This window comes from Neobacillus sp. 19 (genome assembly GCF_049463095.1).
Lineage (GTDB): Bacteria > Bacillota > Bacilli > Bacillales > Cytobacillaceae > Neobacillus.
Genome location: NZ_JBMPZU010000058.1, coordinates 172310 through 371092 on the forward strand (window position 1 = coordinate 172310; position 198783 = coordinate 371092).

Annotated in this window: 212 protein-coding genes, 1 tRNA gene, 1 other RNA gene, 9 pseudogenes, 1 riboswitch and 3 other annotated features (1 of these 227 running past the window's edge); of the genes and pseudogenes, 28 read left to right on the top strand and 195 right to left on the bottom strand. The window is 41.3% G+C overall.

Translation table 11 applies throughout. From position 1 onward, the window contains the following. The 6 genes and pseudogenes from minD to ACO1D1_RS18630 form a co-directional block, all read right to left on the bottom strand. Positions 1 to 777 carry the 5' portion of a septum site-determining protein MinD gene (minD, locus tag ACO1D1_RS18605; protein ID WP_423336666.1) on the bottom strand. The gene continues 27 nt to the left of window position 1, outside the view, so only the first 777 of its 804 coding nucleotides appear in the window; the start codon lies at positions 775 to 777; its stop codon lies beyond the left edge, outside the window. A gap of 1 nt (position 778) precedes the next feature. After that, a complete protein-coding gene (gene minC, locus ACO1D1_RS18610) occupies positions 779 to 1459 on the bottom strand; it encodes a septum site-determining protein MinC (RefSeq protein ID WP_423336667.1) in 681 nt (226 codons plus the stop codon). Positions 1460 to 1715: 256 nt separating this feature from the next. Next, the gene (mreD, locus tag ACO1D1_RS18615; RefSeq protein WP_423336668.1) at positions 1716 to 2234 is read right to left on the bottom strand and encodes a rod shape-determining protein MreD; all 519 of its coding nucleotides are present in this window, start codon (positions 2232 to 2234) and stop codon (positions 1716 to 1718) included. Continuing rightward, positions 2231 to 3112, bottom strand: a complete 882-nt coding sequence (gene mreC / locus ACO1D1_RS18620; RefSeq protein WP_149871134.1) for a rod shape-determining protein MreC — start codon at positions 3110 to 3112, stop codon at positions 2231 to 2233. The genes mreD and mreC overlap by 4 nt, the downstream gene beginning before the upstream one ends. Before the next feature lie 53 nt (positions 3113 to 3165). Next, positions 3166 to 4188 carry a rod shape-determining protein gene (locus ACO1D1_RS18625; RefSeq protein ID WP_423336669.1) on the bottom strand — a complete coding sequence of 341 codons (1023 nt, stop codon included), beginning with the start codon at positions 4186 to 4188 and terminating at the stop codon, positions 3166 to 3168. A 163-nt stretch (positions 4189 to 4351) separates the two neighbouring features. Next, positions 4352 to 4486, bottom strand: a pseudogene (locus ACO1D1_RS18630) (JAB domain-containing protein); the annotation flags it as partial. A 441-nt stretch (positions 4487 to 4927) separates the two neighbouring features. Between ACO1D1_RS18630 and ACO1D1_RS18635 the strand changes: the two are divergent. From ACO1D1_RS18635 to ACO1D1_RS18650, 4 genes are all read left to right on the top strand, one after another. Next, positions 4928 to 5071 carry a hypothetical protein gene (locus ACO1D1_RS18635; RefSeq protein ID WP_368916152.1) on the top strand — a complete coding sequence of 48 codons (144 nt, stop codon included), beginning with the start codon at positions 4928 to 4930 and terminating at the stop codon, positions 5069 to 5071. Between the two features lie 252 nt (positions 5072 to 5323). Then, complete coding sequence (gene fexA / locus ACO1D1_RS18640; RefSeq protein WP_423336670.1) at positions 5324 to 6751, top strand: chloramphenicol/florfenicol efflux MFS transporter FexA; 1428 nt, start codon at positions 5324 to 5326, stop codon at positions 6749 to 6751. A gap of 177 nt (positions 6752 to 6928) precedes the next feature. Then, entirely contained in the window at positions 6929 to 7306 is a 378-nt protein-coding gene (locus ACO1D1_RS18645; protein WP_423336671.1) for an NAD(P)H-dependent oxidoreductase, read from the top strand. Between the two features lie 5 nt (positions 7307 to 7311). Beyond that, positions 7312 to 7470 carry a hypothetical protein gene (locus ACO1D1_RS18650; RefSeq protein ID WP_423336816.1) on the top strand — a complete coding sequence of 53 codons (159 nt, stop codon included), beginning with the start codon at positions 7312 to 7314 and terminating at the stop codon, positions 7468 to 7470. 156 nt (positions 7471 to 7626) lie between these two features. On the opposite strand, the gene ACO1D1_RS18655 is transcribed toward ACO1D1_RS18650, so the two are convergent. The 17 genes and pseudogenes from ACO1D1_RS18655 to ACO1D1_RS18735 form a co-directional block, all read right to left on the bottom strand. Next, positions 7627 to 7992 carry a DUF6262 family protein gene (locus ACO1D1_RS18655; RefSeq protein ID WP_000619629.1) on the bottom strand — a complete coding sequence of 122 codons (366 nt, stop codon included), beginning with the start codon at positions 7990 to 7992 and terminating at the stop codon, positions 7627 to 7629. A gap of 1 nt (position 7993) precedes the next feature. Continuing rightward, positions 7994 to 9907 (bottom strand): tyrosine-type recombinase/integrase, encoded by a 1914-nt coding sequence (locus ACO1D1_RS18660; RefSeq protein ID WP_423336817.1) that lies wholly within the window; start codon positions 9905 to 9907, stop codon positions 7994 to 7996. Between the two features lie 2 nt (positions 9908 to 9909). After that, complete coding sequence (locus ACO1D1_RS18665) at positions 9910 to 10995, bottom strand: tyrosine-type recombinase/integrase (RefSeq protein WP_368916203.1); 1086 nt, start codon at positions 10993 to 10995, stop codon at positions 9910 to 9912. Between the two features lie 131 nt (positions 10996 to 11126). Then, positions 11127 to 11663, bottom strand: a pseudogene (gene radC / locus ACO1D1_RS18670) (RadC family protein); the annotation flags it as partial. 62 nt (positions 11664 to 11725) lie between these two features. After that, positions 11726 to 12298 carry a Maf family protein gene (locus ACO1D1_RS18675; RefSeq protein ID WP_149871137.1) on the bottom strand — a complete coding sequence of 191 codons (573 nt, stop codon included), beginning with the start codon at positions 12296 to 12298 and terminating at the stop codon, positions 11726 to 11728. A gap of 575 nt (positions 12299 to 12873) precedes the next feature. After that, a complete protein-coding gene (locus tag ACO1D1_RS18680) occupies positions 12874 to 13950 on the bottom strand; it encodes a hypothetical protein (protein WP_423336672.1) in 1077 nt (358 codons plus the stop codon). A 134-nt stretch (positions 13951 to 14084) separates the two neighbouring features. After that, a complete protein-coding gene (locus ACO1D1_RS18685; RefSeq protein WP_423336673.1) occupies positions 14085 to 14849 on the bottom strand; it encodes a pilus assembly protein PilO in 765 nt (254 codons plus the stop codon). Continuing rightward, complete coding sequence (locus ACO1D1_RS18690) at positions 14846 to 15727, bottom strand: PilN domain-containing protein (protein WP_423336674.1); 882 nt, start codon at positions 15725 to 15727, stop codon at positions 14846 to 14848. Before ACO1D1_RS18690 ends, ACO1D1_RS18685 begins: the two co-directional genes overlap by 4 nt. Then, a complete protein-coding gene (gene pilM, locus ACO1D1_RS18695) occupies positions 15727 to 16722 on the bottom strand; it encodes a type IV pilus biogenesis protein PilM (RefSeq protein WP_423336675.1) in 996 nt (331 codons plus the stop codon). Before pilM ends, ACO1D1_RS18690 begins: the two co-directional genes overlap by 1 nt. Positions 16723 to 16739: 17 nt before the next feature. Further along, a complete protein-coding gene (locus ACO1D1_RS18700) occupies positions 16740 to 17495 on the bottom strand; it encodes a prepilin peptidase (protein WP_423336676.1) in 756 nt (251 codons plus the stop codon). Positions 17496 to 17502: 7 nt separating this feature from the next. Beyond that, positions 17503 to 18033 (bottom strand): prepilin-type N-terminal cleavage/methylation domain-containing protein, encoded by a 531-nt coding sequence (locus ACO1D1_RS18705; protein ID WP_423336677.1) that lies wholly within the window; start codon positions 18031 to 18033, stop codon positions 17503 to 17505. A 48-nt stretch (positions 18034 to 18081) separates the two neighbouring features. Further along, on the bottom strand, positions 18082 to 18606 hold the full coding sequence (locus ACO1D1_RS18710; RefSeq protein ID WP_423336678.1) for a prepilin-type N-terminal cleavage/methylation domain-containing protein: 525 nt from the start codon (positions 18604 to 18606) through the stop codon (positions 18082 to 18084). Between the two features lie 134 nt (positions 18607 to 18740). Further along, on the bottom strand, positions 18741 to 19958 hold the full coding sequence (locus tag ACO1D1_RS18715; protein WP_423336679.1) for a type II secretion system F family protein: 1218 nt from the start codon (positions 19956 to 19958) through the stop codon (positions 18741 to 18743). Continuing rightward, the gene (locus ACO1D1_RS18720) at positions 19951 to 21000 is read right to left on the bottom strand and encodes a type IV pilus twitching motility protein PilT (protein ID WP_423336680.1); all 1050 of its coding nucleotides are present in this window, start codon (positions 20998 to 21000) and stop codon (positions 19951 to 19953) included. The genes ACO1D1_RS18715 and ACO1D1_RS18720 overlap by 8 nt, the downstream gene beginning before the upstream one ends. 12 nt (positions 21001 to 21012) lie before the next feature. Beyond that, positions 21013 to 22674 (bottom strand): GspE/PulE family protein, encoded by a 1662-nt coding sequence (locus ACO1D1_RS18725; RefSeq protein ID WP_423336681.1) that lies wholly within the window; start codon positions 22672 to 22674, stop codon positions 21013 to 21015. A 15-nt stretch (positions 22675 to 22689) separates the two neighbouring features. After that, positions 22690 to 24021, bottom strand: a complete 1332-nt coding sequence (locus ACO1D1_RS18730; RefSeq protein WP_423336682.1) for a VanW family protein — start codon at positions 24019 to 24021, stop codon at positions 22690 to 22692. A 24-nt stretch (positions 24022 to 24045) separates the two neighbouring features. Continuing rightward, positions 24046 to 24675 carry a hypothetical protein gene (locus ACO1D1_RS18735; protein ID WP_423336683.1) on the bottom strand — a complete coding sequence of 210 codons (630 nt, stop codon included), beginning with the start codon at positions 24673 to 24675 and terminating at the stop codon, positions 24046 to 24048. 248 nt (positions 24676 to 24923) lie between these two features. Between ACO1D1_RS18735 and ACO1D1_RS18740 the strand changes: the two genes are divergently transcribed. The 3 genes from ACO1D1_RS18740 to ACO1D1_RS18750 are packed head-to-tail and all read left to right on the top strand — an operon-like array spanning position 24924 to position 26933. Then, positions 24924 to 25349, top strand: coding sequence for a type IV pilus modification PilV family protein (locus tag ACO1D1_RS18740; RefSeq protein WP_423336684.1), 426 nt, complete (start codon positions 24924 to 24926; stop codon positions 25347 to 25349). 16 nt (positions 25350 to 25365) lie between these two features. Further along, complete coding sequence (locus ACO1D1_RS18745; RefSeq protein ID WP_423336685.1) at positions 25366 to 25809, top strand: type II secretion system protein; 444 nt, start codon at positions 25366 to 25368, stop codon at positions 25807 to 25809. Next, positions 25809 to 26933, top strand: a complete 1125-nt coding sequence (locus tag ACO1D1_RS18750; protein ID WP_423336686.1) for a hypothetical protein — start codon at positions 25809 to 25811, stop codon at positions 26931 to 26933. Before ACO1D1_RS18745 ends, ACO1D1_RS18750 begins: the two co-directional genes overlap by 1 nt. Positions 26934 to 27009: 76 nt before the next feature. On the opposite strand, the gene ACO1D1_RS18755 is transcribed toward ACO1D1_RS18750, so the two are convergent. The 3 genes from ACO1D1_RS18755 to ACO1D1_RS18765 all read right to left on the bottom strand — a co-directional run bounded on the left by ACO1D1_RS18755 (position 27010) and on the right by ACO1D1_RS18765 (position 32972). Next, positions 27010 to 28731 (bottom strand): sensor domain-containing diguanylate cyclase, encoded by a 1722-nt coding sequence (locus ACO1D1_RS18755; protein ID WP_423336687.1) that lies wholly within the window; start codon positions 28729 to 28731, stop codon positions 27010 to 27012. 70 nt (positions 28732 to 28801) lie between these two features. Further along, positions 28802 to 30124 (bottom strand): bifunctional folylpolyglutamate synthase/dihydrofolate synthase, encoded by a 1323-nt coding sequence (locus ACO1D1_RS18760; protein WP_423336688.1) that lies wholly within the window; start codon positions 30122 to 30124, stop codon positions 28802 to 28804. Between the two features lie 205 nt (positions 30125 to 30329). Continuing rightward, positions 30330 to 32972: a valine--tRNA ligase gene (locus ACO1D1_RS18765; RefSeq protein WP_423336689.1), complete on the bottom strand. Its 2643-nt coding sequence runs from the start codon at positions 32970 to 32972 to the stop codon at positions 30330 to 30332. A 42-nt stretch (positions 32973 to 33014) separates the two neighbouring features. Then, positions 33015 to 33250: a binding site (T-box leader), on the bottom strand. A gap of 158 nt (positions 33251 to 33408) precedes the next feature. Between ACO1D1_RS18765 and ACO1D1_RS18770 the strand changes: the two genes are divergently transcribed. Further along, positions 33409 to 33603: a hypothetical protein gene (locus tag ACO1D1_RS18770; RefSeq protein WP_149871155.1), complete on the top strand. Its 195-nt coding sequence runs from the start codon at positions 33409 to 33411 to the stop codon at positions 33601 to 33603. Between the two features lie 20 nt (positions 33604 to 33623). Here the strand turns inward: ACO1D1_RS18770 and ysxE are convergent, their stop codons facing one another. From ysxE to hemA, 9 genes are all read right to left on the bottom strand, one after another. Beyond that, positions 33624 to 34661 (bottom strand): spore coat protein YsxE, encoded by a 1038-nt coding sequence (gene ysxE, locus ACO1D1_RS18775; protein ID WP_423336690.1) that lies wholly within the window; start codon positions 34659 to 34661, stop codon positions 33624 to 33626. A gap of 90 nt (positions 34662 to 34751) precedes the next feature. Then, positions 34752 to 35600 (bottom strand): LysM peptidoglycan-binding domain-containing protein, encoded by an 849-nt coding sequence (locus tag ACO1D1_RS18780; RefSeq protein WP_423336691.1) that lies wholly within the window; start codon positions 35598 to 35600, stop codon positions 34752 to 34754. Beyond that, a complete protein-coding gene (locus ACO1D1_RS18785) occupies positions 35489 to 35866 on the bottom strand; it encodes a hypothetical protein (RefSeq protein WP_423336692.1) in 378 nt (125 codons plus the stop codon). Before ACO1D1_RS18785 ends, ACO1D1_RS18780 begins: the two co-directional genes overlap by 112 nt. A 92-nt stretch (positions 35867 to 35958) precedes the next feature. Next, on the bottom strand, positions 35959 to 37245 hold the full coding sequence (hemL, locus tag ACO1D1_RS18790; RefSeq protein WP_423336693.1) for a glutamate-1-semialdehyde 2,1-aminomutase: 1287 nt from the start codon (positions 37243 to 37245) through the stop codon (positions 35959 to 35961). Positions 37246 to 37269: 24 nt separating this feature from the next. Beyond that, complete coding sequence (gene hemB / locus ACO1D1_RS18795; RefSeq protein ID WP_423336694.1) at positions 37270 to 38250, bottom strand: porphobilinogen synthase; 981 nt, start codon at positions 38248 to 38250, stop codon at positions 37270 to 37272. 183 nt (positions 38251 to 38433) lie between these two features. Next, a complete protein-coding gene (locus ACO1D1_RS18800) occupies positions 38434 to 39216 on the bottom strand; it encodes a uroporphyrinogen-III synthase (RefSeq protein ID WP_423336695.1) in 783 nt (260 codons plus the stop codon). Beyond that, entirely contained in the window at positions 39213 to 40151 is a 939-nt protein-coding gene (gene hemC / locus ACO1D1_RS18805) for a hydroxymethylbilane synthase (RefSeq protein WP_423336696.1), read from the bottom strand. The genes ACO1D1_RS18800 and hemC overlap by 4 nt, the downstream gene beginning before the upstream one ends. Positions 40152 to 40166: 15 nt before the next feature. Further along, positions 40167 to 41000 carry a cytochrome C assembly family protein gene (locus ACO1D1_RS18810; protein ID WP_149871162.1) on the bottom strand — a complete coding sequence of 278 codons (834 nt, stop codon included), beginning with the start codon at positions 40998 to 41000 and terminating at the stop codon, positions 40167 to 40169. 12 nt (positions 41001 to 41012) lie between these two features. After that, entirely contained in the window at positions 41013 to 42356 is a 1344-nt protein-coding gene (gene hemA / locus ACO1D1_RS18815; protein WP_423336697.1) for a glutamyl-tRNA reductase, read from the bottom strand. Between the two features lie 255 nt (positions 42357 to 42611). Between hemA and ACO1D1_RS18820 the strand changes: the two genes are divergently transcribed. Beyond that, complete coding sequence (locus ACO1D1_RS18820) at positions 42612 to 43100, top strand: LiaI-LiaF-like domain-containing protein (RefSeq protein ID WP_149871164.1); 489 nt, start codon at positions 42612 to 42614, stop codon at positions 43098 to 43100. A 38-nt stretch (positions 43101 to 43138) separates the two neighbouring features. On the opposite strand, the gene yihA is transcribed toward ACO1D1_RS18820, so the two are convergent. From yihA to ACO1D1_RS18885, 13 genes and pseudogenes are all read right to left on the bottom strand, one after another. Beyond that, positions 43139 to 43720, bottom strand: coding sequence for a ribosome biogenesis GTP-binding protein YihA/YsxC (gene yihA / locus ACO1D1_RS18825; RefSeq protein WP_149871165.1), 582 nt, complete (start codon positions 43718 to 43720; stop codon positions 43139 to 43141). After that, positions 43717 to 46044: an endopeptidase La gene (gene lon / locus ACO1D1_RS18830; protein ID WP_149871166.1), complete on the bottom strand. Its 2328-nt coding sequence runs from the start codon at positions 46042 to 46044 to the stop codon at positions 43717 to 43719. Before lon ends, yihA begins: the two co-directional genes overlap by 4 nt. Positions 46045 to 46247: 203 nt before the next feature. Then, entirely contained in the window at positions 46248 to 47915 is a 1668-nt protein-coding gene (gene lonB, locus ACO1D1_RS18835) for an ATP-dependent protease LonB (protein ID WP_149871167.1), read from the bottom strand. 138 nt (positions 47916 to 48053) lie between these two features. Then, positions 48054 to 49313: an ATP-dependent protease ATP-binding subunit ClpX gene (gene clpX, locus ACO1D1_RS18840; RefSeq protein WP_149871168.1), complete on the bottom strand. Its 1260-nt coding sequence runs from the start codon at positions 49311 to 49313 to the stop codon at positions 48054 to 48056. A gap of 413 nt (positions 49314 to 49726) precedes the next feature. Further along, positions 49727 to 51004, bottom strand: coding sequence for a trigger factor (tig, locus tag ACO1D1_RS18845; protein WP_149871169.1), 1278 nt, complete (start codon positions 51002 to 51004; stop codon positions 49727 to 49729). Between the two features lie 170 nt (positions 51005 to 51174). Beyond that, positions 51175 to 52200 (bottom strand): tetratricopeptide repeat protein, encoded by a 1026-nt coding sequence (locus ACO1D1_RS18850; RefSeq protein ID WP_149871170.1) that lies wholly within the window; start codon positions 52198 to 52200, stop codon positions 51175 to 51177. Positions 52201 to 52307: 107 nt separating this feature from the next. Further along, a tRNA-Arg gene (locus ACO1D1_RS18855) sits at positions 52308 to 52384 on the bottom strand. Positions 52385 to 52494: 110 nt separating this feature from the next. After that, the gene (locus ACO1D1_RS18860) at positions 52495 to 53007 is read right to left on the bottom strand and encodes a metallophosphoesterase (protein ID WP_149871171.1); all 513 of its coding nucleotides are present in this window, start codon (positions 53005 to 53007) and stop codon (positions 52495 to 52497) included. After that, a complete protein-coding gene (locus tag ACO1D1_RS18865; protein ID WP_149871172.1) occupies positions 53004 to 53615 on the bottom strand; it encodes an XTP/dITP diphosphatase in 612 nt (203 codons plus the stop codon). Before ACO1D1_RS18865 ends, ACO1D1_RS18860 begins: the two co-directional genes overlap by 4 nt. Before the next feature lie 165 nt (positions 53616 to 53780). Then, positions 53781 to 54535: pseudogene (rph, locus tag ACO1D1_RS18870) on the bottom strand (ribonuclease PH). 103 nt (positions 54536 to 54638) lie between these two features. Continuing rightward, the gene (locus ACO1D1_RS18875) at positions 54639 to 55694 is read right to left on the bottom strand and encodes a GerMN domain-containing protein (RefSeq protein WP_423336698.1); all 1056 of its coding nucleotides are present in this window, start codon (positions 55692 to 55694) and stop codon (positions 54639 to 54641) included. Positions 55695 to 55815: 121 nt separating this feature from the next. Beyond that, positions 55816 to 56611: pseudogene (gene racE, locus ACO1D1_RS18880) on the bottom strand (glutamate racemase). A gap of 15 nt (positions 56612 to 56626) precedes the next feature. Further along, a pseudogene (locus ACO1D1_RS18885) lies at positions 56627 to 57076 on the bottom strand (MarR family winged helix-turn-helix transcriptional regulator). A 231-nt stretch (positions 57077 to 57307) separates the two neighbouring features. Between ACO1D1_RS18885 and ACO1D1_RS18890 the strand changes: the two are divergent. Next, positions 57308 to 57607: a HesB/YadR/YfhF family protein gene (locus tag ACO1D1_RS18890; RefSeq protein WP_423336699.1), complete on the top strand. Its 300-nt coding sequence runs from the start codon at positions 57308 to 57310 to the stop codon at positions 57605 to 57607. 67 nt (positions 57608 to 57674) lie between these two features. On the opposite strand, the gene ACO1D1_RS18895 is transcribed toward ACO1D1_RS18890, so the two are convergent. The 6 genes from ACO1D1_RS18895 to ACO1D1_RS18920 form a co-directional block, all read right to left on the bottom strand. Then, entirely contained in the window at positions 57675 to 59531 is a 1857-nt protein-coding gene (locus ACO1D1_RS18895) for a PAS domain S-box protein (RefSeq protein WP_423336700.1), read from the bottom strand. A 460-nt stretch (positions 59532 to 59991) separates the two neighbouring features. Continuing rightward, positions 59992 to 60216 carry a spore germination transcription factor GerE gene (gene gerE / locus ACO1D1_RS18900; RefSeq protein ID WP_007087335.1) on the bottom strand — a complete coding sequence of 75 codons (225 nt, stop codon included), beginning with the start codon at positions 60214 to 60216 and terminating at the stop codon, positions 59992 to 59994. Positions 60217 to 60357: 141 nt separating this feature from the next. Then, positions 60358 to 60819 (bottom strand): acyl-CoA thioesterase, encoded by a 462-nt coding sequence (locus ACO1D1_RS18905; RefSeq protein ID WP_149871179.1) that lies wholly within the window; start codon positions 60817 to 60819, stop codon positions 60358 to 60360. 116 nt (positions 60820 to 60935) lie between these two features. Continuing rightward, positions 60936 to 61697: a succinate dehydrogenase iron-sulfur subunit gene (sdhB, locus tag ACO1D1_RS18910; protein WP_149871180.1), complete on the bottom strand. Its 762-nt coding sequence runs from the start codon at positions 61695 to 61697 to the stop codon at positions 60936 to 60938. A gap of 21 nt (positions 61698 to 61718) precedes the next feature. Continuing rightward, on the bottom strand, positions 61719 to 63470 hold the full coding sequence (gene sdhA / locus ACO1D1_RS18915) for a succinate dehydrogenase flavoprotein subunit (RefSeq protein ID WP_149871181.1): 1752 nt from the start codon (positions 63468 to 63470) through the stop codon (positions 61719 to 61721). Between the two features lie 56 nt (positions 63471 to 63526). Beyond that, entirely contained in the window at positions 63527 to 64135 is a 609-nt protein-coding gene (locus ACO1D1_RS18920; RefSeq protein WP_149871182.1) for a succinate dehydrogenase cytochrome b558 subunit, read from the bottom strand. Positions 64136 to 64547: 412 nt separating this feature from the next. Here ACO1D1_RS18920 and ACO1D1_RS18925 point away from each other — a divergent pair, with 412 nt between their 5' ends. After that, on the top strand, positions 64548 to 65003 hold the full coding sequence (locus tag ACO1D1_RS18925; protein ID WP_149871183.1) for a YslB family protein: 456 nt from the start codon (positions 64548 to 64550) through the stop codon (positions 65001 to 65003). Positions 65004 to 65099: 96 nt separating this feature from the next. Here ACO1D1_RS18925 and ACO1D1_RS18930 read toward each other — a convergent pair whose 3' ends face one another. From ACO1D1_RS18930 to zapA, 13 genes are all read right to left on the bottom strand, one after another. Further along, positions 65100 to 66314: an aspartate kinase gene (locus ACO1D1_RS18930; RefSeq protein ID WP_149871184.1), complete on the bottom strand. Its 1215-nt coding sequence runs from the start codon at positions 66312 to 66314 to the stop codon at positions 65100 to 65102. A gap of 114 nt (positions 66315 to 66428) precedes the next feature. Further along, positions 66429 to 66606: riboswitch (Lysine riboswitch) on the bottom strand. Between the two features lie 70 nt (positions 66607 to 66676). Further along, on the bottom strand, positions 66677 to 68449 hold the full coding sequence (gene uvrC, locus ACO1D1_RS18935; protein ID WP_149871185.1) for an excinuclease ABC subunit UvrC: 1773 nt from the start codon (positions 68447 to 68449) through the stop codon (positions 66677 to 66679). Between the two features lie 338 nt (positions 68450 to 68787). Then, on the bottom strand, positions 68788 to 69102 hold the full coding sequence (gene trxA, locus ACO1D1_RS18940) for a thioredoxin (protein WP_149871186.1): 315 nt from the start codon (positions 69100 to 69102) through the stop codon (positions 68788 to 68790). A gap of 279 nt (positions 69103 to 69381) precedes the next feature. Then, positions 69382 to 70359: an electron transfer flavoprotein subunit alpha/FixB family protein gene (locus ACO1D1_RS18945; protein ID WP_149871187.1), complete on the bottom strand. Its 978-nt coding sequence runs from the start codon at positions 70357 to 70359 to the stop codon at positions 69382 to 69384. A gap of 42 nt (positions 70360 to 70401) precedes the next feature. Further along, positions 70402 to 71175, bottom strand: coding sequence for an electron transfer flavoprotein subunit beta/FixA family protein (locus ACO1D1_RS18950; RefSeq protein ID WP_423336701.1), 774 nt, complete (start codon positions 71173 to 71175; stop codon positions 70402 to 70404). Between the two features lie 111 nt (positions 71176 to 71286). Continuing rightward, entirely contained in the window at positions 71287 to 72060 is a 774-nt protein-coding gene (locus ACO1D1_RS18955) for an enoyl-CoA hydratase (protein ID WP_423336702.1), read from the bottom strand. A gap of 11 nt (positions 72061 to 72071) precedes the next feature. Continuing rightward, positions 72072 to 72668, bottom strand: a complete 597-nt coding sequence (locus ACO1D1_RS18960; RefSeq protein WP_423336818.1) for a TetR/AcrR family transcriptional regulator — start codon at positions 72666 to 72668, stop codon at positions 72072 to 72074. Between the two features lie 175 nt (positions 72669 to 72843). Further along, entirely contained in the window at positions 72844 to 74550 is a 1707-nt protein-coding gene (locus ACO1D1_RS18965) for an AMP-binding protein (RefSeq protein WP_423336703.1), read from the bottom strand. Positions 74551 to 74783: 233 nt separating this feature from the next. Continuing rightward, positions 74784 to 75188 (bottom strand): DUF350 domain-containing protein, encoded by a 405-nt coding sequence (locus ACO1D1_RS18970; protein WP_149871191.1) that lies wholly within the window; start codon positions 75186 to 75188, stop codon positions 74784 to 74786. A gap of 18 nt (positions 75189 to 75206) precedes the next feature. Next, positions 75207 to 77564 carry an endonuclease MutS2 gene (locus tag ACO1D1_RS18975; protein ID WP_423336704.1) on the bottom strand — a complete coding sequence of 786 codons (2358 nt, stop codon included), beginning with the start codon at positions 77562 to 77564 and terminating at the stop codon, positions 75207 to 75209. Between the two features lie 123 nt (positions 77565 to 77687). Beyond that, positions 77688 to 79409, bottom strand: a complete 1722-nt coding sequence (gene polX, locus ACO1D1_RS18980) for a DNA polymerase/3'-5' exonuclease PolX (RefSeq protein ID WP_423336705.1) — start codon at positions 79407 to 79409, stop codon at positions 77688 to 77690. A gap of 72 nt (positions 79410 to 79481) precedes the next feature. Beyond that, a complete protein-coding gene (locus ACO1D1_RS18985; protein WP_149871194.1) occupies positions 79482 to 80036 on the bottom strand; it encodes a CvpA family protein in 555 nt (184 codons plus the stop codon). Positions 80037 to 80041: 5 nt separating this feature from the next. Next, positions 80042 to 80302: a cell division protein ZapA gene (gene zapA, locus ACO1D1_RS18990; RefSeq protein ID WP_149871195.1), complete on the bottom strand. Its 261-nt coding sequence runs from the start codon at positions 80300 to 80302 to the stop codon at positions 80042 to 80044. 97 nt (positions 80303 to 80399) lie between these two features. Here zapA and rnhC point away from each other — a divergent pair, with 97 nt between their 5' ends. After that, positions 80400 to 81350, top strand: coding sequence for a ribonuclease HIII (gene rnhC, locus ACO1D1_RS18995; RefSeq protein ID WP_423336706.1), 951 nt, complete (start codon positions 80400 to 80402; stop codon positions 81348 to 81350). A 44-nt stretch (positions 81351 to 81394) separates the two neighbouring features. Next, a complete protein-coding gene (locus ACO1D1_RS19000; RefSeq protein ID WP_423336707.1) occupies positions 81395 to 81685 on the top strand; it encodes a 4a-hydroxytetrahydrobiopterin dehydratase in 291 nt (96 codons plus the stop codon). 263 nt (positions 81686 to 81948) lie between these two features. On the opposite strand, the gene pheT is transcribed toward ACO1D1_RS19000, so the two are convergent. From pheT to ACO1D1_RS19015, 3 genes are all read right to left on the bottom strand, one after another. Further along, positions 81949 to 84363, bottom strand: a complete 2415-nt coding sequence (gene pheT, locus ACO1D1_RS19005) for a phenylalanine--tRNA ligase subunit beta (RefSeq protein WP_423336708.1) — start codon at positions 84361 to 84363, stop codon at positions 81949 to 81951. A gap of 14 nt (positions 84364 to 84377) precedes the next feature. Further along, positions 84378 to 85415: a phenylalanine--tRNA ligase subunit alpha gene (gene pheS, locus ACO1D1_RS19010; RefSeq protein WP_149871199.1), complete on the bottom strand. Its 1038-nt coding sequence runs from the start codon at positions 85413 to 85415 to the stop codon at positions 84378 to 84380. 129 nt (positions 85416 to 85544) lie between these two features. Next, positions 85545 to 85793: a binding site (T-box leader), on the bottom strand. Between the two features lie 62 nt (positions 85794 to 85855). Further along, positions 85856 to 86605 (bottom strand): TrmH family RNA methyltransferase, encoded by a 750-nt coding sequence (locus ACO1D1_RS19015; protein WP_149871200.1) that lies wholly within the window; start codon positions 86603 to 86605, stop codon positions 85856 to 85858. A gap of 120 nt (positions 86606 to 86725) precedes the next feature. Between ACO1D1_RS19015 and sspI the strand changes: the two genes are divergently transcribed. Then, the gene (gene sspI, locus ACO1D1_RS19020; RefSeq protein ID WP_149871201.1) at positions 86726 to 86932 is read left to right on the top strand and encodes a small acid-soluble spore protein SspI; all 207 of its coding nucleotides are present in this window, start codon (positions 86726 to 86728) and stop codon (positions 86930 to 86932) included. Between the two features lie 87 nt (positions 86933 to 87019). Here the strand turns inward: sspI and ACO1D1_RS19025 are convergent, their stop codons facing one another. Together ACO1D1_RS19025 and ACO1D1_RS19030 are read right to left on the bottom strand one after the other, a co-directional pair. Further along, on the bottom strand, positions 87020 to 88105 hold the full coding sequence (locus tag ACO1D1_RS19025) for a M42 family metallopeptidase (RefSeq protein ID WP_423336709.1): 1086 nt from the start codon (positions 88103 to 88105) through the stop codon (positions 87020 to 87022). A gap of 60 nt (positions 88106 to 88165) precedes the next feature. Then, positions 88166 to 88657, bottom strand: coding sequence for a dUTP diphosphatase (locus ACO1D1_RS19030; RefSeq protein WP_423336819.1), 492 nt, complete (start codon positions 88655 to 88657; stop codon positions 88166 to 88168). Positions 88658 to 88763: 106 nt separating this feature from the next. Between ACO1D1_RS19030 and ACO1D1_RS19035 the strand changes: the two genes are divergently transcribed. Beyond that, the gene (locus ACO1D1_RS19035; protein ID WP_149871204.1) at positions 88764 to 89141 is read left to right on the top strand and encodes a sigma-w pathway protein ysdB; all 378 of its coding nucleotides are present in this window, start codon (positions 88764 to 88766) and stop codon (positions 89139 to 89141) included. A gap of 17 nt (positions 89142 to 89158) precedes the next feature. On the opposite strand, the gene ACO1D1_RS19040 is transcribed toward ACO1D1_RS19035, so the two are convergent. The 21 genes from ACO1D1_RS19040 to ACO1D1_RS19140 all read right to left on the bottom strand — a co-directional run bounded on the left by ACO1D1_RS19040 (position 89159) and on the right by ACO1D1_RS19140 (position 107006). Further along, entirely contained in the window at positions 89159 to 89413 is a 255-nt protein-coding gene (locus ACO1D1_RS19040) for a DUF1294 domain-containing protein (RefSeq protein WP_423336820.1), read from the bottom strand. 59 nt (positions 89414 to 89472) lie between these two features. After that, entirely contained in the window at positions 89473 to 89832 is a 360-nt protein-coding gene (gene rplT, locus ACO1D1_RS19045) for a 50S ribosomal protein L20 (RefSeq protein ID WP_149871206.1), read from the bottom strand. A gap of 36 nt (positions 89833 to 89868) precedes the next feature. Continuing rightward, entirely contained in the window at positions 89869 to 90069 is a 201-nt protein-coding gene (rpmI, locus tag ACO1D1_RS19050; protein WP_149871207.1) for a 50S ribosomal protein L35, read from the bottom strand. A gap of 14 nt (positions 90070 to 90083) precedes the next feature. Further along, positions 90084 to 90590 (bottom strand): translation initiation factor IF-3, encoded by a 507-nt coding sequence (infC, locus tag ACO1D1_RS19055; protein ID WP_149871208.1) that lies wholly within the window; start codon positions 90588 to 90590, stop codon positions 90084 to 90086. Positions 90591 to 90709: 119 nt separating this feature from the next. Continuing rightward, positions 90710 to 90841: a sequence feature (ribosomal protein L20 leader region), on the bottom strand. A gap of 163 nt (positions 90842 to 91004) precedes the next feature. Continuing rightward, entirely contained in the window at positions 91005 to 92939 is a 1935-nt protein-coding gene (gene thrS / locus ACO1D1_RS19060; protein WP_423336710.1) for a threonine--tRNA ligase, read from the bottom strand. A gap of 406 nt (positions 92940 to 93345) precedes the next feature. Next, positions 93346 to 94227 (bottom strand): putative sporulation protein YtxC, encoded by an 882-nt coding sequence (gene ytxC, locus ACO1D1_RS19065; RefSeq protein ID WP_423336711.1) that lies wholly within the window; start codon positions 94225 to 94227, stop codon positions 93346 to 93348. A gap of 142 nt (positions 94228 to 94369) precedes the next feature. After that, a complete protein-coding gene (gene dnaI / locus ACO1D1_RS19070) occupies positions 94370 to 95296 on the bottom strand; it encodes a primosomal protein DnaI (RefSeq protein WP_149871211.1) in 927 nt (308 codons plus the stop codon). Positions 95297 to 95308: 12 nt separating this feature from the next. Next, positions 95309 to 96703 carry a replication initiation and membrane attachment family protein gene (locus tag ACO1D1_RS19075; RefSeq protein WP_423336712.1) on the bottom strand — a complete coding sequence of 465 codons (1395 nt, stop codon included), beginning with the start codon at positions 96701 to 96703 and terminating at the stop codon, positions 95309 to 95311. 108 nt (positions 96704 to 96811) lie between these two features. Next, positions 96812 to 97273 carry a transcriptional regulator NrdR gene (gene nrdR / locus ACO1D1_RS19080; RefSeq protein ID WP_149871213.1) on the bottom strand — a complete coding sequence of 154 codons (462 nt, stop codon included), beginning with the start codon at positions 97271 to 97273 and terminating at the stop codon, positions 96812 to 96814. A 77-nt stretch (positions 97274 to 97350) separates the two neighbouring features. Next, complete coding sequence (locus tag ACO1D1_RS19085; RefSeq protein ID WP_423336713.1) at positions 97351 to 97737, bottom strand: hypothetical protein; 387 nt, start codon at positions 97735 to 97737, stop codon at positions 97351 to 97353. A gap of 198 nt (positions 97738 to 97935) precedes the next feature. Continuing rightward, positions 97936 to 98310 carry an adenosylmethionine decarboxylase gene (gene speD, locus ACO1D1_RS19090; RefSeq protein WP_149872764.1) on the bottom strand — a complete coding sequence of 125 codons (375 nt, stop codon included), beginning with the start codon at positions 98308 to 98310 and terminating at the stop codon, positions 97936 to 97938. A gap of 276 nt (positions 98311 to 98586) precedes the next feature. After that, positions 98587 to 99618, bottom strand: a complete 1032-nt coding sequence (locus ACO1D1_RS19095; protein ID WP_149871215.1) for a glyceraldehyde-3-phosphate dehydrogenase — start codon at positions 99616 to 99618, stop codon at positions 98587 to 98589. Positions 99619 to 99796: 178 nt separating this feature from the next. Beyond that, a complete protein-coding gene (gene coaE / locus ACO1D1_RS19100; protein WP_423336714.1) occupies positions 99797 to 100402 on the bottom strand; it encodes a dephospho-CoA kinase in 606 nt (201 codons plus the stop codon). Positions 100403 to 100423: 21 nt separating this feature from the next. Next, on the bottom strand, positions 100424 to 101059 hold the full coding sequence (gene ytaF, locus ACO1D1_RS19105; RefSeq protein ID WP_423336715.1) for a sporulation membrane protein YtaF: 636 nt from the start codon (positions 101057 to 101059) through the stop codon (positions 100424 to 100426). Between the two features lie 142 nt (positions 101060 to 101201). After that, positions 101202 to 102320: a tyrosine-type recombinase/integrase gene (locus tag ACO1D1_RS19110; RefSeq protein WP_423336716.1), complete on the bottom strand. Its 1119-nt coding sequence runs from the start codon at positions 102318 to 102320 to the stop codon at positions 101202 to 101204. Between the two features lie 89 nt (positions 102321 to 102409). Continuing rightward, positions 102410 to 102589: a helix-turn-helix domain-containing protein gene (locus ACO1D1_RS19115; protein ID WP_423336717.1), complete on the bottom strand. Its 180-nt coding sequence runs from the start codon at positions 102587 to 102589 to the stop codon at positions 102410 to 102412. Between the two features lie 94 nt (positions 102590 to 102683). Beyond that, complete coding sequence (locus tag ACO1D1_RS19120; protein ID WP_423336718.1) at positions 102684 to 103025, bottom strand: YolD-like family protein; 342 nt, start codon at positions 103023 to 103025, stop codon at positions 102684 to 102686. A gap of 210 nt (positions 103026 to 103235) precedes the next feature. Next, positions 103236 to 105596 carry a hypothetical protein gene (locus ACO1D1_RS19125; RefSeq protein ID WP_423336719.1) on the bottom strand — a complete coding sequence of 787 codons (2361 nt, stop codon included), beginning with the start codon at positions 105594 to 105596 and terminating at the stop codon, positions 103236 to 103238. 1 nt (position 105597) lies between these two features. After that, positions 105598 to 106239, bottom strand: coding sequence for a M23 family metallopeptidase (locus ACO1D1_RS19130; protein ID WP_423336720.1), 642 nt, complete (start codon positions 106237 to 106239; stop codon positions 105598 to 105600). A 2-nt stretch (positions 106240 to 106241) separates the two neighbouring features. Further along, positions 106242 to 106673: a hypothetical protein gene (locus ACO1D1_RS19135; RefSeq protein ID WP_423336721.1), complete on the bottom strand. Its 432-nt coding sequence runs from the start codon at positions 106671 to 106673 to the stop codon at positions 106242 to 106244. 105 nt (positions 106674 to 106778) lie between these two features. Next, positions 106779 to 107006: a hypothetical protein gene (locus ACO1D1_RS19140; protein ID WP_423336722.1), complete on the bottom strand. Its 228-nt coding sequence runs from the start codon at positions 107004 to 107006 to the stop codon at positions 106779 to 106781. A 180-nt stretch (positions 107007 to 107186) separates the two neighbouring features. Between ACO1D1_RS19140 and ACO1D1_RS19145 the strand changes: the two genes are divergently transcribed. Next, the gene (locus ACO1D1_RS19145; protein WP_423336723.1) at positions 107187 to 107411 is read left to right on the top strand and encodes a helix-turn-helix domain-containing protein; all 225 of its coding nucleotides are present in this window, start codon (positions 107187 to 107189) and stop codon (positions 107409 to 107411) included. A 38-nt stretch (positions 107412 to 107449) separates the two neighbouring features. Here the strand turns inward: ACO1D1_RS19145 and ACO1D1_RS19150 are convergent, their stop codons facing one another. The 19 genes from ACO1D1_RS19150 to xerA form a co-directional block, all read right to left on the bottom strand. Continuing rightward, positions 107450 to 107731 (bottom strand): hypothetical protein, encoded by a 282-nt coding sequence (locus tag ACO1D1_RS19150; RefSeq protein ID WP_423336724.1) that lies wholly within the window; start codon positions 107729 to 107731, stop codon positions 107450 to 107452. 99 nt (positions 107732 to 107830) lie between these two features. After that, a complete protein-coding gene (locus ACO1D1_RS19155; RefSeq protein WP_423336725.1) occupies positions 107831 to 108700 on the bottom strand; it encodes an N-acetylmuramoyl-L-alanine amidase in 870 nt (289 codons plus the stop codon). After that, the gene (locus tag ACO1D1_RS19160) at positions 108697 to 108906 is read right to left on the bottom strand and encodes a holin (RefSeq protein WP_423336726.1); all 210 of its coding nucleotides are present in this window, start codon (positions 108904 to 108906) and stop codon (positions 108697 to 108699) included. Before ACO1D1_RS19160 ends, ACO1D1_RS19155 begins: the two co-directional genes overlap by 4 nt. A gap of 103 nt (positions 108907 to 109009) precedes the next feature. After that, a complete protein-coding gene (locus ACO1D1_RS19165; protein ID WP_423336727.1) occupies positions 109010 to 109264 on the bottom strand; it encodes a hemolysin XhlA family protein in 255 nt (84 codons plus the stop codon). Continuing rightward, positions 109242 to 109457: a hypothetical protein gene (locus ACO1D1_RS19170; RefSeq protein ID WP_423336728.1), complete on the bottom strand. Its 216-nt coding sequence runs from the start codon at positions 109455 to 109457 to the stop codon at positions 109242 to 109244. The genes ACO1D1_RS19165 and ACO1D1_RS19170 overlap by 23 nt, the downstream gene beginning before the upstream one ends. A 1-nt stretch (position 109458) precedes the next feature. Continuing rightward, positions 109459 to 111345: a phage tail spike protein gene (locus tag ACO1D1_RS19175; RefSeq protein WP_423336729.1), complete on the bottom strand. Its 1887-nt coding sequence runs from the start codon at positions 111343 to 111345 to the stop codon at positions 109459 to 109461. After that, on the bottom strand, positions 111336 to 112760 hold the full coding sequence (locus tag ACO1D1_RS19180) for a distal tail protein Dit (protein ID WP_423336730.1): 1425 nt from the start codon (positions 112758 to 112760) through the stop codon (positions 111336 to 111338). Before ACO1D1_RS19180 ends, ACO1D1_RS19175 begins: the two co-directional genes overlap by 10 nt. Next, positions 112760 to 115540 carry a phage tail tape measure protein gene (locus ACO1D1_RS19185; RefSeq protein ID WP_423336731.1) on the bottom strand — a complete coding sequence of 927 codons (2781 nt, stop codon included), beginning with the start codon at positions 115538 to 115540 and terminating at the stop codon, positions 112760 to 112762. Before ACO1D1_RS19185 ends, ACO1D1_RS19180 begins: the two co-directional genes overlap by 1 nt. Positions 115541 to 115557: 17 nt before the next feature. Continuing rightward, on the bottom strand, positions 115558 to 115794 hold the full coding sequence (locus ACO1D1_RS19190; protein WP_423336732.1) for a hypothetical protein: 237 nt from the start codon (positions 115792 to 115794) through the stop codon (positions 115558 to 115560). 95 nt (positions 115795 to 115889) lie between these two features. Continuing rightward, a complete protein-coding gene (locus ACO1D1_RS19195; RefSeq protein WP_423336733.1) occupies positions 115890 to 116288 on the bottom strand; it encodes a hypothetical protein in 399 nt (132 codons plus the stop codon). 44 nt (positions 116289 to 116332) lie between these two features. Next, on the bottom strand, positions 116333 to 116863 hold the full coding sequence (locus ACO1D1_RS19200) for a hypothetical protein (protein ID WP_423336734.1): 531 nt from the start codon (positions 116861 to 116863) through the stop codon (positions 116333 to 116335). A gap of 39 nt (positions 116864 to 116902) precedes the next feature. Then, positions 116903 to 117289, bottom strand: a complete 387-nt coding sequence (locus ACO1D1_RS19205) for a minor capsid protein (protein ID WP_423336735.1) — start codon at positions 117287 to 117289, stop codon at positions 116903 to 116905. A gap of 2 nt (positions 117290 to 117291) precedes the next feature. Further along, positions 117292 to 117726, bottom strand: coding sequence for a hypothetical protein (locus ACO1D1_RS19210; RefSeq protein WP_423336736.1), 435 nt, complete (start codon positions 117724 to 117726; stop codon positions 117292 to 117294). Further along, a complete protein-coding gene (locus ACO1D1_RS19215) occupies positions 117723 to 117893 on the bottom strand; it encodes a hypothetical protein (RefSeq protein WP_423336737.1) in 171 nt (56 codons plus the stop codon). The genes ACO1D1_RS19210 and ACO1D1_RS19215 overlap by 4 nt, the downstream gene beginning before the upstream one ends. Positions 117894 to 118059: 166 nt before the next feature. Further along, the gene (locus ACO1D1_RS19220; protein WP_423336738.1) at positions 118060 to 118446 is read right to left on the bottom strand and encodes a hypothetical protein; all 387 of its coding nucleotides are present in this window, start codon (positions 118444 to 118446) and stop codon (positions 118060 to 118062) included. A gap of 15 nt (positions 118447 to 118461) precedes the next feature. After that, entirely contained in the window at positions 118462 to 118668 is a 207-nt protein-coding gene (locus tag ACO1D1_RS19225) for a hypothetical protein (protein WP_423336739.1), read from the bottom strand. Positions 118669 to 118729: 61 nt separating this feature from the next. Then, positions 118730 to 119818 carry an SU10 major capsid protein gene (locus ACO1D1_RS19230; protein ID WP_423336740.1) on the bottom strand — a complete coding sequence of 363 codons (1089 nt, stop codon included), beginning with the start codon at positions 119816 to 119818 and terminating at the stop codon, positions 118730 to 118732. A gap of 66 nt (positions 119819 to 119884) precedes the next feature. Continuing rightward, entirely contained in the window at positions 119885 to 120553 is a 669-nt protein-coding gene (locus ACO1D1_RS19235; RefSeq protein WP_423336741.1) for a Clp protease ClpB, read from the bottom strand. Between the two features lie 160 nt (positions 120554 to 120713). Further along, positions 120714 to 121709, bottom strand: a complete 996-nt coding sequence (xerA, locus tag ACO1D1_RS19240) for a site-specific tyrosine recombinase/integron integrase (RefSeq protein ID WP_423336742.1) — start codon at positions 121707 to 121709, stop codon at positions 120714 to 120716. Positions 121710 to 121824: 115 nt separating this feature from the next. Here xerA and ACO1D1_RS19245 point away from each other — a divergent pair, with 115 nt between their 5' ends. Further along, complete coding sequence (locus ACO1D1_RS19245) at positions 121825 to 122040, top strand: helix-turn-helix domain-containing protein (protein ID WP_423336743.1); 216 nt, start codon at positions 121825 to 121827, stop codon at positions 122038 to 122040. 66 nt (positions 122041 to 122106) lie between these two features. On the opposite strand, the gene ACO1D1_RS19250 is transcribed toward ACO1D1_RS19245, so the two are convergent. The 12 genes from ACO1D1_RS19250 to ACO1D1_RS19305 all read right to left on the bottom strand — a co-directional run bounded on the left by ACO1D1_RS19250 (position 122107) and on the right by ACO1D1_RS19305 (position 134306). Beyond that, positions 122107 to 124509, bottom strand: coding sequence for a M14 family zinc carboxypeptidase (locus ACO1D1_RS19250; protein ID WP_423336744.1), 2403 nt, complete (start codon positions 124507 to 124509; stop codon positions 122107 to 122109). Positions 124510 to 124526: 17 nt separating this feature from the next. Beyond that, positions 124527 to 125369, bottom strand: a complete 843-nt coding sequence (locus tag ACO1D1_RS19255) for a phage minor capsid protein (protein WP_423336745.1) — start codon at positions 125367 to 125369, stop codon at positions 124527 to 124529. Between the two features lie 2 nt (positions 125370 to 125371). Continuing rightward, entirely contained in the window at positions 125372 to 126946 is a 1575-nt protein-coding gene (locus tag ACO1D1_RS19260; RefSeq protein WP_423336746.1) for a portal protein, read from the bottom strand. A gap of 22 nt (positions 126947 to 126968) precedes the next feature. Continuing rightward, the gene (locus tag ACO1D1_RS19265) at positions 126969 to 127394 is read right to left on the bottom strand and encodes a phBC6A51 family helix-turn-helix protein (RefSeq protein ID WP_423336747.1); all 426 of its coding nucleotides are present in this window, start codon (positions 127392 to 127394) and stop codon (positions 126969 to 126971) included. Positions 127395 to 127410: 16 nt separating this feature from the next. Next, positions 127411 to 129165 (bottom strand): phage terminase large subunit, encoded by a 1755-nt coding sequence (terL, locus tag ACO1D1_RS19270; protein WP_423336748.1) that lies wholly within the window; start codon positions 129163 to 129165, stop codon positions 127411 to 127413. A gap of 1156 nt (positions 129166 to 130321) precedes the next feature. Continuing rightward, complete coding sequence (locus tag ACO1D1_RS19275; protein ID WP_423336749.1) at positions 130322 to 131254, bottom strand: hypothetical protein; 933 nt, start codon at positions 131252 to 131254, stop codon at positions 130322 to 130324. Continuing rightward, positions 131244 to 131483: a hypothetical protein gene (locus ACO1D1_RS19280; RefSeq protein WP_423336750.1), complete on the bottom strand. Its 240-nt coding sequence runs from the start codon at positions 131481 to 131483 to the stop codon at positions 131244 to 131246. Before ACO1D1_RS19280 ends, ACO1D1_RS19275 begins: the two co-directional genes overlap by 11 nt. 75 nt (positions 131484 to 131558) lie before the next feature. Beyond that, complete coding sequence (locus ACO1D1_RS19285) at positions 131559 to 131897, bottom strand: hypothetical protein (RefSeq protein WP_423336751.1); 339 nt, start codon at positions 131895 to 131897, stop codon at positions 131559 to 131561. A gap of 41 nt (positions 131898 to 131938) precedes the next feature. Further along, positions 131939 to 132166: a hypothetical protein gene (locus ACO1D1_RS19290; protein ID WP_423336752.1), complete on the bottom strand. Its 228-nt coding sequence runs from the start codon at positions 132164 to 132166 to the stop codon at positions 131939 to 131941. Positions 132167 to 132342: 176 nt separating this feature from the next. Next, complete coding sequence (locus tag ACO1D1_RS19295) at positions 132343 to 132780, bottom strand: hypothetical protein (protein ID WP_423336753.1); 438 nt, start codon at positions 132778 to 132780, stop codon at positions 132343 to 132345. A 55-nt stretch (positions 132781 to 132835) separates the two neighbouring features. Then, positions 132836 to 134023, bottom strand: coding sequence for an HsdM family class I SAM-dependent methyltransferase (locus ACO1D1_RS19300; RefSeq protein WP_423336754.1), 1188 nt, complete (start codon positions 134021 to 134023; stop codon positions 132836 to 132838). Positions 134024 to 134069: 46 nt separating this feature from the next. Beyond that, positions 134070 to 134306, bottom strand: coding sequence for a sigma factor-like helix-turn-helix DNA-binding protein (locus ACO1D1_RS19305; protein ID WP_423336755.1), 237 nt, complete (start codon positions 134304 to 134306; stop codon positions 134070 to 134072). 570 nt (positions 134307 to 134876) lie between these two features. Between ACO1D1_RS19305 and ACO1D1_RS19310 the strand changes: the two genes are divergently transcribed. Further along, positions 134877 to 135167, top strand: coding sequence for a hypothetical protein (locus ACO1D1_RS19310; protein WP_423336756.1), 291 nt, complete (start codon positions 134877 to 134879; stop codon positions 135165 to 135167). Between the two features lie 13 nt (positions 135168 to 135180). Here ACO1D1_RS19310 and ACO1D1_RS19315 read toward each other — a convergent pair whose 3' ends face one another. Genes ACO1D1_RS19315 through ACO1D1_RS19325 form a run of 3 tightly spaced genes read right to left on the bottom strand, consistent with a single transcriptional unit; the run spans position 135181 to position 136687 of the window. Beyond that, positions 135181 to 135774, bottom strand: coding sequence for an AAA family ATPase (locus ACO1D1_RS19315; RefSeq protein WP_423336757.1), 594 nt, complete (start codon positions 135772 to 135774; stop codon positions 135181 to 135183). Further along, positions 135771 to 136349, bottom strand: coding sequence for a hypothetical protein (locus tag ACO1D1_RS19320; protein ID WP_423336758.1), 579 nt, complete (start codon positions 136347 to 136349; stop codon positions 135771 to 135773). The genes ACO1D1_RS19315 and ACO1D1_RS19320 overlap by 4 nt, the downstream gene beginning before the upstream one ends. Further along, positions 136349 to 136687, bottom strand: coding sequence for an ImmA/IrrE family metallo-endopeptidase (locus tag ACO1D1_RS19325; RefSeq protein ID WP_423336759.1), 339 nt, complete (start codon positions 136685 to 136687; stop codon positions 136349 to 136351). The genes ACO1D1_RS19320 and ACO1D1_RS19325 overlap by 1 nt, the downstream gene beginning before the upstream one ends. 81 nt (positions 136688 to 136768) lie before the next feature. On the opposite strand from ACO1D1_RS19325, the gene ACO1D1_RS19330 reads away from it, so the two are divergent. After that, positions 136769 to 136969, top strand: coding sequence for a hypothetical protein (locus ACO1D1_RS19330; RefSeq protein WP_423336760.1), 201 nt, complete (start codon positions 136769 to 136771; stop codon positions 136967 to 136969). A gap of 9 nt (positions 136970 to 136978) precedes the next feature. Here the strand turns inward: ACO1D1_RS19330 and thyX are convergent, their stop codons facing one another. From thyX to ACO1D1_RS19465, 27 genes and pseudogenes are all read right to left on the bottom strand, one after another. Then, positions 136979 to 137713 carry an FAD-dependent thymidylate synthase gene (gene thyX, locus ACO1D1_RS19335; RefSeq protein ID WP_423336761.1) on the bottom strand — a complete coding sequence of 245 codons (735 nt, stop codon included), beginning with the start codon at positions 137711 to 137713 and terminating at the stop codon, positions 136979 to 136981. After that, the gene (locus ACO1D1_RS19340; protein ID WP_423336762.1) at positions 137714 to 138202 is read right to left on the bottom strand and encodes a dUTPase; all 489 of its coding nucleotides are present in this window, start codon (positions 138200 to 138202) and stop codon (positions 137714 to 137716) included. 217 nt (positions 138203 to 138419) lie between these two features. Continuing rightward, positions 138420 to 139010 (bottom strand): DUF4230 domain-containing protein, encoded by a 591-nt coding sequence (locus ACO1D1_RS19345; protein WP_423336763.1) that lies wholly within the window; start codon positions 139008 to 139010, stop codon positions 138420 to 138422. Between the two features lie 5 nt (positions 139011 to 139015). Beyond that, a complete protein-coding gene (locus ACO1D1_RS19350) occupies positions 139016 to 139207 on the bottom strand; it encodes a zinc ribbon domain-containing protein (RefSeq protein ID WP_423336764.1) in 192 nt (63 codons plus the stop codon). Next, positions 139207 to 139380: a hypothetical protein gene (locus tag ACO1D1_RS19355; protein WP_423336765.1), complete on the bottom strand. Its 174-nt coding sequence runs from the start codon at positions 139378 to 139380 to the stop codon at positions 139207 to 139209. Before ACO1D1_RS19355 ends, ACO1D1_RS19350 begins: the two co-directional genes overlap by 1 nt. After that, positions 139381 to 139773, bottom strand: coding sequence for an NUMOD4 motif-containing HNH endonuclease (locus ACO1D1_RS19360; protein ID WP_423336766.1), 393 nt, complete (start codon positions 139771 to 139773; stop codon positions 139381 to 139383). It abuts the gene before it with no gap. A 57-nt stretch (positions 139774 to 139830) separates the two neighbouring features. Next, entirely contained in the window at positions 139831 to 140145 is a 315-nt protein-coding gene (locus ACO1D1_RS19365) for a YopX family protein (RefSeq protein ID WP_423336767.1), read from the bottom strand. 17 nt (positions 140146 to 140162) lie between these two features. Beyond that, a complete protein-coding gene (locus tag ACO1D1_RS19370) occupies positions 140163 to 140537 on the bottom strand; it encodes a hypothetical protein (protein ID WP_423336768.1) in 375 nt (124 codons plus the stop codon). Positions 140538 to 140672: 135 nt separating this feature from the next. Further along, a complete protein-coding gene (locus ACO1D1_RS19375; RefSeq protein ID WP_423336769.1) occupies positions 140673 to 141377 on the bottom strand; it encodes a PhoH family protein in 705 nt (234 codons plus the stop codon). Positions 141378 to 141484: 107 nt separating this feature from the next. After that, positions 141485 to 142450: pseudogene (locus tag ACO1D1_RS19380) on the bottom strand (ribonucleoside-triphosphate reductase, adenosylcobalamin-dependent); the annotation flags it as partial. A 170-nt stretch (positions 142451 to 142620) separates the two neighbouring features. Further along, positions 142621 to 143931 (bottom strand): annotated as a pseudogene (locus ACO1D1_RS19385) (ribonucleoside-triphosphate reductase, adenosylcobalamin-dependent); the annotation flags it as partial. Beyond that, positions 143928 to 144101 (bottom strand): hypothetical protein, encoded by a 174-nt coding sequence (locus ACO1D1_RS19390; protein ID WP_423336770.1) that lies wholly within the window; start codon positions 144099 to 144101, stop codon positions 143928 to 143930. The pseudogene ACO1D1_RS19385 and the gene ACO1D1_RS19390, both read right to left, overlap by 4 nt. Then, a complete protein-coding gene (locus ACO1D1_RS19395; RefSeq protein ID WP_423336821.1) occupies positions 144098 to 144637 on the bottom strand; it encodes a hypothetical protein in 540 nt (179 codons plus the stop codon). The genes ACO1D1_RS19390 and ACO1D1_RS19395 overlap by 4 nt, the downstream gene beginning before the upstream one ends. Then, on the bottom strand, positions 144624 to 145634 hold the full coding sequence (locus ACO1D1_RS19400) for a hypothetical protein (RefSeq protein ID WP_423336771.1): 1011 nt from the start codon (positions 145632 to 145634) through the stop codon (positions 144624 to 144626). The genes ACO1D1_RS19395 and ACO1D1_RS19400 overlap by 14 nt, the downstream gene beginning before the upstream one ends. Before the next feature lie 28 nt (positions 145635 to 145662). Then, positions 145663 to 145791, bottom strand: coding sequence for a hypothetical protein (locus ACO1D1_RS19405; RefSeq protein WP_423336772.1), 129 nt, complete (start codon positions 145789 to 145791; stop codon positions 145663 to 145665). 40 nt (positions 145792 to 145831) lie between these two features. After that, positions 145832 to 146074 carry a hypothetical protein gene (locus tag ACO1D1_RS19410; protein ID WP_423336773.1) on the bottom strand — a complete coding sequence of 81 codons (243 nt, stop codon included), beginning with the start codon at positions 146072 to 146074 and terminating at the stop codon, positions 145832 to 145834. Next, positions 146074 to 146346, bottom strand: coding sequence for a thioredoxin family protein (locus ACO1D1_RS19415; RefSeq protein WP_423336774.1), 273 nt, complete (start codon positions 146344 to 146346; stop codon positions 146074 to 146076). The genes ACO1D1_RS19410 and ACO1D1_RS19415 overlap by 1 nt, the downstream gene beginning before the upstream one ends. Continuing rightward, on the bottom strand, positions 146346 to 146939 hold the full coding sequence (locus ACO1D1_RS19420; RefSeq protein WP_423336775.1) for a hypothetical protein: 594 nt from the start codon (positions 146937 to 146939) through the stop codon (positions 146346 to 146348). Before ACO1D1_RS19420 ends, ACO1D1_RS19415 begins: the two co-directional genes overlap by 1 nt. Continuing rightward, a complete protein-coding gene (locus ACO1D1_RS19425; RefSeq protein WP_423336776.1) occupies positions 146926 to 149088 on the bottom strand; it encodes a DNA polymerase in 2163 nt (720 codons plus the stop codon). Before ACO1D1_RS19425 ends, ACO1D1_RS19420 begins: the two co-directional genes overlap by 14 nt. A 13-nt stretch (positions 149089 to 149101) precedes the next feature. After that, positions 149102 to 149287, bottom strand: a complete 186-nt coding sequence (locus tag ACO1D1_RS19430; RefSeq protein ID WP_423336777.1) for a hypothetical protein — start codon at positions 149285 to 149287, stop codon at positions 149102 to 149104. A gap of 2 nt (positions 149288 to 149289) precedes the next feature. After that, the gene (locus tag ACO1D1_RS19435) at positions 149290 to 149676 is read right to left on the bottom strand and encodes a hypothetical protein (protein ID WP_423336778.1); all 387 of its coding nucleotides are present in this window, start codon (positions 149674 to 149676) and stop codon (positions 149290 to 149292) included. 13 nt (positions 149677 to 149689) lie between these two features. After that, positions 149690 to 150454 carry a hypothetical protein gene (locus ACO1D1_RS19440; protein WP_423336779.1) on the bottom strand — a complete coding sequence of 255 codons (765 nt, stop codon included), beginning with the start codon at positions 150452 to 150454 and terminating at the stop codon, positions 149690 to 149692. 342 nt (positions 150455 to 150796) lie between these two features. After that, entirely contained in the window at positions 150797 to 150967 is a 171-nt protein-coding gene (locus ACO1D1_RS19445; RefSeq protein WP_423336780.1) for a hypothetical protein, read from the bottom strand. Between the two features lie 174 nt (positions 150968 to 151141). Then, positions 151142 to 151756: a hypothetical protein gene (locus ACO1D1_RS19450; RefSeq protein WP_423336781.1), complete on the bottom strand. Its 615-nt coding sequence runs from the start codon at positions 151754 to 151756 to the stop codon at positions 151142 to 151144. A 247-nt stretch (positions 151757 to 152003) separates the two neighbouring features. Continuing rightward, complete coding sequence (locus ACO1D1_RS19455) at positions 152004 to 152153, bottom strand: hypothetical protein (protein ID WP_423336782.1); 150 nt, start codon at positions 152151 to 152153, stop codon at positions 152004 to 152006. A gap of 14 nt (positions 152154 to 152167) precedes the next feature. Further along, a complete protein-coding gene (locus ACO1D1_RS19460; protein ID WP_423336783.1) occupies positions 152168 to 153307 on the bottom strand; it encodes an AimR family lysis-lysogeny pheromone receptor in 1140 nt (379 codons plus the stop codon). Between the two features lie 25 nt (positions 153308 to 153332). Then, the gene (locus tag ACO1D1_RS19465) at positions 153333 to 153491 is read right to left on the bottom strand and encodes a helix-turn-helix domain-containing protein (RefSeq protein ID WP_423336784.1); all 159 of its coding nucleotides are present in this window, start codon (positions 153489 to 153491) and stop codon (positions 153333 to 153335) included. A 109-nt stretch (positions 153492 to 153600) separates the two neighbouring features. Between ACO1D1_RS19465 and ACO1D1_RS19470 the strand changes: the two genes are divergently transcribed. Beyond that, positions 153601 to 153882 (top strand): helix-turn-helix transcriptional regulator, encoded by a 282-nt coding sequence (locus ACO1D1_RS19470; RefSeq protein ID WP_423336785.1) that lies wholly within the window; start codon positions 153601 to 153603, stop codon positions 153880 to 153882. 36 nt (positions 153883 to 153918) lie between these two features. Here the strand turns inward: ACO1D1_RS19470 and ACO1D1_RS19475 are convergent, their stop codons facing one another. The 21 genes from ACO1D1_RS19475 to ACO1D1_RS19575 all read right to left on the bottom strand — a co-directional run bounded on the left by ACO1D1_RS19475 (position 153919) and on the right by ACO1D1_RS19575 (position 171996). Beyond that, positions 153919 to 154647 carry a toprim domain-containing protein gene (locus ACO1D1_RS19475; protein ID WP_423336786.1) on the bottom strand — a complete coding sequence of 243 codons (729 nt, stop codon included), beginning with the start codon at positions 154645 to 154647 and terminating at the stop codon, positions 153919 to 153921. A gap of 360 nt (positions 154648 to 155007) precedes the next feature. After that, a complete protein-coding gene (locus tag ACO1D1_RS19480) occupies positions 155008 to 156387 on the bottom strand; it encodes a DNA helicase (protein ID WP_423336787.1) in 1380 nt (459 codons plus the stop codon). 89 nt (positions 156388 to 156476) lie between these two features. After that, positions 156477 to 156734: a hypothetical protein gene (locus tag ACO1D1_RS19485; RefSeq protein WP_423336788.1), complete on the bottom strand. Its 258-nt coding sequence runs from the start codon at positions 156732 to 156734 to the stop codon at positions 156477 to 156479. A gap of 36 nt (positions 156735 to 156770) precedes the next feature. Further along, positions 156771 to 157193, bottom strand: a complete 423-nt coding sequence (locus ACO1D1_RS19490) for a hypothetical protein (protein WP_423336789.1) — start codon at positions 157191 to 157193, stop codon at positions 156771 to 156773. A gap of 12 nt (positions 157194 to 157205) precedes the next feature. Continuing rightward, positions 157206 to 157337 (bottom strand): hypothetical protein, encoded by a 132-nt coding sequence (locus ACO1D1_RS19495; RefSeq protein WP_423336790.1) that lies wholly within the window; start codon positions 157335 to 157337, stop codon positions 157206 to 157208. Next, the gene (locus tag ACO1D1_RS19500) at positions 157337 to 158080 is read right to left on the bottom strand and encodes an ATP-binding protein (RefSeq protein WP_423336791.1); all 744 of its coding nucleotides are present in this window, start codon (positions 158078 to 158080) and stop codon (positions 157337 to 157339) included. The genes ACO1D1_RS19495 and ACO1D1_RS19500 overlap by 1 nt, the downstream gene beginning before the upstream one ends. Positions 158081 to 158290: 210 nt before the next feature. Next, on the bottom strand, positions 158291 to 158662 hold the full coding sequence (locus ACO1D1_RS19505) for a hypothetical protein (protein WP_423336792.1): 372 nt from the start codon (positions 158660 to 158662) through the stop codon (positions 158291 to 158293). Continuing rightward, the gene (locus ACO1D1_RS19510; RefSeq protein ID WP_423336793.1) at positions 158649 to 159083 is read right to left on the bottom strand and encodes a hypothetical protein; all 435 of its coding nucleotides are present in this window, start codon (positions 159081 to 159083) and stop codon (positions 158649 to 158651) included. Before ACO1D1_RS19510 ends, ACO1D1_RS19505 begins: the two co-directional genes overlap by 14 nt. A 176-nt stretch (positions 159084 to 159259) precedes the next feature. Beyond that, positions 159260 to 159574, bottom strand: a complete 315-nt coding sequence (locus tag ACO1D1_RS19515) for a hypothetical protein (RefSeq protein ID WP_423336794.1) — start codon at positions 159572 to 159574, stop codon at positions 159260 to 159262. Next, on the bottom strand, positions 159574 to 159732 hold the full coding sequence (locus ACO1D1_RS19520; protein ID WP_423336795.1) for a hypothetical protein: 159 nt from the start codon (positions 159730 to 159732) through the stop codon (positions 159574 to 159576). Before ACO1D1_RS19520 ends, ACO1D1_RS19515 begins: the two co-directional genes overlap by 1 nt. A 34-nt stretch (positions 159733 to 159766) precedes the next feature. Then, entirely contained in the window at positions 159767 to 159991 is a 225-nt protein-coding gene (locus ACO1D1_RS19525) for a hypothetical protein (protein ID WP_423336796.1), read from the bottom strand. 204 nt (positions 159992 to 160195) lie between these two features. After that, a complete protein-coding gene (locus ACO1D1_RS19530; RefSeq protein WP_423336797.1) occupies positions 160196 to 160648 on the bottom strand; it encodes a hypothetical protein in 453 nt (150 codons plus the stop codon). Between the two features lie 359 nt (positions 160649 to 161007). Continuing rightward, on the bottom strand, positions 161008 to 161853 hold the full coding sequence (gene mutM, locus ACO1D1_RS19535; protein WP_423336798.1) for a DNA-formamidopyrimidine glycosylase: 846 nt from the start codon (positions 161851 to 161853) through the stop codon (positions 161008 to 161010). A 24-nt stretch (positions 161854 to 161877) separates the two neighbouring features. After that, positions 161878 to 164514, bottom strand: coding sequence for a DNA polymerase I (gene polA, locus ACO1D1_RS19540; protein WP_423336799.1), 2637 nt, complete (start codon positions 164512 to 164514; stop codon positions 161878 to 161880). A gap of 20 nt (positions 164515 to 164534) precedes the next feature. Further along, positions 164535 to 166301: a two-component system histidine kinase PnpS gene (gene pnpS / locus ACO1D1_RS19545; RefSeq protein ID WP_423336800.1), complete on the bottom strand. Its 1767-nt coding sequence runs from the start codon at positions 166299 to 166301 to the stop codon at positions 164535 to 164537. Then, a complete protein-coding gene (locus ACO1D1_RS19550; protein WP_149871221.1) occupies positions 166298 to 167014 on the bottom strand; it encodes a response regulator transcription factor in 717 nt (238 codons plus the stop codon). Before ACO1D1_RS19550 ends, pnpS begins: the two co-directional genes overlap by 4 nt. A gap of 141 nt (positions 167015 to 167155) precedes the next feature. Then, positions 167156 to 167632 (bottom strand): MaoC/PaaZ C-terminal domain-containing protein, encoded by a 477-nt coding sequence (locus ACO1D1_RS19555; RefSeq protein WP_423336801.1) that lies wholly within the window; start codon positions 167630 to 167632, stop codon positions 167156 to 167158. A gap of 87 nt (positions 167633 to 167719) precedes the next feature. Next, positions 167720 to 168658 (bottom strand): malate dehydrogenase, encoded by a 939-nt coding sequence (gene mdh / locus ACO1D1_RS19560; protein ID WP_149871223.1) that lies wholly within the window; start codon positions 168656 to 168658, stop codon positions 167720 to 167722. A 65-nt stretch (positions 168659 to 168723) separates the two neighbouring features. Further along, positions 168724 to 169992, bottom strand: coding sequence for an NADP-dependent isocitrate dehydrogenase (icd, locus tag ACO1D1_RS19565; RefSeq protein ID WP_423336802.1), 1269 nt, complete (start codon positions 169990 to 169992; stop codon positions 168724 to 168726). Between the two features lie 132 nt (positions 169993 to 170124). After that, positions 170125 to 171243, bottom strand: coding sequence for a citrate synthase (gene citZ / locus ACO1D1_RS19570; protein ID WP_149871225.1), 1119 nt, complete (start codon positions 171241 to 171243; stop codon positions 170125 to 170127). Between the two features lie 291 nt (positions 171244 to 171534). Further along, positions 171535 to 171996: a DUF441 domain-containing protein gene (locus ACO1D1_RS19575; RefSeq protein WP_423336803.1), complete on the bottom strand. Its 462-nt coding sequence runs from the start codon at positions 171994 to 171996 to the stop codon at positions 171535 to 171537. Between the two features lie 202 nt (positions 171997 to 172198). On the opposite strand from ACO1D1_RS19575, the gene ytvI reads away from it, so the two are divergent. Beyond that, positions 172199 to 173314, top strand: a complete 1116-nt coding sequence (gene ytvI / locus ACO1D1_RS19580; RefSeq protein ID WP_423336804.1) for a sporulation integral membrane protein YtvI — start codon at positions 172199 to 172201, stop codon at positions 173312 to 173314. Positions 173315 to 173353: 39 nt separating this feature from the next. Here ytvI and pyk read toward each other — a convergent pair. The 7 genes and pseudogenes from pyk to dnaE all read right to left on the bottom strand — a co-directional run bounded on the left by pyk (position 173354) and on the right by dnaE (position 183813). Then, positions 173354 to 175118: pseudogene (gene pyk / locus ACO1D1_RS19585) on the bottom strand (pyruvate kinase). 39 nt (positions 175119 to 175157) lie between these two features. Beyond that, positions 175158 to 176117: a 6-phosphofructokinase gene (gene pfkA / locus ACO1D1_RS19590; protein ID WP_149871228.1), complete on the bottom strand. Its 960-nt coding sequence runs from the start codon at positions 176115 to 176117 to the stop codon at positions 175158 to 175160. 281 nt (positions 176118 to 176398) lie between these two features. After that, positions 176399 to 177376, bottom strand: coding sequence for an acetyl-CoA carboxylase carboxyl transferase subunit alpha (gene accA / locus ACO1D1_RS19595; protein ID WP_149871229.1), 978 nt, complete (start codon positions 177374 to 177376; stop codon positions 176399 to 176401). Further along, positions 177361 to 178248: an acetyl-CoA carboxylase, carboxyltransferase subunit beta gene (gene accD / locus ACO1D1_RS19600; RefSeq protein ID WP_423336805.1), complete on the bottom strand. Its 888-nt coding sequence runs from the start codon at positions 178246 to 178248 to the stop codon at positions 177361 to 177363. The genes accA and accD overlap by 16 nt, the downstream gene beginning before the upstream one ends. Positions 178249 to 178452: 204 nt before the next feature. Then, positions 178453 to 179028: a FadR/GntR family transcriptional regulator gene (locus tag ACO1D1_RS19605; RefSeq protein ID WP_149872766.1), complete on the bottom strand. Its 576-nt coding sequence runs from the start codon at positions 179026 to 179028 to the stop codon at positions 178453 to 178455. A 56-nt stretch (positions 179029 to 179084) separates the two neighbouring features. Next, positions 179085 to 180324, bottom strand: a pseudogene (locus ACO1D1_RS19610) (NAD(P)-dependent malic enzyme). A 126-nt stretch (positions 180325 to 180450) separates the two neighbouring features. After that, positions 180451 to 183813: a DNA polymerase III subunit alpha gene (gene dnaE / locus ACO1D1_RS19615; RefSeq protein WP_423336806.1), complete on the bottom strand. Its 3363-nt coding sequence runs from the start codon at positions 183811 to 183813 to the stop codon at positions 180451 to 180453. A 344-nt stretch (positions 183814 to 184157) separates the two neighbouring features. Here dnaE and ACO1D1_RS19620 point away from each other — a divergent pair, with 344 nt between their 5' ends. Together ACO1D1_RS19620 and ytrI are read left to right on the top strand one after the other, a co-directional pair. Continuing rightward, a complete protein-coding gene (locus ACO1D1_RS19620) occupies positions 184158 to 184496 on the top strand; it encodes a YtrH family sporulation protein (RefSeq protein WP_149871232.1) in 339 nt (112 codons plus the stop codon). After that, entirely contained in the window at positions 184493 to 184993 is a 501-nt protein-coding gene (gene ytrI, locus ACO1D1_RS19625; protein WP_423336807.1) for a sporulation membrane protein YtrI, read from the top strand. The genes ACO1D1_RS19620 and ytrI overlap by 4 nt, the downstream gene beginning before the upstream one ends. Before the next feature lie 30 nt (positions 184994 to 185023). Here the strand turns inward: ytrI and ACO1D1_RS19630 are convergent, their stop codons facing one another. Next, positions 185024 to 185968: a DHH family phosphoesterase gene (locus ACO1D1_RS19630; protein ID WP_149871234.1), complete on the bottom strand. Its 945-nt coding sequence runs from the start codon at positions 185966 to 185968 to the stop codon at positions 185024 to 185026. Positions 185969 to 186058: 90 nt separating this feature from the next. On the opposite strand from ACO1D1_RS19630, the gene ACO1D1_RS19635 reads away from it, so the two are divergent. Further along, positions 186059 to 186370 carry a YtpI family protein gene (locus tag ACO1D1_RS19635; RefSeq protein ID WP_149872768.1) on the top strand — a complete coding sequence of 104 codons (312 nt, stop codon included), beginning with the start codon at positions 186059 to 186061 and terminating at the stop codon, positions 186368 to 186370. A 57-nt stretch (positions 186371 to 186427) separates the two neighbouring features. Here ACO1D1_RS19635 and ACO1D1_RS19640 read toward each other — a convergent pair whose 3' ends face one another. The 3 genes from ACO1D1_RS19640 to ACO1D1_RS19650 form a co-directional block, all read right to left on the bottom strand. Beyond that, positions 186428 to 187747, bottom strand: coding sequence for a CBS domain-containing protein (locus ACO1D1_RS19640; protein WP_149871235.1), 1320 nt, complete (start codon positions 187745 to 187747; stop codon positions 186428 to 186430). 124 nt (positions 187748 to 187871) lie between these two features. Next, complete coding sequence (locus ACO1D1_RS19645; protein ID WP_149871236.1) at positions 187872 to 188105, bottom strand: hypothetical protein; 234 nt, start codon at positions 188103 to 188105, stop codon at positions 187872 to 187874. A gap of 82 nt (positions 188106 to 188187) precedes the next feature. Beyond that, positions 188188 to 188868 (bottom strand): metal-dependent hydrolase, encoded by a 681-nt coding sequence (locus tag ACO1D1_RS19650; protein WP_149871237.1) that lies wholly within the window; start codon positions 188866 to 188868, stop codon positions 188188 to 188190. Between the two features lie 180 nt (positions 188869 to 189048). On the opposite strand from ACO1D1_RS19650, the gene ACO1D1_RS19655 reads away from it, so the two are divergent. Together ACO1D1_RS19655 and ssrS are read left to right on the top strand one after the other, a co-directional pair. Then, the gene (locus ACO1D1_RS19655; protein ID WP_423336808.1) at positions 189049 to 190146 is read left to right on the top strand and encodes a M24 family metallopeptidase; all 1098 of its coding nucleotides are present in this window, start codon (positions 189049 to 189051) and stop codon (positions 190144 to 190146) included. Between the two features lie 55 nt (positions 190147 to 190201). Beyond that, positions 190202 to 190396, top strand: a non-coding RNA gene (ssrS, locus tag ACO1D1_RS19660) — 6S RNA. A gap of 80 nt (positions 190397 to 190476) precedes the next feature. On the opposite strand, the gene ald is transcribed toward ssrS, so the two are convergent. The 3 genes from ald to ACO1D1_RS19675 all read right to left on the bottom strand — a co-directional run bounded on the left by ald (position 190477) and on the right by ACO1D1_RS19675 (position 192363). Then, positions 190477 to 191595, bottom strand: a complete 1119-nt coding sequence (gene ald / locus ACO1D1_RS19665; protein WP_423336809.1) for an alanine dehydrogenase — start codon at positions 191593 to 191595, stop codon at positions 190477 to 190479. A gap of 120 nt (positions 191596 to 191715) precedes the next feature. Then, positions 191716 to 192027: a hypothetical protein gene (locus ACO1D1_RS19670; protein ID WP_317845669.1), complete on the bottom strand. Its 312-nt coding sequence runs from the start codon at positions 192025 to 192027 to the stop codon at positions 191716 to 191718. Positions 192028 to 192198: 171 nt separating this feature from the next. Next, the gene (locus ACO1D1_RS19675; RefSeq protein WP_423336810.1) at positions 192199 to 192363 is read right to left on the bottom strand and encodes a hypothetical protein; all 165 of its coding nucleotides are present in this window, start codon (positions 192361 to 192363) and stop codon (positions 192199 to 192201) included. Between the two features lie 99 nt (positions 192364 to 192462). Here ACO1D1_RS19675 and ACO1D1_RS19680 point away from each other — a divergent pair, with 99 nt between their 5' ends. Beyond that, positions 192463 to 192915 carry a universal stress protein gene (locus ACO1D1_RS19680; RefSeq protein ID WP_149871240.1) on the top strand — a complete coding sequence of 151 codons (453 nt, stop codon included), beginning with the start codon at positions 192463 to 192465 and terminating at the stop codon, positions 192913 to 192915. A gap of 131 nt (positions 192916 to 193046) precedes the next feature. Further along, positions 193047 to 193361, top strand: a complete 315-nt coding sequence (locus tag ACO1D1_RS19685) for a hypothetical protein (protein ID WP_149871241.1) — start codon at positions 193047 to 193049, stop codon at positions 193359 to 193361. A gap of 166 nt (positions 193362 to 193527) precedes the next feature. Here the strand turns inward: ACO1D1_RS19685 and ACO1D1_RS19690 are convergent, their stop codons facing one another. The 6 genes from ACO1D1_RS19690 to ytfJ form a co-directional block, all read right to left on the bottom strand. Then, on the bottom strand, positions 193528 to 194040 hold the full coding sequence (locus ACO1D1_RS19690; protein WP_149871242.1) for a MogA/MoaB family molybdenum cofactor biosynthesis protein: 513 nt from the start codon (positions 194038 to 194040) through the stop codon (positions 193528 to 193530). Further along, a complete protein-coding gene (locus ACO1D1_RS19695) occupies positions 194037 to 194879 on the bottom strand; it encodes an EcsC family protein (protein WP_149871243.1) in 843 nt (280 codons plus the stop codon). The genes ACO1D1_RS19690 and ACO1D1_RS19695 overlap by 4 nt, the downstream gene beginning before the upstream one ends. 111 nt (positions 194880 to 194990) lie before the next feature. After that, the gene (locus tag ACO1D1_RS19700; RefSeq protein ID WP_149871244.1) at positions 194991 to 196184 is read right to left on the bottom strand and encodes an acetate kinase; all 1194 of its coding nucleotides are present in this window, start codon (positions 196182 to 196184) and stop codon (positions 194991 to 194993) included. A gap of 239 nt (positions 196185 to 196423) precedes the next feature. Next, a complete protein-coding gene (locus tag ACO1D1_RS19705; RefSeq protein ID WP_423336811.1) occupies positions 196424 to 197407 on the bottom strand; it encodes a class I SAM-dependent methyltransferase in 984 nt (327 codons plus the stop codon). Between the two features lie 104 nt (positions 197408 to 197511). Beyond that, positions 197512 to 198012 (bottom strand): thiol peroxidase, encoded by a 501-nt coding sequence (tpx, locus tag ACO1D1_RS19710; RefSeq protein WP_149871246.1) that lies wholly within the window; start codon positions 198010 to 198012, stop codon positions 197512 to 197514. Between the two features lie 190 nt (positions 198013 to 198202). Beyond that, a complete protein-coding gene (gene ytfJ / locus ACO1D1_RS19715) occupies positions 198203 to 198682 on the bottom strand; it encodes a GerW family sporulation protein (protein ID WP_149871247.1) in 480 nt (159 codons plus the stop codon). Positions 198683 to 198783: the final 101 nt, after the last annotated feature.

Genomic DNA, 198783 nt, shown 5'->3' on the forward strand with positions numbered 1-198783 from the left:
TTTTGTAAAGACGCCTTTGTTTGCTTCTTCAAGCGGCTGAAGCGGGATAGATTCCCCAAGGATCCTGCGTGCAATATTTCGGTAGGCAATAGACGCGCGGCTGTTTGGATTCATGGCAATCGGTTCCCCGTGGTTAGAGGCTTTAATCACCTCTTCATCGTCAGCAACAATACCAATAAGATCTATCGATAAATGCTGGGTGATTTCATCAATATCAAGCATATCGCCGCTCTTCATCATATGATTGCGGATTCGGTTGACTACTAATTTAGGCGCTTCCATATTTCGTTGTTTCTCAATCAGGCCGATAATCCGGTCAGCGTCTCTTACAGCCGAGACCTCTGGTGTTGTAACGATAATCGCCCTATCTGCCCCAGCCAAAGCATTCTGAAAGCCCTGTTCAATACCTGCGGGGCAATCAATAATAATATAATCATAGTCTTGCTTTAATTCGTTAATTAGTTCCTTCATCTGTTCGGGCTTAACGGCTGATTTATCAACCGTTTGTGCTGCTGGCAGCAAATATAATAACCCGTCAAAGCGTTTGTCCTTGACCAATGCCTGATGGGTTTTGCACCGCTTTTCCACTACATCGACAAGATCATAAATGATTCTATTTTCGAGTCCCATAACGACATCCAAGTTTCGAAGACCGATGTCCGTATCTACTAAGCATACTTTTTTACCTTGAAGGGCCAGAGACGTGCCAATATTAGCAGAAGTCGTGGTTTTCCCTACTCCGCCCTTACCGGATGTAATTACTATTGCTTCTCCCACCTTAATGTCCCCCTTCGAACCTGTTTAAATTAGGCCGTAATTGAATTAAAACTTGTAATCTATCAACAATGATCTGCCGGTTCTCATCTATGTATGCGCATTCCATTTCCCGCTTCTCATTGTTTTGGCTGTGATCCGGCGCACGATTGATCGCATCACTAATCTTAAGCTGGGTTGGTTTCATGCTGGATGCCGCGATGACTGCATCCTCATTGCCAAAGCAGCCCGCATGCGCCACTCCTTTTAATGAACCCATGATAAAGATATTGCCCCCGGCAGCAACCGTTCCACCGGGATTCACATCTCCTATTAAGAGTAAATCACCGGGGACCTTCAGCACTTGACCAGAACGAACAATGCTAGAAACGGTTACGACCTCGTTTTCAGCCTTTAGCCGGTCTGCTTCTTCCCTTGTAATAACATCCGATTCAATTTCATCCACCACTAAATTTTTCTTTTGGCGAATTAAGTTCTTCAGTTCTTCCCGCTGCCCTTCGGTTAAATACCGGTTACCGACATTTACTTTCACAGAGATTAAGTTGCGCTCCTCCTGTGACCTGGAGTTGGCGGAAAGCTTTTGATCAAGTTCCTTTTTCAGTTCCTCAAATGAACATATATCATCAAGATGAAGGACAAGCCCTTCCTTCGTACCTTTTATTGTAACATTTTGCCGTTTTTTCATGGAGAAATTTCACCTCATAATTAAAAAAAGCCATTTTGGAACAAGCAATTTTTCGTTTAAGAAACTTGCTTGCCGTCAACCCTATTCCGAATCAAAGTACTGACATCTAAACTTAAATTCGACATGAACAGTCCATTCTCCTTTTTTTAGCCGATAAGAAAGTTTTACTTTCTTATCAGGCATAAGTGCAACTACGCCTCTGCCTTCTCCTAACGGCAAGTTTTCTTTAAGAAAGAAAACTAGAGACTTCTAGAATTCATTCCGATCTTTGTGCTTCGGCATGCTTTTCAAAAAGTCTCTTAAAAGGATATCCCGCAATGACAAGAAAGATGGCATTTAAGATCAGGGTCGGATAAAAACGCAAATTGATAAAGCTCTTAAAATCGAGGTTGGTTACATGGATTAAATGATCCATTTCGTAAACCCCCACTTCTAATAAGGCGATGCCAAAAAGCGATACAATGAAGGCAATCAAAAAATTAGTCTGCATAATATGCATGATTTTTGAAATAAGATAACAAACGAATGGATAAAGAAATAAATAGATCCCTATAATTTCGATATAGACAATATCAAACAATAGTCCAAAAATAGCTCCATAAATAATTCCCTGCTTCTTTCCAACATAAATGGTCAGAAATAAAAGAGCAGCAAATAGAAAATGGGGAGCAATAATTCGGTTCCGCCCAAACATCTCCGCCGGTGAATATTGAACAAAAAGACTTTCTAAAATAAATAAAAAGAGAAATAAAAGAGGAAGAAGGAATTTTTTCACGATTCCTCCTCCTTCCCATCTGTCTTTTCGGCTGCATCTACCGGTATCATATCTGTTTTTGTGATGAGCACATTTTTGATATCATAAAAATCTGCTCCGGGCTTCACAAGGGCTGTCAGATTCAAACCATACTGATCCTGCTTCACTTCAACGACCTTTCCAATCAATAACCCTTCCGGAAAAATCCCGCCTAATCCGGAGGTGGTGACGATCTGGTCTTTTTCGATTTTCGCTCCTGAAGGGATGGCCTTAACCATAAGCAATTTTTTCTCTTTATCATAACCTTCAACAAGTCCATACACCTTGGTTTCGCCCTGGATGATGGCGGAAATCCGGTTTTTCGGATCCATGGAGCTCAACAGCTGTACGCTTGAACTGAATTGGGTGACATTTTTTACTTTTCCAATCAGGCCGCTTGCTGTAACAACAGCCATATTTTTCTTCACACCTGCTAATTTACCTTTGTCGATAATAATCATTTCATGCCAACGATCAGGGTTTCTGCCAATAACAGTAGCTGGAAGTGGTTCAAAATCTCTCAGGGTCTTTTCCTCACCAAGAACATCACGCAATTCTTTATTTTCTTTATTCAACACTTGAACCTGGGCTTCAAGGCTGGCAAGATTTTCGATGCGTGACTTTAATTCCTTATTCTCTTCATATGTATTGGTTAAGTCCTGGAGATTTTCAAAAAAGCCGGCAACATAGTTGGTAGGCTTTGAAACCAGGGATTGAACCCAGCCAGTTGTATCTTTGACAAATTGCTCCGGCCAGGACAGCTTACTTCTCTCCCTTAAAGAAAACCCAATCAATGCCACGAGAACAATAATGCTGACAAGCAAAATAATCAGTCGTTTATTCAAAAAGAACTGTGGCATGATTATACACCTCTATTTTTCTAAAATCTTTTACATTCAAAAACCCAGCACTGTTAACGCGAATCCTTAGCTTTGTTTTTAAATAAATGAATATGGTCGAGTGCTTTTCCTGTTCCAATGGCGACACAGTCAAGCGGATTCTCGGCAATCAGGACAGGCATTTTCGTTTCTTCGCTAATCACCCTGTCCAAATTGCGAAGCAGCGCACCTCCGCCAGTAAGAACGATTCCACGGTCCATAATATCTGCAGCAAGTTCCGGCGGCGTCTTTTCTAACGTATTTTTCACCGCTTCCACAATCGCATAAACAGTATCACTCAAGGCAGTGGCAATTTCCTTCGCAGTAATTTCGATTGTTTTTGGCAGACCTGTTAATAAATCACGCCCGCGAATTTCCATATTGTCAATTCCTTCAGTAGTGCCGGCAGAGCCAATTTCCACTTTTATGGTTTCCGCCGTGCGCTCCCCAATCATTAAGTTATAATTTTTACGAATATATGAAATAACGGAATCATCCATTTCATCGCCAGCCACACGAATCGAAATGCTTGTTACGATTCCTCCTAAGGAGATGATAGCAACTTCGGTCGTACCGCCGCCAATATCCACGACCATACTGCCGGTTGGCTCCCAGACTGGCAGGTTGGCGCCAATTGCCGCTGCAAACGGTTCTTCAATCGTATAGGCATCCTTTGCCCCTGCTTGTCTGGTTGCATCAATGACTGCTCTTTCCTCAACTGCGGTAATACCTGAAGGCACACAGACCATCACATATGGCTTGCCGGAAAAAAGATTATTACTTTTCTGTGCCTGACGAATATGGTGCTTCATCATTGCTGCCGTTATTTCGAAATCAGCAATAACCCCATCCTTCATCGGTCTCATGGCGACGACGTTCCCCGGTGTCCGTCCAATCATATTTTTAGCGTCGTTCCCTACCGCTACGATACTTTTGGTATCTGTTTGCATTGCCACAACTGATGGCTCCCGTAAAACAATACCTTTTCCTTTTACATAAACGAGGGTGTTCGCTGTCCCCAAGTCAATCCCAAGATCTCTAGGTCTAATTCCAAACATAATGTTGTATCTCCCTTTCTGATACGAAATGCAATATTCTAATAGGCAGGTAATCACCTTAATTATCATGTCTATTTTCGTACTATTTATATAGCCCTGTTCAAAAACAGTCCTAAAAAATCATACCCAATATTATACCGCTACGTCAAATATTATCCTAGTGTTATAAATACCCTTTTTCCTTTAATGATACAAACTTATTTTCGCCAATGATCAGATGATCGAGGAGCTCGATGCCAATGATTTTGCCGCATTCAACCAGCCGCTTTGTGACCTCGATATCTTCGCGGCTTGGTGAGGTGTTTTATCAAGAGTAAATTATTAAAAATCCATTAACATCAATGTCTTTACTTTAAGTACATATCTTTAACGTGGTAAATCAAAAAAAAAAATACAATGTAATTATTAGATGACAATTGATTACGGTCAGAAGAATGTACAACAAAAAAAACTAATTCCTTTTTATTTTATCGAGGAATTAAGCTTCTGACCTGCAACAATCACGCCCAATTTCGGAATATCTATAATATGATTTCGATCTTAAATTATCTACTTTAACTGACGCTACCTGCTCGTTAAAGAAGACCTATTTAAAAAAGTTTATACTGCACCTGCCTTTATTATGTAAGTAAAAGTAGTGAAGCTTTAAATTGGTTTTCAAAAAAGTAGGGTTGATTATTTCTTTTTCATCAATTATTATTGTGTTATTATCACAATATCAGAAAGGAGGCAAAAAGTAATGGGAATTGATTTCATTAATGTCGAGTTTAAAAAGCATGTAAAAGTTTCAGGGGATTTAGGTACAACGGGATCAGTATGTCCTTTTTCACAAAGACAAAAAATGGAAACACTACCGGAAAACTTTTTGCCTCCTTTTATATAATGGGCAAAAATTTATGAATCTATTGCATTTGTAAAAATGCATACAAATGATTAGGCGCCGGTTGTTAAACTGGTGCCTTTTTTTGTTTGATCAGTTCAGTTAGTTTGGAGAACCGAATCTTTAATCATGCTGTAGAAATATGGTGAGTTCGTTGATTTGGTTTTACAATATAAATAGATATGAGGTGAGGTTTATGGTGAAAGCAGTGGATTTAGCCTCCTAAAATCACAATATATTTTAGGAGGAAATAAAATGAAAAATGATAGTAAATCTAAAGAAATGATTCAATTTGAAAAAAGGGGTTCTACTAGGCTTTTAATGATGGTACTCTCCCTATCTGTACTTGTAGCTGCGATTACGGTTGATTTAGTCAATCCCGTACTTCCACTAATAAGCAAAGATTTAGAAGCTTCGAAATCTCAAGTGAGTTGGATAGTTAGTGGTATTGCACTTGTTCTTGCGATTGGAGTTCCGATTTATGGTCGAATCTCAGACTTTTTTGAGTTACGAAAGCTATATATCTTTGCCATTATGATTCTGGCAAGTGGTAGTCTTTTATGTGCAATTGCCCCGAACCTCCCATTGTTGGTTTTGGGAAGAATGGTTCAGGGTGCTGGGATGTCCGCAATTCCAGTTCTATCAGTCATTGCAATTTCGAAGGTTTTCCCACAAGGAAAACGTGGGGGAGCTTTGGGAATTATCGCAGGAAGTATTGGTGTTGGAACTGCTGCTGGTCCAATATTTGGTGGAGTAGTTGGTCAATATTTAGGGTGGAATGCCTTGTTTTGGTTCACATTTTTGTTAGCCATTATGATTGTTATTGGTGCCTACTACGCGTTACCGACAATTAAACCGGCAGAATCCGTAGGAAGCAATAAGAACTTTGATTTCATTGGTGGTTTATTGCTCGGCCTCACAGTAGGATTACTCCTTTTTGGCATCACTCAAGGAGAAACTTCTGGTTTTTCTTCGTTCTCATCGTTAACTAGCCTAATTGGTTCTGTTGTAGCTTTGGTGGGATTTATTTGGAGAATTGTTACCGCAGAAAATCCATTTGTACCACCTGTCCTGTTCAATAACAAGGATTATGTCAATACGGTCATAATTGCATTTTTTTCGATGTTTGCTTATTTCACTGTTCTTGTGTTCGTCCCATTACTAGTCGTTGAGGTGAATGGACTCTCTTCTGGACAGGCTGGAATGATATTGTTGCCAGGTGGTGTGGCTGTTGCAATCTTATCTCCCTTCGTTGGCCGTCTTTCTGATCGATTTGGGGATAAACGTCTGATAATTACAGGGATGACTCTGATGGGGCTGTCTACCTTATTCTTGTCCACCTATGCATCTGGTGCTTCACCTCTGTTAGTTTCCGTGGGGGTCCTCGGAGTAGGGATTGCTTTTGCATTCACGAATTCTCCCGCAAATAACGCCGCAGTAAGTGCACTCGATGCAGACAAGGTTGGTGTCGGAATGGGGATTTTCCAAGGTGCTTTGTACCTTGGAGCAGGAACTGGAGCAGGTATGATTGGAGCATTATTATCCGCTCGACGTGATGCTACTGAGCCGATAAATCCATTATATATATTGGACGCTATGTCCTACTCAGATGCGTTCCTTGCAGCTACAGGGGCAATACTCATTGCCTTAATAGCTGGATTAGGTTTAAAAAAGCGTGGGTAATAACTTAGTTATGTAAAGATTAGTTATTGTTTAGTTCATCTTCTATAGTTTAAGCTGTAAATAAATAGCTTAGGAATCACGCAAATTTGACTTTCTTAGAATAGAATACTTTTAAGTAACTCAACTTTCGTACACTGTTTTATTGGTGCGAAAGTTGAGTATGTTAAGGATGAAACAATGAAAACATTGGTGATCGTTTCTCACCCAGATATGCCAAATTCTCGAATCAATAAAGTTTGGGTAGAAAAAGCAGCGTCCTATTCAAACGAAATTACCATTCATGATCTTTATAGAGAGTATCCTGATTTTATTATAAATGTAAAAAGAGAGCAGGAATTAGTTGAAAATCATGATAATATTATTTTTCAATTTCCATTATATTGGTATAGTTCTCCTTCATTATTAAAAAAATGGATCGATGAAGTGATTATATATGGATGGGCTTACGGATCAAAGGGTAAAAGAATATTTTATAATCGAAAATTAGGATTAGCTATATCAGCTGGCGTAAAAAAGGTGAATTTACAAGTATGGGTAAAAACAAACATACATTAACCCAGATGTTAACACCATTCAAATCTTTATGTGCATTCATTCATGCTGAATATGTACCAGAGTTTGTACTTTACGGTGCTAATTCGGATATGAAGAGCGAAGAGATACAGAAAAGTGCTAATGAGTATTTGCAATATATTAAAAAGTATTATTTAAGAGCATAAAACACTTCTGCGATCATGCCAACAATACTAGAAGAAAGCCCATTTCCCCTTAACACATTTAGGGAAATGGGCTATTGAAGTTATTGAAGGTTTTAGCGATTTCATTTTAGGTAGCCAATTCAAAGTACCCAATAAATTCCAAGAAACACAAATCTGCTAAAACAGCTTGCCATGTAATTTTTGAACTTGATCCTTTAACCGTTCATTCTCTTCTTCTAACGCCTTTATACGGCTTTTTAAGGTTTTTATTAATACGTCCTCTGAACGAGGGCTTTTACTAGGTTTACGGGGGGTTAACTCACTTATCTGCATACCTCTTAATGTCTCCACTCTAGTTCTAATATCTTTTTGTTTGTAAAGCCATGACTTTGAAACATTTGCTTTTTGTGCAACGGAATTAAAATTAATCTTCTCTTCTTTCAATGCCATCTCTGAAATTGTCTTTTCAACCCTAATTCTTGTTTTCTCCGACTTGTCTTTAGCTAGCTGAACTATGGCAGTTGTGTTACCTTTTCTAATCATTTTAATTCGTCTCCTTTAACGAATGAATAATCTGTTCTAATCTATTTTTAACACGTTCATTGGTTTCAACCTGACGCTGCCATTGGTTTTGTTTAGCCCTATTTAGTATTTCTTTAGTTCGGTCTAAGTGCTCTTCATGTTCATTAAGAAATTGTTTACTTGTACAGAAATTCGTACAATCTAAACATGCATTTGCGTGAGGACATGGTCCTGCAATTACTGGTAACCGACAATAGCCATTAGGAAGTGCCTGTGCATTGATATTCTTTTTAAACCATTGAAGATCTGTATTGTCAGCTTCAGTATTTTCCTCACTTAAATCCAGAATGCTACCGTTATTCGTTACTAAGGTTTCCTTAAATTTCGTAAATTCCTTCTTTAGGGTTTCATCAAAAATATGTGCATATCTTGCCGTCATTTCCGGTGATTCGTGACCCAAGAACTTCTGGACAATATGTTGTGGCACTCCGTTATTTATCATTCTAGTGCCAACTGTATGCCGAAAGGCATGAGCATGAAAACGAAAAATTTCTCCGTTGCTGTCCGTTATCTTTTCTTCATAAGCTAGTTCATTTAATTTAACCCTAAAGGTATCTTGTTTCAATGGTGAGCAATCTTTTCGGGGAAACACATATACACATCCATCATCGAGTTCATCAGCCACCCTTTGCTCTTGAACTAATATCAATGCAGCAATTTCTTTAGAAATAGGAATGATATGCTCTTTCTTCATTTTCCACTGATAATACTTTAAAAAGCAATCCCCTTCTTTATCGGTTATGACGCTCCCTTTTTTCAATGTACAAAGTTCACTGATACGCATCCCGCATTCTTGAAGTACCATAACCATTGTAGCAATATAAGGTTCCAATTTATCTAATTTCCCATTTAATTGTTCAAGTATATGTTCATCAATATAACGTGGTAGTGCCTTCGGCACTTTAGGGTAATCTTCTTGAAAGATAAGGATCTTAGAAGGTGTATCCTTCCAGTCATATCTTTGAATTGTAGTAAAAAAAACGTCTAAAGTAGATATTCGTCCAGTTACAGTACTGGGTTTTAAACCTTTTAAATTAATATAATTAAAATATTGCTCAATTTCATTTCTAGTTAATTGATGAATCCTTTGTATACCTTCACAATTTTTGTTCATGAAATTAAAAAACTCTTTTAATTTTGAAGCTATATCTACTACGTGAGAAAAGCTAGCTGTGTTTAACATTAGTTTACAATATCGCTTAACTATTTCTTTAAAATAATTATTCTTAAAACCCTTAAAGTTGATCGTATATTCGTAGGATGTTGGGTTTACCTTATCTTCCGGTAATGATAATTTTCTTCGATTCCAAACATCTTTTTCCCATTCTTCCCCATCAAAATAGAAGTCCTCATAGAATTCCATAAACTGCTTAAGATGAGTAACGTAATAGGAATTCGCATGTACAGTAACTTTCTGCTGATTTACATCAAGTTTGTAATTAGTAGTCGTAGTTTTTACTTTTTGTTCTGTTAAGTAGGTCCGGTATTCTGTCAAAGCTTTTTTTATAGGCACTTCGGTTATCGATGTAATATTAGGATATTTTAAATTTAAAAATCCCATCATCCGGCTTATCACTGTTCCCTTTCTAATCCAAACGGATTTTGCATTCCAAGCTCCATTATTCAAGTGAAGGTAATAAAAATATTTTAATTCTGTTTTCAACCAGACATTTTCCACCTTATCGAAATTTACCCAGCGATTTCTTAGTGACGGACTCTTACTTAACTCAATTGCACTAGGATGCGGACAAATTCTTATATCCCATCTATCTGCTGCCCAATAACCTTTTAAAACACTTGTCATATTAGCTATTTTTTTATTAATCTCTGTATTAGCGATAAGCTTTCGATTAGTTGCTACACTTGGAAATTTCATTGTCATGTTTCTCTCCCTTGAAGATACTTTTTATATTCATTCTTCATATCTTGATCAGAAAGATGAACATACGTATCAAGTGTTGTTTGTACATGGGCATGCCCTAATCTTTTTTGTACATATGCAGCATCCCATCCACTTCTAATAAGCTCTGTGGCATGCGTATGACGTAATATATGGGCAGTGAAAGTAATCCCTGTCCGTTTTCCTAGTCTTCTTATTAAGTCTAATACACTTTGATATTTTAGAGGGTGGCCAAAATAAGAATCTTTAAGATTAATAAATATATAATCATGATCTAAATCTTCCCCATATTCATGTACTAAGTAATCGGTATATAATGCCATTAATTCCTTACTTACATCAATAGTTCTTTCTTTTTTAAGTTTAATATAAGCTCCATTTTCATTATGATCTCTTGGCCTGATGTTAATCTGGTTATCCCATGTTGAAATATCTTCAATACGAAGGGATAATGCTTCTCCTATCCGAAGTCCCCCTTCATACATAAGCATAATAAGTAACTTATCTCTTTTGGTATGACATGCCTCAATTATTGCTTTGACTTGTCCATGTTCTAATACTTGTACAAGTTTCTTTTTGACCCTAAGCTTTAAAATATTTTTTTTATAGGATCTACCTTTAGTAATATGGTGAAGAAACCCCTTAAAATTTCTTCCTCTTGCTTCTTTAGACATATCTATAGCTTTAAAATTTTCAGTGCGATTTAAATACTCTAAGAAACTAGTTACAGCGTTAAGTATGGAATTAACTGATGTTTCCTCTCTTTTAGCCTTCTTTGGTTGTATATCTATTACCTTTAAATGCCCCGCTGGATTTCTTAACCATCCTACAAAGTTTGCTAAATCCTCAAATTGTAAATCTCCTAATTCGATTCCACTTTGGCTCATAAATTCATAAAACAGCTTGAGATGATAACAATATGTTTTAATGGTATTTGGAGCTTTGCCCGTATTATCCAAGTACTTTATAAATCGCTTAACCGGTTCTATCACTTCAAATTCTTTATCTAGCAGTATGTATAACGGATATGATTTTTCCTCCACAATTACTTTCTGAACCTTCATCTTTCCACCACCTTTAAATACTTTAACTACTATTAATAATACCCTTATATATTTAATAGTTAAAGCACTGTAATTAAAAAATCCTAAACTTCGAGTACTTAGAGTACTCTAGTTTAGGATACTATGTTTAAGGGGTCTCCGCTGGGGTGATTATGGAGCGCAATCACTGATGCTGCGGACCGTTTTAATGCCTCGCGGAACACCTCCCTTGGGTGCACGATCGAGGCATTTAGACTGCCGATAAAAACAGTTTGTTTATGGATGACCTGATTTTTCGTGTTTAGATATAGGCAGACAAAATGCTCCTGTGTCAGGAAGCGCATATCGTTCATGACATACTTGGCTCCGTCTTCAGGGGATCGGATCACATACCGGTCAGTATAGTTCAGATTAGCAATTCTTCTGCCAATTTCTACAGCAGCAAGAATTTGAATCGCCTTTGCCGAGCCAATCCCTTTCATTTCAGTCATTTCTTCTAAAGTGGCATTTTTCAACTGCCTTAGTCCTTCAAAATGGGTCAGCAGGCGGTTTGATAATTGCAGGACCGATTCATCCTTTGTTCCTGTGCGAAGCAGGATGGCAATCAGTTCATGATTCGATAAGCTCTGCGGGCCATGATTGATAAAACGCTCTCTGGGCCGTTCATCTTGCGGAAAATCCCGGATCATTAATGTATTTGTGGACACTTGTTTTCCTCCCTTATATCAGGGAGTTAAGAATCGAGCAAAAGTTAATACGGCAACTGGTAGCCTGCCTTTTTCAATTCCCTTATAGTTCTGGCAACTGGCAAGCCGACAACCGCAAAATAGTCTCCATTAATTTTTTTGACAAGCATACCTCCAAGCTGTTGAATGCCATATGCACCTGCTTTATCAAGCGGTTCACCACTTTGCACATAGGCTTTAATTTCGTCGTCCGTTAACTCCCAAAACCAAACTTCTGTTTTTTCAAAAAATCGAGTTGAGCTTTCTGGAGACACAATGGATACACCTGTAAATACTTCATGCTTCTTACCTGAAAGAGTTTTTAACATACGAATGGCTTCTGCTTCATCTGCTGGCTTTCCTAAGACTACATTATTCGCAACGACAATTGTGTCCGAACCAATCACAAAGGCATCCTGATTTCCCTTAAAAACTGCCTGTGCTTTACGATCGGCTAACTCCATCACTACTTCCTCCGGGGAGAGCGCTGGGTCAAAGCTTTCATCAACTTCACTGCTTGAAATCGCGAATGTTAAGTGGAGATTTTCTAGAAGTTCCTTTCGCCGTGGAGAAGAAGAGGCTAAAATGAGGTTCTGCATTTAATCACCATACCTTTTTGCATTTGAATAGGGAGATACATGTTAATGGTATCAGAAATTGCGAGAGCAAACAATTTTTATATCATTAAAGTTCGAAGAAATTTGTCAGATTATGCAAATTAATAACACATAAATTAAGAGGATGGTTTTTATCTTTTTGATTTCTTGAGGATTGATCCGCTGATTCATTTACCGTTGTGACTACATTTTCGGCATTACGGTAAATGTAATGGGTTTTCATTTACCGTTGATACCCTCTTTTTTACTTTACGGTTAATGAAACGGGCTTTCATTTACCTTGGTGACTCTTTTTTGAGCATTTCGGTCAATGTAACAAGATTTCATTTACCATTAACGTTTTCTTTTTTGCTTTTCGGTCAATGAATCGGGGTTTACATTGACCATGGATGATCCATTTTTGCTTTACGGTAAAATAGGACAACAATATAATTCACCTATAACAAATTAATATATCATGTTAATCAAAAATATATACAAAGAACCCGCCAAATAAGAATTGGGCAGGCAAAAAGTTATTCTTATAAAATTTCCTGGAAAATAGCTAGATGTGTCGATTACAGTGAATAATAGGTTGATAAAAAATTTAATAGATGCTGCTGTGCTTCATTAAGGCTTTTTGTATCCTTTGATTTTTGGAACGCTTTAAGCTTTTCTTGAGCATTAGATAATTCAGCTTTAAGGCTTTTTACCTTTTCATTTTTAATTCCGCTTACGTCTAATTGTTGATCGATGCTTGCTATTTCTTTAGCATCCTCTTCAGGTATTGCCTTCGTTATAAGGGCACTTGAAGATGCTGAGGACAGAGTTTGGTAAATCGTTGGGATCGTGTCTAGAAAGTCCTTCTCTTTACTAGAAATATCCGAAACTTTCTTTTCATCCAATGATAGTGCCTTGGCAAATGCCCCCTCGACACCCCGTTCTTTATATTGAGTACTTAAGGATTTGGCTGTTTCAATTGAATCCGCTATCCCTAGAAAAATAAACTGATTTCCTTCTATTTCTACTATTTGTGACGGGATTCCTTTACTAGTTAAGTCAGTCAAAGCTTCCTTGGCGCCATCCTTAGATGTATATTTCCCCCCCTGAATGACATTGGATGTTAATGAACTGAGAACAGTAGTTGTTGTTTTCGCAGCAGTAGATTTTTTTCCCGTATCCCCTTTTTCTGCCACGACGGGTATATCCGTTACAACCTTCTTATCAGTAGGTCCTGTTATCACCAGCTTTAGCATCACAACACCTATCGTTGTCCCAATCAGGATGGCGAAAATCCCTGAAAAGACGATGGATCCGAATGGCCCGCCATTCTTTATTTTAGAATTGGATGTAAACGATGCAATTTTAGGGAGGCCGCTCTTCTTAGGCGTATTGCTGCTGACGATTTTAAATTCTTCTATATCATTTTCAGAGGATTCCGGAAGAATCCAGTCAAAGCTCTCTTCGGCAGATTCCTGAGCTGCCGCCGTCTCTAAAAGAGCATCCGAATCTATTCTTTTCGAATCTATTTTAATCACTCTCGTCATAGGCTCGATCGTGGTTTCCGGCTCCTTTTTTTTCGGTTCTTCATGAAAGTCTCTTGTTTCTCCATTCAATTTAATCTTAATCGTATTGCCTTTATTAGGCTTGTCCACTCACCCGTACTCCTCTCTCTTCCGAAGGTAATTGGTTTCATCCTATCATAAAGGCAAAAAAAAATAACAAGACTTTTGTCGTCTTGTTATCGTAGACTTTCGCCAAATTATTTGTTCGTTCGTCATGTTGTTAATTATGGCTGCGTTTTTGCGGTAGCCGGAAACTGGCTTAATGGATTATCTTTACCCGCCGGTGCCGGTGCATCGATTGTTGGCAGTTCTGCCGCCAAGTCCTCTAAACTAGGCATATAAAAAGCGGATATTGTCAGGCTATAACTGAGTGGCTGGTCTTCTTGATCCAAACTGGTAATCTCCTGCCCACCTGAATAACTAATCGATTCTACCACGATAATCCGCTTTAAAGACTCTAACGTTTCAATAAACTTTTCGAAATCCTTATAGGTTGGTGATTCGACACTTAACGAAACCGTCAGCTTTTTAAGGGCAACAGGTTGAGCCGATTGTCCGGCAGCTGCATCCTGCGTTGTAGCACCTTGATTGGCAGCTTGGTTTTCAGCTGTTGGTTGACCATTCGCATCCGTTTGTTCAACAGCTGTATTGGCATCAGCGTCTTTTGAAAAACCCATCGAACTAATCTTGCTATTTGAAAGGTTCTCCGCCTTTTCTAAGTCTAAAATTAACTGTTCCTGCAAGGGCTTCACGGGTAATATCTTCTGTAATTCCCGAGTATCCTCAGCCGTTTTCTTCGAATCATTAGCCTTCTTTTGACTAAGGATATCCAATAGTTTTTGTTCACTAGTTAATTCCTGCTGTTTTATCCCTAAATCAGATTTCAATGGTGTAAGCGAAAAGAACTGAGCATAGACGATGAGTAAAACTAACAAAAGTGCGCCGGCTCCAACAATAAGTTTGTCTCTTTTTGAGGAAAGAAGCTTCATGATCCAGCCACTCCTTTCTCATTCTTCTTGCTCTTCTTAATATTTTTCTTCACAAACTCTTTATCCAGCTTAATTTCAAATTGACCGGTGTAGCGTGGAAGAATATTGGAATTCTTACTCACTATCGTGCCCACTGTTGTCGTACCAGTATTATTTACCGTATTTGTATTAGTTGTTGTATTAACGGTATTGTTTTGCGTATAAGTTGTTCCGGAAGCACTATTCGTCTGGCCTCCCGTATTTGCTGTTACTCCGGTTGTATTCTGGCCGGTTTGAGTCTGGTTTGGTGTAGACGTTTGATTTGTGGTGTTTACTGTCGAACCAGTTGTATTTGCTTGAGAATCAGTTGCTGTTGTATTTGTTTGATTAACAGTCCCTGTTGTTGCATCCTCTGCCGGATCGGCCGCTGCAGCAAGTGAACTTAAACTTGCTTCCGCAATCCATTTTGACTTATTTAGATTATCTAAAAAGTAGGCAGCTTCTCTAGCACTATCAAATTGGACGGATAACGTAATCGTTCCCTCTTCTGTATAGCCAAAGCTCTGAATAAATCCACGCTCAGGCAGTAAAGAGGTTAGGTGACGCATTACAGGAATCGTTTGAATCGGGTAATCATCCGCCCACTGGATGGCACTCTTTAATTGACTTACTGAATTGGCTGCTTCCACCGATTGACTATTTTGCTCTTCTCTTTGAGTAATCTTTTTTGTCATCGTAATTTGTCTGTCTAAAGAAGCAACTTCATTCTTTGTCACATTGATTTGCCAAAAATAATAGGCACCCGCAATTAACAAGAGTGCAACAATACTAGACAAAGTAATAATAAAGCTAAGCTTCTTCGGTTCTTTATGGGGAAGAAGATTAATTTCAACTAACATTATTGCCCCCCTTTTAAAGCGAGTCCTAAAGGAAGTAATTGACTAATAGGCGTTCTGTCTATTTTTCCTTTAGTTTCTGTCTCAAGTGAAATCACATCAACAGGCGTTTCAAATCGCTCTTGCATTTCATCATGGATTGCATGAAGCATGGGATGGTCGCCGTTTAATAGAAATTTAGATATATCTTGGTTTTCATTATGAAGGGCATATCGATAAAAATCGACTAACTTATTGATTTCTCTAAAAATATCTTCAAACTGAATCACAAGCTCATCTGTATCGCCTGTATATTTGTAAACAATTGCCCCCGATAAATCTGTTTTAATATCCCAGAGATCTACATTAAATGGCAAGGCAAACTGACGCATAACTAATGGAACGTTTTCTTCAAAAATGCACAAATTAACACTAGTCATGTCAAACTGGACGGAAAACAAGACCTCGCTATCACTAGCATGATCAAGCTGATAATATAGCCGGTACAAGGCAAGCGGTGAAATATCGGCCGCAACCGGATTGAGCTTGAGCTTAGTGAGCAGATTAGAATATTCCATCACATTTTGTTCTGGTGCAGCAAATAAGAGCAGTTCTCTTGTTTTGCCATCACTGCCTAATGGATAGATATCAAATACCGGTTCTTCAAATGGTAAATGGATGCTTGAGCCTAGCTCTAAATACAGGTAGCCTTGCATTTCATCATCCTGGATTTCAGCTGGAATAGAAACTTTCCGAATGATGACAAGCTGATCGGGTACGATGAAACGAACCTGTCGTCTATGAATCTTCCATTCATCGATACACTGTTCCAAAATATTCGACAAGGACTCAATATCTGTAATTTTCCCATCACTAATAATTCCCGGCGGCAGAAAGCGCTCATACCAGCGCTGTGCTGTTGGCGGATTTACCTGCTTTAGCTCAAGCAGGCGAATGGAATGGTCATTTAACACCAAGTTAATAATTCGGTTTTTAGAAGTAAACAGGGAAAAAGCCATAGTAAAAAACCCCTTAGTTAAAATCCTTGATGAAGGAATTGTATATAAAAGTCAATAATTTCCGATCCCCAATAATATGCTATCAATGTTCCAGCAGCGATAAATGGACCAAATGGCACCGGCTGCCGTTTTTTAACAATTTTCAAAAGTAAAGCCAAGCCGCCAATAACGGCTCCTAATAATGTTGAAAGGAAGAAGGACAAAAGTACTAGTTTTACACCTAAAACTAATCCAAGTACTGCGTACAGTTTCACATCGCCACCGCCCATTCCGCCTTTACTGACAAGAGCGATGAGGAGAAGAAGAACAAATCCTGTAACAGCCCCTAAAAGGCTGTCCCACCAAGGGTTCAGCGGCCAAACAATTCGTTCCAATAAAAAAATCCCTGCAAACCAAATCAGAATTTTATCAGGGATGATCATATAGTGAATATCTGAAACCACGATAATCATAAACATTGAGATCAGCGTAAGTGCCACCACTAATTCTCCAGACCACCCGATAACTAATGGTGCCGTCATGAACAGTAATCCAGTAAGTAATTCAAATATCGGATAGATAGGAGAAATCCGCGACTGACAGCCGCGGCATTTTCCACTTTGAATTATATAAGAAACTACAGGGATGAGTTCATATGGTTTCAACTGATGCCCGCAGGTAGGACAAGCAGAACGTGGGGCAACAGTTGATTTTTTCAAAGGGACCCGAAGGCCTACAACATTAAAAAAGGAACCAAATACAAGACCTAAAATTAATAAATAGAATGTAAACATATTAACCTTATCTTACATTTGATCTTGTTAAATTAGATTCAAGAACTGCGTCGTCCGGTGATTTTTTTACTCCTCGTTTTCCATTTACAAGTCTTACACTATATGATAATTTCCCACCATTATTCTTCACTAAAACATAAGAATCATTTGTTGGACCTGCGGTTGTTGCATCTTGTGAAATTGTTACTGGACCTGTAGTATCACTTACCTTAGTCTTACGTACATAAGATTCTAAATCCCCGTCCGGATCTTTTAACTCTTCTATATATCCTTCCTTCTCTAAATAACTAAGTGGAATTACTATCGCTTTGGTATCCACTGGTAATAAAGACTTATCAGCTGTAACAGCTATCTTTGTTGAATTAATCATCTGTTGAGCATTAGCTACATGGGCATCTTTTTTGGAATTATCAATTAACCCCATTATTGATGGAATTGCAATAGCTGCAATAATGCCAAGAATAACAATTACCGCTAGTAGTTCAATAAGTGTTAGTCCTCGTTGGTCTTTAAGCTTTTTCATTAATCTTTGTAACATTCTGTCATCTCCTTATAAATAATTCAATTGAAAAATTTTACAGTTATTTTAGGTCCCCTCTGGTTTTGTAGTAACTGGCTTATCTGGATTTTTACCAACTATAGATCTTTCTAATGCTGTAGAAGAAGTTTCAGGGATATTTCTTTCTCCTCCAACTAATCGAACACTATAAACAAGTGTATTACCCTTTTTTTCAATTTTCACATAAGATCCTGTATCTATTGTAGCAGGTAAAGCAGCAGTTTCATCATACTCTACTGTAACGTATTCACCATTAGTATCAGGATCCTTAAATTCTTCAATATAACCTTTTTCCACTAGGTAATCTAATGACAAATAAACAGGATTTTTATCTGGCAGTAAGCTTTTATCAGCTGCGACAGCGGTCTTTACTGAATTCACCATTTGAATTGCATTTGAAACGTGTGCATCTTTTTTGGAATTATCAATTAGTCCCATTATTGATGGAATTGCAATTGCTGCAATAATACCTAAAATAACAATTACAGCAAGTAATTCAATCAATGTTAATCCTCGTTGTTCTTTGAGTTTATTTTTTAACGTTTGAAACAATAATTTCATCTCCCTATAGTTCTATTAACCTATTAAAATAGTCTCTTGTATTATACATTAATTTACAAGGATTAGAAAAGAGGATTTTGTGGTATTTTGTCATCTTTTCATTAAAAATATGTCTTTTTGAAGTCTTATTGGTTATATTGTTGAAATTGGTTAAACATATCAAACATTGGAACCATTATTGATGTAACAATTGTGCCCACGAGACTAGCTAAAACCACAATCATTAATGGCTCAATCAATGATTTGAGTCTATCAGTGCCAGTTTCAACTTCTTTCTCGTAGAATTCAGCAATTTTTGCGAGCATTGCATCTAAAGCACCAGTCTCTTCCCCAATTGCAATCATTTGCGTAACCAATGGCGGGAATGCCCAGTGTTTTTGCATTGGTTCTGTCATCGAGCGACCTTTTTCAAGTGAATCTCTTGACTCTCTAATTATCCTAGCAAGTACTTCATTTTCAACGACTTTTTCAACAATTGACATAGCTTGAAGAATCGGAACTGAACTTGAAAATAAAGAACTAAGTGTTCTCATCATTCTAGCGAGTGCTGCTTTTTGTAAAAGATTCCCGAATATAGGCATTTTCAACAAGAAGTAATCTAAATAATATTTGGTCTTAGAATTTTTTTTAATATATGAAATAAATAGCACTATTGCAATGAATAGAGTTACTACTAGCCACCAAAATTTCTGCATAAAACCACTTGCCGCAAGAACAAATTTTGTGATTGCCGGCAGTTCCCCGCCCAAATCATCAAACATTGTTACAAACGTTGGTACGATCGCTACCAGTAAGAAAATTACAACTGCAATTGCAATTACTCCCACAACTGCTGGGTAGGATAGAGCAGAAACAATTTTTTGTCTGGTATAATGTTGTTTTTCAAAATGCTCTGCTAACCGATCAAGCGTTTCATCTAAATTACCGCTGACTTCTCCTGCTTTCACAAGGTTAATAAACATTTGATTAAATATTTTCTTGTGTTTTGCTACGGCTTCTGAAAGAGGATTACCTTCTCGTAATTCCTGCTCCACATTAAGCAATGCCTTTTTTAACGCTTTACTTTCGGTTTGAACAGCTAATATTGCCGTAGCATCAACAACTGTTACCCCCGCTTTGATTAACGTTGAAAATTGTCTTAAATAGATGACAAAATGCTGCAGTTTTACCGGATTTCCAAGTGTAATGTCTTTTGTCAAGAGCGTTTCGGGAACTTCAGTCATTTCAATGACACGAATCCCATCTTCCTTTAACTTCATCATCGCTTCCCGTTTGGAACCTGCGTTAACGGTGCCCTGCCGTTTCCCTTTTCGATCTCGTCCGGCGTATTTAAATCTAGCCATTCATTAACATCTTTTCTTGTAGATATTGTACAGCCGATTCCTTTTGAATGATGTTTCTCTCTATAAGGTCTCGGATACTCATTTCAAGCGTATGCATCCCTAGGGCGCGGGACGTTTGCATAGTGCTTTGGATTTGATGAATCTTTTCATTTCTAATCAGGTTGGCGATGGCAGCGTTATTTACCAAAATTTCTGTTGCTGCTTTCCTGCCCTTTTTATCAGCAGTAGGGAATAATCGTTGAGAAATTACCCCAACCAATACAGACGCTAACTGGATACGAATTTGCGGCTGCTGTCCCGATGGGAAAACATCTATAATCCGGTTAATCGTTGTTGGTGCACTCGATGTATGCAGCGTTCCTAACACAAGGTGACCAGTTTCTGCCGCGGTAATCGCGATAGACATCGTTTCTAAGTCACGCATCTCTCCAACCAGAATGACATCAGGGTCTTGCCGTAATGCCGCCTTTAAGCCGCTGGCATAGTTATTTGTATCAAACCCGACTTCTCGTTGATCAATAATCGAAGTCCCATGTCGATGAAGATACTCGATTGGATCCTCTAATGTAATGATATGCTTACGCATTGTTCTGTTCATATAATCAATCATTGAGGCTAATGTAGTCGATTTACCGCTACCGGTAGGCCCGGTTACAAGAATCAGACCTTGCGGCTTTTCAACAAGCTTTGAGATAACGGGTGGTAAATCCAACTCCTCTATTGTCGGCGTTTTTGAAGCAACTGTCCTCAATGCAATTGAAACACTTTTCCTTTGGTGATAGGCATTGACACGAAAACGTGACACACCAGGTACACCATAGGAAAAATCAAGCTCCCCTTTACTCTTAAATCTTTCCCACAAATCATCTGGGATGATTGCTTTCGCCATTCCCTCAGTGTCGTCCGGCATTAATTTATCGGATCCATACCGTCTAAGGTCACCATTAATTCGCAACACCGGAGGGACACCGACTGTTAAATGCACATCTGATGCTTTGTATTCAATAGCAGCCCGTAAGATTGCGTCAATTTTATCTTTCATATGAATGTTCTCCTACTCCAGAATTGCTACTTTTAAAACCTCTTCGGTGGTTGTTAACCCTTGTTTTATTTTGATTAAGCCATCATCAAGTAAAAAGATCGTTTTATTTTTTGCGGCCATTTCCTTTAACTTTTGAAAGGATTCGCCATTCATCATTGCCCGGCTCATTTCTTCATTAATAACTAGTACCTCATGAAGGGCAATCCGGCCTTTATAGCCTGTCATATTACAGGAAGAACAGCCTTTTCCCCGAGAGATTTTTTCAATTTTCATTCCACGCCTTGCAAAAATCTCCACTTCTCGCTTTGAAGGTTCCTTAAGCTCGGCACAATCACGGCACACCTTTCGTACAAGGCGCTGGGCAACAATACCGCTTAAGGAGGAGGCAAGTAAAAACGGTTCAACTCCCATATCAATCAGCCTTGTCACAGTTCCGATCGAATCATTCGTATGAAGGGTGCTTAATACCAAGTGACCGGTTAAGGAGGCACGAATTGCTACTTCAGCTGTTTCCTTATCCCTGATTTCCCCTACCATGATAATGTTGGGATCTTGGCGAAGAATCGATCGTAATCCAGCAGCAAAGGTCATACCGACATTTGTGTTCACTTGAATTTGGTTAATGCCTTCCAATTGATACTCAACAGGATCCTCAATCGTAATAATATTAACGGCTTCACTGTTTAGTTTATTGAGTGCCGCATAAAGGGTAGATGATTTACCGGAGCCGGTTGGTCCAGTAATCAGCACAATTCCAGTTGGTTTTTCAATCATTTCGTTAAATCTTTTCATATTTAGCGCATTAAACCCGAGTTTGTTTATATCATTTAATGTTGAACCCATGTCAAGGAGACGCATAACAATCTTCTCGCCGAAAACGGTTGGAAGGGTGGAAACACGGAGATCGACAGGATGAAAATCAAGATTTAATTTGATCCGGCCATCCTGTGGAATCCTATGCTCAGTAATATCCAGATTGGACATGATTTTAATTCGCGCTGTTAACACACTTTGCATATGACGCGGAAGAACTTTTTCATTCCGCAATACCCCGTCAATCCGGTAGCGCACCACCACTTTTGTCTCCTGCGGGTCAATATGAATATCACTGGCCCGTTGAATTACAGCATTCGTCAGAATTTGATTCACGAGACGAACGATCGGTGAATTCTGGTCTGTTACATCATCATTTCTTTCCCTGTCATTCTGAGGCAGCTCATCAAGTAATTCATCAAGGCCATCGTCGACATCATAATATTTATTGATAGACCGTAAAATATCGTCCTTCGTAGCTATTGCCGGTTCAATTTGAAAGCCTGTCGATAAGCGTAGATCGTCAATAACGATAAAGTCCATCGGATTCGCCATGGCAACGAATAGCTTATTTCCTTCCCTTTTTAAAGGGATGATTAAATTCCTTCTTGCTGATTCTTTGGAAATCAGCGAATATAAATTCGTATCAAAGGGATAATGAAACAGGCTGACGTGTGGAATCCCCAGTTGATATTCAAGCACTTCCACTAATTGCTGTTCTGTTATATACCCTCGTTGGATAAGGGCATCGCCAAGTTTTTGTCCCGAGTCTTTTTGATTTAATGTTGATTCAAGCTGTTCCGGTGTAATTAATCCTTCTTCAATTAACAAATCACCTAGTCGTCTTCGTATTTGCCTCATTTAAAACCCCTGCTTTTATTTTGGTTGTTCATTTGGCTTTCCCCATAGGTCGCTGTCATTTGAATTCTGTTGCCCCGCTTCAGTCGGTGACGTTGTTTGATTGCTATTCACTTCAGAATTAGTAGTTGTTTGGTTTCTATTTGTTGTCCCTTGCTGGGTTCCATCTATTCCAGTAGTCTGGGTCGAACCTTGCTGACTTCCCACCAGCCCGTGAACCTCCACTTGGAAAACTGGGGGATAATAATCCTCTGAAATCAATTCAGTTTTTAGCAATTGGTTTCCTTGATAGGTTTCCCTGTAAATTTTAATAATTTGTCCTTCTGCTCCTTTTGTTTGAATCTTCGTTTGACCTTGAAGAAGTTGTGGACTGTATTGAATAATGGTCTTAGATTTTAACTTCTTTTCATCTTTTGTAGTAATTTTATACTCGTATACAAACTTTTCACCTTTCAAAGTAACCCTAAGCTGGTTGTTTTCCAACTTTAATTCTAGAAGGTACTTTGCTTTATTTGGATTTGATATGATAAAATCAGCCATTTTCGCCTGATTCACTTTAGCCTCAAAGCCTAACTTAACATATTTAGGAAGTGAACTTCCAATATTTCGTTCAACAATAGACATATTAGAAGGCAAAATAGCCTGATAAATTCCGGTTGCAAGCAGGTTAAGAGAATCAGCACTTCCAATTTTTTGTTCCTTCGCAAACTCCAACAGGGAAAACGTTGATTCTTCTGGGATTTCAATTGAAGATTTTTTCTCCATGACAGTTTGTAAATCAACTGGCACATCGTTCATTTCAACAACCGCCACATTAAGCACAACATCCTTTTTATGTTCTGCTAATAAATAATCATTATAAAGATTAAAGGTGTACGTACCTGCCTTAAATAGAGATGCAGTTTCATTTAAATTTTTCATAAGTTTTTCTAAGTCAAGCTCATTGCTTTTTATTTGCGGAAACAGAATTTCTACCTGATCTTCAACCTGTACTTGATCAACTGTAATGAATGCAGGATTGGTTTGCCCATCCTTGATTGAACTAACTGTTTGTTGTGAATCTAAATGGAATTGGTTTAAATCAAATGGAACCTCTTTTTCTCCATATTGCAGCTGTATCGTGGTTTCTTGAAGCCAATTAAGATACTTTTCCTCTAGCAAACTTTTTGCCTCTTCTTCACTCATTCCTGAAACATTTAACGACCCGATTGTGGTTCCATCGGTGTATTTCCCATCCATATTTGTCATTTTTTCATATGCCTTAGCCCCATAAAGGGAGAAACTAAAAATAAATGCTGTGCAGATGAACAATACAACAAATAATTTGAACATTTGCTGATTTTTACCCAAACTCCTTGCCCCCCCTGAAACAAATTACTTTTGTAAGCTTACAGGTTCCCTATCTACTACTTTATCCAGCTCTTTCTCCGCTTCTAATTCTAGTAAGCTTTCAATATCTGATAAATAATCGTTATTCAATCCTTTGTCGTCTAAATGCTCGATAACTTCTACTTCTGTATTTCTTTCTAGCAAAAATGACACATCTTCATTAATTGTTTCTGGGTTATTATCCCGTAATTCTAGATTTGCAGATAACGAGGAAGAACCATTCTCACTTACGGATTCTTTTTCAATATTAATATAAGCTGAATCAGACAATGCAAATTCCTCTTCTAATTTAAGTAAATTATCAACTGTATGACTTTCAACCTTCTGATAATCAAACGGTTTTTCTAATAGATCATCACACACAGGGCCTTCTTTGACAATTAAAGTATCCATTCGGTTATTCATAAAATATGATGTAAAAAAGATAAGTCCAAACAGCATTAAAGCTGTTTGCCACATTGGAAAGGTAGAAGCCGCAGCTAGACCGCCCAGTGATAAAATAAAACTAACAAATACAACTAAAAACTTTCCTTTTAAGGTGTATCCTAATGGTAGAAAAGATATGATTAACATAAGTGCAGCCATAGAACTTATGGCCCATATAATCGCTTGCATTCATCCACATCCCTTATTATTTCTTTTTTACTATAAAACTACAAATTCTTTCAAAAAAGGTAATTTTTTTGGTGATTTCTTCAAAAATTAGACAAAATTCGTCTATTATATATTGTATAATACTTTTAGTAAGTTTAAAAGAAGTTGGAAAATATTTATGGGTCATAAATCCTAGAATTATGTTTAAGATATTTTAACTACTTATTATCTTTAATAATATCAAATTACACCCTAGAAGGGATGGTTATATGGAAAATACCAGAAATGAAAAAGGAGTAACCTTAATAGAAGTACTAATATCAATAGTGTTGTTATCGATTATTTTTTTATCTTTTATGCGCTTTTTCCCACAAATGGGATTTATGAATAATGAAAATATTGATAAGACCCAAGCTATCAATACAGCAAAGGAAATTCTAATTGAGTGGCAAAATTCACCGAATGTCACCGATAATCTCAAAAAGGGAACAGTCAGTGTTATTCCTGGTTATTATAAAACAGATTCAACATTCTATTATTTTAAAACGGTGAAAGGAAGCTATGATGTAAATATTAAAATAAAAATTAATTCTGATCTCGTATCTACTCCTATCAAAACACGTCTAATTCAGATTGAACTATTAAATAAACGGAAAAACATTATAAGTGAAACAAACGGATACATTATCTCTTAGAAAGGAGATGGTTTTATTGCATCAAAACCAAAAGGGTATAACACTAATAGAATTATTAGTTACATTAGCCATTCTCTCCTTGATCGGCATCATTATTTGGAATGTATTTTTTCAAGGCATGAAATTTTCGGAAAAGTCCGTTACAAAAAATACAATGCAACAAGAAGCTAACCTTTTAATTACAAATTTAAAGAAAATTCATCAGACTTCGAAATTGTATGAAATCAGTTCCTCCACCTGTAAAATCACGGTTTCGATTACTAAGCAAGATGACACCACCCAAACCGTGGAATTTAATTATCCTGACTTTTGTATTTCATTTGACCATTCAATAGACGGTGAAGTAGAACCTGACATTGAAGATTTAAACTTAACAGTAACCATCTACGAAAAAAAGGATCCTAAGAATAAAGTAGAAGTTGATACAATTCTCTATCGATTAAAGGATGGTGGTATTTAATGTTTAATATTCAAAAAGAAGAGGGCTATGCACTGCCGACTGTATTACTAATTATTGTAATATTTATGATTATTATGCTTTCCTTTATGGGCCAGGCCTTTAGCAGTGCGAAACAAAACCAAGTGGTTGAAAAAAGTTCACAGTCAGTTGCCTTAGCTGAAATGGGAATAACCTATTATCAGGTAGCTGTTCAAAATGTTTATGCGGCAAAAATAGCAACAATAAATGATGAAGTAAAAAAACAAATTGCTGATGATCGGTTGAAAGGGTCTCTAAAATCCAATGATGAATACGTAAAGCTTGGTGTTTCCAAAATGAAAGAAGCTATTAAGCTTGGAATTGCATCTGAAAAATCTAAAGTTATTATTGATGGAAAACCCAATTCTTCCTATTCAATTTCTGAAATAAATTATTTTGAAGACACAAAAGAAAATAAAATTCTACTTAAAGTGGTAGGAAATGAAAATGGGAAAACAACAACTCTTAGTACGGAAATGAACTTTGCACCGATAATTAGTGGATTAAATAATTCCAGTGGTTCAGATTATATAGCACCAACTTTTAATAGCATTCTTGAACCAAAACCCAATGATCCAAAATTCCCTAATTATTGTAAAGACCCCAGCTCGATTGGGGCTTGCGGATCAATATCCGTTTCAAGTCCAACGAAATCTTTTACTGATAAACTAAATAATACCAGTACCAAAACAATTTTTTCTGTCGGTGATTTAACATTCGATACACCAGCAAACGCTAATAATATGACATTAATGAATATTCATTCTGATAAAAGCATAACCATCGGGGGAAATGTTCAGAATGCCAATAAGGTAGCTATAGAAGCAATGGGGAATCTTACTGTATTAGGTCAGTTATCACTTACTCAGTCCACAGTATATGTAAAAGGTAATGCTACAATAACTAAGCAATTATTTCTTTATTCCGGCTCAAAGATGTGTGTAAAAGGAAGTTTCAGTGCCCAAAAGGTGCATTATAAAGGGGGCATATTGGTAGTGAAAGGTAGTATGTCAGATAGCGACTGGGCCAAGGCGTGTGGAATCCCTCCTTCAGTTAATCTTGAGTGGTCGGATAAAGTTCATAATAATGTTAATTATGAATATTAGAGACTCCTAAGAGTAAATAAGAGGTAAGAAGCAATTTTTAAAACAAATTTTGCTTCTCACCTCTTATTAATTTTAGTTAACACGACGAATACTCCGCAACCCGATTTCTCCCAGCGCGTTTCGCCCCAACATAAAGCGCCCTGTCTGCGTGCCTGATCAATGCCAACGAATCCTCCGCATCTTCTGGGGCAGTCGCTATTCCAATCGATGCAGTGATCATGACCTTTTGCTGCGGTTTGTCCAGATCCATGGTTTGTTGCAAGGTAAATGGCCAATTGGAAATCATTTGTCTGATTTGCTCGGCCATTTTGTAGGCCTCTTCTTTAGACAGGTCTGGTAAGAGTACGACAAATTCTTCACCGCCATAGCGTGCTACTGTCCCACGGTCTCCGACAAGCTTACGCAGCCTGTCGGCGAGTTCACGGAGGATTTCGTTTCCGCTCTGATGGCCATACCTGTCATTAATTTGTTTAAAGTGGTCAATATCCAAGATGACTAATGAGAGCATTTGCCGATGGAAACGAGTCAGTTTCTCAAATTCTTCGGTTAACAAATTTTCAAAATAGCGATAATTATAAAGGCCAGTTAAGGCACAGCGTTCACTCTGCCTTTTGGTTTGTTCAAAATTGTTTGCGTTTTCAATTGCAACAGCAAAATGGGAGCAAAGTATATCAATAATCATTAGTTGCGATTTTTCATATGCGCGTTTTTTCTTAGAGGCAAGCAGTAATACCCCGATTAATTTATTACTTCTTACAATTGGCACCCCTAAAATACTTTCCACATCATTTGGAATCGTGTTGGTATCAAACTGCTGCCATTCTTTCCTAGAGGCAAATAAGAAGGCTTTTTGTTTCGACCAAACCATCCCGCTAATCCCCTCATTTTTTTTCAAAGAAAGGACTTCGTTTGGCATAACTGTCCCCGACTCGATCCGGCGAATTAATGTAAGATCATCGCCTTTAGCCTCAAGTATATAAGCATAGTCAACCGGAAGCATCTCACTGAGCTTTTGAATAAACAAGTCTAGAACGGCATTTACATGCAGCTGCTCTGCCAGTTGATGACCAATTTCCGTTGCCTTTTGTAAATATTCGTTAATTTTTTCACTAGAATAATAGAGATTGAAGACAATTGACAGACTAACGAATGGAATCCCCACAAACAGGAGAGCCAACAACCCTACCTGATTATATAGAATATACAATACTAAGCCAATTGGCATTGTGATTAATGTTGTAATCGTCTCCACGAAAAGATCTTTGCCAAAATAGGATTCTTTCACTCTATAAATAAAATAAAGATTGCAGGAAATAATGATTTGGTTTAACAAATAATAAACGATGACATACAAAACGGCAAGCCATAGTGAGCGGGTGTCGTTTGCTAGGCTTGGGCCTGTCTGCCCTCCAAGGGCATAATAGAGGATCCCGCTGATAAAGGAAACTAAAAAAAACATATTTAAATTTAGCGGCAGCCGGAATAATTCAGCCTTTCGGAGAATCCTTAACTTGAGCAGCAAAACGACGACAGCAATTTGGGCAAATATAATTTCGACAAATAATCCAAAGCGCAAAAAGGTAGCAAGAGCTACCCACTGGATTAAAAAAATAAACATATTATTAATCACAATCGGCATGGATGCCACGATTGATGTTAATAGGAGAAAAGCCAATAAATCTATCCACTGCCCAGAGATATTAGGGGGATAAGTGTTATAGGTGTACCACAATCCTGATGGAACCATCAGCAGCCATACCAGAAATATGGCGATTTTCATTCCTGGTTTTACATCCATCTTATCCACCTTCCCCGACCAATGTTTTTAATTCAAGATAACATTATTTTACCATTTAAAATAGAACTTGTCATAAGGAAATCGTTACATTTTTCAGATATTTACATAAATATGGTTTTGCTTCCGAAATAAAATAGAGTGAACCCGTCACTACTAACAAATCCTTGTCTCCCAACGTTTTCATTTCTTCTAAAAGATAGGATTGCCAATGATCGACTGCCAGTTTGTTGGACGATTGACTAAGGTTGAGCAATTGTTCCGCTTTCTCAGCACGTGGAAAATCAAAGCTGACAAAAGAAATTTGATTAGCAACATGATCAAGCTTGCCAATCATTTCATCCAGCTTTTTATCTGTTAATGCCGCAAATACAATATGGATATTCCGGTCATTGAAGCGGGTAGAAAGTTCATGGACGAGCGTGGTTATGCCTTCTTCATTATGGGCACCGTCAATGATGACGAGCGGTCTTTCTGAAAGAACTTCAAATCTTCCAGGCCAATACGCCTGCATTAATCCGCTTCGGATTCCTTGCTCCGTGACGGTGAAAAGGCCCTTCCCATTTAAATATTGAACAGTCAGGATGGCTAGTGCCGCATTTTCCGTTTGATGCTGGCCCATCATGCTAATCTCGAGATCCTTGAGAGTTTGCAGCGGGGCTGACAATGTGAATTGTTCTCCTCTTGTTAATGATTCGTGGTCACTAATCGAAAACTCCTGATTGATTCTAATGATTGGTGCTGATTTTTTTTCAGCCTGCTCTTCAATCACCCTTAGCGCACCTGATTGTTTGACCGCTGTAAAAACAGGTGTGCCATCTTTAATAATTCCGGCTTTTTCAAAGGCAATTTCCTCATACGTGTTTCCGAGGATATTCGTGTGGTCAAGGCCGATGTTGGTAATAATTGATGCTAGTGGTTGAATGATATTGGTGGAATCAAATCGCCCTCCCAGCCCAACTTCAAAAATAACCATATCTACCTTTTTTATCTTGGCAAAATAATAGAACGCCATCGCAGTAATGACCTCGAATTCGGTCGGTCCGCCAAGCTCTGTCATCTCTAGTTCATCTGCCAGTGGACGAATGACGTTTGCCAGCTGTACAAGTTCCTCATCGGTAATCGGTTTGCCATTGACACTAATTCTTTCGTTAAATTGTTCAATATATGGTGAGGTAAATGTACCAACTGTATAGCCACCCGTCTGGAGAATCGCACGCAAAAAAGTGACGGTTGAACCTTTACCATTAGTCCCGCCAATATGGACAGCCTTGATAATGTCTTCCGGAGACCCAAGCTTGTCCATCATCCATTCCATACGTTTCAAACCAGGCTTAATCCCCAGTCGTAGTCTTCCATGGATCCAGTCTAGGGCTTCATTATATGTCGTAAACAATTTGCTGCACCCCTATCTATATCATTTTATGATTCGCTGATAAAAGTAGAAAATTCGCTGATAAACCGTGTGAATTCGCTGATAAACTATAAAAATTCGCTGATAAATCTCATTTACACACAAAACTAGTTCGTTCGAACGCCATTTTGAATGTTTTTCATAAAGATGAGACGAATTCTATGTTGAATTCGCCTCACCTTACTCATTATCCTCTTAATTCTTTAATACGTGCCTCCACGATCCCTCTTTTTTCAAGATAATCCTTTTCTTTAGCACGTTCTTCGGCAACGACACTTTCAGGTGCCTTTTTCATAAAGCCTTCATTGCTTAATTTCTTTTGAACTCTTTCAACTTCTTTATTTAATTTATCATATTCTTTTTCAAGGCGGGCAATTTCTTCATCGATATTGATCAAGCCTTCAAGCGGCAGGATGATTTCTAAGCCTGTTACTACGGCAGTCATTGCTTTTTCAGGTGCCTCGATGTCAACACCCATTTGCAATTCTTCCGGATTACAGAAGCGTTCAATATAGCTGCGGTTATTCTCGATGGCTTTTAGAACCGTTTCATCCTTTGCCTTCACGAGCATTTTGATTTTCTTGCTCATTGGCGTGTTCACTTCAGCCCGAATATTCCGGACAGAACGTATCATTTCCATAAGCAGCTTCATTTCATGGGCTGCCTGCTCATCGGAAAGCTCTGGTTTCACCACTGGCCATGCTGCAGTTGTAATCGATTCTCCAGCATGCGGAAGGTTCTGCCAAATTTCCTCGGTAATGAACGGCATAAATGGATGCAATAAGCGCATCGTGTTGTCTAATACATAGGCAAGAATCGAACGGGTCGTTTTCTTCGCGGCTTCGTCTTCCCCATATAATGGCAGCTTAGCCATTTCAATATACCAGTCACAGAAATCATCCCAGATAAAGTTGTATAGCGCACGGCCTACTTCACCGAATTCATAACGCTCAGAGAGTCTTGTTACATGTTCAATGGTTTCATTTAAGCGGGTTAAGATCCACTTGTCGGCAACCGATTTTTCGCCGCTGAAATCAATTTCTTCATATGTTAAACCATCCATATTCATTAAGGCAAAGCGGGAGGCATTCCAAATTTTATTGGCGAAGTTCCAAGTGGACTCAACCTTTTCAAAACTAAAACGTAAATCCTGACCTGGCGAACTTCCTGTAGATAGGAAATATCTCAAGGCATCGGCACCGTATTTTTCAATAACATCCATTGGATCCACACCGTTGCCAAGTGATTTACTCATCTTACGTCCTTGTTCATCACGAACAAGACCATGAATCAGAACATCATTAAACGGACGGTCGCCGGTAAACTCGATGCTTTGGAAAATCATTCGCGATACCCAGAAGAAGATAATGTCATAGCCGGTTACAAGTGCATCGGTAGGGAAGTAGCGTTTAAAATCCGCTGCTTCTTTATTAGGCCAGCCCATTGTTGAGAACGGCCATAGCGCTGAGCTGAACCATGTATCCAATACGTCATTATCTTGGTTCCAATTCTCTTCATCTGCTGGTGCCTCAAGCCCAACATATACTTCACCCGTTTCCTTGTGATACCAAGCAGGAATGCGGTGTCCCCACCAAAGCTGACGTGAAATACACCAATCACGGATATTCTCCATCCAGCGCAAGTATGTTTTTTCGAAACGATCAGGAACAAAGTTTACTTTATTTTCTTTGTTTTGCAAGGCAATCGCTTCATCCGCTAGCGGCTGCATTTTGACAAACCATTGAGTGGAAAGGTAAGGTTCAACCACAGCACCGCTGCGTTCAGAGTGACCAACGGAATGAAGATGATCTTCAATTTTGATCAGAACACCTAATTCTTGAAGGTCTTTGACGATTTGCTTGCGGCATTCAAAACGGTCTAAACCATTGTATTTTCCGGCCTTTACATTCATCGAGCCGTCTTCATTCATAACTAGAACACGCTCTAAATTGTGTCGGTTTCCTACTTCAAAGTCGTTCGGGTCATGTGCCGGTGTAATTTTAACTACCCCTGAACCAAATTCCATATCCACATAATCATCGCCGACGATTGGAATCTCACGCCCCACGATTGGCAGAATAACCGTTTTCCCGATTAGGTGCTTGTAACGGTCGTCTTCCGGATGAACCGCAATAGCCGTATCCCCAAGCATCGTTTCTGGACGAGTGGTCGCAATTTCAATGTGACCTGAACCGTCTGCTAATGGGTATCTCATATGATAAAACGCGCCTTGAACATCCTTATAAATTACTTCGATGTCGGACAATGCTGTTTTTGTGGATGGATCCCAGTTAATGATATATTCACCACGGTAAATCAGGCCTTTTTTATAAAGGGTTACGAATACTTCTTTAACAGCATCTGATAAGCCTTCATCAAGGGTGAAACGCTCGCGGCTGTAGTCGAGTCCCAGGCCTAGCTTTGCCCATTGCTGCCGGATGTGGCCGGCATATTCTTCCTTCCATTTCCATGTTTCCTCAACGAATTTTTCCCGGCCTAAATCATAGCGGCTTTTCCCTTCGCTGCGAAGTTTTTCTTCCACCTTTGCCTGTGTGGCAATTCCGGCGTGGTCCATTCCCGGTAACCAAAGTACATCATAGCCTTGCATCCGTTTCATTCGAGTAAGAATATCTTGTAAAGTTGTATCCCAGGCATGACCTAGATGTAGTTTCCCGGTAACATTTGGCGGCGGGATAACGATTGTATAGGGCTGCTTCCCTTCGTCATCTTTCGCCTCGAAAAACTTGCCTTGTAACCACCAGTCATAACGCCCTTTCTCAATCGATTGCGGATCGTATTTAGTCGGCATCGTTAATTCCTTTGTTTCCATTTCCAAATTCCTCCTTCAAAATACAAAAAACCCCATTCGTCATAAAAGGACGAATGGAGTTTGCTTCGCGGTACCACCTTTTTTCCAATCAAAAAAATGATTGGCGCTTAACTTAGATAACGGATTTGATCCGTCCTCCACTAATGGGGCATATAAGCCTTTTCGCAGAAGAAGCTCTTGGGCGACCTTCGGATGTTCCTCTTAGGAAATCTTTCAGCTAGTGATTTCCCTCTCTTGAAGCAGGAGCGCATCGTACTCTTCCCTGTCTTTGCTTATGATTATTTATTATATTGTTATACTACCCAAAAAAGGGGATAGACGTCAATCAGGATGGCCAAAATTTTTATATTTTATACGATATGTCTGATTTCCGGAAACAAACTGGGTATTTATTAATATATATAGATAAATAGTTATTTCATTAGGGGGGGTTTCAGTGGGGAGAAATAATTTTCATAAATACAAACACCGTCCCTGGTTTCGAACGTTTCGCAGATTTTGCGGACAATTAATTGTTCCGTTTGTTATTTTTCAGTTCATTCGAACGATTTTTCTGCCGACTGTCTTTGATGTTTTATTGTTAACATGCTTTATCTTCATCGCCATTTCTATTTACTTTGACATTATTTAAGGAGCCCAAGTTGCAGACATCTACTGCGGCTGGGCTCCTTCTTTTGCCTGCTTTTGCTGGTTTTCGATTTCTGACATTCGCATCACGACATATTCGGAGTTTTTCAAATGCCAATACCGATGCTGAAGCTGGCGGACAAATTTCATTTCATCTCTCGGCGGCTGCTTACGGTAATAGCTTTCAGCGACTTGCATAATCGGGATTGGCAAGGCTAAATAGCTGTAAAATAATAATTTTTCATCCTCTTTAAACGGAAAATACTTAAAATAATGATAAACCCAGTCGAGCGTCGAATCATTCCGTTTGGGATTGGTATTTAAGGCTCTCGATAGGTACGGCAGAAGATCATGGATCGGAGAACCGTAACGGGCGTTTTCAAAATTGATGAAAAAACCATACCCCCGGTCATCGTAAAGAAAATGCTCTGATGACAATTTCCCGTGAGTAATCACCATGCGGGCCTTGTCATTTTCTTTTGTGTTCTCGTACCATTCTTCAAATTTTGTTTTTGAAAATCGCAGTGCCTGGCTTATTTCATTATAGTATAAGCAATATAATAATTGGAATGGTGACATATAGGTCTTTTTCTCACATTGATCGATAAAGCCATCAAGGAATTCCTGATGTTTTTCGAGCTGTTGAATCGTCTTTTCGTAATGTTCCGTTCGTTCTTCTTTGCTGACTGTGATTTCTTTGGCAGACAGCGTATGGAGCCTTGCTAACTCCCGAAAAAGCTGATGGCTTTTTTGCTCCCGGTCTTCCTTTTGGTCGTTAGGCATCCATGGCATGAGATAGTATAGGTTATTCTCATGTAAGACGGCATACCTGCCATCCATGGTCGGATAAATCGGCACGATTCGGTTAAAGCCTTTTTGATAAAGCAGGTGAACATGGCGGATGAAATCCGTCCCAATAGTGGGCGGGATTTTTTTCAAAGCAAAGGTTCCTTTGTTTGAATAAATCTTTTGAACAATGCCGTAATCCTCAATAAAATAGGGCTCGACAAGATAATTTTGTAAAATAGGTGTAATGGATTCTAGTCGATTCGAGTCACTCATGTGATTTCAACTCGCTTTCCAAGCAGAGGGGTGTTCTTTTAAAAGAAGCTGAGCAGGTTAAAAAAACCCGCTCATCCTTTTGGTTCTTGATTATTTTTTCGCTAGTGAACCGGGAATATATAAGACCTGCCCCTCGAAAACATCTTGATTCAGTTCCAAATTGTTGACACGGAGAAGATTTTGGACCGATACATCATACCGGTCTGCCAGACTATCAACTGTATCACCCTTTTGTACGATGCAAACCTTTAATTTAGTTTGGCCGGTACTTTCATCCTTTCGCGCAAAAAACTCTGTCAATGTCATCGACTTCTTTTTCCCGGTCAGCTTTTTCTTTACCTTTTTGACTATATCATCAGATGAAGAAGAAGATGAACTTTCCTCTATTGTTACATCTTCTTCATAATGTGTATTTTGTACTTCCTCCACAACCACTACTTCTTCTTCAAATTCGACATGTTTATGCCCTTCACTTCTTGTTTCCTGGAAGTTCCATACTGGTTCGTAGTCTTCCTCTTCATCCAACTCAACCTGGGGCTGGTAATTAAAGGTTGGGAATTTCGGCAATACCTCAACAGGTTCTTCCTCGTGCTGTTTCTTTGCTTCGGCCTCAAATAGGAAGTTATCTTTATAGCCGCTTTGAACAGCAGGCTGTTCGACCTCTACTTCCTCCTCGTACGTTACTGGTTCGGCACGATGCAGCACCTCATATTCTTGTTCTTCTTCCTCTTGCTGCTGCTCCACTTCATTTCCGTATAACCCGCTGATTGTCAGCTCGGCCGACAGCTTCAAACAGCTGCGTTCTGGCAGAGAATAATCGAATGTTTCTACGAGGACGTCGATATCATAAATGCTTTGAATCCGATTATTCGGAATCGTAATATCAACGGGGAATCGATGTGAAAATTCACAGCTTCCATCTTCCTCGCGTTCCGCCACCCTCTCAACAAATTTCTGAGAGGCAAGCCCTTCCCTTCGCTTACAACATTAGCTTCGTAACTTTTATATTCGCCGGTGAGTTCCAACGAACCACGTATGGTTACGTACTGATCGTTTTCTTGGATGGTGATGTCCGGGTCTAGTGAAATCGAGATAAGCTCTTCGACTTCCTGTCCTTTTCTAAACCACAGCGACTCCTCCAAAGAAAATCGCAGGCACGATTGATTCTCCTGGGACAAAGCGACTCCTCCTTTCGTATCCTCCACGCAAAATCACTATGTCACTTACACTTTATGAAGCAAGGTTTTTAAATATGATAAAAAACACCCACTTAATCAAAGTGGGTGTTAAGAAATCTTTATTTAAGTTTTGAAAAAGCAACTTCTGCTGCTTGAATGGTCTTTTGAATATCCTCATCTGAATGCTCGGTGGATAAGAATAATCCTTCAAATTGGGAAGGCGGGAGGAATACCCCTTGATTCGCCATTTCACGGTAATAGGCTGCAAAGAAGTCCAAATTAGAAGACTTTGCTTTTTCATAGTTAATCACCGCTTCATTGGTAAAGAAGAAACCGATCATCGAACCAGCGCGGTTAAATGTAATAGGAATATCATATTTTTTAGCAGCTGCCTCAAAACCTTTTTGAAGCATGTCGCCTTTACGGATAAATTCCTGGTAGTGCTCTGGCGTTAACTGGCTTAGAGTCTCAAGCCCGGCTGTCATGGCAAGCGGGTTACCTGACAGCGTGCCCGCTTGATAAATTGGGCCGCTTGGAGCGATTTGCTGCATGATTTCTGCCTTACCGCCGTAAGCGCCAACAGGAAGCCCTCCGCCAATTACTTTACCTAAACAGGTAATATCAGGTGTAATATTGAAATAGCCTTGTGCACAATTATAACCAACACGGAACCCGGTCATCACTTCATCAAAAATGAGCAAGGAGCCGTTTGCAGTAGTGATTTCACGAAGCCCTTCCAGGAACCCTGGAAGCGGCGGAACAAGCCCCATATTACCTGCAACAGGTTCGACAATGATACAGGCAATATCTTCGCCAAATTGTTCAAACGCATATTTGACACTTTCAAGATCATTGTAAGGGACAGTGATGGTATTGGATGCGATTCCTTCCGGTACACCAGGACTGTCAGGTAAGCCAAGTGTCGCCACACCTGAACCCGCTTTGATCAATAACGAATCCCCATGTCCATGGTAGCAGCCTTCGAACTTCAAAATCTTGTTCCGGCCTGTATAGCCGCGTGCTAACCGCAATGCGCTCATCGTAGCTTCCGTGCCCGAGTTAACCATCCGCACCACTTCAATTGATGGGACGCGCTCAATCACAAGCTGAGCTAATTTGTTTTCCAATAATGTTGGGGCACCAAAGCTTGTACCTTGTTCAGCTGTTTTTTTCAACGCTTCGACAACTTGGTCATTGGAGTGTCCAAGGATGAGCGGACCCCAAGAAAGGACGTAATCAATATATTCATTGCCATCGATATCGTAAATTTTTGACCCTTTGCCTCTTTCCATAAAAATAGGACTCATATTTACGGATTTAAAGGCGCGCACCGGACTGTTTACACCGCCGGGCATAAGGTTTTGGGCTTCTTTAAATGCTTCAATCGATTTTGTATACGAACGCATTCTGTTCCCTCTTTTCACTAATAATTATTGGTTTTCCTTTAACCAGCGAGCAGCATCTTTGGCATGGTATGTAATAATTAAATCCGCACCAGCACGCTTCATCCCCACTAGCATTTCAAGGACCGTATTTTTCTCATCAACCCAGCCGTTCTGAGCTGCAGCTTTAATCATCGCATATTCACCGCTTACGTTGTAAATAACTACAGGTAAATTAAAGTTATTTTTTATATCACGGACAATATCCAGATATGGCAAGCCAGGCTTCACGATTAAAAAGTCAGCGCCCTCTTGAACATCTGATTCTGCTTCTCTGAATGCTTCCATGCGGTTTGCAGGATCCATTTGATAGGTTTTCCGATCGCCAAATTGCGGCGCTCCTTCTGCTGCCTCGCGGAATGGTCCGTAAAAAGCAGATGCATATTTAACAGCGTATGACATGATTGGGATTTCTGTAAAACCGGCTTCATCCAAACCGGCACGAATAGCTGCTACAAATCCGTCCATCATGTTGGATGGAGCAATAATGTCTGCGCCCGCTTTCGCTTGTGCCACAGCCGTTTTTACAAGCATTTCCAGTGACTCATCGTTCAGGATTTTCTCCCCTTCGACAACGCCGCAATGGCCATGATCTGTATATTCGCACAGGCATGTGTCAGCAACAATAATCATATCCGGGTAGTTTTCTTTAATATAACGAGTTGCTACTTGGACAATCCCATGGTCGTGATATGCTTGCTCGCCGCAGGCATCCTTCGTTTTTGGAATCCCGAATAACAAGACAGATTTAATCCCGTGGGCAACAATATCATCCATTTCTGCCTTAAGATTGTCCATCGATACTTGGAAAACTCCAGGCATGGAGGATACTTCATTACGGATATTTTCCCCTTCATAAATAAACAACGGATAAATAAAGTCCTCAGGTCTTAAGTGATTTTCTCTTACAAGTGCGCGCATATTGGCACTTGAACGTAAACGGCGATGACGTGAAAATTGTAATTCCATCCTATGTACCCCCTAATGATAATCTTTAAAAAACATTGTTAATTTTACTGGAAGCTTGTTGCTAATTGGCAGATAACGTTTTTCAATCAGCGATTATTCCATGTCAATCAGCGGGTAATCTCTTTCAATCAGCGATTACACCATGTCAATCAGCGGATAACCTATTTCTATCAGCGATTACAATTATTCGCCAATTTTTTCTAAGTATGCAATCAAGCTCTTCATCATTTCCTTAACAGTATACTCCTCAGGCGAAGCATGAATCGGCAGCCCGTAGTCTTGCAGCTTTTTCTCGGTTATTGGACCAATACAGCCAATTAAACAGTTCCTCAGCTGCTCCTCCAAGCTATGATCTTGAACGACTTTCATCAAATGGTCGACAGTCGAAGGGCTTGTAAACGTAAGGATATCAAGCTGGTCATTTGCCAGCATCTGCGCAAGCTTTACACGGCTTTCTTCCGGCATATAGGTCTCATAAATGACCACCTCATCGACTGCAGCTCCAGCCTCTGTTAAAGAGCTGGCAATATATTCACGGGCAAGATTCCCCTTCGGTAGTAGTACCCTTGTTCCGCATTCTACAAACGGCAAAAACTCTTCAACAAACGTTTCCGCCACATAGGCTGACGGAACAAACTCCGCCTGATGCCCTTTTTCCTTTAACACCTCGGCCGTCTTTTTGCCAATCACAGCAATCTTCGGAAACCTCGAACTGGCCTCCTCTTCAAAAAATGAAAAAAAGATTTCGACCGTGACATTGCTTGTAAAAATAATCCAATCATATGTATCAAGGGCCTTCAAACAATCGTGAAGGCGCGTGTTTCTCTCGATGGGACGAAAGGCGATGAGAGGGATTTCAACTGGAATCCCCCCGTACCTTTCAACCAAATCCGAGAAGGATTTCGCTTGATCTTTTCCTCTTGGAACCAGAACCTTTTTATCAAGCAAAGGCAGAGATTTGATCATTGACCCTCGAGCTCCCGTTTGACCCTGTCAATCAGGTCCTTGGCTCCCTTTTCAGTTAATAATTCCGCTGCCTTGATTCCAAGCTCTTCGGGATTTTGTCCGCGAAGTTCTTCCTTGAAGACATCGTGGCCCTCAGGTGAAGCAACCAATACATTTAGCATTACCTCATTCGTTTCATCATCAATCCGGGCAAAACCGGCGATTGGCACTTGACAGCCGCCCTCCATTTTTTGGAGGAATGCTCGTTCAGCGCGAACTGCTCTTTCCGTTTTTTTGCACGTGAATTTTTCAAACAGCTCTAGCAGCTCTTTGTCATCTTCGCGGCATTCGATTGATAATGCCCCTTGGCCGACTGCCGGTATACAAATATCTACATCAAGGAATTCAGTAACGACATCGCTCGTCCAGCCAAGCCGGGAAAGACCTGCAGCTGCTAAAATAATCGCATCGTATTCTTCTGTTTCTAATTTTGCTAATCTTGTATCTACGTTCCCGCGAATCCACTTAATTTCTAAATCCGGACGCTCCACCAACAGCTGTGCACTGCGGCGAAGGCTGCTCGTACCGATAATGGCGCCGGGCTTTAAATCTTTTAATTTGATATGGCCTTTTGAAATGAGAGCATCACGGTGATCCTCGCGGAATGGAATACAGCCAATCGTCAACCCTTCAGGCAGTACCGCAGGCATGTCTTTCATACTATGAACCGCCATATCAATCTCTTTATCAAGCATTGCCTGCTCGATTTCCTTAACAAAAAGTCCCTTACCGCCAACCTTTGAAAGAGTTACGTCGAGGATTTTATCTCCCTTTGTGACGATTTCTTTTATCTCAAATTCGAATGATGGGTCAATTTTTTTAAGCTGCTCCATCACCCAATTTGTTTGGGTTAATGCCAATTTACTTCGTCTAGAACCAACAATAATTTTTCTCATAACTGCCTCCTAGTTTTACTCGTACCATATATGAAAAGATGATAATTGACCAAATAAGAAAAAATTAATTAAAACAATTAGAAATGATCCCGTATTCCAAATGGCTAATTTGCGGCCAGAAAGATTTTTCCCTATCCTTAGGTATAAATAGACACTATAGGCTGTAAGCAACAGGAATGATCCGATAATTTTCATATCATACCATGGCATCCCCGGAACCTTTAAAAATGCCCACTGTAAGCCTAGGATCAAGCTTAAAAGCAGCATTGGAACACCAATAACAGCTAATATGTAGGATGATTTTTCGAGCTTTTCCAAATCAGCCAGCCGGATCAGGCGGGTCCCCCATTTTTTCCGTTTCAATAAATCATATTGAAGCAGGTATAAGGACGAGAAAACAAAGGACAGGGAAAATGCTCCATAGGAAAGAATCGCCATTGTAATATGGATTAAAAGCAGTTCTGACACAAGCTGCTTGGCCATGATATGCGAATGGTATTGCATCGGAGCAAATGTATGAATCGCCATCACGGTAAAGCCAAGAATGTTTGTGAAAAAGACGATAAAATCGACCCGTAGTAAGTGATTTATAACAATTGACAATGTTACTAATACCCAGGCATAAAAATAGAGTCCCTCAAAGATGGTTAGTACAGGGAACCTGCCTGTTTTTGTCATATAGAAAAAAAGGAAAACCGTTTGTAAAACCCATACAAATGCAAGTAACCAGAAGGCAATACGGTTTGCCTTCCGGTTATGGTGAATGAAGTCGAAAAAATATAACAACACACTGAAGGCATATAGAACAACTGTCAATTCATGAAGCCTTGTCAAAAGTGAGTCCAACATAACCAGGGCCCCTTATGACTGAAAAGAAGCCTGAACTTCTCGTGCCGGCACATTTTTCGTTTCGGCTGGTTTCGAATGTTGTTCCTGAACAAGCTCTTCAATATTAAATATTTTCATAAAGAATTCCATCGCTTGATCCGCATCCGGTCTTGCCGCCAATTCTTTCGCTTGTAAAATAGGATCTTTTAATAGCTGATTGATGATGCTCTTTGTGTGTTTATTTAACACTTTTATGTCACGATCAGATAAGTTTGGCAGCTTTCTCTCTAAGCTGACCATGGTCTCTGCTTGGATTGTCAAGGCTTTTTCCCTTAGAGCAGAAATAACCGGAACCACTCCAAGCATACCAAGCCATTGATTGAAATCGACAATTTCTTTTTCAATCATGAGTCTGATTTTTGCTGCAGCTTTTTGACGCTCCTGCAAGTTTGCCTCAACAATACCCTCTAAGTCGTCAATATCATACAAGAAGACGTTTTCGAGTTCACTAATTCTTGGATCCAAATCACGAGGAACCGCAATATCAACCATAAACAACGGTTTGCCTTTGCGCATTTTCTCGACACGAGCCATCGTTTCTTTTGATATAACGAAATCCTTCGCCCCTGTTGAGCTAATCAGAATATCCGCCTCCACAAGAGATTGCTCTAATTCAGATGCAGATCTTGCTTCACCGTTAAAACGGCTTGCCAGCTCCTTCGCTTTATCGTACGTACGATTGATGACAGTAACTTGTTTAACGCCATTGCCATGGAGATTTTGGGCTGCTAATTCGCCCATTTTTCCAGCTCCGAAAATTAACACATGCTTATTCGTAAGCGAACCGAAAATTTTCTTCGCCAATTCAACTGCCGCATAGCTGACAGAAACAGCATTAGCGCCAATATCTGTTTCAGAATGACCGCGTTTGGCCAGTGTAATCGCCTGTTTAAACAAATGATTAAACACCGAACCAGTTGTTTCCTTTTCCTGTGCCAGGATAAAGCTTGTACGCACCTGACCAAGAATTTGGGTTTCCCCTAAAACCATGGAGCCCAGTCCACAGGTTACATTGAATAAATGTTCAACCGCACCATCGTCTTCATATACGAAAAGATACGGTGAAAATTCTGTTTGTTCCATACCGAACCATTCAGATAGAAATTCTTTTATATAATATCGGCCGGTATGTAACTGATCAACGACCGCATAAATTTCTGTACGATTACAGGTAGACAAAATGATATTTTCCAGAATGCTTTTTTTAGCGTTTAACTTTTTGATAGCATCCACAAGATCAGTTTCAGTGAATGTTAACCGCTCACGGATTTCAACAGGGGCAGTTTTATAGTTAAGACCGACTACGATTATATGCATTTTAGTTAAGTACACCCCCAGGTAAGATTACGTTGGTAGCTAGTATGATTATATCACGAGCAATTTCGACTTTTACTCGAAAAATGTGAACAGAAAATGAAACTATGTGATAAGATAGAGTAAATCTTCTGATTAGCTGGCAATTCCAGCCAATCTTATAGTAGAAAAAGAAATATAGGACAAATTACTTCCCTATGTACAGTACCAAAAAATCAGTTTATATTCAAGTGAACCTTACTGGAAGTGGTGTTTACAATGAAAAATCAACGAATATTCCCTGGGATTATACTTATTGGATTTGGAGCTTACTTTTTATTACAGCAAACGGGCATAACATTTTTTCAAGCATTTTTCACCTGGCCGACGTTATTGATCATTGTCGGAATCGCTTTTTTAGGTCAGGGTTATTCGGCACGTGAATACGATGCCATTCTTCCAGGTGTAATCATGTGCGGATTCGGACTTCATTTTCATCTCTCTGGTGTTGCAGCCTTTTGGCCAACAAATACGATTGGCATGCTGATCCTCATTATTTCCATTGGCTTTTTTCTACGCTTTCAAAAAACAAATAATGGCCTGTTTCAAGCCTTCCTTTTTCTTATTTTAGCAGTGCTGCTGCTCTTTTATGATAAAATTGCTGAATATTTTGGGCTGCTGCAGAACGGGATGAATTTTATTTGGAAGTTTTGGCCCGCTCTGTTAATTGTTATTGGTATTTATTTTTTACTAAAAAGAAAAAAATAACCGCCTGGCGCATATTTTTGCGTTGGGCGGTTATTTTTCTACATATAACTATGCAGGATTTGCCATACTTGATCTTTTCCTTCACCAGTTTCAGAAGAAAAGATGACAATGTGGTCATTTTTATCAAGCTCTAATGTTTCTCGTGTGACCTTAAGATGCTTTTGCCATTTCCCTTTTGGTATCTTATCTGCTTTTGTGGCGATGATGATGCAAGGGATTTCGTAATGCTTTAAAAAATCATACATCATGACATCGTCAGCAGTCGGCGGGTGCCGTAAATCAACGATTAAGACAACGGCCCGCAATTGTTCACGAGTGGTAAAATACGTTTCAATCATCTTTCCCCACGCAGCCCGCTCTGTCTTTGAAACCTTCGCATAGCCGTAACCGGGGACATCAACAAAATGAAGAATTTCATTAATCAAGTAAAAATTAAGTGTCTGCGTCTTCCCAGGCTTTGATGAGATTCTTGCTAGCCCTTTACGATTCAGCATCTTATTAATAAATGAAGACTTCCCAACATTTGAGCGGCCGGCGAGTGCAAATTCAGGCAGTTCTGTTTCCGGGTACTGCTCCGGTTTTACCGCACTAATGATAATTTCCGAACTTACTACCTTCATCGGGGATCACCCTCCAACAAGGCATGCTTCAGAACCTCATCCACATGTGATACCGGTACAAATTCTAAATCATTTCGGACACTTTCAGGAATATCATCAATATCCTTAACATTATCCTTTGGAAGAATGACCTTCGTAAGCCCTGCTCGATGGGCGCTAAGTGTTTTTTCCTTTAAGCCGCCAATCGGAAGAACTCTGCCCCTTAACGTGATCTCGCCTGTCATCCCAACCTCACGGCGAATAGGTCTGCCGGTTAATGCGGAAACAAGTGCAGTTGCCATGGTGATTCCGGCTGATGGTCCGTCTTTTGGAACCGCTCCTTCGGGAACGTGTATATGGATATCATATTTCTCATAAAAGTCTTCTTCAATACCTAGTTCTTTCGCCTTGGAACGAATATAGCTAAAGGCAGCCTGCGCGGATTCCTTCATGACATCTCCAAGCTTTCCAGTTAGAACAAGCTTTCCTTTACCAGGGGAGAGTGAAACCTCAATTTGCAGGGTATCACCGCCCACAGTCGTATAGGCCAAACCTGTTGCAACTCCTACTTGATCCTCCGTTTCCGCCATTCCATAATGGAACCGTGTTTTCCCCAAAAATTCTTCCACGTTCTTTTCAGTAATAATCACGCGCTTTTTCTCACCTGAAACAATGATTTTTGCCGTTTTTCGGCAAATCGTTGCCATTTGACGCTCAAGGCTTCGCACTCCGGCCTCACGAGTATAGTAACGAACCACTTTCAAGATGGCCTCATCACGTACTTGAAGGATTCCTTTTGTTAGTCCATTTTCTTTAATTTGCTTTGGCAGCAAATGGTCTCTGCAAATGTGGACCTTTTCAAGCTCGGTATAGCCTGCAATCGTGATGATTTCCATTCTGTCCAACAACGGCCCGGGGATGGTAGATAGGTTATTGGCGGTCGCTATGAACATGACCTTCGATAAATCGTACGTTTCTTCTATATAATGATCACTAAAATTATGGTTTTGCTCCGGATCTAATACCTCAAGCATCGCACTTGATGGGTCCCCGCGGAAATCGCTCGACATTTTATCAATCTCATCCAGTAAAAAGACCGGATTGATCGTTCCCGCTTTTTTCATCCCTTGGATGATCCGGCCCGGCATCGCTCCAACATAGGTCCTTCGATGTCCGCGAATTTCAGATTCATCGCGAACCCCGCCAAGAGATACACGGACGAAATTTCGATTTAGCGATGTGGCTATCGAACGGGCAAGACTAGTTTTTCCGACACCGGGAGGTCCTGCTAGACAAAGAATAGGTCCTTTCAGAGAATTCGTCAGCTTTTGCACGGCTAAATACTCCAATACCCTCTCCTTTACCTTTTCAAGTCCGTAATGGTCTTGATTTAAAATCTTTTCCGCCCGGATAATATCAATATCATCCTCAGTCTTTTTCGACCATGGAATAGAAATCAACCAATCAATATAATTGCGGATCACAGCACTTTCGGCTGAGCTTGTCGGCACCTTTTCGTAACGGTCAAGCTCTTTCATTGCTGCTTTAAGAACGTGTTCAGGCATACCCGCCTGATTAATTTTTTCGGTTAATGTCGCGATTTCGCCTGTTTTTCCTTCTTTATCGCCTAATTCCTTTTGAATCGCCTTCATTTGCTCACGAAGATAATATTCCTTTTGCGTCCGTTCCATCGATCGTTTTACACGCTGGCCAATCTTCTTTTCAAGATTAAGGACTTCCTTCTCATTATGAATCGTATCAATCAAATGGTTCACACGCTGCTTGATATCAATCAATTCAAGAATCTCTTGCTTTTCCTTCAGCTTGATTGGCAAGTGAGACGCGATAATATCCGCCATCCGGCCCGGTTCCTCAATATCTGCGACAGAGGCGTATGTTTCAGCAGAGATTTTCTTCGATAATTTTATGTATTGCTCGAAATAATCAAGCATCGTTCTCATCAACGCTTGGTCTTCTACATCCTTCGTATCCGGATCGTCATAGGTAACGATACTTACGGAATAATAATCCTCCTCATCATATATCGAGACAATTTCCGCTCTATTTAAGCCTTCTACCAATACGCGTATCGTCCCATTAGGTAATTTAAGCATTTGCTTAACCTTCGTTAACGTTCCAAGTCTATATAAGTCCTCTTCACCAGGTTCATCAACGGAAACATCTTTTTGTGTTGTTAAGAATATTAGGTGGTCATCTACCATTGCTTTTTCGAGTGCCTGTACAGATCTTTCACGGCCTACATCTAAATGAAGGACCATTGTTGGATAGACAAGTAATCCTCGAAGCGGCAGGAGGGGGACGATCAATTCGTTCTTTTTCGCCAAAATACTGCACCTCCACATGCATTTTCTACTGTAAAGCAGAATAGTCTTTGTTGTACAATTCTATCTTATTTGTATTTATGTGTCTATTTTTAGTAAGCGTTGACCTCTCACTTTTGCAATATAATTATTTTCCCCAATAATATGGTTTTCTCTCTTCAAAAAAAAACTTCAGAATGGTTTTTCAACCAAACCGAAGTTCTTTATTATATTGACTCTTTTTTCGTTAATTCAATGGATGCCGGTATGACATCGTTTTTCGGATAGGAATTAACTAAGGCAATTTCAAATACTTCATGCAGGTGGGTAACAGGAACGATGTTTATTCCGTCAATTTCATTTAAGATGGTCTGCCTATTTTCTTCCGGTATAATTACGGTTTTGGCCCCAGCCTTCCGCGCGGCTTTCACTTTCGGATAGACACCGCCAATTGGCTTGACATTGCCGTGAATACTAATCTCACCAGTCATCGCAACGGTGTTATCTATCGGAATTTTATATATGGCAGAGTAAATCCCTGTTGCCATCGCAATCCCGGCCGATGGACCGTCGATTGGAACTCCCCCGGGAAAGTTAACATGGATATCATAGTCGTTGGCCGGAACACCCATCGACCGTAAAACAGTGATGACGTTTTCAATCGAACCGCGCGCCATACTTTTCCGGCGAATCGATTTGCCTTGGCTGCCAATACTTTCTTCTTCCACAATTCCTGTAATATTAATCGAGCCTTTTTCCTTTGCCGGGATGACTGTGACTTCTATTTCGAGCAGTGCCCCGGAATTCGGCCCATAGACAGCAAGTCCATTCACAAGCCCAACATGTGAAATATCATGAATCCTTCTTTCCATTCTCGGTGTCAACTGACTGGCATGGATGACCCACTCGATATCCTCGTCCTTGATGTAATCACGATCCTCTGTAATGGCCAGACCAGCAGCAATCTGAATCATATTGACCGTTTCGCGGCCATTTCTTGCATATGTAGATAATGTATCAACGCCGGTTTCATTAATTTTGAGGTTTACTTTATCAGCCGCTTTTTTCGCAACTGTGACAATCTCTTCCTGATTTAAATCGCGAAAAAAAACCTCCATACACCTTGAACGAATAGCCGGAGGAATTTCACTCGGTGTTCTCGTGGTAGCTCCGATTAAACGGAAATCAGCTGGTAAGCCATTTTTAAAAATATCATGAATATGCGTGGGAATTTGATTGTTTTCCTCATGGTAATAAGCACTTTCGAGGTAAACTTTCCGATCCTCCAAAACTTTTAACAGCTTATTCATTTGAATGGGATGCAGTTCGCCGATTTCATCAATGAATAGGACGCCTCCATGGGCATTTGTTACTGCCCCTTGCTTTGGCTGAGGAATTCCAGCCTGCCCCATCGCCCCTGCTCCTTGATAAATCGGATCATGGACAGAACCGATTAGCGGGTCAGCAATGCCCCGTTCGTCAAATCGTGCTGTTGTCGCATCTAATTCTATAAAAACTGAAGCTGGTTTAAACGGTGATTTCGCATTCTTTTTTGCCTCTTCCAATACAAGCCGCGCTGCTGCTGTTTTGCCGACTCCAGGCGGTCCATAAATAATCACATGCTGTGGGTTCGGACCACACAGGGCCGCTTTTAATGATTTTATTCCATCCTCTTGACCCACAATGTCATTGAAGCTTGAAGGACGAACTTTTTCCGACAGTGGTTCTGTTAAAGATATCGATCGCATTTTTCGCAGCTGTTCCATTTCCTTCCGGGATTCCCGATCAATAGATACTTTTTGCGTACGCTGGTTCCTTAGCAAATTCCAAAAATACAGCCCTATGATAATTCCGAAAAACAGCTGTATAAATAAGGCAATCCCCGTCCAACTCATACTTTTCCCTCCTACACTAAATACTCAATATATATTAATAAGTATTTCCTGTAGAAAGGCGGAATAAACTATAAATATTTAACTGTTCTATCCACTTTATTAAAAAAGACCCGGCCATTAGCCGGGTCTTTCCATATTTTATGCAGATTTTTCTTCCGCAATAACGGTTCCATCTTCTAAAACTAGTTTTGGAACACTTTCACCTAAGACGGTTTCCTTCGTAATAATACACTTTGTGATATCTTCGCGCGATGGAAGGTCAAACATCACATCGAGCATAATTCCTTCAATAATCGAACGTAAACCACGGGCTCCAGTTTTGCGCTCAATTGCTTTCTTGGCAATTTCAACAAGCGCATCATCTTCAAATTGCAGCTCAACATCGTCGATTTCAAGCATTTTTTGATATTGTTTCACAAGCGCATTTTTAGGCTTGGTTAAAATTTCAATTAATGCTGATTCATCTAGCTGTTCTAAGCTGGCAATAACCGGAAGACGTCCGATAAATTCCGGAATTAACCCAAAACGGAGTAAGTCCTCGGGCAATACTTTGGAAAGCAGCTCTTTTTGATTTACCTCCACCTGCTTATTATCTGAACCAAAACCAATGACTTTTTGGCCTAAGCGACGCTTGATAATCGGTTCAATGCCATCAAACGCACCGCCACAGATAAATAAAATGTTCGTGGTGTCGATTTGGATAAATTCTTGATGCGGGTGCTTTCTGCCCCCTTGAGGCGGCACACTTGCCACTGTACCCTCAAGAATTTTCAACAATGCTTGTTGTACGCCTTCACCGGAAACATCCCGTGTAATGGAAGGATTTTCAGATTTACGGGCAATTTTATCAATTTCATCGATATAAATGATTCCTTTTTCTGCTTTTTCTACATCATAATCAGCCGATTGAATCAGTTTTAATAAAATGTTTTCTACGTCTTCACCCACGTATCCAGCCTCTGTCAGTGAAGTTGCATCTGCAATCGCAAATGGCACATTCAAAATCCGCGCCAATGTTTGTGCCAATAAGGTTTTACCGCTACCAGTCGGCCCAATCATACAGATATTACTTTTTGCCAGCTCAACATCATCAATTTTACTGTTGGAATTGATGCGCTTGTAGTGGTTGTATACGGCAACAGACAGCGATTTTTTCGCTTGGTCTTGGCCGATGACATAATCGCCCAGAATTTCACAGATTTCCTTTGGCTTAGGAACATCTTTAAACTCTACTTCTTCTTCTGTTCCAAGTTCTTCTTCAACGATTTCCGTGCAAAGCTCGATGCATTCATCACATATATATACACCCGGCCCAGCTACTAATTTACGAACTTGATCCTGTGTTTTGCCACAGAAGGAACATTTTAATTGTCCTTTTTCGTCATTAAATTTAAACAATCCTTTCACCCCTCAAAACGTGTTAAAACCCCTATTAAAGCTCGCGAATTACACAAACAAAGTCCGAGTTTTCTAATATTTCTGGTGGTATGTATTTTGCATTGTAACACATTTAACCAATGGACTGGAACTAAAACGCTTTACATTATTATGTTTTCTCTTCCCGTTATTTGTTTGTGTTCCTCACATGTAAAAATTATGTACTCATTAATCTTAACCATTATTATTAAAAATAAGACAAAACCTTTATGAAAAATAATTATTCGCCATCGATCGAATTATTTCCTGCTTCCGTCATCCATGTCCATTGTTAAAAAGGTTTCCCTGTCCTTATTATAATATGTAATTGAAAAAAAGTATAAAACAAGACACGATTATTTATCGTGTCTTGCTCATATTTCATAATTTATCCATTATTTCTTGTTTTCAACAAGAAAGTTTACTGCTTTTTGAAGTTTAAGATCTGCTTTGATGCCGTCTAAACCGCCAAGAGCTTGGGTAATGGTGTCTACAGGCATGTTGTAAGTGCCGGCCATTTTCTCAAGTTCTGCATTCACATCTTCTTCAGTCACTTCAAGGTTTTCAGCTTTAGCAATCGCTTCTAATGTTAGGTTAATTTTCACGCGCTTTCCAGCTTCTTCCTTCATTTGCTCGCGAAGTGCATTTTCATCTTGACCTGAGAATTGGAAGTATAATTCAAGGTTCATACCTTGCATTTGCAGGCGTTGTTCGAATTCTTGAAGCATACGGTTTACTTCGTTAGTCACCATTACTTCTGGAATTTCAACTTCTGCATTTTCTGCAGCTTTTTCCACTACAGTATCACGAAGGTGGTGTTCAGCTTCATGCTTTTTGCTGTCTTCTAAACGAGTTTTGATTTTTTCTTTTAATGCATCTAATGTTTCCACTTCTTCGTCTACATCTTTTGCAAACTCGTCATCTAATGCAGGAAGTTCTTTTCCTTTAATTTCATGAATAGTTACTTTAAATGTAGCTGGCTTACCTGCAAGCTCTGCTGCATGATATTCTTCTGGGAAAGTTACTTCCACATCTTTCGATTCGCCAGTTGCAACGCCAACTAATTGCTCTTCAAATCCAGGAATGAATGATCCTGAACCTAGTTCTAGTGAGTGATTTTCAGCTTTTCCGCCTTCGAACGCTTCACCGTCAACGAATCCTTCAAAGTCAAGAACTACTGTATCACCGTTTTCAGCTGTACCTTCTTCTTTAACTACAAGCTCAGCTTGACGGTTTTGCATTGTTTCTAATTCTTTTTGTACATCTTCATCTGTAACAGCTGCATCGAGTTCTTCCACTTCTAAGCCCTTGTATTCGCCTAATTTTACTTCTGGCTTCACTTGAACAGTTGCTTTGAAGATCAAGACTTTGCCTTTTTCCATTTGTTCGATATCGATATCAGGACGGTCGATTGGCTCGATTCCTGTTTCGTCAATTGCATTTCCGTATGCTTCTGGAAGAAGAATATCTAATGCATCTTGATAAAGTGATTCTACACCGAAACGCTTTTCGAACATTCCGCGAGGCATTTTCCCTTTACGGAAGCCAGGAACGTTTACTTGTTTTACAACTTTTTGGAATGCTGCGTCTAAGCCTTCGCTCACCTTTTCAGCATCTACTTCAACTGTAAGGACGCCGCTGTTTCCTTCTAATTTTTCCCATTTTGCTGTCATACTTTTTTCCCTCCAACAAATCTATTCTCATTTCATTCGATAACGAATTTGAGTCGGAATATGCCTTGTCTATCAAGCCACTTTTCCATCATTTAAATGTAAAATATAGTTTTTTACACAATGCAACCCCTACATTATATCATAGGTTTGCTCTCTTTCAACAGTGAGACCTAAATATTAGGATAGGAAATTTTCTCAATCTCCTCTATTAGAGCCATTGCCTGCTCTATTTCTTGCAGTTCGGCGCCATATTCATTTGCTAGTTTACTCACTATCGGCTCGATCCCCAAGTATTCTTGGGCTAGTTTATGAAAGGCCGCCGCCCATGCTGCTGGATCTTCGGGCTCTAATTCAAACGGATAACTGATAAAAAATGTCCGTTCTACCATTCCAATGGTATTTTCAAAGAGACCCGGATTTTTACTTTCCAAACTATTTTCTAGTATTTTTTTTACCTTTACCATTTTCGGCAGGGTTCTCACTTCAGGCAATTCTGTAGGAATGAAAGTTTTCTCTTTTAAAAACTTCCTCACGACCAGTTCCTTGTTAATTTCTTGTTCTTTTAAAAGAGTGACCAGCATGGTCTTTACAAAAGAATGGCCAGTATCCGTTTTTAAGTAGTCTGCAATTTCATCAAGATATGGCCGAATATTTTTCTCCGCCAAACTTGCAACTGCCAGCATTTGTTCATTTAAATTATTTTTTGAAAGGAGCTGCAGGCTCTGTCTCTCGGGTGCAGGTTCTTCTTCTTCTTCTTCTGGCGGCTGGCGATTTTCGGCCATCCGCCGGCTAAATTGCAGGATGGTTAAAAAATGATCATGTTTTTCTGGCGGAATCTCTTTTTCCTCTAGCAACGCCTCGATGGTCATAACAATTTCTTGGTATTCGTGAAGCTGAATCAGCACGGTCAGATAAAGATCGACCATTTGAAAATAGTCGCCAATTCCTTTTAATAGCATTTCATTTGCAAGGACTTTTGCTTGTTTAAAAGACCCCGCTTCAAAATAGGCAAGGACTAGCCCGATTAAAATATCGTCATTTTCCTGATCCAGCTCTCTCGCTTCTTCCAACAGCGATATTGCTTCTTTGAAATTTCTCTTTTCAAGACTTTCTAAGCCTTTATGGGTTAATCGCTTTTCCAGTCCGGGAAAATAGACCACATTATCTTTCCGTTTCACCTGTTCCCGTTTTTTCATTCCATATCCGTCCTTCAGTATGTCGTTGAAAAATAGTGTAGCACATATAAAATACAAAAAAAACTCACCTGCACTGGTGAGTTGGAAATTCTGGTATGTAGTTTAAATGGCGTCCCAGGAGAGATTCGAACTCCCGACCGTACGCTTAGAAGGCGTATGCTCTATCCGGCTGAGCTACTGGGACTTAACAGTGTATCAAAGACAAGATTTATTATATTATCATACCATCTAAAAGTCAACTGGTTTTTAATCATTTTTTAATTAATGAAAGGGGAATGACAATCCCCCTCATGTTTACAGTACAAATTCCCTGGCCAAGTCTTTCATTTCGTGGCCGTTTACTTCAAATACTGACAGCTTTATTCGATCGTTTAACAAATGAAGGATAACATAAGTTTTTTCCAAACGCTCACGCGGAAGGAGGATGCTTCCAGGGTTCAAAAATAAGGTCTCGTCAATCATTTCAGCCCCAAGGACATGTGAGTGACCAAAGCAGACGATATCGGCATTTACTTCCTTTGCCTTATATTTTAGATTCATTAATGTTGATTTCACGGAGTAGCGGTGTCCATGTGTAATAAAAATTTTTCGCCCAGCTGCCTCAGCAGTTGTTTCCATTGGATAACCGCCGCCGAAATCACAATTCCCCATTACGGTTAAGTAACCGGAAATGGCTTTGTCATCATGTGCTAACTGCGAATCACCGCAGTGGATCATTAAATCAACTTCGTTTAAATGTCTTTCCCTTACCATTTCTAGTTCCTTCGTCAATCCGTGGCTATCGCTTATCACTAGCACCTTGCTCATGACTGTTTTGCACTCTCCAAAATGGAATCCAAAATTACATCCAGCTTTTTCAAGGCATTGGCCCTGTGGCTGATCGAATTTTTTTCATCTGAAGACAGCTCCGCCATGGCCACTCCTTTTTCCGGCACATAAAAAACCGGGTCATACCCAAAGCCATTTGACCCGCGGGGGGCTTCAAGAATCCGTCCTTCACAGGAGCCTGACACCGTCCGCGTTTCTTTTCCGGGAATTGCTATTGCCAACGCACAGTAAAATCTTGCCGATCTCTCGCTTTCAGGGACACCCTGCAACTCCGATAGCACTTTATCCGTGTTGTTTTGGTCATTTTTTGGCTCGCCTGCATAACGGGCAGAATAGATTCCCGGTTTGCCTTCTAGTGCGTCCACCATTAGGCCGGAATCATCGCCAATGACCATTTTATTAAGTGCTTGGGAAACCGCTTCAGCTTTGAGGATGGCATTTTCTTCAAAGGTTGTACCTGTTTCTTCTACTTCAGGAATTTCGGGAAAATCAAGCAATGTCTTCACTTCGATTCCTCTGTTTGCAAAAATATGTTCAAACTCCCGTGCTTTTCCGGGATTTTTTGTTGCAATAATCACTTCATTCATTAATAATCGCCTCTTTTAATAAATCATTTTTAGTTGAAAAATTGTTTTTTGAGTAGATCGCTAATTGAATTGTATTATCAGCTGATTGAAATACGTTATCCGCTGATTGAATCCGGTTATCCGCTAATTAGCCTATCTTTTTTCAAAATCACTACAAAATTAAGGTTATTTCTTCCGTCTGCCCTCTATTTTTCGCATAATTTCCTCGCCCAATGCCGCTTTTTGGTGTTCAAACAGTTCCGTCAGCCCTGCTTGCGCCGCATCCAGCAAGCCTTGCAGTTGATTGTAGGAAAAGGTTGATTCTTCGCCGGTTCCTTGCAGCTCAACAAACTCGCCGCTTCCGGTCATCACGATATTCATATCGACGTGGGCCTTGGAGTCCTCAGCATAGTTTAAGTCGAGCACAACTCCGCCATCTCCCAAGATTCCGACGCTCGTTGCCGCTAAATAATCGGTAATCGGAAATTTTGAAAATGACTTTTTTTCAGCTAATGCATTCAAGGCAAGTGCCATCGCGACGAATGCACCAGTGATGGAGGCAGTCCTTGTTCCGCCATCTGCTTGAATGACATCACAATCAATCCAAACCGTCCGCTCGCCGATTGCGCCAAGGTCGACAATCGCCCTTAGTGCACGGCCAATCAGCCGCTGAATTTCCATTGTGCGCCCGGATACCTTTCCTTTTGATGATTCGCGGATGTTTCTTGATTCCGTAGCTCTTGGAAGCATCGAATATTCAGCTGTTATCCAGCCCTTGCCTTCCCCCTCATAAACGGAGGAACCCGTTCTTCAATGCTCGCTGAACAAATCACCTTTGTATTCCCAACAGAAATAAGGACAGAACCTTCTGGATGGATTAAATAATTTGTTTCAATATGTATAGGTCTTAGCTGTAATGGCTCTCTTCCATCGACGCGCACAAACCTTCCTCCTTCAGCGTATACTATTTTTTCAAATAAAGAAGAGGCGGCACTAAGCCAACCTCTCTTATTGTCCACTATATAGTATAACAAAAATGTTTTTTTAAAAACTACCTGTATTGACTTTTTCCGGACGTGTGACCGGCTCCGATAATTTTTTCCCTTTATCATTCTTTATTTCAGCTTTACCGTCAACCTGAATCGCCACTTTTTCAACTCCTTGCTGTTCCGTTAAGGAGAGCACGATAGTATCTAGTAATGATTGTGAAATCTCCATTTTCTCAGAACTATCTAAAATGTTCTTATTGAAGTTCAAGGTGACTGTTCCGTCTTGATATTTTGGAGCCTCAAGCAATTTCACATCAGAAACAAACTCAGACGCAAGAGTAGATTTTCCGCTTGGCCCTTTAATTAGTTCGTTAACGACCGCAGCATATTGATCCTTCTCGTTATTGCTAATTCGGCGAGTGACAGGAACATAGTAGTAGGAGCCCTCTTCACCACCAATATAATACACAGTAACAGGCTTCGTATTGGTAATATCGACGACATCGTTTGTATCAATATTGATTCCTGTCGCTCTTGATAGATTTTGGCTGATTGGGGTGCCATTGACTGGCATTTCTGTCAGTTCATGCCCGTTCATTTTCAATTTGACCGATTTGACATTATCAAATTGCGTTAGCGTCCATGTGACCGATTGAAGTATCTTCATCTCATCTTCCGGTTTATAATCCTTAAATTCTTTTGAAAAATCAACCGTTGCAACGCCTGTTTCTTTATCAATGTTGACGGAGAGCTCTGTATCCTCAGGGAGGACGGCTCTAAAATCATTTGGGAGCATGTTCGTTACTGGACCATTTGCTACCAAATACTGAAGTGCTTGTGTTGCAACAGAAGCTTTTTTCGGCAAGTCTAATGTTTGCGGGACGACGTAACCGTCCTTATCAATTAAATATAGTTCAGTCTTGATGACGTCCTCTGCCTTGGCCTTTTCTTTAGCAGCTGTTTCCTTGCTTACTGGTTTTTCGGTGACCGTCACACTTTTTGGCGGATCGATTTTCTTTTCTTTTTCCCCGCCAAACAAGCCGCAGCCGGAAAGCAATACTGTTGAGGTAAGCACCGTTACACCCAGGATTTTGGCTTTATTTTTAGACACATTAATTCCCCCCTAAGACAGTTTGTACTATCATATATACGAGCTATATGCGAAATTAGACCGCTTAGTGAAAGAAAAATAGAATAAATTTATAAAAAAAGCCCCTATCATTGATAGGAACTCATAGTTTTATTTTATTCACATGATCAACTGGAATCCCCAGCCACTGGGAGGCAATTTTTGAAAAAAGCCTTTTTGAGCCGGTTGTATAAAACTCATGCTCCGGCACAGACTCTAATTCATCGAGCTGCCCACTGTATTGAAGGATCGCACTAATTTCATGGGCTGTTTCGTCACCGGAACTAATGACATGTACCGTTTCGCCCATAACATTTTTTATCAGCGGTTCCAGCAAAGGATAATGTGTGCAGCCTAAAATCAAGGTATCCAAATGTTGGTTTAATAACGGCTTTAACGCCTCATCCACTATTCTTTCGGCAATCGGTCCATTATATTCACCGCTTTCCACGAGCGGGACAAATTTAGGGCAGGCATGACTCGTAACAAAAAGACGGCTGTTTAGCGATTTTAATGCCTTTTCATAGGCACCACTTTTAACTGTGCCCACTGTGCCGATAATGCCAACTCGATAGTTTTTCGTCCGCTTAATGGCTGCACGTGCCCCGGGATTAATTACCCCGAGAACAGGGATCGGCAATTCCTTGCGAATCTCATCAAGTGCCGCTGCGGTTGCGGTATTGCAAGCAATCACCAGCATTTTGATGTTTTTTTCTAATAAAAAAGTGGTCATTTCCCAAGTGAATCTCTTTACTTTCCTGCCTCGATCTTGGACCATAGGGGCAACGGGCCGTATCCCCCAAATAAATGATTTTCTCGTTTGGAAGCTGTCTAATAATTTCTTTGGCAACGGTTAATCCACCGACACCGGAATCTATTACACCTATTGGTTGTTTCAAACATCTCGCCTCATTCTAACGCATTTCCTGATGAAGTTTCATCAGACCGGTTTGAAGAAGTTGAATTTCTTCCGTTGAGAAATTTTTTAACACTTCTTCCAAATAAACTTGTCGTTTTTTGATGACTTCATCAATAATTCTCTTACCTTCTTCAAGCAGGTGAATCCTGACCACTCAACGGTCACTTGGATTCTTCACTCGTTCTACAAGTAAATTCTTCTCCATCCGATCGACAAGGTCTGTCGTCGTACTGCAGGCCAAATACATTTTGTTCGATAGCTCACCGATGGTCATATCGCCCTCTTCAAAAAGCCATTGCAAGGCCACAAATTGGGGAGGAGTAATCTTATAATGACTTAACATTTCTCTGCCCTTTTGTTTGATAATACCAGATATATAACGTAAATCCTTTTCAATATTAGCAAAAATCTCCTCAGTACCTTTTTGCGGATTTTCGAGTTCCATTGATTTAACACTCCTAAAATATGCTTATCCTCAAGGCCAATTATTTAAAAAATTCTTAGTAAAATAATTTTAGCTTGTCTTTATTTTCACCTTTTTCCGGCAAAATTTCAAGCTGAAACTGTTCGAAAACTACTTAGCCTTTTGATCCAATCAAATTAGTTTCACATTCATTGGAGATATTATAGAATGATGAACAGATAAAATGACTTCAATACAGTGGGGGTTTTTCTCATGCAGATCAACATAAGTAATGCAGCTATAAAGTGGTTTCAGGAAGAAGTGGAATTAAAAAAGGGGAATAAAGTGAGGTTCTACACGCAAATTTACGGGAGCAGTCCTGTACAAGAAAATTTCGCCTTGGGGTTTACAGTCGATAATGAACCGGTCGATATGTCTGTGAAAACCGAAATAGAAGGAATTACTTTTTTCATTGAAGGAACAGATTTATGGTTTTTTAATGGACATGATTTACATGTTGATTACAATCCACAAAAAGATGAAGTGGAATATAGTTATACAATAAGTGAATAAACAAATATACCGGCTTCCAATTGGATGCCGGATTTTTTCACTTCAAGCACTTCCCTCAAGGGAATGGCTACTTCTGGTTATATCTTGCCATCGGTAAAATAACTTCTATGATGGTACCTTTTTGATCACTCCAGAAATGAATCGTACCCTCATGATTTTCAATAATATGTTTGGATATCATGATTCCTAAACCGGTGCCGTCCTCCTTTGTAGTAAAAAACGGCTCCCCCAGGCGTTTTAAAATATGCTGAGGCATCCCGCTGCCGGTATCTTTAAAGAGCAGCTTTACCTTATTGAAACTATATTTTTTCAGTTCAATGGTAATGATACCGCCTTTTGGCATTGCTTCAATGGCATTTTTTAAGATATTGATAAACACCTGTTTTAACTGATTCTTATCACCATTGATGGTGATATTTTTAGAGCTGTAAATCGTTTCAATACGGACACCATTCATGATTGCCTGGGTATCTATTAACATTTTCACACTTTCAATTAGCTTGATTAAATCTACTGTTTCAAACTTTAGCTCGTGAGGCTTGGAAAGTACTAATAACTCACTTAGAATTAGCTCGATTCGATCCATCTCAGATTGGATGATCTCAAAGTAATTTTGATTATGATCTGATTGTGCCTCCATTAATTGAAGAAACCCTTTAATAGCAGTAAGCGGATTACGAACTTCATGAGCAATCCCTGCAGCCAGCTGCCCCGCCACATTTAACTTTTCGGAGTTGAGTAATAGTTCTTGTGTCTTTTTCCGTTCCATGATATCCCTAAAGATAATATGTCTCGCTGGTTTACTCTGGAAAATAGTAGGTAACTCTTTTACCTCCGCTACAAAAACAGTGCCATCCAAACGGATTAGTTTAAATTCCAAAAAGTCTGTAGCTTCCCCTCTTAATACAACTTGAATTCGTTCTTTTGCAATCTCTTGATAATCCGGATGGATGATGTCGGAAATCCCGATATTATAAATATCTTCTTTATTTGCTGCTCCTAATAATGTGGCTGCTGTTTCATTTATATAAAGGAACTGATCGCCACTTGCGATAAACACAGCATCAGGTGAGTACTCAACAATGTCACGATAGGTTTCTTCTCGTTTTTTCGCTTCTTCTTCCACCTTTGTCTGTGCCGAAATATCTCTAAGAACACTAACCACCTCAAGCACATGACGGGTTTCAGGATCAATAATCGGTTTACAAATAGACTCTACCCAAACAAAATCTCCGTCTTTTTTCAAAATACGATAGCATTCTCTGCCGTTTTCCAGGGTGCTGAGGACTTTTTTTCGATTATAATAAGCGTTTTTTGCATCATCAGGATGAATGAAGGCAAAACTATTTTGATTGACCACTTCATCGGCAGTATAACCGAGAATATGGACACAGGATGGTGATACGTAGAGGATTTCCCCCTTTAAATTCGTGCTAATGATCAGATCTAAAACATTATCCGTTAGGATCTTGTGCATTTCTTCCACTTTTCTTACTTCTTCTTTTCTTCTCTTTAATTCAGTTATATCCCTGGCAACAGCACAAACACCTGTTATTTGATTATTCACACTAATTGGGACATTTGTAATATTTAAATCAACCAGTTCCCCGTTTTTACTCGTCATTTTACAATCATAATTTTGAAATTGGCCAAGAACGGCTTTATGAAAATGATGAAATACTTTATTTACATAATTAATAGGAAAAAGAAATTGGAGCTTCACCTGTTTCGCTGCTTCTGCTTCATATCCCGAAAGTCTTTCAAACTTAGGGTTCACTTGCACAATATTTCCTTCAATATCCAAGATAAAAATACCATCGAGGTTATCAGTGAACAATGTTTCACACCTGCTCCTATTTTCATCTAGAAATTCTAACAAAAGCATTCTCTTCTCGTTTTTAATTGTTTCAACAGGACCGTTCATCTCTCTCTATCAGTTCCTTTCCCGGCGATTTTAATTAAAAAATAAAAAGCCAAGATGAGTAAGACTCCCCATCTTGGCTTGTGTCTAGCTCACTGTCTAACTCACTACCGCCTCTATGATGCTAATGTTTAAATCAGTACGATGGTCCTAGTATCTATGTATACAGCCTAATCCGCAAACTATCATTTACTTCATTTGCTACTTGGATTCTAAATTATTTCTGTTTCTATTGTTATTGTAAATTTTACTGATAAAACTTTCAAGGCATTTCAACTATTTTCCATTGACTTATATAACATTTAATCCGTTTAGCCCATATTTTCATTGTGATTGGATTTTAAATTGGATAAAGCCATTTGTACTACCATTTGGATGTTGCAGGAAATTATTCCAATCCCGTTTCGAACCAGTCATTAGAAAAAGATGAACCGGCCTCCAAAAGATGGATGCCGGTCATCATTTAAAGTTCTAGCTCTCCCATACGAAGGAGCTCTACAACTGCTTGTGAACGCCCCTTAACACCAAGCTTCTGCATGGCATTTGAAATGTGATTCCTAACGGTTTTCTCGCTTATAAATAATTCACCAGCGATTTCTTTCGTTGTTTTGTCTTGTACTAGTAGTTCGAATACTTCTCTTTCACGTTTGGTGAGTAGCGGCTTGTGATTATAATCATTCTCCTTCAAGTATTGTAACCCTCCTTGCCTTCGCCAGTAATGAATCGTGGGGTGGGTATATATTTAGTCAACATATCTTATGTGAACGATACAAATGTAGTGACTATAATTGCTTTAAGGAGAACGATTTTGTTAAAATAAATCTGTTTATTATCTAACTTTCTTGAGGCTGACAAGGATATTTCTCATTTCCTCAGTCCACGGAACCCCTCTGCCCGTCCTTTTCGAGATTTGTACCATGGTTCCTCTGCCGACAAACCCGGCAGATCCATCTTCTTTTTTCGCCAGATAGTGAATGTCGATAGACGAATTCCCAACAGATTGTGCCTTTACATAAATGGTTAACCTTTCATCGAAAAAGACTTGCTGTAAAATGTCACATTGAAGATCAGCCACCACGGGAATAGTATCACTTTCCGGCCGTGTCCATTGCTCCATTAACCCGATGGATTGAAAAAATTTAATCCTTGCCGCTTCGAAATAAACGAAGGGAACCGTATTATTCATATGCCCAAACATATCCGTCTCGGAGAAACGAACCGTGACAGAGGTATGAAATTCAAACTCCTGCTCCCATTGATGAAGATCCTCGATGTACGATGCTTTTCCCATTTTGCCAAACTCCTTCGCAAATATGAATATCCATTCATTTTTATACTAATTATATCGTTCTTTTTATAAAATAGAAATGAAAAAGACACCCGATAATCGGATGCCTTTGGTTCTTATTAGTCTTGATCGCTTCCGAAGAAGTTCCTAAATGCCTGCATTGTTGCATCACGGTTAATAGCTGCAATGGAAGTCGTAATTGGAATACCTTTTGGACATGCTTGCACACAGTTTTGGGAGTTCCCGCAACCTTGCATTCCCCCGTCCTCCATGAAAGCATTTAAGCGTTCTGCTTTATTCATCGCACCTGTTGGATGGGCATTGAATAAGCGGACTTGGTTAAATACAGCTGGTCCCATGAAGTTGGTTTTGCTGTTAACGTTAGGACATGCTTCTAAACAAACACCACATGTCATACATTTAGATAATTCATATGCCCACTGGCGTTTATTCTCGGGCATACGCGGTCCCGGTCCTAAATCATAGGTTCCGTCAATTGGGATCCATGCTTTTACCTTTTTCAAGGAATCAAACATTCTGCTGCGGTCCACCTGTAGATCACGGACGACAGGGAAGGTACGCATTGGCTCTAAACGGATTGGCTGTTCTAATTGATCAACAAGTGCCGAGCAGGATTGACGCGGCTTGCCATTGATGACCATTGAACAAGCACCGCAAACCTCTTCAAGACAGTTCATATCCCAAGTAATAGGGGTTGAGGCTTGTCCCTTCGCGTTTACAGGATTTTTACGAATTTCCATTAACGCCGAAATAACATTCATATTCGGACGGTAGGGAACCTCAAATTCCTCCTCAAAAGGAGCAGAATCTGGACCATCTTGACGCATTATTTTAAACTTTACTGTTTTATTTTCAGACATTCTTTCCTACTCCCCTTTCTATTAATGCTTTTTAGTGTAATCGCGTTCACGCGGCTTAAGCAACGATGTATCAACATCTTCATAATGGAAGGCAGGAGCAGATGTAGAATCAACAAATTTAGCCATTGTTGTTTTTAAGAATTCTTCATCATTCCGTTTCGGGAAGTCTGGTTTATAATGTGCACCACGGCTTTCATTACGGTTGTATGCGCCGATGGTAATAACACGTGCCAATTGCAGCATATTCTGTAATTGGCGTGTAAAGGCTGCTCCTTGGTTGCTCCATTTTGATGTATCATGGATATTAATGTTTTGGTACCGCTCTAAAAGCTCCTGAATCTTTTCATCTGTTTTTAACAGCTGATCATTGTAACGGACTACTGTTACGTTATCTGTCATCCATTCCCCAAGTTCTTTATGAAGTACATACGCATTTTCTGTGCCATTTAGAGACATAATAGCATTCCATTTCTCTTCCTGCTCTTTCACGTGACGATCAAAGATTGTAGAAGAAATCGCTTCAGAACTCTTTTCAAGCCCGTCGACGTACTTCACCGCGTTCGGTCCGGCAACCATTCCGCCATAAACGGCTGAAAGCAAGGAGTTAGCACCAAGACGGTTGGCGCCATGCTGTGAATAATCACATTCACCGGCAGCGAATAGGCCTGGAATAGTAGTCATTTGATCATAATCAACCCATAGTCCGCCCATTGAATAGTGAACAGCTGGGAATATTTTCATTGGAACCTTACGTGGATTATCACCCATGAATTTTTCGTAAATCTCGATAATACCACCCAGTTTTACGTCTAATTCATGTGGATCTTTATGAGATAAATCAAGGAATACCATATTTTCGCCGTTAATTCCAAGCTTCTGACGAACGCAAACATCAAAGATTTCACGTGTGGCAATATCCCGTGGAACAAGGTTTCCGTATGCCGGATATTTTTCTTCTAAGAAGTACCATGGTTTCCCATCTTTATATGTCCAAATTCGTCCGCCTTCACCACGAGCTGACTCACTCATTAAACGGAGCTTATCATCACCAGGGATGGCAGTTGGATGAATTTGAATCATTTCTCCATTTGCGTAAGTTGCTCCCTGCTGGTACACGATTGATGCAGCAGATCCTGTATTAATAACGGAGTTCGTTGACTTACCAAAAATAATTCCAGGACCGCCGGTTGCCATAATAACGGCATCAGCAGAAAACGACTTAATTTCCATTGTTTTAAGGTTTTGGACAACCACCCCGCGGCATACGCCATCATCATCTACAACGGCACCGAGGAATTCCCAGCCCTCATACTTTGTTACCAAACCATCTACTTCGTGACGACGAACCTGCTCATCTAGTGCATATAGCAATTGCTGTCCAGTTGTTGCGCCGGCAAATGCAGTACGGTGGTGCTGTGTTCCACCAAAGCGCCGGAAGTCTAATAAGCCTTCAGGAGTACGGTTAAACATTACTCCCATCCGGTCAAATAAATTAATAATAAACGGTGCAGCTTCACACATCGCCTTTACCGGAGGCTGATTGGCTAAGAAATCACCGCCATAAATGGTATCGTCAAAGTGAATCCACGGAGAATCACCTTCACCTTTTGTATTTACAGCTCCATTAATACCGCCTTGGGCACAAACAGAGTGAGAACGTTTAACCGGAACAAGAGAAAATAGTTCTACCGGTGTTCCCGATTCTGCAACCTTGATGGTAGCCATTAAGCCTGCTAAGCCGCCGCCGACTACGATCACTTTACCTTTACCCATTCGTGACTCACTCCCTCAATCCAAAATACAATATTTTTCCGAACAATAGTTATTTATTAAACAAATGCGATTAATGTTTGAATGGCAATAAATGATAGAATCACAAAAACACCAATTGTCACATATGTAGATATGACTTGTGAACGTGGTGACACAGTAATCCCCCAGCTAACCAGGAATGACCATAAACCATTGGCAAAATGGAAAATAGCTGAAAGGATACCTACTAAATAGAAAACGAACATAAATGGTGATGAAAGAATATCATGCATCATATCATAGGATACCTCAGCACCAAATGCTGCAGCCACACGAGTTTGCCAAACGTGCCATGCAATAAATATCAGTGTGATGACTCCTGTTACACGCTGCACCATGTACATCCAGTTCCTGTATGTACCAAACCTGTTAACATTGCTGCTTGCCGTAAAAGCAATATAAAGTCCGTAAATTGCATGAAAAAGAATTGGTAAATAAATAACTACTGTTTCCAGGACAATCCGGAATGGCAGACTTCCCATAAAACCTGCAGCCTTATTGAAGGATTCCGGTCCTCCTGTGATAAAATGGTTGACTACAAGGTGCTGTATCAGAAATACTCCGATTGGAATAACGCCCAGCAACGAATGCAATCTGCGATAAACAAATTCTCGATTACCCGCCATTACTTTACCCCCCTTGAATTTTTAAACGTGATGTTATGTTTTTCCCCTAACAAGATCCTTAACTTACCACCACTGTGACAATTATGTGACATGTCCATTTTACTCCCAACATCCTAGAGCGTCAAGAAAACGGATACACAATCTTTAGTAAAAAATAAAATTTTTAAAATATATTGATATTATAATAGAATGTATTGAAACGCTTAATAGACTTGTCTTTTTCTAAAAAAAGCAGTATTTTTTCACCCTCATTTACCAACATCTTACTGTTGGTAATTTTACCTTTTAGGAAAAGATAATTATGATGATAAATAAGATTACATATTGTACAATAACATTATTTTATCTTGAAAACAGTAATGAACTTTAACACAAATTGTATATAATAGAATGATAGAAAGAGGGGAAACATGTGAAAGAAAGTACTGTTGTAAATTTGAATGAAAATGACACTGAACCACGAACTATACCGATATTCGGATATGAGTTAATCCGGGAATACCTGTTGCCGGAGATTCTTGGAAAGGACACTCCTGAAATCTTATATTGGGCAGGGAAACGTCTCGCTCGGAAATTCCCGTTGGCTGATTTTGATCAGGTTATTGAGTTTTTTGCTAATGCTTCTTGGGGTCAGCTTCAACTTAAAACAGAAACAAAGCACGCAATTGAAGTTGAATTAGCCAGCCCGTTAATTGTGTCTCGTGTAAAATCAAAAGCAGAGCACTTTTTCCAGCTTGAGGCCGGTTTCCTAGCCCAGCAAATTGAGCTCCAAAAAGAAGTCATCACCGAAGCCTTCGAGCACCCTGTCAAAAAAGCAAACAAGGTCCAATTCACCATTAAATGGGATCCAAAAGACCCCACCAAATAATAGCCGCAAACTTACCAATGTACTATATTCACGTTAAGTAGGGTGACAGGCACCTTAATGGTGCCTGTCACCCTTTTTACTATTAACAGCCTCTTACTATTTACCTAGTTCGAATGCTGAGTGTAGTGCTTCTACTGCTTGGAGCATATGTTTTTCTTCGACGACAGCTGATACTTTTATTTCGGATGTGCTGACCATTTTGATTTGGATGTTGTTTGCAGCAAGTACTTCAAACATTTTTGCTGCTACACCTGGGTTTGAGACCATCCCTGAACCGACAATCGACACTTTAGCTAATTTATTCTCTGCATCGAGCTGTTCATACCCCAGGACTCCTTTATTATCCTCTAGAACCTTTAATGTCTCTAATAAATCATTTGTATGAATGGAGAAAGATAGGTTAGCTGTTCCACCCTCTGTTGTGCTTTGAATAATAATATCAACGTTAAGATGATTCTGCGCTAATGTGGTAAAAATTGTCGATAAACTTGTTAGTGAATTGGTTAGTCCCAGTACCGTTACCTTTGTAATTTCATCTTCAAATGCGACCCCGCGTACCACTAAATTTTGTTCCATTGTTGCTTCCCCCTCAATGACTGTTCCCTCTATTTTCTCCATGCTCGAACGAACCTCAAGCTGAACCTGATAGTTTTTCGCAAATTCCACTGCTCTTGGATGAAGGACACCCGCGCCTAAATTTGCGAGCTCCAGCATTTCATCATACGAAATAGATAATAATTTGCGTGCTTCTTTCACATACCTTGGATCCGTAGTAAACACCCCGGTCACATCGGTATAAATATCGCACTTATCCGCTTTAAGTGCTGCAGCTAATGCCACTGCAGTCGTATCAGAACCCCCGCGGCCAAGCGTGGTAATTTCACCGGTTTCTGTGATCCCCTGGAATCCGGCAACAATAACCACTTTCCCTTCTGAAAGCTGGCTCTGGATTGCTTCCGTATTTATCTTTGAGATTCGAGCATTTCCATGAACCGGTTCCGTTACAATTCCCGCCTGCCATCCTGTATAGGATACGGCTTCAATCCCTTGTTGATTTAAAGCCATCGATAATAAGGAGATTGTCACCTGCTCCCCTGTGGATAACAACATATCCATTTCCCGTTTATTTGGCTGTTTAGAAATTTCTTTCGCAAGACCGACAAGATGATCGGTTGATTTCCCCATCGCCGACACAACGACAACGACATTATTACCCTGATCTTTTTCCTGTTTCACACATGCTGCCACATTTAAGATTCTTTCTACACTACCGACGGAGGTTCCTCCGAACTTTTGGACGATCAGCCCCATGATTTCCCCTACTTTCGATTATTCCTTTTATCTTTCCCTTGAAAAAATAAAAAAAGCAATGAGAGGGCATCTCATTGCTTCATACACACGAAAAAATAAATTCTCGTACACACAATGTAAGATAGCTCTCCAAGACACAAGTCTTGACAATCCTGCATTTATTCAATGCAGAACCAGCAAAGAAAGAAATGAGACCTTCTTCACTTCGGCGAACATCCCCTTTCATGATTCTTCCTTGAAGCTCATCCTTCTCAGAATCATTACTATTGAAGCTCGCACCTCTACCTTCACTTTAGTACTTAAAAGTGATAGTAAATTAAATTTTCACTCATTATAGCATGTTACATTTTTTCTGACAATGTTTATGAATGAAGTTTTTTCATTAATTCCTCCACAACATTCACCGGAATGCCCAGGGCCCGAAATTCTTCGAACGTAGCATCCTTCATTTTCTTCACAGAACCGAATTGCTTCAACAATTGTTTTTTCCGTTTTTCACCAATTCCCGGAATATCGTCCAGCAAGGATTGGAATACACCTTTCCCTCGGAGTTGACGATGGAAGGTAATAGCAAAGCGGTGAACTTCATCTTGAATCCTTTGCAATAAATAAAATTCTTGGCTATTCCTTGCAAGCGGGACTATTTCCAATGGATTTCCATAAAGAAGCTGGGATGTTCTGTGTTTCTCATCCTTAACAAGCCCTGCAAGCGGGATATCCAACCCCAGCTCATTTTCTAGTACATCTCTTACGGCCTCAACATGTCCTTTTCCGCCATCAATGATAATTAAATCTGGAAGCGGCAATTCATCTTTCAATGCTCTTGTGTATCTTCTTCTTGTAACCTCTCTCATTGACTCATAATCATCAGGGCCTTTAACCGATTTGATTTTATATTTTCGGTATTCTCGCTTATTAGCCTTTCCATCAGTAAAAACGACCATCGCGGAAACAGGGTCCGTTCCCTGAATGTTTGAGTTATCAAATGACTCAATCCGGTGCGGGGTATAAATCCCAAGAAGTTCTCCAAGGGTTTCGATTGCTTTGATCGTTCGTTCTTCATCTTTTTCAATCAAGGAGAATTTTTCATTTAAGGCAATTTTGGCATTCTTTATTGCCATTTTGACGAGATCCTTTTTTTGTCCGCGCTGCGGCTGCAGCACTTTGACTTCAAGCAGCTGTTCTGCCATTGATAAGTCTACTTGATCCTGAATCAGAATCTCCTTTGGCTTGAAGTGATTTGCTTTTGTGTAAAATTGGCCAAGGAAGGTTAATATTTCTTCTTCCGGTTCATTGTAAATGGGAAACATGGAAACATCCCGCTCAATGAGCTTTCCTTGACGTACAAAGAAGACTTGAACACACATCCAGCCTTTATCCACGGCATAGCCAAAGACATCACGATCAGTAAAATCTGTCATCGTTATTTTTTGCTTCTCCATGATGGTTTCAATATGAACGATTTTATCACGAAATTCCTTTGCCCGTTCAAAATCAAGTTCCTCTGCGGCAGCAGTCATTTTTTCCGTAAGCTCTTTTTTAATTTCCTTATACCCGCCATTTAAAAAGCGCGTAATTTCATCGGTCATCTGCTTATACTGTTCCTCGCTCACTTCATTGACACATGGGGCGAGGCACTGCCCTAAATGGTAATAAAGGCAGACTCGGTCAGGCAATGTGGAGCATTTGCGCAGCGGGTAAATCCGATCGAGTAGTTTTTTGGTTTCGTTAGCCGCACCGACATTCGGGTAGGGGCCAAAGTATTTGCCCTTATCCTTTTTTACTTTTCGTGTAATGATCAGCTTCGGATGCCTTTCAGCTGTCAGTTTAATAAACGGATAGCTTTTGTCATCCTTCAGCATGATATTGTATTTTGGATCGTACTTCTTGATAAGGTTTAATTCCAGTAAAAGTGCTTCTATATTCGAAGAGGTAACAATATATTCAAAGTCCTCAATTTCGTTGACAAGTCTTAATGTTTTGCCATCGTGCGAACCGGTGAAATAGGACCGAACACGGTTCTTCAGCACCTTTGCTTTCCCCACATAGATGATGGTTCCCTGACGGTCCTTCATTAAGTAGCAGCCAGGCTGATCAGGCAGCAGTGTCAGTTTTTGCTTTATCGTTTCATTCATTTCCGGCCACCCCACTCCGTCTTTTTTTGGCTATCTTATAAAATAGTAATGCAAACGGCACATAAAGGGAAGTAGGAAGGCAGTTCATTTACCGATTGAGGTATTTTTTATGGGTTTCGGTCAATGTAACGGGGTTTCATTTACCACTTGGCCGTCTTTTTCGTGATTTGGTCAATGTAATAGGGTTTCATTTACCACGCGGGCTTCTTTTTTCTTTAGATGGTAAATGAACTTTTTATCTAGCTGCCACATTCATCTTTTTTCCTACTTTTAGTTACATAAAACGCAAAAAACCTTAGCGGGAACGGTCTCCAGCTAAGGTTTTTTCACTTTAGATCTTATACGTGTTTTTCTAATACGCTTGCTAATGCTTCTTTTGGTTGGAAGCCGACTACCTTGTCAACGACTTCGCCATTTTTCATTACTAACAAAGTTGGAATGCTCATAACACCAAAGTTAGCAGCAGTTTGTGGATTGTCATCCACATCAAGCTTTGTGATTTTCACTTTATCGCCCATATCAGCGTCAAGTTCTTCAAGAACTGGCGCGATCATTTTACAAGGTCCGCACCATGGTGCCCAGAAATCTACAAGTACAAGCCCTGATCCTGTTTCAGAAGCAAAATTTTGATCTGTTAAATGTGAAATAGCCATTTTTTATTTACCCCCTATATATTACTGAAATACTACCGAAAGTATAACATCGATTGGAAAATCACGCTAATAAATTGCTCTACATGTTATTTTCCCCTTAACGTTGAAAATTAAACAAAAAACGAACGGATTATTCCGCTCGCTTTTATCCTATTGTCAAGCTCCAGCGCCTAGGGGGTCTGGGGCATAAGCCAATCCGTCAGGAAGGTTAAAGAACAACCTTCCCGCCCGTTCGTCATATGCCTGTCGCCACTGGTCAAGGCGCTTCCGCTTTTCTTATTATGAATGTACTTTAAGCTTTTTAAACTCTTCTGTTAATAATGGCACGACTTCAAATAGATCGCCAACGATTCCATAATCAGCTACCTTGAAAATGTTTGCTTCAGGGTCTTTGTTGATCGCAACAATAACCTTGGAGTTAGACATACCGGCTAAGTGCTGAATGGCTCCGGAGATTCCGCAGGCAATGTACAGGTCAGGCGTAACTACTTTTCCAGTTTGTCCGATCTGCAGGGAATAATCACAGTAGTCCGCGTCACAGGCACCACGTGAAGCACCGACCGCTCCGCCAAGAACGTCTGCTAATTCTTTAAGCGGCTTAAATCCGTCAGCACTTTTCACCCCGCGCCCGCCAGAGATAACCACTTTCGCTTCGCTTAGATCCACGCCTTCACTTGCTTTTCTTACTACTTCTTTAATGATGGCACGAAGGTCTTTAATATCAACAGCTAGTGAGGAAACCTCTCCGCTTCTGTTTTCATCCTTTTCTAATGGAGCAATGTTATTTGGACGAACGGTTGCAAATATTAAACCGTCTGTCACAATCTTCTTTTCAAATGCTTTTCCGGAATAAATAGGTCTGGTAAAGACGATATTTCCTCCGGCAGCTTCAACTGCTGTTGCATCGGAAATGAGACCGGATGAAAGTTTCCCGGCAATTCTAGGTGCCAAGTCTTTTCCAAGCGCGGTATGGCCTAAAACCAAACCTTCCGGCTTTTCTTGATCAATAACAGCTAATAATGCTTGCGCATACCCATCAGATGTATACTGTTTTAGTTTATCATTCTCAACAACGACCACACGGTCCGCTCCGTTTTGAACGAGTTCTGTACCTAAAGCGCTTACAGTTTCACCGACTAATACTCCTACAACTTCTCCACCCTCTGCAACCGTTTTTGCCGCAGCAATTGCTTCGAAAGAAACGTTACGTAATGACCCGTCACGAACTTCTCCTAATACCAATACTTTTCTTGACATGTAAGTTTACCTCCTGAAAAAACAATTTTTATGTGAATTCGCTTAAATTACTTTTGCTTCGGTATGAAGAAGGTGAACAAGCTCTTTAACCTGATCATTTAACTCGCCGGATAAAACTTTTCCAGCTTCTTTTTTGGACGGCAAATAGATTTCGATTGTTTTTGTTTTTGCTTCGACATCCTCTTCTTCAAGGTCAAGATCATCCAATTCTATTTCTTCAAGCGGCTTCTTTTTCGCTTTCATAATACCCGGTAATGATGGGTAGCGGGGCTCATTAAGACCTTGCTGCGCCGTGACTAATAGCGGCAGGCTTGTTTCGATTACTTCCGCATCCCCTTCCACATCGCGCGTAACTGTTACGCTTGTTCCGTCAATTTCGAGCTTCGTAATGGTTGTTACGTAAGGAATGTTTAGCAGTTCTGCCACACGAGGGCCAACCTGACCGGAACCGCCGTCAATCGCAACATTTCCTCCTAAAATTAAATCAGCCTCTTTATCCTTTAAGTATTCAGCAATGACTTTTGCAGTTGTAAATTGGTCACCGTTTTCGACATCATCTTCAATATTAATGAGGACAGCTTTATCCGCACCCATTGCAAGTGCTGTACGCAATTGCTTTTCTGATTCTTCATTGCCAACAGATATAACGGTTACCTCTCCGCCATTGGCATCGCGGACTTGGATTGCTTCTTCAATTGCATATTCGTCATAAGGATTAATGATAAACTCTGCACCATCCTCATTGATTTTCCCAGCAGATATCGAAATTTTTTCTTCCGTATCAAAGGTTCTTTTCATTAACACATAAATGTTCATGTTTGTGGTCCCCTCCATATTTCCGAGCATTCGCTCAGTTTGAAAGATTAAGAAAATTTTTTAGAAAAATAAATGTATACAACTTCTTAAGCAGGAATCCTGCCTAAGAAGTTATTCACCTGTAAAGTTTGGTTCCCTTTTCTCAAGGAAGGCCTGGATGCCTTCTTTTGCATCTTTTGAGACAAACACTTCGCCAAACAGTTCTGCCTCTTTTTCAGTTCCTTTATAAAACTCTTCTGTTTTCGCATAGTTTAATAATTGAATGGAAGCACTAATCGAGACAGGGCTTTTCTTAGCGATTTTTCCTGCTAACTTATAAGCCTGTTCAAATACTTCGTTTTCTGGAAAGGCTTGATTTGCCAGCCCATGCTGGACTGCCTCTAAACCAGTAATAGGCTCAGACGTGAACAGCATTTCCGCCGCTCGGGCGACCCCTACATATTTTGGCAAGCGCTGTGTGCCGGCAAAACCGGGTATTAACCCAAGCTGAAGCTCCGGAAGACCGAGTTTAGCTGTTTCACTGACATATCGGATGTGGCAAGCCATTGCCAGTTCAAGACCGCCGCCTAGGGCTGCCCCATGAATGGCCGCAATAATCGGTTTTGGAAACTTCTCCATGCGGTCAAATAAATCCTGTCCAAACTTACCCAAGTTAGCAAACCCTTCAGAGGAACTAACCGTGGTAAATTCTTTGATATCCGCACCAGCAGAGAAAAAGCGTCCTTCACCATGGATCACAATCGCTCGAATTTCTCGGTTTGGCTCAATTTCATCCAGTACACCCGACAGCTCCCGTAAAAGGCCTGAAGAAAGAGCATTTGCCGGAGGACGCTGAATCGTGATCGTCGCAATATTGTCTTGATGCGACCATTTTAAATAGTCCAAAATTTCTCCCCCTATTCTTTTACTTGTCCGCCCCCGCATCCATTTATTAAAAGACGATGGACTGGGGATGCCAGAGCAAGCAAATTATACTTTTCCTCGTTCATCACCCAAGATGTTACCGTTTCATCAATGGTGCCGAAAATCATTTGCCGGGCAAGGCGAACATCAAGGTCAGGTGAAAACTCTCCCTTGTCTTTGCCTTCTAAAATAATCTTATCAATCACCTGTAAGTAACCTTTTAAAATGTTATTAATCCGGAGCCGTAAATCCTTGTTGGATTGACGCAATTCCAGCTGGGTTACAATGGCAAGATGATGATCCTCATATAGCAGGCTAAAATGCGCTTCGATCATCATTAATAACTTCGCCGCCGCTGTCCCATTTCCTGCTATCATTTGATCTATTTTTTCAATGAAGTTTCCCATTTTTTCTTCAAAGAGTGAGATGAGGATGTCTTCTTTGTTTTTAAAATAAAGATATATCGTGCCATCTGCCACTCCTGCCTGTTTCGCAATTTTTGAAACTTGCGCTTGGTGGTAACCATTTTCGGCGATGGCAATGACCGCGGCATCAATAATTTGCATATATTTCGGCTTACTTTTTTTCAACATGTATCCCCCCTTTGAAGTACATTACTACATTTGCAAAAAGAAAAATATGAATGAATCATCATTCATATTTTAATAATAAAATTTTAATTTATTCCTGTCAAGAATTTCTGTTCGAACTTTATTATCCTATAATAAAATATATTTTGAGACAAGCCTTTATGTTCAAAAAAAATTAGGCGTGCTTTTGGCTTTCTTCCTCTATTTTTCGTTTCTCTTCTTCTACAAGCATTCTTCGTAAAATTTTTCCTACGGCCGTTTTCGGCAATTCTTCTCTAAACTCATATAATCTTGGCGCCTTATATGACGCGAGATATTTTCGTGCATATTGGTTCATTTCATCTGCTGAGAGGGTAGATCCTTTTTTTAACACAATATAAGCTTTTACGGTTTCGCCGCGATATGGATCTGGAATCCCGGCGGCCACGGCTTCAAGTACATCCGGATGCTCATATAATACTTCTTCAATCTCTCGAGGATAAATATTATATCCGCCTGCAATAATCATATCCTTTTTGCGATCGACAATATAAAAATATCCCTGCTCATTCATATAACCCAGGTCACCTGTATACAGCCATCCGTCATGAAGGACCTCCTTCGTTTCTTCAGGACGATTCCAATAGCCTTTCATAATTTGCGGACCTTTAATGATAATTTCACCAATTTCCCCGACAGGCAATTGTTCCCCTGTTTCAATTGAGACGACTTTTACATCCGTATCAGGATATGGAACACCGATACTGCCCTTTACTCTTTCCACGTCCCATAGGAAATTGGAATGTGTGACAGGTGATGCTTCCGACAAACCATAGCCTTCGACAAGCTTGCCTCCGGTTACTTCCTCAAATTTCTCCTGGACTTCAAGCGGCAGCGGAGCCGAACCACTTATACAGGCTTCAATGGAGGATAAATCATATTTTTTTAAGTCGGGATGGTTTAATAGGCCTATATAAATAGTTGGTGCTCCCGGAAATAGCGTTGGCCTCTGTTTGTGTATGGTTTTTAACGTTGTCAGTGCATCAAATTTTGGAAGTAAAATCATTTTACAGGACATTTTAATCGATAAGATCATACAGACAGTCATTCCATAGACGTGAAAGAAAGGTACGATGCCAAGCATCGATTCTTCTCCCGGTTTGGCTTTGTATAGCCATGCCTCACTCATGGCTGTATTGGACACTAAATTTCTATGCGTCAGCATGACACCTTTTGGAGAACCAGTTGTTCCTCCTGTATATTGGAGCAGCGCAATATCTTCCTCGGGATTAAACTCGTATGCAGTTAACTCTTTTGGACCCTCCTTTAGAATTTCCGTCAATAAATGAGAGGATCCCCCATGCTTTACTTTCACAACAATACCGTATTGTTTTTTTTGAATAAAAGGATAAATGAGATTTTTGGGAAATGGCAAGTAGTCTTTGATAGCGGTTACAATAATGTGTTGTAAATTAGTCTGCGGCATAACTTTTGAGACTCTTGGATAGAGGATGTCTAAGGTGATAATGGCTTGGGCTCCAGAATCTTTCATCTGATACTCTAGTTCACGTTCGGTATATAATGGATTTGTTTGAACGACGATGCCGCCCGCCATTAATATACCAAAATAGCTTATAACCGCCTGTGGAGTATTAGGAAGCATGATCGCAATTCGATCGCCTTTTTTCATTGCCAGATGCCCCTGCAGATAACTTGCAAAACATAATGCATCATCAAAGAGCTTTTTATAGGTCATTTCTGTCCCCATAAAGTGAATCGCTATTTTTTCCGGAAACTCTTTTGCTGCTTTTACAAGATAATCCTGGACGAGTTCTGAAGAGTATTCAAGTGTGGCAGGAATTTCTTTCGGATAAATATCCAACCATGGTTTTGACTCCAACACACATAACCTCCCTTTTGTATATTTAATTATAAAAATTCTAAACTCTCTTATATTATAGTACAGTATTTCACAATAAACAATTGAAGTTATTGCAAAAAAAACACCGCTGATTACGATCAGCGGTGCATTCTTATTAAACAAAAAACACTAAATATACGATGCCAATAAGTAAAAACAAGCCGCATAATCCAATCAGTACCTTTGCCAATGTTTCCACTGTTTTTCTCCCCTTACTAAATTCCTGCACCAATTACATATGATAATCCAATTGAAATCATTAGCGAAATAAATCCAACAGCACGGTTATCATTTTGGATTTCCTCGTCAATCTTAAATTTTGGCGTTAAAAATTCAAAGATAAAATAGCCTGCTAATAAAAGAACAAAGCCGTAGATCCCCCAGCCGACCATTTCAAGCAATGAATTGTGCTCCTCCACCGACGCTCGGAATATATTGGCGACACCGAATATTTTCCCTCCGGTTGCCATCGCTACTGCCAAATTTCCTTTTTTAATTTCTTCCCAATTTTTATACTTGGTTACCATCTCAAAAACCGCTAAAAAGACAACCATGCAAAGAATAACAACACTATAATAAGCTGCAATTTGAATATATTCGTTCTCCCAAAACTGGTTCATAACCTTATCTCCCCGACATTATTTAAATTCTACGATGGTTACGCCCGAACCACCTTCTCCGGCTTCTCCAAAGCGAATTTTCTTGACGGAACGATGGTTTCTTAAGTATTCTTGGACGCCCTGCCGTAATGCCCCAGTCCCTTTCCCGTGAATAATCGATACACGAGGATAACTGGATAGAAGGGCATCATCAATATATTTCTCCACCTTCAACAGAGCATCCTCATACCTTTCACCGCGAAGATCCAGTTCCAGTTTTACGATTGATTCCCGCCCTTGAACAATCGCCATTGGTCTTGTTTCTACCGGTTTTGGTGTGCTGATATATTCCATATCCTTCTCTTTTACCTTCATTTTCAGAATGCCAATCTGAACCTGCCATTCATTTGTTGAAACCCTTTCAACCAACGTACCTTTTTGGTTAAACGTTAAAACCTTTACTTCATCGCCCGGCATATAGGTATGTTTTTTATTTTTCTTATTGGTTAGATTTACTGACTTCTTAATTTCCGGTGCCGCTTCTTGGAGGCGTCTTTTGGCATCAATTAATTCATGCTCCTTAATCTCCGCATGTTTTTCCGTTCGCATTTTGCGTAGATCACGAATGACCTTCTCTGCCTCGTCTTTTGCCTCATCAACGATATCTGCTGCCTTTTCGGCCGCTTTTTCAAGCATAGCGTCTTTCTTCTCGTAAAATTCAATCATTTGTTTTTGCAAATCTTGATGAAGCTTTTCTGCCTGTTTTAAATAATCCCTGGCTTCCTGCTGTTCAATTTCCGCCACCCGTTTACTTTCCTCCAAGGAGGCAATCATCTTATCGATTTGGTTCGTATCTTCGCTTACATGTGAACGTGCAGCTTGAATGACACGATCATTCAATCCTAATCGCTTCGAAATTTCAAAGGCATTACTTCGGCCGGGAACGCCGAGAAGCAGCTTATACGTTGGACTCAAGGTTTCGACATCAAACTCGACACTGGCATTCAGTACACCTTCACGATTATAGCCGTATGCCTTTAATTCCGGATAATGGGTTGTGGCAATGACTCTTGCCCCCCGCCTGTGCACTTCATCTAATATGGAAATGGCCAAGGCTGCACCCTCTTGCGGATCCGTTCCCGCCCCCAGCTCATCAAATAACACAAGACTGTTAAAATCGACACTGTTAAGGATGTCGACAATATTGACCATGTGCGATGAAAATGTACTTAAGCTCTGTTCAATCGACTGTTCATCACCAATATCGGCATAGACGGCATCAAAAACGGCAAGCTCAGATCCGTCCAGTGCAGGCACCTGCAATCCTGCCTGCGCCATTAGGCAGCACAAGCCAAGCGTTTTTAAAGTGACGGTTTTCCCCCCGGTATTTGGACCAGTAATAACAATGGTGGTATAATCCGTCCCAAGCATAATGTCATTGGCAACCACTTTATCGATAGGAATAAACGGATGCCTTGCTTTATATAAGGAGATTCTCCCATCATGATTCATCGCCGGCTTAGATGCCTTTATTTTTTTTCCATATCTTGCTTTTGCAAAAATAAAATCCAAATTGGCTAAAACATCAACGATTACATGTAGTTCGTTCTCATGCTCAGCAACATTTGCTGAAAGCTCTGTTAGGATCCGTTCAATTTCAAGCTGTTCCTTCACACGAATATCTTGCAATTGATTATTCAATTGGACAATCACTTGAGGCTCGATAAATAGCGTTTGCCCCGATGAGCTCTGGTCATGAATAATCCCGCCATAGTGGCCACGGTACTCTTGTTTTACCGGAATGACAAATCGGTCATTTCGAATCGTGATAATCGCATCAGAAAGCATCTTAGCCGCATTCGAGGAGCGAATCATGCTTTCCAATTTTTCACGAACACGGGACTCATTGGATCTGAGCTGATGCCTTAACGAGCGAAGCAGCTCACTCGCACCGTCTAACACTTCACCGCTTTCATCAATGGCATGTTTGATTTCCTGCTCCAGGTTTGCCAGCGGAATAATCCGTTCTACCTGCTCCAATAAAATGGGTAATTCCGTTCTTTCCGCAGCGATATCCTCAATAAACCGCTTCATCTGGCGGCTGGCATGAATGGTGCTGGCGGTTTGGTTTAATTCATGCGGACTTAAGATTCCGCCAATAACCGATCGTTTAATATGGGCACGGATATCATGTATCCCCGATAACGGGACATTTCCTTTAATGCGAAAAACCGTTGCCGCTTCATCTGTTTCTGTTTGAAGTCTAACCACTTCTTCAAAATCAGTGGATGGCACGAGGTTGATAATTTTTTCTCTCCCCAGTGGGGAAGCGGCATGCTCGAGCAGCTGCTCTCTTACCTTGGTGAATTCCAATACCTTTAGTGCTCTTTCGTGCATGGAGTGTATCCTCCTTATCTATTATGTAAAGTAAACTCGCCGACTGGCAAGCCCCAAGGGCGAAGACAGAGGCGTAGTTGCACTTATGCGATATAGGAAAGTATAAACTTTTAGACAAAAAGTTTATACTTTCCTATTAGCCAAAAATTCCAGCAATTCATTTTTATCAAGTGCATTTATTACTGATGATTTTCGAATCCAGCCTTTTTTGGCTGCAGAAACGCCGATTTCCATATGCTTTAAGGTGTCCATTTGATGGGCATCCGTATTGATGAGAATTTTCACACCCTCGTCCTGGGCTTTTCGTAAATATTCAGCAGCCAAGTCCAGCCGATTGGGATTTGCATTTAATTCTAAGGCCGTTTTGGTTTCTTTCGCCAATTGGATCAGCATGTCGATATCAACATCGTAGCCTTCACGGCGGCCAATTTTTCTGCCGGTTGGATGGGCAATTAAATCCACATGGGCATTTTCCAGTGCTGTCTTAAGTCGATCCATGATTTTTTCCCTTGGCTGGGAAAAGGCCGAGTGGATTGACGCAATGACAAAGTCCATTTCGGCAAGTATGTCATCCTCATAGTCCAATGTACCATCTGGAAGGATGTCCATTTCAACACCAGAAAGAATAAGAAAATCATCATATTTTTCATTTAGCTTTTTAATTTCTTCTTTTTGCTTTAAAAGCCGTTCTCTTGTGAGTCCATTCGCCACCTTGAGGAATTGTGAATGGTCCGTAATAGCCATATATTTATATCCTCGGTTCCTGCAGGCTTCTGCCATTTCCTCAATCGTGTGGGCGCCATCACTCCATGTTGTATGCATGTGAAGGTCCCCTTTAATATCGCTGAGCTCGATTAATGCTTCATTGGCAGAGAAAGCTTCCACTTCCTTGCCATCCTCCCTGATTTCCGGCGGGATCAAAGGAAAATCAAAATGCTTGAAAAATTCTGCTTCAGATGCAAAGGTGAGGATTTCCCCGGTTTCCACGTTTTCTACACCATATTCACTGATTTTTTCTCCGCGTTCTTTCGCCAGCTGCCGCATCCGGACGTTATGGTCCTTTGAACCGGTGAAATGGTGCAGGGTGGTGATAAATTCCTCCGGTTTTACAAGACGAAAATCGACGGAAACATCATAATCAAGCGCAAAAACAAGGGAAACTTTTGTATCTCCAGCGCCAATCACTTCTTTAATGTTCGGAAATTGTAATAGTTGCCCGCGGACGATTTCCGGATTGGTTGTAGCAATGATAAAATCCAGGTCTTTGATTGTTTCTCTCATTCTTCTTAAACTTCCCGCTCTTGAAAAACGGTCAATTTCCGGCAATTCTGCAAGTCTTGCTTCAATTCGCTCGGCAATGGGAAGCATGTAGGCAAGCGGCAGTCTTTCGGGTTTTGTCCCGACATTTGCTATAGCGCTTAAAATTTTTTCCTCTGTCTTTTTGCCAAACCCAGCAAGGGCTTGTACTTTCCCTGCCATACAGGCTTCCTTTAAACTGGTGACATCTACCACTTCTAACTCTTTATATAGCTTGGCAATCTTCTTTCCGCCAAGACCGGGTAGCTGCAATAATGGAATTAACCCTGAGGGAACCTCCTCCTTTAGCTCTTTTAAAACGGAGGATGAACCTTCTTTTATGTACTCACCAATTACAGCGGCCGTGCCTTTGCCAATACCTGAAATTGTTGTAAAATCTTCTATCTCTGTTATCGCGCGCTCATCGGTTTCGAGTGCATTTGCTGCCTTGCGAAAGGCAGAAATTTTGAACGGGTTTTCTCCTTTTAATTCCATATATATCGCAATCGTTTCTAATAAACGAATGACTTCTTTTTTATTGACTTCCATTTTAAGCACCTTCCCTCAAGTTTAGCATCTTCATTTTACCTTATTTAAGGCGGTAAAAGAAAAACTTCTCTGCTATAGAGAAGTCGAAGCAGCTGTATATTCAATCCACAAGCTCTTAATTTGCTGTGAAAGGATAGGAGTGTGGTTCACAATTGCTTTTGCCATGAATGAATGTTCCAAATAATTTTGAACCAGTCCGATTGGCAGTAAGGCACCAATATATAATAAAATAAAAATAATTAAATAGACTTCACAAAAGCCGAGGATTCCGCCAGCAAATACATTCAGCTGCTTAAGTACCGGCAGATGGGCAACAAAGTCCAGCATTGATCCAATAATTTGAAATAACACTTTTACGGCAAAAAAGATAATCACAAATGCAATCGCGCGGTAAAAAGCCGTCTCCATGTTGCTTGAATCGGTTAATATTTTTAATGTCGTCCCTTCACCAAAGTTTGGATAAGGGACCCATAGTGTTAATTTGGGTGCCAGCTCGTCATAGTATGAATAGGCTGCAATATATGCAATAATAAAACCTGTTAAATGAACAAGCTGCAGAATAAAGCCCCTTTTAAGGCCGACAAAGAATCCGATGATTAAAAAAATGATAATGGCTAAATCTAACATAATTTTTAGTCCTTTTCTTTTTGTAGTTCCGCTTGCAGCCGTTCTAATTGATCTTTTATTTTAATATAATCATTGACTGCATTTACTGCTGTTAATACAGCAAGTTTGCTTCCATCCAGATTTGGATTCTTGGAATGTATTTCGCGCATTTTGTCATCAACTAACGATGCCACAAGTCGAATATGACTTGGGCTCTCCGTACCCATAATGATGTATTGCTGCCCGTATATATCAACGGTTGTTCGGTGTTTTTGTGAATTTGACAACTTTAAAGCCTCCATTCAAGAATCCTACTCTATACTATAACACGAATGAATAGAAGTCGAAAAGTCTAAACAATTTTAGAAATGTGGTGTTTTTTCAATGGGAAATGTTGTACTTCAAATGGATCTGGCTAAAATTAGCGAAATGAAAACCTATTACGGGAAGCAGCTTTTAGATAAGAACATACCTGGGGGTGTGTTTGCAGCGAAAACTCCAGCCTGTATGATTACGGCCTATAAATCGGGAAAGGTCTTATTTCAAGGGAATGATTGCGAGAAAGAAGCTGGTAAGTGGAGCAGTGCCAGTTCCGTTGGGAAAAAGCCGGCAGCTGCTTCTAAAGTAAAATCCGCAGCGAAAGGCGATCTGCCGGCAGGCATCGGCGGAATGTCGGCCATCGGTTCAGATGAGGTCGGCACAGGTGACTTTTTCGGTCCGATTACTGTTGTTGCGGCGTATGTCAGGAAAGAAGATATCCCATTATTAAAGGAATTAGGTGTGCGGGATTCGAAGGACTTAAATGACGAAAAAATCGTGGCGATTGCCAAGATCATCAAAGACGTTGTACCATTCAGCCTGATGACGTTAAAAAACGAAAAATACAATCAGGTTCAGCAGTCAGGAATGTCCCAAGGGAAAATGAAGGCCATCCTGCATAATCAGGCAATCTTAAATGTCCTTGGAAAAATTGCACCCGCAACCCCAGAAGCGATTCTGGTTGACCAATTTGTGCAGCCGGCTACCTATTTTCAGCATTTAAAAGGTCAGAAAGCCGTTGCTAAAAAGGACGTTTATTTTAGCACGAAGGCAGAAGGTATTCATCTTGCCGTTGCCGCTGCCAGCATTCTTGCCCGCTATGCCTTTATTCAATATATAGATAAGCTAAGCGATGCGGCGGGCTTTAAAATTCCAAAAGGGGCCGGGGCACAGGTGGATGTTGCGGCCGCAAAACTGATTTTGAGTAAAGGGCGCGACATCCTGCCGTCTTTTGTCAAGCTTCATTTTGCGAATACAGATAAAGCTTTGGGAATTGCAAATAAAAAATTTCGTTGACGAATATATATAATGGATAATGGAAGAGTTTGGAGGGGTTTTTAGTGGCAAAGCGACTTAGTTTAACCGAGATTAATGAATCTCTTGCCGTGTTATCCAGCTGGAAATTAGACGGAAAATTTATTGTCAAAAAGTATCGCTTTCAGGAGTTTTTAAAAGGCGTGTCATTTGTAAATGAAATTGCGGCACTCTCGGAGGAAAAAAATCATCACCCGTTTATAGCAATCGACTATAAATTAGTGACCTTAAGGCTTACTTCCTGGAACGCAGGAGGATTGACCGATTTGGATATAGCTTTGGCGAAGAAGTATGATGAAATATTTGGGAAAATGTAAATAATATAGGCTGCCCCCGTGAATTTTGACGGCGTGGCAGCCTTTTTCATTGTATTGTGTTGCTGATCCTGTGCTGTATCCACAACATGAGGGCATGTTTCCTGTCAAAATGTTTATAAATTAATTATATCAGCGACTTTTTTTGTTTTATCAGCGAATTGCGGACATGTATCAGCGAATTTCCCAATATATCAGCGAATCGCATTCTGCTGCCCAAAAAGAAAGAAGCCAGCCCGAAAAAATCGAGCCAGCCTCTTCAAATATTATCCTCTCAACACTGCGCCAGCCTTATCCTTCAAGGCGTCAAGCACACGCTCATGAACCTTCGTAACCTCTTCATCCGTCAAAGTACGTTCAGGATCAGCATACTTAAGAGCAAAAGCAATCGATTTCTTGCCTGCCTCCATTTTTTCTCCCTCATATAAATCAAACACTTCAGCCTCTTTTAACAGCGGAGCACCAGCCTCAATGATAATATTTTTCATGGTGCCTGACACCGTTTCTCTGTTTACCACGAGGGCAATGTCTCTTGTAATCGATGGGAAGCGTGGGATGGCTTCGTATTGTAATACTGGTGTGTCTGCTTCAAGTACTGCTTTTAAGGATAGTTCGAATACATACGTATCTTTTAAATCAAGTTCTTTCTGGACGCTTGGGTGGACTTGGCCGACGAAGCCGATCTTTTCTCCGTTTAAGCGGATTTCGGCCGTACGGCCTGGATGCATGCCGTCTGCCTGCGCTTGAACGTACTCAACACGATCGGTCAAGCCGAGCTTGGCGAACATACCTTCTAAGATCCCCTTCGCTACGAAGAAGTCGACCGGTTTCTTTTCTCCTTGCCATGAATGACTATGCCACAAGCCGGTAACCGCAGCGGCTAAATGTTCTTTTTCTTCCGGAAGGACTTCCTCTCCGTTCGCTAAGAATACCGCTCCTGTTTCATATACAGCCAGGCTGTCGTTTTGACGGGCACTGTTGTATTTTACTACTTCTAAAAGCTGCGGCAGGATGCTTAAGCGAAGCACACTGCGCTCTTCACTCATTGGCATGGAGAGACGGATTGTACCGCGTTTATCAAGCGCAAATTGGGACGATTTTTCTTCACTAGTTAAAGAGTACGTTACAGCTTGGTACAAGCCCGCTCCCTCAAGGTATTGACGGACTTCGCGGCGTTTTCTTTGATACTCTGACAATTTCCCAGGTGTAGTGGAACCGATTGGCAATGTTTTAGGAATATTGTCATACCCATACAAGCGGGCTACTTCTTCCACAAGATCTTCTTCAATTCTAATATCACCACGGCGAGTTGGAGCCGTTACCGTAATCAAATCTTCTTCGATTGTGACTGCAAATTGCAGGCGGTCGAAGATATCTTTTACATCTTGCATAACTAAATCTGTTCCCAGGACACGATTAATTTTTTCCAAAGTAATGGAAACAACCGCCGGTTCAACCTTAAGTGTATCAGCTTCCGCAGCTCCTTCTAGTACCTCCCCGCCGGCATATTTCGCCATTAAGTATGCGGCACGTTCTCCCGCCGGACGCACACGATTAGGGTCTACCCCTTTTTCGAACCGGGCACTAGCTTCACTTCTTAAGCCGTGGTCTTTTGAAGCTTTTCTGACGGTTCCCCCGTTAAAATAGGCAGATTCCAATAAAACAGTTGTGGTATCAGAAGTTACCTCTGAATTCGCACCACCCATTACACCGGCAAGGGCTACCGGCTCTGTTCCGTTCGTAATTACAAGGTGGTCTGCCGTTAATGTTCGTTCCACATCATCAAGAGTAACAAATTTTTCGCCATCAGCAGCGCGGCGGACAAGAATTTCTTTTGAACCCAAGCGGTCATAATCAAACGCATGAAGCGGCTGGCCGTATTCTAATAAAATATAGTTTGTAATATCGACGACATTATTGTGAGGTCGGATACCGGCTGACATTAGACGCGACTGCATCCAAAGCGGTGATGGTCCAATCTTCACATTTTTGATCATTTTAGCTACATATAAAGGGTTATCCTCTTTCGCTTCTACAACAATTCTTACATAATCAGCGGCTTTTTCAACAACAGGTTCAAGGCTTGTTTCCGGAAGCTTCACTTCTCTGCCAAGAATGGCAGCCACTTCATACGCAACGCCCAGCATGCTCAAACAATCGGCTCTGTTTGGAGTCAAACTCAGTTCTAAAATTTCATCGTCCCTGCCTAATAAGGCAAGTGCATCTGCTCCAACTTCTGCATCTGCTGGAAAAACAAAGATTCCTTCAGAATATTCTTTCGGAACAACTTTCCCTTCCATTCCAAGCTCAGTTAGGGAGCAAATCATGCCGTTGGATTCTTCACCGCGAAGCTTTGCCCGTTTAATTTTAAAATTACCAGGTAATACTGCACCAACCTTCGCAACAGCAACCTTTTGACCCTGTGCCACATTCGGTGCACCGCAAATGATTTGAACGGGCTGACCTTCACCGACATCAACAAGACACCGGCTTAATTTATCGGCATTTGGGTGCTGGTCACGTTCTAATACATGCCCGACAACGACACCTTTAATCCCTTCGTTTAATACGTCTACACCTTCCACTTCAATCCCGCTTTTAGTAATCTTTTCAGCTAATTCAGCTGCTGTTACTCCAGTTAAATCGATATAGTCCTGGAGCCATTTATATGAAACGAACATGTCGTCATCCTCCTTTATTCGTGTTTAGAAAACTGTTTTAAAAATCTAACATCATTTGTATAGAAGTGTCTGATATCATCGACACCGTATTTCAACATCGCAATCCGCTCTGGACCCATTCCAAATGCAAATCCAGTGTATTTTTTAGAATCATAGCCAGCCATCTCAAGGACGTTTGGATGAACCATTCCGGCGCCAAGAATTTCGATCCAGCCCGTTTGTTTACATACGCTGCATCCATGGCCGCCGCAAATTTTACATGAAATATCCATTTCAACAGATGGTTCCGTGAACGGGAAAAAGCTTGGTCTTAGGCGGATTTCTCGGTCATCACCAAACATTTTTTTGGCGAAAACCTCTAATGTTCCTTTCAGATCGCTCATGCGAATATTCTCACCAACCACAAGTCCCTCGATTTGCATAAATTGATGAGAATGCGTCGCATCGTCATTATCACGACGGTACACTTTACCAGGGCAAATAATTTTAATTGGGCCCTTCCCCTGGTGCTTCTCCATTGTCCGTGCCTGGACAGGTGATGTGTGCGTGCGCATCAAAATTTCTTCTGTGATATAGAACGAGTCTTGCATGTCGCGGGCAGGATGACCCTTCGGTAAGTTAAGAGCTTCGAAGTTATAATAATCCTGCTCAACCTCTGGACCTTCAGCAACTTGATAACCCATGCCAATAAACAAATCCTCAATTTCTTCAATGATTCTTGTAAGTGGATGGTGGTTTCCAGCCTTTACAGGGCGGCCTGGCAAGGTCACGTCAATGCTTTCTGAAGCGAGCTTTTCAAGCACAGCAGCTTCTTCTAATCCTTTTTGTTTTGCCTCTATCTTTACAGCAATCGCTTCACGGACCTCATTGGCAAGTGCTCCCATAACAGGGCGCTCTTCAGCAGACAACTTACCCATCCCGCGCAGCACTTCTGTGATGGGACCCTTTTTCCCTAAATACGCAACGCGAATATCATTCAATTCTTTCAAGCTTGCAGACAGCTCAATCTTCTGAATAGCCTCTTCCTGCAATTCCTTCAAACGTTCTTGCATCGTTACATCCTCCTTATTTTTAATACAATGGTAGTAAAAAGGGTGTCAGGCACCATTACTAGTACAATGACAGTAGAAAGGGTGTCAGGCACCATTTCTACTGTGAAAGACAAAAAAACCCCATCCCTGGAAAGGGACGAGGTTTGTGTTTCGCGGTACCACCCTTGTAAACACGATATGTATGAATATATGTGTTCGCTTCGTTGGGATAACGGCTTTTAGCCGGTGCATCTTTACATTTTTATAGTCAAAAATGGTCCCGATGCCAACTCAGGAGGTGAACTTCTCAAGTCTTGTATCATAAAAGTGCTTTCAGTCGCGGCACTTTCTCCCTATATGATCAATCGACAAGATACTTTTCTCCGTCATCGTTTTTGTTATTATCAATATTGTTCACTATTATATAATAAATTCACTGAAAAGGTCAAACCAGTACAAGCCTATTTTTTCAAATAATAGAGCAGGATCCCGGTGGCAACAGCGACATTCAGTGACTCACTTTTGCCGTAAATCGGAATATACAGGTTGGCGGTGGTGCGTGTAAGGATGTCTTGATCCACGCCATTTCCTTCGTTTCCTACAACTAGCGCAAAAGAATCCGCACTTGAAATTTCAGTATAGGCAGATGCCCCTTCTAGTGCCGTTCCATAAACGGGTACTTTCTCCCCTTGAAGCTTATCCATCCATTCGTGCAGGTCACCTCTAATGATGGGAAGGTGAAAATGGCTTCCCTGGGCAGATCTAAGGGCCTTTGCGTTAAAAGGATCCACACTTCCCTTTCCGATAATGACGGCATCTATCCCCGCTGCATCAGCCGTACGAATCATCGTTCCTAGATTTCCAGGATCCTGAACAGCATCGATGAGCAGATAAGTTTTTGCTTCCTGAACTTCAGGATTCAACTGACGGCATACAGCATAAATTCCCTGCGGCGCTTCTGTTTCGGATAAAGAATTCGAAATCTCATCCGTGACAAAGGTAACTGGCGTTCCGGCAGGATCCCACCGGGGAGGCAGCCCCACTTTTTCCGATACAATAATTTCTACAATTTGCTCATCTTGTTTTAATGCTTCTTCTACTAAATGAAAGCCTTCAATTAAAAATGTTCCGGACTTATCACGTTCTTTTTTTGTTAATAGTTTTTTCCATTGTTTTACTTTAGGATTATTTTCAGATTCAATACGTTTCAAAACAGTGTTCTCCTTTAAAAAATCTCATCTAATTAATCATAATCATAACAATAATACATAATTAAACCAAAAATAGAAAACATATTAGAGAAATAAAGGATTAAAAAGGAGTGTTTAGACATGAATTTAAACCTTAGAAATGCTATTATTCACAATGTTTCCGGCAACACCCAAGATCAATTAGAAGATACAATCGTCGATGCAATCCAAAACGGGGAAGAAAAGATGCTCCCTGGACTTGGCGTCTTATTTGAAATCATTTGGAAAAACTCATCAGAAGAAGAAAAGAAAGAAATGCTTACCGTGCTTGAAAGCGGGCTAAAGTAATAATCCCTAAGCTGCCAACCATTAATCGGCAGCTCTTTTTATTCAAAAAAATCCCTGGCGAAAAACTTCTGCCAGGGATTTCCTATTTTATTCAAAAGTAATTTTATCAACGGTCTCACGATCTAAGCGTTTGATCACTTCAACAATCAATTTAACCGCATTTTCGTAATCATCACGATGAAGCATAGCCGCATGTGAATGGATATAACGCGTAGCGATCGTAATAGCTAGTGCCGGAACGCCATTATGTGTCAAATGAATCGAGCCGGCATCCGTTCCCCCGCCAGGAATGGATTCGAATTGATAAGGAATATTCAATTCATCCGCTGTATCGGTTACTAAATCACGCAAGCCTTTATGGGACACCATAGACGCATCGTAAACCACAATTTGAGGGCCTTTACCCATCTTACTCATTGCTTCTTTTTCAGAAATTCCAGGTGTGTCGCCGGCAATTCCAACATCGACTGCAAAACCGATATCCGGTTGAATTTTGTAGGTTGCCGTCTTAGCACCGCGCAAGCCAACCTCTTCTTGAACCGCCCCAACACCATAAACCTCGTTAGGATGATCCACACCTTTTAGTTGTTTCAACACCTCAATGGCAATGGCACAGCCTATGCGGTTATCCCAAGCTTTGGCCAGCAGCATTTTCTCATTGTTCATTACCGTAAATTCAAAATACGGGACAACCATATCTCCGGGACGGACACCCCATTCCCCTGCTTCCTCACGGCTAGAAGCGCCGATATCAATAAACATGTCTTTAATTTCTACCGGCTTTTTCCGTGCTTCAGCAGACAATACATGCGGAGGCTTAGAACCGATAATACCGGTTACATCGCCTTTTCTTGTCACGATGGTTACGCGCTGCGCGAGCATTACCTGTCCCCACCAGCCGCCGACAGGCTGGAATCTTAGAAATCCTTTGTCATCGATTTGAGTAATCATGAAGCCGACTTCATCTAAATGGCCGGCCACCATGATTTTCGGACCGCCCGCAGCCCCTGTCTTTTTGGCAATTAAACTGCCAAGTCCATCAGTTGTCAATTCATCTGCATATGCTTCTATGTATTTCTTCATCACGTCGCGTACTTCACGCTCATTGCCAGGAATCCCTTTGGCATCGGTTAAGTCTTTTAACATCATTAAGGTTTCATTCATTTTTACCATTTATTAGCCCCCTATATATACGTACATTTTTCATTATACAAAAAAATTCTGCAATTTCCTTTAATAATTATTCATCTGTCTTTGATAATTTACTTCGTTTTTTGCAAAATATGCTTTTTCAATTTCTGCATTTTTAAAGCCAAGGAGCGCTGCAAGCTGCAAATACGATTCAAATAATCGTTTATAGTCAGTAAAATCCCTGCTCTTTTGAAAAAACATTATTTTTTCATATACACTAAGAAACTGCTCTGTCACATTCATATCAGACTCGCTCGTTTCCAGTTCCAATTCCGGCCCGTCAAAACCGCACACAATCCCAAGGGACAAAATAAAATGAACCCCATCGACGAACTCTTCCAAAATCACTTCTTTAGCCGAAGATGGTTTAACGCTCCAAAATTTAAAACAGCGTGTTTCATTCGCCAATTCACCAATTTCTACAAGCAAGGCGAGAACCTTTTTTGCAAATAAATCCTCATCCTGCAGCTGATGTTTTTCTTCAATATGGGTATCTAATGCTTTTTGCATCCGAAACAAGTTTTCAAGTTGCACTATGATCATCACTCCTTATGGAAAAATTATAGCAAAATGTGAAATGATTGAAACCTTTTTGCTGTTGAATCGTATTAGAAGGAAAATAGGTGTAGGGGGCTTGACCATGATTTGGTTGCTTCGCTTCGTATTGTTATTTTTCTTAGTATTTCTATTTTACATGGGAGTAAAAATACTTTTTCAATCATCCCGAAAGCTGGAATCAGCGCGTAAACATAAACGCTTTTTATTAATTGATCATGATGATGTGAGAAGGAATTTTCAGCTAACCTATAAAGGTGCCTTGTTTTCTGGTGAAAAATACTTGGGCTCGGTCAATAATACTTTTGACGTCGTCTCCATCTCTATTTGGCCGGAAAATACTTCCTCGCTTAAGGGGATGGTCAGGGATGACTTTTTTTATATGAATCAAAAAATACTTGAGCATTACCCGAATGCCGAAATCAATTGGAAAAGTCCAGTGAAGGAATTTTTAAGTCAATAGCCGCTATATCGCGGCTATTATTTTAGGTACATGATCAATAAAACGGCCTCGACAACTGCTAAAAGCGGAAAGCCTACTTTGAATGAGAGATGCTTTGTTTTATGACGGTAAAGCTGCATCCCTGCTGTTGTCCCGATCGCTCCGCCAAATAATGCCACCAGCCATAATGTTTGCTCACTAATTCTATATTGGTGCTTTTTCGCCCGCTTCTTATCCTCCCCCATAATCAGGAGCCCTGCAATATTCATTACCAAAAAACCAACCAAAATCATCATATCTAGGTATCCCCTTTATAGAAAAAGCCATCCTCAGTATGAGAATGGCATTATTATTACTTGTTATATTGTTGCTTAGCAACGTTAGCTAATTCAGCAAAAGCGTTTGCATCACTAACTGCTAAGTCAGCAAGCATCTTGCGGTTTACTTCGATACCAGCAAGCTTTAAGCCGTGCATTAAACGGCTGTAAGAAAGACCGTTCATACGTGCTGCTGCGTTGATACGAGTAATCCAAAGTTTGCGGAAGTCGCGCTTCTTTTGGCGACGGTCGCGGAATGCATACATTAAAGATTTCATAACCTGTTGGTTAGCAACTTTATATAATGTATGTTTTGAACCGAAATAACCTTTTGCTAATTTTAAAACTTTTTTACGACGCTTGCGCGTAACTGTACCGCCTTTTACACGTGGCATGTAATTTCCCTCCTATATAAATCGATCTATCCGAGATTATTTTACGTAAGTTAATAATTGACGAATGCGTTTGAAATCGCCTTTAGAAACAAGGGTTCCTTTGCGAAGTTTACGCTTAGCTTTTGTTGATTTGTTAGCGAATAAGTGGCTTGTATAAGCATGATCACGCTTTAATTGACCAGTACCAGTTTTCTTAAAACGCTTTGCAGCGCCGCGGTGAGTTTTCATTTTTGGCATTATGATTGTCCTCCTTATAACTTGTCGATTTTAGGTGCTAGAACTAGGAACATGCTTCGTCCATCCATTTTTGGATGTGATTCGATGGTTGCAACTTCCTTGCACGCCTCGGAAAAACGGTCTAACACACGCTGACCGATTTCTTTATGGGTAATCGCCCGGCCCTTGAAACGGATTGAAGCTTTTACCTTGTCACCTTTTTCTAAAAACTTAATTGCATTGCGAAGCTTTGTATTAAAGTCATGCTCGTCAATTGTTGGACTTAGACGAACTTCTTTAGTCGTAATAATTTTTTGATTCTTACGAGCTTCTTTTTCTTTCTTTTGCTGCTCAAATTTAAATTTGCCATAGTCCATAATCCGGGCTACCGGAGGCTTTGCATTTGGTGCAACAAGTACCAAATCAAGATTTACTCGTCCGGCAATCTCCAACGCTTCGAATTTGGATTTAATCCCTAACTGCTCGCCATTTTGATCGATTAAGCGAACTTCACGTGCGCGAATGCCCTCATTTAACAACATGTCTTTGCTAATAGTTAGCCACCTCCAAGGTTTTATCTCGAATACAACGTTTGGGCCAAGAAGCATCACATTTGACACCATGTTGCACTACAGGTATGAACAACTTTTTTCTTAAGTATGCAAATAAAAAAGTGCGGATGAATACACCCACACTTTACGAAACATAAGTAATAACAAAAAGTTCACGTAAAACCTGCCAACTGCACATGGGCGTCAAATCAGGTGAGAAGCGGGTGCTTCTTCTTTTCCCAAAAACTTATATTCAATTTTACTTTAGTAACTATACCATAATCAAAGACGTGATGTCAAACGAACTATTTTCTTTGACAACGAAATTTATTGTAGCAAGAAACAGAAAATTATTCAACCATTTTTTTAAAAACAAAAAGGGAGGAGCTCCTCCCTTCGTAAACATTATCCTAATTTCACTTCACCCTGAAGTGCGGTTAAAAACTCAGCAAATGGCTTTGTTTCAGAGTTTTGTTCACCATATTTGCGGACGTTAACAGCCTGTTCTTCTACTTCTTTATCACCGACAACAAGCATATATGGTATTTTTTGCATTTGGGCTTCACGGATTTTATAGCCAATTTTCTCATCGCGGCCATCCAATTCAACACGGAAGCCTTCGTTTTGCAGCTGTTCCTGTACTTGCTTTGCATATTCATAATGTGCACCTGGAGATACCGGAATAACTTGAACCTGCACGGGTGCGAGCCAAGTTGGGAATGCTCCTTTGTATTCTTCGATTAAGAATGCGACAAAACGTTCCATTGTCGACACGACCCCGCGGTGAATGACAACTGGGCGGTGCTGCTTGCCATCCTCACCGACATAAGTTAAGTCAAATCGCTCCGGCAGCAAGAAGTCTAATTGCACAGTAGACAACGTTTCATCCTTACCTAATGCAGTTTTCACTTGAACATCAAGCTTTGGACCGTAGAAGGCAGCTTCTCCTTCTGCTTCATAATAATCAAGACCTAAGTCATCCATTGCTTCCTTTAGCATACTCTGCGCTTTTTCCCACATTGCATCATCATCAAAATACTTTTCAGTATCCTGCGGGTCCCGGTAGGAAAGACGGAAGGAATAGTCATTAAGATCAAAGTCTTTATAAACGGCTAAAACAAGGTTCACTACCCGCTTGAATTCTTCTTTAATTTGGTCTGGACGAACGAAGATATGGGCATCATTTAACGTCATTCCCCGAACCCTCTGTAATCCTGATAATGCACCTGACATTTCATAACGGTGCATTGTACCAAGTTCAGCAATACGGATTGGCAGTTCACGATAGCTGTGAATGCTGTTTTTATAGACCATCATATGGTGCGGACAGTTCATTGGACGAAGAACTAATTGTTCATTATCCATATCCATGATCGGGAACATGTCTTCTTGATAGTGATCCCAGTGTCCCGAAGTTTTATAAAGATCGACACTGCCCATTACAGGCGTATACACGTGGTCATATCCCAGGCGAACTTCCTTATCGACAATATAGCGCTCAACGATACGGCGGATTGTTGCCCCTTTTGGAAGCCACAGCGGTAAACCTTGTCCAACTAGTTGGGAAGTAGTGAAAAGGTTCAATTCTTTGCCAATTTTTCGGTGATCACGCTCTTTTGCCTCTTCAAGTAAACGAAGGTGCTCTGCCAAGTCTTCTTTTTTGAAAAAGGCCGTTCCATATACACGCTGCAGCATTTTATTATCACTATTGCCGCGCCAATAAGCACCAGCGATGCTTAATAATTTAAATTCTTTAATTTTACCTGTTGAGGGAACATGGACACCGCGGCATAAGTCAACAAATTCACCTTGTTGATAAAGTGTAACAGTTTCCTCATCAGGGATAGCTTCAATGAGTTCTAGCTTGTATGGATCATCCATTTCTTTAAAAAGCTGAACCGCCTCTTCTCTGCTTACTTCTTTACGAATGATTTCAAGATTTTCATTGACGATTTTCGCCATTTCTTTCTCAATCTTTGGAAGGTCCTCCGGTGTTAGGGAAACCTCAAGATCCATATCATAATAAAATCCGCCTTCGATAACAGGACCAACACCCAGATTGACATTCGGATACAATCTATTAACCGCTTGTGCCATTAAATGTGCAGTACTATGGCGCAAAACCTCTAATGCATCATTTGATTCTGGTGTTACAATCTCTATGGATCCGTCTTCGATAATTGGACGGCGAAGATCAACCATTTGACCGTTCCATTTGCCGGCAATCGCTTTTTTCTTTAGACCCGGGCTAATGGAAGCGGCAATATCTTCCGTTGTTGTTCCTCTTGGGAACTCCTTTACTGCCCCATCAGGAAACGAAATCTTAACAACGTCTGACATAACAATTCCTCCTTTAATTTGAAGCGCCATTTTGCAGCACTTGTAAAAAATAAAAAAACCCGTCCCTGGAATAGGGACGAGTTTTAATTAACACGTGGTTCCACCCAATTTTTCATCATCAATGCAGCACTGAAAATGACTTTGGTCAGGTAACGGCTGTAGACCGTCAACAATTACTTACTCCATAAAAAATAAAGTGTTCACTGCTGAAGTTTAAAGGCGGTAAGTATTCTCATTCGTGTTAGGAGACTTTCAGCCGGGGGTCTCCCTCTCTAATAAACCGTAAAGAAATACTGTTGTCCTTATCATTACTTTTTTGCGTGATTTATGCTATGTACGTTATTATAATGAGTTCACTAAGAAAAATCAAGGTACACTAAACTAAATATTGCCATAATTTTATTTTTCATGCCTGATTTTCAGAAGAATATTGATCCGCTGCCAATTTTTTCGTTTCACGAAGGGCATCAAATGTCTTTATGTTCACTCTTTCTTCAAAGATATTTTTGATTGTTCTGACCAAGGGTTCGTCAGGATTTTTTGTATAAATAAAAATGGTCGTAGGTGCAAGCGATAAAAGTGGCGCAATGGATGCTGAATCCACATACACTGGATGATTAACTAATAATTTCCGGTCAATCATTCTTGCTAATTCTCCTCGTTTCATCTCACTAAACTGCTCATTGTAAAAGGTGATTTCCTCATCAAACAATAAATGGAGACTCTCCATTTTCGGCTCCCGATTCATTAAAAAATCCCGCAGCATTTGGACAAACATTTGATATTCCTGCTCCATTTTATATTCATCAATAGCAAGTTCCACATAGCCTTCGAGAATCTGAAGGTATGGACGCAAACGAAACTTAAGAAAAGAATCAAACGAGAAAGAAACATCCCCTTGAAAAATTTGATTGATTGCAGCTTTAATAAGTTCAAGCTCCCCGCTTGTTTCTTTTAGAAAAACGGCAAGATCCTCTCTTTGACCTTCAATTATTGAATAGATAATCTCCATTATTTGCTGAATCTCTTCTAGATCCTCAAAATAATATTGATTCCTAATGATTTCTCTAAACCAATCATTTCGTTTAATACTTGTAATATAATCATAGAATGCCGTTTTCAGCACCTCAAATCCCTCAAGGCTTGTACTGCTATTTACTAATTTCACTATATGTCGATCTTCTAAAAGAAGAATTGTTTCTTTTTCTGGATTATATGGTACGTACTTCAGCAAGTGGTGATAAAACTTTCGCGCATCCAGCTTGCTTTGGAAGATGATTTCCGCCAACCAAACCCCCCCTTTTCGCAAATCCCTGTTTTAAAATATATATGGGGGACTTGACCAAAATAGAAGTTAGCTTGACACTGCTTTTTGCATTTAAATAAAAAAAGGACCGCCGTTTTATAACGACAATCCATAATTTATGGTTTTATCTCCGATTTGGGCCATCTACGAGCACTGGTTCACTTAATGAACGGATCCTCTCCATAATCCGCATTGCTTTCATCTTTTCTTCTTCCCCGCGCTGACTGTACGTTAAGTGATGCTCGAGCCCCTTAAAATCAAAATTAGAGGTGAAAAATGTTGGCAGACTTTCAAGCATGCGGAACTGCAAAATCGGCCCTAGCACCTCATCCCTTGTCCAGCTTGACACCGCTTCAGCTCCAATGTCATCTAGCATCAGGATAGGCTCTTTTTTTAACGCTTCAATTTTTTCATTTAAGGTTGAATCGGCAATGGAGCTTTTCATTTCTCTAAGTAATTCTGGAACATAGACAATCATCGAAGAAATTTGTTTTCTAGCCAGTTCATTGGCAATAGCCCCTAATATATAGGATTTGCCAACACCAAATTTGCCATATAAATATAAACCTTTTGCTTTTTTCCCGGCTTCATAATTCATTAAGAAGGTTGCAGCCTTATCACCCGCATCAAGCCTGCCTGTATCCCCTTCAAAGTCCTCAAACGTCGCCTGCAATATATCTCTTGGTACATATAGGCTTTTGATCAGCTTTTCATTTTTCTTCTTCTCATCCGCCATGATTTTTTTGTGGCATTGCTTATAGACAACATCGATAGAATTTCGCGATAAAACCAATTCAGGGTGGTACCCCTTCATAAAGTTTTTACATGTATCAAGACTTTCGCAGCGGCTGCAATCCTTGCATTGGTTTGTGTACTCGTATAGTTTGCTCATGCTTTTTTCAATCATGTCTTGGGTAATTTCATTTTTATGCTCTGTTAAAAATGCTTGGATGCCTGCGTTTTGAAGAACTGCCTGACGCTGTTCCTGGTAGCGCTTCTGAAAATTTTGATTTGAAGCAAGCCGCTGTAATGTTTTATTTATTTTCTCCATACGATTCACCTCCTACTTCCTAAACGCCTTTAATTTTTCTTCGATGGCCCGCTTCTTGGCTTCGTCTTCGGAGTTGTCTTCTTGAGGATAGCCTTTCACCGCGGCAGTTTTAGTACTTTCATCAAACCAATCAGGTATTAGCTCTGTCCGAATTGGCTTTTTGTTCGCTCTCTTTCCAGCTTTTTTACTTTCATTCTGAGCACTTTCATTATTTTTTGCGAGTTCCATTGCTTCCTTCACTGTTTTAACATGCTTTCGTGCCCAGTGGCTGGCAATCGAATCAACAAACGCAAAAGTAAACTTCATATCTGATTTCCTTAATGCAACCTCTATTAAAACATTTACTACTCCAGGTGGAAGATTATACTTAATCATGATTTCTTCCAATGTTTTCAGATTTGCGTTTGAAGGCTCCACACCACCCGTAAATTGTTTAAAAACGGTAAGCGGTGAGTTCGTTTCATAATGGTGGATTAATATTTCTTCCTGTGTTTTCGGTTCGGTTATCTGAGTGTGAAGGGCAGCTGGTTGGGTGCGGGTAATCAGGCTTGGCAGCTGGTCATAATTCTCGAATTGATACCAATCACGAGCACCCTTTCTTAAATCTTCAATATCTATTTCATCATTGGGATTAATGGCACCAAGGATGAAATTTTTCATTTCAATCGGATCTATATTATACAGAAAGGCAAGATTGCTAATCACACTCTTCACCTTAGGTGTAAGTGCCTTTTTAGGGACAAGCGATTCATTTAGACCTGCTTCTAATAAATCAAAATCAAAAAGACGATAATCAATTTGAATAGGATTCGATTCGTTTCGGCCGATGAATTGTGTATGTTCCCCAGCTTCTTCAATATCTTCAGAAACATCCTGAAGGTATTGAAGGCTGCCTGGTGTTGCTGAAGCAAACACATCCTGAAAGGCCCTCGTCACATCCTGGTATACTTTTTCTTCCGGCTTTTGCTGATCCGTAAAGAATCGTTTCAAACGGGCAAAATGCGTTTTGCCAATCTTCCGGTAAAGGTAAATATTTAACATTCCATCTAAAAAGAATTGCTCCGGATTAAGCGGGGGATGCAGCTCATAAATAAAGGACCGTTCCCCGTCCTCTGTTTTGACAAATGTCTTTAATAGACCAATGCCCTCAAGCTTTAATCGGGCTTCATAAATATCCTTTAAATTCATTCCCATTAAATTCATCAAAAAATGGTGGGTGGAGGATTCAGACCAGAGCCGGTTTTCCTCAAGCTCTGTCCAAAGAGTCATATACAAACTAAAACAAGTCGACCCAATCAATGGCTGATATAAAAACGTCAGCACTTTTCGGTCATACTCATGCAAAAGCCCATTGGCCGCTACAATATACCGGTCGATAGGAAGAATTTCCTGCCAATGCTGCGCCATATCATTCCAACCTTTCCCTTGTTAATTAGATAATTGTCCAGCTCCAGCGGCAAGCGGCTCGTGAACTTCCGCTTTTCCAATTAAAAAGAGCCAAAAAATTTAGCTCCTTTAGGATTTTTCTTTTTTTATTAATTCTTTTAATTCCTCTATAAATACATTAATATCTTTAAATTGGCGGTAGACAGAGGCGAATCTCACATATGCGACCTCATCAACATGCGCAAGCCTATCCATAACCATTTCACCAACGGCTTCACTTTTGATTTCGGAAATACCCTGACTGCGAAGATCCTTTTCAACACCATGAGTGATATCTTCTAATTCCTTCAAGGCTACCGGCCTCTTTTCACAAGCCTTAATCAAGCCGCGCAGTATCTTATCACGACTGAACTCTTCCCTCGTTCCTTCTTTTTTTACCACAATTAAGGGAATCTCTTCAATCTTTTCAAAAGTAGTAAACCGATATCCACACTCTTCGCATTCTCGTCTTCTCCGTGTTGCACGTCCTTCATCAACGGGCCGGGAATCAAGCACACGTGTACCATAGTTTTGACATGAAGGGCATTTCATTAGTTAATCAGCTCCAAATCCGACAAAATCCTTACTTTTATCTTATTAAAAAGCGGACCATTGTACAAGTAGAAGTGTTACGAGTTTTTTTTGATTCCAACAAGGTTATGTAGTTGACCAATCCGCCCGTAATAGGACTGGATGCGTTTTTTTAAATCGGGATAAATGCCCAACAATGAAAATTTTTCAGATGAAATATTAAAGTCTACTGCTGTCTCCATTGGTTTTACAGAAACGATGGTGACAATTAGAAAGCACGGTATTGGTTTATTTACTTCCACCGCAATCTCACCATGTTCTTTCGAAACCGTCATTACCTGGCAATCGGCATCTTCATGGAATAGTTTTTCTACTGATTGAAACATTTGATTAAACGTTGCTTTATAATAATGTGTCTTCAAGGAATCATCCATATTATGGTCTGATGTTTCTAGCTGCTTTTTAAATCGTGTAAAAATACCCATAAATATCCTCCAAATGTCTTTTTAGCCGATAGGATAGTATAACTTTCCTATCAGGCATAAGTGCAACTACGCCTCTGTCTTCGCCCTAACGGGCTCGCCAATCGGCGAGTTTTCTTTATCTAGTTTACAACATTTAACCTAAAATATAAAAAGAGGTGTACAATTGGTACACCTCTTGACTATTTGTTTTAATTAAGATTATAGAGCCTTTGCCTGTTTTACATGTACAGGACCCATTCCACGCGGGATTTCAATATTTTCACGTGTTTGAGCATTTAATGCTTCAGCAATATAATCAGCAGCTACATTCGGATTTAAATCACCGCATGTATACACATCGATACTCGCATATCCGTGTTCAGGAAAACTGTGGATGGTAAGGTGTGATTCCGAAATAATAACGACACCGCTGACACCTTGTGGGGCAAATTTATGAAATGCTACCTCACGAATTTCAGCACCTGATTTAAGCGCAGCTTCGACAAAAGTTGTTTCAATAAAATCCAAATCATTTAATTTTTCAAAATCGCAACCCCAAAGCTCAGAGATTACGTGACGGCCCATTGTTTCCATATTCATTTTTCCCCCTTTTAGCTTTTATGATTGTTTCTTGAAATCCTGCTATTGACGGTATCTTAGTAACTACCACGGGGGAAAGTTAGTCCAAAGAGGTCCTAACCCTTTAAGTAATTAATCGCTACCTGATTTCAAGAAGTTCACGATGACTAGTATACTTTGTTTATATTTATTTTGCAACCTACCAAATTAATTTTTATAAAGATAAACATGTAAGAGTGTTCACATAAAAAAACGCTGTCATTTGACAGCATTTTTTTATTTATTTTGTTTTTAGCCAACCTTGACCTTGGAAGCATCGGCAATTTGTTCTGCTACGTAGAGGGCTAGATCAACGACCCTTGAAGAGTACCCCCACTCATTATCGTACCAAGCCAAAACTTTCACCTTTCTTGCCCCCAATACCATTGTTGAAAGACCGTCAATTATCGCTGAATGTTCATTTGTATTAAAATCAACCGATACAAGCGGCTCCATCGTGAAATCAAGAATGCCTTTTAATGAACCGTTTGACGCTTCAATAAATGCATGATTAATATCTTCAACAGTTACATCTTGTTTCAAATCCACAACCAGATCTACGAGTGAAACATTAGGCGTAGGTACACGAAGTGACATCCCATGTAATTTCCCTTTCAGCTGTGGCAACACAAGTGATAATGCTTTTGCCGCACCAGTTGATGTCGGAATAATGGATTGTCCACATGCACGCGCTCTCCGTAAATCCTTATGTGGATTATCGATATTCTTTTGATCGTTTGTATAGGCATGGATTGTTGTCATCAGGCCGCTTTCAATCCCAAACTTCTCGTCCAATACCTTTGCAACGGGTGCAAGGCAGTTCGTTGTACATGAAGCATTTGAAATAACATCATGCATCGTAACATCAAGTTTTTCATCATTCACACCCATTACGATAGTAATATCTTCATTTTTCCCCGGAGCAGTCAAAATCACCTTTTTTGCTCCAGCATCTAAGTGAAGGGCTGCTTGTTCCCTTGCATTAAATTTTCCAGTTGCCTCAATCACAATGTCAATCCCAAGCTCTTTCCATGGAAGCTCTCCAGGATTTCGGCTGCTTAATAGTTTAATTCTTCTTCCATTAACAATTAACTCATCATCTAAAGCAATCACATCACCTTGGAATGGTCCATGGTTTGTGTCATATTTAATTAAATGTGCTAATGTTTCTGCAGGATAGCTCGCATTAATTGCTACAACCTCCAGTTTATTTTCAAGGATTGCTTTTCTGAAAACCATCCTTCCAATTCTCCCAAAACCATTAATTGCAATCTTCGTCATCATTTTACGGCCCCTTCCGCATTAATGTTATACTTTTAACTTGTATTGTTGTAATTAGTATAACACAATTAGGTGAAATTGTGATGAATAAAATGCGGAATTATTTATGTTTTTTACTTTGGTCACTTATTAACCCCCAAAAAAAGAAAGAAGGAGCCGCTGGGGCTCCTTCTCTTTACCATTATTCGATATTAATTTTCCAATTTATCAGTACTTCCATGAGCTGTTTTTTTGTTTCGCTAATAGACCCATTGTTATTAATCACCGCATCTGCGAGTGCTACTTTTTCAGACAGCGGCATTTGCGAACGGATTCTCGCTTCAGCTTCATCCCGCGTAAAATGATTTCTTGCCATTAATCTTTGCAATTGTATTTCATTGTCCACATATACAAGAATGGTTTTATCCGCCAGATATGTTAGTTTACTTTCAAATAACAAAGGGATATCTAAAACTACTACTTTTTCATGGTTTTTTTTTGCCTTTTCAACTTGTTCCATCATTCTTTTTCTAACTTCCGGGTGGGTCATTTCATTTAAAAGCTGTCTCTTCTCTGCATGATGGAAAATAATTGAACCAAGTTTAGAGCGATCAATTTTGCTATCTTCCTTTAAAATTTCATGGCCAAATGCAGCGATGATTTTGTAGTATGCAGGTTCCCCTTTTTCCACCGCCAGGCGTGCTTCAACATCGGCATCGATTACTGTTATATCCATTTCTTTTAACATGTTTGATACGGTACTTTTTCCACTGGCGATACCGCCTGTTAACCCGATAACTAGTGTCATGCTCGTTTCCTTTCTATTCCACTATAGCTTCCATATTCCAATAATAATTAAAAGAATCCCTGGTAAAAACGAAAACTTTTGGACCCATTCAAATTTACGAAAGAAGGTTCCACTTTTAATCCCTAAAAGCACAAATAATGAGCTCATAATCGCTACAGTAATGGCTAAATAAAACGGGGAGAACCCAAGCATGGCCGCTCCAATTCCTGCACCAAATGAATCTAAGGACAAGGCAAAGCCAAGCATAAACGCTTCAATCCCCGTAATCGTTCCAGATTTGTCAAAATCAGCGGACATCGGCTTTTTCAGAATATTAATGGCTATGCCTAGGGAGCGGATTTCAAAATTAATGATGGTCTTTTCATGTTTTAAAACTTCTTTTTCTTTTTCCGGCCGAAAAAATTGGTACAATACCCAGGCACCGAGGGCGATTAGAATGATTCCCCCAAGCTTTGCGGTAATGCCCGGTGACAGCACCTTTTCAAGTCCATGTCCGATTGACAGGGCAATCATTAATGAGACGGCCGAGCACGTTGCTATTATGAGTATTGACTTAATCGGCATGACCATTTGCCGCAGCCCATAGGTAAACCCGACGCTAAAGCTGTCAAGACTGAGAGCAAAAGCTAATATGAGAAGTGAGAACAACTGAACCATTAGTCTTTGACTCCTTCCTTCCAATCACTACGATAGTATATGGAAGGAGCCCATCCATTGTTACTTATATACAAGCCTTTATTAATCAATGGTTCAGGATCAGCCGCATTGCCTTAGTCACATTTTAGTCACGTTTCATGTTTTAGTCACCAAATAACTGATCTAATTTATCTGCAGCTACTTGTTGCATTTCCGGTAATACGTGACTATATGTGTCTAAAGTTGTTTTTGATTTTTTGTGACCAAGACGTTGTTGCACGATTTTAAAATTTACATCATCTGCAATAAGAGTGGTAGCATGTGTATGTCTTAGATCATGAAATCGAAGCTGTGGTAAATCAAACTTTTCGCAAATACTTTTCAACAATCGATTTGCATTACAACTATAAACAGCTTTCCCTCTTAGAGTGCATATGACTAAATTATTCTCATTGATACACTTGTGTTTCTTTAATTCCTCTTCTTGTTTCAATTTATGTTCCTTTAAATGTTTAACTAATATTTCAGGGATTGTAATTAGCCTCTTACTTGATGATGTTTTTGTTCTGAATTGAATTTTATTTTTTTCATCTAAAATTTTATCAATCTGTATTGTTTTCTTTTCTAAGTCCACGTTATCCCACGTTAATGCTAATACTTCCCCCTTACGCATGCCAGTCATTAGAGCAAGAAGGATTGTAGTGTAATGTTTTGCATACTTAACATACTGAGTATCAGCAATATCTAAAAAGGTATTGATTTGTTCCTTATTCCAAACATTAAATTCATACTCCTTTTCTTTAGAAAGTTCAATCCCTTTCATTGGAGTATCTTTAATTATTTTTAATTCTACCGCCTTACTCAAAGCTCCACTTAATATCCTTCTGCTTATCTCACAGGTGTTACGCGAAAACCGCTTTTCTTCTATTAAATAGTTGAAAAACTTTTGCATAAGAAATGGATTTAAATTTTGCATTTTCATGTTTTGGAAATAAGGTTTAATGTGGGATTTAACTTCTCGCCTGTACCTTAGCATTGTAGAATCTTCAACGCTTCGTTTTTTCATTTCAAGATACTCATCGATAAAGTCGTTCAGATATGTGGAAGAAGGTTGAATATACTCATCATTAACTAACTCGGATTTAACATGATCCATTTCTGCTTGTGCTTCACGCTTCGTCCTAAATCCAGTTCGTTTGATTTGTCTTCTTCTTCCATCTGGGTGATAACCTGCACTGAGTACAAAATAGTAACCATATTTGTCTTGTTTAATTGCTGCCATTATAGCCACCTCTATAGATTAAAGTTTGAGTGACTATAAGTGTGACTATAAAATAGTTTACCACACCTATAGAAAAAGGAGTACAAGATTCAACGAACCTTATACTCCTTGCCTTTTAACCATTCGTTAAATATATCTTTATGGACTAACTTCTTCTTACCTATTGTCTTAATAGGAAATTGTTTACTATAAAGTAAACCGTAAGCCTTATCTCTGCCTACGCCAGTTAATCGCATGATATCTTTAACATCAAGCATGACTTTTTCCATTTCCACTCACCTCAGTAATAAATACGCAAATTAGCGTATGTCCTATTACCTTATAATAAGTACGAAACAGGAAATTCGCGCAGCAATCCGTAAATTAATCCTCGATCACCTCAACGCCAACTAACTCGCCAGCCCTCACGATATCAAACGTGCCGTCCGCTAACTCAACCCGCAGCTCTCTCGTTATCTCATCGCGCCGATGTACGCGCCCTTCTATTTCGAGCTCGAAACCTTCTTCCCATATGCGAAATTTAACCGGCAGGGCGTATTCCATTGCGTAGCATACTTTCCGGTCGAATTCATCGATTTGATATTCGTCTAACAACGGCATAGCTATCCGTTCGTCCTCTCGATACATTGCGCGAGTCATCGCTAAGCCCTCTGGCATGAATGAGGCAGGCGCCCATTTCAGTATTCCGCGATCCTTAAGTTCCATTATATATCACGCTCCTAACGATATTATAACCGAACGTTAGTTCGTTAATCAAGTGAAAGAAAACCCGCAATTAATATGCGGGCAAGTCAATCGTCTCCATCTCCGTGACGTCTTCGTCGTTTGCGCAATTAACACAGTAAGGCATTATGTCCGCTGGAAAACGAGCAAATGTCGCAAACTTTGAGCCGCAGAATTCACACCAATATATCGTTAACATTTCGATGCCTCCTTCACTGGCGCCGGTAATTTCGTTATAAATCGTCCATATCCCGTTTTATTCTTAATTAAGTTTAACGAATGATACTTCGGTAAATTAATAAGCGAATCCAATTCGAAGGGACGCAGATTTTCGGCCAGATCACGAAAATTATCTCGGTCGCAACCGCTAAGCAACATATATGACGCATTGGCTCCGCTAAGCTCCTTCTTCAGATGGCGAAGTTGATCGAGATAATGGCAACTTATGATCGGCTTTAATCGGAACTTAGAAAGACGGTTCAGCTTCGTACTCAAGAACGCCTCCGTATTCTGCACCTGGTATAATTCATCGATTATAAGGTGGCAAGTTTTACGCTTATCTTTCGGAATCAAACTGGCGCGAATCTGAAGCGCAAGCCATACTTTCGAAATCCAGTACGTCGTGTAAATGTCGCGCTCGCTATCCGTATTAAACATATCTTCTGGCATTTTGATGCAGATAAGCTGGTTCTTTTCGATTTCCGTTACCAGGTCGATATTGTCCGCCGTCGACTTCTGCAGCATCAGCTCCATATACGGATTATGCTTCAGTTTGCTCAGACGGTCGATAATGCCGACAATCCTATCGAGCTTTGTTCCACGCAATTTGCCGTCCTTATCGTAGTCGTCGAGCTCCGTCAAACTCTCGAGGCACTCCGATAGATATTCGTGATGGGCAGGCGAAACTAATCGGATACATTGACCGCGCCTATTATGGCTCGTTAGCACATCGAAAACGTCCTTAATGCTTCCGCCTTGGATAAATACGACGTTGGCCGCGCTCTCTAAATAACGTTCCATCTTCGGAGCCAACCGCTTATCATCCGTATTGACAGCGTTAATTAAATCCATCAATTGCGTAGTCTGCATTTTTGCGTTCGTATATTGCGTCCAGGGATCGTCGCTTATCCGCACCTCATTATAGCCGAGCCCTTGCGCTTTCTTAATGTCGTCGCATTCGATATTCAAGACTTTTTCCGGTGGAAATAACGAAGCCACTTGCGAGCTCATTTCGCAATTCTCGATAAAATCAAACATAATAACACAGTCTCCAACGTCTATTGCATTTTTTGTAAAATTTCCGAACAGAGTCGTTTTACCTGCTCGTTGGGGTCCTACAACCATTAATGCTAGATTCTTAAATTCTTTGTCTGTTGTTAAATAAGCAGGCTGTTTATGACCTCGATAAGTCACTTCACCCAGGTATATATCCCCTTTCTGCAAGTCCTCCGGCACTTCCGTTTCTTGCGTTTCAACCTTTTCGATAAAGTTATAACGCTCGAGAATATCACGGCCGGCCATTGCGATAAAGTTTTGCGCCTCTTCGTCGCCGAGTTTATTTACTTCCGATCCCGCTATCGAATAGTCCGTAAACTTGAAGGACTTACGTAATGGCTTCGGTGCCAGTCGATTATCTTCCGTTATTGTTTCGAATGCTTGCGTTAGGCTCCGTGCGTTATTCCTCTGTCTTAACTTATCGGATGATTCGCTCATGACTACGATTTGTGTATCGAGGATGGTTGCCGACGCCTTTTTAATCGTCGCTTTACTAGGCTTTCGTGCCATTCCATTTAACGCCTCTAGCAGACCCTCTAGACCGTTTAGTCCTTCTCCCTTACGCTTACCATTCCCGCCTCCTAACACGTCTCCTAAGTCGTCAAATAGCGCTGAAATTACGCCTACAATCGTCTTAAATGCGTAACCTACCCCCACCTTATTACGGTCGATTGGAAGACCTCGTTTGACCTTGCGAATCGTATTTTCGTAGGTGCTCCGCCAGGTAAACTGCGTCGTAGGTTTAAAGTTGTAGAACACGCCGACTTTATCGCCTTCTTCCATTACGTCAACGACGTTTAGTTTGGAACGGAGCAGGTCGTCATTACGCCGATCGGTGGCGATGCTTAGCGCATCCTCTTTCGTATAAGCAAGCGAATATTTAGTAGCTGATTCTGAAAAGGACGGCAATGTTGCGACCTCCTTAACGGTGATATTCGTCCATGAGTCCGAAATCTTTTCCTTGATTAACGTTAAATAGTTGCGAGGAATGACGAAGTAAAACTCGACCTTTTTCTTTTCGATATAGACGTAATACGAAACCTTTGCGCTAGTCTCGACGGTGAATTTAGTCCCGAATAGAAACTCACGCCCCAACACCTTAATAACTTTAGCGTTTTCTTTACGGATATTTTGTGTGACGTTGCGATAAAGAGATGCGATGGATTTGGCGATTTTATGAGTGGATTGATTGCGAATAGAATTGTTAGGAGTCAGGCGAAGGCAAGCGTAGGACGGTTTGACGACGTTGATATAATCGGAAATTCTGAGTTTCTTCATATTATATACCTCCGAATAAAAATTTCAGCAGAATGTTAACGAAAATCAGTACGCCCGCCCATCGGCCACCATCGCGCCAACCAGCGACTTTTAAAAGGATTAGCACGCCTGCGCCAATTAGCGTCGTTCCGAGCAACAAATCTTTTAATGCGTCAAATACTCCGAACAATATTTCGGTAGTGGCGTCCGCTGCCTTTTCGCGCAATGTTTCCGTGCCCCACGAAACTAAGTGCCCCAACGGACCGAGCGTTACATCATTTCCGCTAATACTGGCGAGTTTGTCGGCGTGTGCTGTCGGGTCGATTACGTGGCCACTTGCGTCCTTCATTCCGAAATGAAGATGTGGTCCCGTCGAATTGCCGGTATTACCGCTAAGCCCTATTATTTCGCCAGCGTTTATATGCTCGCCAATACGCGCTTTCACTTCGTTCATATGGCCGTAAATAGTCCGAGTGCCATCGGGCATTTTTACGGATAGACCCTTGCCTATTGCGCCCGATCCGTCAAATACTTTATCAACTACACCGTCGGCAATGGATCGAAGAGTCGTTCCTTCCGGCATGGCGAGGTCTATTCCGGAATGTGGCTGGAAGTCGCGAACTGGTGAGAGTTCTCCGAATTTTCCCGTTAAGCGAAACTTCATCGTTACCACCCCCTTGTAGATGTCGAAGGCGTAGCGTTATTAAAAATACTGTCTACCTTATCTAAACCGTATGGCAGCGCAAGTAAAAATAAATAAGTTAAAAGGTAAGAGAAAAACGACTTTTTCGCCGAATCAAAATCTCCGCTCCCTACGGATTTAATTACTTCAACGCCTCCTTTAAAAGCGATAAACCATTTACCAATTCCGACTAACTCTCTATAAAGCTTCGTAGCCTCAACGTCGATAAAACCGGCAGCAAACGTGTGACTACCTATACCGCTCGCCAAAATAATAAAGGTAATTCCTGCGACCTTATATATCATTCCGTATTTCTTAAAATGACGCTCAACTTTTGAGCTAAATGACTCAGGTTCACGGTGAACCCGACCATCACTCAAAAACTCGCTAATTGATCCGACCGTCTGTACTTTCATTCGGACATCCCTCCGTAAAAATAAAGTTAATGTAATACCGTGTGTACGTGCATTATTTCGTAAATCACGGCATAAGCTGACGTAAAGGCGCGTCGGCTACCTAGCCTACTTCTGCCCTAAAATAAATCCGTTTAAAGCGTTTGCTCCGCCGTGTATTACATTCGGTGGGGCAGGCGCTTTTTTTGTTGGCACGACGCGAATTTGACGCTCCATGTCACGCTGAATCAAGCGCTTAATATATTTCGAAAATGCTCCGTTAGATGTGGCGTATTTATAGAGCTGGCTTTCGAATGGGTCCGACAGGCTGAACGACACCGGCTGTACTTTGCGCATATACCATCGCCTCCAATACGTGTATAACATCGGTAATACTTTCGGGTGTTTTCCGTTGGTATTACGTTTGTTATACACTATATGGGCGACTGGATGTCCGTGATACCACAAATTTTGCATTCGTATAAAAAAAGTTATTTTTGGACATGATGGTGTTAAAAACGTTGAGGTGACGCCATTATGTTCGGATTAGGAAAACCGCGCAGTAAATTCGGAAAGTGGGTAGATAGAAATGATATTTCTCAGAAGGAAATTGCGAAAAAGGCGCGAGTAAGCGAGATGACATTAACGAGGATGTGTAGCGATAAGGACCACTGCCCTAGGATCTCGACGTGGGTAAAAATTCAGCGTGCGCTTAAGTCGATGGGATACGATGTAGATCGCGATAAGTTTTTCGATGTATAAAACGAAGAAAAAGCCCCGCTATAAAAGCGAGGCATTTTTTATGAACGTAACATTTCTTCCCTGCGTTTTTTTGCGCTATATTCATAATCTCCTGATTTACTATCGAGAAATTGTGAAACTGTTACCGCTAATAAACCCATAGGAATGGTGACCGCAAGTACGAAGAAAGCGTAAAGCCAGCGATAAGGATTAGGCGCCTCTTCCGCGATATAATCTATCGCGCTGATGTCGATTACTTTTAATGAAGAAATAAGATATATAGCGATAATAATTCCCGTAACGATAGCGAAGTATCCGGACCATTTTAATATATTTGACATGCGTAACCCCTCCGATTTCTAATTATTCCTAATTTTACCTCATGTTCCATCGTATGTAAAGGACGGGCGTTTTATGCGTCACCCGTCGTTATTTTTTCGTTATTCAACAATAGCGCCGTCTTTATCCGTCATAATTAACGTACCGTTATCACGAATCTTGTACGGCTTACCTTTAACCGTAATTTCGCCAGTCGCCATTTTGCCGTCAGATAGCATGTAATACCATTTGTCTTTCCAGCGTACCCATTTATCGCTAATCATGGCGCCATCATCGCCGAGGAAATACCATAACTTTTTACTATCTTGCGCCCAATCATTTTTAACGCGGGCACCGTTTTTATAGAAGTACCAAACGCCAGACTCTAGTGCCCAACCGTTCTTAGCCGTCTGAGTAACCATTTTCTTTTTAAGTTTCGCGTATTCGGCAACCCCTTCAGCCACTGCGTATCCAGCAGCAATTAGAACGGCAGGATCACGTAATTTTTTAATGTCGATAACGGAATCCATGAATCCACCTTCTAATAATACCGCCGGCATTTTCGATTCACGTACGATATGCAAATTCTCACGTTTAATTCCCCGGTCTTTTAATCCGTACGCATTTACGAATTTCGGATGAATTGACGCAGCCAATCGCAACGAATTTGCGCTCGGACTCGTATATACAAACGTTTCAATTCCGCCCCAATCTCCCCACTTACTTGTATTTGCGTTGTGATGAAAGGAAATATAAATGTCGGCGCCCCATGAATTAGCTTTATTAGTCCGGGCGCTTAGACCAACGTCTGTTTTGCCGGATCTATCATCCGTGCGTAATAACGCTACTCCTTCGTACTGATTTATCGCATCTTCGAACGCGAGAGCCAAGGTATTATTAAATGTCCACTCATATTCGCCATCAGGCGTCCGCTTTCCTGGCGTTGAGTTGCCTCCCCCATGACCTGCGCAAAACGCTATTTTGAACGTCATTTCTTATCATCTCCGAATCCTTTATTATCCGTGTTCGGGTTCGAAACAATACCGGCCAAAACTAAAATACCGAGAAGCCCAACGACTAGCTTGTCGTAGTTTCCCGGTAAAACAAAGTCAATCTTATAAAATCCTAGCGCATCAGACACAATCGGAAGATATGCAAGCATCGCTGCCCACAATCCGTAATTCTTAAACCGTTTCATAATTCGTCATATCCTTTCCGTTTATATTTGTGGTACAATCAACATTAAGGTCGGCTCCGCAACTTTGATCGTAACCAGCGAAATGGTGCGGATGCCGACTGGCTTAACTGAAAACCGCAATGCCCACAGTTACAAGTAAACCTAACACCGCAATAATCGTTCCCCAAACCCATTTTGTGTTCGCCTTCATATCCCGAATATCTTCACGATTTTCCACCGACAACTGCTTCGCTTCATCTGCCGTTGTTTTTGCTTCGTCTGCAACACGTTTCACTTCGCTCATGTAGTCCATTTTCGTATCTATCCGCACAAGCCATTCGCGAAGTTCTGCGATATCACGCGATATTGGTTCCGCCATAATATACGCCCTCCTTTAGAATAAGCTGCCGCGCTTCCAAATCCACTTTATACTGCGAAACATCTTCCACTACGCCTTCGTCCATCGTAAAGAAAAAATAATCATATTGACGAGAAGGTATAATATTAACACCCGATAAGGCATCAGTAATATTCCCTTGCTCATCTACATCGCAAAATAATAGATATCCCATATCAACCCTCCTTCCACATTCGGATGATACGTCCGTATGCATCATAGCCGCCGTTACCTGTATTCAGGCGCACATAAAACGATCTATTCGCGCCTGTTGGTACACCGAAATCAAGGGTTAACACTTCGCCAAATACCGCTAAATCACTCGTTTGACTTGTGTCGTAAGTGGTTCTTTGCGCCAGTACAGTGCCATTATTATCTACGATGGATAATCGGCTACCTGCCGCCGCATTGCCTGCATAGAGAGCGACTTGAATTTTGACATATCGGCAATTGTGGGTGAACGTGTAATAATTACAATTTGAGGGTAATACTTGTTTCGTATGCCACCACCACTGGACGATATCAACACTGTCGGATTTAAACGCTGGCTCCGTTCCTGTAATAGCGAAATCACTCTGAATAATACCGTTATTTACAGATGTATATCCGTCAGGACGTTTAATTGTAATCTTATTTGTATCGATTCCGTTTTTATCAATCTTAGTATGCGTAAGGTTACTTGCATCTCTTACTTCGATAACTCCGTCTTTATCTCCGCCAGCAATTAACATTCCACCTCGTAAACGGTCAAAAAGCATTTCGCCATCCACAATGTCAGAGGCGCTTGTAGTCGTTAACGGCACCCAATCAGTTCCGTCATGAGCATGGGCAATATTAACATTCGTTTCTGGGTTAGGCTTTACCCAAATGACCTTTGTATCTTCCGGAGGAGTAGCGGACATTACCTTTTTCTTTTCGGAATAATCCTCGGTATATTTCTGCGCCGCCGAAGTCGCGATTATAACTTTTTGCGCCACTAATGCTTTAAGCTGAGCGATTTGCTTTTCTAAGTCCGTCTTGTTATATTCGATAAAGTTTCCGATAGTAAACGACTTAATCTGGCCGGTCGCTTGATTCAATTCTACGTCTTGAATGCGTCCTTCAACGTACAATGGAGGCTGATATCCGTCATCTTTTATCCGGACTGTTTGCCCTAGCCTTATTTTCTCGTGTTCACGTCCGAATATATGCTCTAAGCTAACCGCTGCACATTCGTAAGATACTGCAGCGTCAACTCGCTTTTTGAGCTCATCTTGTGTCAATTTCCGCAACTGTTCAAGCGTCATGTCAGTCGAACTTGTTGAGGGAACGAACGGAACAATTAAATGCTGACCGTTACGGTTCCAACGTTGAAATGCGTCATCATCGATAACTAAAACGGTAAGCCGCGTTCCATCCTCTTTTTCCGGACCGATACCGAGCAATGCCGTTACGATTTGACCGCTGTCTTCATTCCTTGTAACCCCTACAAGATCCTTGCCGAACTTGATTTCCTTGCCTTCAAATCCCGCCATTTGCTTACGCATGTCAACGAATCTGCCGACAATTCTATTTCCGCTAATTTCAACACGATGAGAGATTTCGAGTCTGAAAGTCGAAGCAATTAACTGCAGTAGCGCGAGTGGATTCGTATATTCATTGATAGTTATCGTTTGAGTATCGGTAAATTCGATATAACCAGGCGTCCATTCTGTGCCGTCTAGCGCTAAATCGACTGCAAGAATGGATGTCGTACCGGTCAATGTTTGTGGCTCGATAACCTTTGCCTTCGATAAGTCCGAAAAACTTGCGTCAGAACGAACGTCTCTTTCGTTCCTCTTCGTTTGACGAGCATAGTTAATGATATACTCACGAAAATAACCGTCTTCATCTTGTATAATGATACGGTTTCTTTTTACAAGAAGACTCGACTTTTCGACTGAGGCATTTGCGATAAAGTCAAATTTGTTTTCTCCGTTAAGACTATCAGTACGAATTGGTTGGCCGACTATTTCTTTTTTCGATAAGCTAAGCGTTCCTAGGATTTCGTCCGTCTTCTTGTCTAAAACGTGAATTATCGCCACTTCGGTCGCCACCTCACTTCCGTACTGTTAATTGATTCTGACGGTTCAATTAGTAAATTATTTGAACCCGCCGATAAAGGAAAGTATTCACCGACAAACGCCTTTTCTTTTAGGATTGGTTCACCGTTTTTTCTAATAATGTCGTTAATGTGATCGAATTCGATTACATCCCCAGCGCGAGCCACGTATGGTATTTGATTATCCACAGGACTGTTAATCTTATATACTTTTAAATCGTTAATCCGCTGGTCAGTGGCGGGCACAGTGCCATATTGCCATAATTGCACTTGTATTTGAGAGACTTTAGCCGTGTACAATCCTTGTGTATCTTCCCATGTCTTGTACAGAGTGTTGTCATGCTTGCCATTCCTAATCGTTGCTACGTAGGCATACCAAGACCGACCAACTCTACCAATACGCATTATGCCGTCGAAGTTCGCCCACACCCAATCGGCATCGCCTCTATATTCCAGAATATTAACGCCCCCTGCATCATTACCGGCTCTCAGCCGTGCCCAGTTTGCTTGCGAGCCTGGCGCCCGTTTAGTCATTATTATTTTCGCGATAATTTGATTATTTACGTCCAGCATGTCAATTTCGATACTGCCTACTCGGCCACTACTGCCATTTTGAGTGATTAACGTATCAACCTGGAAATCTTGTAATGTCGTGTTGATAGATGTTTTCATGGCTGGCCCATGCCATCCGGAATCCAAGCCGTAGTCATCAGTCCAAAAATAGTAACTTCCCGCTTTAAGTGTACCCTTATTCGTTCCGCCTTCAATCGACGTCGTACCTGCCCATCCAACAAGAGTATTACATTCGTGCCAAAACTTCCTTTCCTCTCGCGCATACGGCTGTTGCGTAACCTCCGTAGGATTACCGATGAGATTAATTTTTTCACCATCACTGACGGCGACAAACGCTGTGTCCGCTTTTATTTCGCAAGTAATAATCGGCTCTGTGTCGATAGTTCCGTCCACATTAAATTGACCGAAATTGCTGAACTCTACTGCCTTTTCTGCACCATACTTGTAAGGATCCGGACAAATAAACGTAATCGTGCCGTAACCGTGCGATACAATTTCCTCGGGATTAAATGTACCATCAACAACCGCATAGTAAATCCGGTCTACTTCATCGTCAAAAACCAGTTCCACCGGTTCTTTAGTATAAAGCCAAGCCGCTAAATCCTCTGACTGTTTGCGAAGCTCATCTGCACTATCCGCACTGATTTCGACATTGACTTCGATTACTCTTACGTCTGTATTGGTCTCGCTAAGATAAGCGCCGGCCATTCCGGGAACAGTTAATAATTGGCGACTGATCGGTGCCCAATACGTCCGGCGTTTTGAAATTGTCATCATATAGTCCTTGCGAATCCCGTTAAAGGTAAATCCGTTATTCAACGCCACTAAAACCGCTCCCTTCGACTTTTATTAAGCGCCTGTTCTTCCGTCACGTAGGGTTCAATAATGCGCCCTACTTCGCGTTCGTCCATGATAACGGTAGCATTTACGCCTTTTCCAGTATTACTCCGAATATCCCTTAGCAACGATAATAATTCACGGTCCGAATCACTAAGACCTGCACTTTTATCCGTGATACCTGCGTCAATCATACGCATTAAATTCGCCTGTTGCGCCTCCGTCAGTACCATTTCGTTACGAAGTAACCGGACATCCACTTCGTTATGTGTCGGTAAATTTGCGAATTGTGACGCAAGCCCACCTGTGTGCAACTTCGGAGGTTTTCCTACTATTCCGCCAGTATGATATTCTAAGGCATTCTTTTTAATAGAAACGCTACTATGTCTTGCCTGCTCTTGGACGTAGACATTAACCCACTTAGTGACGTCTTTCGCCAGTTCATTGTTCATCGCTTGCGCTTTAGCAATAATTTCTTCTACTTTCGATTTTGTGCCTTGAAGTTTATCGATTTGACTTTGAATTGCGCTAACGGATTCGCGATATTCCGCAGTGTTTCGCTGATTAATTGGGATAGAATCGTGAAGCTTTTTCTTTTGCTCCTCTAATTTAGCAATAGCCGTGTCTATAACCGCAACTTCTTCGCCACGTTTCGAAGTCAATCCGACTTGGCGTAATTCTAGGTCAATCATTTTTCGCTTAACTTCGTCGAGTTTTCCGATTTGCTCTTGAATTTTATCAAGTTCTTTCGTCCGATCGACAAGCAAACCGGCTGCCTCCGCGCGTTGCTTCTTGATTGCTCCGATTTTATACTCTTCTCTTTCAATAGCCGCGTTAATACGATCGATTTCAAGAGCGTCGTTGTTTTTCTTTGCTGTAGCTAAAGATTCATATAACTTTCCAATCTTCTTACGTTGTTCGAATTCTTTATCGTCAAAGCCCGCTAGGCTTTCTTTTATCCCGTTAATTCTTCTTAATTCCTCGGCCTCTTTCCGGAGTAAATCTCCCATGTTCGCTTCAGCCTTTGCTTTTTGCGCTTCTAGTTCTAATCTCACACGCTCGTATTGTTGCTGATTATACGCCTTCACTTTATCGGTGCTTTCAAGTATTACGTTGCCTTGCTCACTTATTTTTCGGGACGCTTCCGGTACCGTTTCGATTAGGTCGTTATTTAATTGGACCATTGTATCGAGTTCTTCGTTAGATAATCCGGACTTTTCTCGGAGTTTATCTTGCTCTTTAGTTAACATTGCGATAGCTTCCGGATCAGCAGTCTTTGATAATGACGAATTGATATCGACAAAACGCGCAAACTCATCGTTAGTTAACTTTGATTTTGTTTTCAATTCGTCAAATCGGTTTATGCTAACACCGAGGCCGTCCGCTTGTTTTAACAACGATTCAGCAGTTTCGAGATTTACTTCTTTCATTTCGTTCGAGTGAACGACTACTCCGGCAATTACTCCTCCAAGTATTGAAAGCGCAGTAATAGCCGCGCCAACCGGCGTTAGGGCAAATGCGCGTAATGCAACGCTTAACTTTGCGATCGTACTACCGACAAGTAATATCGCCGTAGTTGTTCCCGCCATCGCCAGCCCGACTTTAATTGTAGACTTATCAACTTCACCGAATTGTCGGATTAAACCCGTCGCAAACTTTGTTATGTCCGTAAGAGCCGGCAAAAACTCCTCACCGATACCGATTCCGACTGACTCAAGTGTCGATTGGAACTGAATAAATGCGCCTTTTAATGTTTCCATTTTAACGCGAGCTACATCGACGGCTTTTACCTTTGACATAGCGCTCCACATTTCGTCTATGCCTTTTGCGCCTTCTTTATATAGGATGTTGGCCGCACGAATAGCGTCCGTTCCGAACATCGTCTTTAGTGCCATTTGGCGTTGCTCATCGGAAAGCTTCGCAAGTTTCGTTTTTAACAATTCTGCGATTTCAGACATTGACTTAATCGATCCGTTTGCGTCATAAAATAACGATGTACCTTTTTCCGTTAATAGACCGAGTTCAGCCATTTGCTCTGAAGCTGCCTTTGTTGACGGAGATAAATTAAGGAGCATTGTTTTAAGCGAAGTACCGGCATCTGAACCTTTTAGTCCGTTTTGGGCGAAGGTAGCGAGAGCTGTGGCTGTATCTTTAAACGTTAAACCAACTCCGGATGCAACCGCCGAAACCATTGATAGTCCGAATTTCATTTCTCGCACGTCCGTCGCAGATGCGTTGGCCGCACCGGCGAGAATGTTGGCTGCGTCGCTTACGGATAGAGCATCTGCTTTAAAGCTGTTAAGCGCTGTACTAGCAATCTCCGCCGCTTCCCCTAGATTCAAAGAGCCCGCGATAGCTAAGTTTAGCGCACCTTCAAGTCCTCCGTTAATAATCGTTTCGATGTCAAGTCCTGCCTTAATTAACTCCTCGATACCTCCGGCCGCTTCACTCGCGCTAAACGCAGTCTGCCGGCCCATCTCTTTCGCAAGTTCAGTTAACTGACTCATTTCGGATGACGTCGCACCTGATACGGCTTTAACATCCGCCATTTTCTGTTCGAAATCAGCCGCGGTCTTTACTGCAGCACCGACACCTGCTACCAGGGCCGCTCCCATCGCAAGGCTCGCCTTTTGAATAAGCTTAATATCTTTACTGACCGTTTGAGCCGAGTTGCTAGTATTTGACATTTGGTTCTGCGCTTGCTGCATGCTCTGGTTAAATTGCGCTGTATTTAGTGTGAGTGTCGCTTGTATATTTCCGACGTTCATTTAATTCTCACCCCTTTTTATCTCGATTTATTTCCGCCCATATTCGCCATCGCACGAAGCTGTTCGAACTTTGCACGGTCAAATTTTTCCGGAGCTTTGACGCCTGTTTCCTTAGAAAGCACGTCAATAAATTTCTTATATTCCGCATCATCCATCGCTCGATTTCCAGTTGCTATCAGCGTTGAAACTTCATTCAAGCGATTTAACGCGTCATGTTTTCGTTTTGTATCAAGCAATGCCGGCAAATCAACCATATAATAGCCGGTTTCTAGTTCGACTTGAGAAACGCCAAGCGAAACGGAAACTTCGATTAAAAAGTCATCAAGCGTCGTTTTCTCGCCTTCATCCGCTACTCTTGAGTCGGTTTCGGTAGAAGGCTTTTGACGTTTTTTGCTACGGCGTCAAGACGGTTAAGCGTAATCGTCTTAGTGATGTATTCAATTAACTCGTCGACTCCGACATTGTTTGTGATGTAATCAGCATCTAAGCCAGTAAGGACTGCGACAATTTGGGCGATTTCATCAAACGCCATATCAAGCGCGGCAATTACATATGGGTAAAAATCTTCTTGTGGCGCAGACAGCACCTGGACGATAAGCCCCGGTAATTTATCGACGGTTGTGAAAAGTTCCCGCCATTTTGCAATAGTTAACTTCTCTATTTTCACGCGCTGTTCACCGAGCATTATTTCGTGCTCGCTTAGCGCAGTTATGTTCGATTTTCGTTTAAACAACACGGTGATACGCACCTCCGATAAAAGTAAAAGGCGAGCCCGAAAGCCCGCCATCTGTTTTAAACAGCCGTAGCCGTTTCGTCACCCATAATAAAAAGTAAACCGTCGTCATCAATGTCCGGATATGCTACGAAAGTCACCGGAGTAATACGTTCATTGTCGCTGTCGTAAGCATAGTTATGGTCAACGATAGCGCCGGCAATCGGAATCGTAATCCAATCGTTTGCAGTCGCCGAAGGATCAGTCGGCTTAATAACTAGCTTTTTAGCAGTATCCAAAAGATTAAGGCCGGCACTTGCTCGGACTTCCAACTTCTCTTTCCCTCCGGAACCCGTAACATAAGTACTGTTTGGGGTAACCTTCGATAATTTTTCTAAATCATATAAAGCAAAAGGAACTGTTACTTGCGCCGTTCCGCCTTTGTAGATTGATTTCACAACTGTATCTCCATATTGGTCAACGGTTACATCCTGCTTGGAATTTGTAGTTGTAAAAACAATTCCGCCTTTTGTAATGTCGAATGTTACCATATCAACGCCTTCACCGTATTCGACAATCGCTGGACCAATAGGTACATTAATTCCCGCCATTTAATTCCCCTCCATAATTAAAATAAAAAATTGCGCAGTCTAGCCGTTAGGCCTAACTACACAATCGAAATTCATACTATATATAGGACGATTATTATCGTCATTTCCGATATAAAACGGCTCACTGTGCATTGCGCGAATAATGACGACTGAATCTTCGCCAATTATTACATCTCGCAAATTCATCAGCGATTTATTAAGCGCATATGCTCGTGTCTCCACCTCTGCAGGATCGTTAGCCTTACCGCGTACTCGTATTTGAAAAGACGGCTGTTTTTTACCTGTCCACTGACTCGGAGGAAATCCGCCTGTTAGTTTTACGACGGCACATGCGTCCGGGGTCGTTTTTGAAATTGGAAATGAGTTCGGGTAATAAACGCCATCAACTCGCGATTTTATGAACGATGTTAAATCGAGGATTTTCACGTTTAATCACCTACCGCATCTTTAATTTCATCCGCTATCCATCGCACGTATTTATCCGCCTCACCTTTTAATGGGCGCTCTAGGTATTTATTGCCGACATCATATCCGTCAGTACCTGGCGATCCAGCCGATAATGGTCCGAGATTGTACTCGCCTTCATGAATCCATATAGCATAGTTATACGGTGTACCACCACTATTATCAACGGCGCTAAATGACACTTCGCCCACAACATCGCCAGCAGTTTCGCGCACTGTCGTATTCCCTGACCTCCTCAAGTCGCTCGAATCAATCGGAGCAATATCGACGGCGATTCGCTTTAAGTCATCTACTGAGTCGTGCATGCCATCTTTTGCCGCTTGCCTAACGCGTGAAGTCGCCGTGTTCATATTCGCAACCACCGAGGCAAAGTCGAAAGATAAGCCTCCGCTACTCATACGACCACCTCCGTCAGTATCGGTTTACCGTTCGCGCCGCGTTTAACGTTGATTTCAATCGGATTTTTCTCGATGGTTAATCCGAGCTCATTCGTAAACACAAGCGTGTCGGTTTCCCGAATATCTGCGAGTTTGTCGAATAGAATGCGTGCTGATGCGACTACCACTTCGCTGTTTGTCATCCCTACAGAACGATAGGTGCGTAGTGCTACACCCTCTTCAACTCGGCATCTTAACTTGAATGTTTCGCTGACTTGCGAGTTTCCCCAGGCGTCCGGTTCGGTGTCATGACGTAGAATTTCGACGGTTTGCTTCAATGGTACAACGGCCATACTACAACACCGTCCACTTGATGCGTTTCGTAGATTGGCCTAGTGTTACTCCGTTTGCTTTACCGATTAAATCGAGTGCCACTACAGGGATAAGCGACTCTAACGTTGCCCTTCCGCCTTCAAAAGTATACGAAATCCCAGCAACCGAGAATTGCTTGACGCCATTTTGCATTTGTGCGTTAGTATCGTTAAATGCTACCGCAAGTACTGCAGCAAACTCATATACCGCTGCATCCGGTATCGTATATTGCAAATAGACCCGATTTAGTGTCGTTAAAGCGACATTTAATATCCGTTGTTTTTTCGCCTCGTCACTGTCGGTCCAGTCGTCAATCACAATTACGTTTGATTCGATATAAGTATCTGCATCAGTAATGTTAACCGCCATCTATCCCACCTCCGCTTATTTACCGGAGGACTTTTTCGCAGGCGCTTTCGGTTTTGGCGTCTCCTCCGCTTTTGGTTCATCAATACGGACTACGTCCGCTAGTTTTTCAAGCACTTCTATCTCCGCTTTGTTTTCAGTAACGAAATGGCCTCCGCTAAATTGCTTGCGATCACCCTTTACATAGAATCCTAGTTCGAGATATTGCGATTTGTATTTCGCCATACATTGCACCACCTTCGATAGAAAAACCCGCGACCCAATCGAGCCGCGAGCGTTAGTTTAGTTAGTTAAGACCCTTCAAGCGACCGTGAGCTTTTTCTTGCTTGAATTCAAGCGTATATTCTCCGACAAGCATACCAGTTGTGTAATCGCCCTTTTCGCCCATGAATTTGTGGAAGAATTCGCGACCAACTAGTGGACGGATAGCCATACGGTTAGCATCAACGAATAATAATTCGTCTGCAGCAAGGTTGTTATTCAATGCGATTTCAAATTCGCCGAAGTCGTTGATTAACTTGTCGACTACTTCACCACGAGAGTTTTCGCCGCGAGCGATTTGAACTTTGTTAGTATCTAGCGCAGAAAGTTTACGTTTTTGTTTAGCGCCTACGATTACTTTGTAGTCTCCGCCAGTTGCAAAACCGCCAGCTTCGTAGATTTTTTGAGCTAAGTTATTTACCGCATCCATAGTTAATGCTCCAGATACGTTGTCTACGTTCGTAGCAATAAACTGACGGATACCTTTCATTTGACGGATTTGACCATTTTCGTACTGGATGCCATTGATTAACGCTTTTTCCAATTGAAGCGCAAGCTCAAGTTGTTTCTTTTGCTTTTCATATTCGTAAAGATCATTGATCCCGTATTGTGTTACCGCTTGAGCAGTTCCGCTGATCTCGATAGAGTCGTCGAAAATTTGAGTTTTATTCGACTTTGCAACGCGAGCCTTGAATCTAGCCCCACGAGCGTCTGACCCTTCTTGACCTTCAACGAATTGAACTTCGATTTTAGCACCGTCAGAAATTGCTGCAGCAGTTGTTCCGGCATATCCACGAGTAACGGTTAAAGTTTTAGTACCTGCATTAACGGCAGTTACTAAAAGTAATTCTTCACCGATTTTTACTACGTGACCTACACGGAATGGTTCAGCGTCTGCAACAACGATCGCTGTATCGCTTACTAATTTTGCACCTGCAACAGTTGATTCATCAGCAAACATTTCATCTTCGAACCATTGGTGAGTGGTTTGCGTTACTGCTTCGCCAAATCCTAGTAAAGATAAAAGTGGTGTTTGGTGTCCGTTAAGCAAAAGGATCTCGTCTACTACTGATTGTTTTTTACCGATAAGTGATACATCATAAATTTTCGCCATTATTGGATGGCCTCCTTTGATTTGTTTTGAAATTTAAAAAAGACGCCGATATGGGCGCCTGCTAAATTACATGTCTAATTCTCGTTTTAATGCGGCGACTGCCATACGGTCTTCAATCCGACCAGTACGCTTCGCCTTTTCGACTGCGTCTTTCAATAACTGTTCGCTAGTCTTATCCGCTGTTTCTTTATGCGAATTAGTAGCCTCGCCGATTGGTTTTTGCGGCTTTTTTGTATCCGCTAAAAATGCGTATTGTTCAACAAGCGCACCCATCACCGCATCCAAACCTTCAACGCCATTTTCGCCAACTGTTACGGCCGATAAGTCGGCAAGTTTTAACGCTGCATCGATTCGATCCGCCGGAATGTTTACACCTGGGGCCGCCTTAATAAATGCGTTTAGTACCTTTTCGCGTTGTACCTGCGATTGTAAGTCTTCGAGTTGTTTCGCTAGTGACTGCGCTGTACCGTCCTTTTCTTCGAGCCTCTTTTGCAGAAGTTCTAATTCGGACATCTCGGCTTCTTTGCGCTTATTCTCTGCGCTTTCAAGCTCGGCAAGTTTTGCTTTTAGGTCGTTGTAATCAGCGTACTTACTTTTAACGCGTCCTTTTTCGCGACCAATTAAAGCGTCTAGTTCTTCTTGAGACATGGTTACCGTTTTAACTTCTGGTTTTTGAACCGGTTCCTCAACCGTATGATTTTCGGTAACTACTTCGTTTTTTAATTCCTCGCTCATTGCGTACCTCCACCGTTTTAAGCTCGTCAGCTATTGCGTAATTAAGCCGTTGCAGTTTTACGTCGTAAACGTTCGGACAAGGCAATATAAAAAGGACACCGTTTACTGCAGCGTCCCTTCTTTGCAAATAAATATCGTTGCCTATGCGATACTTATGGCATTATTGTACGTGATATCGTTTATGCGCTTGTTTTTTACGCTCTTCAGATACATGCGCGTATACGAGGGTCGTGCTAGGGTCTTCGTGCCCTAAAATCTGCTGTACGTCCGCTAAGTCTGCACCGTTTTCCATCATTAATGTGGCTTTGGTGTGCCGGAATACGTGCGGCGTAAGATTCTTTGATATGTTAGCCCTTGATTTAATTTTATCAATAATTCTTCCGATTGCTCGGTCCCCCAATTGATGAATCGGTCTGCGCTCTGTTACAAAAAGATACTCACAATCATCTTTACGACTGTTTAAATATTTACGGAGCTGATGCATCGACTTAATGGATAGGTAAACAACTCTTTCTTTATTGCCTTTGCCAATAACTTTTAAACTTAATTCCTGTGAGTTTACATCGGATATTTTCATGTTCATTACTTCTGACAATCGACAACCAGTAGCATACATAACCTCCATGACGGCTCGTTCTCTAGGCGTTTTACACGAATCTCTGACAATCTCAAGTTCTTCTATGCTGAGACTTTTAGGCAACCTTTTAGGCTTTTTAGGGGACTTGATTTTTGCCGACGGGTCACGCAAAAGCATTTCTTCACGAACTAACCATCCGAAAAAACTTTTTAAAACGGATAATTTTGCATCAACTGTAGTAATTGCCCAGGTCTTATTGTGGGCCAGAAACAACCTGATATCAGATGTTGTAATCTGCACTACCGCTTTATTTACGTAATTAGCAAACATGGTCAATTCTGACTTGTACCCTTTAATTGTTTTATCAGATAAACCCTCGATTTTTCTTGCCGATAAAAATATTTCGATTTTTTCAAGAAGGTCAATTTCTAAATCTTTTTGGGTCCTTCTTTGGATTTCGTAATTACTCAAGATTTCTTCAATTCTCACGGGAAGTACTTGCATATCAACATCAGGAGCAAGCGTGCTAACAACAACTAGTAAATCATTGGCTATGCGGGCTGTATCATTTATCATCATTACTCCTCCTCTTAAATTTGATACGTATAACGTATTGATTAATTTAAGTATAATATAATACACTTAACGTATCAATAACTAAAACGTATCAAAAGTAAATGAGGAGGAAAGTCCTATGAAAGTAATAATAAAATTAGATCAATTACTTACTGAAAGAGAAATGTCACAACATGAATTAGCAAGACAAACAGGAATAAGACAGCCATCTATTAATGATATGTGCAGAAATCAAACACAAAGGATTCCACTTGATAATTTAGCGAAAATATGTGAAGTTTTAGGATGTGAAATTACAGATGTTTTGAAACTAGAAAAAGAGCAATCGGAGTGATCCGGCTGCTCTTTTTTATGCCTTTTTTTATTCATCTCTTAGTTCGTCTTATGTTCCGAGTGTGAATTAAGCACCTTCAATTTTAAAGTTATCAAATTTTGTAACAAGATCATTAAAGGTTCTCAAGCCATGTTTGGTAAATGTTTGGTTAAAAGTGTTTACTGCACTTATTCTTTCAGTTCCATCAAGGGATACTTTGATACTACTTCCATTTGCAATCACTTTAATTGCGTAGGTAGTTGCTGCAACTGGAGTAAATAAATACTCTCCTAACAAATCATTCGTCGAACTGGTGAATTTGTACAGATGGATTCCTGTTGAGTTAACATAAGCTGCCAACAAATCTGTACCATTTACTCGGAAAACGATTCCTCCACTTGAGTTCCATGTTACATCAACACTAATCGCTACATTAGATTCCCCTGAATCAATAACAGCAATGCTATCATTACTTCCAGCAGCAGTATATGCTTTGTTACTATTTATTCCCCAAGTTCCTTTTTGCGCCATCCAACTTTGACCGGTTGTGGCAGTTCCAAGTGAAGTAGTGCTATTGGCACGATTAAAATCATCTGTAATAGCATCCATATTCCAAGCCCATGCTCCTACAAAAGAGCCAATCCAGTGCTTACCATTGTCAAAACTCCTAAATTGGAGAACGTATTTATTTTTAACTGTAAAAGTAGGTGCTATTCCATTTTGCCATACAACTGAACTTGGGAAAGTAATTGTAGCAGCATTTAGGTAATCCAAAAAGACTAGCACATCAAGGTGTGACTCCGGTACTTTTGGTACATTTGAAAACTGTAACGTTTTAGCTACCGCATCATCTGTTTTTATAGTAAATAATCGAACGCCGTTGTTTAAATCAAGATTAAATATATTTGTTAAAGCCGTCACCGTTTTTTGTTTTTTATCTAATTTAATCGCACCATCTGAAAACATTTCCGCTAATGATATTAATACATTACCATACCATTCCACAGCTCTTGTCATTTCAGCGGAATTAGCTAGAGTTGTACTGAAATTTCCAGTAGCAAATTCCAAAGTTGTACTTGGTACACCTCTTACCGTTTCTAAGTAGTTAGAAGCGTCCGAGTGTAAAGAATCAACATAACGTGTTTTTAAAGATTTCGAATAAGTTTTATTCCAAGAATTTATTAGATATTCCTGCTCTGTATGCATGATTTCATTGAGTAAGGAATTTGGCTTAACGTAACAATAACCACCATAAATACCATACTCTGTATAGCCGTATGGGACAGTATGAAAATCAAGATGAAAACTAAATTCTCCGTTGTATTTATCGATGGTGTTCTTAACTGCGAGTGCTTCGCTTTGTGAAAACGGTGTGCCGCCTTGTGAATCGCTGCCTGCTTGATTCCAGAATACATCAAAGTTTCGGTTAAGGTTAATCCCGTTTGGATTTACCCTTGTAAAGTTGACATATCCACCTGTATTAACTACAGGAATTAGAACAATCCGTACTTTATCTCTGATATACCGTAAACGTTTATCAGTAGTGTTACCATCATAAATTTCTTTTAAGATGTTATAAATTCCCCAATAACCTTCCGGTTCATCACCGTGAATACCCGCTGTAATAAAAACGGTTTGTTCAAATGATGCTGGAGCAAAGCAATATTCATAGATGGGGTAATTCCCTGATGGATCAGTTCCAATTGTTGACCTTGAAATTAGGTTTGGATACTTACTTCTAAGCGTTTCGAATGTGTTTGCAATAAAGTTTGGATAAGTTAGAGAAAGATTTGCGCTAGGTATTGTAGGTGGATTCCACCAAGCTTTTTTCGACACCATTTCTGCCAAGGACGAATCAACTTTATTCAACCGAGCATTCAAATTCACTTCATTTTTTCGCGCCTGTACGACCTCTGGATTATTACTCCCCGCTTCTGCAATTACACGATCAAACTCCGCACGAACTAAATCAGCAACCGTTTTAGCAAGAGCTGCATTTGTTTCCGCTTCGGTTGATTTTGTGAGAGCTGCAGCAGAATCCGTACTTGCTTTATCTGATTTACTAATGGATTGCGTTAGTAAAGATTCATTTGCTATTACTAACGTTTTGTCATCTGTAGGCAGTCCGCCTTGCAAACTTGGATCATTTACGATGTTATATGCAAGTGGAGCCGATGAAACACGTTTGTTACCGGTATCGTAAATCTGCACCGTTGCATCCACTTTACCTGCAATCGTCGTCTCACTTCCGCCGACTTCAAACCGCAGCAATCCATTTACTAGCGTACCTTCTCGGATTACTGATGTCTTATTCTTTTTTAACGTTACTAACGTATATCTATACGTATCTAATAACGGAAATGCAATCGTATCGTCAATGACTGCTATCTCGAATACAACGTTATCGTTAGCCGTTACATTCGGCACAATCCCGCCGTATCGCTTTGCTTTTAAATTTACCGTTAAGCTATACTTATTTTCTAACGCCATTTTAGGTAGCCACCTCCTTAATTAATTCGTTCCGGACGTCTAACCGGAGAAATTACGTGTTTACAGTTTGGATGAAAAATTTCACGATTAGGTAAAACGCCATAATACGGATAATCTCCCGGAGCATCCGCCGTTAATTTAACGATTTTACCTTCCCAGTTACGGCAAGCGTCTTTTGCGCCGTGGCTACTAATCATCCCGTAAAAAGCGTTACGGCCGATCGCCTCATTAATCGCTGATTCACGCTGAGTATGTGCTAGTTTCGTCCTCGTCACCATATCAACGTACACTTCCGGTTTCCACCGGCGACCAGCAGCGTCAATAATTCCAGTATTCAACGCATCCCCTAACCGTGCTTTTAATCCTCGCATAATATCCGGACGGATTGCGTCTATCGTATTAAGGCCTTGCGTTAAATTTGAGCGCATTGCTTCCGCTGTTACCTGGCGCACCGCCTTCCGTACTTTGCGCTCAACGTTCTGCGTGACTTGCAATAAATCGTCCTGCATGTCGGCAATTGCCGTTTTTACAAACTCGCGATTCAGCCGATTAAAGACGACTATTTTCTGTGCTTCGGCTACGGTTTCCGCAAGCCCAAGCGACAGTAGCGTATAAACGATTCCATCCTCGGCCGCTTTCGGTAACATCGTTGCGACCCATGCTTTTGCTTTATCGTCAAGTTCTAGGATTATGTCCGCTATTTCTTTTTGCATAACCGTAATATTAGCACGATCTAATTTCGTAAGGTCTAACCGACTAAGTTCGGTATTAATTTTCCGAAGAGCCTCTTTATAATATCCGAGCAATATCTCGACGTCGTACTTATACGTAGGTATCGGTATTTCGTTCATTTTCGGCATCTTTATTCACCCGCATTAAAAATCGACGAGTCAACGAATCCGTTTACCGTCTTTTCGTCATTCTCGATGCGTGAAATAATCTCTTGAGCCTTTTCGTCGTCTACCGCATCCTGTCGTTTGATTGCGCTTTGTACGTCAAGCGTAGGCTTTCCACCCGTCCGTAGTTGCATGATTTCCGCTTCTTCTTTGTAATTCTTCGGAATACCGTCTTGCCAATTTATTTTAGGATAGACCGCTTCGAAATCGTAATCTCCGTGCGCAATATCAAGTAATTGACACGTCCAAAGAGCGTCGCGAATCGCTTTGTCATAATGCGTTCTTATGCGATGAACTTTCGATAATATCGGCATGAAGCGCGCTTTAATTGATGCGCTATCAGTATGTGAAGTACCGGTACCGCCCGTATTTTCACCGAGTACCGTTCCGAATAACCACTGAGGCGTTTCGGACATTTGATAAACAAGCCCGAGCAACACTTCGAGCTCCTTAAACGCTGACGTCAATTGTCCGTCCCACGTCATATAGCCCGGAGTTTTATCTTCATTCGTAACCGGAATATAAGCACCGCCTAGTCGAACTTGGTTGTCTCCTCCTCCGTCTAAATCCGGTCCATAAGCTGTCGGGTCGCTATGCTTCCAAAGGATATAATCGATTTGCACGACGCGATCATTAATTGCCGCGAGCAACGACTCTAATTTCTCAAGTCCGCCAACGCCTTCCCAATCGTCATCGATGCTCTTATACGGAATATGGTGAACAAGTAAGTGCGGCACTTCGGTTTCAACGATGTCTTCATCGCGACCGGTCGCCACTCTTTCGCCAATTTTATAAACCTGCAACGGATAGCCCCAACGAGTATCCACTCCGCCTTCGAATTCGATTAAACGGTAGCGTTCGTAAATAATGTAACCGGGAATGTGGCGCTCCACGTTTAAGAAAGGTTTTTCGTCGTTCTTGCCTACGACGTATTCCACGTTTGCAATTCGAACAGCTTTAAACGCCTTCACATTGCCGCGCGAAGTTTCCGGGAATACGCAATCTGCGCCGATGTGTTCGATAATTGGCTCCATTGTAACTCCAGCGGGAATGCTTCCGCCTATCTTGAGGACTTCCGAAAAGTCTTGACGAAAACCATACCGCGTCTTAATCCAAGCGTCGCCACGATAGCCGTTACCAATCGCACTTTCGTGTACCAATTTAACCAAATCGTTTTCTTCGACATATCGATTAACCGCCTTTTGTTGGTCGCTATTATCCGGCAATCCTGATTCAAATCCCGGAGGCTCACCGACAAGTAAGTCGGCCGGCTTTGTTACCAGAATATCCGCTATATTTACCGCGATATATAATTGCGCGAGCTGGTCGGCATGTGGTGTATCCTTTAAGAGCTTAGATGCGCGCTCGTAAACTTCGAACTGCTTGCCTTGAAACAACTTTTTCAAGCGCTTGTATTTCGAAATGCGCTCACGGTCAGCGAGAGGAGGAAACTCCTCGCCGGTTTGAAACGAATTGTACTGGTAAACCGTTTGGTTTTCGTTTAGTTTTTCGATGTCTTTTTTACTGTCTAACCATAGCAAGTGACGCCCCTCCTTTCGCTGTTTAGTCTTTTAATAAGTCGTCTAATTCTTCGAGCTCTTTCGCTAAGTCGTCATTACTACGTGAACTGCTGCCATCTTCCGTAACGGTGATTTGTTTTTCGGTTAATAAGCCGAAACGTCTCATAAAGATATCAATACCCTTAATCGAAGGCTGCGGTCCGCTAATCGTCTTCATTAGTTGCCCATAAACATATGCCCTCTTTTCGCTCAGAAAATCATCGGCAATTGCGTTTTTATATTCGATAAACACCTGGTCTTTTGTTTTCCATTCCCATATTGTCTTTGAAGAAACTCCGATTTCAGCCGCGATATCCTCTTGCTTACGTCTTTCTCCGGACTCTAATAATTCATTTTCGACAAGCAAATACGCTGCCTTGCGTTTCCGTGCGTCAAGTTTCGCCTCAAGCGCTTTTAATCGTTTTGACATTTAATTCGCCTCCTTTTTATAAGTAAGTTGGTTTCTTCGCTATGCGCGATTTCGGTTTGTATATGTTATCAACTGCAATCGCCAAAGCATCTGGCGAGTCATCGTGATCTGCGAAAGGGTATTGCGCCAACTGGTCGAGCAATGTAGTATGTCTATCGTTAAGAATGAGCGTTTTGTTATGGAATAACGGCTCAAGCGATTCGATACGTTGCTCTTTTTTAGAACCTTGATAACTGATGTCGTTTATGCGACATTTATAAATACCAGAGACTCTCGCTTTCTCCTGAAGTTGACGATAGAACTCGTAATAAGCATTAATCGTTTCTACGTTGAACACTTTTACGTTAAACTTCTTAATTTTGTCGACACAAACATCAAGAATAACATGCGCCGGCTCTTTTGATGCGTACTCGTCGAGGACAAAAATTAAGCCGGAAGGCTGATGCTTTCCGACGAGGATGACTGAGTTATAGTCCGACCGCTTATTCTTCCCTAATGCCACGTCCCACGCACCGACGATATATAAATCGCGCATTGGAATCTTTAAATCTTCGTAAACGACGTAAGCCGTTGAATTTTCGTAATAATAATGGTATTTAGCGTAATTTTCGGGAAAGAAAAATTGTTCGTCTTCGCTGAAAGCTAGATTACGATATTCGCTGTTATAGGCCCGCGTCCCCATGTTAACTTTTTCATGCATAAGAGCGCGATAAGACCACCGCCACGGCCACGCCAACTCGATACCGGCATCTAACGCATCTTTATTTGCGTTATAGAATTCGTCAACCTCTTCAATCGAATCAGCCCGTGCATAAAGTTCGCAATATGCGTCCCAAAGTTTCGGATTTGCCGGCTCACTAATTACTGCGCCATGAAACGACGACTTGAAGTCTTTCCGTTTTAATACGTGATTAAGTAGTCCGGTCGCGCTGACCATTGTACCGACAAGCACGATCGCCGTAGCCTTCGATCCAATCGGCACCACAACGGAGTTAAACCAGTGGACCAACTTTTCGCGCGCTTCTTTTGTTCCTTCGTTGTTCATCGACGAAGGGTCGTCAATAATTACGAGGTCAGGCCGTACCGCACCATGACGCTTACCTCGAAGCTGCTTGCCGGATGAAGACGCTTCGACTAACGTATTAGATAGCGTAATAAACGCCTCTTCGTTATCTTTCTCGTTCTGCTGATTGCGTTCGTTTAATAATACTCCGAAATCCTCTCGAAGCTTTGCGTTATACTTAAGTTGTTTATTGATCCATCCGATTAACTTCTTCGATAATGAATCCGTCTCAGATATAATAAGTACGTATTTACGGCGCCTAAACGCTACCTGATGAAGAGGAAATCCGTTCGAAAATACGCCGGACTTACTGTGCCCACGTGCTGCCGCGATAGCGAGTCGTGCATTCCGTTCGACTTCGTTAACATAGTCGCAGTGGTCGAAAAACTCACGATGGATTGGCGAGGTCTTTTCGAGTGGATCATGCGGTGTTCCATCTTCCGCATTTCTAACTACGTTATCTTCGTTTTCAGGATTGCCCTGGTCGCTAAGATATTCGTAATTGAAATAAGCGAAATCAACTTCCGCTCGGTGGACCCGCTTGAGCTTTGTTAATTCCGCTTTGTCGCGCCGAAAGCTATCGATATGATAGTCGCTCGCTTTGTCCGCCTTGATTAGCGCTGCCAGCTTGCGTATGCGTTCCGTTAAGAGTTCGATTCGTTGCACTCTTGCTGGACGGTCTAACCATTCGTCATTTACGTATGCCATATACGCTCCTCCTTTCGTGAAATTTGTATGTATTGCGGACTCAGAGCGCTAGGCATACGCCCCGAGTTCGAAAAATTGTGCGCTAATTACAAACGCCTAAATTTTTGAAATTTGAACCTGGCCTTGGGGGATTTCGAAAATTGTCGAAATAAGTTTTCGGAATATTTTTAATCGTTTTATTTTCGAACTTAATTCTGAATTATATTTAATTGACAGAAAAATAACTACAATTCAATCGGATGTATAACGACGAATAAGTATTCGTACTTTATTACGTAAAATATGATTTTGACGTAATGATCGTATTACCGACCCATTGCCACGCCTGCGTTTGCGCCACATACATAACCGCGCATATAATACGGTTATGCATCTTTTTATACATCGTTGATATGACGCAATTTCCAGCGCTTCGTGCCGGCTGCCTTACGCAATATTTCCCGTCATCATTGCATAAAGACTGACCGGTCTAACTGGCCGGAATGGTCAGCGTAACTAACGCAGCTCGCTAACGGATCACTGGCGCCTGCCCTTGCGTACTCCAGTTCGAAGACACTACCCGTCACAATTCGACATACCCCGTGAGTTTCGGAAGGGCGCGTCCGCCAGGCGAGCGATGCTAATGATTCAGCGGAATATCTGGCGCCTTACTTACGTAGCCTTACCGGCACTGTCTCGAATGACTCCGCGTTTCTTCTTATATATAAGTGCGGCGTATTTATTTGCGTAATGTCATGCGGATTACCTATGCGCTCTGTTGCGCTAGACGATCGGTCTGATACCGTTAGAACGTCCGCGATTATTAACGTAATGTGTATTACGGAAGATTACCGTCCTACATAATACATAGATACAAAACGCTGATTTTTATACGGTTTCACTGCGCCTTCATATCAGAGAAGTCTTACGACTTCAAAACACTGTAGTCCGGCCAAGAACGTTCCGTCCTACTGCCCTATATATTGCATTATCTTTTTTGCTGATGGCGACGAATGAGTGTTAGCGAATGAAGGCGCAAGGTCTTTGTCTGATAAAGAGGGACGAATTAAGCAAAAACAGGCTCCAACCGTTGAGGCTGTAAGGCTGAAGCCACTTTTTCGTTGCACCCTAAAAGCAGTGTATTTCGTCGATATTGCACCCTAAAAGCAGTGTATTTTTAAGCGAACAATACTTTAATCGCCTTTAACGACTCGGCACTCCCAGCAAACACAACGCGAGGATTAACGATAATTCTCCGTTGCCTCTTATCGTTCACATTCTGCGGTAACCAAAAAACGGGCTGGCCGTCGATCTTCACCGACTCAAGCGCCCGCTTTAATTTATACGTATCTTTATAATTCAATAGCGCCGCTAAGTTTTCGAGGTTCATCGGATGGATGTCGTCGTCATTCGGTTCCTGCGGATTAAAGCAGACGACGTTTGTATCGAAGTTCAAGAACGGCAGGACTGCGTATATAAGCGCCAGTTGAGCCGTTGCCCTTCCCGTATACTTTGCGTAAAGGTCGCGCACAGTTTTACGGAATAGCCGCGTGTGCCTGTATTCGTTCAAACGGTAGCCGGTTTCTTTAATCGGACCGCGATAGAATACGCCAGGATTAACGTATAATTCATCGCCAACCTCTTGCAGAATATCTTCGACGATCAGCTTACGGTAAAATTCACCGAATTTATTACGGCTGATTCCAACTAACTTTTCCAGCGCTTTTTTAACGATAGCGGCTCCGTTATCATGCTGCAGTCGTCCGGTGCGATAACCGGTATATGTGCCGACAAACATAAGACGTGCCAAGTCCGCCTGCGTTAGCGACGGGTATAACTCGAGCATCGTTTTGCAACTTTCGAAAAACGCAAATACGAACTTACCGTTTTCAATTTCGTGCTCCGTCATTTCGTCGATTGCCTGAAGCGCTTCGTGCTGTGCTTCCGTTGTATTAACGACTAACTCTAGCCGGTGCGAATGATCGTTACCTTCGCTATCGTAGACTCTTCCGTCAATAACTACGGCGTTTTCTTTTACCGCCATGAACCCTCGCTTTTGTTTCGGTGTTAGCCGTTGCCATGCAAGTTGCTCCCCTCTCCTATCGCTCAACTTCTCGTCCTCCTAGCAAACTTTCGATAAATAAGTTGTGGTCGATTATTCTGCGCATCTTCTCGATGTCTTCGTTAGCTACCGCGATATACTCGCAGTTGTGGCATACGTGTTGCGGTACTGTTGTAACTTTTTCAATTTCGCCACGGTGCTCTAAATAATAATCGTCATACTTAAACTCCATCATTTCGTTACATTGACCGCAAATATATCGTTTTACATTTTCCATAATCCCATCTCCTTTTCGCAAATAAAAAAGCCCGCATAAGCGAGCGTTGTGGATACATAATTGATTCGGAATCAGTCATAACTCAAATTGTTTTGTGTTTCTCCAAACCACAACATATGGAAATCTTGGGTTCGATTCGATAAAATTTGTTTTTTGAAATGGATGTTTAAAGGATTCTTTTCTAACGAACTTTTTTAAATTAGGCATTAAATGAGGATGTGTGTTTTCCCACACTTCCCATTCTTGGTCTACTTGGTTTAAATACCATTCCATCCCTCTTTCTAAGATATTTCCAATGTTAAAACACGTTTCGATTTTAATGATTTTCATACGGTGTGTAGTTACACGATAAGCAGGTAATATTGACGGCTTACCAACTTCACCATTCCATATATTGAAATACAGTAACCTCATTCCCTCACTCCCTTAGTACACAATTTAGGTTGGAATATGAACTAATCTCCATAAACTGCTTTATCAGCTATGACCTCATATTTAATGGCTATTTCGTTGCAAGAAGTATCTCCAAATGGTGTACTTGCAATTTCTTTTAATGCTCTTTCATACCGTTCAACCTTGATTCTAAGGCTTACAAGTTCCTCACATTTATCACACAAAGCATCGTCTTCATTTTGTACAAAAATCATTGTTTGACAGCAATTACATTCAGTTTGTTTCCACATTATCTTACCTCCGTTTACGACAGATTTTCTGTCTTATAAGACATAGATACGAAGAGGCAAAATTTATACGATTTAACCCCTTCATAATATATAGATAACTAATACCGCATTTTATACGGTCAAAAAGTTCCTCTCACTATATAGGCCGTAAAAAGGCGAAAAATATACGGTCGAGCCTATAAATCTGTTAAACTTTTTGTAAAAACCGGCTGCACCCTCGTAAATTCCACATACTTTCTCTTTCGTTCCTTATTCCGCGATTTTGCCTCTTTATCTACGATACTACTTTCGCGATCACTTCGAACTCTGCGCGCCGGCTGTGCGTGGCAACGTCCGTCTGCACCAACCGAGCCCGCAATAGCGAGCGGAACTTCTATATTAGGGTTATCGTTTTTGCGGACGTGCTTACCTTCTTGTCTACGCGATAATTGTTCGTCGCTCATTATCGGATACTCGTTATTCCGCACCTTCATCCGATCGGTATCCGTCAGCTCCTCGTACAAACACAAATCCGCCAGCCTCTCAAGCGCCACGCTATCCGGCCACTCACCCGTCGCAGCCCGATACCCTTCCGTCAATTCCTCGATTTTGCCCAGGCGAACCTCACGCGGCATTTCGCCCCGTTTAGTCGCCAGTTGTATTTGCGTTATTGCTTCGTGTAGTTGCGTCTTATAGTCGGCCATCTTGTTGTTTCCTCCATTCGTCTACTATCTCGTCTTGCCAATCGAAGTCAAACGTACTGATTTCACGCCCATTCCACACGACTTCATCACCAGCACCAAGCGTTAACTCATTCCAGCGGTAAGGGCCGTATTTATAAACCGCTGAAGCTTCTCGATGTCCGTCGCACGCATCGTTTCCGTTGCTAAAGAAGAACGATGTTACGTCTTTTAGTCCGTGCCAGCTCGGTATGTGCGGATACAAGTTTTCACGGACCAGTGTATCAGTAAAATCGTCTACCAACTCGTCTAACTGCGTTAACCCATCACCCCATTTGTCCGTTGACTTACCGTCCTTGTCGTATCCAATGTCCGTTACTTTTGCGAAGTATGCAGGCGTCTGTCCCTCGAGGAACTTCGCATTAAAATCTGTAATGTCACCGTAATCGGTGCGACGAAAGTTGCTGCCCCATTTTTTCGTAGTGGGTTCGATCATCCGAGCGTTTGGCGTAGCCTTTCGAATGACAATGATTTGTGTTTCAATGGTCGTACCTACATGCGCAAAGGTTTCGCCCGGCAAGAAAATCGTGGCGACCTGCCAGCACGTCTCGTACATATATTGACGAAGTTTTGCTGCGTAATTGGCATACGAAATGCCTTTCGGAAGCACAAACGCAATATATCCGCCAGGCTTTACCGCTTTTATGGCGAGTTCAATAAACGCGACCTCTGACTTGCCTTTTCGCTTCCCCTTGGACGCCTTGCCTAATGACGCCCAATCTTCGCCAATATCGTCAAACTCTACGATGACACCATACGGAGGATTTCCGATAACTAAATCGTAATAATTGCGCCTATCATGTACTAGCGCATTCCCTTCGATGATCTCTGCGTTAGGGTAAAGAATCGACGTAACCTTTGCCGAGGTCTTGTCGAGTTCTAACGCTGTTATTTCCGCGCTTGCCGGCGCATGTTCGAGAAATACACCGGAGCCAACCGATGGTTCTAACACTTTCGCATTTTCAGGTAATCTTGGCGTTAAAACTTGCCATATAAATTTCGCAACATGAGTCGGAGTGAAGAACGCTCCACCACTGAATGCGTTCGGCAATAGTCCGCCTGCCGACGTGTAGTTTTGCCGTAAGAATTCGACGTCAGCCTCGGTAATCTCTTCGAGCGGTTTAGCGATAATTTCCATTGACTTAACGTTGCCTTCCCAACGTTTACGATCCGCTTTTCCTATCTTAATCGTCCCCTTTCGTCGGCAAAGTGTACCCTTCGCCATGTCTCGCCCAGTAGTAATAAATCTCCGCTATACTATCAATCGCCCGATCAAGCGCCTCGCTGACGTTCTTTTGCGCAATGCCCATCCGCTTGCCCGCCTCTTCTTGCGTCAAGTCCTCCTCGTAAACCAGGCGCAAAGCTTGCCGCTGCCTATCAGTCAAGCCCGCGCGTTCGATTGCCGTCGCTAAGTCGACCAATAGGACGGTCGCGTCGTAATCACCGTTATACTGACGGTTTACTAAGGCGTGGTAATCACTGAGTAGGATGCGGAGGTTAGACGGATTGTCTAGCGCTGGATATTTCGCATCGAGTGAACGTTCTTTCGCGTTAGTGTCGATTTTTACTGCTCCGATAGTAATTCGCCCCTTTCGTTATTTAGTAAAGTGTCCGATGATAATTCCGATCAGAATACCTACAAGCAAAGCATATCCGGCATTGCCTAAAAAATTATCAGGTGTTTTCACTAATTCGCCCCTTCAGTCTAATTTCGTATTAATTCGACTAAATAATCGAACTTGATAATTTCGTTACTATTGCGTTATAATATCGACAACGAACGTCGCTTGTGACGTTAAATAAACTGAGGTGATAAGCGTGAACCAACCGTCTAAAGAAACGAAAAAGTTATTGTTAGAGTTAATGAGGATAACATCCTTGCCGAAAATCCTGAAAGAGCAAAAGGAGGCGGAAAAATGCCATTCGAACCGTTAAGTTTCGCCAGCCGTGGCGGAAATTCCCTAACAATTGATAAATTGCGCCGCATCCGTTTGTCATCGTCGGCACTAAAGAGCCTTGCGCTAACCAATTTTACTCCCGTCATTGTCAGTGTTGATACCGAAAACAAGCGTATCGGAGTCGTTAAACAAGACCTTGCGAAAATTCCTAACGCGTCAACCGTTCGTCCGGACAAGCGAGGCTATCTCGGCATTGCTGCCGGAAAGATGGTCGTTGATAAATTAGCGCTAACCGACGCCGACCTGCCGGCGAAATTTACATATGTCGGAAAGATTGACGCTGGAACAGTGTTTTGGCACGCGTTCGAACTAGCGAAAGACTAACGGGGGTGATTGCCTACTTCATCCCGTTTATTTCCTCCATAATTTCATCAACGCGTCGCTTTAAATCGTCAACCGTTCCGTCATTTACCACGGTATAATCAACGTCAAACCCATCGATCGCCAGCTCCGTTTCATGCGCCAAGTCAGCCTCGGTAAAATCATCACCGGCTGCAGTGGCGCGAGCAATCCGCAATTCATCCGGAGCCGTTACGCGGATAATCGTAAAACCGTTGGCTCGAGCCCATTCATATTCGTTAGGCTGGCGCAGATCCGTTATCACGACGCCAATGCGCTCAGACCCCACACTAACGCGAAAGTCAATCTTTCCATTTACCGCGCGCTCGGCGTGCTTAATCCATACGTCTTCATCAATCTGTCGCATTATCTGCCCGAAAGACTGGTAGAGCGCTCGTGGTTTTGAAAACTCGGAAATCCACGGAAATACTGCGTGCGCATTTCGTTTTAATGCGTCACCAAACGCCACTCTATCGAATCCGTGGCGAATGTATAAGTGATTGGCCAATTCGTCTTTACCTGCGCGAAGCTTGCCGGTTAGGGCCAGTTTTACTACCGATACTTCGCGGTTAACATTTAGCGTATGTTTCATCGGCGTTTCCCTCCGTTTAATGATTGCGTAAATACTTTTACTAGTTCTTCTACGCTAGGCTTTCCGACAAAGCTTACGTCTAAATTCGTTATACCGTCATGTGAAAAGGAAATATAACACTCGGTAATTGTAGGCGGATCGATTTTAACTTGTTTCCTAGTTAGCGACTGTGTCCGTTCATCTAATTCACGAATGCCCTCCGAATTTTTCTCCGTCTGCTCAGCGAAAGTCTCAACGTTGCGCTGCGTGTCTCGTAACTGCAACTCCAGCGAAGTTACACGGCGGGCAAGGTTCGCGAGCATATCGATAACCTGCGGACTTGCTTGCGATTCATCGACGGTTTCTAGCGGTTCAAGTACGCGATACTCTCCAGTGAATACATGAGGATAGTAATCTAATCCTTCGCCTATATTTACGGAAATGCCGTTGCCTATGGCGAACTCCACTTTGCCGATTTTACCGTTATTCTCTCGCGGAAATGTTGAGTCGTTCGTGATAACGATGAGATCGCCGACATTCGCTTTCCGATCTACCTCAACGTAATTTCCTCCGTCAAAAACGTGCGTATTCGCCATTAATACAACGCCTCCAATGCGGGTTTAGTTTGGTCGTCCTTTTCGCGCAAAAATTCAAAATCATTATCGCGCAACACCTGATACAGCACTTTTGCGACACGATTGACGAGCTCCTCTTCGTAATCGTCGAAGCCAGCCTCATACATAATGGCGTGGGTCATTTCGTGGACCAAGACGCCATGTTGCCGATTTTCGCAAAGGCCATCCGCTACTTTTATCGTATTATCTCCGTATTGGCACAAGCCCCAGTTGCCGGTCACTGCGACCACTTGCGGAGATACTTCGACTGTATAATCGTTGCCGGCTACTCGGATTACTTTTCCGTGAATTTCTCTCATTTAATTCGCCTCCAATTTCGTTTGACTCGCGTCATTTTTAGCGTTAAAATAAAGTTATTAAATCAAAGGAGCGTGCCCACTATGAAGTGTTCCGTAATGTACAGTAAAAAGGACGATGTTTACGCTGTTAAAATCGATGACCCGTTCGCCGACCCCGTTTATGTTGACGCATCTAAATTCAGCGAATTCCTCCGTAAGCACGGGCACGGCGTTGATGGCTCGATTCCGTTATCCGGTATGATTCACGTATATAAGGACGAATTGGCTTGCGTGTTAGAATAGCGCATGCTTTTATTTGTCGAAGAACTGAGACGTCCAAGGCTCGACTTCAACTACAGATTTCTTTAGCGCCTCTGCTAAACCAGCGATCTCGGCTTGCGCTCCCTTACCGGGCTTTCTTTTTGCGTAGAATTCGAGCAAGGCCCGCAAGTTCGTAGTCATAACGAGATTGCACGCGGCAGCATTCGGAAGGACTGCACGGGCATCTTCTGCTGGGATTCCGAGTTTACGTAATTCATCGTAAATATTCTGAATATCAAGCATTAAATCCGAGAACTTAACGTTAGCTTCGGAGTCAAAAAATTTGTTGATTGATTCGGGAGTGACATAATTAAATCCGCCTGACCGATCACCACTTCCGAACTTGACGTAACGCTGGCTCTGAACACTATAGGAGAATCCGACGCGATGCCTTGTTAATTGCGCCAACAACGTCCGACTTACGCCTTCAATCGCAAAGGTGAACGACAGATGTTCAAGCGTCGACGTGTGACCAGAGCGGACTATCATACGGAACAATCGGTCAGCCTCCGAGCCTCCTTTGCCGTCTGTCGCTTTATTTCCGAAGTATTTCTCACCTTCATTGGAGACGATTTCTGACGGCTCGCATGGAGAGTAGCATGTACGGATGGCTGTTAATGCGATAGCCTTCCCGCTTGTAAAGGGCATTGCGAATTCCAACTCCGCTTTCAATTTCTCAACAAATTTACGAGATAACTGCGCGTGTGCCATTAGTTCAACGTTCAATTACTCCGCCTCCTTAACTTCGTAACCTTCTTTATCGCTTTTACCGTCCTGCCTTGCGTGGTTCTCTGCATTCTTTTCCATATACAGGCGATGAACGTCGTCCGCAGTTAATCCTACTCTAAGCGATAGGCTCGGTAGGAAATGCCACATGTCAATGACTTCGCCCTGTAAGCGCGCTAACCTTTCCTCGTCAATCCCTTGCGGATTCTTCCACCATTTCCAATCAACCTCGCGGCGGATCTCGTCAATCTCGCTTTCCATTGCAATAGTGGTCCAGATAACCCATTCGCTTAATGATTTCTCGATACCACGTTCCGCAACTATTCTGTCATCTAAATTCGCCTGCATTTCGAATATTGCGTCGAGTTTATCCTTGTTCATCCGTTCGTCCTCCCTTAATTGCTTTTCGTTGAGCTCCGCCAGATTACACAACACCGAAAACTTGTCGCACATCAGCCGGCGGATCATGTAGATCATGCGGTAACTCATTTACGGTACCTCTTATTGAAATTCCAATTTATGAAGTTGATAATGACGTACCCTATCGTTAAGCTTACGTCTAAACACGAGTGTTCTGGATTTCCGCGTCTAGCGCCGTTCGTGTGAAAGTTAATCCTCGGTTTATTACCGTTCTCCTTCCACGCTTTTCGATAGTTGTATACATGAAAGCTATAATCGCCAAACCACTTATTGACATAGGTTCTCACTACTTCGCCTCCACAAATTCGATATTTTTAACGTTCTCAACCGGCTTAATCAACGCCTCGATGGTCCGCTCTACGCTTTCACTCGCTTTATCAAACGCCTGCCTATCGCGTTTAATATCGTCAATCGCGCCAGTGCGTGCCTTGCCGTACATCGCCTGGAGCTCGCCTTCGCTTATGTTTTTGCGTAACAGTCCGATGTCCTTCGATAGCTTCGCCTTATCAAACGGAAGGCTGACGCTGATTATCTTAGGCTGCGGAAATTTGACCGTAACCGTGTTGCCGTGCGTTGTGACGATGATATCGCTTGTATCGACGCCTAGTTTAAACGTGCCGGTTGCCGCCAGCTTATACGTTTTGTCGCCGTACCATTTTGCGTCCTTATACTCGATCGTTTTCGCTACCTTGCCTGTTAGGCCGACGATTTCGGACTTCGTTGATAGCGCGTTAATGACCGCTTGCTTGTCGACATAATGTGGCGCTTCGATTGGCGTGACCTTTTCGGTATGATCAGCGACTTTATATGCGTAAACATTGAACGCTATTGACGTTGCAAGTGTGAGCGCTGCGACTGTCGTAACTTTGTGCTTCATGATGTTCACTCCTTTTTACGTGATTGACTTCGGGTATTAGCGAATCCATTTGGTAATCCGTGGGCATTAAAGCGGAAACTCGGCTGCTTTACGGTTGGACCTCCGCATTCTTTGCACGTTGTTATTTCGGTTCCCATCGGTACTAATTCGTCTTTATTTTCGTTACATTTAGCGCAGTGAAAAGTATAGAACGGCATTAGCGCGCCTCCAATATTTTAAGTTCGTTTTCCATCTCCGTTAATCTGCCGAAACGATATCCTTCGATGAGAACGTTTTTCTCGTGATCCGTTAACTTGCGCTGCCACTTCGTTTCTAAATACGTAATGACCTCCTGATAGAACGGGGATTCATATTCGAAAGGCTGTCGCATTTACTCCGCCTCCAATGTTTTAATAAACTTGCCGAACTCGTTAAATTGAAGTAATCCCGTTTCAATAGCGTGGTGTGAATTCTCAATCCGTGTAGACCATTCAAGATTATCAACGCGATTATCTTTCCTGTTTCCGTTTTTATGGTTTACTTCAGGCTTATTTAAAGGATTGGGTATGAAAGTTTCAGCGACTAAACGATGTACCAATTTTCCGTAAGACTTACCATCCTTACGAAGAATCACTCGTTCGTATCGTGAATAACATGGTTTCATTACTTTTCCTTTCAACACTCTACCTCGTGCACCTAATCTCGAAACAGAACGAACTTGACCGTCAGCGCTTACCTGGTAACGTTCAAAATCTTTTATCGTTTTCCAATTGTTGTCCTCCATGACTTCCTCCTTCGCAATTTATTCGGAATACGACGTAACTCATTTTGAGTTTGTGAATTAGCAATCCCAATCTGGCATATCAAAAACATTTCCTATTACCTCTGTACTTATTAATGCTTCACCATCAACAGATTCTAAAAAGTAATAACCTTTTTCGGGAGCATAAACAACAAATGAGCAGTGTTCTTGCACCCACTTAACCTCACCTAGACCAAACTCATCTTTAAGGACATCACCTTCAAAAATTTCCTTGCCATTCTTATCCTTTAAACCTGTGTATTGCATATAAATACTTGCTGGATTCGGTTGTGTTGTACATGGTAGATGTAATCTGTCCATTTCAAACATTTTTTGAATGTCTAAAGCGTACATTCTGAATTTTAATTCCCTCATAATTCAATACCTGCCTTTTTAGCAAAACTTTGAGTAGAATATTTGTCATATTTCTTCATAACTTCTTTGTACTTTATTAGCTCTTCGGCTAAGGAGTGCGATAATTCCAATGCTCGCCTTAACTCCTCTACCTTTAATTGTGCAATAGATTTAAGAGTTTTTATTTCACCTTCCAGTTGTTTAATACGGTTGAAATCTTTCCGTTCTTGTGTTGTTCGGTTTCTCCTAATGGTTTCATTCTCAAATTGAAGGTGTTGGACTTCTTCAATTAACCAATCTAGTTCTTTTTTATCTACATGGACAATTTCAAAATCTCCATAATCCTCAATATAAGCACCTTCATAGCGTTTTCTCACTTCTTGAATATCCATTTTCACCGTTCCTTTCTATCTTTCTCATACTCCATGCCCAGCCAAAAAATCACCATTGCTACAACCATCCCTACAATGAATGTAAGTAATGTTTCAATATCCATTTTCACAAACTCCTTATGTCGCAATTTCTGTCTAGTACGACTCTAATAATTTCACTGTGTCCTTAACTGCATCTGCGTGATTACTGAACCATCCGCGATAATTTGTTTCAAGTTTATGGAACGTGGCGCGCTGCCCTTCGAAGTGTTTCATGTAAACTTCAAACGGAGTCAGTCCGCCATAACGTTTTAACCTTGGATCGTCAATCTGTAACAGCGAGCCAGTCGTTACTACTTTGCATGAATCAGTTACTCGTGTGTAAATCGTTTGTAGCTCGCCAAGACTAATCGACTGAGCTTCGTCTAATATAATGTAGGCATTTTCGTAAGTTACGCCACGCTCAAACGTAGGAGTGATAGCGAATGCTTTTTCAATGCCGGACCATAATTCGAACGTTCCAGGCTTTACGTATTCGAGCGCCTTGACAAACGGCTGCATGAACGGCTTTGTCTTATCCTTGTCGTCACCTGGTAGGAATCCGATATCTTTTCCTACCACTTGCGGATTTCGAATGTAGATAATCTTATCGTATTCTTCGTTTTCCACCGCATATGCTCCGGCTAGGACAGCAAGGACCGTTTTACCAGTACCGGCAGGACTTTCGCAAAATACTCCTTGCACTAGTTCGGGCGACATCCATAACGATTGCATGTATGCGTATTGATGACGGTCTGCTAATACGTTGAAGCCACGTTCCTCTAACCATTTCCAGCGAATGTCTCCGTATTTGTTAGACATCTTGCACCTCCGATTAAAATTTCGGGCGATAACCGCGTTGGATTACCGCCCTTCTACCTTATAATAAGGATGAGTTTAGACTTTCGCGCAGTTGTTACGAAATTATTCTATCTGATAGGACAAACTCCGCCCTCACAACCGTCCATTCCTTCTAGGTCGCTGTCCTCTCCGGTTTCATAGCGCTGCAGAATGGCCGGATCAAACTCCGTTAATTTGGCCGCCATTTCTTCGTATTGCTCTTTCGTAATGGATTCGTATGGTGCGAGCTGATAAGAACCGCCATCATAAGCGAGGAAACTAACTGCAGTAAATTCGTCCCATCCGTCCCAAACGATTTGCTCCGCCTCTGCCCACTCTTCCGGTCTAACATGAATCGTATTAGACGAATTGTGCTCGGTATAGTGACGCTGGAATCGGAAGTACGTATCGAATTGCTCTCGAGCAGTTACGTCGTCCTTTGTTACGCTGGCTCCACTTGCGATAGGGAAATCGATGACGAGCGTTCTTGCATTAGCCATACGTTCTTCATGCGTTTCTCCAGGCGTTCCCACTTCCGGATTAACTGCCCAGCCAATACTTTGCACCGCTTTTGCTAACGGATCGGCAGCGTTAATACGGATTCTGCGAATATAATACGGTGAATGTGACCAATGAAGTCCGCTCGATACTCCGCCGGCCACCTGCGAAATAGTGCCCTCCGGCTTAACTGTCGTGACCAATAACGGACTGCTGACACGCATTTCTTTCGCATATTCGTCCGCCTCATCACGCGCAATTTGCCCGAGCATAGCGAGTAAGTGCGCCTCTTCTTGCTCCGTATAATCAATCATAGCCATTGCGTCCTTTACGCCTGTTAGCGATGTGCCGAGTAGTCGGTCACGTTGTTGGACCGCGTTCCAGTGCGGAATTTCAAGCTCCGCCAAAGTCATACGAAGGCCGGCGCGTGCTGAACGACGTTGAGCGTCGAGCAAGCCAGTCACATCGATGTAATATTCGCCGTCTATTTCGCTGACAAACTCTACCATGTTGACGGTAGTTAAGTTACATACGCCATATGAGTCTAGTAAGATTTCCATTTGTTGCTCCGTTTTCACGAAGGTTCGGACTGTCGCATAGCTTTCGCTCCGAATCGCTCAGTCTCTCACGCTGGCATTACCCTTGCGCCCTGTTACCGTCGTCTTAACGTTACGGCTCCAAGTCAATCAGATTCGGTTTTTAACGTGAGCCAAAATCAATTAGAACTAGCACACGGGTTTAATCCTTCCGCATTTGGTCTGCGTCTTCTTGCTTCTTCAAGATTGATAAATCCAGGCTCACCTTCCGCTTGCATCATCGTAAATATCAGGTTTAATAGTCCGCGAGACGGCTGCTCGGTAAACGCGACGGAGTTGTTCGACATACGACGATGATGAAGTGGGCGTACATTTGCATCAAATAGCGTCATACCTTCGAGCCATTGCGCAACATCCGTCAAGCCGACCGCCTTAACCTTCTCTATAACCGCTCGGTGTTTTGCTTCGTCCCATAGTCCGTTAATTCCGTACTTGGCGAATATAGATTCGTAATCGTCGGCATCCATAAGGAATATTTCCGCTGTCCTTCTTACTCCACCAACCACGACATTATTTCCGATAAGATTGCCGATATCGAGAATGTGAATCGGACGTACTTTTCGATAGCCCTTGTCTTGGTATAGACCAGTTGCTTCGTCAGCTAAAAAGCCGTGCACTTCGAGTGGTGCTAATGAAGGATCAATTTCATTACGCAGCACTTTCGTTATGCCATCGAACATTTCGCGTAATGGTTCGTGTCCTGACGCAGTTCCCCCGAACGTATTTAAGCGAGCGCCCTTCGGACGAATATAATCGTAGTAAATCGATATAGATTTAATTGCTTCGTACTGATGCTCGGTAAGTAACCGGAAGAATGTCCGTAATGATTCGACCCAGCCTTCTTTACTATCGCCAACGTGGATGACCGCCTTTGTACCTTCGTCAATAATGTGTAGCGAAGTATTCGGCTCTTTAGTTAGCGGATAACGCTGCGTATATAACTCGTGTTTTACGGCAACATCGGTTCTGATCGGCGGTAGGTTTGCCGCAAACTCTTTCGTGCTCTTAAATCCGACGCCAGTGCCAACGAGCAACAAGTAGAACAAGTCGCCCAAATCGTCCCAGCTCCGAATATTAACGAAACTGCAGTTAAAATTCGCTAACGGATATTTGTCGGCCACTCCGTTTTCAGCTCCGCCCACCCAAAGCGTTCGGCCCGATAAGAACTGGCGCAAGTTAAACATGCTATCGAATAACTCTTCGGCCTCTTCGCGATATTTCTCGTAATCTATCGGAAAACCAATCTTCTTTAAATGTTTAACGCCAAGCCCTACGTTATACTCAGTCGCACGCCTAACCGTTTCTTTCCATGTCTCCCTGCGCTTCTTTTCTGGTAAAAACCGAGAATAAGTTCTGTAATAAACGAACTGACCTAGCGCGTTCATATGCGCAGGAAAGTCCGGGTATTGCTCGATAAATTCATTCGTTAATAATTTCGTCATTCAATCCGCTCCATTTCGTCTAATATTCCGTGATACCCCTTCATTAGCTTGCGCCGCTCGACCATAAGCTCGTCGTAACGTTCCGCCACCCTTTTTAAATCGCGTTCGTTTTCGACGAGCTCACGTTGAATGTCGTCTAGCAGTTTGCGGTATGTTTCTTCGGCGGTCATGTTTTAATCAGTCCTTCGCGAATCAGATACGCAAGCCCAATCCCGGCTGCATCACTTTCGTCCGGTGTTGCAAATTCGCCAGTGTAACAGGTATAGTTTCTAACGGCCTCGGCCACCTCTTCTTTTTCAGCCTTACCACTTCCGCAAACGATCAGCTTTACTTTAGAAGGCGAAGGTCCGAGCGACGTTTTCTTTCGTCCGCCTTTCGTTTCCTCCGTCCATTTCACGAAACTAAGTCCGAATTTATCCATTGCGCGTTCTATACCGGACCATGCAGCAAAGACCGGATAGTTTTGCGTTGATGACTGACCGTTAAAGTCTTCACGGATACAAACGTCAAATCCGTTCTTGCCGATGTGTTCAGCGATAAATAAGGTCGCCCATGATTCGACGATGTCGGCACGTAGTCCATGCGATTGCGTTTTCGAGTCGGTTTTTACGTGTGATAGCGCAGTAATTCGTGGCTTGCCATTCTTAACTTCGATGATGGCGACTCCTGGTAAAGATAGCGAGGTGTCCCAACTAAGCACCCGCATTTTCACGTACCTCGCGTATAAACTCAAACGCTTCATAATATCCGTCCTTTTTCCATTGCGGAAGCCCTGACCGTTGGGCACGTTTAACTTGCGCCTTGAGTATTTCGAATTCCTCATCGCTTAGACTCTGCGCACAGCTACGCTTAAAGTTATTGAAACGGAATGTCTCAAGGTCGAGCGCTGGCGAAGTTCTATCCGCAACACATTTCGTCACATACGCAAACTTGTCGAGAATTTCCGTTTTCATCTCATCGGTAATCTCAACGCCAAACACTCGGAAGTCAGGCGCCTTTTCATGCTCCTCATCCGACATAAACCACGCCTTAATCGAGCAGTTAATGTAGACGATGAGATATCCGTCGAGAGGTCCGTACATTAAATCGTAACAAGTAACCTGTTTGACGTGATCTTCTTTTGGTCCTTTCATGCGTTGGAATCCCGTCTCGCTATACGACGTCTGCTTCGATTTGATTTCGAGTCCGATGCGTTTAATTTCGCCAGTTTCTTCGTCGACGTACTCAAGTAGTCCGTCCGAAGTTCCAAACAGGCTGAAACGCTGTCCGTTATGCTCGATAAATCGTTGAGTCTTTACGAAATCTTCGAAGAACGGAGCGCCTTCTTCTGTCCTGGCGATTTTAAACGGAACTTTTTCTCCGGTAAACTTTTCGTAGTGCCTTTCCGCAAGCAATAATTCACGCTGCAACCAATCGCCCACTACCGTTCCCCGTGCCGTATATCTGCGTTGCCAAGGCTTTACCACGTCCTCATCGCGAGGCATCTTAAGAGCTTTAACGTACAGCTCTCGGTCAGAGGATCCGGCTGAGCTTGGCGAAAAGTACGGTGCCGACTTGAAATCAATCGGCTTATACTTTCGCATCTCCTTCGCATAGGCCTCGTGTAGCGCGATATCTAACTTCGTATCGTAAGGCTCTCGGAAGGAATGCCACGTATTTAAGAAATTCGTAAACTGTTGCGCGATTTCGTTTATATTCGTCAATTATTCGTCCCCCTCTTTTTCTTCCGCATTAATCAAGTACACCTTCGGCTGATCCGGCTCCGGCGTCAGCAATAACCGCCACACGAACGCAAGCAACGTAATCGCCGCCGCTTGTATCAGCGTTAACTCTACGCCTGGCATAGCGACCGGTACGCAAAAGTACACAATCGCCATGACTAGCGCGAAATTTACGGCTATCATTCGGGCACCAACTCATACTTAAATAGTCCTTCGCGATAAGTTCCGTCAACTAATCGTATTACTCCCGCCTTATGAAGCGCTTCAGCAGAGCGAACCCGTACATAATCGATAATGGCTCCGTTCATATCACCTATCCAAGCGCGAAAGCCTGCGCCTTCATTCGTCCAAAGAAATACGCCGTCTTCTTTCAGTGCGGATATAATTTCGGATTGATATTTCGACAGTTTTACCGTTTTCATCAGCGCACCACCTTTGCGTATTCAATTGCGTCAATGATTTCTTCCGTTGGTCGCAAACCGACTAGGCGATGGACTTCGAGGCCGTTGCGTTCAAAAATTAATACCGGAACTGATGTTAGGCCGTATTGATCGATGACTTCCGGGCGCTCGGTGATGTCGATGTTTTCGAGCGTTGCTCCTGCACTGAATAGGTCGATGTCGCCGATGTAATTTGCTAGGGCTGCGCAAGGTGTGCATCCAGGTTTTGAAAACTTCTTAATTGTGATAATCATTAGTTAGCCTCCTTATATTCAAGACCGCCAAATTTATAGAACATAGACGGTATTTCTAGATTAATAACTGTTTCTTTAAACTCAGGTCTAAACCGCTTAACCAAGTCACGCGAGAAGTAAAGGTAGTAGAATTGCCGGCCATCCTTCTTTCTGTCGATCCGTTTTCTTGGCGCTATACCATAGAGACTTTCAATTTTATTAATTAACAAGTCCGTCTGATTCTCGTTCAGCATGTTGGAGTAGAGGTGCATAATGTGTTTGTTTTTATGCCAACTGCCGTCATCAAGAAACCACAAAGCTAAATCGAATTCATCTAAATCGTTAATTACTTCTTCTATGCTTGCGTTAGAAACTTCAGTCAACCTCTCGTGTACTCTAGTCGCGAATTTGTATATGGTTTTCTTACCGCCATAACCCGATTTCTGTGTCTTGAAGTCTGTATGAGTAATCCCTTCCATAAAACACATCATTTGTTTTACTTTTAGTACATCGATATCGGTTGATGTAAATAAAGCACTTGAGTTTCTATGCGTGTGAATAAGTGTTCCATCACCGAGTTTAGCATTCTTACCGACTCGACTAAACTTCCCCATAAAATTCCTCCTCGCTTACTTTTTCAAGCCATCTTTTTGGATTTATTTCTAGGTCACAGCGTACTGGGCAACGTAGGTTCACAGCTTGCTCCATCGTGCGTCTAATCTCGTCTAAACCATCGCGTGTAATGTCACGAGGACAATCAAGGATTAATTCGTCATGGCACTGGAGCAGAATATATGCTTCGTACTTTGGAATGATTGGTTGCAAGTCGACGATCGCCTTCTTTAATATCGAGCCAGCACTCGCTTGTATCGGAAAATTCCCGGCCTGCCTTTGAGCGCCAAATACTCGGAAACGTTCTTTCGACTTAACCTCGTTATGCAAGCGTCGTTTCCGTCCGAATATATCAGTAACGAAACCTTGCTTCATTACTTTCGCATGCTGTTCGTCCATGTAGCGTTTGATTCCTGGATAACCTTTGAAATAGTCGTCGATAATCTTTTGCGCTTCATTCTTCGAAATCTCTAACGTATCAGCAAGTTTGCCCGCGCCCATACCATAGACGATCCCGAAGTTTACTATCTTCGCTTGTTTCCGGTATTTCTGATGCGGACTACCGTCGACGTCCTTATTCGCTTCAATTTCTTCGTAAGTGTATCCGCTAATCAAAGCCGCCGTAGTCGAGTGAATGTCCTGACCTTTTTCGAACGCTTCAATCAGTATCGTTTCGTTAGCCATATGCGCAAGTACACGCAGTTCAATTTGCGAATAGTCAATCGAAACTAGAATGCGGTCAGGTCCGGTCGCTAAGAATAAGTGACGAATCTCCGGACGTTTAGCCGGTATCTGCTGCGTGTTTGGATCCTTGCAAGTGAACCGTCCAGTCGCTGCCCCGTAAGTGTTGTGCCAAGGGTGAATTTTACCGTCAAATTTAACATCCTTCGGTAACTTTTGCGTAAAGGACGATCGTAGCTTTCCGATTTCCTTATATTCGAGCAGTAACGGAATAACCGGATGCTCGCGTTTTAACTTCTTCATAAAACGGCTGTTCGTCGAACCTTTTCCGTGGTCCGTCAGCTTCAAGTCACCGAATAGTTTCTTGCTAAGCTGCGCCGGTGAATTTAGGTTGATTTCTTCGCCAAACAACTCGATTATCTTCCGGTGTAACTCCGCCTCTTCAATAGCAAGTTTTGCGTCAAGTTCTGCAGCGTGGTCCGTATCGAATTTAATGCCGCGAATGTCTGATTTAATGAACTGGCGACATACCGGCATCTCGACTTCGAATAGCAAGCGTTTAATATCAGCTAACTTATCCGTGTTTAAATGACGCATAATCCAGTCGTATAACGCGAGTGTCTTCTCGGTATCGCCTGCCGCATAAGGCAACGCCACTTCGAGAGGCACTTCGTTAAATTGCACATTCGGAAACAACTCGTCGAAATTATCGCTCGGCTGCTTCAGCCAATCCGTCAATAAGTTCTTCAAACGGTGATCGCGGTTTTCGTCGAGTGCCATAGCCATTATTCGTGTATCTGCGTGTAATGAGTCAATCAAGTTAACTCCGTATTTTACCGCGAACCATTTACAATCAAACGGAGCATTATGCATTATTAACGGAGTGTTTTCGAGAATCAATTTTAATTCATTTACCGCAAAAGTATCGCTAAACCCAGTCTTTTCGGTATGGTTTAACGGTACATAGAAGTTCATTTTACGAGTGGAAACTGAGAATCCCGCAACGTTGCCGCGCCACGGGTCTAGCGCCCCATTATTCTCGCCGTATGTCTCGCAGTCAAATGCGATTAATTCTGTATCCTCATCGCCAACTCGCAAGAAATAATGCTTCATTTCGAGCAATTTCTTTACGGAATCGACTAATACGTAATTGGCCGGAGTATTCGCAACCAACTCCGCCAACTTTGCCTCACGCTGACTTTCCGCCAGTTGTTTGTACAAGCGTAAAGCCTCCGCCTTACTAAACCGCTTGGAAGCGTCAGAGGGCGACCTGCCTATCGTGCCCTCTGCGAATGCCTTCCGTACTTCTAATAATTTCGCCTGATCACTTTCGGTATTTCTCATATCGAGTATCCGCGCCCAGGCATCTTCAATCGTTTCCGTAGCGTCCGCCTTTTTCTTTGCTGCCACTTTGACGCGTTCGGCCGCTGTCGTATCCGCCTTTAAATTTAACGTTAATTTAGGCGTCAAGTTAACCGCCTCCTTAATAGTTTACTTCGGAGATATTTAGCGCACGGTAAAACGCCATCACCTTTTCTGCGCCTTTATCCTCCGCCCACTCACGAAAACACTGCGCATCACAAAAGTGGAGCTCGGCGTGATCGTCGTGTAATACGCGCTTGCCTTCGCTGATTGGTGAGTCGCAGTTAGCGCAAGTGTCGACAATCATTATTAAACAGCCTCCGATTTTATATTTGATAATTCAATCCAACGTTTCTTTGCTGTCTGCTCCGTCGACCAATACTCGGATAAATTTTCGCATTCGAACATAAAAGCACGATTGCCATCTACCCCGACTATATAATCGATTTCCTCTTTCGTGTATGGCTTGCCGTTGCCTTTACGAGCATAAATTACAAGCGCGTTGTCACGGTCGGCACGGATGCGTAACGTTTTAACTTGGATTCGGTAAGCTTTTCCGTTGGCCGGATCACGCGCTAGGAAATCGTAAACTTCCGGGACGAGAGGTTTTGAAACCTCCCACCCCATTCCCTCCATTAACGCCTTAGCTGCGGTTAGTTCTGATATTGCTCCGGTTATTTGCGTTTCATGCGCCATTTAATCGCCTCCATTAAAAGTTGAATTCTTTTTCGCCTTGCTGTCCGTCATTGCTTGCGCCAATGCTCAAGCCGATTAGCGTGATATCAAACCCTGCCGCCACCAAGTTTTCAATCTGCGTTTTCTCGTCCGCTTCGTATAGAAGTCCGTCAAACAACGTCATATCGAACGCCTTGCCTTCTTGCTTTGCGAAATTGGCACGCTCAGCATCCGTTAAATCTTCGTCCATATCGATAACTGGCGATAAGCTTACGACCGTTGCCGTACTGCTGCCTGCCTTCGTTAGTTCAAACGCAAGCTTGCCGAGTTTTGCTTCGTATTTCTTGATGACTGCGTGAACTCCCTGCGCTTGCTTTTTCGATAAGTCGACGATAATTGGTTCGCCAGTTGCTAAGTCGATAAATCCGAGTGCATAGCGTTCCTTTGCGCGATACTTCGCTGCCTCCGTTTTGAACTCTTCAGCTTTCGCAGCCTGACCGGCCTCTTCCGCTTTCTTCTTTAGATCAGCGTAATAGTTGCTCGCTAGATCCCACGGAGTAAAGTTTGACTCTGCGAAACCTCTTGCGTTGCGGACTGAAGGGTTTTGCGCTACGAAGCTGTTCACCTTCTTAAAAATTCCGTAAGAATAGAAACGGATTAAGTCGGCAGTACCTAGTACGCGAACCTTATACGTGGTCCCGCTTTTGAAAGACGCGAATTCAGCTTTATTTCCGTTACCTCCTTCGTTTGTGGCGTTTAGTGAGTTTAGCGCATCAGCGCCGCTTTGAAACTGAGCCATACTATCATCCTCCGATTTTTATTTCGAGTATCGGCGTCGCCCACACCCGTCGCAAAGCACGAATTTCTATAACCGAGACTAGAACAGCTATTAAGCAGCATCCTAGCGACAAACTTACCTAACGGTCATCTTCGTACTCTCCGGCGGGCGGGCGACTATTGCGTCGCCTTGCGTGTCTCATCGTAAGTTGTTCCGTAAAACTTTACGTACATTGCGATTATTTTCTTTCGTTTGATTTCCGCCAGGTTTACGATCATTCTCCGTCACCAGCTTCGCGCCAAATTTCCCAACTAGCCCACGCAGCTACCAGTAATAAATACGTACCGAATATTAAACTCCCCGTCATCCTAGTCGCACCGCCTTTATCGGCTGAAGCGAAACCTTTTCGTTTTCTCCTTCGTAGTACCTAATAGGGTCGTTCTTTAGCCGGTTAATTTGTCGCAATAACGATGTATCTTTTACGTCGGTTGGCATATAATAATTAGCGTAACGATTCGTTGAATATTTTCCCAACGTCGCAGCCTCCTTTTTGCCTTGCCTTTTTGTGATAAAACGAGTATTATTTTAACGTGTAACATTAAGTTTGTGTAAAGGTGTAATGACACCGTATATACAAACCGAAATTAATTTGATAAAATGAAGCGAGGAGTAAGACGCATTGCCTAAGTGCCTTACTACCTCTAAATTTTAAAGCGCAATCAAATAGTCTTCGTAATTTCCGAACTGTTTGGTACTGAATTTGCCCGCCAGGCGATTCAAAGCGCGTGTAACTTTCGAATGGTGAAATCCTAATTCCTTCGCGATTGCCGTCGCTGTTGGTTTCGGGTGAGCCAGGAACGCCTCAACGATTGCCGTCGTTGTAGCATCCGCACCGTTCAGAAGAGAGTCGATCAATTGCCGTTGATCGGCTTTTTTCTTTGCGGTAATTTGTTCTTCTAGGATGAACTCGTCTGCGATTTCGAAGGTTGCCGCCTCCGAACCGTCTTCGTTTTCAACTGGTGCGATATATACCTCGAACTCTGAAAGTCGCTTTTTTCTTCGGTAGATGTCGGATCGTTTGTATCGTAGGCTCCTGTGTAGCAGATTGACGAAATCAGCCCGACCGTCGTACTTTTCGATGCAATTCATAAGTGTGTCTTCGTAAGCCGCTATGGTTTCCGCTTTGCTCGCTCGGATCGATTTTCCGATCGTTCCAAGGTTTCGCCAGTTTGCCGATACCGTAGCGTATATCTCTTCGAAAAGTATCTCGCTGCGATTTCTTCGATACTCAAGCACCAGGTTATTAAGTTGCTCGTTATTCATTTCAACACTCCTTTTATCGTGGCTTCACTTAATAATAAGTGTGACTTTTTAACTTCGCGCACTTTTTCATTATTTTTTTAAAGTACGTTAATACAAGTACTCTATGTCCTTAATATATCACCGCAAGTCCCCAATATTTAGAAAGTTTAGTATTTTTTATTTTTGGGAAAACTTTCAACTTATGTAATAAAAATGAAAAAAAGAAGGACTTCTGTCCTCCTTCTCGTACTTGGGCTTTATTAAGTTTTTATAGTCCGCCTTTACCTGGATCGTAAGACATATTCACTGATTTTAGACCGCCTTTGCCAGGGTCCGCTAATTCCTTAGATTTTGTCACAGCTTTTGTTCCACCAATTAACAAAGCAGCTACAATAATAATTCCCAAGATTTTTTTCAACTTTCTCCATCTCCTCAACCGTTTAATAGTAGGTTTGCGATTGGGGCAAATGTTGGGTCGTCCTTTACATATTGATAAGGCAAGTTCGCATAGAATTTTCCGTTCTGTTTAGTGAAGTGAACGATTGATTGCATAAACAGTGATTTATCACCGGTTGCTAGTCCTTTGTAGTATAATTTAAATCCATTAGCGCCCTCTTTTGCAATCACATCATCAATTAACTTTATTGCAACTTGCTTGTCGCCCAACATCGCTTCATAATGCGCAATTTCGGAAATGTCGCTTGTTACAGGTCTTTCGTTATGTTTTCTCCATACGCTATTAATGAAAGGCAAATCGTTTTCATCTACTATTTTTGCGTCTACCTCTCTGCCAAGGAGTATTAACGATTCTCTGTATCTCATGATGTTGCCCAAGCACTCGTCGTAATTTGTAAACAAGTACGACATTCCTACTATATAATAAGAGTGAGCAGTTAATGTCGCGCAGAAATCTGAAGAAATAATTTCTTCGGCAAAGGATCTTGCTACCTCTGGCTTATTGTATGTAAATAAATTTACGTAAGCTAATAACTCCTTGACGCGTATACTATAAGATTCTTTGACAAAATCCTCATCAATCTCATCTAGAGTATCCATAAGTCCATCAACAACGGAGGCCATTGAATCATAGTCACCAAATCTGTTCTTACAACTAGCATCAAGTATGTTCATTAATACTTTAATCTCTACAGACTTAGGTGAAAATAAGCGTATTTCGTTCAGTATTTTTGCTGTTGGTTCTCGTCTAAGATACATAATTTGAATTTTATATGCTTTAGTCCATTCAACCAATTCTTGATTAGGACGTAATTTTAGTACCTTCTTTATTAACTCTTCTAATTCATCAATTAATTTATTGACAGCTAGGAATTCCATTGCATATCGAATATTCATAGGCTGTTGGAAGTTTATACACCATGATTTAAAAGTTGAAAAATATTTATTCTTAAAAATAAACTTAGCAATCTTTAGGAGTGTTGGAAATTTTAATTCTGTTCCTTTTTTAAAATGTGAAAGAGCGCTGTTTGTAATACCTGCTGCATTTGCAATATCCTTCCATGAGATTCTAGGTTCAATTGTATCTAGCGCTTCTTCTATAGTAGATAGGATCACCCCTCAGCCGCCCCTTTTTTAAAGTTTATTTCTTCTTAGGATTTTCTTGTGCTTTATCAATTACCCAAACATTTCCGATTTTCTTTGCCTTAACCTTTCCCTGTGCGCACAGATTTTTAACGTAAGAATCTTTAAGACCCCAAAGTTCGGCTGCTTCTTTTACTCCAACTATATTTTCTAACATGACAATGAGCCCCCTTGATGTGCGCATACGCACCTTTTATGTATAAAATATATCACATGCGCATGCGCATGTAAAGAAAATATTGCCAATAAAACTAAATTAAGTTAATATGTATTTGCATTCCCATGTGGAGGTGTTTGTTACGTATAAGGTCGGAAGGAGCCGTATACAGGAGCTTCTTGACGAGCGAGGCATGACTCAACAGGATCTCGCTGACAAAACCGGTATGAGTAAACAGTATATAAACGACAAGGTGCGTAATCTAAGAGGTAAACACGGAATGTGGATAGACAGCGCGAAAACAATTGCTTCCGTGTTGAATTGTAGCATCGACGATTTATACGAATGGATACCGGTACAAGAAGCGAAAGGTAAGAGCAAACGAAAATAATTTTCGCTAGCCTTACCCCGGACCTCAGTACGTAAATTAACGTATTTTAATTTTCAAGGAACATGTACTTTCCGACCTTTCGACCGCGGCTCTTAATGTATCAACACCCAATTTTACCAGCGCCTCATTAGCGTCTTTCACATCACCCGACACATACGCCTGCCTCACGCGCACATGCCCACGCATCATCGCTTCGATTTCCTTTCGCAGTTTGCCGCCTGCTTTATCGTTATCTGTAGCAATAATTAACTCCTCGATTGGCGATCGCAATATTAAATCTCGTTTCCAACCGTTAAAACTCGCCCCTCCGACAGCCACCGCTGAATAACCAGCCTCCATCCAACTCATTGCGTCAATTTCCGCTTCACATATTACCGTAGTAGGACCAGCTCGTTCAATTCCGTACACTAGCTCGCGAATGGGGCGCCCACCTCTATGGTACCAGAACGTTTTTGCGTAGACCGTGCGGTACTTCACACTTGTGATGGTTTTTTCCGTTAAATTCCAAGGTATCACCGCCGCTCTGCCTTGCGGATCATAGAGCACGCCCATTTGCCGCTGGACGCGCTCGCTGATTCCTCGCTTCTTTAAATACGTATAGTCCTCGTTGTAGTTTGTTAAAACGTCCGCATCCAATGACTGCCTAGCTCGCTGAATGCGTAAGTTAATCGGAATTAATTTAACAATGCCTTCTTCGTTTGTATCTTGCCAACCGTATTCTCCTCGCAAGTATTCCTCAGTCTCTTCATACGTTTCGTTTCGCAAAAAGGACAATAGCTTGACGAAGTTGCCGCTTCGCCATTCATCATCGTACGCTCCTGAGTCGGCCCATGTACCGGCTGGATAATCGCCGTATGTCTCGAGTCGGACGAAAAAGGACGGAGAGTGATCGTAGCGGAAAGGGCTGGCCGCGATTAGCTTGTCGGATGACCATCGCGGTTTTGTCCATGTAAACTTTTCGAGTTCTGCGCGAATATCGATTTCCATGTGCCCATCCTCCTGTCGAAAATTTGTTAACTTATTTAACTAATTTAATAGTACGATTGTTATTCATTGTTGGAAAGGGGTATAATTTGTCGAAACATGTCTTTTGTTACATTATTGTTACATTTGGTAATATTTACATTAAAAATTGAATTGACTGACCGCTGATTCACCTGTTTCGGGTTGACGGACTATTCCGACTTGTGGGATGTATATGATTTCCGCGTTAATTCCTTCACCTCCGTCGCGACCTTTATTCAAGCCGATTAAGCCGCGCCCTTGTTTATAATCCGTATCAACTCCGATTAATAGATAGGCATCCTCTAATAATTGCTTCGTTTTCTTGACGTCCTTACGTTGCGGAAGTTCAAGTTCGCGATTGCCGTCGCCGTCCTCGTTCTCCGCTGTTTCCTCCGCCTGGGTGATTGCAAAAATAACCGTTTGAGTCTTTCCCGCCAACCTACGCAATTTCATCGAGGTATTGGCCGCGTCGCCGCCGGTTGTTTTCGACGTATTCTTTTCATAGTCGAGATAATAGAACGGATCGATTATTACGACGTCGGCTTTCGTTTCCAGAATGTCCGCCTCAAGCGCCTTTAAATCACGGCTGTAAAAGTCGTCATCATCAACGGCTCTGACCGTTATATTGCCCGGAATATCTTCGTTTAGGCATTCGACAAAAACGCGAAAGGCTGCCTCGAATTCATCGCTTAATTTTCCATGTCGGAGCTCAGTCGAATCGAATCCTGCCGCTAGGTTAAGTCCGTGCATATTGGCGGTCGTCAAGCCTTGGCGGGCCGAAATGCTTACGTAAATACGCACGAGCACTTCGAACCATCCCATTTCCATCGCCCATATAAGCACATTAGCACCTTGCATCGCCGCCTCGATACCTTCTTCGAGCGTGATGACGGACTTTCCTCGCCCGGACTTGCCGTAAACGGTGTAAACGTTTGACGACACATATCCGCCGACTTGTTCGTTAATGAACGGAAACTTCGACTGCCATACCTTGAAGGATTCGCCGGCTTTTCTCCGTTCGTATTCAGCTAGGAATTTTGATCCATCCGTCTTGATGTTCGTCCCAACTTGCGAACGTGTGTTTGTACTTAGTTTAATACTTTCTACCTCTGATTGCAACCATTCGAGGAAACTATTTCCGTCTAGTTCTTCGAATTTTGTTCCGAATAGTCCTGGCGTTTCCTTACCGGTCTTTTCGTCACGCTTGCCGTTAACCAGCTCCGCAAACTGCACTTTTGCCGAGTGCTTTTTAATTTCTTTCGCTAAATACTCGTAGGACTCTCCGACCATTGGTGTATATACAAAGTCCGGGCACTCTGCTGTAACATTTGCGTACGATGGCGCTTGCCCCCTATTGTTCTCAGCGTAATCAAGGATAAACCGGAGGGTCTGCCTATCACCCTCCGTAGAACAATCCTTCGCTGTTATGCCGTATTTTGTCAGCACTTGGACGTTATTGTCGTCGATCGCTTTACTTAGCAACATTTGCGTATAGTGCATTCGCTCACCTCCGTAAATTTATAGTAACACGATATTTTTAAAGGTTCAGTTGTTTATAAAACTTTTTCGGAATTTATTCGGAATCTGCATTAGCAATCGTAATGAATAATAACTGCTTTATTATCTGTGATTGGGTAAATAATCGTCCCTGAATAAAAATCATCACCGTGTTGGACTTGATGGAGATAATAATCATCTTGTTTGTCAAATATTGAACCATCAGGTAATTCAGCGTAAACCTCTTCAACCCCTGTCACTTCTTTGTAGTCTGTCAGACCAACAATACACCAATTAATATCATTCATATCTTCGATGATATTTTCTAAAAACTTAACCACTTCATTCACTTTGTTTTCCTCCTCTTATGACGGTTTTTAGGTCAATTATTCCGTTTCAACTAACTTCTTCAATTTCGCATCCAAAGCCATCACCCGATCGCCAAACTCCTCGTTACCCGTCTTCTCCAGCATCTCGCTCGCCCAAATCCGCAAATCTAGTAAATTATCAATCTTCTCTGCGCGCTCCTTTCGCTCGGCCTTTCGTCTGTCAGCCTCCATTGCGCTTAACTCCCGTGCAGTCGGCTTGCGTGGCTCTTTCGGTTTGCTCATTACCGTCTCACCTCCGAACATAAACGTCATCCAATCGGACATAAACGGCTTATCGCTGTAATTAATCGGCGCTTCGTAATTCGGAGGATTCTCACGCACGTAATCAGCAGCATGTTCCGCGTCAGTCACAAACTCGACATCCTCACCGTCAGCCTCTAAAAACTCGCCAGTGACGGCGTCTAGGACTTCGTAGACCACCTCGTTATACTCCTATTCCGGCAAACAGTTGCGAATTAACTGGTATCCGATTACCATAAAGAATCGCCCATCGTAGCCGTCAACGGTCACTAGATCTCCATGGTTTGCCGGTATTTCAAACTCGAACTCTTCGCCGTCTCTCATCAACGTCTCCCCCTTTTTGACGTCCCACTAAACGCAAGAACAGCGCATTGGTCACGAATGCGATCATATAAACGCTGATCGAAAACAACCGCCATTTCCTCTATCGGCAAGTTACTCGTAAACACGGTAGGCAGGCCGTTCGCCGTCCGGTGATTGATTATCGCATGAACGTATGAGCGAAATGCTTCCGATGCGGATCTCACGCCTATATCGTCCAGCACCGCGTATGGCGCCACCTGCACCCGCAAAATGGTCGACTTGATGTTCGCCATTGCTTCGTCGTCGTTCGTCATGGTTGCGAGATTGTAGTCCGTTTGAAACGCATTAGTGTCAAGGAACACCGCCGGGGTCTGCGATGGTTGCCTATTCCTCCGTAAAGCTCCGAGATAATGTGCGGTGATCCATTCGTTTAAAACAGCGATTGCCGTCGTAGTCTTGCCGGTGCCAGGCGATTCGCTCCAAAGGTATAGCGACTTGATCCGGTCAGCACCATCCTCGAATTGCCGATCGAACGTGGCGCAATATTTCTCTAATGTTGCGTATACTCGCGACTGACTTTCGCGTGCTGGCGAATTAGCGAGCGATAATAAGCGATAATCTGCTGGTGTGCCTGCGTTGGATATCCGACCACCTGTTCCGCTGTAGCCATGAAGCGAAATATAGTGCGGGCATTGGCGGTTGCATTCCGGCCCATTGGCGAGTTTGCACCTTGATGATAATACGCATAGTTTTGCGTGATTCATTTGTAACCTCCTTGCAAAATTAATAGTATCACAACTTTAAATCCCAGCGGAGGAAATACTTTCGCATTTACTTATCGTATTTATTGCGAAAAACCCACGCTTTATAAACTTTTTTCGTATGGCGTTAAGCGATATATCAAGCATTCGCCCACTTTGTCATCAAATTCCGATAAGAGGTAATATTGACACGGTGGACCGGCCATAATCGCATCATAACCAATCGCTCAAATCTTCCGTTTCTTCAACCGCTTGTTGAACTGCCTGCCTTCGTTTAATATCCGCCAGTACTCGCGGTAATATCCTTGCGCGTTGATAGCTGAACATGAACGAAAAATTTAATCCAGGATATTGCGCCGTTGGCTTATAATCGTTAAAGCACGCGTCAATAAACGATTTTACGACCTCCGTCCCATGTTCCGCAATCATCGACTTGAGCCATCGTGCTTCAATCGCGAATGAGCGCGCAGTGTATTTGATTCCGTAGCGTTGTTCGTGCTGATCGGAGAGATATTGGCGGAATGTTGTGACGTTCCAGTCGTGCGTTGGTAGGTTGCGCCAGTCTTTGACGTTAATCTTCGGCATTACGTAACGCCTCACATTTCTTTTCATATTTGATTTCCGCTTCAACTTGCGCAAGCAGTTTGTCAAATTCCTCTTCGGATGTGATATCGACTGCACCCATCACGGCACTACGCAAAGCCTTTCGGTAAAGATTATTTTTACGGTTGAGCCGCGCAACCTCCGCCAACAACTTCGGCACATCTTGACGAGCGTGCGCGATGAATTCTGCGTCTGCATCATTTGGCGGTGTTCCTTGAGTCGGATAATATTGCTCGCAATCTCCGAAATCCATAACGGACTCTGTCGCATTACCTAGCCAAGGCATCTCCGTATCCCAATCGTCTTCATCTAACGCGAACTTTTCCCATACCCACGGACCCGGCGTCGCTGCCTCCGCCCTCTTACGGATCTCCGCTAACTGTTCGTCTGTCAATCGTTGCATTACTTACCGCTCCTTCCATCGTCGTATCCTTTTTCGTAGGCGTTGACGGAGAATAGCGCCATGCCCATCATACCTAAAATGCCTCCGATAAATATTCCGAGTATCATTTTATCGCCTTCCTATCGCTTAAAATTTACGGCAAATTAGCCGTTTTAACTCAGCCATGACTTATTAGTCTACTTATGCAATATCGCCTTAATTTCGCACTCAAAACGCTTGATTTCGTCAAGCAATTCCGTTAAGTTCCCCGCATTGCTTTCGCGAATCCGTTGATTCATAATCCACTTAATTGCGTGGTCGATTCCTGTGACGTATGCGACCTCACGCCATTCTTCTCGGATACCAGCCTTGCCTTCCGCTTCCAACTTTTCGCGTACTTTCTCCCAGTTAGGTGCTTTCGTTGGGTCGACGATGTACTTGCGATTGACAATAATGTTTAGCGCATCGGACGTTATTTTATAGTCCGCGTTTACTGCGATATTTAACGACATTATGCGTTCACTCCTTCGATTTTTATTCCGAGTAGATTCAGCGTTTCCTTTACGCCGTCAATCGTTCCTTGCGTGTATTCGTCCTGTTGGGCTTCCGTTAGGTAGCGGACATACTTTTCGATGGTGGCGATTAGGGCTGGCGATAGTGGTTCGGGCATTGACGTTCCTCCTTTATTTCGGGATTTCATCGAACTACGAATTAGTTATCTGTTTAATTTCTTTTAGTTTCTTTCTGCAATTAAACAGATTATTAGCAGTTTTCCAGCGTTCCTTTTCAGAACGTTTAAGTTTTCCCTCCAACTCTCCAACCTTTTCAGCTTGTTTAATAAGCCAATCAACTTGAAGATTCAACAATCCATCTTTAAGACTTTCAGCAAACTGTTTTTTAATTAATTCTAGAGCTTCTTTATCGTTCAAAAATTATCACTCCTTCCGACGGTATTTCTGTCATTACCGCATATTTCCTTTTTGCATAATCTTTTAATCTTTAAAGCGTAGCGGTAGATAGTGCTTTTCTATCTAGCGCAAAGTATTTATTCTTTTTATTTTAAGTCTTTTTATATTTATCTTTTTCATTAACGCTACAAGAGATATAAATCTACATATACGGAGATTAGATAATCACGTGAGTAATTTTATCCCGATCTCCTTGCCGAGCAGCTTTCCGATATTTGGATGCCTAACGGAAACTTCTCGCAACTTTTCGCCTATCTTCTTCTCCCTGGCGCGAAACTTCTCACGGTCTAACGGATCGTGTACGACGTAAATAATCTTGTCTTTGCCGCGACCGACCGATTTGTATTCGAGCGATATCAAACCGACCGCCTCCAATATGGAATCGATAATCGGTAAAGTCGAAAACGAAAGCTGAAACTTTTCTACGACACTGGTACGCCCTTTCCACGAACGACCATAACTATCCTTCTCCGCTTCGTGATTTCTGTACCGCAATAAATATAGATAGTACAACGTTGCTTTGTCGCCAATATACGGATGATATAAATCGAATATTTCGTGATACATCATCGTATAACCTTGGCGCAATTCTCCAGTGCGAATGTATGCGTCTGACAATCAATTCACCTCCGATAAGTAATATATTCATAAGCGTAGATTATCGCCTACACTATATAATAAGGACGTCGAACTAATGTCGCGCACTTTTCCGAAAATAAAAAAACGCCACTAAAAATAGCAGCGTTCGTAGTCACATTTATAGTCACAGAATTCGTTTTAGTCACGGGTTTAGTCACTATTAATTAAACCTTTTAAGTTAAATTAAATACAAAACAGTAAAAATCAGAAATTAAAAAATCGCCTTTAGAGCCTGTCCTATCAAGGTTTCCGTTGGTGTATCAACATATTTTCAAGATCACACTGTATCTAAGTATATGGAAGGAGCCCATCCAAGGTTAATCTAGGTTCATCAATATTTACTTTGGTGGGGTCTGTTCAAGCTTCTGGCAATTCGGGCAAAAATGTGTCCCTCTGCCCCCTACCGTCATTTTCTCCAGAGGCCTGCCGCATTTTTTACATGGTTCGCCTTTCCGGCCGTAGGCGTACAATTCAAGCTGAAACATTCCGATTTCTCCTTGCGAATTAACATAGGAGCGGATTGTACTCCCACCCTTTTTGACTGCTTCACTTAATGTAGCCACAATTTCATGGTGAAGGACGGTAATTTCCTTTTCATTTAGCGTACTGGCCAAACGTTCCGGATGGATGCCTGCTCGAAAAAGTGCCTCATCCACATAGATGTTGCCAAGCCCGACAAAGAGTTTTTGATCAAGTAAGGCTGATTTTACTTTCCTATTCGTCTTTTTGAGCACTCCTGCCAAATACTGCTCAGTAAATTCTGTTGAAAAGGGTTCAGGCCCGAGATCAAATAAAGGCGGTTTTTCAAATTCATCACCCTTCTTGTATAGATGCATCGTCCCAAACTTTCGAACGTCCCGGTATCTTAATTCCGTATCGTCAGTAAAGTGGAAAATAACATGCGTATGTTTATCATACGGCACGTTATTAGGGTAAAGTCCATACTTCCCTTCCATTCTTAAATGGGAGACTAAAGCAAATTCCCCTGTATATATGATTAAAAATTTCCCTCTCCTGCCTACATCAACAATCGTTTCCCCTTTTAAGGCATCAATGAATTGTTCAACCTCAACGGGACTTTTAATAATTTTAGGCCAGAAGACAGATATAGTTTGAATGGTTTTGTTTACTACTAATTTCTTTAATGTTTTTCGTACCGTTTCTACCTCAGGAAGCTCCGGCATGTTCTGTGCCCCCCTTGCTGTGTTTTATTTTGCATCAAACCAAGTTGGACCATAAGAATAGTCTACTTTTAATGGCACCTTCAGTTCGAGCGCATTCTCCATTACGTCAGGGACTAACTTTTTTAAGATCTCCACTTCCTCTTCGGGTGCTTCAAAAATCAATTCATCATGGACCTGTAGTAACAGCCGTGTCTTTAGCCCTTGATCCTTTAAGGCTTCATCCATATCTATCATTGCTTTTTTAATGATATCAGCGGCACTCCCTTGAATGGGCGTGTTCATCGCAGTTCTTTCTGCAAAACTTCTGATGTTAAAATTACGGCTAGTAATTTCAGGGATGTATCTTCTCCTATGAAGCAATGTTGATACATATCCTTTTTGCCTTGCTTCGTGAACAATATCATCCATATATTCCTTTACCCCTGGGTAGCTGTTTAGATATCGCTCAATGAAATGGCCGGCCTCTTTTCTGGTGATCCCTAAAGATTGTGAAAGTCCGTAATCACTTATGCCGTAAACGATTCCAAAGTTTACTGCCTTGGCATGGCGTCTCATGTTGGAGGTTACTTCATCTTTATCAACGTGGAAGACCTCCATCGCGGTTTTTGTATGAATATCCAAGTTATCCTTAAAGGCCTGAATCAGTTTTTCATCTCCGGCAATGTCCGCAAGCACGCGCAGTTCAATTTGCGAATAGTCCGCAGCAAAAATCACCCATCCCTCTTCCGAAGGTACAAATGCCTGGCGAATCTTCCTGCCTTCTTCAAGGCGGATCGGAATATTTTGCAGGTTTGGATCAATTGAACTTAGTCTGCCCGTCGCCGTTAAGGTTTGTTGGTATCTTGTATGAACTTTTTCTGTTTTAGGATCAATAACTTTTAACAGGCCCTCAATATACGTGGACTGAAGTTTTCCAAGCTGGCGATAAAGAAGAATATACTCAATGATTTCGTGATCATCGGCTAATTTTTCCAACACATCCGCAGATGTCGAATGACCTGTTTTCGTTTTCTTAAACGAATGAAGGCCCAACTTTTCAAATAAGATACCCCCTAATTGTTTGGGTGAGTTAATATTAAACTTTTCCCCTGCCAATTCACAAATTCTCTCTTCAATTTCAATGAGGCGCTCATTTAGTTCTTTTCCCATCATCTGCAGGCGCTGCTGCTCCACCTTAATCCCGCATGACTCCATATCAGCTAAAATAAGAGATAGTGGCATTTCCAGCTCGGTAAATAATTCATATTGTTCGTTTGTTCTTAACTCATCTTCAAGTTTTTCCTTTAAGTCAAACATGGCCAGGCTTTTTCGGACGAGATGCTCGGCAAGCTTTGAATCTTCTGGAACCTTCCGCTTCGCCCCTTTGCCGTAAAACGATTCATCCGATTGGATGTTGTGGATCTCGTATCTTTTCGCTATCGCGGCGAGATCTTCAATATTCTCTGATGGATTGATAAGGTAGGAAGCCATTAAAATATCAAAGGCGGATCCTTTTAAATGGATATCCTGCCTTCTTAAAGACACCTCTGATCGCTTCGCATCATAGACGATCTTTTTCTTTCCTTCATCCTCTGCCCATTTTTTAAATGCTGCTGATTGCAATGCTTGCTCTGTCGGTAAATAAAAGTGTCCTTTTTCATTTACGAGCGAAAAGCCAATGATCTCAGCAAAATGATAATTATCCTCAAGCATCTCAACGTAAAAATAATTAGTATCGGCAAATATTTCATCCGTTATTTCTGACGGAGTGACATATTCCACGTCTTCAAGCTCTTGCTCTTCGGTTACTGAAGAATCTTCGCCAAGCCTATCCAATAATGAATGAAAACCTAATTCTTTAAATAGGGCCACTAGTTTTTCTCTTTCGAATCCCTCATAGGAAATCGTGTCCAAATTAACTTCTACTGGTGCCTGCCGCTCAATCGTAGCAAGTTCTTTGCTCATCAAAGCCTGGTCTTTAAACTCTTCCAGTTTTTCCTTTAATTTATTGCCGCTGACTTGATCAATTGAATCTAACAATTTTTCTAGGGTGGTAAACTCTTTTAACAGCTTAATTGCCGTCTTTTCTCCTACACCCGGAACCCCGGGAATATTATCGGAGGTATCTCCCATTAAGCCCTTCATATCAATTATTTGCAATGGTGAAAGGCCATATTTTTCAGCCACGTGATCCGGTGTATACTCTTCAATATCCGTAATCCCTTTCCGGGTAATCCCAACAGTAGTTGCGTCGGAAGTGAGCTGGGTTAAATCTTTATCGCCAGAAATCACTTTTACTTCATAACCATCTTTTTCGGCTGTTAAGGAGAGGGTACCAATAATATCATCGGCCTCGTAGTTTTCAAGCTCATACCTTGAAATTCCGTATGCATCAAGTAATTCGCGAATAAACGGGAATTGCTCCGATAATTCCGGCGGGGTTTTTTGTCTGCCGCCTTTGTATTCGGTAAAGGTTTTATGACGAAAGGTTGTTTTTCCGGCATCGAAGGCGACGAGCAAATGTGTTGGCTTTTCATCCTCCAAAATTTTCATCAGCATCATGGTAAAACCATATACTGCATTTGTATGGATTCCTTTATCGTTATTAAGCAACGGTAATGCAAAAAATGCTCGATAGGCGATACTATTCCCGTCAATCAGTACAAGCTTTTTCTTTTCCATTCATTTTCACCATCCAAACATCAATTCTTTTGAAACTCGATAATAAATTCACTGCCTTCGCCCACTTTACTTTTAACGCTTATGTGCCCATGATGGGCTTCAATTAAATGTTTCACGATCGCTAAACCTAAACCTGTCCCGCCCGAATTACGGCTTCTCGCACGGTCAACACGGTAGAATCGTTCGAAAATCCGCGGTATTTCTTCTTCATTTATTCCGACGCCAGAGTCTTTTACATGGATTCGGACATTTTCTTTACAGTCCAGGAGGATAATTTTCACATCCCCTTCTGCTGGTGTATAGGTAATGGCATTGCCGATTAGGTTGATAAATACTTGTTTTAAGCGATCGGGATCACCTTTTACCAGCAATTCATTCAGCTTACTGTAAAATTCAAGATGAATGTTTTTCGCCTCTGCCTTTCCGGTAAGAAGGGTGATCACTTCTTCTAGGAGCTCGCGCATGTCAACGTCCTGAATGTTTAATTGGAATCCTTGCTGCTCAATTTTGGAAAGCTCCAGCAAATCTTGTATTAGTGTTTGGAGCCGGTCGCTCTCTTTTAAAATAATTGAAAGAAATGCTTCCAATGTCTCTTTGTTATTCATCGCTCCATCCATAAGGGTCTCAGTAAACCCTTTGATAGATGTAACAGGCGTTTTTAGTTCGTGTGACACATTGGCAACAAAGTCTTTGCGCATTTGCTCTAACTTTTTCAACTCTGTAATATCTTGGAATACGAGCAATACCCCTTTCCAGACATTGTTTGTTCCAATAATCGGCACCCCGTAAACGACAAAATATCTCCGTTCAATCCAAAACGGGATTAGTAATTGTTTACTTACCTTTTGTTCTGTTCGAAATACTTCGGCAATCAACTGACAGATTTCCTCATTTTCAATGACTTCATAATAAAGTTTAAATAAGTGATCTTTTGAATTGACATGAAAAATCTCACTATAGGCTTTATTGATGAGATTAATATAGCCGCGGCTATCGATTAAAACTAACCCTACTCCCATATTCTCAATCAACACACTTAGGCGATCCTGCTGCATCTCATGTGCCTTTGTTAGCTCTTGAAGGTTTTCTGCCAGCATATTGATGGATGTACCAAGCATCCCTGTTTCATCGAGCCGATCAACAGATGTTCGGGCACGATAGTTCCCATTAGCTAATTCAATTGCAACATTTGTTGCCGATTCTATTGGTTTTGTATACCTCGTTGTAATTTTAATTCCAAGATAGATGATCGCAATGAAGGCAATTCCAAGACTCAGGGAAAGAATCCACCAAATTTGCCCATATGCTTGATACACCTCATTTGTTTTCGTGCTCAGGAATATGTATCCTTCTTTCTGGCCGTCCTTTTTAATCGGCTTCCAATAATAATGAAGGTCAAAGTCGGCGCCTTCTTCTAACCGATCCTCTTTCTTCGGTTTTTTCTTTATGACATCTTGAATGATCTCGTTGAGAGCGATCGTATCGTTTTCACTACTGCCGTGATCCCCGCCGCTATCGTATAGGATCTTTCCTTCAGGATTTGTTATGGTTGCCCGAACATCTAACATCTCACTGAACTTTAATACGTCCTTTTTATTAAAAGAGGAAACTCCGCCAGTTTCCTCGATATATGTAATGAGAAGATTCCGTTCTATTTTCAGCCGTTCATTGAACGATTGCAAGTAATAACTTTTAAACAACTGGCCAAGTAATATGCCTAATCCGACTAATACAATAATAATCAAGGTGATTAGGGCAATTAATAGCCTTGTTCGGAATTTTGTCATTCTCCTTTAGGCTCCTCCAGTTTGTAGCCAAGGCCACGAATGGTTTTAATGTAGACGGGCTTTTTTGTTTCCTCTTCAATTTTTTCTCGAAGATGTGAAATATGGACATCCACAATTCTAGTATCGCCAGCAAAATCATAATTCCAAACAGAGCTAAGCAATTGATCACGTGTTAATACTCTGCCCTTATTTTGCGCAAGGTAATGGAGCAATTCAAACTCTTTTAGTGTTAACTCCAGAAGATTTTCCCTAAAATAAGCTTCATATTTTTCAGGATAAATGGTTAATTTTCCAATTACGATTTGCTCTTCTGCTTGCTCATTTTCTTCAACCGTTTCCGTTTGAACCTGTGTTCTTCTTAAAATTGCCTTAACTCGGGCAATGACTTCTCTCGGACTGAATGGTTTAACCATGTAATCATCCGCACCAAGCTCAAGGCCCAATATTTTATCAAGCTCATCGTCTTTTGCAGTTAACATTAAAATAGGAATCATAATATTTTTTTGGCGAAGCTGCTTACATACTTCCATACCATCTATATTAGGCAGCATAAGATCCAAAACGATAATATCAGGTGACTCAGTTTCTGCCAACTGTTTTCCCACTTTTCCATCCATTGCAGTAATCACTTCAAATCCTGCCTGCTCCAAATTATATTGCAGTAAGGTAACAATAGACTGTTCATCATCAACAACAAGTACTTTATTTTTCATACAATCCCCCACTTTGCCCAAGTTATCTTCATTATATATATAAGGAATGGGGTTAATCTAGTTTTTAGGGTTGGCAGGTTTTTTTTGATAACAAAATAGTCATTTTCTGCAACAAAAAAGGAATGTCTGCACATTCCTTTTTTAAAAATTCTCTAACGCCCTCCCATGTATCTCTTCCAACCGGTGCGGCGGGCAAACTTTGATTTTACCGTTAATGACTGTTTCATTTTTTTCATTCGTCCCTACAACACTCATGACCACATTATGCTCACTGCGCTCCACTTCGGTGATCTCAAACAAAAATTCGACGGTGCTGTAATGATAGACTGGTTTCGGAAACTCAATTTCTTGGCTTATGATATGGCTTCCTGGCCCTGGTAAATATTTTGAGATGGCTGAGGTAATCATCCCGGTTAGCATGATACTTGGGACAATTGGTTTTTCAAATGGAGTTTGCGATGCATAGTCATGTTGAATGTAAAGGGGATTTGCATCATCGGTCAGTCCTAAATATAAAAGGATATCCTTGTCTTCTATTTTTTCCGTTAACGATAATTTTTCGCCAACCGTGATTTCTTCGATTCTACGGCCTAACTTTCTTTTTTTTCCTAAAAGCATTACATCCCACCCCTATTGTAAGCGATTTCATCAAAATGATTAAAGAAATTCGGGGACTCTTTGAGGACCCCGAATTTCTCATAACTATTATGCTAATACTTGCATTACATTTCGGACAGATTCAACTGATTTGTCTAATGCTGCCTTTTCGTCTGCAGTAAGATCTAATTCGATTACTTTTTCAATACCATTTGCGCCAAGGATTGTTGGAACCCCAAGGTAAATGCCTTCATAGCCAAATTCCCCTTCAAGGTAGGCGATGGAAGGTAAAACGCGGCGTTGATCCTTAAGGATTGCTTCACACATCTCAACTAAAGAAGCTGCCGGTGCATAATAAGCACTTCCGTTACCTAGAAGATTTACAATCTCGCCGCCGCCTTTTCTAGTACGTTCCACAATTGCCTCTAAACGGTCTTTAGAAATTAATGTTTCTAATGGAATACCACCGGCATAGGAATAACGTACAAGAGGAACCATGTCGTCTCCATGTCCGCCAAGAACGAAACCAGTCACATCCTTAACAGATAGGTTTAATTCTTGAGCAACAAATGTACGGAAACGCGCAGTATCAAGCACACCTGATTGACCAATTACACGGTTTTTAGGGAAACCTGATTCTTTAAAAACCGTGTAAGTCATGGCATCAACAGGGTTAGTTAACACAACGATGGTACAGTTAGGAGAATATTTCACAATCTCTTGCGTCACACTTTTCATTACCTTTTGATTTGTTTGCACTAAATCGTCACGGCTCATGCCGGGTTTACGTGCAATACCTGCAGTAATGACAACGATATCAGATTCGCGGGTATCTTCGTAATTAGAAGTACCAGTAATATTTGCATCAAAGCCTTGGACAGGACTTGCTTCAAGCATATCTAATGCTTTACCTTTTGTAGGGTTTTCCATTGGTGCGATATCAACTAAAACAACATCGCCAAGTTCCTTTTGAGCAAGTAAAAATGCAGTAGTAGCTCCAGTAAAACCGCCGCCGATTACAGAAATCTTTTTACGTTTTAATGACATTGCAAGCTCTCCCCTTTTATGTAAATGAAATTGCTTGGGCCGTCCACAAACAGCCCAAGTCCTGTTTATTCCATATTTTTGATTAGCTCATTAGCAAATTCTGAAGTTTTCACTTCTGTTGCACCTTCCATTAAACGCGCAAAATCATACGTCACAACTTTGGAAGCAATTGTTTTTTCTACTGATTTAATAACCATTGTAGCTGCTTCATTCCAGCCTAAGTGCTCCAGCATTAACACACCTGATAAAATTACAGATGAAGGATTTACTTTATCAAGGCCTGCATATTTAGGTGCCGTACCATGTGTTGCTTCAAAAATGGCATGCCCAGTTTCATAGTTGATATTAGCTCCCGGAGCAATTCCAATTCCGCCAACTTGTGCTGCAAGTGCATCTGAAATGAAGTCGCCGTTTAAGTTCATAGTAGCTACTACATCAAACTCACGAGGGCGAGTAAGGATTTGTTGTAAGAAAATATCGGCAATAGCATCCTTCACAACGATTTTGCCGGCAGCTTCTGCATCTGCTTGTGCCTTGTTTGCAGCGTCCGATCCTTGCTCAGCCTTAATGCGATCATATTGAGCCCATGTAAAGACTTTATCGCCAAATTCCTTTTCTGCTAACTCATAACCCCAGTTTTTAAACGCGCCTTCAGTAAATTTCATGATATTTCCTTTATGCACGAGTGTAACGGATTTACGGCCTTCTTTAATCGCATAGTTAATAGCTGCGCGTACCAGACGAGATGTACCTTCTTCAGAAACAGGCTTAATACCGATACCTGACGTTTCAGGGAATCTGATTTTATTAACACCCATTTCATTTTGCAGAAAGTCGATGACCTTTTTAACTGCTTCAGTGCCTTTTTCATACTCGATCCCAGCATAGATATCTTCAGTATTTTCACGGAAGATGACCATGTCAGTGTCTTGCGGACGCTTTACTGGCGAAGGAACACCTTCAAACCATCTTACAGGGCGCAAGCAGACAAATAAATCCAATTCCTGACGAAGTGCAACATTCAATGAACGGATTCCGCCGCCGACTGGAGTAGTTAAAGGTCCTTTAATGGCAATCAAATATTCATTAATTACATCAAGTGTTTCTGATGGGAGCCATTCACCCGTTTGGTTAAATGCCTTTTCACCAGCTAAAACTTCTTTCCATACTAATTTACGTTCACCTTTATAAGCTTTTTCAACCGCTGCATTTAAAACTCTTTCAGATGCGGCCCAGATATCTGGTCCGATTCCGTCCCCTTCAATAAATGGGATAATGGGATTGTTTGGTACATTTAAAACTCCATTTGTTACCGTGATTTTTTCGCCTAGCATAGTTGATTCTCCCTCCTGTTATGTAAAAACCCTTTGTCATTGCCAATGACTGAAGTCAAAGGTTAGCAGGCAGAACCCCTAACCTTTTTCATACAATCTTATTGAACCAATTTTTCGAAAGAAAGTAAAATATTATCCCCTTTGCTCGATAGGAACATATTTTTGCATTCCAGGTCCAGTGTATTCTGCACGAGGACGGATTAAACGATTGTTTTCATATTGTTCTAAAATATGTGCCAGCCATCCGGAAACACGGCTTACTGCAAAGATTGGTGTCATTAGGTCGTGGTCAATTCCCAAGCTATGATAAACAGAAGCAGAATAGAAATCAACGTTTGGCGGTAAATTCTTTTCACCTGTAACGATGTCTTGGATCTTAACAGACATATCGAACCAGTGTGGCTCACCGGTTAATTCTGTTAACTTTTTGGACATTTCTTTAAGGTGTTTTGCACGAGGGTCGCCTTTACGATATACCCTGTGGCCAAAGCCCATGATCTTTTCTTTGTTTTCCAGCTTACCGCGAACATATGGCTCAACATTTTCAAGTGTGCCGATTTCAGTCAGCATTTTCATCACTGCCTCATTGGCACCACCGTGTAAGGGTCCTTTTAATGCGCCAATGGCGGCTGTTACACCAGAATAGACATCAGATAATGTAGCTACACATACACGTGCAGTAAAAGTCGAAGCATTTAATTCATGATCTGCGTGTAAGACGAGTGCCTTATTCATGGCTTCTACCGCAATTGCTTTAGGCTCTTCGCCGGTAAGCATATATAAGAAATTCGCTGCAAAGCTTAGATCCTGTCTTGGAGCAATCGGTTCGAGCCCTTTTCTAACACGAGCGAAGGTTGTTACAATCGCCGGCATTTTTGCTTGAAGGCGAACTGCTTTTCGATAATTGGCTTCCTCATCCATAAGATCTGCTTCATCATCATATAATCCTAATAAAGAAACCGCTGAACGCAGTGCCGCCATTGGATGTACTGTTTGAATCGGGTACATTTTAAAGTGTTCAATCACTTCTTGCGGAAGTGCGTAATTTTCTGAAAGCTGTTGTTTTAATTCAGCTAACTGTTCAGCATTCGGTAATTTACGATGCCATAATAAATAGATTACCTCTTCAAAGCTAGCATTTACAGCTAAATCATCAATGTCGTAGCCCACATATGTTAATGTGTCATCAATAATTGAGCTGATGGAGGAAGTTGTTGCCACTACCCCTTCAAGACCGCGTGTTACTGTCATACTAATCTCTCCTTTACATTCTAATTTCCCCATTACTCGTTTGCAAATCAAGAAAAAATTCCAATTTGCGAGAACTTCTTTTACATGACTGAGCGATTGCTCGGGATTTCCGCAACACAATGTGTTTTCCTTTTCATTCATAATAAAAAAATTATTTTACAAGTAAATCAGCATTTATATATGGTTTATGTAAAAAAGGATACGCTTACAAGCCTATTATAAACAATTATCAAATTTTTGTGAACGAAAAGGAGTTGAAAAATACAAAAAAAATATTATTTTACAAAAAATCTAGCTAAATAACCCAAAAATTCTCATAGCGGCATAGGCTATACCTGCCCCAATCAGAGGGCCAACTGCCACACCTTTAAAGATGGATACAGAAAGAATGGTGCCGAGCACCAATGCCGTTGTAATCTGGGGATCATCGGCCAATAGCTTTACCCCTCCCTTTGCCAGTAAAGCCACAAGCATCCCGGAGATGAGGGCAATCCAGGCAAATGGCGTTTTAAAAGCTCCTGATAAATCTTTAAACCCTATATCTCCACTGGCTATTGGAGCTAAAACAGCAATGGTTATAATCGTAACACCCCAATTTATTCCCTTTGTTTGTAAAAAAGTAAAAGATTTTGCATCCATTCCGCTAATCTTTAATAAAAGCAATACGGCAATAGCAATCATTAACGAACTATTTTTGGCGATAAAGCCAATCACTAATAAAAGTAATAGAAATAAAAACGACTCACTAAGCATATATTTCACCAACCCTTACACAAATTATCGTACCATAACATTTCCTGATAACAAGAAATAACGTTTTCATTTTCTTTTTTGAAACTTTTTCGCTTAGCGTTCGTAATTTGTAAAGAATATAAATCTATTTGGAAAAATATGCACTTTCATCTCGAAAATGTTAAACTGAAACTATTAACCTAAAATAAAAGGAGGCTTGTTTTTGAACCCCAAGTACATAAACCGAACTATACGCTTCGTACTCGTCGTTGGTGCAGTTGTTTTAGCACTCTACTCGTTTTATTTTCTCTCAACCGTAACATATCCATTCTTAATTGGTCTCGTTATTGCCTTTATGATAAACCCGCTTGTTAATTTTCTCGAAAAGAGGGCAAAAATGCCGCGAATTTTCGCTGTGTTCACTGGATTGGTGGTAATTTTTGCTTTATTCGCAGGGTTAATTACTCTTTTAGTCGCGGAGATTGTCTCAGGGGCTGCCTACTTGGCAAGAGTGGTGCCGGAACACCTCGATACACTGATTAATTATATTGAGGATTATTTTACTGCTCAAATCATTCCATTATACAATCAATTAACAAGTGTATTTAATAAGCTGGATGCCGGGCAAAAGGATACCATCATTGGAAATATCCAAAATGTGGGGACACGAGTCGGAACAACGGTTGGAACCTTTATTAAAAATCTGTTTGGAAATATCCCGAATATCCTATCATGGTTCCCGAATGCAGCAACCGTCCTTATTTTCTCGTTATTGGCTTCTTTCTTTATAAGTAAGGATTGGTACCGATTATCGGCAATGGCAGGAAAACTATTACCTGAAAAGGCAAAAAGAAGCGGCAGGACTGTTTTTATCGACTTAAAAAAAGCATTATTTGGTTTTATTAAAGCTCAGGTAACGCTGATTTCGATTACGACTGTAATTATTTTAATTGGACTCCTAATACTGAGGGTCGATTATGCAATTACGATTGCGTTAGCAACGGGAATCGTCGACATCATACCATACCTTGGAACGGGAGCAGTGTTTGTCCCGTGGATCATTTATGCGGCCATTAGCGGGGATACAGCTCTTGCTATCGGCCTGGGCGTTCTATATATCATTGTCCTTGTTCAACGGCAAATTATGGAGCCAAAGATTCTTTCCTCCAATATTGGACTTGATCCTCTTGCGACACTTATTGCGTTGTTTGTCGGCTTTAAATTAATCGGATTTTTAGGGTTAATTGTCGGACCTGTTACACTAGTTATTATCAGCACCCTTTATCGTGCAAACGTCTTCCATGATGTTTGGGCATTTATTAAAGGGAAAGAATCATGAAACAAAAAAAGTCAGCCCCTTAATGGAGCTGACTTTTTTTTACAATACGCTGGCGTGACCGTTGTAAATAACTCCTCTTGTCGCATCAACAGTTATTTCTTGACCCTCTTTAAACAGTTCTAACGCATTATCAACACCGACAATGACCGGTATACCAAGGTTAAGACCAACAACAGCCGCATGGCTTGTTAATCCGCCTTCTTGTGTAATAAGGGCAGCACATTTTTCAAGCGCAGGCATCATGTCACGATCAGAACCAATTGTCACAAGAATCGAACCAGGTTTTACTTTTTCTATGGCTTCCTTTGCATCGTGAGCAAGGACCACTTTCCCAAAAGCTGACCTGCGGCCAATTCCTTGAGCCTTCGTAATGATATCGCCGACAACATGAATTTTCATCAAATTCGTTGTACCTGCCTCCCCAACCGGAACGCCTGCAGTGATAACAACCAAATCACCATGCTTTACAATACCGCTATTTAAGCTTTCTTCGACAGAATTATCAAGCATTTCATCGGTTGTAGTACAAATTTTGCCAAGCTGTGGATAAACGCCCCAAACGAGCTGTAACCGGCGGCAAACATGGTCGTTCGCCGTTACAGCTACAATCGCTGCTTTCGGACGATATTTGGAAATCATTCTTGCTGTATGTCCGCTTTCGGTTGGCGTAATAATCGATTTTACGTCCAAGTTTAAGGCTGTATGAGCAACGGATTGACCAATCGCATCTGTCAGATTATGTTCCGTGTCTTTGCTCCGGCCAGATAAAATTTCTTTATGATCCAATGCCTGTTCCGCTCTGGAAGCAATATTATGCATGGTTTGCACCGCTTCTATCGGGTAAAGTCCTGCAGCCGTTTCACCAGAAAGCATAATTGCGTCTGTCCCATCAAAAATAGCATTGGCAACATCGCTTGCTTCAGCGCGAGTCGGTCTAGGATTTCGCTGCATCGAATCAAGCATTTGTGTAGCCGTGATGACAGGTTTTCCAAGGGCATTACATTTCTTAATTAACATTTTTTGTACCAGCGGAACCTCTTCTGCCGGAATTTCTACGCCAAGATCTCCACGGGCAACCATTAAGCCATCAGAGATTTCCAGGATTTCATCAATATTATCGACGCCTTCCTGATTTTCAATCTTAGGTATAATGTGGATATGTGTTGCATTATTTTCTTCTAAAAGCTGGCGGATTTCTAATACGTCCTTTGCCCGGCGGACAAAAGATGCGGCAATGAAATCAACCCCTTGTTCAATGCCGAAAAGAATATCTTGACGGTCCTTTTCAGTAATCCCCGGTAAGTTAACAGATACACCTGGGACGTTAACACCTTTTTTATTTTTTAACGTTCCGCTATTTAAAATTTTTGTATGAATTTCTTTTGCTGCCTTATCAATTTCCAAGACTTCCAGTCCAATTAACCCGTCATCTAACAGGATTTTTGAGCCTACATGGACATCATCAATCAACTCGCTATATGTAACAGAGAATTTTTCTAGTGTTCCTTCTACTTCGGCCATAGAAACAATAATATTTTCTCCTGCTTTAAGTTCAATTGCACCGTTTTGCATGTTATTAGTCCGAATTTCCGGACCTTTTGTATCAAGCAGAATAGCAACTGTTTTTCCGGCTTCCCTCTGCCGCTTTGCGAATATTATTAATCCGCGCTCCGTGCTCATCAAAATCACCATGTGAAAAATTTAAGCGGGCAACGTTTAAACCTGAATGAATTAATTGAGTTAATTTTTCCACACTTTCACTTGCAGGACCAATCGTACAAACGATTTTCGTTTTTCGTAACATCCTTTTCCCTCCAATATTTAAAAAGACAAACGTGATTTCTTAAATTGATAATTCCTTGGATAGTTTGAATAGGTCTAGATCTAGTTTATGTTTCTTGTCGAGAGCTTCAATGATATCGTAATCAACAAGCTGATTTTTTTCAATTCCCACTGCACGGCCGCCCTTACCTTCAATTAAAAGTTCTACAGCCCTTGCCCCTAATCTGCTTGCAAGCACTCTGTCTGCAGCCGTTGGGGATCCTCCACGCTGGATATGACCTAACACCGATACCCTTGTTTCAATGTTTGCTGCATCATGAAGCTGGCGGGAAAATTCGTACCCGCTGCAAACACCTTCCGCTACCACAATGATACTATGTTTTTTCCCACGCTCTTGACCGCTGCGCAGCCTGTCCGCAATTTCATTCATATCATAATTCTCTTCTGGAATCAAAATTGTTTCTGCTCCGCCGGCAAGTCCTGCACATAAAGCTATATCGCCTGCATCCCTTCCCATTACTTCAATGATAAATGTTCTTTCATGTGATGTAGCAGTATCGCGGATTTTATCGATTGCGTCAATTACAGTATTTAGGGCTGTATCAAACCCTATAGTTTGTTCCGTTCCCGGGATATCATTGTCAATGGTGCCAGGTACACCAACGCATGGAAAACCTTGCTCTGTTAATGCTTTTGCCCCGCGGTAGGATCCATCGCCGCCAATGACAACGAGCCCATCAATTCCATGTGCTTTAAGCTGCTCAATTCCTTGCTGCTGCACTTCTTTTGTTTTAAATTCAGGGCAGCGTGCCGAATGAAGCATCGTACCGCCGCGGTGAATAATATCACCAACTGAACCAAGCTCAAGCTTTTTAATATTACCAGCAATTAATCCAGAATAACCGCCGTAAATACCATAAACTTCTACATTATGAAAAATGGCTTTTCGGACAACCGCGCGAATCGCAGGGTTCATCCCTGGTGAGTCGCCGCCGCTCGTAAGTACCCCAATCTTTTTCATGTTTTATCACCTCAGTCATGAATTAGGAAAACTTTATGTACACTTTTGTGAGTAAGTAGATACAGTGAAACTTCAACCTTTTTATTATTTACATAAAACCTTCGAATATTTATAAAATAACATGAAGAAATGACCTTAACAACCGATAGATATTAGTAAATACAATAGACGGAATAGTTCGTGAACTGAAAGCGTTTTATCCACCTTTGTAAGCGTCATCACTATCTGATTGGTGAATTTTTTGTGAACATATTAAAAAAGTGCTCAAATGAGCACAATTTTTAATTTACCCCAATATATTCATTTTTCACCGTGTATTCCCCAATTGATCTAAATCGATCATATCGGTCAGCGATTAATTCATCCTCGGACAGTTTAAGCAGTTCTTGAAGTGATGTGGTCAAGACTTTTTCAATTTCTTCTGCTTGCTTTTTAACATCCTTATGGGCACCGCCTTTAATTTCCGGAATAATGTCATCAATGACACCAAGCTCTTTCAAGTCAGGGGCAGTAATTTTCATTGTTTCAGCCGCATTCTTGGCTAGCGCTGCATCCTTCCACAAAATAGCTGCCGCTCCTTCAGGAGAAATAACGGAATAGGTGGAGTTTTCAAGCATATAAATACGGTTGCCTACACCTAGGGCAAGAGCACCGCCGCTTCCGCCTTCACCAATGACAATACATATAACCGGTACCTTAAGGCCTGCCATTTCAAAAAGATTGCGGGCTATTGCTTCACTTTGACCGCGCTCTTCCGCTGCTTTCCCCGGATAGGCTCCTTTTGTATCAATGAAACAAATAATCGGACGATTAAATTTATCTGCCTGCTTCATTAAGCGCAATGCTTTTCTGTAGCCTTCGGGATGAGGCATCCCAAAGTTCCGGCGAATATTTTCCTTCGTGTCTTTTCCACGTTGGTGGCCAATAACAGTAACAGGCAATCCTTTAAATTTAGCAACCCCGCCGACAATGGCCTCATCATCAGCAAATGTGCGGTCGCCGTGACATTCAAAGAAGCCTTCAAATAGGAATGAAATATAATCAAGTGTTGTCGGGCGATTCGCAAGACGTGCTATTTGCACACGATCCCACGGCTTGATATTTTCATATATATCCTGCTCTAGTTTCACTAGCCTTGCCTCTAATTTAACAATCTCAGAGCTTAAATCGACCTCGGCTGTTTTCGTGAACTCTTTTAGTTCGGTGATTTTCTTTCTCAACTCCACAATCGGGCGTTCGAATTCTAATTCCCCTGCCATTCAAGTTCACCTCCAGGTTGATGGATTTCTAAAATATTGGTAAGATTCTCAACTAAGTCAATCCGGGAAATAATTGCATCAAGCTGACCGTGTTTTAATAGGAACTCGGCAGTTTGAAAATCTTCCGGTAATTCTTCACGAATCGATTGTTCAATGACTCTGCGGCCGGCAAAAGCAATTAACGCACCAGGTTCAGCAAAATTGTAATCGCCCAATGAGGCGAAGCTTGCAGAGACGCCGCCCGTTGTCGGGTGTGTCATAATGGATATAATTAATCCGCCATTATTACTGAATTTCTTTAAGGCAACACTTGTCTTTGCCATCTGCATCAAGCTTAAGGCTCCCTCCTGCATCCTGGCACCGCCTGATGCCGTGAAGATGACAAAAGGAATCGAAAGATCATCTGCCTTTTCAATTGCTAGGGTGATTTTTTCCCCAACAACAGAGCCCATGCTTCCCATTCGGAAAGAGGCATCCATAATCGCTACGACAATCTTATGGCCATTAACCGTTCCCATGCCGGTGACGACGGCCTCATTTAATTTACTTTTTTGCCGGTCTTTTTCCAACTTTTCAAGATAGTCCGGGAAATTCAGCGGATTTTCAGAAACCATATTTTCATTAATTTCCACAAAACTGCCCTCATCAAGAAAGCTATCAATCCGCTCCGCAGCATTCATTTGGAAATGAAACCCGCAATGCAGACATACCTTTGCATTTTTGACCAATTCCTTTGTATACATGATTTTCTTACACGAAGGGCACTTTGTCATAATTCCTTCTGGTACGTCATTTTTTGCTGTTTCTGCCGGAATAGTTGCATATTTCTTCTTTTTCGGTTGATTCTTTGTAAAAAGATCTTTAAGCGCCAAATTAAAACCTCCCTTGGATCACACGCCTGCCAAAAAGCAAGATTCTCCATCTTTTGCTATTCAAAAGTCTTTCTATACTAAGTCAACTTCATACCTGCAAACTGCAAACTCCGATAAGTGGTCAGACCACCGAATAATTAAAAATACCCTTTTACTTAGGGCTTGTATCATTTCCACTATAAAATAAAAAAAGTTCAAAATCTGTTAGTATTTGTCGTTAAAATCAGACAAATTTCGAAGTTTGCTATAAGCATAAAGTGATTTTCCTACATCCTTTTCGGCTAGAGCTTCAAGTAATAGAAGATAGTCATCCCGTCGATACTCTTCAGGATGAAATAATGAATAGTAATATTCCTTTAGTATTAACCACATTCTTAAAAAAAGATGATTATCGGAAATCTCAATTATCCGATAAAAAAACTCATCATCTGTAAAACTGTCTGCTTGTATTATCCATTTCTTCAACGTTTCTACCTGGCGATGATTGATTCTTTGCAATGCTAAACGAAGGCAATCCATCTCGATAAAGTTTTTGGTTTCGAATACATCGCGTTTTGCCTTTTCATCTCGCAAAATGAAAGTGCTGAGCAGCTGGACCAATTGATGACCGCGAAAATCTCTTATAAACGTCCCTTCACCCCGCCTTGTTTCAATAAGGCCAAGCAGCTCCAGTGCTCTAAGAGCTTCGCGAACGGAAGAGCGCCCGAAATTCAGGCGCTCTGATAATTCCCGTTCTGAAGGAATTTTATCTCCGGTCTTAAGTCCATCAATGGTAATCATTTCTCGTAACTGCTTTACTATCTCCAAATAAACCTTCGAACTTGTCACTTACTTAATCACTCACTTTTGCCAATAATAGCGAGCCTTTGTGTTCTTTCCTTTATATCTTCAGGATCTACCTTAATCCGGGCCACACCCGTTTCCATTGCCGCTTTTGCGACAGCAGCAGCAACATTCGGGGCAACTCGTGGGTCAAATGGTGCAGGTATGACATAGTCAGCATTCAACTCTTCCCTCACTAATTAAGCCGGCAATTGCCTCTACGGCTGCTACTTTCATTTTTTCGTTAATATGTGTCGCACGAACATCAAGTGCTCCCCTGAAAATCCCAGGGAAGGCCAGGACATTGTTTACTTGGTTTGGAAAATCAGAACGTCCGGTTCCCACTACTTTTGCTCCCGCAGCTTTTGCATCTTCAGGCATAATCTCAGGGTCTGGATTGGCCATGGCAAAAATAATCGCATCTTGATTCATTGATGCCACCATTTCTTTTGTAAGTGCTCCCGCAACCGATACCCCAATAAATACATCCGCATTTTTGATAACATCCGCGAGGCTGCCAGTAAGGTTATCGCGATTGGTAAACTTGGCCACTTCTGCTTTAACGGAATTCATTCCCTGTGGGCGGCCTTCATAAATCGCCCCTTTTGTATCGCACATTATGATATCTCGTACACCATAAGCATATAACAATTTAATAATCGCAATTCCTGCGGCACCAGCGCCGCTTGCAACTACTTTGATTTCAGTCATTTTCTTTCCGATCATTTTAAGGGCATTGACAAGACCTGCAACCGTAACAATTGCTGTTCCATGCTGGTCATCATGAAATATTGGAATGTTTGCTTCTTTTTTCAATCTTTCCTCAATAACAAAGCAGTTAGGTGCAGCGATATCTTCAAGGTTCACGCCGCCAAAGGTTGGTTCGAGAAGCTTAACGGTTTCAACAATTTTGTCTACATCCGTAGTGTTTAAACAAATGGGAAAAGCATCAACACCAGCAAAACTTTTAAATAGGACGGCCTTACCTTCCATTACAGGAAGTGCTGCTTCAGGTCCAATATTACCGAGTCCTAGGACAGCCGTACCATCGGAAACAACAGCCACCATGTTTCCTTTCATGGTATAATCGTAAACCGTTTCCGGTTTTTCATAGATATCTTTACATGGCTCCGCAACACCCGGTGAATAGGCTAAACTTAAATCATGTGCATTTCGAACTGGTACTTTGGATTTCGACTCTAATTTTCCTTTATTAATGCGGTGCATATGTAATGCTTCTTCACGTAATGTCAAGATCTTTCACCCCTTAAATGATTCAAAAAAGATTAATAAACATCCCATAAAATTTAATTCAACTACAGTGGTCAGACCACACTCGTCTCCTTACCACTATATCATATCTTCGAAAGTTGTAAAGAATTAATCTTTTAAGACAACACTTTTTGACCCAAGTAAATTTCTTAATTGCTGTAACACTTCGGGAGTTGGATTGACATTGTTATCTGCCGTTAACTTTACTGTTTTACGGGTCTCTTCATAATGCAAAATGACACCTGCATCGCCTTTATTTCCTTTTAACAGCTGATTGATTCTTTGGAGCAATTGCTCATCCTGCTGCGAGGAAATTTTCAAGTATAGAACCTGCTGGTTGATCGCGTTTGCTTTTAGCCATTGATCTAAATCTGACACCTGCTGAATGATAAATTGCAGTGTCCCATCTCGCTCTTCAATTTTACCCTGCAGCAGGACAAAATTCCCCTGCCGTAATAGGGAATGGTATTTTTTAAAAACTGTTGGAAATGCGACGGCCTCCATTTCACCGCTGGCATCACTTATTGTTAAAAAGGCCATGGAATCACCTTTTTTGGTACGAATCGATTTCACTGCTGAAAGATAAACACCGGATGCAGCTCGTTTATTGTCACTTCTTAATTGATACAATAAATAGGCTCCGCACCGCTTGAGTTCTTTTTCATAAATAGAAATTGGGTGATCTGAGAGGTAAAAACCAAGCGCCTCTTTTTCAAATGTCAGCTTATTTTCCAGACTAATAGAATCAACCGGAACATATTTCGGTTTTGGGATCATTTCATCCTCAAATAAGGCAAATTGGTTCGCATCATCAGGTTTGAAAATTTGGGCATGTTCAATAGCTACATCCAAGCTTGCCAGCAAAACGGCGCGGTCTTCACCAAATTCATCAAAGCATCCAGCATGAACCAGGTGCTCCAGTGTTTTGCGATTAATTGCTTTTGGTGAAACCCTGATACAAAAATCAAATAGGTCATCAAATTTCTTTCGTTTCCTTGATTGAAAGATTTCCTTTAATGCGGCTGCGCCAACGCTTTTAATTGCTGCAAGACTATAACGAATGGCCCCCGCTTTTTCTACTTGGAATGAGTAAGCACTATGATTAATAGATGGCGGCAGAACAACGAGATCCTTTTGCCTTGTTTCCAAAATGTATTGGGCAATTTTGGTCTCATTACCGATGGCCGATGTCAAGAGGCCTGCCATAAAATACAGCGAATAATTGGCTTTTAAAAAGGCCAGCTGATAAGCGATCATGCTGTAAGCAACAGCATGGCTCCGGTTAAAGCCATAATTGGCAAACCGGACAATTAAATCATAGATATCATTAGCTAGTGCTTGGTTATATCCCTTTTTCAGGGCTCCTTGGACAAAATGATTCCGCTCTTTGTCCAATACTTCTTTTTGCTTTTTTCCAACTGCCCGTCTTAAAAGGTCCGCTTCACCAAGTGAGAATCCCGCCATCTTGGAAGCGATCTGGATGATTTGCTCCTGATAGACAATCACCCCATATGTATTTTCCAGGATTGGCTCCAAATCGGGATGTGGATATTCAACTGCCTTCCGGCCGTGTTTTCGATCGATAAAGAGCGGGATATTTTCCATTGGTCCCGGGCGGTACAATGCATTGACGGCGACAATATCCTCAAAACGTGAAGGCTTTAGCCGGGTTAATACCTTCCGCATTCCTTCTGATTCCAGCTGAAAAATCCCCGTTGTTTCACCCTTTGCAAGCAATTCGAAGGTCTTTGTGTCGTCCAATGGAATTCGTCCAATATCCAGTTTCCGCCCTGTTTGGCGGTAAATGGAGGAAAGAATGGTTTCTATGAGGGAAAGGTTCCTAAGGCCAAGAAAATCCATTTTCAAAAGTCCAAGCTCTTCGAGGTATTCCATTGAGTATTGGGTTAAATAAACATGGTTTGACCCGCTTTGGATTGGAATTAATTCAATCAGCTGCTTCTCGCTTATGACCACACCTGCTGCATGCGTCGATGTATGCCGCGGCAGGCCCTCAAGCTTTAATGCGGTCTCAAACAACCTGCGGTTTAGCGATGTTTCATTGACAAACCTTCTTAATGGTTCAGATTCTTTAAAGGCGGCATTTAGGTTTATTCCTACCCTTGAAGGAATCGTTCTAGATAATTGCTCGAGTTCTTTTGCATTTAGCCCGAATGCCCTTCCAACATCTCTAACTGCCGCTTTGGCCGCCATAGTTCCGAAGGTGACTATTTGCGCGACATGGAGTTCACCGTATTTCTCGGCGACATATTCAATTACTTCTTCACGGCGGTGATCGGGAAAATCAATATCAATATCCGGCATCGAGACCCGCTCAGGATTTAAAAATCGTTCAAACAATAAGTTATGTTCGATTGGGTCCACGTCGGTTATATATAAAACATAAGCAACAAGCGAGCCTGCCGCCGAGCCTCGTCCCGGCCCAGTCAAAATCCCTTTTTCCCGAGCATATCTCATAAAATCCCAGACAATTAGAAAGTAGTTGCTAAATTTCATCCTTCTTATCACGGATAATTCAAAGGAAAGTCGTTCAACATATTCCTTTGACGGCCCAGATAAACGTTCTTGGAGTCCCTGCTTACACAACATTTCGAGATATTCATCTGGGGGTAGATTATTTTCGGTTGGGAATGACGGGAGGTAAGTTTTATTTAGTTCAATATTTACGCTGCATCTGTTCGCAATTCGAAGTGTATTTTCAAGTGCATCGGGATTTTCTGAGAAGCAATCCGCCATTTCAGCTGCCGACTTTAAATAAAATTGCTCACTTTCGAGCTTTTCCCGATGTTCATCCTGTAACTTATCGCCATTCTTAATCGCCATCAAACACTCATGAGCGAAGCTGTCATCTTTTTCTAAATAATGTACCCGGTTTGTTGCAACAACGGGCACATGTAACTCGTTTGCCATCTCAAGAAATTGATTTCTAATCATTGCTTCTTGTTCGAGCTCGTGATTTTGAAGCGAGAGAAAGAAGCTGCCATTCCCAAAGATTGCGTCAAATTTTCTAATAAGCTTTCTTGCAATCTCATCCTTACCGCTTAAAAGAGACTGTTCAATTTCCCCTTCCAATCCGGGTGTGATAGCAATAAGCCCCTCTGAATAATGCTTCAGCCACTTTTGCGGTATCCCCTGATCGGCCTTTGTTTGGACAGCACTGGAGATTTTCAAGAGATTACGAAATCCTTGTTGATTTTCTGCCAATAAAACAAGCGGGTAGGATTCGTTTGCGGTAATCTCGCTTTCTACATCAACCGTTAACCCCATAATTGGATTCAAATGATTTTTTTTACAAAGCTTATAAAATTCAATTGTTCCGTACATGACATTTCTATCCGTTAAGGCGAGGGTAGTAAAACCTTTTCGTTTGGCATTTTCAATTAGATCTGCGACGGATGCCGTACTTGTAAGCAAACTATAGGCACTATAAACATGAAGGTGAATAAATGACATATCGTTCCACCGTTCCTTAAACTTATTATCTATCATTATTATAAATCTTTATCACAAAAAAGGAAAATATGTTCTGTTTTTAAAAGAAAAGCGGAAGCGTCCTGGTCAGCGGCGTATGGCCTGGAGCACTCCAACTGAGATAAAGGAAACACGATAAGCCGGAGGCGAATCGATGTTGACTTATCGTAGGGCGGAGCGCGAAGGACACTAGCCGCTAGGGCGCTGGAGCTGGACATTTCTCAAAGTCCAAATTTTATCTCTTCTTATCTCTAAACATAAACAGAATCCTTTGTCCATATAAATGAATATAGACGGAAAGATTATGGATAAAGGCGGTTGAAGGGATGAAAGAAATTGGTTTTTTTCCTGCATTTATTGAAAGCTATTTTATTGCCTTAGGAGTCTTGCTTGGCGGTTCATTAATTGGCGGGATTGCCTCCTTTTTAACTGGACAACCACCACTTACAACCGTCTATCGCTTGTCATCAGCACTCCGAATATGGGCCATTGTAGCGGCAATCGGCGGGACATTTGATACGGTTTACACATTTGAAAAAGGCTTTTTGGATGCGGGAACCAAGGATTTGTTCAAACAATTATTATTAATTCTTTCAGCCTTAGGCGGCGCCCAGACAGGTGCTCTCATTATTAATTGGCTCACCCAGGAGTATATTTCATCATGAGAATTCCACCATTGTATCGCAGACCCTCATGGCAGCGTTTTTTTTCCGGGATGGCTATTGGGGGTGCCATCAGCTGGTGTATTTTTCTTTATATTTATGGTGTCTGGCAGGAGAAGAATTCGGAATTGATTCGAAAGCAGCAGGAGGATATCGTTGACTTAAATAATGAGAAAAAGATTTGGCAGGAAGAATATAAAGAATTGAACAAACGAAATATTGAGCAGTTAACAGTCCAGAAGTTTACGATAAAAATCATAAATGCGGATAAATACAAACTAGACTTATTAAGTGTTCTTGAAACGGAAAACTCTGTTCGGGACGATATTAGTATGATGCTGGCAAAAGATTTAGACACAGTCTATAAGAGCAGGGATCTGCTAAAAAAAACGATTGAAAACAAACCGGTAGAAATCAATAAAAAAAGATACAAACTAAAAATAAAAGAAATGGTCATTTATACAAACGTTACGATTCAGCTGGAGATTCAATTTGAGTAAACGGCCCGCGATTGGGCCGTTTAACTATTGTTACTTCTGATAATTTTCGCAAACCACTGCCAATTCCCTTAAGACATGATCCACTTCGTCCCATGAATATATCGATGCACCTGAGGCAAGCGGATGCCCGCCACCATTGAACTTCCTTGCTACACCATTAATCACTGGACCCTTTGAACGGAGACGTACCCGTATTTGATCATCTTCCTCAATGAAAAAGACCCACGCTTTAATTCCTTTAACATCACCTAATGACCCCACCAGCAAGGATGCTTCTGCCGGCCTAGCATCATACGCTTTCAATAAATCCCTTGTAAGCTTCACAGAGGCAACACCGTTTGGCTGAAGGTCAAAATTTTGCAGAATATAACCGTTCAGCTTAATAATCTTAGGATCTAATTCATACATTTTATCAAAAAGTTCGGTGCGGGAAAAATGGTAGTGAATCAATTCACCGGCATACTCAAACGTCTTTTCAGTTGTACTTGGAAATAGAAACCTTCCCGTATCCCCAACAATTCCGGCAAATAAAAGTCTTGCCGCCTCATCATTCATTTTCAAGCCTGAAGCCTTTCCGTTTAAATAAAATTCATAGATCATTTCACTGCACGAGCTTGCCGTTGTATCGACCCATAATAAATCACCGTAAGGATCTTCGTTTGGATGGTGATCAATTTTTATTAGCTTATCACCCAGCGTGTAACGCTTGTCACATATTCTTTCAGCATTAGCAGTATCACAAACAATGACCAAAGCACCCTTATATACCTCATCTTCAATCACATCTAATCTGCGCATGTAATGGAGTGTGGGTTCTTCCTGCCCCACTGCATAAATCTTTTTTTCGGGATAGGATTCTTGTAGAATTGCAGCTAAACCGCCCTGTGAACCATAGGCATCCGGGTCAGGTCGAACGTGTCGATGGACAATGATGGTTTCATATTGTTCGATAGCTGCTAATATTTGCTCAATCATGGACATTGCTCCTTATGAACCAATAATGGCTTTTTTTAAAAATACACGATAAAATAGGAGAAGATTTTTAGGAACATGGAGGAACCTATTATGTTGGTACTTGTTGTTTTAATTGCTGTGTCATTTGCCTTCTATCTATTTTATAAAACAAAATACTTCAGAAGCAACCGTCAAGTAGAAAAGAAATGGCTTTCTGCAAAATCAAATATTGCCCTCGGCCTTTTTGTCTGCTTATTTGGCATGAATCATCTTCTATTCATATCCGAATCAACCGTAACTTATATTGTTGCAGCCATATTTACGATTTATGGGGCCGTATTCACCTGGATCGGCTTCAAAAAATACAAACATTACCTCCCATTCGCGATTGAGGAAGCCAATATGATTGATGCCCAGAAATAAATATTACACAAAGGGTCTGACCACATGGGTCAGACCCTTTTGACTATGGATGATCTCTTAGTTTCTATCAATCAATTGACACATCATCATGGCTTTACCAACTAATATCCCTTCGTTGAATACTTCCACATCTACTTTTCCAAATTTCCGTCCTACCTCAAGAATTTTTGGGAAAATTTCCAATTTGCTCTCCATTTGAACGGGTTTGATAAAGTAAATCGACATATTTTCTACTACAAGGTCACCTTTTTTATAGCTTTTCAATACCCGGTTGGCCGCATCTGCCACAATGGTGGTAAATACGCCGTATGAAATGGTTCCTAGGTGATTGGTCATTTGCGGTGTCACTTCACAGGAATATACCTCTTCGCCTTTCGGTTTCCCCTGCATTAATACCATTTGATTAGTGACAATGTCATCAAGCGTTTCGCCAACCTGCGGCTGCCTTTGATTCATTTGAAGTGCCTTTAAAACATCCTGCCTGCTGATAATTCCTTCTAAACGATTAGCATCATCAGAAACCGGAAGAACCTCAATCCCTTCCCAGACCATTGTATGGGCAGTGGAAGCAACACTCGTTTTCCCATTTACTGTCATCGGATGTTTAGTCATAATCTTATCAATAGAAATCTCAACATCCTGACCTAAAATGTCCTTACTAGTCACCATTCCTTGAATCTTCATGTTTTGATCCACAACCGGGTAGCGGCTGTGCGTTGTTTGTTTATTCAATTCATGCCATTTTGACACCTTGTCATTTGTTTTAAGATAATAAGTATCTGCAAGTGGTGTTAAAATATCTTCAACTAAAATAATTTCCTTTTTGATCAATTGATCGTAAATAGCCCGATTAATCATCGTGGCAACAGTAAAAGTGTCATAGCTTGATGAAATAACCGGGAGCTCTAATTTATCTGCCAGTTTTTTCACATGATCCTCCGAATCAAATCCGCCAGTGATCAGTACGGCAGCTCCTGCTTTTAAAGCTAACTCATGCGCTTGTGTTCTGTTCCCTACAATCAAAAGGTTACCGGCCTCAGTGTAGCGCATCATCGCCTCAAGCTTCATCGCGCCAATCACAAATTTATTAAGGGTTTTATGCAAGCCCGTTCTTCCGCCTAATACTTGGCCATCAACGATATTGACAACTTCAGCAAAGGTAAGCTTTTCAATATTTTCTTTCTTCTTCCGCTCAATTCGAATGGTGCCCACACGTTCAATTGTGCTGACATATCCTTTGTTTTCTGCCTCTTTAATCGCTCGATAGGCTGTACCTTCACTTACCGTCATCGCTTTGGCGATTTGCCTTACAGATATTTTTTCTCCAATGGGGAGTCCATCAATATAATGCAAAATTTGTTCATGCTTAGTAGCCAAGACCTTCACCCTTTATATTTCGATTCCTGCTAATTTAGTCAGTTACAATCTTATCCTGAACTCTATTATAAAGTTTAAAAAGTCTTGATTCAATGCGGTTCCTTACAATGACAAACAATTCTCATTAAAAAGAGCGGGATTTCTTCCTTATGCGCTGCGGCCGATGCCTTTGAACCTGTTTTTTCGGACTATAAAGAAGTCCGGTCAGATTACCGGCAATCACGATTAACGCAAATGAAAGCCACACAATAGCGAAAAGCCCTTGTGTTCCTCCTGCAGTCACTGATAATTTTGGTACAGCAAAATAAAGCATAAAGGCACAGAGCAAGAGACATAGCAGATACCGATTCTTTTTCATTTTCTTTTCCTCCTAAAAAATAATGCTTGTTTCATCTTTATGCACAAAGGAGGAAAAAAAGTAGATGAATACCTAAAACCTGTTAAATTTCAATTGCTTCTCCTGGAGCTAACACTTTCCCATTTCTGTCCTCAAGCAAATCAATAAATTGATATGGGTCTTGTTTAATTGGCGGGAATGTATTGAAGTGCATCGGCACCACCAGCTTTGCCTTTAGCAATTTTGCAGCATAGGCTGCATCTTCAGGCCCCATAGTAAAATTATCACCGATCGGCAGGAAGGCTAGATCCATCGGATGCCGTTCTCCAATCAGCTTCATATCGGAAAATAATCCTGTATCGCCGGCGTGGTAAATTGTCTTGCCCTCATTACTGAACAAAATCCCCGTTGGCATTCCGCAATAGATGATTTCATTTTTATCTGTGATATAACCGGAACCGTGAAAAGCCTGGGTAAGCTTTACCGTTCCAAAATCAAATTGATATGCACCGCCGATATTCATGCCGTGGGTTTTAACTCCCTGCTTGCCAAGAAAATCGGTAAGATCGGCATTGGCAATCACAAGTGCATCGTTTCTTTTCGCTATCGCAACCGTATCTCCGACATGATCGTTATGACCATGCGATAATATAATCACATCAGCTTTTACTTCATCAGCCTTTAAATCCGTTAAACTATTGCCGGTAATAAAAGGATCAATTAAAATTGTATTTCCCTTTGTTTGAATCTGAACAACTGAATGTCCATGGAAAGAAATTCTCATGATTCCAGCTCCTTTTAAATTGATATATTATGTACTTCCATAAAAAAATGGGAATTCCTTCTTCATTTATTTCCATAACTCACTTGTTTTAGCGCATGCTAAGGTCAGATAGTTTACTTTCACTAGTAAAATTGATACTCTCAAATAGGATTTTTATTTTTTTAAGGGGGCTCCCTGCACATGAATCAACGATTAGTTAAGCTTCAAACATGGATGAAAGAAAACGGAATTGACGTCTGCTTTCTTACATCTACCGAAAATGTATTTTATTTAAGCGGCTATTATACGGATCCGCACGAACGATTACTGGCACTTGCCGTTTTTCAAGAAGAAGAGCCGTTTCTCGTCTTGCCGGCGATGGAAGTGCCGGATGCTAAACGCTCAGAGTGGGAACATGAAATTATCGGCTACAACGACATCGAAAATCCGTGGGAAATGATTCTTAACTCCATTAACAAAAGAATCAACAGTGTTTCAAAAGCTGCGATTGAAAAAGAGCATATGAATGTGGAACGCTATGAGCACCTTACACAATTATTCCCTAAGGCATCATTTGTTTCTGCAGAAGAAAAAGTAAGGCAGCTGCGGATGATTAAAGATGCAAAAGAACTGAAAATCATCGAAGAAGCTTGTGCTCTTGCCGATTTTGCCGTTGAATTCGGAGTAAGTGAAATCAAGGAGGGCAAGACGGAGCTTGAAATCCTTAATGCCTTAGAGTACGCCTTAAAGCAAAAGGGTGTTACCGAAATGTCGTTCTCGACCATGGTGTTGACCGGGGCAAACGCCGCTTCTCCTCACGGCAATCCAGGGAGCACGAAAATTCAAAAAGGTGATTTCGTATTATTTGATTTAGGTGTGGTGGTCGACCGCTATTGTTCCGATATCACAAGAACCGTTGCATATGGGGACATTAATGAAACACAAAAAGAAATTTATGATACAGTCTTAAAGGCCCAGCTCGCAGCAATTGAGGCAAGTAAGCCTGGCGTAACGGCAGCGGAAGTTGACCTTACTGCCCGCAGAATTATTTCTGAAGCAGGATATGGCGAATATTTTCCACATCGTTTAGGCCACGGTCTTGGAATTGGGGTTCATGAGTATCCTTCCATGACTGAAACGAACCAACTGGTAATAGAAGAAGGAATGGTCTATACAATCGAACCGGGAATTTATGTTCCAAACGTAGCAGGTGTTCGAATTGAAGATGATCTTTATATCAGTGCAGACGGTGCAAAAGTGTTAACTAAATTCCCGAAAGAATTACAGGTTATAAAATAATTAAATTGGAGCTTTTTTACATTGAACTCTAATCGAAATTGAGGTAATATACAAATACGAGCTGCGTTGTACGTATTCATAATAAAGTTTTAACCTTTAAGCTGTAAAAGGGAGTTTAACCATCGAAACTGGAATGACAGGCCTCCGTCTATAAGACATGGAGGACACGCAGAAAGGTTTCTGAGAACACCCACTTTGAGGAGTGGTGGTTTAAAACTTTCTTATATCACTACGGCAAATGCGGCTGTATATTAAGTTTTCAAACCAGCTTCTTTGTGAGGCTGGTTATTATTTTGCAAAAAAAGAAGAGGGAAGCCCTCTTCTTTTTTACTATTTTTCTAGCAATGTTTTTGTATCTGAAAATTCCAGTCCATGTGCTTCAGCAACTGCTTGATAGGTTACATACCCGTCAAGGGTATTAATTCCTTTTAATAAAGCGTCATTCTCTAAACAAGCTTTCTTGTAGCCTTTATTTGCGATAAGCACGGCATAGGGTACGGTCACGTTTGTTAACGCAAAAGTGGAGGTTCTTGGTACTGCACCAGGCATATTTGCGACAGCGTAATGAACAACGCCATGCTTCACATATGTTGGATTATCATGTGTCGTAATTTGATCGGTAGTTTCAAAGATACCGCCTTGGTCGATCGCGATATCAACGACCACACTTCCCGGCTTCATTGATTGAATCATTTCTTCACTAACAAGCTTTGGCGCCTTCGCACCAGGGATTAAAACAGCTCCAATGACTAAATCGGATTCCTTAACTGCTTCTGCAATATTGAAAGGGTTCGACATTAATGTTGTCACATCAGATCCGAAAATATCATCTAATTGACGGAGCCGATCCGGATTTAAATCAATGATAGTAACCTTTGCTCCTAAGCCGATTGCCATTTTTGCCGCATTTGTACCAGCTACACCGCCGCCAATAATGGTAACAGTTCCCCTTTGGACTCCAGGGACACCCGAGAGCAGAATTCCCTTACCGCCGTATACCCTCTCCAAAAATTGCGCCCCAACTTGTGCTGCCATCCTTCCGGCAACCTCACTCATTGGCGTTAATAATGGCAGACTTCTATTCGCCAGCTGAACTGTTTCATAGGCAATCCCGACTACTTTATGATCAATCAATGCCTTCGTTAATTCCGGTTCAGGTGCCAGATGTAAATATGTAAACAAAATTAACCCTTCACGGAAATATTGATATTCGCTTGGCAGCGGTTCTTTTACCTTCATGACCATATCCGCAGACCATGCTTCGGCAGCGGTTTCTACAAGTCTCGCCCCATTCGTGCTATACTCATCGTCCAAAAACCCGGATCCAAGCCCTGCTCCTTTTTCAATAATAACCTCATGACCAAATTTAACAAGGTTAACTACCCCGGCTGGTGTCATTGCTACCCGATTCTCATTATTTTTTATCTCTTTTGGTACCCCAATCCGCATGTGCTTACCTCCATTAATTATTTATCAAAAAAAAAACAAGTCACTATTAGTATATCCCTTTTTGGCAGGAAAAATGTAACAAAGAGCTTTCCCCTTCGGGCAAAGCTCTAAAACTACTCCTTAATAATAGTAAGGGTAAGGATATCCGTAATATGGATAACCATATCCGTATCCATATGGTGCTGTTAATAAGGCTCCCGCTGCCAGTCCCCCTAAAAATGGTAAACCGTATCCATATCCATATGGCCGGCCGAAACCACCGTAATGTCCAAAGCCTCCGTGATAGCCAAAACCGCCATGATGGCCAAATCCACCATGATGGCCAAAACCTCCGTGGCCACCGTGATGTACCCTTGAATCCTGAATTAGATTGTCTTGATGTCCAACAAATAATTTTTGATACTTAGGCATTAAATGCATGTCTCTATTCATTTTGTCTCTCCTCGTTATTTATTGATTCACACACTAAAGAGTATGCATGTTTGGGTGTAGATTCTTGGGTAAACGCCCTCTATGGACGAATTTTCGAGGCAAATGACTACCTTTACAAATTGCAAAAGGCTGCCCCTTTGATGGACAGCCTTTTCCTTATGGACATTCTGCTTATTCCTCTGAAGCAGTAAAATCGCTGCTTTCAGCAAGTGCGGTTCCTTCCCCAATAAAACCACTATTGTAAGAATTCATAATCTGTTCACTTACTTCATTTACCCCTTTTTCCTCAAATTGAAATGAAAACTTGTTATTTAGTTCCCGTTTTCCCATCATCATTTTCCCCTTTCATGGTTGGTCTACCACATTATTGTTCGAAAAGTTGCAACAGTTATACGTTGTTAAATATTGTATAATCAAGGTGAGGAGATGATGATCATGGGACTCAAATATCAAAATATTTTAGTCGCTATTGATGGATCAAAAGAAGCGGATTGGGCATTTCGAAAAGGGATTGAAATTGCCAAACGCAATCAAGCTACTATGCTACTAGTTCATGTGATTGACACTAGGTCATTTGCTTTAATCGAAGCTTACGACACTGTCATCGGTGACAGGGCAGAAAAACTGGCAAAAGACATGCTGGAAAATTATCAAAGGCAGGCTGTAGAAGCCGGATTAACAGATGTACAGTATGAAATTGAATTTGGCTCTCCTAAGATACGAATCCCTAGAGATTTAGCTAAAAAACACAAGATTGATTTAATCCTATGCGGAGCTACGGGAATGAATGTAGTGGAAAGATTTTTTATCGGAAGTGTTTCCGAACATATTACCCGATATGCACCATGTGACGTTCTAATTGTTAGAACAGAAAAAGAGACCGAATAGATATGATCCAACGTGCACGGTGTTATTTGCCCCGTGCATGTTTATTTTTTTCATGGAAAATAGTTTTGTCGTGAAATGACGGGCCAATCTATAGTAAAATATATACAACCACACAGCATGGAGGCCTTTAAATGAATGACCATTTTTGTTTTGATTCGCGTCTTGGAATTTCAGTTCCCGATTTGACAATCGAATGGGAAGATTACAGCAAAGAAACGCAGCAGGAGATTCTCTTAAATTGGGAGCAAATCCGCGGTTCCATACCTGACCGAATCGCTGAGCTCGAGCAGGAAATCAACTATAAGCAGGAACAGCTTTCAAATGAAAATGACTTCCCCCGCTCTTGTCAATTAAATACAGATATCGCAAACCTTGCCTCCATCATTAATGATCTTTGGCTTTGGTACCGGGCTAACCAGACAGTCTCCACCAAAATGCACCAATAAGAAAAGCGGAAGCGCCCTGGTCAGCGGCGTATGGCCTGGAGCGCTCCAACTGAGATAAAGGAAACACGAAGAGCCGGAGGCGCATTCGATGTTGACTTATCGTAGGGTGGGGAGCGAAGGACACTAGCCGCTAGGGCGCTGAAGCTGGACAATTCTCGAAGTCGATTTAAAGGTCTTTTTTGATTTCTCGTACAACATGCCCTATCTCAGGCAGGATTAGTTTGTTCATTGCCAGCTTTACTGCTCCGCTTGAGCCCGGGGTTGAGAACACGGCCGTATTGTTGACGACACCAGCAATGGCCCTCGAAAGAATGGCCGCAGAGCCGATATCCTCTTGATAGCTAAGCATCCTGAATAATTCTCCAAAACCAACGATTTCTTTTTCAAGCAGACTTTGAACAGTTTCAATCGTTACATCACGCTTTGCAATTCCTGTACCGCCATTCGTCAGAATCACGTCAATGTCTACCCGTTCGCAGCCCTTTAAGATTTCATTTTTAATGTGTGATGCCTCATCTTTAACAATGACATAATCAACAATGGAATGTCCCGCCCCTTCCAGTTGTTCCATCATCAGCTTGCCGCTTTTGTCTGTTTCTTTATTTCTTGTGTCACTAACTGTAATCACTTTACATGTAACCGACTTCGGTGCTTCTTTTTTATGTTCATGCGTGCTCATCCTAAAAACTCCTCTTTTTCTTTGAGGTAACGAAGCTGATAATATTTATGGGCAAGGTCCGTTACCTTTCTCGTTAATTGATAATTAGCACCTGCCCCGATGGCCATGCTGACAAGGGGAATCCCCTGAATGACTTTTTTTCGAAACAAGGCAATAACCATTGCTTTTAATAATTGCTGCACAGGCTGTTCCAGCCAGGTAATATCGGTAATCTCATCCTTTCCCTGATAAAAATAATGACCATCATTTCCGTCTAAATCCTCCATTAATGAGGTCCAGCCCTCTCTCCGGATTCTTGGCGGCAATGTAGCCGTATGAAAAACTTTCAGTGATGTCATCATTTCATATGGTGTATTGACTTCAAATCCATACGTCATGGCAATTAATTGCACGACCCTTAAATTAATGACAGCCATTGCAGGAATGTCGGTACTGAGCAGAAGTGCGCCCCCTGTCCCCGCAAGCCCCCCTTGGGCAAACGAATAAAACCGATGCCTGGCAATTTGCTGTTCTGCTATGTATTGTAATTGCTCTATGTCCAATTGCTTTAAATCCGCTACTTCTTCTATATTTTTTAGAAAAACCCTTCCCGAAGAAAGTATTCTTTCTTTTGCATCCATTTGAAGCTGCGAGCCCTGTATGAACCCATGTAAATGAAATAACCACGTATCAATAAGCGAAAAAAATTGACGTTGAACATTTTCTGGCAGCAATAAAAATGAACGCTCCAAATATTTTTCATAGGTTAATTGAAAATCATTTGCCTCATAATTGAGCAAACTTTCTTCCCACAACCGGATTTCATTCAAAACGCTTGTTTCCCTGCTTGTCAATGGCATATGTGGGGCCCCCTTCCTGTAATATGCTTCTTTTTCCAGTATATCACAAAGAATTGGGAACTTAAAAAAGACAAAAGCAGTTCAGCTTTTGTCTTTTTATTTATGATTATTTTACCGAACATCCGCTAAACGAACAACGTCACGGGCAATCATTACTTCTTCATTTGTTGGGATAATTAATACTTTAACTGGTGAATGTGGATAGCTGATGAATGCTTCCTCGCCTCTTACTTTATTAAGTGCCGGATCCCAATAGATGCCCATAAATTCAAGACCTTTTAAGACATTTTCTCGAATCGTGTCACTATTTTCACCGATACCAGCAGTGAAAATAATGGCATCTACCCCGTTCATACGGGAAGCATAGGAACCGATATATTTATGGATTCTATTCGCAAAGACATCCAATGCCAGCTGAGCCCGTTCATTACCCTTTTTCGCTTCAATTTCAATATCCCTTAAGTCGCTTGAAAATCCAGAAACGGCTAACATACCACTCTTTTTATTTAACACATCTAAAACCTCATCAGCGGTCTGGCCGGTTTTTTCCATGATGTATGGAATAAGTGCCGGATCAATATTACCTGAACGTGTCCCCATTGTGACACCTGCAAGTGGTGTAAAGCCCATGGATGTATCGATGGATTTCCCGCCTTCGATAGCAGCAATACTTGCCCCGTTCCCTAAATGACATGAGATTAACCGAAGCTGTTCAACAGGGCGGCCTAATAGTTCTGCTGCACGCTGGGATACATACTTGTGGCTTGTACCATGGAAACCATACTTACGAATGCCATATTCTTTGTAATATTGATAGGGAAGACTGTACAGGAAAGAACTTTCCGGCATTGTTTGATGAAAGGCTGTGTCGAAAACAGCAACTGCTGGTACGTTCGGAAGGACTTGTTTAAACGCTATAATACCGGTTGCATTAGCTGGATTATGTAACGGAGCCAGCTCTGATAGTTCCTCAATCTTGTTTAGCACTTCATCTGTGATCAATGCTGAATCATCGAAGGATTCTCCACCATGGACAACACGATGACCAATTCCTTCGATTTCATCTAAAGATTGAATAATTTCTAAAGTTGTTAATTTATCTAATAGCATTTTTACTGCAACTTCATGGTCAGGGATATCTATGATTTCCTGAATCTTTTCACCATGAGCCGTAATATTAAAAATTGAATCTTTTAGGCCAATTCTTTCAATCAGTCCTTTTGTAATGACTTCTTCACTTGGCATTTCAAACAATTGAAACTTCAAGGATGAACTGCCTGCATTAATCGCAATAATCTTCGCCATCTTTATAACCGCTCCTTTTATATAACAACATCGTTATTTATGATAATTGAATAGTACACTTTATTTTGTGCAAACCTATCTTGTTTATTTCCCTCAATTTCTCATTTAATCATTGAAAATCAGACATTTCAAGGGATAAATCCAGTGGTAACGGTTCCATCGCAAATGTTCATCTTTTCACAAATTTCATATTTTTTGAAAATTAAATAAAAAGGATAAAACCGGGAGGCTCCTCAGTTTTATCCTTTATTTTCTTGAAACCATTTTTCAATTTTAGAGAGAATATTGTCCATACCAACAGGGCTTGACAGGCTTGGTAAATTAACGAGCAATGCTTGCTTTGGCGGCTTAACACCTTCCCCTTTTTTTCGTAAAACCAAAATACTCTTAGCTGAATTTTTATTTTTAAACATGCTTGTTGGTAATTGAAGCAGTCCTTGAACAATTAAATTTTCCTTGATAAATTCGTGCAGCTGCGGTGCCTGTTCACTCTCAAACAGGCCGTTTGGTATAAGAAAGAATAAGTATCCGCCAGGAGTGGTATGCCGGACACTTTGCTCGATAAATAAATGATGCGAATAGGAATGACCCTCAGGTGCCTGTAATTGATAATCTGCCGCTCTCACGTCATTTGGATAAAAGCCAACCGGCAAATCCGCAATAACAGCATCAACCGGATCGATAAACAAAGGCTCCAGGGCATCCTGATTGAACAACTGAATGGGATGTTCTTGTAAGTTAGCATTTACATACGCCAGTTTGATTAGGATATCGTCAATCTCTACACCAATTGCCGTAATATTTTTATGTACATGATTTAAAACGGTAGTTAATAAATTCCCCGTTCCAATAGCCGGATCGAGAAGACGGAAGGATGGCTGCTCAATAAATCTTTCCACGAGATACCCCATCAGCATTCCAACAGAATCTGGGGTCATTTGATGATTAGGCTGTACATTTTCCTTCATCCCTTTTAAGATAACAAGCTGATAGGCTTTTCGAATATCCTCATTGGAATATTTGACTAATTGGATCTCTTCATATACTTTCTTTAGACGCTTTAGCGTTAACTCACTAAGCTTTTCCTGCAAGATGGTACCCTGAAATAGGTTTTCTCCTGTCTCCGCCAAGGCCTCCAGGTAACCGCAGGACAATTCCTCTTGTAAAATAAGTGCTGTTTCATTAAAAAGGGTAAATAGCTGCTCCACTGGAGAAAGTTTCATTGTTTCCCCTCCAATACTAAATTTCCTTATTCATTTTATACGAGTTTGGTTTTTTTAAACAAGTAAAAAGGCCTCGCAATTACTGAGGCCTTTCTTTGGCTATTTTATTTTGCGTTTCTAGCTGCTTCAAGTGCTGCTTCATAATTCGGGTGGTTCGTTGCTTCGCTGACATATTCTACATATGTTACAGTATCGTTCGAGTCAACCACAAAAACCGCACGGGTTAGTAATCTTAATTCTTGGATTGCAACCCCAAATGCTTCTCCAAAAGATAGATCGCGGTGGTCAGAAAGTGTTTGCACATTTTCAATTCCTGCTGCAGCACACCAGCGCTTTTGTGCAAATGGTAAGTCCACGCTCACTGTTAAAACTTTTACGTTTCCTAAGCTGTTTGCTTCTTCATTGAAGCGGCGGGTTTCCGCATCACAAACGCCAGTATCTAAAGAAGGTACGGACGTGATTAAACGAACTTGCCCTTTTGTACTTTCTAACGTTACTTCTGATAGATCATTTGCCAGTACCGTAAAATTGGGTGCCTTGTCACCCACTTTTACTTCATTGCCTAGTAATGTGACGCTATTGCCTTTAAATGTTACATTTGCCATTTCCTTCATCCTCCTTTGTCGTTTTAAAGTCATTCCCTTGGAGAGTGATTGACTTTAATATGTACAGTGTAAATATATCTTTTCAACAGCCTTTTTGCAATTATTTGAATTCCTAAAGAACACTCGCCGACTGACTTTCGGCCAAAAGAAAAAGTTAACCTCCCAAAAGGCTGGAAGATTAACCTTTGCCTTATAATTCAAGATCCACTTTTGGCTGCTGCTGATGGTTTTGCTGTTGTTTATTCTCATCCTTTTTCGAGAACATTTGCTGTATTTTATCAACTGCCTGCGGCGCAAGTTCAAGAATCTTCTCATAGAGGTGGGTACTTTCATCGAGATGCAACATTTTGACCCCATGAGAGTTAACGATTAAAAAGGCAATTGGGGTAATAGAAACTCCGCCGCCGCTACCGCCGCCAAATGGCAGCTGCTTTGACTGGCCCCCACTTTGTCCTTGTCCTTGACTCTGCCCTTGACCTTGGGATTGTGAGCTGTCAAGCTTGAACTCACTGCCGCCGGCAGCAAATCCAAAACCAACCTTAGATACTGTTAATATAACACTTCCGTCAGGGGTTTCCACCGGATCACCAATGATGGTATTCACATCAATCATTTCTTTCAAGCTTTCCATTGCAGTCGTCATCAAACCTTGAATTGGGTGGTCAGACATGGCTATTTCCTCCTCTTTCAAACAGAATTCGTTTTTTCATTTTTAAGATTGTTACTATTTGGGCGAAGTTTCCCGCCCTTCCAGAATTTAATCAGTTTTAA

Excerpts from the sequence above, each read along its gene's own strand:
- minC (WP_423336667.1), bottom strand. The coding sequence starts at position 1,459 with ATGAAAAAACGGCAAAATGTTACAATAAAAGGTACGAAGGAAGGGCTT.
- mreC (WP_149871134.1), bottom strand. The coding sequence starts at position 3,112 with ATGCCACAGTTCTTTTTGAATAAACGACTGATTATTTTGCTTGTCAGC.
- ACO1D1_RS18625 (WP_423336669.1), bottom strand. The coding sequence starts at position 4,188 with ATGTTTGGAATTAGACCTAGAGATCTTGGGATTGACTTGGGGACAGCG.
- ACO1D1_RS18635 (WP_368916152.1), top strand. The coding sequence starts at position 4,928 with ATGGGAATTGATTTCATTAATGTCGAGTTTAAAAAGCATGTAAAAGTT.
- fexA (WP_423336670.1), top strand. The coding sequence starts at position 5,324 with ATGAAAAATGATAGTAAATCTAAAGAAATGATTCAATTTGAAAAAAGG.
- ACO1D1_RS18645 (WP_423336671.1), top strand. The coding sequence starts at position 6,929 with ATGAAAACATTGGTGATCGTTTCTCACCCAGATATGCCAAATTCTCGA.
- ACO1D1_RS18650 (WP_423336816.1), top strand. The coding sequence starts at position 7,312 with ATGTTAACACCATTCAAATCTTTATGTGCATTCATTCATGCTGAATAT.
- ACO1D1_RS18655 (WP_000619629.1), bottom strand. The coding sequence starts at position 7,992 with ATGATTAGAAAAGGTAACACAACTGCCATAGTTCAGCTAGCTAAAGAC.
- ACO1D1_RS18660 (WP_423336817.1), bottom strand. The coding sequence starts at position 9,907 with ATGAAATTTCCAAGTGTAGCAACTAATCGAAAGCTTATCGCTAATACA.
- ACO1D1_RS18665 (WP_368916203.1), bottom strand. The coding sequence starts at position 10,995 with ATGAAGGTTCAGAAAGTAATTGTGGAGGAAAAATCATATCCGTTATAC.
- ACO1D1_RS18675 (WP_149871137.1), bottom strand. The coding sequence starts at position 12,298 with ATGCAGAACCTCATTTTAGCCTCTTCTTCTCCACGGCGAAAGGAACTT.
- ACO1D1_RS18685 (WP_423336673.1), bottom strand. The coding sequence starts at position 14,849 with ATGAAGCTTCTTTCCTCAAAAAGAGACAAACTTATTGTTGGAGCCGGC.
- ACO1D1_RS18690 (WP_423336674.1), bottom strand. The coding sequence starts at position 15,727 with ATGTTAGTTGAAATTAATCTTCTTCCCCATAAAGAACCGAAGAAGCTT.
- pilM (WP_423336675.1), bottom strand. The coding sequence starts at position 16,722 with ATGGCTTTTTCCCTGTTTACTTCTAAAAACCGAATTATTAACTTGGTG.
- ACO1D1_RS18700 (WP_423336676.1), bottom strand. The coding sequence starts at position 17,495 with ATGTTTACATTCTATTTATTAATTTTAGGTCTTGTATTTGGTTCCTTT.
- ACO1D1_RS18705 (WP_423336677.1), bottom strand. The coding sequence starts at position 18,033 with ATGTTACAAAGATTAATGAAAAAGCTTAAAGACCAACGAGGACTAACA.
- ACO1D1_RS18715 (WP_423336679.1), bottom strand. The coding sequence starts at position 19,958 with ATGGCTAGATTTAAATACGCCGGACGAGATCGAAAAGGGAAACGGCAG.
- ACO1D1_RS18720 (WP_423336680.1), bottom strand. The coding sequence starts at position 21,000 with ATGAAAGATAAAATTGACGCAATCTTACGGGCTGCTATTGAATACAAA.
- ACO1D1_RS18725 (WP_423336681.1), bottom strand. The coding sequence starts at position 22,674 with ATGAGGCAAATACGAAGACGACTAGGTGATTTGTTAATTGAAGAAGGA.
- ACO1D1_RS18735 (WP_423336683.1), bottom strand. The coding sequence starts at position 24,675 with ATGCAAGCGATTATATGGGCCATAAGTTCTATGGCTGCACTTATGTTA.
- ACO1D1_RS18740 (WP_423336684.1), top strand. The coding sequence starts at position 24,924 with ATGGAAAATACCAGAAATGAAAAAGGAGTAACCTTAATAGAAGTACTA.
- ACO1D1_RS18750 (WP_423336686.1), top strand. The coding sequence starts at position 25,809 with ATGTTTAATATTCAAAAAGAAGAGGGCTATGCACTGCCGACTGTATTA.
- ACO1D1_RS18755 (WP_423336687.1), bottom strand. The coding sequence starts at position 28,731 with ATGGATGTAAAACCAGGAATGAAAATCGCCATATTTCTGGTATGGCTG.
- ACO1D1_RS18765 (WP_423336689.1), bottom strand. The coding sequence starts at position 32,972 with ATGGAAACAAAGGAATTAACGATGCCGACTAAATACGATCCGCAATCG.
- ysxE (WP_423336690.1), bottom strand. The coding sequence starts at position 34,661 with ATGAGTGACTCGAATCGACTAGAATCCATTACACCTATTTTACAAAAT.
- hemL (WP_423336693.1), bottom strand. The coding sequence starts at position 37,245 with ATGCGTTCGTATACAAAATCGATTGAAGCATTTAAAGAAGCCCAAAAC.
- hemB (WP_423336694.1), bottom strand. The coding sequence starts at position 38,250 with ATGGAATTACAATTTTCACGTCATCGCCGTTTACGTTCAAGTGCCAAT.
- ACO1D1_RS18800 (WP_423336695.1), bottom strand. The coding sequence starts at position 39,216 with ATGATCAAATCTCTGCCTTTGCTTGATAAAAAGGTTCTGGTTCCAAGA.
- hemC (WP_423336696.1), bottom strand. The coding sequence starts at position 40,151 with ATGAGAAAAATTATTGTTGGTTCTAGACGAAGTAAATTGGCATTAACC.
- ACO1D1_RS18810 (WP_149871162.1), bottom strand. The coding sequence starts at position 41,000 with ATGTTGGACTCACTTTTGACAAGGCTTCATGAATTGACAGTTGTTCTA.
- hemA (WP_423336697.1), bottom strand. The coding sequence starts at position 42,356 with ATGCATATAATCGTAGTCGGTCTTAACTATAAAACTGCCCCTGTTGAA.
- ACO1D1_RS18820 (WP_149871164.1), top strand. The coding sequence starts at position 42,612 with ATGAAAAATCAACGAATATTCCCTGGGATTATACTTATTGGATTTGGA.
- yihA (WP_149871165.1), bottom strand. The coding sequence starts at position 43,720 with ATGAAGGTAGTAAGTTCGGAAATTATCATTAGTGCGGTAAAACCGGAG.
- lonB (WP_149871167.1), bottom strand. The coding sequence starts at position 47,915 with ATGAGTTGGACGGGGATTGCCTTATTTATACAGCTGTTTTTCGGAATT.
- tig (WP_149871169.1), bottom strand. The coding sequence starts at position 51,004 with ATGACAGCAAAATGGGAAAAATTAGAAGGAAACAGCGGCGTCCTTACA.
- ACO1D1_RS18850 (WP_149871170.1), bottom strand. The coding sequence starts at position 52,200 with ATGAAAAAACGGGAACAGGTGAAACGGAAAGATAATGTGGTCTATTTT.
- ACO1D1_RS18860 (WP_149871171.1), bottom strand. The coding sequence starts at position 53,007 with ATGAGCAAGGTGCTAGTGATAAGCGATAGCCACGGATTGACGAAGGAA.
- ACO1D1_RS18865 (WP_149871172.1), bottom strand. The coding sequence starts at position 53,615 with ATGAATGAAGTGATTATTGCAACAAAAAATCCCGGAAAAGCACGGGAG.
- ACO1D1_RS18890 (WP_423336699.1), top strand. The coding sequence starts at position 57,308 with ATGCAGATCAACATAAGTAATGCAGCTATAAAGTGGTTTCAGGAAGAA.
- ACO1D1_RS18895 (WP_423336700.1), bottom strand. The coding sequence starts at position 59,531 with ATGAACGGTCCTGTTGAAACAATTAAAAACGAGAAGAGAATGCTTTTG.
- ACO1D1_RS18905 (WP_149871179.1), bottom strand. The coding sequence starts at position 60,819 with ATGGGAAAAGCATCGTACATCGAGGATCTTCATCAATGGGAGCAGGAG.
- sdhB (WP_149871180.1), bottom strand. The coding sequence starts at position 61,697 with ATGTCTGAAAATAAAACAGTAAAGTTTAAAATAATGCGTCAAGATGGT.
- sdhA (WP_149871181.1), bottom strand. The coding sequence starts at position 63,470 with ATGGGTAAAGGTAAAGTGATCGTAGTCGGCGGCGGCTTAGCAGGCTTA.
- ACO1D1_RS18920 (WP_149871182.1), bottom strand. The coding sequence starts at position 64,135 with ATGGCGGGTAATCGAGAATTTGTTTATCGCAGATTGCATTCGTTGCTG.
- ACO1D1_RS18930 (WP_149871184.1), bottom strand. The coding sequence starts at position 66,314 with ATGGGGCTGATCGTCCAAAAGTTCGGAGGAACCTCCGTCGGTAGTGTA.
- uvrC (WP_149871185.1), bottom strand. The coding sequence starts at position 68,449 with ATGAATGAAACGATAAAGCAAAAACTGACACTGCTGCCTGATCAGCCT.
- trxA (WP_149871186.1), bottom strand. The coding sequence starts at position 69,102 with ATGGCTATTTCACATTTAACAGATCAAAATTTTGCTTCTGAAACAGGA.
- ACO1D1_RS18945 (WP_149871187.1), bottom strand. The coding sequence starts at position 70,359 with ATGTCAAGAAAAGTATTGGTATTAGGAGAAGTTCGTGACGGGTCATTA.
- ACO1D1_RS18950 (WP_423336701.1), bottom strand. The coding sequence starts at position 71,175 with ATGAACATTTATGTGTTAATGAAAAGAACCTTTGATACGGAAGAAAAA.
- ACO1D1_RS18970 (WP_149871191.1), bottom strand. The coding sequence starts at position 75,188 with ATGAACCAGTTTTGGGAGAACGAATATATTCAAATTGCAGCTTATTAT.
- ACO1D1_RS18975 (WP_423336704.1), bottom strand. The coding sequence starts at position 77,564 with ATGCACGAAAGAGCACTAAAGGTATTGGAATTCACCAAGGTAAGAGAG.
- polX (WP_423336705.1), bottom strand. The coding sequence starts at position 79,409 with ATGGAAGTCAATAAAAAAGAAGTCATTCGTTTATTAGAAACGATTGCG.
- ACO1D1_RS18985 (WP_149871194.1), bottom strand. The coding sequence starts at position 80,036 with ATGTTAGATTTAGCCATTATCATTTTTTTAATCATCGGATTCTTTGTC.
- rnhC (WP_423336706.1), top strand. The coding sequence starts at position 80,400 with ATGGGAAATGTTGTACTTCAAATGGATCTGGCTAAAATTAGCGAAATG.
- pheT (WP_423336708.1), bottom strand. The coding sequence starts at position 84,363 with ATGTTCGTTTCATATAAATGGCTCCAGGACTATATCGATTTAACTGGA.
- pheS (WP_149871199.1), bottom strand. The coding sequence starts at position 85,415 with ATGCAAGAACGTTTGAAGGAATTGCAGGAAGAGGCTATTCAGAAGATT.
- sspI (WP_149871201.1), top strand. The coding sequence starts at position 86,726 with ATGAATTTAAACCTTAGAAATGCTATTATTCACAATGTTTCCGGCAAC.
- ACO1D1_RS19025 (WP_423336709.1), bottom strand. The coding sequence starts at position 88,105 with ATGGTAAAAATGAATGAAACCTTAATGATGTTAAAAGACTTAACCGAT.
- ACO1D1_RS19035 (WP_149871204.1), top strand. The coding sequence starts at position 88,764 with ATGATTTGGTTGCTTCGCTTCGTATTGTTATTTTTCTTAGTATTTCTA.
- ACO1D1_RS19040 (WP_423336820.1), bottom strand. The coding sequence starts at position 89,413 with ATGATTTTGGTTGGTTTTTTGGTAATGAATATTGCAGGGCTCCTGATT.
- rplT (WP_149871206.1), bottom strand. The coding sequence starts at position 89,832 with ATGCCACGTGTAAAAGGCGGTACAGTTACGCGCAAGCGTCGTAAAAAA.
- rpmI (WP_149871207.1), bottom strand. The coding sequence starts at position 90,069 with ATGCCAAAAATGAAAACTCACCGCGGCGCTGCAAAGCGTTTTAAGAAA.
- infC (WP_149871208.1), bottom strand. The coding sequence starts at position 90,590 with ATGTTGTTAAATGAGGGCATTCGCGCACGTGAAGTTCGCTTAATCGAT.
- thrS (WP_423336710.1), bottom strand. The coding sequence starts at position 92,939 with ATGTCAGACGTTGTTAAGATTTCGTTTCCTGATGGGGCAGTAAAGGAG.
- dnaI (WP_149871211.1), bottom strand. The coding sequence starts at position 95,296 with ATGGAGAAAATAAATAAAACATTACAGCGGCTTGCTTCAAATCAAAAT.
- ACO1D1_RS19075 (WP_423336712.1), bottom strand. The coding sequence starts at position 96,703 with ATGGCGCAGCATTGGCAGGAAATTCTTCCTATCGACCGGTATATTGTA.
- nrdR (WP_149871213.1), bottom strand. The coding sequence starts at position 97,273 with ATGAAATGCCCTTCATGTCAAAACTATGGTACACGTGTGCTTGATTCC.
- ACO1D1_RS19085 (WP_423336713.1), bottom strand. The coding sequence starts at position 97,737 with ATGGGTATTTTTACACGATTTAAAAAGCAGCTAGAAACATCAGACCAT.
- speD (WP_149872764.1), bottom strand. The coding sequence starts at position 98,310 with ATGGAAACAATGGGCCGTCACGTAATCTCTGAGCTTTGGGGTTGCGAT.
- ACO1D1_RS19095 (WP_149871215.1), bottom strand. The coding sequence starts at position 99,618 with ATGATGACGAAGATTGCAATTAATGGTTTTGGGAGAATTGGAAGGATG.
- coaE (WP_423336714.1), bottom strand. The coding sequence starts at position 100,402 with ATGACACTAGTTATCGGGTTAACAGGCGGTATCGCCAGTGGAAAAAGT.
- ytaF (WP_423336715.1), bottom strand. The coding sequence starts at position 101,059 with ATGGTTCAGTTGTTCTCACTTCTCATATTAGCTTTTGCTCTCAGTCTT.
- ACO1D1_RS19110 (WP_423336716.1), bottom strand. The coding sequence starts at position 102,320 with ATGGCAGCAATTAAACAAGACAAATATGGTTACTATTTTGTACTCAGT.
- ACO1D1_RS19115 (WP_423336717.1), bottom strand. The coding sequence starts at position 102,589 with ATGGAAAAAGTCATGCTTGATGTTAAAGATATCATGCGATTAACTGGC.
- ACO1D1_RS19120 (WP_423336718.1), bottom strand. The coding sequence starts at position 103,025 with ATGGAACTTAAGGATCGCGGAATACTGAAATGGGCGCCTGCCTCATTC.
- ACO1D1_RS19125 (WP_423336719.1), bottom strand. The coding sequence starts at position 105,596 with ATGAAGAAACTCAGAATTTCCGATTATATCAACGTCGTCAAACCGTCC.
- ACO1D1_RS19130 (WP_423336720.1), bottom strand. The coding sequence starts at position 106,239 with ATGAAGTTTCGCTTAACGGGAAAATTCGGAGAACTCTCACCAGTTCGC.
- ACO1D1_RS19135 (WP_423336721.1), bottom strand. The coding sequence starts at position 106,673 with ATGAAAGTACAGACGGTCGGATCAATTAGCGAGTTTTTGAGTGATGGT.
- ACO1D1_RS19140 (WP_423336722.1), bottom strand. The coding sequence starts at position 107,006 with ATGCGCAAAGTACAGCCGGTGTCGTTCAGCCTGTCGGACCCATTCGAA.
- ACO1D1_RS19145 (WP_423336723.1), top strand. The coding sequence starts at position 107,187 with ATGTTCGGATTAGGAAAACCGCGCAGTAAATTCGGAAAGTGGGTAGAT.
- ACO1D1_RS19150 (WP_423336724.1), bottom strand. The coding sequence starts at position 107,731 with ATGTCAAATATATTAAAATGGTCCGGATACTTCGCTATCGTTACGGGA.
- ACO1D1_RS19155 (WP_423336725.1), bottom strand. The coding sequence starts at position 108,700 with ATGACGTTCAAAATAGCGTTTTGCGCAGGTCATGGGGGAGGCAACTCA.
- ACO1D1_RS19160 (WP_423336726.1), bottom strand. The coding sequence starts at position 108,906 with ATGAAACGGTTTAAGAATTACGGATTGTGGGCAGCGATGCTTGCATAT.
- ACO1D1_RS19165 (WP_423336727.1), bottom strand. The coding sequence starts at position 109,264 with ATGGCGGAACCAATATCGCGTGATATCGCAGAACTTCGCGAATGGCTT.
- ACO1D1_RS19170 (WP_423336728.1), bottom strand. The coding sequence starts at position 109,457 with ATGGGATATCTATTATTTTGCGATGTAGATGAGCAAGGGAATATTACT.
- ACO1D1_RS19185 (WP_423336731.1), bottom strand. The coding sequence starts at position 115,540 with ATGAACGTCGGAAATATACAAGCGACACTCACACTAAATACAGCGCAA.
- ACO1D1_RS19190 (WP_423336732.1), bottom strand. The coding sequence starts at position 115,794 with ATGGTTGATTTGCCGGCATTGCTTGATACAAAACGAAAACATGACGCG.
- ACO1D1_RS19200 (WP_423336734.1), bottom strand. The coding sequence starts at position 116,863 with ATGGCGGGAATTAATGTACCTATTGGTCCAGCGATTGTCGAATACGGT.
- ACO1D1_RS19210 (WP_423336736.1), bottom strand. The coding sequence starts at position 117,726 with ATGAGTAGCGGAGGCTTATCTTTCGACTTTGCCTCGGTGGTTGCGAAT.
- ACO1D1_RS19220 (WP_423336738.1), bottom strand. The coding sequence starts at position 118,446 with ATGGCGGTTAACATTACTGATGCAGATACTTATATCGAATCAAACGTA.
- ACO1D1_RS19225 (WP_423336739.1), bottom strand. The coding sequence starts at position 118,668 with ATGGCGAAATACAAATCGCAATATCTCGAACTAGGATTCTATGTAAAG.
- ACO1D1_RS19230 (WP_423336740.1), bottom strand. The coding sequence starts at position 119,818 with ATGGCGAAAATTTATGATGTATCACTTATCGGTAAAAAACAATCAGTA.
- ACO1D1_RS19235 (WP_423336741.1), bottom strand. The coding sequence starts at position 120,553 with ATGAGCGAGGAATTAAAAAACGAAGTAGTTACCGAAAATCATACGGTT.
- xerA (WP_423336742.1), bottom strand. The coding sequence starts at position 121,709 with ATGATGATAAATGATACAGCCCGCATAGCCAATGATTTACTAGTTGTT.
- ACO1D1_RS19245 (WP_423336743.1), top strand. The coding sequence starts at position 121,825 with ATGAAAGTAATAATAAAATTAGATCAATTACTTACTGAAAGAGAAATG.
- ACO1D1_RS19250 (WP_423336744.1), bottom strand. The coding sequence starts at position 124,509 with ATGGCGTTAGAAAATAAGTATAGCTTAACGGTAAATTTAAAAGCAAAG.
- ACO1D1_RS19255 (WP_423336745.1), bottom strand. The coding sequence starts at position 125,369 with ATGCCGAAAATGAACGAAATACCGATACCTACGTATAAGTACGACGTC.
- ACO1D1_RS19265 (WP_423336747.1), bottom strand. The coding sequence starts at position 127,394 with ATGTCAAAACGATTAAAAGCGCTTGAGGCGAAACTTGACGCACGGAAA.
- terL (WP_423336748.1), bottom strand. The coding sequence starts at position 129,165 with ATGGCATACGTAAATGACGAATGGTTAGACCGTCCAGCAAGAGTGCAA.
- ACO1D1_RS19280 (WP_423336750.1), bottom strand. The coding sequence starts at position 131,483 with ATGGAAAATGTAAAACGATATATTTGCGGTCAATGTAACGAAATGATG.
- ACO1D1_RS19285 (WP_423336751.1), bottom strand. The coding sequence starts at position 131,897 with ATGAGGTTACTGTATTTCAATATATGGAATGGTGAAGTTGGTAAGCCG.
- ACO1D1_RS19290 (WP_423336752.1), bottom strand. The coding sequence starts at position 132,166 with ATGTGGAAACAAACTGAATGTAATTGCTGTCAAACAATGATTTTTGTA.
- ACO1D1_RS19295 (WP_423336753.1), bottom strand. The coding sequence starts at position 132,780 with ATGCCGCGTGAGGTTCGCCTGGGCAAAATCGAGGAATTGACGGAAGGG.
- ACO1D1_RS19300 (WP_423336754.1), bottom strand. The coding sequence starts at position 134,023 with ATGGAAATTATCGCTAAACCGCTCGAAGAGATTACCGAGGCTGACGTC.
- ACO1D1_RS19315 (WP_423336757.1), bottom strand. The coding sequence starts at position 135,774 with ATGAAACATACGCTAAATGTTAACCGCGAAGTATCGGTAGTAAAACTG.
- ACO1D1_RS19320 (WP_423336758.1), bottom strand. The coding sequence starts at position 136,349 with ATGGCGAATACGCACGTTTTTGACGGAGGAAATTACGTTGAGGTAGAT.
- ACO1D1_RS19325 (WP_423336759.1), bottom strand. The coding sequence starts at position 136,687 with ATGAGAGAAATTCACGGAAAAGTAATCCGAGTAGCCGGCAACGATTAT.
- ACO1D1_RS19330 (WP_423336760.1), top strand. The coding sequence starts at position 136,769 with ATGAAGTGTTCCGTAATGTACAGTAAAAAGGACGATGTTTACGCTGTT.
- ACO1D1_RS19340 (WP_423336762.1), bottom strand. The coding sequence starts at position 138,202 with ATGAGTTACCGCATGATCTACATGATCCGCCGGCTGATGTGCGACAAG.
- ACO1D1_RS19345 (WP_423336763.1), bottom strand. The coding sequence starts at position 139,010 with ATGAAGCACAAAGTTACGACAGTCGCAGCGCTCACACTTGCAACGTCA.
- ACO1D1_RS19350 (WP_423336764.1), bottom strand. The coding sequence starts at position 139,207 with ATGCCGTTCTATACTTTTCACTGCGCTAAATGTAACGAAAATAAAGAC.
- ACO1D1_RS19355 (WP_423336765.1), bottom strand. The coding sequence starts at position 139,380 with ATGCGACAGCCTTTCGAATATGAATCCCCGTTCTATCAGGAGGTCATT.
- ACO1D1_RS19360 (WP_423336766.1), bottom strand. The coding sequence starts at position 139,773 with ATGGAGGACAACAATTGGAAAACGATAAAAGATTTTGAACGTTACCAG.
- ACO1D1_RS19365 (WP_423336767.1), bottom strand. The coding sequence starts at position 140,145 with ATGTACGCTTTAGACATTCAAAAAATGTTTGAAATGGACAGATTACAT.
- ACO1D1_RS19370 (WP_423336768.1), bottom strand. The coding sequence starts at position 140,537 with ATGGATATTCAAGAAGTGAGAAAACGCTATGAAGGTGCTTATATTGAG.
- ACO1D1_RS19375 (WP_423336769.1), bottom strand. The coding sequence starts at position 141,377 with ATGTCTAACAAATACGGAGACATTCGCTGGAAATGGTTAGAGGAACGT.
- ACO1D1_RS19390 (WP_423336770.1), bottom strand. The coding sequence starts at position 144,101 with ATGACCGCCGAAGAAACATACCGCAAACTGCTAGACGACATTCAACGT.
- ACO1D1_RS19395 (WP_423336821.1), bottom strand. The coding sequence starts at position 144,637 with ATGCGGGTGCTTAGTTGGGACACCTCGCTATCTTTACCAGGAGTCGCC.
- ACO1D1_RS19410 (WP_423336773.1), bottom strand. The coding sequence starts at position 146,074 with ATGAAAACGGTAAAACTGTCGAAATATCAATCCGAAATTATATCCGCA.
- ACO1D1_RS19415 (WP_423336774.1), bottom strand. The coding sequence starts at position 146,346 with ATGATTATCACAATTAAGAAGTTTTCAAAACCTGGATGCACACCTTGC.
- ACO1D1_RS19420 (WP_423336775.1), bottom strand. The coding sequence starts at position 146,939 with ATGGGGAAGTTTAGTCGAGTCGGTAAGAATGCTAAACTCGGTGATGGA.
- ACO1D1_RS19430 (WP_423336777.1), bottom strand. The coding sequence starts at position 149,287 with ATGATTGTCGACACTTGCGCTAACTGCGACTCACCAATCAGCGAAGGC.
- ACO1D1_RS19435 (WP_423336778.1), bottom strand. The coding sequence starts at position 149,676 with ATGGCGCATGAAACGCAAATAACCGGAGCAATATCAGAACTAACCGCA.
- ACO1D1_RS19440 (WP_423336779.1), bottom strand. The coding sequence starts at position 150,454 with ATGGCTCAGTTTCAAAGCGGCGCTGATGCGCTAAACTCACTAAACGCC.
- ACO1D1_RS19450 (WP_423336781.1), bottom strand. The coding sequence starts at position 151,756 with ATGAATAACGAGCAACTTAATAACCTGGTGCTTGAGTATCGAAGAAAT.
- ACO1D1_RS19465 (WP_423336784.1), bottom strand. The coding sequence starts at position 153,491 with ATGTTAGAAAATATAGTTGGAGTAAAAGAAGCAGCCGAACTTTGGGGT.
- ACO1D1_RS19470 (WP_423336785.1), top strand. The coding sequence starts at position 153,601 with ATGTATTTGCATTCCCATGTGGAGGTGTTTGTTACGTATAAGGTCGGA.
- ACO1D1_RS19480 (WP_423336787.1), bottom strand. The coding sequence starts at position 156,387 with ATGCACTATACGCAAATGTTGCTAAGTAAAGCGATCGACGACAATAAC.
- ACO1D1_RS19495 (WP_423336790.1), bottom strand. The coding sequence starts at position 157,337 with ATGAGAGACGGCGAAGAGTTCGAGTTTGAAATACCGGCAAACCATGGA.
- ACO1D1_RS19500 (WP_423336791.1), bottom strand. The coding sequence starts at position 158,080 with ATGAATCACGCAAAACTATGCGTATTATCATCAAGGTGCAAACTCGCC.
- ACO1D1_RS19505 (WP_423336792.1), bottom strand. The coding sequence starts at position 158,662 with ATGCCGAAGATTAACGTCAAAGACTGGCGCAACCTACCAACGCACGAC.
- ACO1D1_RS19510 (WP_423336793.1), bottom strand. The coding sequence starts at position 159,083 with ATGCAACGATTGACAGACGAACAGTTAGCGGAGATCCGTAAGAGGGCG.
- ACO1D1_RS19515 (WP_423336794.1), bottom strand. The coding sequence starts at position 159,574 with ATGTCGTTAAATATCGCAGTAAACGCGGACTATAAAATAACGTCCGAT.
- ACO1D1_RS19520 (WP_423336795.1), bottom strand. The coding sequence starts at position 159,732 with ATGCCCGAACCACTATCGCCAGCCCTAATCGCCACCATCGAAAAGTAT.
- mutM (WP_423336798.1), bottom strand. The coding sequence starts at position 161,853 with ATGCCGGAGCTTCCTGAGGTAGAAACGGTACGAAAAACATTAAAGAAA.
- polA (WP_423336799.1), bottom strand. The coding sequence starts at position 164,514 with ATGGAAAAGAAAAAGCTTGTACTGATTGACGGGAATAGTATCGCCTAT.
- pnpS (WP_423336800.1), bottom strand. The coding sequence starts at position 166,301 with ATGACAAAATTCCGAACAAGGCTATTAATTGCCCTAATCACCTTGATT.
- ACO1D1_RS19550 (WP_149871221.1), bottom strand. The coding sequence starts at position 167,014 with ATGAAAAATAAAGTACTTGTTGTTGATGATGAACAGTCTATTGTTACC.
- ACO1D1_RS19555 (WP_423336801.1), bottom strand. The coding sequence starts at position 167,632 with ATGCTTTTAGGAAAAAAAAGAAAGTTAGGCCGTAGAATCGAAGAAATC.
- mdh (WP_149871223.1), bottom strand. The coding sequence starts at position 168,658 with ATGTCATTAAAACGTAAAAAGATTTCTGTAATCGGCGGCGGTTTTACT.
- icd (WP_423336802.1), bottom strand. The coding sequence starts at position 169,992 with ATGCTAGGCGAAAAAATCACGGTAACAAATGGAGTTTTAAATGTACCA.
- citZ (WP_149871225.1), bottom strand. The coding sequence starts at position 171,243 with ATGACAGTAACACGCGGTCTTGAAGGGGTAGTGGCAACAACTTCCTCC.
- ACO1D1_RS19575 (WP_423336803.1), bottom strand. The coding sequence starts at position 171,996 with ATGCTTAGTGAGTCGTTTTTATTTCTATTACTTTTATTAGTGATTGGC.
- pfkA (WP_149871228.1), bottom strand. The coding sequence starts at position 176,117 with ATGAAAAAGATTGGGGTACTTACGAGCGGCGGCGACTCACCAGGGATG.
- accA (WP_149871229.1), bottom strand. The coding sequence starts at position 177,376 with ATGGCAGGGGAATTAGAATTCGAACGCCCGATTGTGGAGTTGAGAAAG.
- ACO1D1_RS19605 (WP_149872766.1), bottom strand. The coding sequence starts at position 179,028 with ATGATTACCATTGATGGACTTAAGACCGGAGATAAAATTCCTTCAGAA.
- dnaE (WP_423336806.1), bottom strand. The coding sequence starts at position 183,813 with ATGTCATTTATTCACCTTCATGTTTATAGTGCCTATAGTTTGCTTACA.
- ACO1D1_RS19620 (WP_149871232.1), top strand. The coding sequence starts at position 184,158 with ATGAAAGAAATTGGTTTTTTTCCTGCATTTATTGAAAGCTATTTTATT.
- ytrI (WP_423336807.1), top strand. The coding sequence starts at position 184,493 with ATGAGAATTCCACCATTGTATCGCAGACCCTCATGGCAGCGTTTTTTT.
- ACO1D1_RS19630 (WP_149871234.1), bottom strand. The coding sequence starts at position 185,968 with ATGATTGAGCAAATATTAGCAGCTATCGAACAATATGAAACCATCATT.
- ACO1D1_RS19635 (WP_149872768.1), top strand. The coding sequence starts at position 186,059 with ATGTTGGTACTTGTTGTTTTAATTGCTGTGTCATTTGCCTTCTATCTA.
- ACO1D1_RS19645 (WP_149871236.1), bottom strand. The coding sequence starts at position 188,105 with ATGAAAAAGAATCGGTATCTGCTATGTCTCTTGCTCTGTGCCTTTATG.
- ACO1D1_RS19650 (WP_149871237.1), bottom strand. The coding sequence starts at position 188,868 with ATGAGAATTTCTTTCCATGGACATTCAGTTGTTCAGATTCAAACAAAG.
- ACO1D1_RS19655 (WP_423336808.1), top strand. The coding sequence starts at position 189,049 with ATGAATCAACGATTAGTTAAGCTTCAAACATGGATGAAAGAAAACGGA.
- ald (WP_423336809.1), bottom strand. The coding sequence starts at position 191,595 with ATGCGGATTGGGGTACCAAAAGAGATAAAAAATAATGAGAATCGGGTA.
- ACO1D1_RS19670 (WP_317845669.1), bottom strand. The coding sequence starts at position 192,027 with ATGAATAGAGACATGCATTTAATGCCTAAGTATCAAAAATTATTTGTT.
- ACO1D1_RS19675 (WP_423336810.1), bottom strand. The coding sequence starts at position 192,363 with ATGATGATGGGAAAACGGGAACTAAATAACAAGTTTTCATTTCAATTT.
- ACO1D1_RS19680 (WP_149871240.1), top strand. The coding sequence starts at position 192,463 with ATGGGACTCAAATATCAAAATATTTTAGTCGCTATTGATGGATCAAAA.
- ACO1D1_RS19685 (WP_149871241.1), top strand. The coding sequence starts at position 193,047 with ATGAATGACCATTTTTGTTTTGATTCGCGTCTTGGAATTTCAGTTCCC.
- ACO1D1_RS19690 (WP_149871242.1), bottom strand. The coding sequence starts at position 194,040 with ATGAGCACGCATGAACATAAAAAAGAAGCACCGAAGTCGGTTACATGT.
- ACO1D1_RS19695 (WP_149871243.1), bottom strand. The coding sequence starts at position 194,879 with ATGCCATTGACAAGCAGGGAAACAAGCGTTTTGAATGAAATCCGGTTG.
- ACO1D1_RS19700 (WP_149871244.1), bottom strand. The coding sequence starts at position 196,184 with ATGGCGAAGATTATTGCGATTAATGCAGGCAGTTCATCCTTGAAGTTT.
- ACO1D1_RS19705 (WP_423336811.1), bottom strand. The coding sequence starts at position 197,407 with ATGAAACTTTCTCCAGTGGAGCAGCTATTTACCCTTTTTAATGAAACA.
- tpx (WP_149871246.1), bottom strand. The coding sequence starts at position 198,012 with ATGGCAAATGTAACATTTAAAGGCAATAGCGTCACATTACTAGGCAAT.
- ytfJ (WP_149871247.1), bottom strand. The coding sequence starts at position 198,682 with ATGTCTGACCACCCAATTCAAGGTTTGATGACGACTGCAATGGAAAGC.